Source organism: Rhodobacter viridis (assembly GCF_003217355.1).
GTDB classification, from domain to species: domain Bacteria; phylum Pseudomonadota; class Alphaproteobacteria; order Rhodobacterales; family Rhodobacteraceae; genus Rhodobacter; species Rhodobacter viridis.
In genome coordinates this window covers 1-209,052 of record NZ_QJTK01000006.1, presented here as the reverse complement: position 1 = coordinate 209,052, position 209,052 = coordinate 1, and the positions used below count along the sequence as shown (strand labels likewise).

Sequence of the window (209,052 nt, the reverse complement as noted above, 5' to 3'; positions counted from 1 at the left end):
TTTCTGACAGCCTCCGACAGCACCGCGCTGCAGGCGGATCAGATCACCGATTTCACCTCGGGCAGCGACCACATCGATCTGGCGGCGATCGATGCCGACACGACGCTTGCCGGGGATCAGGGCTTCGTCTTCATCGACGCCGCCGCGTTCACCGGACAGGCGGGGGAGCTGCGTCTGGAGCTGGCGGCGGATGGCTCGGCCGTGCTGTCGGGCGATGTCGACGGCGATGGGGTCGCGGACCTCGTCCTTCACTTTGCCACCGGCTCGGGGGCGCCCGTGCTGGCCGATCTGATGCTGTAAAGCCATCGCGGCGGGCATTCGCGCCGAAATGGCGTTGAACCCGCCCCAAGGGCGCCCTCCGCGCGTCGCGGGGGGCGTGATGTGCCACCGGGCTGCAGCATCTGTGACGCAAGACTGCGCCGTTTCAGACGAATCTGCTCCGAAAGCGCTGCGTTGCAGCTTTCACGCCTCGTGCTGTTCCTGCGCTGCAGCGGCGGGGCGATGCCTGCTTGGGCGCAGTGTTTGCCGGAATTTCGAGCCTGATCCCGACGTTTTCCTCCGAGTAGCTGCAATGGCGCAGCGAAAAATGCGCAATAACGCAGCGTAATTTCGAAAACCTGGGGATGTCGCGGAATTTCGATTGCCGGTGCGGCGGGACGCCGCATCCTCAGGGTAAATAAACCCTGACCGACGGTGCCATGACCCAGTTTCCTTCCGCCTTTGCCGATCTGCCGATGCCGGTGCTGGAACTTTCCGCACCCGGCACCGCGCTGGCGGCCAATCGGCCGGCCGCGGCATGGCTGGCCGAGCGGGGCATGGCGGCAGAGGCCCGGATTGCCGATCTGTTCACCGAGGTCAGCGCCGACCGGCTCGACGCGCTGCTTGCGGGGGCCGATTGGGAGCCGCGGGCCTTTCCGGTCTGGGTGCTGGGCAGCAAGGAGGGCGAGGAGCTTCCCGCCGTCCTGCACTGCGCGCGCCGGGCCGAGGGCGGGCTGTGGCTGTTCGTGATGCAGCTGGCCGAGGCGGTGCCCACGGTCTCGGCCGATCAGCTCGACCGCCTCGAGATCCTGGCGCAGATGATCGATGCGGCCCGCGACGCCTGCTGGTGCATCGATTTTCTCGACCCGGTCGATCTGCGCTGCTCCGAGGACGAGATCGTCGATCAGGTGTTTCGCAACCGCTCGCGCTGGCGGGCCTGCAACGATGCGATGGCGGCGCTTTATGCCGTGCCCGCGGATCAGGATTTCAACACCCAGCCGGTCAGCCGCTATTTCCCCGAAACCCCGGTCAACCGCGCGATGATCCGCGATCTGGTGCGCACGGGCTATCGGCTGGATGGCGCGCAGGCGATCGACCAGCGTCACGACGGCACGCCGATGCTGGTGGAAAACGATTTCCGCGCCCTGATCCGCGACGATCAGCTGATCCGGCTCTGGGGCACGACGCGCGACATCGGGCCGAGCCGCGAGCGCGAGCGCGCGATCAGTGCCGAGGCCGAGGTGATGCGCGACATTCTGGGCGCCGTGCCGGATCCGATTTTTGTTCTGTCCGAAACCGGGACGATTCTGGCGACGAATGCCGCCGCCGACCGCGCACTGGGTGGTCTGGTGCTGCTGGGCGAGCCCTTCGACAGCCTTGCCGCGACGCGTCACGCTTTTGAACGGCTGAGCAGTGCGGCGCTCGAGGACAGCGAAGAGGAAACCGAACTGGCGCTGCGCGAGCCCGATCAGCCGCGGGCGGCCTGGCTTTTCCGTGTCACGCTGATGCCGGAGGGGCCGCCGCGCTACGTGCTGCGCGGCCGTCGCAAGACCGCGCGTCGGCGCCTGTCCGGGGGGGATCTGGCATGAGGTTCTATCGCAGCGAGCCGCAGGCGGGTCTGGGGCGGCGTCGTCCGGGCTTCATGGATGATCCGGGGTTTCCGAGCTTTCTCAACGGCTTGACCGATGCTGCGGCGCTGGTCGAACTCGACGGCCGGATCCGGCTGGTGAATGCGCCGATGGAGCGGCTTTTGCGCGCCACTCGGGCCGATCTTCTGGGCGCCGATCTGGCGCGGCATCTGCGTGGCACCGGGCGGCTGGCGGCCGATCTGTCCGAGGGGCTGATCCGGCTGCGGCGGACCGAAGTCACGGGCACGCTGCCCTCGGGCCGGGCGGTCAGCGCGCAACTCTCGATCCTGCGGCAGGACGACGACCCCTATGCCGCGCTTCTGACGCTGCGCGAGCTTGGCGCGCATCCGGTGGCGAGCCCCGCGCGCGGGCAGTTCCGACTTGCGCGCGATCTGACCCCGCAGGCGCCCTTTGTCACCAGCCCGGCGCGCCACGCGCTGGCGCAGCAGCTGGAGGGCGCGCTGGCGCAGGGGCTGGCGGTGCATCTGCTGGGCGCAAGCGGCACCGGCAAGACCACGCTCTTGACCCGGCTTTTGGCCGGGCAGGGGGCGCCGGTGGTGACGATCGCCTGTGCCGCGCTCGATGCCGCGACCTTCGAGGCCGAGCTTTTCGGCACGGGCGTCGGCACGGGCACTGCCGATCCCGGCCGCATCGGCCGGATCGAGGCCGCGGCGGGCGGCACGCTCGTTCTCGAGGCGGTCGATCTGCTCAATCCCGCGCTCGCCGGGCGGCTGCTTGCGGCGCTGGATGCGGTGCTTGAGAGCGGTGGTACCCGGATCGTCTCGACCGCAACCCGCCCGCTCTGGCCGCTTTGCACCGCGGGCACGCTGCCCGAGGCGCTTTATTTCCGGCTGTGCGGCATGACTCTGACCCTGCCCCCCCTGCGCGATGAGCCCGCGTTTCTGGTGCCGTTGCTCGACGCCTGGCTCGCCGAGATCAACCGCGCCCGGCCGCGGCCACTTTCCCTTTCGGCGCGGTTCGTCAAGGCGCTGGCGGCCCGGGCACTGCCCGGCAACATCCGCGAAGTGATCGCGCTGTTGCGCCGCGCAGCACTTCTGGCCGAGACCACGGCCGAACCCGCGCATTTGCCCCCGGCGCAGGAGATGGCCGCCGCGGCGGCGGCACTGGCGCCCGAGCTGGCGGGGCTGCCGCTCAAGGATCTGGTCCGGGACTATGAAATCCGGACCATCGAAAATTCCGTGGCCGACCACGGAAGCAAGCGAAGCGCCGCAAAGGCGCTCGGCATCGATGTCGCGACCCTGATCCGCAAGATGAACAGGTCACGCGACACGCAACCAACAAGGAGTGAAACCCCATGACTCGGAGACGGACTGCGCGGGCCCTGACCGCGTTCGCGCTTGCCACCCTGCCGCTTGCGGCGACGGCGGGCGAGCTGAACATCCTCACCTGGGAAGGCTATGCCGACCCGTCCTTCATCAAACCCTTCGAGGAGGCCTCGGGCTGCACCGTCAGCGCCACCTATGTCGGTTCGAACGACGATTTCGCGGCCAAGCTTGCCGCGGGCGGCGGCGTCTATGACGTCATCACCCCCTCGCTCGACACGGTCGGCATGATGCGCCTCGCGGGCTTCGTCGATCCGATCGACACCGCGGCGGTGACTGGCAGCGACGGCGTCTATCCCGAATTCTCGAAACATCCCGAGATCGTGGTCGATGGCGAAACCTGGGCCGTGCCGCTGATCTGGGGCTCGGTCTCGGTGATCTATCGCCCCGACAAGGTCACCGGCACGCCGGATTCGATCGGCGTGCTGTTCGACCCGGCCTACAAGGGCAAGATCTCGCTCTGGGACGACAAATCGGCGATCTACTGGACGGCGCGCTATCTCGGCTTCCCGAACATCTTCGATCTGAACGACGAGCAGCTGGAGGCGGTCAAGGCCAAGCTGATCGAGCAAAAACCGCTGATCCGCAAATATTGGTCGAGCGCGGGCGAGTTGACGGATCTGATGGCGAACAACGAGGTCTGGGTCTCGAACGCCTGGACCGGGCTCACCAGCAAGGATGTGAACGCGCTCGGCAAGGGCTTCACCGTGGCCGAGTTCTCGCCGAAGGAAAAGGCCGAGGGCTGGATGGATTCGATGATGCTCGTCAAAGGCACGCCGAACCAGGAATGCGCGGTGAAGTTCATGTCCTACATGCAATCGCCGGAAGGCCAGTGCGGCATCGCCAAATCGACCGGCTATTTCCCGGTGAACCCGGGCGCCGTGTCGAGCTGCATGGACGCGGCGATGAAGGAAGAGCGCAAGGTCGACAACATCGACTTCGTCAAAAGCCTCGTGATGTGGCAGCAGCCGGTGCGGCTCGACAAATATCTCGAGGTCTGGAACGCGGTGAAGGCGGCGCCCTGAGCCGCACCCCCGCAGCGTCCTGAACGCCTGATCTGCGGCCCCGGCCAAGTCCCGGGGTCGCCCCCTTCCGCATCGCACAGGATTGGCCCATGTCCTCACGCCCGATCGTGACGCTCGACGGCGTCACCAAATCCTTCGGCAGTTTCAAGGCACTGCACGAAACCAGTTTTTCCATTGGCGAAGGTGAATTCGTCACGCTGCTCGGCCCCTCGGGCTGCGGCAAGACGACGACGCTGCGCCTGATCGGCGGGTTTGAATTGCCCACCACCGGCAAGATCGGCATTGCCGGGCAGGATGTGACGCACAATCCGCCCTATCGCCGCCCGGTGAACACGGTGTTTCAGGATTACGCGCTGTTTCCGCATATGACGGTGGCGGAGAACGTCGCCTATGGCCTCACCGTGCGCGGTTCGACCGTGGCGCGCTCCGACATCCCCCGGCAGGTGGGCGAGGTGCTCGAAATGGTCGGGCTGAGCCATATGGGCGGCAAGCGTCCCGGCGCGCTCTCGGGCGGGCAGAAACAGCGCGTGGCGATGGCGCGCGCGCTCATTCGCAAGCCGCGGGTGCTGCTGCTCGATGAACCGCTCTCGGCGCTCGATGTGAAACTGCGCGAGGTGATGCAGGTGGAGCTGAAACGGCTGCACCGCGAACTGGGCATCACTTTCCTCATGGTCACGCATGATCAGACCGAGGCTCTGGCGCTGTCGAACCGGATCGTGGTGATGGAGGCCGGGCGCATTCGCCAGATCGGCACGCCGAACGATCTTTATGACCGCCCGGCAACGCCCTATGTCGCCGATTTCATCGGCGCGACGAACCTGATCGAGGCGCGGTACGAAGGCCGCGAGGCCGGGTTCGAGGTGATCACCCTGCCGGGCGGTGCGAAGCTGCGCCGCAAGGCCTCGGGGAATGGTTTTCACCCGGGCAGCGAGGTTCTGATCGGCATCCGCCCCGAACATCTGAGCCCGGCGGTGGGCGACAATCTGGTGCAGGGCAGGGTGGTCGACACGCTCTTCCACGGCGACAGCATAAGGCTCGAATTCCTGCCCGATGGCGCGACGCAACCGGCCTTTGCGCAACTTGCCCGCGGCTCGTCGCTGTCGGCCGATGCGCTGATGCCGGGCCAGCCGATCCGCTTTGCCGTCGCGCCCGAGGATGTGATGCTGTTTCCCAAGGTGGCCGCATGAGACGCCCGTCCTCCTCGATGCTGATGACGGCGGGGCTCTTTTCGCTGCCGCTTGGCTGGGCGCTGTTGCTTCTGATCGTGCCCTATATCCTGATGATCGCCGTGGGCTTCTGGACCCGGCAATTCCCGCTTTTCGTGCCCGATTTTCAGTTCGGCAACTACCTGCAGCTGTTTTCGGACCCGCAATATACGACGGTGATCCTGCGCACGCTGAAGATCGCCGCGATGGTCACCGGCTGCGCGCTGATCCTGGGCTATCCGCTCGCCTATTTCCTCGTCTTCACCATCCGCTCCGACAAGCTGCGCAATCTGGTCTACATGGCGGTGATCGTGCCGCTTTGGGTCAGCTACCTGCTGCGCGCCTATACGTGGAAGATCATTCTGGGCACCGATGGGGCGCTCAATTCCGCGCTGATGTCGCTTGGGCTGATCGACGCGCCGCTTGATGCGTTCCTTTATAACCAGACGGCGATGGTGATCACGCTCACCTATATCTTCGTGCCCTTCATGGTGATGCCGATCTATGCGGTGCTGGAAAACATCCCCAAGGGGCTGATCGAGGCGTCGGAAGACCTTGGCATCGGGCCTTTGGGCACGTTCCGCCATGTGATCGCGCCCTTGTCGCTGGGCGGCGTGGTGGCCGGGGCGATGATGACCTTCTGCCTGAGCTTTGGCGATTTCGTCGCCCCGGTGCTGGTCGGCGGGCCGGACGGGACGATGGTGGCGAACCTGCTGCAAACGCAATTTGGCGCGGCGCTGAACTGGCCGCTCGGCTCGGCCCTCGCCACGCTCGTGCTGATCATGGTGCTGGCGATCCTTGCGGTCACCGGCTGGGCCGAACGCGCCTCGGCGCGCAATCTGCGATAGGGGGCGGCGATGAAACAACTTTTGTGGTGGCAAAAGGGGATGGTCGGTTTCGTTTTCGGGGTGCTGGCCTTCCTTTACCTGCCGATCGTCGTGCTGATCGTGTTTTCCTTCAACGACAGCAAGGTGACCTCCTTCCCGCTCGCGGGCTTCACCTGGCACTGGTATCAGGCGGTCTTCGCCAATGCGCAGATGCTGACGGCGCTGAAAAACAGCCTGATCGTGGCCGTCTGCGCCACCGGCCTGACGCTCACCATCGGCACGCTGGCGGCGCTGGTGCTCGACCGGCACGACTTCCCGGGCAAGGGGCTTTTCCGCAACGCAATCTTGCTGCCGCTCAGTCTGCCGGGCCTTGTGACCGGGATCGCGATGCTCAACTTCTACAAGCAGATCGGCATTCCCCAAAGCCTGACCGCCGTGGTGATCGGCCACGCGACAGCCCTTCTGGGAGTGGTGGTGAGCCAAGTGATGGCGCGGCTCGCGAAGACCGATCACCGGCTTCTGGAAGCCTCGGCCGATCTCGGCGCCGGGCCGGTCGAGACCTTCTTTCGCGTCACGCTGCCCTCGATCCGGCCGGCGATCCTTGGCGCGGGGCTGCTGAGCTTCACCCTCAGCTTCGACGAGATCCCGGTGACCTATTTCCTCACCGGGCGCGACATCACCCTGCCCATCTACATCTATTCCACGCTGCGCCGTGGCATCACCCCCGAGATCAACGCCATCGGCTCGATGATCGTTCTGGTCTCGCTTCTGCTCATCGTCCTCTCGGTCGGCCTGCTGCGCGACCGCAAATAACCACAGGGAGAGAAAAATGACCGATTATACCTTGGCCTATTGGCAGGACCTTGCCGAAAAGGTGAACCTGCGCACCCGCCACTTCATCGGCGGCGACCATGTGCCCTCGGCCGATGGCCGCACCTTCCAGACGATCAACCCGGCCAATGGCGCCGTGCTGGCCGAGGTCGCCCGCGGCGGTCAAACTGAGATCGACAAGGCCGTGTCCGTCGGCCGCAAGGTCTTCCGCTCGGGTGTCTGGTCGAAGATGGAGCCGCGCGCCCGCATGGCGGTGATGGAGAAATTCGCCGCGCTGATCGAGGCGCATGGCGAGGAATTCGCCGTGCTCGACAGCCTCGACATGGGCAAGCCGGTGATGGACATGATGAACATCGACGTGCCCTTCTCGGCCACGACGATCAAGTTCTTCGGGGAATCGATCGACAAGTTCCACGGACAGGTGACGGCCACGGCCACGAGCGCGCTGCATTACATCCTCAATCAGCCCTTGGGCGTCGTCGGCATCATCACGCCCTGGAACTATCCGCTGATGATGGCGGCGTGGAAGATCGGCCCCGCGCTCGCCACCGGCAACTCGGTGGTGCTGAAACCGGCCGAGCAATCGCCGCTCTCGGCCTGCCTTCTGGCCGAGTTGTTCATCGAGGCGGGTGGCCCGCCCGGCGTGCTGAACGTCGTGCAGGGTCTGGGCGAGGAAGTGGGCAAGGCGCTCGCGCTGCATATGGATGTCGACAAGATCGCCTTCACCGGCTCGACCGAGGTCGGCAAGCTTCTGATGATCTACGCCGGTCAGTCGAACATGAAGCGCGTCAGCACCGAATGCGGCGGCAAGACCCCGCAGATCATTCTGGGCGACTGGGACGATCTCGACACCGTCGCCACCTATGCGGTGAACGGCATCTACGGCAACCAGGGCGAGGTCTGCAACGCGGGCTCGCGCATCCTTGTGGCCAAGGAACTGCACGACGCCTTTGTCGAAAAGTTCATCGCCACCGCGAAACAGAACTTCGTCGTCGGCAACCCGCTCGATCCGTCGACGACGATGGGGCCGCTCGTCACCACCGAACAGCAGGCCCGCGTGCTGGGCTACATCCGCACCGGTTGCGCCGAGGGGGCGACGCTGGCGCTGGGCGGCAGCACGCCCGCGGCGCTCTCGAACGGCGCCTATGTCGAACCCACGCTCTTCACCGGGGTCAACAATTCGATGACCATCGCGCGCGAGGAAATCTTTGGCCCGGTCGGCACCATCATCCCGATCGACGGGCTCGAAGACGGGCTCGAGATCGCCAATGACTCGCCCTATGGGCTCGCCGCCTCGATCTGGACCCGCGACATCACCAAGGCGCATACCTTCGGGCGCGACATGGAAGCGGGCGTGTGCTGGGTGAACTGCTTCGATCATGGCGACATGACCTCGCTCTGGGGCGGCTTCAAGCAGACCGGCAACGGCCGCGACAAGTGCTTCGAGGCGCTGTCGCAATACACCCAGACGAAATCGGTCTGGGTGAACCTCGGCTGAGGCCATGCAACGCTGCTCGTCCCGCGCTGGCGGGGCGGGCGGCTTCCGGCCGGACGCCTCGATGGTTGCACCTTCAGGGTCTGGCCCCTACAACTCCCTCAAAGGGAGACGCCCATGAAGATCGCCACGTTCAACATCAACGGCATCAAGGCCCGGGCCGAGGCTTTGCCCGCGTGGCTCAAGACGGCCGAGCCCGACGTCGTCCTGCTGCAGGAAATCAAGTCGACCGACGAGGCCTTTCCGCATGAGGTGCTCGACGGCACCGGCTACAGCGTCCACACCCACGGGCAGAAGGGCTTCAACGGCGTCGCGATCCTCAGCCGCCTGCCGATCGAGGATATCATCCGCGGTCTGCCCGGCGACGACAGTGACGAGCAGGCCCGCTGGATCGAGGCGACGGTGATCGGCACCCGCGCGGTGCGGGTCTGCGGGCTTTACCTGCCGAACGGCAACCCGGCGCCCGGGCCGAAATACGACTACAAGCTGGCCTGGATGGCGCGGATGCAAGCCCGCGTCGAAACCCTGCTGAAGACCGAGGAACCTCTGGTTTTTGCGGGCGATTACAACGTGATCCCGAGCGATCTTGATGCGGCGAAACCCGAGATCTGGCGCGAGGATGCGCTGGCCCTGCCCGAAACCCGCGCGGCCTTCCGGCGGATCGTGAACCTTGGCCTCACCGATGCCTTCCGCGCCCGCGTCGCCGCGCCGGGGCAATATTCGTTCTGGGATTATCAGGCCGGGGCCTGGCAAAAGAACAACGGCATCCGCATCGACCACCTGCTGCTGTCGCCACAGGCGGCCGATCTGCTGCGCGACACCGGCATCGACAAGGACGTGCGCGCGGGCGAGAAGCCCTCGGATCACGTCCCGGTCTGGATCGATCTGGACGCCTGAGCCTCAGGGGCGGGGCGCGGTCACGTCGTGGCCATAGACCCAATCGAAGCGACCAAGGATCTTGCCGGGGGCAATCGCCGAGGCGGTGCGCAAGGCCAGATGCCCGATCACCCGCGCCGGACCGGACAGGTGATAGTTGCGGGCGTTTTCATTCGCCGCCTCGACGATCGCCTCGCAGCGCGCGCGGCGCGCGGATTGATAGGCGGCAAGCCCGGCGGCCTCATTCTCGGCCTCGGCAAGACAGGCCGCCAGCACCCAGGCATCTTCAAGCGCCATCACCGCACCCTGCGCCATGAAGGGCAGCGTCGGATGGGCGGCATCGCCAAGGATCGCCGCGCCGCGGCCTTGCCAGACCCGGGCCACGCGGTGGCGGAAAAGGCCCCAGAGCCAGGGCTCCTTCACCGCTTCCAGCCACTCCTGCACCTGCGGGCAGAACTCCTCGAAGGCGGCCAGAAGGCTCATCGGATCGTCGCGGTGGAACCAGCCCTCGGCGGTCCAGCGCTGGCGTTCTTCGACCGCCACGATGTTGCGCAAGCCCCGCCCGATCGGATAGCTGACCAGATGGCGCCCGTTGCCCATGAAGACCTGCGCCACCTTCGGCTCGGCGTCGTCGCAGGGGATCAGCGTGCGCCAGGCAACCTGATGGGTGAAGAAGGGCCGCCCCTCGCCGTTCAGCGCGCGCCGTACCCGCGATTGCAGGCCATCGGCGCCGATCAGCAGGCCGGTCTCGATTTCCTCGCCCTTCATCATCTTCAGCCGCGGCGGATGCATCCCGAGCGTGACCTCGGTCACGCGTTGCTGCAGCTTGATCTCGACCCCCGCCGCGCGCGCGCCCTCGGCCAGAAGCTCGATCAGCCGGGCGCGGTGCACCAGCCGGTATTCCTCGCCCGGACGCAGCTTCGCCAGATCGAGCCGGGTGACCCGCTTGCCGGTCTCGCCCTCGCGCAGCTCGATCGCCTCGGCCTTCGGCCCGGCCGCGGCGAGCGCATCGCCGAGACCCAGCGCATGCAGCACCCGCGCGCCATTGGGCGAGATCTGCAACCCGGCGCCCACTTCGCGGATCGCATCGGATTGCTCGAGCACCGTCACCTGCGCGCCCCGAAGCGCCAGCGCCCGGGCCACAGCCAGCCCGGCAACCCCCGCACCGAGCACCGTCACCTTCCGACCGATCAACACGACCAGACCCTTTCCGACCATTGGCCCCGTCCGACCCGGAGACCTCTTCCCAAATAAAAGCACCGGCCCCTATTGGTGCCGGTGTCCCATGTCCTTGCGCGAAATCAAACCCCTTGAGGTGGGGCGTCGCGTCGCACCCCCCTTGCGCTTGCGGCGCCGCAGAGGTCAGTCGTCGCGGTGCACGCGCTCGCGGCGCTCGTGTTTTTCCTGCGCTTCCAGCGTCATCGTCGCGATCGGGCGGGCGTCAAGCCGCTTGAGCGAGATCGGCTCGCCGGTCATCTCGCAATAGCCATATTCGCCATTCTCGATCCGCCGCAGCGCGGCATCGATCTTCGAAACCAGCTTGCGCTGCCGGTCGCGGGTGCGCAGCTCGAGCGCGCGGTCGGTTTCCTCGCTGGCGCGGTCTGCCAGATCGGGCACGTTGCGCGCCGATTCGGCGAGGCCTTCGAGCGTTTCGAGCGACTGTTCGAGCAGTTCGTTTTTCCAGGCCGTGAGCTTGCGGCGGAAATATTCGAGCTGCCTTTCGTTCATGAAAGGCTCGTCTTCGGCCGGGCGGTAATCGTCGGGAAGGAAGGTCTCGGCTTTCATCGCTTCACTCACTGTCGGGCCCTCGGTCGTGTCGGGGTAGCCCCCCCGGCACCGCTGCGCGCTCACTTACCCTAACCCGCATGGGTTGTCACGCCCCGCTTTGCGGCTGCGGCATCTTTCGTGCCAGTGGCTTGCACGATGCTTGCGACGATTTCGGGGCGCGGCTAGGGTTTCGACCAAGCCCGCAAGGAGATGCCCGTGCAGTTCACCTCGACCAAGGATTATGTCGCGCCGCCCGATCTGATCGTGGCGGTCAATGCCGCCGTGCGGCTCGAACGGCCGCTTCTGGTGAAGGGCGAGCCGGGCACCGGCAAGACCGAACTTGCGCGGCAGGTCTCGGCGGCGCTCGGGCTGCCGATGCTCGAATGGGCGGTAAAATCGACGACGAAGGCGCAGCAGGGGCTTTACGAATATGACGCGGTGAGCCGCTTGCGCGACAGCCAGCTGGGCGATGTGCGGGTGAACGAGGTCAGGAATTACATCCGCAAGGGCAAGCTCTGGCAGGCCTTCGAGGCGCCGGGCAAGGTGGTTCTGCTGATCGACGAGATCGACAAGGCCGATATCGAATTTCCGAACGACCTGCTGCAGGAACTCGACCGGATGGAGTTCCACGTCTACGAGACCGGCGAAATGATCCGCGCGAGCCATCGGCCGATCGTGATCATCACCTCGAACAACGAAAAGGAACTGCCCGACGCCTTCTTGCGCCGCTGCTTCTTCCATTACATCCGCTTCCCCGATGCCGAGACGCTGAAGGCGATCGTGCAGGTGCATTTTCCGGGCATCAAGGAGGCGCTGCTGGCCGCCGCCCTGACCCGGTTTTACGAGATTCGCGAGACGCCGGGTCTGAAGAAGAAGCCCTCGACCTCGGAAGTGCTCGACTGGCTGAAGCTGCTTCTGGCCGAGGATCTTTCGCCCGAGGATCTGAAGGCCGATCCCGCGAACCTGCTGCCGAAGCTTCACGGCGCGCTTCTGAAGAACGAGCAGGATGTGCATCTTTTCGAGCGGCTCGCCTTCATGGCCCGGCGGCAGACGCGCTGAGGCGCGTTTCGCCCGCTGTCGCGGGCGACCCGAAGGGGGCGCTGCCCCCTGTTCGGCCGGTTCCGGTCTTCCGATGCCGCAAAGCTGCGACCTGCCGTCGCAGCCGGGCTTTGCCTTCCGTCGTGGCTGCCCTAGAACAGGGTGCGGACAAGGGAGAGCGCGATGAGTGACGATGCACTGGTGATTTTCACGCCCTCGGGCAAACGCGGTCGGGTGGCGAAGGGCACGCCGGTTCTGGCGGCAGCCCGCGCCTTGGGCGTCGATCTCGATTCCGTCTGCGGCGGGCGCGGGATCTGCTCGAAATGCCAGATCGCGCCCGGCTATGGCGAGTTTCCCAAGCACGGCGTCACCGTCGGGGCCGATGCGCTGAGCCCGATCAACGCGGTCGAGGAGCGCTACGACCGCATCCGCGGCCTGAAGGAGGGCCGGCGTCTGGGCTGTCAGGCCTGTGTCATGGGCGATGTGGTGATCGACGTGCCCGCGGAAAGCCAGGTGCACAAGCAGGTGATCCGGAAATCCGCGACGGAGCGGGTGATGGAGATGGACCCCGCCACCCGCCCGCTTTACGTCGAAGTGGCCGAGCCCTCGATGCACGAGCCTTCGGGCGATCTGGAGCGGCTCGCGGCGGCCTTGGAAAGCCAGTGGCAGATCAAGGGCCTGCAGGCCGATCTTGCGGTGATGGCGCGCCTTCAGCCGGTGCTGCGCAAGGGCAATTGGCAGGTCACTGCCGCGGTGCAGGAAGCGGGCGACGGCACCGCCCCGCGGCTCGTTGCGCTTTTCCCCGGCTACCGCGAGGCGCCGCTTTACGGCCTTGCGATCGACCTTGGCTCGACCACGATCGCCGGGCATCTGGTGGCACTGGACGATGGTCGGGTGCTCGCCTCCTCGGGGCTGATGAACCCGCAGATCCGCTTTGGCGAAGATCTGATGAGCCGCGTCAGCTACGCGATGATGAACCCGGGCGGCGCGGCCGAGATGACCACCGCCGTGCGCGGCGCCCTTGCGACGCTGGCCGAGGCGCTGGCGACCGAGGCCGGGATCGACGCCGCCGCGGTGGTCGAGGCGGTGATCGTCTGCAACCCGGTGATGCACCATCTGCTGCTGGGCCTCGATCCGGTCGAACTGGGGCAGGCGCCCTTTGCGCTCGCCACCGGTCATGCGCTGAACCTCGCGGCCGCCGAGATCGGCCTGACGCCCATTGCGGCCGGCGCGCGCGCCTATCTCCTGCCGCTGATCGCGGGCCATGTCGGCGCCGATTGCGCCGCCGTCGCGCTGTCGGAAGCGCCCGAAACGCGCGAGGATCTGTCGCTCATCGTCGATGTCGGCACCAATGCCGAGATCCTTCTGGGCAACAGCACCCGGGTTCTCGCCTGTTCTTCGCCCACCGGCCCAGCCTTCGAGGGGGCGCAGATCTCTTCGGGCCAACGGGCCGCGCCGGGCGCGATCGAACGCATCGAGATCGACCCGGTGACCAAGGAGCCGCGCTTCCGCATCATCGGCAACGCGCATTGGTCGGACGATCCGGACTTCGGCACGCCGACGATCACCGGCATCTGCGGCTCGGGCATCATCGAGGCGGTGGCCGAGATGCGCCTTGCCGGGATCGTCGATCCCTCGGGGCTGATCGGTTCGGCCGAGCAGGTGGGCACCGCGCGCTGTGTGCCGATGGGGCGGACGCATGAATATGTGATCCATGACGCCAGCGCCGAGGGCGGGCCGCGCATCACCGTGACCCAGGGCGATATCCGGGCGATTCAGCTTGCGAAATCCGCGCTTTATGCGGGGGCGCGACTGCTGATGGACGAGATGGGGGTGGACAAGGTCGACCGCGTCGTGCTGGCCGGGGCCTTTGGCGCCCATATCAGCCCGAAACATGCGATGGTTCTGGGGATGATCCCGGATGTGCCGCTTGCGGCCGTCACCTCGGCCGGGAACGCGGCCGGGACCGGGGCGCGGATGGCGCTTTGCTCGGTCGCGGCGCGGCGGGGGATCGAGGCGCAGGTGCGGCGGATCATCAAGATCGAGACCGCGATCGAGCCGCGCTTCCAGGAGCATTTCGTCGCCGCCAATGCGATTCCGCATGCGACCGACCCGTTCCCGGAACTGACCGCGGTGGTCACGCTGCCCGAGGTCAACTTCAACGCGGGCGGCTCGGGCGATGGCGGCGGGCGTCGACGTCGGCGCGGCTAGATCGGCGCTTGACGACGGGGGTGGCATCGCTTATTTCACCCCCAACGCGGGTGTAGCTCAATGGTAGAGCCGCAGCTTCCCAAGCTGATGACGAGGGTTCGATTCCCTTCACCCGCTCCATCTGACCCTTGGGTCAAGTTTCTCCCGGTATCCTAGTGCGCAGCCCTTCAGGGCGACTGCCCCGACGTGTCTCGGGGCACACCAAGCCACGCCGCCGTCAGATCAGCGGCAGTGGCCGGACAGCCGCCTTACATCGAGAAGGAAATGCCGCAGCCGCAGCTTGCCGTCGCGTTCGGGTTTTGCACCACGAAGCGCGCGCCGATCAGTTCCTGTGTGTAGTCGATCACCGCATCTTGCAGGAACGGCAGCGAGACCGGGTCGATCAGCACCCGCTGACCCTCGCCCTCGATCACCAGATCGTCGGGGGCGGCTTCGGCCTCCAGCTTCAGATCATATTGAAAACCCGAGCAACCGCCGCCCTCGACCGCGACGCGCAGCGCCTTGGGGGTGGCTTCCTTCGCATTCAGTTTCGCCAGACGCTCGAACGCGCGGGGGGTGACTTTCGGCGGCAAAAGCATCGGGTTGGACCTGTTCTGTTGTTCCCTTTAGAGTATAGGTGGGGCCATGCCCTGCGACAAGGTGAGGTTCAAGATGCTGCAACCCTATGCCTGCAATCCCGATGCCAGCCGCGGGCGGCTGCATGCTGAAAGCTATTCCACCTTCCGCACGCCGTTTCAGCGCGACCGCGACCGGATCATCCATTCCTCGGCCTTCCGGCGGCTCAAGCACAAGACCCAGGTCTTTGTCGAACACGAGGGCGATTATTACCGCACCCGGCTGACGCATACGATCGAGGTGGCGCAGGTGGCGCGCACGATTGCGGGCGCGCTCGGTCTGAACACCGATCTGGCCGAGGCGGTGGCGCTGGCGCATGATCTGGGTCATCCGCCCTTTGGCCACACCGGCGAGGATGCGCTGGCGCTGTTGATGGAGCCTTACGGCGGCTTTGACCACAATGCGCAGGCGCTGCGGATCGTGACCCGGCTCGAACGCCATTACGCCGATTTCGACGGGCTCAACCTGACCTGGGAGACGCTCGAAGGCATCGCCAAGCACAACGGCCCGGTAGAGCAGCCCTGGTCCTATGCGCTGGCCGAGGTGAATGCGGCGTGGAACCTCGAACTGACGACGAATGCGAGCGCCGAGGCGCAGGTCGCGGCCGTGGCCGATGATTGCGCCTACAACCACCACGACCTGCACGACGGCCTGCGCGCCGGGCTGTTCACCGAGGCCGACCTTTGCGAATTGCCGGTGCTGGACGAGTGTTTCGCGACGGTGGACAAGCTTTACCCGGGGCTCGACCCGATGCGGCGGCGGCACGAGGCGCTGCGGCGGGTCTTTGGTGTCATGGTCGAAGACGTGATCGCGGTGGCGAAGAACCGGCTCGAAAGCCTGCGGCCGCGCCATGTCGACGAGATCCGTGCGATGCAGGGGCCGATCATCCGGTTCTCGAAGCCGCTTTATCAGAACATCAAGGCGATCAAGGGCTTTCTGTTCACCCGCATGTATCGCGCGCCGACCGTGGTGGTGGAACGCAAGCGGGTCACCGCAATGGTGAATGCGCTGTTTCCGCTCTTCCTTGAACGCCCCGAGCTTCTGCCCGAGGATTGGCAGGCCGATGTGGCGCGCGCGCGGGGCAAGGACAATTCGGAACTGGCGCGCACGGTGCTGGATTATGTGGCGGGCATGACCGACCGCTTTGCGATTCAGGAATACCACCGGCTGTTCGGCGAGGATTGAGCCGCCGATCCGGGCGATCTTTTCCCCGCCCTGATTCCGGCTTGCATCTTGCGGCTGCCCGTAATTGTATCCCATATGAATGCAGTCGCGCGGCTGCAGGTTTGATCGAAGCACTGAAATCAGGGATTAGTTTCTATGAACAGACTTTCGTTGGCCGAAGTCAACGCGCTGCGTCGGATCAATAAGAGCCTGTCCAGATATCCGAGCGACGATGACGAAAGATTTGTCGATGGTCTGATCTATCCGACCATCCGGCCCAATTTCCACATCACGCCGGGCGAAAAGGTCTTCACCGTCGGCTCCTGCTTCGCGCGCAACATGGAGAAGCAACTGGGGGAATACGACGTTCCAACCCTGCGCTATGTGCCGCCCGAGGGGGACAGTCTCAGCCAACGCGGCAGCACGGTCTTCAACGAATACAACCCCGGCACCATCGCCCGGCGGCTTTTGTCCGCGATCCATCACGATGCCGAATACGAGAAGGGCATCATAAAGGAAGGCACCGGATATTCCGATCTTTACATTACCGGTTCGCAGCCCTGCGCGCTGGAGGTCGTGCAGAAGCGCCGGGCGCTGATGGGGGACATCTACAAGGAATTGCCGGGCTGCGATCTGCTCATCATCACGCTCGGGTTGATCGAGGCCTGGTATGACCGGGAAACCGGCACTTATCTCAACCGGGCTCCGGCCTCGGGGGCGATGCGCGATCCCGAGGGTGTGGGGCAGCGATTCGAGATGCACGTTCTGAACGTGCAGGACTGCCTTGATCTGCTGGTGCCCGCCTTTGAAAGCGTTTTCGCGGCTGGGTTGAAGCGCATCATGCTGACGGTTTCGCCGGTTCCGCTGCAATTCAGTTTCGGCGGCGGCGATCCGGTCGTGGCCAATTCCTATTCCAAAGCGGTCCTGCGCTGCGTTGCGGAAAAGCTTGTCACCGATTTCGAGCGCGTCGACTATTTTCCGAGCTACGAAATGGTCACGACCTATGCGGGCAACCCGTTCATCACGGACAATGTACATGTGAAACCCGAGGTCGTCGCCCGGGTCACGCGCTACATGCTCGACTGCTACCAGAAGGCCTGAGGATCTGCCGGGCAGTCAGCGCCCGGCAAGACCTTACTGCATCATTTCCTTCGTCGCGCTGAGCTTCACGCCCTCATAATCCCGCACGACGCGGTCGATGTCCCATTGCAGCCGCGTCAGGAAGACGATGTCGCCATCGTGGTCCGTCGCGATGTGCTGCTTGTTCACGTTGACCAGCTTCTCGACCAGATCCTTCGGCCCCTGCACCCAGCGCGCCGAGGTGAATTGCGAGCTCTCAAACCGCACCGGAATGCCGTATTCGACCTCGATCCGGCTCGCCAGCACATCAAATTGCAGCGCGCCGACGACACCGACGATGAAGCCCGAGCCGATCATCGGTTTGAAGACCTTGGCAGCGCCTTCCTCGGCGAATTGCATCAGCGCCTTTTCGAGGTGCTTGCCCTTCATCGGATCGGTCGAGCGCACGGCTTGCAGCAGTTCCGGCGCGAAACTCGGAATGCCGGTGAAGCGCAGCTTTTCGCCCTCGGTCAGCGCATCGCCGATGCGCAATTGCCCGTGGTTCGGAATGCCGATGATGTCGCCCGCCCAGGCCTCCTCGGCCAGTTCGCGGTCGGCGGCAAGGAACAGCACGGGGTTCGTCACCGCCATCGGCTTGCCGGTGCGGACGTGCTGCAGCTTCATGCCCCGTTCGAAATGCCCGGAGGCCAGACGCACGAAAGCCACGCGGTCGCGGTGCTTCGGGTCCATGTTCGCCTGCACCTTGAAGACGAAGCCGGTCACCGGCTTTTCCGCCGAGTCGATCTGCCGTTCGGCCGCCTTTTGCGGCTGCGGCTCGGGGCCGTATTCGCCCATGCCGTCCATCAACTCCTTGACGCCAAACGAGTTGATCGCCGAGCCGAACCAGATCGGCGTCATGTGACCCTCAAGGAAGCTTTGCCGGTCGAAGGCGGGCAAGAGCTCGCGCGCCATCTCGATTTCCTCGCGCAGCTTCGCCAGCAGTTCGGCGGGCACATGGGTTGCCAGCTTCGGGTCGTCGAGCCCGTCGATCTTGATGCTTTCGGCAACGCGGTTGCGGTCGGCGCGGTCCATCAGCTCCAGCCGGTCGTGCAGGATGTCGTAGCAGCCGACGAACTCGCGCCCCATCCCGATCGGCCACGAAGCCGGGGCCACGTCGATCGCCAGGTTTTCCTGAATCTCGTCGATGATCTCGAAGGTGTCGCGGCTTTCGCGGTCCATCTTGTTGCAGAAGGTCAGGATCGGCAGGTCCCGCAACCGGCAGACCTCGAACAGCTTCCGCGTCTGGCTTTCGACGCCCTTCGCCCCGTCGATCACCATGATCGCGGCGTCGACCGCGGTCAGCGTGCGATAGGTGTCCTCGGAAAAGTCCGAGTGGCCGGGCGTGTCGACCAGATTGAAACGGTAATGGCGGAAATCGAAGCTCATCGCCGAGGCGGAGACCGAAATCCCGCGCTCCTGCTCCAGTTTCATGAAGTCCGAGCGCGTGCGCCGCGCTTCGCCCTTGGCCCGCACCTGACCGGCCATCTGGATCGCGCCCCCGAACAGCAGGAATTTTTCGGTGAGCGTCGTTTTCCCGGCGTCGGGGTGCGAGATGATCGCAAAGGTCCGGCGGCGGGCGATTTCGGGCGGGAGGGGGGCACGGTTGCTCATGCGCGGCCTTTACCGCAAGGCGGGATTGCGGGCAAGAAGGACAGGATTTTTCGCACCCGGCCTGCGGCAAATTGATCCGGATCATGGCGGCTTGCGTAGAATCGTTCCAATCTTTTGTGAACGTCGGGCGGGCTTCGTGGGGGAGCCTGTCTTCGGCGGACGGGGGTCGTTTACGCGCCCGACCCCGATCGGGACAGGAGGCTGCCATGGCAAGGGTCGATCCCGCTGCCGGGTCTTTGGATGTGCGCGAAACGGTTTTGTGCCCCTATTGCGGGGTGCCGCTTTTCACGGCCAAGGACCGCGCCGAGCATCTGGAACTGAAGCTCTGCCGCCACGAAGGGGAGGCGGCTTGGGATTGTGCCGATTGCACCGATCCGCATGCGCGCCCGCAAGGCCGCTGCGACTGCGGGCGGGCGGCGGAATAGAGGACCTCAGTCCTTTTTGCGAAACAGGGTCCCGCGGCCGACCTGATCGAGCATCTCGCGCCCGGCCTCGGTGCCGAAATGCGGCGTGTGGTGCAAATCGGGCAGCCGCGCCTTGATTTCGGTGCTCAACTCTTCGGGCATCAGGTTCAGCGTCGCGTCGCTCACCTGCAGGCTTTCGACCGGCACGCCCTCGGCATAGACGATCTCGTGGCGGTCGAAGACCAGCGCGAAATAGTCGACATAGCCGCCCTCGCGCCGCCAGACATGTTCGCCATCGACCAGATGCTTGGCCTGCACGAGGATTTCGGCCGTGTCGCCGAGCCGCTTTTCGCCGCGCCGATACAGGAACACACGGTGATGCGGCGCGACGACCAGATCGCTTTCGTTGCCCAAGGTGCCCGCCGAAATCACCACCGGGGCAAAGGACCCCAAGGCCCGCAGCGTCGCCCGCGCGACCAGCCGGACCGGTTGGGGGCCGCTGTCGCGCGTCAGCACGCGGTCGCCCGGCGCCAGCGTCTCGATCGGGCGCTGTGCGCCGCCCGCCATGGTGATCAGCGTGCCGGTGGTGAAGGCGATGCAGACAAGGTCCGACAGCCGCACATCGCCCGGGTCGTCGGTGGCTTCGAGCAGCGTGTAATCGACCCGCGGTGCGATCGGCGACAGCGGCAGGGCATAAAGCCCCTGCGTTTCTTCGTGCCGGATCAACAGGATATCGACCGTGTCGCCGTCGGGCGTGATGAAGACATGCCGTGCCATCAGCGCGATCCGGTCGCCCGCCGCGCCCACTTCCGAGCCCGCGCAGATGCTTTGCCCGGTCTCGGGGTCGGACGCGATCAGAAGCCGCAGCGCCCGTGCTTCGCGTTCCAATTGATAGATGTCGCCGGGCTGGCACAGCCCCGCCAGATCGAGACCGTCGCCCTGATTGGCGCCCGAAGTCACCCAGATCAGATCAGCCTCGTAGACGTGGACGACCTGAGGGGGCAGGGAACGCGAGGCAGTCATGGCGGGTCCGGGAAAGAAGGGTTGCGCGACTATCGCAGCATCTGTTGCAAAATCGGTTAATACCCGCGCTGCTGCGCGTCAACCCGCCGAGCAGGGACCGCCGCCGCTTACTCGGCCTGCCGGGCTGCGCGCCCGCCGCGGCGCTGGCTCAGCCGCGGCGCGCGGGCCGGCAATTCGGCCATCACCGCGCGGCGGTCCTCGGGCGTCATTCGCGACCAGCCGCCGATTTCCTCAAGCGTGCGCAGGCAACCGACGCAGATCCGCTCGGTCGGGTGGATCTGGCAGATCTTCACGCAGGGCGTTTCGATTTCCGCCCGTTTCCAGATGCCGTCGGTATTTTTCGGCGTGTTCTCAGCCATTCGCGCGCCCCAGATGCGCAAGGCGGTCCAACGCACCTTGCAGAATGAACCCGGCTGCGACGTGATCGACGAGTTCGGCACGGCGCTTGCGGGACAGATCGGCCTCCAGCATGGCGCGTTCGGCCGCCACCGTCGAGAGCCTCTCGTCCCAGAAGGTTATCGGCAGCGGCGTCAGTTTTTCAAGGTTGCGCGCGAAAGCCCGGGTCGATTGCGCGCGCGGGCCTTCGGAGCCGTCCATGTTGACGGGCAGGCCCAGCACCAGCCCGATGATCTGCCGCTCGGCAACGATCTTCAGCAATTCCGCCGCATCAAGGGTGAATTTCTCGCGCCGGATCGTGCGCAGGGGCGTCGCGATGCTGCGCAACGTGTCCGAGACCGAAACCCCGATCGTCTTCGTGCCGAGATCGAGCCCCGCCAGCGCGCCGACGCGCGGCATCAGAGCGGCAAAGTCGATGATGTCGGGGCAGATCACGGCGCCACCCCGGCGGATTTCGCGGCCGCGTCCAGTGTGGCCAGCCCGGCGGCGTCGCTGGCAAGGGCAGTCTGCCCCTTGGCGAGCATTTCCTTCGCCTGATCGGCCTTGCCGAGCGTGGCCAAAGCGCCCACCGCGCGCGCCCATTCCTCGGCCGAGCCGCCCTGCGTCGTCAGCCGATCGACAAGACGGCCCACCATCCCCTCGATCATCGCCTGACGGTCGCTGTCGGACATCTGCCCCGCGGCCTCGACCTGATCGGAGCTCGGCCCCGGCATCGCAGGAGCAGCCGCTTCGGGCGTACCGAGCGGCGTTGCCGCAGCGGCGTCGATCTTCGCCAGATCCTCGGCGCGGCCGGTGAATTTCGTCCGGGCTTCGGTCGCAATCACCTCGGCGCGGTCCTTTTCGCCCAGCACCCGCAGCGAGGAAATCAGCTTCGCCCAGTCGTCGGACGAGCCGCCCTCGTTCGCCAGCCGCGCGTTCAGGTTCTCGACCATGCCGCGGATCATCGCCATCCGGTCGGCCGGGGCCATGCCTTGCGCCGCCTGCATCTGCTCGGCCGAGGGGCCGTTCGGCACCGGCATCGGCGCGGTGTAATCCTGTTCGCCCGCAAGCCAGGCCAGCGCGTCGATGCCCTGCGCGATCTCGGGCACCCAGGGGTCATCCGGGCTCGACACCCGCAGCGCCGCATCCCAAAGCCGGAAGGCGCGGTCGGGGCGGTCGTTCTGCCCCATCATCATGCCGACATAAAACAGCGCCCGCGCGTCTTTCGGGTTCATCTCCAGCGCCTTGGCAAAGGCGGCCTCGGCCTCGGCGGTCACCAGACCCCCGGCCGCGACGGTCTGAAACTCGCCCAGACGGGTGTAATCCTCGGCCTCGGCTTTGTCGCCCTTGAGCGCGATCAGCCGCTTCTGCGCCTCCCAACCGGCATGGAAATTGCCAAGCGCCATTTCGTTTTGCGCCAGCAGCACAAGGCCTTGCGGATCGTTCGGCCGCTCCGACACCGCCTTGCGCAGCCGCTCCATCAGGGCGACGAATTTCGGATCGGGCTGCGGCACCGGGTTGCCCGCGGCCGCCGCCCTGGCTTCGGCATCCTTGCGGTCGGTCTCGGCCGCCTTTTCGGCGCTCGCCTGATCGGGACGGGCGCGATAAAGCGCATCCGCATCGGCAAGGCGCTTGGCCAGCGGCGCATCGGGCTGACCTGCCGCGCCAAGCTGGTCGTAAAGCACGAAGGCCCCCGCCAGCAGCGCCACCGTCAGCGCCGCCGCGGCCAGCGTTGCCCGCCGCGGTGCATCGCCCCCCGCCACCGCCGCCTGCAACGCCCGGTCCGCCTCGAGCAGCCGACGCGAGATCTCGACCCGGGTGCGCGCGGCCTCGTCGGAGGTCAGTACGCCCCGGGCAAGGTCTTTCTCGATCTCGGCCAGTTGGGCGCGATAGACCTGCAGATCCTGCGCCTCGGCGGGCAGGGCTTGCCCGCGCGGGCGGATCAGCGTCAGGGCAAGGGCGAAGGCGATGGCGGCGACCAGCGTCGCGCAAACGATCCAGAACAGCATGGGGTCTCCTATCCTGCATCCCCCATAAGGCTTTTGGGCGTCTGCAGAAAGAGACAAGAGCGTGAAAAGACGCCTCACGCCTCTGTGTTGGGCATGTCGGTAACGATGTCGCTTTTTGCTGCCGATTGCCGCATGAGGGGGGCTTTCGGCGCGCGTCCCGGTTCATCTAAGGTGAGAAGAGCCAGACTCGGGGACGCTGCCTTTGGCACCCCCAACCCGAAGCGAGAGAGGGCCGATGAGACGCTATTCGATCTTCGCCGTGGCGCGCGAGGCGCTGCGCTACCACAGCGGTTGGGAAAAGGCCTGGGCCTCGCCCGAGCCGAAGAAACGCTACGACGTGATCGTGGTGGGGGCGGGCGGGCACGGCCTCGCCACGGCCTATTATCTGGGCAAGGTCCACGGCATCAAGAACGTGGCGATCATCGAAAAAGGGTGGCTTGGGGGTGGCAACACCGGGCGCAACACCACGATCATCCGCTCGAACTATCTGCAGGACCCCTCGGCCGCGATCTATGAAAAGGCGCGCTCGCTTTATGAGGGGCTGTCGCAGGATCTGAACTACAACGTCATGTTCTCGCCCCGCGGCCTCTTGATGCTGGCGCAGTCCGAGCATGAGATGCGCGGCTACAAGCGCACCGTCTATGCCAACAACCTGCAAAACGTCGAAACCCGCTGGATCGAGCCGAAGGAAGTCAAGAAGCTCGTTCCGATCCTGAACATCGCGGGCCCGCGCTATCCGGTGCTGGGCGCGCTGCTGCAGGAAAAGGGCGGCACCGCGCGGCATGACGCCGTGGCCTGGGGCTATGCGCGGGCCTGTTCCGACATGGGCATGGACCTTTTGCAGAACACCGAGGTCACCGGCGTGCGCACCGCGGGCGGCAAGGTCGTGGGCGTCGACACGACGCGCGGTTCGATCGATTGCGGCAAGCTCGCGATCGTCGTGGCGGGTCATTCCTCGGTTCTGGCGGGCATGGCGGGCTTCCGTCTGCCGATCGAATCGATGGCGCTGCAAGCCTGGGTGTCGGAACCGATCAAGCCGACGATCGACGTCGTCGTGATGGCGAACCTTGTGCACGGCTACATGTCGCAATCCGACAAGGGGGAGCTCGTGATCGGCGGCGGCACCGACGGGTTCAACAACTATTCGCAGCGCGGCTCCTGGCACCATGTCGAGGAAACCACCCGCGCGCTGATCGAGACCTTCCCGGTGATCTCGCGCCTGAAGATGCTGCGGCAATGGGGCGGCATCGTCGACATGACCGGCGACCGCTCGCCGATCCTGTCGAAAACCCCCGTGGACGGCATTTTCGTCAACTGCGGCTGGGGCACCGGCGGCTTCAAGGCGATCCCGGGCTCGGGCTTTGCGATGGCGGAACTGGTGGCCAAGGGCTACTCGCCGCTCGCCGCCGAATTCGGCATGCACCGCTTCAAGGAAGGCCAGTTCATCGACGAATCCGTCGCCGCCGGGGTGGCGCACTGATGACCGCGCCCACCTCTTCCCCGGCGCTGACGCTGGTCTTTCTGGACAAGGCCATGGTGCTGTCCAAACGCCCCTTTGCCGACTGGCGCGCGGTGCAGGACCATTACCCGGATTACAAGACGAACCTGACACCCGACCAACCGGTGCATCTGGCCGAGTATCTCGCCTGCGACTACCCCGACATGCCCGAAGCCACCGGTCGCGCCTGGTCCGAGGTCGTTGCCGCCTTCGTCGCTTCCGACGCCGAGGAAATCGCCCTGTCGCGCAACGGCACCTGGGTCTGCACATGCTGACCGCGCCCCTTTCATCTTGCCCGAAATACCTCGGGGGTCCGGGGCGCGCAGCCCCGGCGCCCGTCACAAAAAAGGCCTGCTGACATGCTGACACTGACCTGCCCCTGCTGCGGCGTCACCGTCGAGGAAACCGAACTGGCCCCCGGCGGCGAAGCGCATCTGAAGCGTTTCGGACCGGGCTCGACCGATGCCGAATTCGAAACCTACATGTTCGCCCGCAAGAACCCCAAGGGCGTGCATTTCGAGCGCTGGCGCCATGCCTATGGCTGCGGCAAGTGGTTCCTGGCCGCGCGCTGCACCGTCAGCTGGGAAGTCTTCGGCACCTATCCGGCGCAGACCACCGAACCGCCCGCAGAACTGATTGCCAAAATCAAAGAGAAACGTCCGGGCTGGGAGGGCTGGAAATGAGCCATCGTCTGTCTTCGGGTGGCCGTCTGATCGACCGCTCCAAACCGCTCGCCTTCAAGTTCAACCGCGCCAAGGCCAAGGGGTTTGCTGGTGACACGCTCGCCTCGGCGCTGCTCGGCTCGGGCCGCACGCTGCTCGGGCGCTCGTTCAAATACCACCGTCCGCGTGGTCTTGTGGCCTCGGGTGCGGAAGAGCCGAACGTGCTCGTCAACCTTGGCAAGGGCAACCGCCACGAGCCCGATCAGCGCGCCACCACCACGGAACTCTTCGAGGGCGCCTGGGCGACCTCGCAGAACCACTGGCCGACGCTTGGCTTCGATATCGGCGCGATCAACGATTTCGCCTACAAGCTGATGCCCGCGGGCTTCTACTACAAGACCTTCATGCATTCGCTCGAAGCCTGGCATTCGGTCTTCGAGCCGATCATCCGCCGCGCGGCGGGTCTGGGCAAGGCGCCGACCAAGGCCGACCCGGATCGTTACGAACAGGCCTATGCCTATTGCGACGTGCTCGTTGCGGGCGGTGGCGTGGCGGGTCTCGCCGCGGCGCTGAAGGCCGGGAAAGAGGGCAAGCGGGTGATCCTCGCCGAGCAGACCGCGCATTGGGGCGGCCGCGCTCCGGTCGATGGCGGCCTGATCGACGGCCTGTCGCCCGAGGCCTGGGTGAAGAACGCCCTCGAAACCCTTGAAGGCATGGAGAATGTGCGCCTGATGACCCGCACGATGGTCGCCGGGCTGCATGACCACGGCTATGCGATCCTTTATGAGCGCGTTGCCGATCACACCCCGGGCGATGGCCGTCCGCGCCATCGTCTGTGGCGCACCCGCGCCGGCATCACGCAGGTCGCGACCGGCGCGATCGAGCGTCCGCTGGCCTTTGCCGGCAACGACGTTCCGGGCGTCATGCTCGCCTCGGCGGTGCGCGACTACATCGTGAACTGGGCCGTCGCGCCCGGGCAGCGCATCCTTGTCGTGACGAACAATGACGACGCCTATCGCACCGCGCTTTCTGCGCTTGATGCCGGGCTGGAGGTCGCCGCCGTGGTCGACGCCCGTCCGGCGCCGATGGGGGCACTGGTCGATGCGGTGCGCGCGCGTGGCGTCAAGGTGCTGGAAGGCCGGGCGGTGGCCAAGGTCAAGGGGGCGAAGGCGGTGAAGGCGGTCGAGATCGCCAGCCATGCCACCGAAGGCGGCGCGGTCGAGGTGATCGATTGCGATTGCGTCGCGATGTCGGGCGGCTGGTCGCCGGTCGTGCACCTTTATTCCCATGCCGGGGGCAAGGTGAAATGGGACGAGGCGGCGGTGATGTTCCGCCCCGATGCCGCGAAACCGCCGACTGGCGACAAGGGCCAGCCGATCGCTGCCGCCGTGGGCGCCGCGAATGGTCACCTGACGCTTGACGCGATCTGCGCCGAGGCCGGGATGGTGGGCACGGTCGAAGCCGAAGCGCCGCTGATGCCGGTCTGGGTCATGCCCGCCAAGGCCTCGGAAGCGCTGAAGTTCAAGGCCTTCCTTGACTATCAGAACGACGTGAAAGTCTCGGACGTGCAGCTGGCGGCGCGCGAAGGCTATGCCTCGGTCGAACATACCAAGCGCTACACCACGCTCGGCATGGCCACCGATCAGGGGAAACTGAGCAACATCAACGGTCTGGCGATCCTGTCGGAAGCGCTGGGGCAGGCGATCCCGCAGACGGGCACGACGACCTTCCGTCCGCCCTACACGCCGATTTCCTTCGGTGCGATCACCGGCGAAGCCCGCGGCGAGATCTTCCAGCCGCTGCGCAAGACGCCGATGCACGCCTGGCACGAGGCCAAGGGCGCGCATTGGGAGCCGGTGGGCCTGTGGCGCCGTCCCTATACCTATCCGCGCAAGGGCGAAAAGCACCGCGAGTCGGTCAACCGCGAGATCACCAACACGCGCACCAATGTCGGGCTGCTGGATGCCTCGACGCTGGGCAAGATCGTGGTCAAGGGGCCGGATGCGGGGCGCTTCCTCGACATGATGTATACCAACCTCATGTCCACCCTGCCGGTCGGCAAGTGCCGCTATGGTCTGATGTGCTCGGACAACGGCTTCCTGATCGACGACGGCGTGGTCGTGCGTCTGGCCGAGGATACGTGGCTGTGCCACACCACCTCGGGCGGCGCGGACCGGATGCACGGTCACATGGAAGACTGGCTGCAATGCGAATGGTGGGATTGGAAGGTCTACACCGCCAACCTGACCGAGCAATATGCGCAGGTCGCGGTGGTCGGCCCGAAGGCGCGCAAGCTGCTCGAGAAGATGGGCGGCATGGATGTCTCGAAAGAGGCGCTGCCCTTCATGACCTTCAAGGATGGCGAGCTGGGCGGTTTCCCGGTCCGCGTCTACCGGATCTCCTTCTCGGGCGAGCTGTCCTATGAAATCGCGGTTCCCGCGAACATGGGTCTGGCGTTCTGGGAAGCGGTGAACAAGGCGGGCGAGGAATTCGGCGCCATGCCCTACGGCACCGAAGCGCTGCACGTGATGCGGGCCGAAAAGGGCTTCATCATGATCGGCGACGAAACCGATGGCACCGTCATTCCGCAAGACCTCGGCCTGGGCTGGGCGATCTCGAAGAAGAAGGCGGATTACCTTGGCAAGCGCGCGCAGGAACGCGTGCACATGACCGACCCGGACCGCTGGACGCTGGTCGGCCTTGAAACCCTTGACGGCTCGGTTCTGCCCGATGGCGTCTATGCGGTGGACGAGGGCGTGAACGAGAACGGCCAGCGCAAGGTGCAGGGCCGCGTGACCTCGACCTATTACTCGCCGACGCTGAAGAAGGGCATCGCCATGGGTCTGGTCCGCAAGGGGCCGTCGCGCATGGGCGAAGTGCTCGAATTCCCGGCCGATGCGGGCAAGGTCATTCAGGCGCGGATCGTCGATCCGGTGTTCTACGACAAGGCAGGGGAGAAAGCCGATGTCTGAGGCGGTTTCTGCACTCAAGGGCGAAAGCCATGTCGGTTTCGCCACGGTGACCGAGGCGGGCGTGACCGGCATGATCACCCTGCGCGCCGATCTGGCGGCGACGGCCACGCGGATCGCGCTGGCGGGGCAGGGGCTGAAGCTGCCCGGCGCCCGCGAGATCGTGGCGGGCGACAAGGGCCGGTTCACCGGCTGGATGAGCCCGGACGAGCTTCTGGTGATCTGCGCTTACGAAGACGCGCCCGCGGTGGCGGCGGGTCTGGCGAAGTCGCTGCATCTTGAACATGCGCTGGTGACCAACGTCTCCGACGCGCGGGCGCGCTTCACGATTTCGGGGGCGAAGGCGGATCAGGTTCTGACCAAGCTCTGCCCGGTCGATTTCGCCACCCTGAAAGCGGGCGAGATGCGCCGCACCCGCGCCGCGCAGGTCGCCGCGGCGATCTGGCGCTCGGGCCCCGAGGAGTTGAGCCTCGTCTGCTTCCGCTCGGTCGCGGGCTATGTGATGGGGATCCTCGAGGTCTCCTCGCGGCAGGGCGGCGAGCTGTTCTGAGACAGGGGGGCTCTGCCCCCCTTCTTCCCTCTGCGACATTGCGTGGCAGGCCGGTTTGACCGGGTTCTGTTTTGTTTTTCGCGCAAGGCTGTCATCTTTGATCCGATGTTCCCAGGAGTCATTGGATGCGCAGTCTTCTTTCCGCTGGTCTTGTTCTGGTTCTGGCCGTCTCTCCTGCGTTTGCGCGCGAAAAGTCGCCCTTCCCCAAGGGGACGCAAGTCATGCTGTGCCGTTTCCCCGTGATCGACGTTCACAAGGTGATCCCGGAGGGGGTTTTCGTCGGCGTGTTCCCCTCGGGCGAGGTGCAGGTGGTGGATCCCATCAGCATGGATTTTGTCCACGCGCCGGTTCCTGCGGTGGTCGATACCGACAATGCCGTCCGCACCACCTGGAAATGGTCGCTCGGCACGGTGGGGGCCACGGCCGGGGGCGATGATTATGCGCCCGACATGGATTTCAAGCTCACGATGAAGAAGGCCGACCGCTCGGCGCGGATCGTGATCTATCCCGCGGGCTATCGCGACGAGCAGGCCGACGGCAGCTGCAGCGCGTGGCAGACACCCTGAGCCACGATCCGGCGTTGCCTTGTGCCCCGCTTTGCGCGATGAAGGCGCAAAGCGGGAGATCAGCATGGACTATTCGAAATCCGGGGGCGCGCGGCCTGACAAGAACAATCCGCGCCATTCCGAACACAATGCCAAGGGCTCGGCGAAGAACCCCTATGGCAAGGGCGCGGCCAAGGATGATCTGATTGCGCGGATGAAGGCGGCCGCCGAGGCGCGCAAGGATGCTGCCAAGAAGCCGTGATGTGCACCTCGGGCAGGGGGGCTGTGCGGGAAAATCTGCCGCCAACCCTTGACCTTGGGGCTTTCAGTGCTTCAATTGGTCGCAACAGAACCCGAGTAAAAGGATCGCTCAAATGGCTTTCGAACTTCCCGCCCTTCCTTACGCGCATGACGCCCTTGCCGCGCTCGGCATGTCGAAAGAGACGCTCGAGTATCACCACGACCTGCACCACAAGGCCTATGTCGACAACGGCAACAAGCTGATCGCGGGCACCGAGTGGGAAGCGAAATCGGTCGAAGAGATCATCAAGGGCACCTATTGCGCCGGCGCCGTGGCGCAGTCGGGGATCTTCAACAACGCCTCGCAGCACTGGAACCATGTGCAGTTCTGGGAAATGATGGGGCCGGGCGAAGACAAGAAGATGCCGGGCGATCTGGAAAAGGCGCTGGTCGAGGCGTTTGGTTCGGTCGCGAAGTTCAAGGACGATTTCGCCGCTGCGGGCGCCGGTCAGTTCGGCTCGGGCTGGGCCTGGCTTGTCAAGGACACCGACGGCGCGCTGAAGATCACCAAGACGGAAAACGGCGTGAACCCGCTCTGCTTCGGGCAGACCGCGCTTCTGGGCTGCGACGTCTGGGAGCACAGCTATTACATCGACTTCCGCAACAAGCGCCCGGCTTATCTGACGAACTTCCTCGACAAGCTGGTGAACTGGGAAAACGTCGCCTCGCGTCTGTGAGGCTGATGGACGGATGTAAAGAAACCGGCCCCCGCGGGGGCCGGTTTTGTTTTGACCGCCGGATTTCGGGCGGATCAGGAAAGGCACTGCCTTTCCCCGCCCGGTGCGATCCCGGCGCGGCACGACCGTTTCGGCCCGCGCGACAGAGGCCTGCGTCCCGCCCCGGCGGCGCGGATGCGCCCGCCGATGGCGGGGCGGGCGCAGGCCGAGGGCCTTTGGGCCCTCGGCGGTCATGGGGCAAATGCCACGCGTGGCCTCGGCGATGGCCTCGGCCAAGTCGACCTGCGCCTCAGAGCTTCTCGAACCGGCAGGTGAAGTGCCGCATCAGCTTCGGCTCCTTGACGATTCTGTAGCCGCGCAGATCGTCCTTCGTCGCCGCCAGCTCCTCGAACGCCTCGACGATGTAATCGGCATGGCTTTGCGTATAGGTCCGGCGCGGGAAGGCGAGCCGCACCAGATCCATCGCGGCCGGTTTCTCGGACCCGTCCGGCTGACGGCCGAACATCGCCGTGCCGATCTCGCACGACCGCACGCCTGCGATTTCATACAGCGCGACCGCCAAAGCCTGCCCCGGATACTCCAGCGGCGGAATGTGCGACAGCCACGCCCGCGCGTCGATGAAGACCGCATGCCCGCCCGCGGGTTTCACCACCGGCACGCCCATCGCATCGAGCCGCTCGACGATATATTGATGCGTGCGGATGCGATAGCGCAGGTAATCCTCGTCGACGATCTCGACCAGACCCTGCGCCAGCGCGTCCAGATCCCGGCCCGCAAGCCCGCCATAGGTCGGGAAGCCCTCGGTCCGGATCAGGTGGCCCCGCGCTTCCTCGGCCAGATCGTCATCGTTCAGCGCGAGCCAGCCGCCGATATTGCCGAACGCATCCTTCTTCGCCGACATCGTCATGCCGTCGGCGACCGAGAAGCAATCGCGCACGATCTCGGGGATGCTCCGATCCGCCTGACCCTCCTCGCGGGTCTTGATGAACCAGGCATTCTCGGCAAAGCGGCAACCGTCGATGAGGAAGGGCTTGCCAAACCGATGCGCCAGATCGGCGACGGCACGGATATTGGCCAAACTGACCGGCTGGCCGCCGCCCGCGTTGTTGGTGATGGTGATCATCACCAAAGGCACGCTTTCATGGTGCTCGGTCAGATAGGCCTCGAGCCGGGCCAGATCCATGTTGCCCTTGAACGGATGCAGGCTTTGCGGATCCTTGCCTTCGGCAATCACCAGATCATCGCCAATGGCGCCCGAGGCCTCGATATTGCCGCGGGTGGTGTCGAAATGCGTGTTCGAGGGGATGCGCTTGCCCTTGCCCCCGAAGATCGAGAACAGGATCGCCTCGGCGGCGCGTCCCTGATGCGTCGGGATGATGTGCTTGAACGGCATCAGATTTTGCACGGCGGCTTCAAAGCGGAAGAAGCTGGGCGAACCGGCATAGCTTTCGTCGCCCTTCATCACCGCCGCCCATTGCAGCGACGACATCGCGCCGGTGCCGCTGTCGGTCAAAAGGTCGATCAGCACGTCATCCGAGTGCAGGCCGAAGAGGTTGTACCCGGCTTCGCGCGCCAGCCGCTCGCGCTCGGGGCGCGAGGTGAGGCGGATCGGTTCGACGGATTTGATGCGGAAGGGTTCGATGATGGTTTTCATCACGGGGCTCCTGACAATGACCCCATGAAACCGTGGCAACCGTCGCACGATGGGGCCCAGCGTCGCGGTTGCCCGGAGATCCGGACCGCGCTCGACGCCCAAAGAGGTTGCAAGGCCGAATTTCGCAGCTTGCGTCGTTTCCGTCAAGTCAGGCGGTGGGATCAGGATTGACGGGCGCGGCGGGGCGGGGTTCTGTGGCCGCCTTGGCTGACGGGAGACGGCAATGAAGGACGCCACGAAGGGCTTTTTCGCGATGGTGGCGACCTGCTGTGTCTGGGGGCTGTCGGGGATCTATTACAAGGCGCTCTCCGAGGTGCCGCCCTTGGAGGTGCTCGCCCATCGCACGCTCTGGTCAGTGGTCTTCCTGGGCGCGGTCGTCGCGGTGCAGGGGCAGTGGGCGGTGCTGGCGCGCGCCCTCTCGGGGTCAAACCTGCGGATCGTGGCCGCCGCCGCCGTGGTGATTTCGCTCAATTGGTTCGGCTTCATCTGGTCGGTGCAGAACGGCCGCGCGGTCGAGGCCTCGCTTGGCTATTACATCTTCCCGCTCGTCGCCGTGGCCCTTGGCATGGTGTTTTACGGCGAACGGATGCGGCGCGCGCAGGCCGTGGCCATCGCGATTGCCGCGGCGGCGGTGGGCTATTTGACCTGGGCCTTGGGCGCCGCGCCCTGGATCGCGCTGATGCTGGCGGGCACCTTCGGGCTTTACGGCCTGCTGAAGAAGAAGCTTTCGGTGCCCTCGGTCGTCTCGGTCCTGGCCGAGGTGGTGCTTCTGGCGCCGCTCGCAGCGCTGGTGCTGGCGGCGGCGCATTTCGGCTGGTTCGGCCGCGCCCCCGGCTCGGGGCATTTCGGCAATGACCTCGGCCATTCGCTGATGCTCGCCTTTTCCGGGGTGATGACGGGCGGGCCGCTGATGCTGTTTTCCTATGCCGCGCAGCGGGTGCGGATGGCGACGATCGGGCTTGTGCAATATCTCAACCCGACGCTGCAATTCATGGTCGCTGTCGCGGTCTTCGCCGAGCCCTTCACCCGCGCCCATGGCATCGCCTTCGCGATGATCTGGGGGGCGCTGGCGCTTTACTCGGCCGCCGCGCTCCGGACGAAAGGCTGAAGGGGGCGCCGCCCCCTCTGGCTTCGCCAATCACCCCCGGGCGTATTTCGGCCAGGAGAATTGCGGGTTTCTTCTTGGCTCAAATACGCCGGGGGGAGTCCCGCAGGGACGGGGGGCAGCGCCCCCTCTTGCTCCCGTTGCGTTTTCAGCCAAGGGCGGTTTCAAGCGCGGCTTCGAGGTCTGCCACCGTCGCCACGGTCATCACGCCGTCCAGCAGGCTTGCGCCCGCGAAGCCCTCGGCCACGACATGGGCATTCAGCGCCAGAAGCGGGTCCCAATAGCCCTCGGTGTTCAGAAGCAGGATCGGCTTCGCATGCAGGCCGAGCTGGCGCCAGGTCAGCACCTCGTAGAACTCGTCAAGGCTGCCCGCGCCGCCCGGCAGCACGACGATCGCATCCGAGTTCATGAACATCACCTTCTTGCGCTCGTGCATGTTCTCTGTAACGACGAAGGTGGTCAGATCGCGCTTGCCGACTTCAAGCTTGAAGAGATGCTCGGGGATCACTCCGAAGGTTTCGGCCCCCGCCGCCTGTGCCGCGCGGGCGACCTCGCCCATCAGCCCCACATCCCCCGCGCCGTAAACCAGCCGCCAGCCGCGCGCGGCGAGCATTTCGCCGGTCGCCCGGGCGTCCTTTGCATAGGCGGGGCGGAGGCCGGGACGTGAGCCGCAGAAGACGCAGACCGAGGGGGCGGGTTTGGCGGACATGGCGTTGCTTTCGTGCTGGAAATCGCGGGCGAGGTGTTGCTTTTGGCAGGGATACCGGGTCAGATGGTCGCAAGCAAGCGGCGGACAACGCCGGGGCCGCAGGTTCTCAGGGGCTGGGGCCGCAGGGAGGAAGGACAGCATGGCCGAGGGCAACAGGACGCTGGGCGTTGTGGTGGGCGGCGGGGCCGCAGGGATCGTGGTCGCCGCTGTCGCAACCTTCTGGTCTCTGGGGCAGGACGCTCCCCAGCCTGCGGCGGTGCAAAAGCCCGAACCGGCGGCCACTCCGGTCGCTGCGGTGCCGGCGCCCGACCCCGCGCCGGTGATCGAGCCCGCCAGGACGGCGCCGCCCGCTCCGGCGCCCGCTCTGGCCCCCGTCGCCGCTGCGCCGGTGACGCCTGCCCCTGCTGCGCCTGCCGCGGCCCCCGTCGCCCGCTTTGACACCTTGCGCGTCACTCCCGCCGGGGCGCTGACGCTGGCGGGCGATGTCGCCCCCGGCGCCAAGGTCGAGTTGCTGCTCGATGGCAAGGTCATCGACACCGTCACCGCCAACGATCAGGGCGCCTTCGCCTCGGTCACCTCGGCCGAGCCCTCGGCCGCGCCGCGCGCCTTGCGGCTGCGGGTGACCGGGACCGATGGCGTGGCGAAAATGTCGGAAGAAAGCCTGACCGTCGCGCCGAGCCCCTTGGCCGTGGCCGAGGCTGCGACCGCCAAAGGCGCCGCCCCCGCGACTGTCGCGGCAGAGGTCGACGCGGCGCAGGTTCTGGCGGAAAAGCCGCTTCTCACCGATGCGACCGGCACGCCGCGCGTGCTCGCGGGCGTCTCGGCGACGCTTGTGATCGACACGCTCGCGCTGGCCCCTGATGGCAAGATCACCATCTCGGGCCGCGGCGCACCGAAGGGGGCGCTTCTGCGCGCCTATGTCGACAATGCCGAGGTCGGGCTGGTGCAGGGCGGCGCCGAGGGCGGCTTCACCATGCAGCTGCCCGCCGCGAAGCCCGGGCCGCACAGCCTGCGCGTCGATGCGCTCGATGCCGCGGGCAAGGTGCTTTCCCGCGCCGAGCAGGGCTTCGAAGGCATCGCCCCGCCGCCTGCGCCCGCGGCCGCACCGGTGTCCGACAGTGCCGCCGCCGCGCCCGCCCGCAGCCGCATCATCACCATCGCGAGCGGCAACACGCTTTGGGCGATCGCGCGCGAAACCTATGGCGATCCTTATCTTTACGTGCAGATCTTCGAGGCGAACCGCGACCAGATCCGTGATCCCAACCGGATCTATCCCGGTCAGGTCTTCGCCCTGCCGAACTGATCCCGCGTCAGGTCAAATGCGCGCGGGGGCTGGACAATCGCGTCCGACCCCCTAGGTTGCCCGCACGGCCGGGCTGTTGACCCGGCATTCCGGACACTCGAGACTTGGAAGGAGGGGCAGATGGCGCCCTCTCAGATCACGCAGGCGGGCAAGCCCGATTCCTCCGAACGCGCGCGCGGAATGCGCACGATCAAGGCGGTGGCGCCCTATCTGTGGCCCGAGGGCCTGCCCTGGGTGAAACGGCGCGTCGTGCTGGCGATGGCCTTCCTTGTCGCGGCCAAGGTGATCTCGGTCTTGACGCCGTTCCTCTACAAGGCGGCGGTGGACAGCCTTGCGGGACAGTCGCGCGACGAGACCTGGCTTCTGGGCCTTGGCGCGGTGGCGCTGACGGTGGCTTACGGCATGGCGCGGCTGATGTCGGTGGCCTTTGGCGAGCTGCGCGATGCGGTCTTCGTGCGCGTGGCGCAACGCGCGCTGCGGGCGCTCGCGCTCGAAACCTTCCAGCACATCCATGCGCTGTCTTTGCGCTATCACATCACCCGCAAGACCGGGGGGCTCTCGCGCATCGTCGAGCGCGGCGTGAAGGGCGTCGATTTCCTGCTGCGCTTCATGCTCTTTTCGGTCGGACCGCTGATCCTTGAGCTGACGCTCGTCACGCTGATCTTCGCCTTCCTCTTTGACTGGCGCTATGCGCTCGTCGTCGTCGGCACGATCTGGACCTATGTCACCTATACCTTCCGCGTCACCGAATGGCGCGTCGCGATCCGCAAGAAGATGAACGACGCCGACACGGCGGCGAACCAGAAGGCGATCGACAGCCTGCTGAACTTCGAGACGGTGAAATATTTCAGCGCCGAGAAGCGCGAGGCGGCGCGGTATGATGCCTCGATGGCGCGGTATGAAACGGCGGCGGTGAAGACCGGGCAAAGCCTTGCCGCGCTGAACGCGGGGCAGACGCTGATCATCACCGCGGGGCTGGTGGCCGTGATGGTGATGGCCGCTTTGGAAGTGCAGTCGGGCAAGCTGACGGTGGGCGATTTCGTCATGGTGCAGGCCTACATGATCCAGATCACCATGCCGCTCTCGTTCCTGGGCACGGTCTACCGCGAGATCCGGCAGGCGCTTGTGGACATGGGCGAGATGTTCGACCTGCTGCACCAACCGGCCGAGATCACCGACAAGCCGGGGGCGAAGCCGCTGGCGGTTTCGGGTGGCGCGATTGCCTTCAAGGGGGTGAATTTCGCCTATTCGCCGGAGCGGCCGATCCTGAAGGGCATCGATCTGACGGTGGCGGCGGGGCAGAAGGTGGCGCTGGTCGGCCCGTCCGGCTCGGGCAAATCCACGATCGGGCGGCTGATGTTCCGTTTTTACGAAGTCACCGGCGGCGCGATCACCATCGACGGGCAGGATGTCCGCGACGTGACGCAGGAAAGCCTGCATGCCGCGATCGGCGTCGTGCCGCAGGACACGGTGCTTTTCAACGACACGATCCGCTACAACGTCGCTTATGGCCGGGCCAATGCCACGCAAGACGAGATCGAGGCGGCGGCGCGGGCGGCGAAGATCCATGACTTCGTGATGTCCCTGCCCGAGGGCTACGACACTCAGGTGGGCGAGCGCGGGCTGAAGCTCTCGGGCGGCGAAAAGCAGCGCGTCGGCATTGCCCGGACGCTGCTGAAGAACCCGCCGATCCTGCTTCTGGACGAGGCGACCTCGGCGCTGGATACCCAGACCGAGCGCGACATTCAGGAAAGTCTCGATGCGATGGGGCGGGGCCGCACGGTGATCGTGATTGCGCACCGGCTCTCGACGATTGCCGATGCCGACCGGATCGTGGTGCTTGAAGCGGGCGAGATCGTCGAGGAAGGCACGCACGAGGCGCTTCTGGGCCGCTCGGGCCGCTATGCCGCCATGTGGGCCGCGCAATCGGCCGAGGAAGCGGCGGCCGCGGCCGAGTAGGGGGGCGCCGCTCCCCTCTGCTTCGCATTCACCCCCGGCGTATTTCCACCAGGAAAAGGCGCCGGGTTTTTTCTTGGCTGAAATACGCCGGGGGGAGTCCCGCAGGGACGGGGGGCCGCGCCCCCTTTTTCGTGACTGCGGCAATGGTTTCCCGGCCTTGGCAATGGGGCGCCCTTGCGTATAGATAGGCCAAAGACGAGGAGCCCGCGCGTGGATCACACCGACAGTTTCATCGACGAAGTCACCGAGGAAGTCCGCCGCGACCGGCTGTTTGCGGCCTTCCGCAAATATGGCTGGATCGGCGTCGTGGCGATCCTCGGCCTTGTGGGGGGCTCGGCCTATGTCGAGTGGGACAAGGCGCAGGCGCGCGCCCGGGCCGAGGCCTTCGGCGATGGCGTGCTGAGCGCGCTCGAAGCGGAAAACCCGGCCGAGGCCGTGGCGGCGCTGCCCGCCGAAGGGCCGCAGGTCGGGCTGGTCAAACTGCTTACGGCGGCGCAGGCGGCCGAGGATGGCAAGACCGAGGCGGCGCTGGTCGATCTGCGGGCGATTGCGGGCGATGCGACGCTGCCCGACAGCCTGCGTCAACTGGCCCGGCTCAAGGCGGTTCTCGTCGCCGGCAAGGCGATGACCCCCGAGGAGCGCAAGGCCGAGCTTGAGGCGCTGTCGCAGCCCGGTGCGCCGTTCCGGCTGATGGCGATGGAGCAGCAGGCGCTCGATGCGCTGGCGGGCGGGGACAAGCCGGGCGCCATTGCCAAGGCGCGCGAGATTCTCGCTGAAGACGGCGTGACCTCGGGCTTGCAACAGCGCGCGACAGAGTTGATTGTGGCGCTGGGCGGCGATCCGGCCGCGCAGTAAGGCGCCGCGGGCGAGATGCCCGTGCACGGAAACGACAACAAGGCAGGGAGTTTGCGGTGAAGCTGAGGTCGTCGATCGCCGTTCTGGGCGTCGCCATGGTGCTGGCTGCCTGCGAAAAGGAAGTGCATCTCGAAGGCGAGCGGATTGATCCGCGCGCGGTGCTGGACGGGGCCACCGTGCCCGGTCCGGTGGTGAACGAGAGCAAGCCGGTGAGCCTGCCGCGGATCGTGGCCAATGCCGACTGGCCGCAGCGCGCGGGCGGGGCGAGTCACAGCCTGATCAACGCCAGCCTTGGCGCCGGGCAGACGCTGGTCTGGTCGGCACCGGTCGGCGAGGGCCAATCCTACCGCTATCGAATCGCGGCCGCGCCGGTGGCGGCGGGCGGGCGGATCTTCACGCTCGACAGCCGCGCGCGGCTGACCGCGACGGGCACGACTGGCGCGACACTCTGGGCGACCGATGTCGCCAAGCCCGGCGATCGCGATGATGACGCGACCGGCGCGGGCCTTGCGGTCGAGGGCGGCCGGGTCTTTGTCACCACCGGCTTTGCCGAGCTGGTGGCGGTCGAGGCCGCCTCGGGCAAGGTGATCTGGCGGCAGGATTTCGACGCCGGGGTCGGCGGCGCGCCGACGGTGGCCGATGGCGTCGTCTATGCGCTGGCGCGCGACGGCTCGGCCTGGGCGATTGACGCGCAGGATGGCAAGGTCGTCTGGCAGGTGGCGGGCACGCCTGCGGTGGCCGGGATGTCGGGCGTTTCCGCCCCGGCGATCGCGGGTCCATTCGTGATCTTCCCCTTTGCCTCCGGGCAGATGCTGGCGGTCGACCGCAAGACCGGTCTGGCCGCGTGGCAGGCGCAGGTGGCGGGCGGCCGTCCGGGGCGCGGCTATGCGATCGTCTCGGATCTGACCGGCGATCCGGTCGTGATCGGTGGTACGGTCTATGCCGGCTCCTCGGCGGGCAAGCTCGGCGCCTTCGACGCGACCACCGGCGAGACCCGCTGGATGGCCGACGAGGGCGCGGTGAGCCCGGTGCAGGTGGCGGGCAATGCGATCTTCCTGATTTCCGATCAGGCGCAGCTGGTACGTCTCGATGCGGCGACGGGGGCCACGGTCTGGACGCAGGACCTGCCCTATTACGTCAAGGACAAGATCAAGAAGCAGCAGGAAATCCACGTCAACCTTGGCCCGGTTCTGGCGGGCAACAAGCTCTTCGTGGTTTCCTCGGACGGGCTCCTGCGCAGCTTCGATCCGGCCTCGGGCGCGCTTCTCGGGCAGGCCGATCTGCCGGGCGGCGCGGCGACGGATGCCATCGTTGCCGGGCAGACGCTTTACGTCGTTTCGCGAAAGGGTCAGCTTCTCGCTTTCCGTTGACCGAAAAGCGGTGTAAGGGGGCGGCTTCGCGGGCGGCCAATGGCCGCGTCAGGAGCATGCCATGAGTTTCACCCTTGCCATCGTGGGCCGCCCGAATGTGGGCAAATCGACGCTGTTCAACCGGCTCGTCGGCAAGCGGCTGGCCTTGGTGGACGACACCCCCGGCGTGACCCGCGACCTGCGCGAGGGCGACGCGCGTCTGGGCGATCTGCGCTTTGTCGTGATCGACTCGGCCGGTCTGGAACTGGCCGAGGATGACAGCCTGCAGGGCCGGATGCGCCGTCTGACCGAACGCGCGGTCGAAGAGGCGGATGTCTGCCTGTTCCTGATCGATGCGCGGGTGGGCGTGACCCCCGCCGACGAGATTTTCGCCGATATCCTGCGCAAGAAGAATGCGCATGTGATCCTCGCCGCCAACAAGGCCGAGGGCAATGCGGGTGCCGCGGGCGCGCTTGAAGCCTGGAACCTTGGTCTCGGCGAGCCGATCGCGCTTTCGGCCGAGCATGGGCAGGGGCTTGATGATCTTTACGACGCGCTGCAGCCGCTGGCCGATGGCTTTGCGGCGAAGAACGTCGCGCAGATGCCCGAGGTCGATGTCGATCTGCCCGAGGATCTGGAAGACGAAGACGCGCCGATCCGCATGCCGACCGAGGCGCGGCCTCTGCAGCTGGCCGTCATCGGTCGCCCGAATGCCGGGAAATCGACGCTGATCAACAAGATCCTTGGCGAGGACCGGCTGCTGACCGGCCCCGAGGCGGGGATTACCCGCGATGCGATTTCGGTCTCGAAGACCTTCATGGGCACGCCGATGCGGATCTGGGACACGGCGGGCATGCGCAAGAAGGCGCGGGTGTCGGACAAGCTCGAGAAGCTCTCGGTGGCCGATGGCTTGCGCGCGGTGCGCTTTGCCGAGGTCGTCGTCGTGCTGCTTGACGTGAACATTCCCTTCGAGGTGCAGGATCTGCGGATCGCCGATTTCGCCGAGACCGAGGGGCGGGCCGTCGTCGTCGCGGCGAACAAATGGGATCTCGAGGAAGAGAAGACCGAGAAGCTGAAGGAGCTGCGCGAGAATTTCGAGCGCCTGCTGCCGCAGCTGCGCGGCGCGCCGCTGGTGACGGTCTCGGCCAAGACCGGCAAGGGGCTTGACCGTCTGCACAATGCGATCATGAAGGCCTACGAGGTCTGGAACCGCCGGATTTCGACGGCGAAGCTGAACAACTGGCTCGGCGCGATGACCGAGGCGCACCCGCCGCCCGCGCCGGGCGGGCGCCGGATCAAGCTGCGCTACATCACCCAGGCGAAGACCCGTCCGCCGGGCTTTGTCATCAAGGCGACCCATACCGATCAGATCCCGGAAAGCTACAGCCGCTATCTGGTGAACGGGCTGCGCGCCGATTTCGACATGCCGGGCACGCCGATCCGGATCTACTTCCGCGACCAGGGCGGGGCGAACCCCTACAAGGAACGCAAGAAGTCGATCCCGTCGCGGCTGACGAAACACGTCGATGCGAAGAAACACGCGGCGCGCAAGGACAAGGGCCTGCCCTCGAAACCGAAGGGCTGAGGTCGTCCCGGCTTGGCCGGGACGACCCGACGGGGGGCTGCGCCCCGCGCTTTGCGTATTTTGCCAAGGAAAAGCGGTGTGATGCGCTTTTCCCGTCATCTTGCTTCAAATATCCCGGGGAGCCGAGGCATCGCCTCCGCGGGGCGGAGCCCCAATGATGCCTGACGGCAACCGATGCGTGCGCGTCCCCGAAATTCCTTGACAGCCCCGGTGCCGCCCCGCATAAGCGCGACACCCGGCGGTGAGTCTGCTCTCCGCCGGGGTATCATTTGCAACAACACCCGATGGGGTGCGCTGTCCGAGGCGGGGAAACCCGGCAACACCGATACGGGGCGAAAGCCTCCGGGGGCCACAGGGCGCGGATGAAAAAGGGAAGAACGCATGTTTGCGGTCCTCAAGACTGGCGGCAAGCAATACAAGGTTCAGGCGGGCGACGTGCTGCGCGTGGAACTGATTGCCGCCGTGGCTGGTGAAAAAATCCAGTTCAACGAGATCCTGATGGTTGGCGGCGATGCCGTGACCGTGGGCGCCCCCACCGTGGCCGGTGCCGCCGTGGTCGCCGAGGTGATCGACACCATCAAGGCCGACAAGGTCATCACCTTCCACAAGCGCCGCCGGAAGCATTCGTCGCAGCGCACCCGTGGCCACCGTCAGCAACTGACGCTGGTGCGCGTGACCGAGGTTCTCGCCTCGGGCGCCGAGAAATCGGGCGTGAAGGAAGCCGTGGGCACCGCTGAAGCCCGTCGTGCCGCTCATGGCGCTGCGGCTCCGGCCGAAGCCCCCGCGAAACCGAAGCGCGCCAAAGCCGCCGCTGCAGCTCAGGAGTAATCCCCCATGGCACACAAGAAAGCTGGCGGTTCTTCCCGTAACGGCCGCGACTCTGCTGGTCGTCGCCTTGGCGTGAAACTCTACGGTGGCCAGGCGGCCATTCCGGGCAACATCATCATCCGTCAGCGCGGCACCACCTGGTGGCCGGGCGAAGGCGTCATGATGGGCCGTGACCACACGCTCTTTGCCGTCGTCGAAGGCAAGGTGACCTACAAGAAGGGCCTCAAGGGCCGCACTTTCGTTTCGGTTCTCCCGGTCGCGGAGGCCGCCGAGTAAGCCGAACCGGAACCCGGATCAGTTTGGGGGGATCGGCCACAGGGCCGGTCCCCCTTTCCGTTTCGAGTGTCGCCGCCGGGCGGTCGCCGCGGGGAGGGCGGTGGGCCAATCGGTCGCAGTTCAAAAAGGCCGACGGGACGCCCAAATCCTGTCACATGGCTGTCGAGTTTTACGGTTAAAGGGCCAAAACGGCCGGCGTTTGAGGAGAACGCGATGTTTCAGACGACCATATACAACCAGCCGGTGATCGAGGCCGAGCGGTTCATCCTGCGCCCCTTGCGTCGTTCCGATGCCGGGCTGATTTCCATGTATACCGCCGACAAGCGCCTGGCCGAAGGCACCCGCGCGATTCCGCATCCGCTTCCGCCCGGCACGACCGAGAATTTCATCGAACGGTCGATGGCTGACACCCGCACCGAAGATGTCTGGGCGCTGGACGGCTCGGCCCATGGTTTGGCCGAGGTGCTGGGCCTTGTCTCGCTCACCCGCCACGAGGGCGCGCAATCCGAGGTCGGCTTCTGGGTCGGCTCGGGGTTCTGGAACACCGGCTTCGCCTCGGAGGCGGTGGCGGCGCTGATCGCGGCCAATCCGCATCGCGCCCGCACGCTGATCGCCGAAGTGTTCCAGGACAGCCCCGGCTCGGCCCGTGTCCTGACCCACAACGGCTTTGCCTATCTGGGCGATGCCGAGGCCTGGTCGCTGGCCCGCGGCGCGCGTGTGCCAACTTGGACCTACGTCAAGAAACTCGGGTGAGCCTGCCCGCGCATCTGACAACGGACCGGCTCGTCCTGCGCCCGCTTGCGGCGGAAGACGAGGCCGCCTGTGTCGCAGCGCTGGCCGAGTTCGAGGTGGTGCGCTGGCTTGCGCCCGTGCCCTGGCCCTATCGGGCCGGGGATTTCCGGATCTTTCTGGCCGATCCCGTCCCGGCCGCCCGTTGGGCGATCACCCGCGAGGGCGTTTTCCTTGGCATGATCGGGCTTGATCAGCAGTTCGGCTATTGGCTCGCGCGTCCGGCCTGGGGGCAGGGGCTTGCTTGCGAGGCCGCGCGGGCGGTTCTGTCGGCCCATTTTGCCGATCCGGCCGCCGAACCGGTCCGCGCGGGCTATTTCGAGGGCAACGCCCGCTCGGCCCGAGTGCTGGCAAAGCTCGGGTTTCAGGATCTCGGCAAGGGGCCTGTGCATTCGCTGGCGCTGGATGCGGTGCTGCCGCATGTCGAGCTTGAGTTGAGCGCCGCCGCCTTTCACGCCGCCTGCGCGGGCTGAGAGGGCGGACGGGAGGGCGCTGCCCTCCCGCACCCTCCCGGGATATTTGCAGCAAGATAAAAAGCATGTCCCTTTATCTTGCTGCAAATATCCCGGGGGTTTGGGGGCAGAGCCCCCATGCTTCGCTTGCAGATTTGCGCGCGCGCGCGTAATCAGACGCCTTGCGAAAGGGGCGACTGCGATGAAATTTCTCGACCTTGCGAAAGTCTATATCCGCTCGGGCGGCGGCGGCGGCGGTTGCGTCAGCTTCCGGCGCGAGAAATTTGTCGAATTCGGCGGCCCGGATGGCGGCGACGGCGGCAAGGGCGGATCGGTCTTTGCCGAGGCGGTCGAGGGGCTCAATACGCTCATCGATTTCCGCTATCAGCAGCATTTCTTCGCCCAGTCCGGCCAGCACGGCATGGGCAGCCAATGCACCGGCCGCGATGGCGACGACATCGTGCTCAAGGTCCCCGTCGGCACCGAGATCATCGACGAGGACGAGGAAACCGTGATCGCCGATCTGACCGTGCCGGGGCAGCGTGTTTTGCTGGCCAAGGGTGGCAATGGCGGTTGGGGCAACCAGCGCTTCAAGACCGCGACGAACCGTGCGCCCGCCCATGCCAACCCGGGGCAGGAGGGGGTCGAGCGCACGCTCTGGTTGCGGCTCAAGCTGATTGCCGACGCCGGGCTTCTGGGCCTGCCCAATGCGGGCAAGTCGACCTTCCTTGCCGCCGTCTCGAACGCGCGGCCGAAGATCGCCGATTACCCCTTCACCACGCTCGTCCCGAACCTCGGCGTCGTCGGCATCGACGGCAAGGAATTCGTCATGGCCGACATTCCGGGCCTGATCGAGGGCGCCTCGGAAGGCCGCGGTCTGGGCGATCAGTTCCTCGGCCATGTCGAGCGTTGCTCGGTGCTGTTGCATCTGGTCGATGGCACGTCGAGCACGATCACGAAGGATTTCCGCACCATCATCGGCGAGCTGGAGGCCTATTCCGAGGAGTTGTTCGAGAAGCCGCGGATCACCGTGCTGAACAAGGCCGATGCGCTGGACAGCAAGACCCTGTCGAGCCGCAAGCGCGCTTTGGAAAAGGCCTCCGACGGGCCGGTTCTGGTGATGTCGGGCGTCTCGAAAAAGGGCGTGACCGAGGTTCTGCGCGCGCTCTGGGCGCAGATCGAGGAAGACCGCAAGGGCACGGAAGAGGTGAAGCCATGGCAGCCGTGACGACCCCGCAGGTCTTGAAGGCGCAAAGGCTGGTGGTGAAGATCGGCTCGGCGCTGCTTGTCGGCGCGGAAGGGCTGAAGACCGACTGGCTGACCGCGCTCGCGCTCGATGTGGTCGCGGCGAAGCAACGCGGCGCCGATGTGGTGCTGGTGTCGTCGGGCTCGATCGCGCTCGGGCGGCGCGTTCTGGGGCTGCCGCTCGGGCCCTTGCCGCTGGAACAGTCGCAGGCCGCCGCTGCGGTGGGGCAGATCCGTCTGGCCCGCGCCTATGAGGAAATCTTGGCGCCGCATGGCGTGACCACCGCGCAGGTTCTGGTGACGCTCGAAGATACCGACGACCGCCGCCGCTATCTGAATTCGCGCGCGACGATGGAGACGCTGCTCTCGATGGGCGTCGTGCCGATCGTGAACGAGAATGACACCGTGGCGACCGACGAGATCCGCTTTGGCGACAACGACCGGCTGGCGGCGCAGATCGCCGTCACCGTGGGCGCCGATCAGTTGATCCTTTTGTCGGACGTGGACGGCTTCTACTCCGCCAATCCGAAGGAAGACCCGAGCGCCGTGCGCTTTGAAGTGGTCGAGCATATCACCCCCGAGATCGAGGCGATGGCGGGCGATCCGATTTCCGGCCTCTCGAAAGGGGGCATGAAGACGAAGCTTCTGGCCGCCAAGACCGCCGTTGCGGGGGGCTGCGCCATGGCGATCATGGAGGGCTCGGTCACCCGTCCGCTGACCGCTTTGGCCGAAGGTGCGAACTGCACCTGGTTCCTGCCCGAGGGCGACCCGCAGGCGGCGCGCAAGCGCTGGATCGCGGCGATGAAACCGCGTGGCGAGGTGATCGTCGACGCCGGCGCCGTGGGCGCGCTGGCGCAGGGCAAATCGCTTCTGCCCGCCGGGGTGACCAAGGTCACCGGCCGCTTTGGTCGCGGCGAGCCCGTGACCATCGCCGGGCCGGATGGCGCGGCGCTTGGCAAGGGGCTGGTGCGCTACACCGCCGAGGAGGCCCGCACCATCGCCGGGCACCGCTCGGGCGAGATCGAAGCGCTGCTGGGCTATCCGGGCCGCGCCGCGCTCGTGCATCGCGACGACATGGTGATCGGCTGAAGCCGGGCAGGGAGGGGGCGCTGCCCCCTCGGGCTTCGCCCTCACCCCCGAGGTATTTCCGGCAAGATGAAAGGGCACGCGAAAAGGGCGCCCGATCCGAGCGCCCTTTGCTTTCATCTTGCCACAAATATCTCACGGGGGTGCGGGGGGGTGAAACCCCCGCTGCCGTCTTGCTCAGCCCGCGATGCGGTCCAGAATTCGTGCCCAGCTGCGGATGCCCTTGTGGAAGCTTTCGAGGTCATATTTCTCGTTCGGGCTGTGGATCTGATCGTCGTCCTTGCCAAAGCCGATCAGCATCGCATCCATGCCGAGGATGTCCTTGAAATAGCCCGCAATCGGGATCGAGCCACCGCAGCCGACAAAGGCCGCCGGGCAATTCCATTCCTCGGTCAGCGCGGCGCGGGCCGCTTCGAACGCCGGGTCGGTGATTTCCATCACCGAAGCGGGCGAGCCGTTCGGCGCCTTCCAGTCGAGCGTGACATCGGGGGGCAGCTGTGCCTCGATCCAGGATTTGAACGCGGCGAGGATCTTCTCGGGGTCCTGTTGCGAGACCAGACGGAAGCTGACCTTGGCCGAGGCCTCGGCGGGCAGCACGGTCTTGAAGCCCGCGCCGGTATAGCCGCCCCAGATGCCGTTGATTTCGGCGGTCGGGCGCGACCAGATCTGTTCAAGCGGCGTGCGGTCCTGCTCGCCCGCGGGGGTGGTCAGGCCGACCCCGCCCAGGAAAGCCGCGTGATCGAAGCCGAGCCCCTGCCACTGCGCCCGGACGTCCTCCGGAAGCTCCGCTACATCGTCATAAAAGCCCGGCACGGTGACGCGCCCCTGATCGTCATGCAGCTGCCCGAGGATGCGCGTGAGCACCCGGATCGGGTTGATCGCGGCGCCGCCGAAGCTGCCCGAATGCAGGTCCTTGTCGGCCGCCTTCAGGGTGAATTCGATCTTCGCCAAACCGCGCAGCATCGTCACCACTGCGGGCACCTTGTCGGCGAAAAGCCCGGTGTCGCAGATGAGCGCGAGCGAGGCTTCGCCCAGCTCCTCGGCATTGTCGCGCATGAACGGGATGAGCGAGGGCGAACCCGATTCTTCCTCGCCCTCGAAGAAGATCGTGAGGTTGCCGGGCAGGGTGCCATGCACCTCTTTCCAGGCGCGGCAGGCCTCGAGGAAGGTCATCAGCTGGCCCTTGTCATCCGCCGCGCCGCGGCCGCGGATCACCACGCCTTTCGCCGTTTCCTCAAGCGCCGGATCGAAGGGGTCACGATCCCAAAGCTCAATCGGATCAACGGGCTGGACGTCGTAATGGCCGTAGAAAAGGATATGCCGCCCGGGGCCTGCGTGCCGCGCCACCACCATCGGATGGCCGGGGGTCGGGCGCGCCGAGGCGGTGAAGCCAAGCGATTTCAACTCCTGCACCAGCCAGGCGGCGGCGCGGGCGCAATCGCCCTCAAAGGCGGGGTCGGTCGAGATCGAAGCTATGCGCAGCAGGTCAAGCAGCCTTTCGCAGGCGTCGGGCAGAGTGTCGTCGATACGGGCAAGAACGGCGTCGAGTGTCATTATCAGGGGCCTCCATTCGGCCAAAAGCCTAACAGTCACGGGGGGCGATGGCCAGAGCGGCAGGCGGGGCCGGGAGGCCCCCGTTTTCGGCCCCCGCCGCGCAAGAAAATGATGCACCGGGATGCGACAATTTAGAACTCCCATTTTTTGGGCGATGCGCGTAAACCTGTGCGCGCCGGACAGGGCCGATGAGCCGACCCGGCGATCCACAACCAAGTGCTAAAAGCCAGGGGTGACAGACATGGACTACAATCTCGCGCTCGACAAAGCGATCCAGAAGCTTCACGACGAGGGACGTTACCGCACGTTCATCGACATCGAACGCGAGAAGGGCGCCTTCCCCAAGGCGCAGTGGAACCGCCCCGATGGCGGCAAGCAAGACATCACCGTGTGGTGCGGCAACGACTATCTCGGCATGGGTCAACACCCCGCCGTTCTGGCTGCCATGCATGAAGCGCTGGAAGCTGTTGGGGCCGGTTCGGGCGGCACTCGCAACATCTCGGGCACCACGGCCTATCACCGCCGTCTGGAAGCCGAGATCGCCGATCTGCACGGCAAGGAAGCCGCGCTCGTCTTCTCGTCGGCCTATATCGCCAACGATGCCACGCTGAGCACCCTGCGCGTGCTTTTCCCCGGCCTGATCATCTATTCCGACAGCCTGAACCACGCCTCGATGATCGAGGGGATCAAGCGCAATGCCGGGCCGAAACGGATCTTCCGTCACAATGACGTCGCCCACCTGCGCGAACTCATTGCCGCCGACGATCCGGCCGCGCCGAAACTGATCGCCTTCGAATCGGTTTACTCGATGGATGGCGACTTCGGCCCGATCAAGGAAATCTGCGACATCGCGGACGAGTTCGGCGCGCTGACCTATATCGACGAAGTGCACGCCGTCGGCATGTATGGCCCCCGCGGTGCGGGCGTGGCCGAGCGGGACGGTCTGATGCACCGCATCGACATCTTCAACGGCACGCTGGCCAAGGCTTACGGCGTCTTCGGCGGCTACATCGCCGCTTCGGCGCGGATGGTCGACGCCGTGCGCTCCTATGCGCCGGGCTTCATCTTCTCGACCTCGCTGCCGCCGGCCATCGCTGCGGGCGCGCAGGCCTCGATCGCCTTCCTGAAAACCGCCGAAGGGCAGAAGCTGCGCGACGCGCAACAGCTGCACGCCAAGGTTCTCAAGATGCGCCTGAAAGCGCTCGGCATGCCGATCATCGACCATGGCAGCCACATCGTTCCGGTGGTCATCGGCGACCCCGTCCACACCAAGGCGGTGTCGGACATGCTGCTCAGCGATTACGGCGTTTACGTGCAGCCGATCAACTTCCCGACGGTGCCGCGCGGGACCGAGCGTCTGCGCTTCACGCCCTCGCCGGTGCATGATCTGAAGCAGATCGAAGGGCTCGTTCATGCCATGGATCTGCTCTGGGCCCGGTGTGCGCTGAATCGCGCCGAGGCCTCTGCCTGAGCCATTCTGCGGATGCACCGCCCTCGGCTTTATGCTAGGGATTCGTCAAGAATTCGGGACCGACAGGTTCGAATCGGACAAACCACACCGAGGGCGGGACAGGCAGATGATCAGGTGGAAGGTCAAACCTTCGACGCAGGTTGAGGCCGCGCAAAAAGGCTTCGACGACTTCGACATGAAGCTTGGCGACATGCTTCGCGGCGAACGTGCGACCCTGTCGAAATCGCTTCTTGATGTGCAGCGCGAGCTGCGCATCAAGGCGGTCTATATCGCCGCCATCGAGAATTGCGACCCGACCGCTTTCGAAAGCCCCTCCTTCATTGCGGGCTTCGTGCGGTCTTATGCGCGCTATCTGGGGCTTGACCCGGATTGGGCCTTCGAGCGCTTCTGCAAGGAGTCGGGCTTCACCCCCACGCATGGTCTGGCTGCTGCCGCGTCCGGCCCCAAGGCGCCGCGCCGCGCCGCCGATCTGGCCTCGTCGCTGGCCAATCCCAATGCCTCCTTCATCCCGAAACAGGCGCCGATCTGGACCAAGATCGATCCGCGTGCCGTGGGCTCGCTCGCCGTCGTCGTGATGGTCGCGGGCGGCATCGGCTATGGTGCCTGGTCGGTGCTGCAGGAAGTGCAGCGCGTGCAACTGACGCCGGTCGATCAGGCCCCGGGCGTCGTGGCCGAGATCGACCCGCTGCAATCGGTGACCCCGGTGCAGACCGCCGAGGCCTCCGACCTGCCGCCGAGCGCTGCGACCGAGGAAGCCTTCGACCGTCTTTACCGTCCCGCCGCGCTGGAAACCCCGGTGCTGATCGCGCGGGATGGCCCGATCGCCGCGATCGACCCGCGCGAGGCGGGCGTCCTGCCCGGTCAGGCGCAGGCGATGACCGAAACCGCGCCGCAGACGCCGATGATGCTGGCCGATGCCGGGACCACGGTTGCCGAACCCGGTCAGGTGCCGGTCGTGCATGCCCTTGGCGCCGAAGCCCCCGAGGTCGAGGTTCTGGCCGTGCGTCCGTCCTGGGTGCGGATCACCGCCTCGGATGGTTCGGTGATCTTCGAGAAGGTGATGGATGCGGGCGAGCGCTTCGCCGTGCCGAAGCTGGAAGAGCCGCCGAAGCTGCGCACCGGGGAATCGGGCGCGATCTATTTCGCCGTCAATGGCGTCGCGCATGGGCCTGCGGGCTCGAAGGGCGCAGTGTCGAAAAACGTCGAGCTGTCGGCGCAATCGCTGGGCACCGCCTATGCCGTCGCCGACATGTCGGCCGATGGCGATCTGGCGAAGATGGTGGCCGTGGCCGATGCCTCTTCGGTCGTGCCCCCGACCGAGACGCCCGAGCAGTAACAGTCTTTCGAACGCGACAAAGCGGCCGTTGCCCTCGGGCGACGGCTGTCCTATTTCTGGAGCAGCAATCCGGAGGCCTTCCCATGTCGCTCAATCCCCATCGTCCGTGGCGGAACATCACCCGCCGTCCCTCGCGCAAGATCTGGGTCGGCAAGGTGCCGGTGGGCGGCGATGCGCCGATCTCGGTGCAGACGATGACCAACACCATCACCTCGGACGTCAAGGCGACGCTGGGTCAGGTGCTGCGCGCCGCCGATGTCGGCGCCGATATCGTCCGCGTCTCGGTGCCCGATGAAGATGCGACCCGCGCGCTGAAGGAAATCTGCGCCGAAAGCCCGGTGCCGATCGTCGCCGACATCCATTTCCACTACAAGCGCGCCATCGAGGCGGCCGAGGCGGGCGCGGCCTGTCTGCGCATCAACCCCGGCAACATCGGCGACGAAAGCCGCGTGCGCGAGGTGATCAAGGCGGCCAAGGACCACGGCTGCTCGATGCGGATCGGGGTCAATGCGGGCTCGCTGGAAAAGCACCTGCTCGACAAATATGGCGAGCCCTGCCCGGAGGCGATGCTGGAAAGCGGCATGGATCACATCAAGATCCTGCAAGACAACGACTTCCACGAATTCAAGATTTCGGTGAAGGCGTCGGACGTCTTCCTGGCCGCCGCCGCCTATACCGCGCTGGCCGAGGCCACCGATGCGCCGATCCATCTGGGCATCACCGAAGCCGGCGGTCTGATGGCGGGCACGGTGAAATCGGCGGTCGGCCTTGGCAACCTGCTCTGGGCGGGGATCGGGGACACGATCCGCGTCAGCCTCTCGGCCGATCCGGTCGAAGAGGTGAAGGTCGGCTATGAAATCCTGAAATCGCTCGGCCTGCGCACCCGTGGCGTGCAGATCATCTCCTGCCCCAGCTGCGCGCGGCAAGGCTTTGACGTGATCAAGACGGTGGACGCGCTGGAGCGTCGGCTCGAGCACATCAAGACCCCGATGAGCCTGTCGATCATCGGCTGCGTGGTGAACGGCCCGGGCGAGGCGCTGATGACCGATATCGGCTTCACCGGCGGCGGCGCGGGCTCGGGCATGGTCTATCTGGCGGGCAAGCAAAGCCACCGGCTGTCGAACGATCAGATGATCGACGAGATCGTGCGCATGGTCGAAGATCGCGCGGCGCAGATCGCGGCCGAGGAGCAGGCGGCGGAGTAATCCCCGCCTGACGGGATTTCACGGCGCGTCCCGAAAGGGGCGCGCCGTTGCGTTTCAGACCAGCGCGCCGTCGACCAGACGGGTCTTGCCGCCCAGATAGGGGTGCAGCACGGCGGGCAGGGTGACCGAGCCATCGGCTTCCTGACCGTTCTCCAGCACCGCGATCAGGCAGCGCCCGACCGCCAGACCCGAGCCGTTCAGCGTCGCGACGAATTCGGGCTTGCCGCCCGCGGCGGGCTTGTAGCGCCCGTTCATCCGCCGCGCCTGGAATTGCCCGCAGGTCGAGACCGAGGAGATTTCGCGGAAGGTGTTCTGCCCCGGCAGCCACACTTCAAGGTCGTAGGTCTTTTGCGAGCCAAAGCCCATGTCGCCGGTGCACAGCACGATGCGGCGATAGGGCAGGCCGAGCGATTCCAGCACCGCCTCGGCGCAGCCGGTCATGCGTTCATGTTCCGCAATCGCGTCTTCCGGGCGGCAGATCGTCACCATCTCGACCTTTTCGAACTGGTGCTGGCGCAGCATCCCGGCCGTGTCCTTGCCGGCCGAGCCCGCTTCCGAGCGGAAGCAGTTCGTATGCGCGGTCATCCGGCAGGGCAGGGCGGCCTCGTCCCAGATCTCGCCCGCGACGAAATTGGTCAGCGTCACCTCGGCGGTCGGGATCATCCACCAGCCGTTCGTGGTCTCGTAGCTGTCTTCGGCGAATTTCGGCAGCTGCCCGGTGCCGAGCATGGTTTCGGCGCGCACCAGAACCGGGGTGATCGCCTCGGTCAGGTCGTGCTTGTCGACATGCAGATCGATCATGAACTGCGCCAGCGCCCGGTGCACGCGGGCGACGCCACCGCGCAGCACGACGAACCGCGCGCCCGAAAGCTTCGCCGCCGTCTCGAAGTCCATCGCTTTGCCGACGGCGGAAAGCTGATAATGTTCAACGGGTTTGAAGGCGAAGCTCGGGATATCGCCCCAGCGCTTCACCTCGACGTTGCCCGCCTCGTCTTCGCCTTGCGGCACTTCGGCAAGCGGATTGTTCGGGATCCACATCAGCTTGTCGCGCAGATCGGCGTCGAGCTTGCCCGCCTCGGCCTGCATCGCCGCGACTTCGGATTTCTTTTCCGCCACGAGGGCGCGCAGGCGTTCGAATTCGGGCTCGTCGCCCTTGGCCTTGGCGGCACCGACTTCCTTCGCGGCGGCATTCTGCGCCGCCTGCGCGGTCTCGGCCGCAAGGATCGCCGCGCGGCGCCGCTCGTCGAGCGAGAGCACCTCGGCCGACAGCGGAGCCAGCCCGCGGCGGGCCAGATCGGCATCGAATTGAGCGGGGTTTTCGCGGATCGCGCGGATGTCGTGCATGGGGCTCACCTGTCGCAAGGGGTTGCCTCCGCGTTTAGCACAATTGCGACCCGAGAAAAGCCCCGGCGCGACCTCTGTTTCGGGCGAAAAGGGAAAGGCATTGCCTTTCCCCGCCCGCAAGCTCCCGGTTGCGGCAAGGCCGTTTCAACCCATGCGACAGAGGGCAGCGCCCAGCCCCGGCGGGCGAGAAGCGCCCGCCATGGGCGGGGCGGGCGCTGCCCGAGGGCCTTTGGACCCTCGGGGTCCATGGGGCCAATGTCCGGCATGGCCAAGGCGATGGCCTTGGCCAAAGTGATTTACGGTTTGACATATTCAAAACGCGGAATGTAAAAGGGATCAACCGATCGCCAAAAGGGAGATGCCGCAATGAAAGCTATCGTCTGGGTTCTGGCGCTTTGCGCGCTGGGGCTGCCGCGACTGGCCCTTGCCGAGGGTCCCTTCAAGGTGGCGCCGACCGAGGTCACCGACTGGAAGACCGTCTATGGCCAGATCGAGGCGAAGGACATGATCCCGGCGCGGGCGCGGCTTGGGGGCACGCTGGTGTCGCTCGAGGTCTCCGAGGGCGATATGGTCACGGCGGGGCAGGAGCTCGGCAAGGTCGTCGATGCGAAGATCGCCTTTCAGATCAACGCCATCGATGCGCAGATCGCGGCGCTGGACAGCCAGCTTTCGAATGCGAGAAGCGATCTGAACCGGGCCGAGGCGCTGCGGGCGCGCGGGGTGATGACGGCGCAGGCCTATGATGCGCTGAAAACGCAGGTCAGCGTGCTGGAGCAGCAGATCGAGGCGCAAAAGGCCTCGCGGCAGGTGACGGAGCAGGCCGCGACCGAGGGGGCGGTGCTGGCACCGATCGCGGGTCGTGTGCTCGATGTGCCGGTGGCGCGCGGCGCCGTGGTGATGGCGGGCGAGACCGTGGCAACGGTGGGCGGTGGCGGGGTGTTCCTGCGCCTCTCGGTCCCGGAACGTTTCGCGGCGACGCTGCACGCAGGCGACGCCATCGCGATCGAGGCGGCGAGCGGCGCGATCCGCGGCAAGCTTGCCAAGGTCTATCCGCTGATCGAGGGTGGGCGTGTCAATGCCGATGTGGAAGTGCCTGATCTGAAGTCGGATTTCGTGGGCGAGCGGGTTCTGGTCAAGCTGCCGCTGGCACATCGGCAGGCCTTCCTTGTGCCGGCTAGCTTGTTGTATACGCGCTCGGGGCTCGATTTCCTGCGCGTGCAGGCGGGCGAAACCGTGACTGAGCTCACGGTGGTGCCCGGCCCGAAGCAAAGCATCGACGGGGTCGAGATGGTCGAGATCGTCTCGGGGCTCTCGGGCGGCGAAGAGGTGGTCGGCGATGAGTGACCCGCATCAGGACGATCTGCCCACGGCGGGCCTCGGCCTTGCCGGGCGTCTGACCAAGAGCTTCATCGGCTCGGCGCTGACCCCCTTGTTCGTCATGGCGGCGCTCGCCGTCGGGCTGGTGGCGCTCGGCGCACTTCCGCGCGAGGAAGAGCCGCAGATTTCCGTGCCGATGGTCGATATCCACCTGCAGGCGCCCGGCCTGAAGGCGGAAGACGCAATGAAGCTCGTCACCGAGCCGATGGAGACGATCATCACCTCGATCAACGAGGTGGAGCATGTCTACAGCCAGACGAATGACGACAGTTCGCTGGTGATGGCGCGGTTCATCGTCGGCACCTCGTCGGATGCGGCGATCCTGCGGGTGCATGAGAAGGTCAAGGCGAACCTCGACCGTATCCCCAAGGGCATCGCCGAGCCGATCATCGTCGGGCGGGGCATCGATGATGTCGCGATCATGTCGCTGACGCTCTCGGCCAAGCCCGGGAGCCAGATCGGCGCGGGCGATCTGACCCGGATCGCGCGGGAATTGCAGGCCGAGGTGACGAAGATCGAAAACGTCGGTCTGACCTATATCGTCGGCGAGGCGCATGAGGAAATCCGCATCTCGCCCGATCCGGAGCGGTTGGCGCTTTACGGGATCACGCTGCAGCAGCTCTCGAACAAGGTCGAGCAGGCGAACCGCAGCTTCAACACCGGCAAGTTGCGCGATGGCGGCCAGCAGATCGACCTTGTCGCGGGCAAGACGCTGACCGCACCGGCCGAGATCGCGGGGCTTTTGCTGACCGCGCGCGATGGGCGGCCGGTCTATGTCGCCGATGTGGCGGATGTCTCCTATGTGCCCGATACCTCCGAGCAGATCGTCGCGAATGTCACCCGCGACGGCGACACGCTCAATCGCACCCCCGCGGTGACGCTGGCGATTGCCAAGCGCGCCGGGGCGAATGCGGTGATCGTCGGCGAAAAGATCCACGCGCGGCTTGCCGAGCTGCAGACCAGCCTGATCCCCGACAGCGTGCAGGTGCAGTTCACCCGCGACTATGGCGAGACGGCGAATGAAAAGGCCAATGAACTGCTCTTCCACCTTGGCCTTGCGACGATCTCGATCATCGCGCTGGTGTTCTTTGCGATCGGCTGGCGCGAAAGCATCGTCGTCGCCATCGTCATTCCGGTGACGATCCTGCTGACACTTTTCGCCGCCAATGCGATGGGCTTCACGCTGAACCGGGTCAGCCTGTTCGCGCTGATCTTCTCGATCGGCATCCTGGTCGATGACGCCATCGTGGTGATCGAGAATATCGCGCGGCATTGGGCGATGCCGGGGCCGGGGTCGCGCGTCAGAAAGGCGATCGAGGCGGTGGCGGAGGTCGGCAACCCGACCATCGTCGCCACGCTGACGGTGGTCGCGGCGCTTCTGCCGATGCTGGCCGTCGCCGGGCTGATGGGGCCTTACATGTCGCCCATCCCCTCGGTCGCCTCGGCGGCGATGGTGTTTTCCTTCTTCGTGGCGGTGATCATCACGCCCTGGCTGATGGTGAAGATCGCGGGCCGTGCCGACATGTCGGCGCACGAAGGCGGCGCCCATGCCCACGGCGGCAAGCTCGGCGCGCTCTATGCCCGCGTCGCGCGGCCGATGCTGGCGACGAAACGCTCGGCCTGGATGTTCTTTCTGGCGACGATCGTGCTGTCCTTCGGCTCGCTCGTTCTGCTTTACACCAAGGATGTCACGGTCAAGCTGCTGCCCTTCGACAACAAATCCGAACTGAGCGTGGTGATCGACCTGCCCGAAGGGTCGTCGGTCGAGGCCACCGATGCCGTCGCGCAGCAGGTGGCGGCGGCGGTGACGCGGCTGCCCGAGGTGATCTCGGTGCAGACCCATGCGGGCACGGCCTCGCCCTTCAACTTCAACGGGCTCGTGCGCCATTACTATCTGCGCGGCCGCCCGTGGGAGGGCGACGTTCAGATCAACCTTGCGGGCAAGGATGCGCGCGACCGCACCAGCCACGAGATCGCGCTCGAGGTCCGTCAGATCGTGACGAAGCTGGCGATGCCCGCGGGCACGGTGCTGAAGACGGTGGAGCCGCCGCCCGGGCCGCCCGTCATCGCGACGCTTCTGGCCGAGGTCTACGGCCCGGATGCCGAAACCCGGCGCGCGGCGGCGGGGCAGATCGAGCAGGCCTTCCGCTCGGTGCCCTTCATCGTCGATGTCGATACGAGCTTCGGCCAGCAGGCGCGGCGGCTGCGCGCGACGATCGACCCGGACAATCTCGAATTCTACTCGGTCGAGGAAAGCGATGTCTTCGACACGCTCGGGCTGCTGAACGGGCAGACCACGGTCGGCTATTCGCATCGCGGGCAAGAGCGGATGCCGCTGCCGATCGTGATGGAGCGGGCGAAGGGCGAAAAGGTGATGGATGCGGCGACGCTCTCCACCCCCATTCCCGCCAACGTTCTGCCCGGTGCGCGCGGCGTGGTCGAACTCGGCGATGTCGTGACGGTGAAACCCGAACTGACCAGCTTCCCGATCTTCCGCCACAACGGCCGCGCGGCCGAGATGGTGACGGCGGAACTGGCGGGCAGCTTCGAGGCGCCGCTTTACGGCATGCTCGCCGTCGATGACGCGATCGAGAAAATGGACTGGGCGCCCGGGCTGAAGCCCGAGATCAGCCTGCACGGCCAGCCTGAGGACGAAAGCCATGTGACGCTTCTGTGGGACGGCGAATGGGAGGTGACCTGGGTGACCTTCCGCGACATGGGCGGCGCCTTCGGCATCGCGCTTGTCGGGATCTACATCCTTGTCGTGGCGCAGTTCGGCTCGTTCCGGCTGCCGCTCGTCGTGCTGACGCCGGTGCCGCTGACCTTCCTTGGCATCATGCTCGGTCACATGATGTTTTCGGCGCCCTTCTCGGCCACCTCGATGATCGGCTTCATCGCGCTTGCGGGCATCATCGTGCGCAACTCGATCCTGCTCGTCGATTTCATCCGCCACGCGGATCGCACGGGCAAGACCGAGATCGAGATCCTGATCGAGGCGGGCTCGATCCGCTTCAAGCCGATCCTGCTCACCGCGGTGGCGGCGATGATCGGGGCGGCGGTGATCCTGTTTGATCCGATCTTTCAGGGCCTCGCCATTTCGCTGCTGTTCGGGCTTCTCAGCTCGACCCTGCTCACCGTGCTGGTGATCCCGGCGATCTATCGCATCTTCAAGACCTGAGGGGATTTCAGCGCCCCAAAAGACGCCCCCGGAGACGGGGGCGTCTTGCTTTCCTGACTGCGACACTCAGAATTCGACTTCAAAAGACATGTGGCAGAATGTCGCATACGATTTTTGCGCCGACTCTCGCGCAAAGGCGTAACGTGTAGGTGTCGCACGCAGGCGACGTCATGATGGAGGCTTGATGGATATGAAGAATCTCAATCCGGTTTCTGTCTCGACGTTGATGCTCAAGGCCGCTGCCCTGCGCTGAAGAGGCTGATGCCTGACCGGTTTGCACAAGCTTCGTGGTTCGAAAAGACGGCGCGTCAAGCAACGCGGGCGAGTGTGTCCGCAGACGTGAGGGAGTCGATTCGGCCCGGCCGCAGACACGGTACAAGCCCGGCATAGCCGCCTGCGAGATCGACTGAAGTCAGTCACCCGGATGAGTCCGACACAGGGGGCCGGTCCCGGCGACGGGATCGGCCTTTGACGTTTCCTCCCTTGAGCCTGCCGGTCCGTGCACCGCGCGCCCGGCAGCGCGTTGATGCGATACGTCCTGACGGGCTGCTGCCCGGGTTTTGCCCCGTTCAGGGGTCGGTGCCCGACGCATTGCGGCAAGACTGCCTTTGAAATCCGGTGAATGCCGTGTCTTGCTGGTTGGCATAGGATGCAAGGAGGTTGCGATGAATGACATTTTTGAAACGGCTGCCGACGATCACATCCTCGGCAGCTACGGCGGCGCTGTCATCATGGGCGCCGGCGACGACGGGCTCCGCGGCTTGGTTACGGCTTTGACCGTCTCGATGGCGGCGATGGCGTGATCGAGAGGAACGCGTCCTGCGGCAGTTTCGGCGTCGGGACGCGGCAATGACACGCTCTTCGTCGGTTTCTGCGCCCCGACGCGCGATTGCTGGTGGGCGGTACGGGCGCCAATACCGTCTCGCGCTCGGTCGAGGATGGCGCTGCGCTGGTGGCCGCCACCGTCGCAGTCTCGATTTCGAGGCCGGGCTCGATCGGCTCTTCTGCAACTTCACCTCGATCGTCTCGGTGCGGGCGCAGGAGACCGGCTTTTCCATCGCGCTCTCGACCGGCGCGACGGTCTTCCGGTGGGGCGCGAACCTTTACGAGGGGCAGGTCGCGGTCGGCCCGGAGGTGGAGGGCAAAGACAAGATCGCGGGCATGGCGATGACGCGCACCGACACGCTCCGGGGCCGCTTCGTCGTGCCGATCGGCTGATCGGTCGCGCGGCCTCGGCCGGGGTCAGTCCTGCGAGCAGAACTGTTCGTAGACCGTCTGCACCACGCGGGCCGCGCGTGGGTCGGCAAGCGAATAGAAGATCGTCTTGCCCTCGCGTCGGCTTTGCACCAGCCCCTCCAGACGCAGCCGCGCCAGTTGCTGGCTGACTGCCGCCTGCCGCGTTTCGAGCCGGGTTTCCAGCTCGGTCACCGATTTCTCGCCCGAGGCGAGATAGCACATGATCATCAGACGCCCCTCATGGGCGAGCGCCTTCAGCAGGTTGGCAGCGGCCCGCGCCCGGGTCGCCATCTCCTCGGCGTCAAGCGCAGCACAGCGCTCGTCGGTTTCGGCGGCGGTCTCGGGGGCAAAATCTTCGTGCGGGTCTTGGGCAGTATCCATCGCCAAGGCGGCTTCCTCGTCGTCGCGGGTCGGGTGCATCTGACTGCAATAACACGGCTGCGTTGCCGAAGCGAGAGCCGCTCGCCCAAGTGTCCAGAGGTGCGCGCCGCTTTGCTCAGGCTTCGAGAGGATCGCGCCCGGGGCCGCGCGGCGCGCGCAGGCGGCGCAGCCAGAGACCCGCTTCGCGCAGCGCCACGAACAGGATGAAGCCGACCGCGACCGCGTCGAAACCGGGGAAATCCATCTGATCTCTGCCTTTCTGTAGGTTGCCTTCAGCGATGCGGCACGAATGTGGCGCAAGCGGGGCAGGGATGCGGAAAAACCGCGTCAGCCCGGGCCCGCTCCGGGAGAGGGACGCAGAGGGGCTTGACCAGAGTGGCCGAGGCTTGCTTTCTGGGCGCAAGCCGCCCTCGCGGGTGCCTGCCAGACGAGGGCCCATGCTGCACGCCTACAAACCTTTGCCGCGCGGGCTTGCGCGTCTCGGCCAGCAAAGCCCGACCGAGGTCGGCGTCGATCTCGAGCAGGCGTTCTGGATCGATCTTTATCGCCCCCTCGACAGTCAGGTTTCGGCGGTTTCGGCACTTGGCGTTGAGGTGCCGACGCTTGCCGACATGGAAGAGATCGAGATCTCGAACCGGCTTTACCGCGAGGAGGGGGTGGATGTGATGACCGTGGTGCTGCCCGGTCACACGCCCTCGGGCGAGCATATCTCGGGGCCGGTCAGCTTCATCCTGTCGGGGGTGCGGCTCGTCACCGTGCGCCACCACGCGCCGCGCAGCTTCGTCACCTTTCCCGAACGGGCCGAACGCACGACGGCCGGATGTCGGACGCCGGAGCGGATCTTTCTGGGCCTGATCGAGGAGATCGTGGCCCGGCAGGCCGATCTGCTCGAAGGCTCGGGGCGGGTGCTCGATCAGGTCTCGGCGCGGGTCCTGGGCGAGGCGCGTCCGGCGGAGCTGAAGGCGGCTCTCGGTGATGTCGGCAAACAGGGGGAATTGCTCGGCCATATCCGGCTGGCGCTTCTGACGCTCGAACGGGCGCTGTCCTTTTACGACCAGACGCTGGCCGCGCATCCGCAAGGCGCCGAGCTGCGCCCGATCGCCAAGGCGCTGATGCGCGACATCACCGCGCTTGCCGTGCATAACGACTATCTGTCGTCGCGGGTGTCGCTGACGGTCGATGCGACGCTCGGCATGATCAACCTCGCGCAGAACAATACCGTGCGGATACTGTCGGTGGTGACGGCGCTGTTCCTGCCGCCGACGCTGATCGCCTCGGCCTATGGGATGAACTTCGCCAACATGCCGGAGCTGAGCCAGCCCTGGGGCTACCCGTTCGCGCTGGTGTTGATGGTGGCTTCGGCGCTGGTGTCCTGGGCCTTCTTCAAATGGAAGGACTGGCTCTAGGGATTGCGCCCTCGCTGGCTCGGGCGCCCGGGAACGGGGGGCTGCCGCCCCCCGACCCCCGCTTTCGGGGGACGATGTCCCCCGTGCCCCCTTGCGTATTTTCACCAAGAAAACGCCGAGCGTGTTTTTCCTTGGGTCAAATACGCCCTTTGCGCGGGCGGTGGCGGGGCTCAGCGTTCGAGGGTCATGCGGCGGTCGTCGAACTGCACCTTGCCGAAGCGGGTGAGGTAGCTCATGCCCAGAAGCGAGGTGTCGAGATCGCCCCGGTTCACCACGGCCGCGACGTTGCTGTCGGTGAAGGGGCCGACCGTCAGGCTGTCAAGCCGCACCGGCGCGGTGGCCACTTCGCCATTCGCGGTGAAGGCGCGGCCGATATAGGCGAGGTTGCCGGTGTCGATCCCCGCCCGTGCCGCATCGGCGCGGGTCAGCACGATCTGCGAGGCGCCAGTGTCGATGACGAAGTCGATCTCGGCGCCGTTCACCCTGGCTTTCATGTAGTAATGCCCGTCCGCCTGCACCGGCAGCTCGATCCGGCCCGATTGCGTCACGCTCTGGCTTGGCAGGATCGCGGCGCGCACATCGGGCCAGATCCCGGCCACGGCGGCGATGCCGAGAAAGATCAGCGCCCAGATCATCAGCTGTTGCAGCGCCTGACCGGGACGGCGGCGCAGCGCGGCGATCAGATAGCCGCCGATCGCGAGCAGCAGCAAAAGGTAATAGATCACGCGGGGGATATCAGCTTCCATGACGCCTCCTGCGCCTGATGTAGGCACTCGGAGCGGTCCTGTCACCCCGTCACGGTGCCGCGATGATCCCCGCCCCGCGCAGCCCGTCGAGGATGAACTGCACCGCCAGCGCGGCGAGCAGCATCCCCAGAAGCCGCGTCACCACCATCGTGCCGGTCCGCCCCAGCGCGCGCTCGAGCGGCGTTGCGAGCAGGAACAGCACGAAAACGCAGGCCAGAACCAGCGCCATCACCGCCATCACCGCGGCCAGATGCAGCCCGCCGCTGCCCGATCCCGCCAGAAGGATCATCGTCGCCATCGCCCCCGGACCGGCCAAGAGCGGCGTGCCGAGCGGGAAGACGGACGGATCGGGGGCATGCGGCTCGGCCGACTGCCCCTCGCGGCGCTGGGTGCGGCGCTCGAAGAGCATGTCGAGCGCGGTCAGGAACAGAAGCACCCCGCCCGCGATGCGGAAGGCGGGCATCGAAATGCCGATCCCCTTCAGCAGCGCATCGCCAAAAAGCCCGAAAGCCGTCAGCAGCACCGCCGCCACGACAAGCGCGCGCAAGCCGATGGTGCGGCGCATGCTGGCGCTCATTCCCTGCGTCAGGGCAAGGAAAAGCGGCACGAGGCCGATCGGATCGACGACGACGAAAAGGGTGACGAAGGCGGTGACGAATTCAGGCGTGTTCATGGCGGCGACCCTATCCGGTTGCGCGGCCCTGCGCCAGTGGCGCTCAGATCGGCGCGTCATCCTCGGGGTCGGGCGGCATCACGGCGCGGATCTTGGCGGCGAGCGTGCGCGCCCCCGATCCGATCCGGGTGTCCACATGCGCCTCGGCCAGCCGCAGCAGATGGCGCAGCGCCGCCATCTCGTCATGGGTCAGCACAAGGGGCGGCAGGGCCACCGGGCGGCGCAGGATGTAGCCGACGCCGCGTTCCCCCTCGATCGGCACGCCGTAATCGACGAGCGTGGCCATGTCGCGCCAGATCGTGCGCTCGGAGACCCCGAGTCGCGCCGCAACGTCCCGCGCCCGGATCAACTCGCCGTCGCGCAGCAGCATCAGAATCTTTTCGAACCTTTCGTTGCGCGTCATCGGCCGCCCTCCCATCCCCTTGTCGCACATCCGGGGGCAACTGACAAATAACTGTCAGTAATCCCGCCGCGCGACGGGGGCTGCGGCGGGATTGAACCTTGTCAGCAGGCCCCCGCGCGCCGAAACTTGGGAAAACACACTGAAGGAGACTTCCGATGCATATGATGAGCCCCCTGCAACTGATCGTCATCGCCGTCGTGGTGCTGGTTCTGTTCGGCCGTGGCAAGGTCGCGGGCCTGATGGGCGAGGTGGGCAAGGGCATCACCTCGTTCAAGAAGGGCATGGCCGAAGGCGCCAGCGCCGAAGAAACCAAGGACGCTGCGCCCTCGGACAAGGACAAGGTCTGAACCGGCCTTGGCCGCAGCGAGCGGAGTAGGTAATCATGTTCGACATCGGCTGGAGTGAGCTTCTGCTCATTGGCATTGTTGCGCTCATCGTCGTCGGTCCGAAAGATCTGCCCGTGATGTTTCGCACCCTTGGCCGCCTGACGGCCAAGGCCAAGGCGATGGGGCGCGAGTTTTCGCGCGCGATGGAAGATGCGGCCCGCGACAGCGGGCTCGACAGCGCGGCGCGCGGGCTGAACGATCTCAAGGACGTCGCCACCTCGAAGAACCCGGGGATGGCGGCGCTGGAACGCGCCACCGAGCGGTTCGAGAAATGGGATCCGAAGATTCCGACCCCCGCGAAGGCGGCGACCTTCGTGCAGGACCCGGATCTGACCGCGGCGCTTGACGCGGCCGAACTGGCCGAAGAGCCTGATCCGACGCCGAAATCCGCAACCCCCGCCAAGGGCAACGCATGACTTCCGAGCATATCGAAGACACGTCCGCGCCGCTGATCGAGCATCTGGCAGAGCTGCGCACGCGCATCCTTTATGCGCTGGCCGCTTTTGTCATCTCGGTCGGCCTGTGCTATTTCATCTGGCACCCGATCTTCAACCTGCTGACCCATCCGATCTGCTCGGCGCTCGCCGAGCGCGGTCAGGTCTGCCAGCTGCAGCTGATCAAGATGCAGGAAGGCTTCTTCGTCGCGCTCAACATCGCGATGCTGGGCGGCTTCGTGCTGGCCTTCCCGATGATCGCCTTCCAGCTTTGGCGCTTCATCGCGCCGGGGCTCTATCGCAACGAGAAACGCGCCTTCCTGCCGTTCCTCATCGCCTCGCCGGTGATGTTCCTGTTCGGCTGCGCCTTTGCCTATTTCCTGATCCTGCCGATGGCCTTCGACTTCTTCCTGAGCTTTCAGGTGAGCGATGTCTCGATCGCCGCCGATCAGGTCGAGGGGCAGAGAGCCAACGAGATGGCGGCGATCGGCTTTGCCGGCTCGATGGAAGAATACCTGAAGCTGACGACGAAGTTCCTGATCGCCTTCGGGCTCTGCTTCCAGATGCCGGTGGCGCTGACGCTGATGGGGCGGGCAGGGCTGATCTCGGCCAAGGGCCTTGCTTCGGTGCGCAAATATGCGGTTGTGGCGATGCTGACGCTGGCCGCGACGGTGACACCGCCCGATGTGGCCTCGCAGGTGATCCTGTTCATCGCGATCTATCCGCTGTTCGAGGTCTCGATCTGGATCATAAGGCGCATGGAAAAGACCCGCGAAGCCAAGATGCGTGCCGAAGGCACCTGGGTCGACGAGGAAGACGACGAATGACCGATCCGATGACGCGGATTGCCGAGGCGCTCGAGCGCCTCGCCCCCGCGCCCGCACCTGCCCCCGCGTTTGCGGGGGCGGATGCGTTTATGTGGCACGCGGCGCCGGACCGGCTGGTGCCGGTCGCGCAGGTCTCGCGCGTCGATCTGGGGCTGTTGCGCGGCATCGACCGGGCACGCGATACGCTCCTTGCGAACACGGTCCAATTCGCCCGCGGCCATGCGGCGAACAATGCGCTCTTGTGGGGCGCGCGCGGCATGGGGAAAAGCTCGCTCGTCAAGGCGGTCCATGCCGAGGTGCTGCGGCAGGGGCTGAGCCTGAAGCTGGTGGAGCTTTCGCGCGAGGATCTGCCCTCGGTCGGGCGGCTTTTGAACCTGCTGCGGGTGGCTGCGGATCAGCGCTTCGTGCTGTTCTGCGATGACCTCAGCTTCAGCCACGACGATCAGCATTACAAGTCGCTGAAGGCGGTGCTGGATGGCGGGATCGAGGGGCGCCCGGCGCATGTGATCTTCTACGCCACCTCGAACCGGCGCCATCTGATGCCGCGCGACATGATCGAGAACGAACGCTCCACCGCGATCAATCCTTCGGAAGCGGTCGAGGAAAAGGTCTCGCTCTCGGATCGTTTCGGGCTCTGGCTGGGCTTCCATCCCTGCGATCAGGACGAATATTTCGCGATGATCGAGGGCTATGTGGCGGCCTATGGTCTGAGCATCGAGCCCGAACTGCTGCGCGCCGAGGCGGTGGAATGGTATCGCACCCGGGGCTCGCGCTCGGGGCGCGTCGCTTGGCAGTTCTTCACCGATCTGGCGGGCCGCCACGGGTTGGCGGTGTAAAGAGGGGCTCCGCCCCGCCGAGGCGATGCCTCGGCCCCCCGGGATATTTGTGGCAAGATAAATGAAAAAGGCGTCCGAGACCGGGCGCCTTTTCCGTTTTGCTTTATCTTGCCCGAAATATCCCGGGGGGTCCGGGGGGCAGAGCCCCCCGGCCTTGGCTACATCAGAAGCAGCACGATGATCTGCGGCGCCAGGATCCGCATGCACATCACCAGCGGATAGACCGAGGCATAGCCGACCGAGGCCGCGGCCGAGTTTGACATGCCATTGGCAAAGGCGAGCGCCGGCGGGTCGGTCATCGAGCCCGCTAGCACGCCCGAGAGGCTGAGGTAGTTCACCCGATAGACCACGCGCGCGACGAAGCCGACGATCATCAGCGGCACCAGCGTGATGACGATGCCATACATCATCCATTGCAGCCCCGGCCCGTGGATCAGTGTGTCGACGAACTGACCGCCCGCCTTCAGCCCGACCGCCGAGAGGAAGAGCACGATGCCCAGTTCGCGCAGCGCATGGTTCGCCACCGGCGGCATGAAGAAGACGAAGGGGCCAAGGAAGCCGATCCGCGACAGCAGGATCGCCGCGACCAGCGGCCCGCCCGCCAGACCCAGTTTCAGGGGCGCCGGAAGGCCCGGGAAGGCGATCGGGATCGAGCCGAGCAGCACGCCCAGAAAGATGCCGAAGAACACACCCGAGAACTGCACGAGCTCAAGGCTTTTCACCTGATCGCCAAAGAGCGGCTTCACCGCCTCGATATCGCCCGGGGCGCCGACGACGGTCAGGATGTCGCCGAATTGCACCGCCAGATCGGGTTCCACCGGCAGCTGCGTGCCCGCCCGCGTCACCCGCGAGATCGAGACCGAGCGCTCTTCCAGCCCCAGATCGCGGATGTGCTTGCCCAGAGCCTTCTGCGAGGTCACCGCCACCCGCTGCCAGCTCAGCTGCGTGCCCTTGGTCGAGGTGATCGAGACATCGACCTCTTCGCCCAGGATCAGCACCATCGCATGCAGCTTCTCGGCCGGACCGACAAGGTGCAGCACGTCGCCCATGTGCAGCGCCATCGAGCGCAGCGGGTGCATCAGCGTGTCCCCGCGCTTCAGCCGCGACACCACCACGCCCTGATCGTAAAGATCGGGCACTTCGCCCAGCTCCAGCCCTTCAAGGTTCGCGTTGCGCACGACCACGTTGATCGCGGGCAATTCCTTCGAGCCACGCGACCGCGAGGCCTCGAATTCCGCCTCTTCCTGCTCGATGCGCACGCGCAGCACCTGCCGCACCGCGATCATCGTCAGCAGGATGCCAAGGATGCCGAACGGATAGGCGACGGCATAGCCGAGCGAGGCTTCCGAGATCACCTCGGAGGGCACGCCCGAGTCCTTGAGCACCTGCGTCGCCGCGCCCAGACCCGGGGTGTTGGTGACCGCGCCCGACATCAGCCCGACCAGCGCCGGAACCGGGATCCCGGCGATGAAATGCAGCGCGACGGTCGTCAGCACGCCCAGAATGACGATCGAGGCGGCGATGATGTTGAACTGCAACCCGGCCTTCTGCAGCGTGGCAAAGAAGCCCGGCCCGACCTGGATGCCGATCGTGAAGACAAAGATGATGAGGCCGAATTCACGCACGAATTCAAGCATTTCCGGCGCAAGGTGCAGACCCGCGACCGAGGTCCAGTGACCGACGAACAGCCCCGCGAACAGCACCCCCCCGATGCCGAGCCCGATGCCGCGCCAGTTCAGTCCCCCCAGTAACAGACCCAGTGCCCCGGCCAGTGCCAGCGCCGATGCCGCCAGCCCGACCGGCGATATCGTGTTCAGAAATTCCAAAAGAGCCATGGCCACCCCCCTCCTGCAAGGGTGTCCTCCCCCCTCGGCAAAACTGCGCTTCCCGGCCGGAGAGGTCAAGTTATTGTTACCGGATGGAAAAAGGGGGCAAAAGCCCCCTTTTTGCGTCATCCGTCATGTCTTGGCCGCGGGTGTCGCGATCATTCCAGATAGGGCATCGGGTCGACCGAGTCGGAGCCCTTGCGGATCTCGAAATGCAGGAAGCCCTGATCGCCGGAATGGACCTTGGCGATGGTCTGGCCGCGGCTGACCTTGGCGCCCTTGGCGACGGTGATGCCTTCGATATTGGCATAGACCGTCAGGAGCCCGCCGTCGTGACGCATGACCAGGATCTGCACATGCTCGGTGTCCTGGGTGATCGCGGCCACCGTGCCCGCATCGGCGGCTTTCACCGCGGTGCCGGGGGCGGCCTTGATGTCGACGCCATCGTTCTTGCCCTTGGCATAGGGGCGCACGATCGCGCCCGAGACCGGCATGACGAATTTCGAACTGCTCGAGGCGGCCGTGCGCGAGGCGCCAAGATTGGGCGCGGCCGAGGTGTCGACAGGGGCCGAGGCTTTCGGCGGCACCTCTTTCGGCAAGGGCTTCGCGGCCGAGGGCGGCTCGGGCGTGGGCGAGCCTTGGCCCGGCTCGGTCAGCGTCGCGGTGGCGGGCGGCGGGGCCGCGCCGGTGGCGGGCGGGATCATCAGCATCTGGCCTTCGCGCACGCTCAGATCGGCGGGCAGGCCGTTCCATTCCGCCACGGACTTGGCCGAGACATTGTAATAGCGCGCGATCGAATAGGCGGTCTCGCCACGGGCGACGCGGTGGCGCACCGGCTCGGCGCCGCTCGCGCCCGGAGTTGCAGGCTTTGCCGCGGGCGCGACACTCGGCGTCGCCGGGCGCGGCGCAGCCGCCGTGGGAGCGGCGACCGGGGCCGGATGGCTGACCGCGGCACGGTCGATGGCGCTCGAGGCGAGCGAGGTGATGTCGATCCGCTCGCTGCCCGTCGTCGCACCGCCGGCGCCGATCACGCCGCCTGCCGGTTCACTCACGCGTTGCGGCAGGGCCAGAACCTCGCCCTTGCCCAGCGGCGTGGTCGGCTCAAGCGCGTTGTAGCGGGCCAGTTCCGAGGCATCGAGGCCAAGCCGCGAGGCGACCGAGCCGATCGTGTCGCCCTGCCGCGCCACCGCGACCTGATAATTCGGATAGGAGATCACGCCGCGCGCATCGGGGGCAGGGCGTTCAGCCGTCGCCTGGCGCACGGCATCGGTGGTGTCGAAACCGGTCTTTCCGAAATGGCGCAGGTCGGCATCGAACTTGCCGTCCTCGCCGCAGCCAGCCAGAGCGGCCAGCGCGACGCCGGTCATCAGCACGCGGGTCAGGCGGAAAAGGGGGGCTTGCATCGCTCGTCCTCGTTCGGTCTTTTTGGCTCGTTCAGTCTTTTGGTCGTCGCGTCGTCGTCTTGCAGCCTCGTCGTCGGTCAGCCTGTCGGGGCTCAGTCGGACGCCATGCCCTCCACCAGCGGCACGAAGCGCACCGGCCGAAGTTCCTCGTAATCGAAGCCGGTTTCGAGCCGCGTCACCCGGATCAGGCTTTGCACCGTGTCGGACTGTCCGACCGGAAGCACCATGATACCGCCGATCTTCAGTTGCGACAACAGGGGGCCCGGCGGGTCTTCGGCCGCAGCCGTGACCAGAATCCGGTCAAACGGCGCCTGATCGGGCAATCCGCGTGACCCGTCCGTGGCAAGGGCCACGATATTGGGCAGATGCAGCGCCTCGAACAGCGCCTGCGCCTCGCGCACGAGGCGACGGTGGCGATCGACCGTATAGACCCGGCGGCACAGCAGCGACAGCACCGCGGCCTGATAGCCCGAGCCGGTGCCGATTTCGAGCACCCGGTCCCGCGGCCCGACCGCAAGCGCCTGCGTCATCAGGCCGACGACCGAGGGTTGCGAAATCGTCTGCCCGCAGGCGATCGGCAGCGGCATGTCCTCATAGGCGCGTTCGGCAAAGATGCCGCGCACGAAGGCGCCGCGGTCGATCCGTTCCATGGCGGACAGGATCCGGGCATCGGTGACGCCCTTCGAGCGCAGCGCGTAAAGGAACTGCATCTTGATCTGCGCGGCCTCGTCTTCGGTCATGCGAGCCGCGCCTCGAGATCGCCCAGCACGTCATGGGCGGTCAGATCGGCGCGCATCGGCGTGACGGCGATGTAACCCTCGAGGTTGACCATCGCATCGGTGCCGGGCGCGGTGGCGCCATGCTGCGGGCCGCCCTTGATCCAGAGAAACCGCCGGCCATTCGGCGAGACCGCGGGCTCGACGGTGAAGAAACTGTCGGTGCGGTAGCCTTGCGCCGCGACCTTGGTCCCCTTCACCGCAGCGGCCAGAACCGGCGGGAAGTTGACGTTGTAGAAGACACGATAGGCACCGTCGTCCCAGATGCCGTTGTCCCAGAGCTTGCGCACCAGAGCGGGGCCATGCACGCGGGCCGCCTCGAAAGGATCAAGGCCGGGGCCGATGCAGGCCGGGCCGAGGAACTGGCTCAGCGCGATCGCCGGAATGCCCTGCAGCGCGGCTTCCATCGCGCCGCCCAGCGTGCCCGAGTAAAGCGCATTCTCGGCCGAATTGTTGCCGCGGTTGACGCCCGAGAGCACCAGATCCGGCCGCCCGTCGGTCAGCACGTCGTAAAGCCCCGCCAGCACGCAATCGGCCGGGCTGCCCTCGGCCGCATAGCGGCGCGGGCCGAGCTTCGCGATCGACATCGGCCGGTTGTAGCTGATCGCATGACCGACGCCCGATTGCTCGAAGGCGGGGGCGACGATCCAGACTTCGCCCTCGGGGCCGGCCAGATCGGCCGCAATGGCCTCGAGCACCTCGAGCCCCGGCGCGTTGATGCCGTCGTCATTGGTGATCAGAATGCGCATGGTCCCTCGTACCCCCGTTTCGTTCTGATTAGCCGCTGCGCCGCACGGGAACAAGCAAGGTGCTGCAGTTGGCGCGAAGGTGTGCCCTTGCGGACCCGGTTGCGGCGAAAACGAGCGGGGAAGGGGGCGCTGCACCCTCTTGGCCTTCGGCCAATTCACCCCCGGGATATTTGGGGCAAGATAAAACCATGCCCCTTTATCTTGCCGCAAATATCTCGGGGGGAGCGAAGCGGGGGGCAGAGCCCCCCTTTCCGTCAGATCTCGGCCAGAAGGCGTTTCGCTTCGACGCGGCAATCGATCAGCGGCGCGCGGTCTTCCGAGGGGAAGAAGCGTGCCCGCACGGCCGTGGCCATCGGCTGCGGCGCCAGAATCCGCACCTTCGGGCCGATCTTCGCGGATTCGGCGGCATAGCTGCGCGCCAGCGCGATCTGCGCCGCTTTCGTCGCGCCATAGGAGCCGAAATAGGGCTGGCCCGCGCGGTTATCCTCGAAGAAGACCGCGGTGCCCTCGCCTTCGCGCAGCAGCGGGTCGATCAGCGGGATCAGCGTCGCGGTGCCGGTCAGGTTCGTCGCCACCGATTTCTCCATGTCCTTCGCATCGGAATGCGCGGCAGGCGAGAGCGGCGCGGCATGGACCGCGGTGTGGATCCACAGTTGCAGCCCGCCCCAGCGGCCCAGGATGCCGTTGGCGAGGGTCTCCATTTCCTCGGGCTTGGTGATGTCGAGCGGCGCGAGCGTCGCCGAGCCGCCCTTGGCCTGAATGACGTCATCAAGCGCCTCGAGCCCGCCCACGGTGCGCGCCACCGCCATCACGTGCCAGCCCTGTTCCGCCAGTTCCTCGGCGATGGCAAAGCCGAGCCCGCGCGAGGCGCCGGTCACAAGGGCGAGTTTCTTGAAGGCGGTTCCGGTCATGGCGCAACTCCTGAGCGTTTCGCGCGGGTTTTAGGCGCCGTCAGGCTGCGGCGCAAGGGGCGCATTGGCGCGGGTCGGCCGCAGCGCTGCGCCCGATCGCCGCTTTTTGCGCCCCTTTGCGCAGGGCGCGGGCATCTCGGTAACGCGACATTTGCCCTGAGGTGCGACCATCACGACAAATCGCTCGGCTTCGGGTTGCGCCCGGCGCGGTTTGGCGGTTCTTTAGGGCGCAGCCCCAAGCAAGGTTCCGGAATGACCGATCTGACGCCCGAAACCGACCCGACCCCCGGCCTCTTCGGGCAGCTGGCCGATCTGGGCCGCATCCTGCGCACGGTGCGCAGCGGGCGGCGCATCGTCTGGCTGGTGGGGGGGCTTGTCGCGGTCATCGCGGTGACGGCGGCGGCGCAGATCCTGCTCAACGCCTGGAATCAGCCCTTTTACGACGCGCTGACGCGCAAGGATTTTCCGGCCTTCGTGGTGCAGCTCGGGGTCTTTGCGCTGCTCGCCGGGGGGCTTCTGGCGCTGAACGTCGGGCAGCTCTGGCTGGATCAGACGCTGAAGCTGACGCTGCGGCGGGGCATCTTTACCGCGCTCTTGCACGACTGGATGCGGCCCGGTCAGGCGCTGCGGCTGTCGCGGGCGGGCCGGATCGGCGAGAACCCGGATCAGCGCTTGCAGGCCGATATCGACGGGCTGGCCGATCTTTCCGTTGCGCTTGGCGTCGGGCTCTTTCAGGCGGGGCTGCTGCTTTTGTCCTTCGTCGGCGTGCTGTGGCACCATTCCGACGGGCTGTCGCTGACCGCCTTCGGTCGCTCAGTCGAAATTCCGGGCTTCATGGTCTGGTGCGCGCTTGTCTATGCTGGCATCGCCTCGCTGATGAGTTGGCGCGTCGGCCGCCCCCTTGTCGCGATGAGCGCCGAAAAGGCCGCGCGGGAGGCCGACTTCCGCTTCGAGCTCGTCCGTGTCAGCGAAGCCGCCGAGGCGATCACGCTCGAACGCGGCGAGCGGGTCGAAGCGCGGCGGATCAAGGCGGCCTTCGGGCGGCTGGTCGAGGTGATCCACGGCGTGATCCGTGCGACGGTGGGGCTGACCTGGGTCACCGCGGGCTCGGGCTGGTTCAACACGGTGGCGCCGATCCTTGCGGCTGCGCCGTTCTATTTCAGCTCCGACATGACGATCGGCGAGCTGATGCTGGTCGTCGGCGCATTCAACCAGGTGCAGGGCGCTTTGCGCTTTTTCATCAACAACTTCGCGGGCATTGCCACCTGGCGGGCGACGCTGCATCGGGTGATGACCTTCCACCGCGCCCTGCACGATCTGGCGCGCGAGGCCTGCGACGGCACGCCCGACCGCATTCGCCGCGAACCGGCCGAGAGCGGGGTCGAGATCGAGGGGCTGTCGATCGTCACCCCCTATGTCTCGGTCACGCTCGCCGAAGACCCGATCCGGCTGGCGCCGGGGGATCGGCTGCTGCTCAAGGGCTCGTCGGGCTCGGGCAAGACGATCCTGTTCCGCACGCTGGCGGGGCTTTGGGATCGTGGCACCGGCCGGATCGCGATGCCGCTGGCCGGCGCCGTGATGTATATGCCGACGCGCGCTTATGTGCCGCCGGGGCGGCTGATCGACGTGCTGGGCTATCCGCATTCGGCGGCGCATTTCCCCCGTCCCGAGGTCGAGGCGGCGCTGCAGACGGTGGGGCTTGGCCATTTGATGGCGAGCCTTGATGCCGAGGAACATTGGGAAAAGCTGCTCTCGGAAAGCGAAAAGCACTGCGTGAGTTTTGCGCGGGTGATCCTGAACCGGCCGCAATGGCTGGTGATGGACGACACGCTGCCGCAGCTGGACCCCGAGGCCCGGGCGCGGATCGTGACGCTGCTCAAGGGGCCGCTGGCGCATCTGGGCCTGATCGACATCGGCAACGGTGGCACGCCGCATGGGGTCTTTACCCGCACGGTCGAGATTTTTGCCGGTGAGGGTGTCGCTTCAGCCGAGGTGCGGGCTTGAGAACCCAAGTTGGCGCAGCCCAGTCTGCACCTCGGGCGCGGACATGAAGAGCCGCCACAAAAGCCCGGTGCGGGCGTTCTCGGTCATGCCGACGATCGGGCCTTGATCGATGGCAAGGTGGCTTTTTGCGACCCAGCCCCGTGTGTCGTCAAAGGCATCGAGCATGCCATAAGGCCCCCACAATTCGGGCCGCGCCTCCATCGCCCGGGCAGCCGAAAGGCTCGCGCGCGGCAGATAGGGCAGCGCCGAAAGCGCCGCGGTGGGGGCGATCACGCCCTTGTCGTTCGCGGGCGAGAAGGCATTGTAGCCATCCGGTCCGTCGCAGGCGGTCAGCCCCCAGAAGGTCCCGTAACCCGCGAATTTGCCAGGGTTTTCCAGACAATGCGCGTGGTTGATCCGGGTCTGGGCGCGGTTTTGCGCGAAATAGTCGATGCCGTCCTCCACCAGCCCGCGCGGATCGAGGCCGAGGAAGGAATAGTGGCTGAAGAACAAGGGCCCGCCCTGCGCCGGTCCAAGCGGCAGGCGGATGCGGTGGTAATGGTTGCCGTTGCGAAATCCGGGGCTGTGCTTCCAGCTGTCCGTGTAGGCGGCCGGGTCGATCGGATGGGTGGGCGAGCCCGCGCCAAGCACGAAGGCAATGAGCCCCTCGTGCCAGCCCATCAGGGCCAGTTTTCCAAAGCCGTGATTGGGGCTCCAGTGCCAGTGCAGCCGGTCGGGGGTCGGGCAGAAGCCCACCCAATCCACCGCCCACCAGAGCGCCTGAATCCGCGCGGCCAAGGCGGGGGCAAAGGGCGCAAGCCATTGCCGCACCGTCAAAAGCCCCATCATCAGGAAGGCGGTCTCGACGATGTCGCCGCCGTCGTCATGGGGGGAAAAGGCGATGGTGGCGCCGGTTGCGCCCTGCATCCAATGCGGGAAGGCGCCGCGATGGCGGGGCGCGGCTTCCAGATGGGCGACGATCCGGTCGATCTGCGCCAGCACCGCGTCGCGGGGGGCAAAGCCGCGCTCGGCGCCCACGATCAGCGCCATCAGGCCAAAGCCGGTGCCGCCGGTGGTGACGGTGTCGAGCCATGTCTCGTCGCCGTAGCGCTCGCGGGCCATGCCGCTGACCGGATGGCCAAACTCGGTGAAATAGCGCAGCGTCTCGGACTGAATGCGGTCGAGCAGCGCCGCCGTCCTCATTTCGCCCACCGGATTGAAATCTCTTGCGTTTCAAGCGCATGCGGGCCGAGGCTGAGGCGGAATTCGCCGCCCTCCCAGTCGCGGCGCATCTGCGCCAGATCGGGGCCGCGGTCGTAGTCCAGATCCGCGGTGGTCAGGCGGAAGCTTGCCGTGCCGGTCTCGCCCGGCGCCAGCGTGAGACGCGCGAAGCCCTTGAGCTCGCGGATCGGTCGCGAGATTTCGGCGACCGGATCGCGCAGGTAAAGCTGCACGGTTTCGGTGCCTGCCCGGGCCCCGGTGTTTGTCACCTCGATGGTCACTTCCAGCACTGCGTCGGCGCCTTGCAGCTCGGTCGCGCTGGGCTGTGGTTTGCCATAGGCGAAGCTGGTGTAGCTAAGCCCGAAGCCCGCCGGGTAAAGCGGCAGATGCGGGCCTTCAAGGATGCAGGCGGTGGTGAATTTGCGGAAGACATGCCGCCCGGTCGCGTCGGTCTCGTCATCGCCAAAGACATCGACGCCGATCGCCTCGCGCGGGCGGCCCGACGGCAGGTCTTCGATCCGCAAGGGCAGTTGCCCGACGTGACGGGGCAGCGAAATCGAGAGCCGTCCTTCGGGGGAACGGTCGCCGAACAGAACCTCGGCGATGGCCGGGCCACCCTCGGCACCCGGATGGCCGGTCCAGATCAGCGCATCGGAAAGCGCGGCTTCCTCGGTCAGGGCAAGCGGACGGCCAGAAATCACCAGCAGGATCAACGGGATGCCGCGGGCTTTCGCGATTTCGGCCATTTCGCGGACAAGTCGCGGCTGCGCGCCCGGAAGCGTGATGTCCATCCGGGTCGAGCTTTCGCCGGAGTGTTCTTTGGCCTCGCCAAGCGCCAGCACGATCGCATCGGTTTGGCTCGCCACCGCGCGCGCCTCGGCCAGCATCTCGTCGAGCGACCGGCTTTCCGGCGGGACCGAGGGCATGGCACGGTTGTGCACATTCAGCCGCGCCGCCAGCGCCGGGTCTTCGACGATCGAGCAGCCCTTGGCGATCAGAACCTTGGTGCCGGGGCCTGCGACGGCGGCCAGCCCCTCGGCAATGGTCACGCTGTCCATCGGGTTCACATCGATCGCCCAGCTGCCCTGCATGTCGATCCGATCCTCGGCCAGCGGGCCGATCAGGGCAAGCGTGGCCCCGCGGGCCAGCGGCAGAACCCCGGTGTTCTTCAACAGAACCAAGGACTTCGCGGCGGCCTCGCGGACCAGCGCGATGTGATCGGGGGCGCGGACCACTTTCGCCCGCAGATCCTCGTCCAGCCCGAGGAAGGGATCGGCGAACAGGCCGAGCCTTTCCTTCGCCCGCAGCACCTCGCGGCAGCGGGCGGTGATTTCGTCTTCGGTCACCGGACCCCAGCGCCGGGCGTCGGGGGCGGTCTTGCCCTCCTCGACCAGAGGGGCGAGGTGATGCAGGAAGGCGCCCGACACCAGATCGACGGCGACGCCCGCCTTGAAGGCGAGATAGGCGGCCGCGCGCGCATCGGCGGCAATGCCGTGGTTGATCAGTTCGGGGTCGATGGCGGTGAAATCGGTGACGATCATGCCGTCAAAGCCGAAGCGGTCGCGCAGGATGTCTTGCAAAAGCACCCGATGCGCGGTGGCGGGAATGTCGTTCAGCGCCGAGAACGCGACCATCACCGCGCCGGCCCCGGCAGCGACGCCCGCCTCGAACGGCGCCATGATCCGCATCAGCGTCGAGGCGCTCGCCTCCACCGCCGCATAATCGCGCCCGCCGATGGAGAGCCCGTAGCCCGCGAAATGCTTCAGGGTGGCCATCATCCGGTCGGGCCGGGCCATGTCGCCATCGGCGCCCTGATAGCCCGTCACGATCGCCCGCGCGATGGCGGCGCACAGATGCGGCAGCTCGCCATGACCCTCGGCAATCCGGCCCCAGCGCGCGTCGTAGCTGATATCGAGCATCGGCGCCCAGGTGAGGGAAACCCCATCCGTCCGCGCTTCGCGTGCGGTCATCTCGGCGATGCGGGTGATCAGGTCGAGATCCCAGGAGCACGACAGCGCCAGCGGGATCGGCCCGCAGGTGATATAGCGTTGCAGGCAGTCGCGGGCGAAGAAAAGCGGAATGCCATGCGGGCTTTCCTCAAGCGCCATGCGCTGCAGCACCCGGCGCTCGGCGATATTGGCGCCCGCAGAGGTGCCGCACAGATGGCCGCGCCGGATCAGCGTTTCGGTATCGGCGCCCTCGGCCGCGCCGGTCGTGGGCAGGCCCGCCGCATGGGGAAAGTTGAGCTGTCCGATCTTGTCGGCCAAACTCATCCGGCCCAGAAGATCGTCCAGAAAACCCTTGTCTTCCGAAGACTTGCGCATGGTCCGACCCCCCGGTTGTGTGGGCTCAGATTACTCCCGAAGGGGCGTAGCGCAAGCGGAAAGGCTCAGGCGCGGGCGGGCAGGCGTTCGCGGGCGGTGCGGGCCGAAACCTCTTGCAGCCCATGCACCAGCGAGATGCCCATGATGCCGTGATAGAGGATCGAGCCGCCCAGAATATGCAGGATGTAGATCCAGCCCTCGGCAAAGCCGCCGATCACCAGTACCACGAGCGAGGCCAGCGCCGAGACCAGAAGCGCCGTCAGCATGGCCCGACCGTTCGGACCGCGACGCCGCGCGGTGATGGCCCGGCGTTCCAGTTCGGCCGCGCCAAAGAGCAGGCCAAGCGACAGGATCATGTAAAGGGCGATGACGTAGAACATCGGGGGGCCTTTCGGGGTGGTGGCATCAGGCTAGCAGAACCGCGGGGCACTCGCAACGCGGCGGGTTAGCCGCGCAGCACCACGCCCACGGCTTTCGCATCGGGGTAGACATCGGGTTTCTTCGAGGAAATCGCGGCATGGGCGACGCCTTCGAGCCCGTGCACGAAGGCATGAATGCGCGAGACGAGTTCTTCCTGCGTGTCGATCCGGCTGCCGTTGAAGGAGCGGATGAATTCGGCCACGCGGTCGTAATCGAAGAAGCGCCCGGCCTGCCAGTCGGTGCCGGTCACGGTGATCTCGGCCGAGACGAGAACGCGCTGCATGCGCGCGCGCTCGAAGTCGTGGATGCCCAGAAACATCGTGATTTCAAGCTCTTCGAGGCGGATGATCAGATCAGCCATGCACATATCCCTCTTTCACCAAAAACGCCACGTCGCGCGGCAGCTGCCACAGCGTCTGGCCGCCATCGACCGCGATCACCTCGCCGGTCATCCCCTTGGCATCCCAGAAGTAAAGCGCGGTGCGCACCAGATCAGCCGGTTGAACCTGAATGCCCAAGGGGTTGATGCGGCTTGATTTCTCGAAATTCTCCGGGGTCTGCTTGCCGGAAATCAGCGTGATCGCCGGGGCGATGCCATTGACCCGCGGGCAGCCGCCAAAGCGCATCGCCAGCATCTCTGTCGCGGCATGCAGCGCCGCTTTCGAGAGCGTGTAGGAGAAGAAATCCGGGTTCAGCGCCAGCACCTTGTTGTCGAGCATGTTCAGGATCAGCGCATCTTCTCCGCCCATGTCCTGCGCCGCCATCCGCGCGGCGAGCGCCAAGGGCGCCTTCAGGTTCACCGCGAAATGCGCATCCATCTTCGCATCGCTCAGGCTGAAGATGTCGTCGTTCATGAAGTTCGAGGCGTTGTTCAAGAGCACATGCACCCGGCCCAGAAAACCCTCGGCCACGTCGAAGACCCGCTGCACCGCGGCTGCGTCGGACAGGTCGCCCTGCACCAGACGGCAGATCTCGCCCGTGCGGTTCAACTCACCCGCCAGCGCCTCGGCCTCGGTCGACGAGCTGTTGTAATGCAGCACCACGCGAAAGCCGCGGGCGGCGAACCCCCGTGCCATCTCGGCGCCGATCCGCTTCGCGCCGCCGGTGATCAGAATGCCGGGCATGGGGTCTCCTTTCGTGTCTTCGGCCTATCTAGGGCGAGGGGGCGAAAAGAAAAAGGCCCCGAGGTTTCCCCCGGGGCCGATCGGTTGCAGGCGGGCTCAGATCTTGCCGTTGCGCTGCTGGATCATCATGAAGGTGTCGTAGTTGTATTCCGCGACCTGCGTCCACAGGTAGTGGTCGGCGCGGAAGGCCACCATCGAGTCGTAGATCTTCTTGAAGGCCGGGTTGGTCGCGGTCATTTCCGCATAGACCTCTTGCGAGGCGTTGAAGCAGGCCTCGAGGATCTCCTGGCTGAACGGACGCAGCTGCGCGCCATTGGCCACGAGCGATTTCAGCGCCGCCGGGTTCTTCGAGTCATACTTCTGCAGCATGTCGGCGTCTTCGGCCTGGCAGCAGGTGCGCAAGAGCGCCTGATAGGCCTTCGGCAGGCCTTCGTAAGCGGCCTTGTTGAACATGAAGTGGACGGTCAGGCCACCTTCCCACCAGCCGGGATAGTAGTAGTAGGGCGCGACTTTGTAGAAGCCGAGCTTCTCGTCGTCATAGGGGCCGACCCATTCCGCGGCGTCGATCGTGCCCTTTTCGAGCGACGGATAGATGTCGCCGCCGGCCACCTGCTGCGGCACGAGGCCGAGCTTTTCCATGACCTTGCCGGCAAAGCCGCCGATCCGCATCTTCAGGCCCGAAAGGTCGGCCACGGTGTTGATTTCCTTGCGGAACCAGCCGCCCATCTGGGCGCCGGTATTGCCGCCGGGGAAGCCGACGAGGCCCTTGGTGCCGAGGAATTCGTTGTAAAGGTCGATGCCGCCGCCGTGGTATTGCCAGGCGTTCATGCCGCGCGCCGAGAGCCCGAACGGCACGGCCGCGCCAAGCGCCCAGGCCGGGTCCTTGCCCCAGTAGTAATAGCCGACGGTGTGGCAGGCTTCGACCGTGCCCGCGGCGGTGGCGTCAGCGGCCTGCAGGCCGGGGACGATCTCGGCGGCCGCGAAGACCTGGATCTGGAAATTGCCATCCGAGGCTTCCGACACCATCTTCGACAGCACTTCCGCGCCGCCATAGATCGTGTCGAGCGATTTCGGGAAGGACGAGGTCAGGCGCCACGTCACTTTCGGGGTCGATTGCGCCAGAGCCGGCGTGGCGAGTGTCGCGGCAGCCGCGCCGCCGACCGCGGCCTTGGTCAGAAATGAACGACGATCCATTGGGTTCTCCTCCCGTTTGTTTCCGTCTGGTTCTGCTTGCCGCCCGTCTTCGTCCGGGCGGTCCGGGGCTCAAACTGGCATCGCGGCGCAACTCTGTCCAGACGTCGCGCAGCAAAATTGCGCAAATCGGTCCGAAAACATGACCAGATGAACGGAGACTCGCGTCAGAGTGGAAGGATCTGCGCCGAACTGCCGCATCTGCAGGCAGTGCAGGGCAGCGTTTCGCTCAGCGCATGTCGGGCAGCTGGATTCGCGCGACCTGTTCGGCGATCGGATCGACCGAGAGCGGATGCGTCTCGCCCGAGTGATCCTCGGGATCGCCGATCGGTTGCCAGCGCCCGGCCTTGAAGATTTCCAGCGCCGAGAATTTCGCCTTGTAGCCCATCTTGCGCGAGCCGGGGACCCAGTAGCCCAGATAGACGTAAGGAAGGCCCGCCCGGCGCGCGATGGCGACATGATCGAGGATCAGATGCGTGCCAAGGCTCATGTCGATCTGGTCGGGGTCGTAAAAGCTGTAGACCATGCTCACGCCGTCATCGAGCACATCGGTCAGGCAGACGGCGGTCAGCGGGCGGGGGCCGGTCTCGACCCGGCCATCGCGGTATTCGATCACGCGGGTCTTCACCGGCGTTTCCTCGATCATCGCGGCGAATTCGAAGATATCCATGTCGGCCATGCCGCCATCGGCATGCCGCGCATCCAGATAGCGGCGGAAGAGGGCGAATTGTTCCTCGGTGGCCCAGGGGCTGGTCGCGGTGCGCTTGAGATGCGCATTCCGGTTGAGCACCTTGCGCTGGGTCCGCGTCGGCTCGAAATCCGCGACGCGGATTCGCGCCGACAGGCAGGCCGAGCAATCGGCGCAGGACGGCCGGTAGAGCACGTTCTGCGAGCGACGAAAGCCCTGCCGCGACAGCGCGTTGTTCAATTTCTCCGCGCCTTCGCCTTGCAGCGCGGTGAAAAGCTTGCGTTCCGACCTCCCCTCCAGATAGGGGCAGGGCTGCGGGGCCGTCACATAAAATTGCGGTGCAAGCGGAAGCGAATGGCGCATGAGGTCCGGGGGCTGACGCGTCGAAGGTGATCGAGGCCCCTCTAAGCTATCAAAGCGTGGGCCGCGCGCCAAGGATTTCCTTCGAAAGCGCGGCAACGACCCCGCCCGGTCGGGCAGGGCCTGCTGTCAGAGCGGCGGGCCGGGGCGGCCCTGCCGGAGGCGGCGTCAGGCCTTGCGCGCGTCGGCATCGGTGGTGGGCACCGGGGCAGCGGCGGCGCGGGCGCGTTCTTCCATGTATTGGTCGAACTCGGCCTTGTCGCGGGCTTCACGCAGCCGGATCAGGAAGGATTCGAACTCTTCCTGTTCGCGTTCGAGGCGGGCCAGCATGTCCGAGCGATAGGCGTCGAAGGCGGCATTGCCGGTCGGGCGCATCGCGTGGAAGGCATAGCCGCGGCCAAAGCGCGGGCCGAACCCGGCGCGGGTGCGGCAGCGGGCCGAGCGGAAGCGGCCGGTCATCAGGATGAAGCCCAAGACCAGAAGGCCGAGCGGGCCTGCGAAGATGAAGGAGCCGATCATCACGACGATCCAGCTCATCGGGCCGCGGTCATCGAGCCAGTTCAGCGTGCGGGTGATCGTGCCGGGGTTGTCGGGGGCGGCGGCGGTATAGGTCATGGGTCCCTCCGGGGTTGGATGTGAATGCGTTTCACATTACGGAAGATGGGAAGACGCCCGCGCGCTTCAAGAGCCGATGTAAATCTTTTTTACATTCGGACAGGGCTGCGGCAACAAGGGTGTTGGGCGAGATGGCCGTCTCGTTTAGGTTGCGGGCCATCTCGGGGGCTGGTTGTGCACGGTCTGGCTGGAGTAACGAGTGTCCAGAGATCCGCGCCGCCGCGGCAGACCGGCGGCGCGGAGCCTTGACGCCGGGGAGTTGACGGCGGGGCAGGTGGTTTCGCCGCGGCCTTCGGCCCCGGCGACCGGGCGGGTGGCTCCGCCCCCCGCACCCCCCGGGCGTATTTTGCCAAGGAAAAGCGCAAGCCTTCTCGCCCCATTGACCGGCGCTGAGCGCTGGTTAGTCTGGCGCCATGAGCCTTGCATCCCGCCTGACCCGCACGCCCATTCCCTTTGATCCCGCCCGCGGCGCCGATGTCGTCGACCGTTATGGCGATTTCGGCCCCGAGATCCGGGCGCTGATCGCCGGAACCGCGGGCTGTTCGCCCTTTCTTGCGGGGCTTCTGGAGCGCGAGGCGGAATGGGCGCGCGCGGCGCTCTCGGGCCCGATCGAGGCCGCTTTCGCGGCGGAAATCGCCCGGCTGCAGCAGGTCGAGCTGGACGCGCTGGGCGCCGAGTTGCGCCGGGCGAAGCGGCGACTCGCGCTTTTGATCGCGCTCGCGGATCTGGGCGGGGTCTGGTCGCTCGAGCGGGTGACGCAGGCGCTGACGACGCTCGCCGATACGGCGGTCGATCTGGCGCTGCGCCGCCTTGTCGCCGACGAGATCCGCCGCGGCAAGCTGCCGGGCAAGGGGCCAGACGATGCCGCCCACGCCGGGGGCATGGTGGCTTTGGCGATGGGCAAGATGGGGGCGTTCGAGCTCAACTATTCCTCGGACATCGACCTGATCTGCCTGTTTGACGAGACGCAATTCGCCCCCGATGACCGGATGGACGCCCGCGCCGCCTTTATCCGCGTCACGCGGAAGATGTCGGCGCTGATCAATGACATCACCTCCGAAGGCTATGTGTTCCGCACCGATCTGCGGCTGCGCCCCGATGCCTCGGTGACGCCGGTCTGCATCTCGATGGGGGCGGCCGAGCTTTACTACGAATCCGAGGGCCGGACCTGGGAGCGGGCGGCCTATATCAAGGCGCGGGCTTGCGGCGGCGACATCGCGGCGGGCGAGAAGTTCCTGCGCGCGCTGACGCCCTTCGTCTGGCGCAAGCATCTGGATTTCGCGGCGATTCAGGATGCGCATGACATGCGGCTGCGGATTCGCGCCCACAAGGGGCTTGGCGGCGCGATCGAGGTGTCCGGGCATAACATGAAGCTCGGGCAGGGCGGCATCCGCGAGATCGAATTCTTCACCCAGACCCGGCAGTTGATCGCGGGCGGGCGCGACGCCGATCTGCGCGACCGCACCACCGTCGGGGGCCTCGCAAAACTCGCCGTCAAGGGCTGGGTGCCGCCCGATGTGGCGCGCGAGCTGACCGATCACTACCGCGAGCACCGCGAGATCGAGCATCGCATCCAGATGGTGAACGATGCGCAGACGCAGCTGATGCCGACCTCGCCCGAGGGGATCGCGCGCATCGCGCGGATGATGGGCGAAGGCGATACCGAGGCCTGGACCGCGCGGCTGAAGGCGCGGCTGATCCGGGTCGAGGCGCTGACGGGCGCGTTCTTTGCGCCGTCGGAGGTGGTGGCGCGGCCCACGCTCAGTCCCGAGGCCGAGGCGATCGTCGAGAGCTGGCAGCTGTATCCGGCGCTGCGCTCCGAACGGGCGCAGGCGATTTTCCGACGCATCGAGCCCGAGATCCTGAAGCGGATGGACCGCGCGGCCAGCCCCGAGGAGGCGCTGCGCCAGTTCGACGGCTTTCTGGCGCGTCTGCCCGCGGGGGTGCAGCTGTTCTCGCTCTTCGAGGCCAATCCCTCGCTGATCGATCTGATCGTCGATATCTGCGCCACTGCGCCGGGCCTCGCCGCGCATCTGAGCCGCAATCCGGGCGTCTTCGATGCGGTGATCGGCGGCAGTTTCTTTGCCGCCTGGCCGGGCGCCGAGGCTTTGGCCGAGACTTTCCGCACGACCTTGGCGGCGGTGCCGGACTACGAGAAAAAGCTTGATGCGGCAAGGCGTTGGGCGAAGGAGTTCCGCTTCCGCGTCGGTGTGCATCACCTGCGCGGGCTGGTCGACGCAGCCGAGGCGGCGAAATGCTATGCCGATATCGCGGGCACGGCCGTGTCGGGTCTCTGGCCCGAGGTGGTGGCGGAATTCGCCCGCAAGCATGGCCAGCCGCCCGGGCGCGGCGCGGTCGTGCTGGGCATGGGCTCGCTTGGGGCCGAGCGGCTCAATGCGGCCTCGGATCTTGATCTGATCATGATCTATGACGCGCAGGGCGCGGAAAGCTCGGAAGGGCCGAAGCCCTTGGCGACGCGGCAATATTTCGCCCGGCTGACGCAGGCCTTCATCACCGCGCTGACCGCGCCGATGCCCGAGGGGCGGCTTTACGAGGTCGACATGCGGCTGCGCCCCTCGGGGCGCGGCGGGCCGGTGGCGGTCTCGCTCGAAAGTTTCCGCGACTATCAGAGGACCGAGGCCTGGACCTGGGAGCATCTGGCGCTGACGCGGGCGCGGGTGCTGGCGGGCGATGCGAGCCTTGGCGCCGATGTTGAGGCGGTGCGGCTGGCGGTTCTGGCCGAAAAGGGCTGCGATCCCAAGGTGATGCCGGATCTGGCCGAGATGCGGGCGCGGATCTTTGCCGCCAAGGCCCCCGATGGCGCCTGGGAGGCGAAGATCGGCCCCGGCCGCTTGCAGGATATTGAGTTGCTGGCGCAAAGCTTCGCGCTGCGCGCCGCCGAGCCCGCCCGCAAGGTCGAGGCGCAGCTGCGCATCGGTCCACGGCATGGCTTCGTCACCAAGGAGGAGGGCGAGAGGCTCGCCTCGGCCTATCGGCTGTTGTGGCGCTTGCAGGCGGGGGGGCGGCTTTTGACCGACAAGCCGCTCGATCTGGAGACGGTGGGCGAGGGCGGTCGGGCGTTTTTGTTGCGCGAAGCCGGGGAAGACAGCCTTGCGACCCTTGCCGAACGGCTCGAGCGCACCACATCCGAAGTGGCTGCGCTCGTCGAGAAGGCGCTCACCTGACATGGGAAGACGTGTGATGGATCTGAAACTGGCCGACCCCAAGGGCCTTATTCGCGAAAGCTACCGCATCGAGGGGATCGGCGGCATCGAATGCCGCTCGATCTTTCTGGACTGGGCGCTGAGCCTGGCGCCGAGCACGGATCAGACCGAGGCGATGCGCACGGTGCTGTCGAGCTATGGCGGGGATGCCAGCCATCCGATGTCGGAAGTGCTGGCCGAAGGTCTGGCAAGCGCCGAAGCGCCGCCCGCCCGACGCGGTGGCCGGGCGGGTCGGGTTTCCGTCTGATCAGCCGAGCGTCGCGCGTGACAGCGCGGCCGCATCGGCGGCCAGCGCTTCGATCGCGCTCCAGTTGCCCGCGCTCATCATGCCCTGCGGCGCGACCCAGGAGCCGCCGACGCACATGACGTTCGGCAGGGTCAGGTAATCGCGCGCATTCTTCAGGCTCACCCCGCCGGTCGGGCAGAACGAGACTTTCGGCAGCGGCCCGGCAAGGGCTTTGAGCGCAGCCGCCCCGCCCGAGGTCTCGGCGGGGAAAAATTTCAGCATGTCGAAACCGAGTTCCAGCGCCCGCATCACTTCCGAGGCGGTGACCGCGCCGGGCAGAAGCGGCAGGCCCTCGTCTTCGCAGGCTTTCACCAGGCTTTCGGTCAGCCCCGGGGCGACGCCGAATTGCGCGCCTGCGGCCTTCGCGGCTTTCACATCGGCTGGCGTCAACAGCGTGCCTGCGCCCACGACCCCGCCTTCGACATCGACCATGGCGCGGATCGCGTCGAGCGCACAGGCGCTGCGCAGCGTCACTTCCAGCGCTTTCAGCCCGCCCGCCACCAGCGCCTTGGCCAGCGGCTGGGCATGGGCCACGTCCTGCACCACGATCACGGGCACGATAGGGGCAAGCGCGCAGATTTCGCGCGCTTTCGCGGATTGGGCGGTGGGGGTCATGAGGGGCCTCCTGAGGCGATTGAATTTGGCTAAGTGCGTATTTTCGCCAAGAAAAAGCTGCGGTCTTTTTCTTGGTCCAAATACGCTTCTGCCGTCACACTATCACGGACGCGCCGGAGGTGGCAGGGCCGGTGTTGCGGCGGAACGTCTCGAAGAGTTCACGGCCAAGACCCGTGCGATTGGCGCTCAGATCCGGCGTGGCCGGAGCGCGGGTCTCGAAGCCTTCGGTCAGGCAGGTGAGCGTGCCGGTGTCGGCATCGAGCCGGATCAGATCGCCGTCGAGGAGCCGCGCCAAAGGTCCGCCACAGGCGGCTTCGGGGCTGACATGGATCGCGGCGGGCACCTTGCCGGAGGCGCCCGACATCCGTCCATCGGTGACCAGGGCGACGCGCAGGCCGCGGTCTTGCAGCACCGACAGGGTGGGCGTCAGCGAATGCAGTTCCGGCATCCCGTTCGCCTGCGGCCCCTGAAAGCGCACGACGACGACGGTATCACGGGTGAATTCGCCGCGTTTGAAGGCGTCCTTCACCGCGTCCTGACTTTCGAAGACGCGGGCCGGAGCCTCGATCACATGGCGGTCGGGGGCCACGGCCGAGACCTTGATCACGCCGCGACCGAGATTTCCCGCGAGGTGCTTCAGCCCGCCCGTCGCCGCGAAGGGGGTGGCGGCGGGGCGCAGGATGCGGTCGTTGAGGCTGTCTTCCGGGCCTTCGACCCAGGTCAGGCGGCCCTCGATCAGTTTTGCGTCCTGAGTGTAGCGCGCCAGGCCGGGCCCGGCGACGGTGTTCACATCGGCGTGCAGTAGCCCCGCGCGCAAAAGGTGGCGGATCAGGAATTGCAGACCGCCCGCGGCGTGGAAGGCGTTCACGTCGGCCAGCCCGTTCGGATAGACCTTGGCCATCAGCGGCACGGTGGCAGAAATGTCGTCGAAATCCTCGAGATCGAGCTCGATCCCCGCCGCGCGCGCCATCGCGGGCAGGTGCAGCACGAGGTTCGTCGAGCCGCCCGTGGCCATCAGCCCGACAAGGCCGTTGACGAAGGCGCGCTCGTCCAGGAGATGCCCGACCGGCAGTGCGTTTTCCCCCAGCGCGGTGATCGCCGCTACCCGATGCGCGCCCGCCACCGTCAGCGCATCGCGCAGGGGGGTGTGCGGGTTGACGAAGCTTGCGCCCGGCAGATGCAGGCCCATCACCTCCATCAGCATCTGGTTCGTGTTCGCGGTGCCGTAAAAGGTGCAGGTGCCCGGCCCGTGATAGGAGGCCATCTCGGCCGCCATCAGCTTGTCGCGGCCGACTTCGCCGGTGGCAAATTGTTGCCGTACCTTGGCTTTTTCATCATTCGGCAGCCCCGCCGTCATCGGCCCCGCGGGCAGGAAGATCGCGGGCAGATGGCCGAAGGTCGCCGCCGCCATCACGAGGCCCGGCACGATCTTGTCGCAGACACCAAGGAAGATTGCCGCGTCGAAAGTGTCGTGGCTCAGCGCCACCCCGGCCGCCAGCGCAATGACATCGCGCGAGAAAAGCGACAGTTCCATCCCGGCGCGGCCCTGCGTGACGCCATCGCACATCGCAGGCACACCGCCCGCGACCTGCGCGGTGGCCCCGATCGCGCGCAGCGCGGCCTTGATCTGCGCGGGGTAATCGGCATAGGGCGCATGCGCCGAAAGCATGTCGTTATAAGCGGTGACGATGCCGATATTCGGGCCCCGCCCCTCGGCCAAAGGCGCCTTGTCCGGCCCCATCGCCGCATAGGCATGGGCCTGATTGCCGCAAGCCAGATGCGCCCGCGCCGGGCCCTGCGCCATCGCCGCCGCGATCCGCGCCAGATAGTCGCCCCGCCGCGCGGCCGAGCGGGCGCGGATGCGGTCGGTCACCCGGGCAATCGTGGCATTCAGCGGTGCGGCAGTCTCGGTCATGGTCGGATCCAGCTTTGGCGGAGGCTCGGGATGCCTTGGTATAAGAAGTTAGCGCTAACAAATCAATCCTGCTTTCCTGTCTTGCGCAAGGACGGGGGAAGGTCCAGCCGATTTCGCGGAAAATCCTTCCGGTGTGATGTGCGCAAGGCAGAGCCGGGCTTTGCGCGGCGCGAAAGTCGGGATAGAGGGGGCGCAACACCCTTTAGCCCCGAGGCCCGCCATGACCGAAGAAGAAGCGCCGAAGTCCCGTCCCGTCGTGCGGCTGCGCCCCAAGGCCGAGGCCCGCGCGATCCGGCACGGCTTTCCCTGGGTCTATGCCGACGAGCTGGTGACCGACCGGCGCACGCAGGGGCTGACCCCCGGCGTGATCGCGACGCTGGAAGATGCCGAACGCCGGGTGCTGGGCACGGTCACGGTGAACCCGAAATCGAAGATCATCGCGCGGATGCTGGATCGCGACGCCGAGGCCGCGATCGATCGCGACTGGATTGCGGCGCGGCTCGCCCGCGCTTTGGATCTGCGCGCGCGGCTCTTCGCCCAGCCCTTCTATCGCCTTGTTCATGCCGAGGCCGACGGCCTGCCCGGCGTCATCATCGACCGCTTTGGCGATGTCGCCGTGGTGCAGCCGAACGCCGCCTGGGCCGAGGCGCTGATCGACGATCTTTGCGCGGCGCTCGTCGCGGTGACCGGGGTCAAGACGGTGATCAAGAACGGCTCGGGCCGCTCGCGCGGGCTTGAAGGGCTGCCCGAGGAAACCGTGGTCCTGTGCGGCGCCATCGACGGGCCGGTGCCGGTCGAAATGAACGGCGCGACCTACATGGCCGATGTGCTGGGCGGGCAGAAGACCGGGCTTTTCTTTGACCAGCGTCCGAACCATGAATTTGCCGCGCGGCTGGCGCGGGGGGCGCGGGTGCTGGACGTCTTCAGCCATGTCGGCGGTTTCGCGCTGGCCTGTCTGGCCGGTGGGGCCGAAAGCGCCTTGGCCGTTGATGCCTCGGCTGCGGCTTTGGAACTTGCGAGGAAGGGCGCCGAGGCGATGGGGCAGGGCGCCCGCTTCGCCACCCGTCAGGGCGACGCCTTTGCGACGCTTGAGGCGCTCGCGACCGAGGGCGCGCAATTCGAGGTGGTGATCTGCGATCCGCCCGCCTTCGCGCCGAACAAGCAATCGCTCGAGGCCGGGCTGCGCGCTTACGAACGCATCGCGCGGCTTGCGGCCCCGCTGGTGGCGCCGGGCGGTTACATTGTTCTTTGCTCGTGCTCGCATGCCGCCGATCTGGTCGCCTTCCGCAATGCCTCGGCGCGCGGTCTTGGCCGTGGCGGGCGCCGGGCGCAGCTGCTGCACACCGGCTTTGCCGGGCCGGACCATCCGATGCTGCCGCAACTGGCCGAATCGGCCTATCTGAAATCGCTGGTCTTCCGGCTCGACTGATGCGGGCGGCACCGGGGAAAGTCCTGCTCGACGCCTGCGTGCTTTACCCGACGGTCCTGCGCGAGATCCTGACCCTCTGCGCGGCCGAGGGGCTCTACCAGCCCCTCTGGTCCGAGCGCATTTTGGAAGAATGGGCGCGGGCGGCGGCGCGGCTCTCTGCGGGCGACGAGGCCTATGCGCGGGGCGAGATTGCGACCCTCAAGGCCCGCTTTCCACGGGCATGTGTTGCCCCCCGTCCGGGCCTCGAATCGCGGCTGCATCTGCCCGATGAAAACGACATCCATGTGCTGGCTGCCGCCATATCTGGCGGGGCCGAGGCCATCGTGACGCAAAACCGGGCCGATTTCCCCCGCGGCGTGCTGGCGGGCGAGGGGCTTGCGCGCCTTGATGCCGATGCCTTCCTTTGGGCGCTGGCCGCCGATCACCCGACGCAAGTCGCGGCCGTGGTCGAGCGTGTCCGCGCCAAGGCCGAGGCGCTTTCGGGTCAGCCCTGGCCCCTGCGCGCGCTTTTGAAAAAGGCGAAGCTCTTTCGCCTGGCCCGTGCGCTCGAAACCGCCTGAGACGCGCCGCCTTCGCGCCAAACCGCTTTGAGATCGCCCGACACCGGGCTAGACTTGTGGCGTGCGCCAAGGTAGAAAACAGCCGTGTTACCGCTAACATGTGCAACGCAGGACGGCGCCATCGCAGGGAAGGGGCCAGTCATGCCAAGAATCGGAGCCAGCCCCATGGTGTCGCGCGTCATTCCGGTGGACCTTTTTGACCTCGTGATCTTCGGAGCCACGGGCGATCTTGCGCAGCGCAAGATCCTGCCCGGGCTTTACCGCCGCTTTCACGCAGGCCAGATGCCCGAGGGCGCGCGGATCATCGGCGCCGCCCGCTCCGAGATGGATGCCGAGGGCTTCCGGGTGCAGGTGACGAAGGCGATCGCCGACTTCGTCGATCCGGCGAAGCATGACGACGACACGATCGCGGCCTTTCTGCAAAGCCTTGATTACGTCTCGGTCGATGCGACGGGCGAGGGCGGCTGGGATGCGCTCAAAGCCAAGGTCGATCCGGCCCGGATCAACGCCTTTTACTTCTCGGTCGCGCCGGTGCTGTTCGGGCCTTTGGCGGATCGGCTGAAATCGCATGGCATCGCGGGCAAGGATTCGCGCATCGTCGTCGAGAAACCCTTCGGCCGCGATCTGGCCTCGGCGCGGGCGCTGAACGCCACCTTGGCCGCGCATTTCGAGGAAAGCCAGATCTACCGGATCGACCATTATCTGGGCAAGGAGACGGTGCAGAACCTGATGGCGGTGCGCTTTGCCAACATCCTCTTCGAGCCCTTGTGGAACGCGCAATACATTGATCATGTTCAGATCACCGTCGCCGAAACCGTCGGTGTCGGCGGGCGCGGCAGCTATTACGACAAGTCGGGCGCGATGCGGGACATGGTGCAAAACCACCTGATGCAACTGCTGTGCCTGATTGCGATGGAGCCGCCCTATCACTTCGACCCTGATGCGGTGCGCGATGAAAAGGTGAAGGTTATCCGCGCCTTGCAGCCCATTCCTGCGGCCGACATCGTGCGCGGCCAGTATCTGGGGGTGAAGGCCTCGGCGGGGCGGGCCGAGCAGCCGGGCTATCTGGCCGACAGCGAAAACCCCGATAGCCGCACCGAAAGCTATATCGCGCTGAAGGTGCAGGTGGCGAACTGGCGCTGGCAGGGCACGCCGTTTTACCTGCGCACCGGCAAGCGGCTGCGGGGCCGGGCCAGTGAAATCGCCATCACCTTCAAGGCGCCGCCGCATTCGATCTTCGATCAGGAGGAGGCGTCGTGGCGCGAAAACGTGCTTGTCATCCGGCTGCAACCTGACGAGGGCATGAACCTGAAGGTGATGATCAAGGAACCGGGTCCGGGGGGGATGCGTCTGGTGCAGGTGCCGCTCGACATGTCTTTTGCCGAGGCTCTGGGCGAGGATGGCGCCGACATTCCCGACGCTTACGAACGGCTGATCATGGATGTGATCCGCGGCAACCAGACCCTGTTCATGCGCGGCGACGAGGTCGAGGCCGCCTGGGCCTGGACCGATCCGATCATTGCGGGCTGGGAAGCCCGGGGCGACCGGCCGCGGCCCTATGACGCCGGGTCTTCGGGCCCGGAAGATGCGCTGATGCTGATGCACCGCGACGGTCGTCGCTGGCGGGAGATCCGTGAATGAACCTGATCGAATATCCGGACCGCGAATTGATGATGCTGGCCTTGGCCGACAAGGTGGCGAGCCAGCTGCGCCGCGCCCTCGAGGTCGAGGAGCGGGTGACGCTTTGTGTGCCCGGCGGCACGACGCCCGGTCCGGTGTTCGATATCCTCTCGGGCCTTGATCTCGACTGGGCGCGGGTCTGGGTGCTTTTGAATGACGAGCGCTGGGTTGATGAGACGAACCCGCGTTCGAACACCGCCCTTTTGCGCAATCGGCTTCTGCGGGGCGCGGCGGCGCTCGCCCATCTGGTGCCGCTTTACGCCCCGTCCGAGACGCCCGAAGAACGGCTTGACGAATTGTCCGAGGGCGTCCGCGCGGCGCTGCCGCTCACCGTGCTGATGCTCGGCATGGGCGCCGACATGCACACGGCCTCGCTTTTCCCCGGCGCCGATCATCTGGCCGAGGCGCTTGCTCATGATGCCCCTCCGGTGATGGCACTGCGCTCTGACGCTGCGGGCGAGCCGCGGATCACGCTGACGGCACCGGTGCTGCGCTCTGCCATGCATTGCCATCTTCTGATCACCGGTGCAGAAAAGCGCGCAGCACTCGAGCGTGCCGCGAGCCTTCCCGAAACCGAGGCCCCGGTGCGGATCGTCCTTTCCAACGCCACCATCCATTGGGCTCCCTGATGAACCGTTTCGATGACCTTCTTGCCCATGCCGCGACCGTCAAGGACCGGCATATCCTCGATCTTTTCGCTGCCGACCCCGCCCGCGCCGAAGCTTTCAGCGCCGAATTCGGGTCGTGGTTCTTTGATTTCTCGAAAACGAACATCGACGCCGCGGGGCTGAAGCTGTTGGTCGATCTGGCCGAAAAAACCGGAGTCGCTGCCCGGCGCGACGCGATGTTCGCGGGCGAAAAGATCAACGAGACCGAGGGCCGCGCGGTGCTGCACGCCGCCTGGCGCAACATCTACGACCCCTATTCCGTGGACGGCGAGGACGTGATGCCCGCGCTGCGCGACACCATCGGTCGGATGCAGAACTTCGCCGACGCCGTGCGCGAGGGTCGCTTCACCGGGCAGGGGGGCCGCATCACCGATGTGGTCAATATCGGCATCGGTGGGTCCGACCTTGGCCCGGTGATGGCCTCGATTGCCTGCACCTCCTTCGCCGACGGGCCGCGGCTGCATTTCATCTCGAATGTCGATGGCGCGCATGCGCATGACGTGCTCTCGGGTCTGAACCCGGAAACGACGCTGGTGATCGTGGCGTCAAAAACCTTCACCACGATCGAGACGATGACGAATGCCGAAACCGCCCGCGCCTGGATGGCGGCGAAGGTCGCCAACCCCGCGGCGCAATTCGCGGCAATCTCGACCGCGACCGACAAGACCGCCGCTTTCGGCATCCCGGCCGAGCGCGTCTTCGGCTTCGAGGATTGGGTCGGCGGGCGCTATTCGGTCTGGTCGCCGATCGGGCTGAGCCTGATGATCGGCATCGGCCCGGGCTATTTCGCCGAGTTCCACGCTGGCGCCGCCGCGATGGACCGCCATTTCCGCGAAGCGCCGCTGGCGCAGAACTTGCCGGTGCTTCTGGCGCTGGTGGGCCTCTGGCACAATCAGGTGCTTGGCCACGCCACCCGCGCCGTGCTGCCCTATGAACAGCGTTTGGCCCGGCTGCCCGCCTATCTGCAGCAGTTGGAGATGGAGAGCAACGGCAAGCGCGTCTCGATGGACGGCGCCGATCTGCCTTATCACTCCGGCCCCGTGGTCTGGGGCGAGCCGGGCACGAACGGCCAGCACGCGTTTTACCAGCTGATCCACCAGGGCACCCGGGTCGTGCCCTGCGAATTCATCCTCGCCGCGCGGGGGCGGGAACCCTATCTGGAACACCAGCACCTGCTGCTGGTGGCGAACTGCCTCGCGCAATCCGAGGCGCTGCTGCGCGGCCGCTCGCTTGCAGAAGCGACCGCCCTCATGGCGAAAAAGGGCCTGACCGGCGCGGAGTTGGAGCGTCAGGCCCGCCACCGCGTCTTCCCGGGCAACCGCCCCTCGACGACGCTGCTGATCGAGATCCTGACCCCCTTCACGCTGGGCGGTATCGTCGCACTTTACGAGCATCGGGTGTTTGTCGAGGGGGTGATCCTCGGCATCAACAGCTTCGATCAATGGGGGGTGGAACTCGGCAAGGAACTCGCGCTGGCGCTGGCCCCGGTGCTGGAAGGCACGTCAGAAGGCGCGGGCAAGGATGGCTCGACCCTCGGGCTTGCAGCGCGCATCCGCGCCGCGCGGGCCTGACCGGGCAGGGGGGCGCGGCCCCCCGTCCCTGCGGGACTCCCCCGGGATATTTGCGGCAAGATAAAGAAACATGGGCTGCTTTTATCTTGCTCCAAATATCTCGGGGGGCCGAGGCATCGCCTCGGCGGGGCGGAGCCCCCGGCGGGTCGCCCCGGCGCCAGCCGGGGCGAAATTTCTTACCGAGTTTCCTTCGGGCGCAGGATCAACCAGATCAGCGCCGCGCCGGCGAGCGTCAGGAAGGGCAGCATGGCCAGGTTCACCGCCTGCCAGCCCGCCACCGCATCGCCCGAGGCGCAGTTCATCAGCCCGCCCGAGCTGAGAGAGGCCAGAAACACCCCGCCGAAGACGACGAAATCGTTCATCCCCTGCACCGTGCCGCGCTCCTCGGGGCGATGCGCGGAGGCCAGCATCGCGGTCGAGCCGATGAAGCCGAAATTCCAGCCGAGCCCCAGAAGCATCAACGCGATGAAGAATTGCTCGAGGTTGACCCCGGTCAGCGCCACCGCGCCGGAGGCGGCAAGGATGAAAAGGCCGATGCCCACGATCACCTCGCGCCCGAAGCGGGCGATCAGATGGCCGGTGAAGAACGAGGGCAGATACATTGCCAGCACATGCGCCGAGACGATATCGGCGGCATTCGTCGTGGTGTGACCGCAGCCGACCACCGCCAGCGGCGTCGAGGTCATCACGAGGTTCATCAGCGCATAGGAGACCATGCCGCAGACCATCGCGACCACGATCACCGGATCGCGCAGCAATTGCGCCCGCGTCCGCCCGGCCGCTTGTCCCTTGGCCCGTCGTCCGGGTGCGGGGATGCGCAGGAAGGCAAAAAGGAGCGGCCCCGCCAGATTGATCGCGATGATCGCAAGGTAAGTGGCCTGAAACGGCACCACCAGCGCCTGTGCGGTCAGTTTCACCAGCTGCGGCCCCAGCACCGCGGCGGCCAAGCCCCCGGCCAGAACCCAGGAAATCGCTTTGCTCTGATGCTCGGGCGCGATGCCGTCGGTCGCGGCGAAGCGGTAAAATCCCTGCGCGGACATGTAGATGCCCGCCAGCATCGAGCCGAGGCAGAAGAGCGCGAAAGAGCCGACGGCCAGCGCATGGGCGGAAATCGCGGCGCCAATGCCCCCCGCCGCCGTCGCCAGAATGAACCCGGCCCGGCGCCCGTGGACCGCCATGAAAGACGACATCGGTTGCGCTGTCAGCACGGACCCCAGCACGATCAGCGAGAGCGGCAGCGTCGCCAGACAGGGATTGGAGGCGAGCGACTTGCCCGCCAGCCCGCCCACGGTGAAGATCATCGACATCTGCGCGCCCAGAAACGCCTGGGCCGCGACCAGCACGATCAGGTTGCGAAGCGGAAGCGGCGGGGCGGGCAGGGCGGTCTCGGTCATGTCCAAGGCCTAGCGCGCCCCGATCAGGCTGGCAAGCATTCGGGGCTGGCGCGGGGCGCGAAAACCGGGCAGGCTGCCGGGATGGTCGGACGCATCATAGACACCGAAGACGATGTGGCAGAGGGCGCGGCATGGCTTGTCGCGGCCGAGCCGCGCTTTGCCGAAGCCCTTTCGCTCACCGGCCCCTGGCCGCTGCGCCGTCGCGAGGACGGGTTCGAGGCTTTGCGCGATGCGATCCTCGGTCAGCAGGTCTCCACCGCCGCCGCGCGCTCGATCCGGGGCAAGCTCGTCGAGGCGGGCTTCGGTGCCGCCCCCGCTCTGGCCGAGGCCAGCGAAGACGATCTGCGCGCCTGCGGGCTTTCTCGGCAGAAGGTGCGCTATCTGCAGGCGCTGGCCCGCTCGGGCGTCGATTTCCCCGCCCTGCGCCATCTGCCCGACGCGCAGGTGATCGAGACGCTTCTGCCGCTGCCCGGCATCGGCCGCTGGACGGTCGAGATGTATCTGATGTTCGCGCTTGGCCGCGCCGATGTCTTTGCCGTCGACGATCTGGCCTTGGCCGAGGCGGCGCGGATGCTGTTTGGCCTGCCCGAACGGCCGAAGCCGCGGGCCTTTGGCACGCTCTCTGCGCCTTGGTCGCCCTGGCGGGCGGTTGCCGCGCGCGGGCTTTGGGCCTATTACGCGGCGATGAAGGATCGCGAAGGAGTGGCGCCATGACACGGATCAACAAGGTGGGGCGGGTCGAGGCCCGCTCGGGCAAGGCAACTTCGGCGGTGATCTTCCTGCACGGCTATGGCGCGGATGGCGACGATCTGCTGGGTCTGGCCGAGCCGCTGGCGCCGCATCTGCCGAACACGCTGTTCCTGTCGCCCGATGCGCCCGAGGACTGCGTGACCAATCCCTTTGGTCGGCAATGGTTCCCGATCCCGTGGCTCGATGGCTCCGCCCCCGAAGACGCCGCTGCGGGGCTCGCGCGCTCGTCCGAGGATCTGAATGCCTTCCTTGATCAGGTCATCGCGGCCGAGGGGCTGGCGGCGTCGCAGATCGCTTTGGTCGGCTTTTCGCAGGGCACGATGATGTCGCTGCAGGTCGCGCCGCGGCGCAAGCAGGCTTTGGCCGGGGTTGTCGGCTTTTCCGGGCGGCTTTTGCGCGCCGATCTGCTCGCGGCCGAGGCGGTGACGAAGCCGCCGATGCTGCTTTTGCACGGCGACGTCGATCAGATCGTGCCCTTCGGCGATCTGAAACAGGCGGCCGATGCGCTGACGGCCGCGGGCTTTGACGTGCGCACCCATGTCATGCGCGGCACCGGGCATGGAATCTCGCCCGACGGGCTGGGTCAGGCGCTTGCCTTCCTCAAGGCGCATCTGCCCGCCTGAGTCGCCTCCCATCTGCCCGATTTCCGGGCAACCCGTCACATCGCCGTTGCAAAGGCATGCAATGCCTGTGCGCACGGGCAGGTTGCGCAGATCGCGGGCCTTGTCCTGTGCGAGACGCGAGATATAGTAGAGCTGTGGCAGAGGCGGGGGGCTTCTCCGCCGCGCTGCCCGCTCTGAGCAAGGCGGGGAAAGACGATGTGCGGATCGGATCGAGGGGGCGAGAGGCGACGACCGGGCAGTGACCGGCGCAACCGGGTGTCTGCCGACGGTGGCTTTGCCTGCCCGCCGCAGTCCGGCATCGACGGTTCCGTGACGGCCGCCCCTTCTTCTTCGACCCTGCGAAAGCGCGTGTATCCCACGCGCTTTTTTCTTTGCCTGCAAGGCCTTGCCGAAAGGAGATCGGCATGAACGTGGCAATCGGAAATCTGCGCACGCTGGTGCTGAATGCCGACATGCAGCCCCTCTCTTGGGCGCCTCTGTCCGCCTGGAGTTGGCAACAGGGGCTGGTGGCGGTGCTGCAGGAGCGCGTCATTCAGGTGAAGACCTACGAGGGGCTGCGGGTCTCCTCGGCCAACCAGAGCTTCGAGATCCCGGCGGTGGTGGCGCTCAAGACCTATCGGCGGCGCAAGAAGGTGCCCTACACCCGGTTCAACGTGTTTCTGCGCGACGAATTTCGCTGCCAGTATTGCGGGCGGCGGTTCCCGGTGTCGGAGCTGACCTTCGACCATGTGATCCCGCGCGCGCGTCTCGGCGGCAGCCGCTGGACGAATATCGTCACCGCCTGCGGTCCGGACAATCTGCGCAAGGGTTGCCGGACCCCGAAAGAGGCCGGGATGCGGCTTCTGCGCGCGCCCTTCGAGCCCAGCCCGCGCCAGCTTGACGACATTGCACGGCGACTGCCGATGGCCAAGGACGGCCTGCATCAGACCTGGCTCGACTTCCTGTACTGGGACAGCGAGCTGGAAGAATGAGCCTACCCGCTCAGGTCACGTCGGCGCAGGCGAGCCGGTCGAGCAGCGCCGCCACATCTTTCGCCGGAACCGGCTTGCTGAACAGATAGCCCTGCGCCTCGGTGCAGCCCTCGCGGTCGAGCGCGTCAAGCTGCGCCTCGGTCTCCACCCCCTCGGCGGTCGAGACCATGCCAAGGCTCAGGCACATCCCGGTCACCGCCCGCACGATCGCCGCACTTTGGCGCGAGTGCCCCAGCCCCGCGGTGAAGGCGCGGTCGATCTTCACCTTGTCGAAGGGGAAGCGTTGCAGATTGCGCAGCGAGGAATAGCCCGCGCCGAAATCGTCCATCGCGATGCGCAGCCCCAGTGCCTTGAGCCGTTCGAGCGTGGCGAGCGTCGCCCGCGTCTCCTTCATCATCACCGTCTCGGTGATTTCCAGTTCCAGCCGGTCCGCCGCGAGCCCGGTGCGGGCGAGCGACGCCGTGATCGCCTCGGCCAGACCGATATGGGCGAGTTGCACCGGCGAAAGGTTGACTGCCACCCGGAGGTTTTCAGGCCAGGTCATCGCCGCCGCGCAGGCCTCGGACAGCACCCATTCGCCGATCGGCACGATCAGCCCCATCTCTTCGGCCAGCGGAATGAAGGTCTCGGGCGAGACCGAGCCGCGGTCGGGATGGTTCCAACGCAAGAGCGCCTCGAGACAGGAAACCCGGCGCGTCTTCATGTCGATGATCGGCTGGAAGAACAGCTCGAAATCGCGCGCGGCCCAGGCCCGGCGCAGATCGCTTTCGAGCGCGCGGCGCTGGCGCATCCGTGAGTCGCTTTCGGGCTCGAAGAAGCGCAGACAGCCCGAGCCGTCGGCCTTCGCCCGGTAAAGCGCCACATCGGCGGCCTTCACCAGCGCCTTGGCACTGAGCCCGTCCGAAGGCGCCATGGCGATGCCGACGCTGGCGCCGATGCTGATCGGACGGCTGTCGATCTCGAAACCGGTCTCGACCGTGCCGATCAGCCGTTCGGCCAGCGCCACGGCGACGCGCGGATCATCGGTCTCGGTCAGCAGCACGGCGAATTCGTCGCCACCCAACCGCGCCAGCGTGTCGGCCTCGCTCACCTCGGTGCGCAGCCGCTCTGCCACCGCAGAGAGCAGCGCATCGCCCGCCGGATGGCCAAGCGTGTCGTTCACCTCCTTGAAGCGGTCGAGATCGATCAGCAGCACGGCACAGCCGCGGCTGCGCCGCACCCGAGCGAGCGCGGTCTCGAGCCGCTCAAGGAACACCGCCCGGTTCGGCAGACCCGTCAGCCCGTCGTGATGGGCCAGATAGGCGATGCGCTCATGCGCCTCGAACCGGTCGGTGACGTCAAAGGCGATGCCGCTGATCCGCTGCGCCACACCGGCCGCATCGCGGTCGACCCGGCCAAAGGTCTCGATCCAGCGCAGGCCGCCGTCTTGCCGCTCGACGCGATACTGGATGTTGTAATCCGCCGCCCCGGGGGCCAGCGCCGCCGTCGCCGCAGCAAGCGCCATCGGGCGGTCGTCGGGGTGCAGGCAGGACAGCCATTCGTCGATCGTGATCGACGCTTTCGCGGGGTCGAGCCCGTGCTGGCGCAGGAAAAGTTCGGAGCATTCCGAGCTGTCCTCGATGCAATTCCACTGCCAGGGGGCGGCGTTCGCGGCGTCGAGCGCAAAGCGCAGCTTTTCCTCGCTTTGGCGCAGGGCTTCGAAAATCTTCACGCTCTGGCTGATGTCGCGCAGAATCGTCGAAATGCCCACGATCTGGCCCGCCGGATCGCGGATCGGCGAGAGCGTGATCGAAACGTCGAGCACGCGCCCGTCGCGGGTGCGCAGCTTGGTCCGGAAATTCTCGATCGCTTCGCCCTGGCTCAGCCGGGCAATCAACTCGGCGCTGTGGCTCACGGCGTCGGCGCAGATCTCGCTGAGCTGTCGGCCGAGCATCTCGGTGGGCGCATAGCCGAGCATCGCTGTCGCGGCCGGGTTCCAGGTGGTCAGGGTTCCGTCGAGCCGATGCGTCAGGATCGCATCGTTCGAAAATTCGATCACCGCCGCATTGAGCTGCGCAATGCCGTCGGCACGTCGCGTTTCGGCCAGGGCAACCGCTTGTGCACGCACGAACATTTCCGCCAACAATACGATGAAGGCAGAGGCGGCCATATAGATGAGCTGCGCAAGGTCATGGCCCGTACCGGCCTGCGGCACGAACAGGAAATGGATCTGCAACGCGGTGAGGGCGACGACGATCAGGCCGATCTCGACACGCAAAAGCGCCGCTGTCAGCGTCACCGTGGGCATCAGCGGCAGATAATTGAGTTCGGCTCCAAGCGCCTCCAGCCCTTCGCGCAGCGCGCTGCCCGCCGCGATCAGCCCGAGCCCGGCCAGCAACTGAACCCAGAGCGAGGCCCGTGCACGCCACGTCATCGCGCGCTGCCAGGACCCGTAAATCACTTTCGGCAACGCGGCCCGATGGTCCGCGGTCTCTGCAGACAAAGGCATGAGCGGTGCGGTCATGGTGTCTCCAACGCGCGCAACGCATTGCTGATCACCGCCCCGGCGCGGAAGCGGTCTGCGAAGGATACAGGGATTTTCCCAAATTCAAAGCGTCGCTGTGTCGCCGGGGCGGGGATCAGGCCCCCGCCTCCCACAGGACACGTCCGCCACAGATCGTCAGCGCGATGCCAAGATCGGGAATCGCCTCGGGCGCGCAGGCCTCGATATCTCCGCCGAGCATCACCAGATCGGCCGCCATGCCGGGTTTGAGCGTGCCGGTGACATGGTCGCGATGCGCGGCCCAGGCGCCCCCCGCCGTATAGGCGCGCAGGGTTTCCATCAGGCTCAGGCATTCGTCGGGGCAGCCCTCGAACGGGGTCCGCGTCACCCCGGCATGGATGCCGCGCAGGACCGAGACATCGGTCACCGGCCAGTCGCTCGAATAGGCGACATGCGCGCCGCCCTCGGTCGCGAGCGTCTTCCACAGATAGGCGTCACGCCAGCGCGCGCGACCGATCCGGGTCAGCGTCGGTTCGAGCGGAAACTCCATCGCGCCGGGCGGGTGGGGCGGCTGCAGGCTGGCGGTGATGCCGAGCGCGCCAAGGCGGGGAATGTCGGCGCGGTCGATCAGCTCGATATGTTCGATGCGGTGGCGGGCGTCGCGGGCGCCATTGGCCGTCCGGGCCGCCTCGATCCCGTCGATCGTCGTGCGCACGGCGCCGTCGCCGATCGCATGGACGGCGATCTGCAACCCGCGCCGGTCGATCTCGGTCGCGATGGCCTTGAAGGTCTCGGGCTCGAACAGCGGGAAGGAGCGGTGCCCGGGCTGGTCGATGTAGTCGTTGATCATGTAGGCGGTGCGGCTGTCGACGACGCCATCCATGAACATCTTGACGAAGCCCGAGCTGATCCAGGCGCTGTCGAAATCGCGCATCATCGCCGAGGCGCGTTCGAGCGCCTCCAGCCCCATATGCGGCTTGAAGTGGAAGGGCACCTTGACGCGCAGCAACAGCGTGCCCTCGGCCTGCATTTCGGACAGGAGTTCCAGCGTGTAGCGGTTGCCGTCCATGTTCACGAGGCTCGTCACCCCGTGTTTCGCGCAATGCTGCATCCCGGCAAGGATCATCGCCTTGTCAGCGGCGCGTTCCGCGGCCGTGGGCGGGGTCGCGGGTTCTTCGCCGGTGGCGATGCCAAGGTTGATCCGCGCCTCGCCGCCCAAGGCGATGATCGGCCCGAAAGCCTCGAATTCGCGCAACTCGCCCGTGGCAAGGCCGGTTTCGTCCAGAACGACCTCGTGCCCGTGCGGCATGGGGGCGCCCTGCATCAGGCCGGTGGCTTGCAGCGCCGCCGTGTTCGCCCAGACCGTGTGGTGATCATGCGACATCATCGCGATCGGGCGGTCGGCGATGATCGCATCCAGATCGTGACGGCTGATCGGATGGCCGAGCATGCCGTAATCCGCGCCCTGCGCCATCAGAAGCGGCCGGTCGGGATGGGTGGCGGCAAAGGCGCGGAAGGCGGCCGTGATCTCTTCGATGCCGTGCAGGTGATCGAGATGCAGATGCGCCAGTTCCGCCCCGCCAAGGCCCAGATGGACGTGGCCCTCAAAGAAGCCGGGCAGGACGGTGCGGCCCCCGGCATCGATCACCCGGGTTGCGGGCGTGGCCAGCGCCATCACCTCGGCCGTGGTGCCAAGGGCAAGGATGGCCTCGCCCGACAGCGCAATGGCTTCGGCATGGGGGCGGACGTCATCCATCGTCAGGATGCGGGCGTTCGTCAGGATCAGATCGGCGGTCGGCATGGCAGGCGCTCGGGCATGAGGAAAGGGCCACGCCCCGGGCGTCGGGGCGTGGTCGGGCAAGCGGTGTCAGAGGCTTACTTCTGCAATTCGGTCCAGATCGCGTTCTGATAGTCGAGCGCCTTGCCGGTGCAGATCGTCACGAACTGCCCCTTGTCGGCAAATTCGGCGGGCGTGATCAATTCCGGCGCGGTCTTCATGTCTTCGGGCAGGAAGGCTTCCGAGCCCGCGATCCCGTTCGCATAGCGCGCAAAGGCCGAGAGCATCGCCGCGTTTTCCGGCTGCATGATGAAGTCCATGAACAGATAGGCGTTGTCGACGTTCTTCGCGTCCTTCAGCAGCACGACGTTGTCCATCCAAAGGCCATAGCCTTCCTTCGGATAGCCGTAGGCCACATCCTTGTTGCCCAGACGCGCCCGCATCGCCGAGCCGTTCCAGTCCACCGTCGCCGCGTAATCGTTGTTCGTCATCTTCTCGACGGTCGAATAATCCATCGAGAGCCATTTCGGTTTCGCCGCCAGAAGATCGTCGCGCACCTTCTTCATGATCGCCGGATCATCCGAGCAGACCGTGCCGCCCTCGTACATCGTGGCGAGCGCCATCACGTCGCCCATCTCGGGGATGACGTTGATCTTGCCCTCAAGCTCGGGCGGCGGGTTCATGAAGATGGCCGAGGTGTTGATGTCGCCGCCGTAAACCTTGGTGTTGACCGACATCCCGGTCGAGCCCCATTGCCACGGGATCGACCATTCCCGGCCCTTGTCCCAGGCGACATCCATCCATTGCGGGTCAATGTTCTTGTGGTTGGGCAGGCGGGCCAGGTCGAGTTTCTGGATCAGGCCCTTTTCGGCATAGATGCCGACGAAGCCCGCCGAGGGCACGACAAGGTCAAAGCCCGAGGCCCCCGCCTCGACCTTGGCGAGCGCGGTGTCGTTGCTGTCGAAATCGGTGATCGTGACCTTGACCTTGTAGGTCTCTTCGAACTTCTTGATCAGATCGGGGCTGGTGTAGTTGCCCCAGTTATAGAGGAACAGCTCCCCTTCGGCGGCGGCAAGCGTCGCAGAGCACAGAAGCATCGCAGAGGCGGCAAGCAGTTTTTTCATTGTGTCTCTCCCGGTTGGTTCGTTCATTCGTCTCAGCTCTTGCGGCGGCTGAGCAGGAAAAAGCCCGACAGCAGCACCAGCGTCAGCCCCAGAAGGGCAGCCGAGAGCGCGTTGATGTCGGGGGTCATGGCGCGGCGCAGCTGGCCGAGCATGTAGGTGGGCAGGGTGTCCTGCCCGGGGGATTTGATGAATTCGGTGATGACGACATCATCGAGCGAGGTGACGAAGGCGAGCATCCAGCCCGCCAGAATGCCGGGGGCAAGCTGGGGCAGGGTGACGAAGCGAAAGCTCTGCCACGGGCTCGCGTAAAGATCGGCCGCGGCGGTTTCCAAGGTCAGATCCATCCCCTCGAGCCGCGCGCGGATCGGCAGATAGGCGAAGGGGATGCAAAAGGCGGTGTGGGCGACGACCAGATAGCCGAGCCCCGCATAGCCCGTCGCGGCCTTGATCGCGGCGACGACGATCAGAAGGGCGACGGCGGTGACGATCTCGGGCACCATCAGCGGCTGGTTGATCGCGGCATAGATCGCGGTGATGCCGAAGAAGGCCGGGCGGCGGGTGGTGCCAAGCGCGGCCAAGGTCGCAAGCCCGGTCGAGAGGATCGCGGCCAGCGTGGCGACGATCAGCGAATTGGCCGCCGCATTCATCACCGCGTCGTTGTTCCACGCCTTCACATACCAGTCAAAGGTGAAGCCGTCCCAGGTCGCGACCGAGGGCGCGGCGTTGAAGGAATAGATCACCAGCGTCAGGATCGGCGCATAAAGCCCGGCAAAGACGAAAAGCGCGGTCGGGCCGACGCCCGGCAGGTCGGCGACATGAAAGGCCCGAGGCTTAGCCATCGCGTTTCTCCCCGTTGATCGCGCGGACATAGACCAGCAGCGCCGCCATCACGATCACCAGAAGCACGATCGAAATCGCCGCGCCGAGCGGCCAGTTCCGGCCCTGACCGAACTGCAGCTCGATGAAATTGCCCAGCATCATCAGCTTGCCGCCGCCCAGAATCCGCGGTGTCACATAGGCGCCAAGGCAGGGCACGAAGACCAGGATCGAGCCCGCGACGATGCCCGGCCGTGCGATCGGCAGCACCACCCGCATCAGCACCTGCCAGCGCGAGGCGTAAAGATCGTAAGCCGCTTCCAGAAGCCGCAGATCGAAGCGTTCAAGCGAGGCATAAAGCGGCAGCACCATCAGCGGGAGATAGACATAGACCATGCCGATGAGCAGCGCCCCCTCGGTATAGGTCATCTGCAGGGGGGCGGAGATCACGCCCAGATGCAGCAGGATCGTGTTCAAAAGCCCCTCGTTGCGGATGATCTGGTTGATCGCGAAGGTGCGAATCAGAAGATTCGTCCAGAACGGCAAGGTGATCAGAAACAGCCAGAAGGCGCGTTGGTTTGCGGGCCTTGTGGCGATGAACCAGGCGGTCGGAAAGCCCGCGAAGAAAGACAGGATCGTCGTCACCAGCGACAGGCTGACCGAGCGCCAGAAGATCGTCAGATGCGCCTCGGCCAGATGCAGGCTGTCGTCGAAGATGTCACGCTCGACCACCACCTTTTGCCAGCCATCAAGCGAGAAGCTCCAGACGACGTTGCCGTAATCGCCGGGTGTCAGAAAGGAATAGATCAGGACCAGAACCAGCGGCCCGATCGCCGCCGCCATCAGCACGACGAGCGCCGGGATGACCAGCAGCCAGGCGTTCCGGGTTGTCTTGGCGCGCTGCGCCTGTTCGGCGGCGCTCATCTCAATCCCTCAACATCTGCGCGGCGCCCGGCATCGGCAGCACGCCGACCCGGTCGCCGATGGACAGACCGATATCGCCGCTCGCCGGGCTTTGCAGCCGCGCCGTCAGCGCCGTGCCATCGACGAGCGCCATGTGGCAATGCGTGTCGGTGCCAAAATAGACCAGATCGCGGACGGTGGCCGCAATCGCCCCCGCGGTGGCGGGCGCCACCAGCCGCAGCTGCTCGGGCCGGATCGCCACGGTGACGGGGCCGTGCAGCACGCCCTCGACCGGGATCAGATCGCCCGTCGTCAGCCGCGCGCCGCCGGTTTCGCCCACCGCATCCAGAAAATTCGTCTCGCCGATGAAGGCGGCCACGAAGCGGTTGATCGGATGGGTGTAAATCTCCTTCGGCGTGCCGACCTGTTGCACCTTGCCCGCGCTCATCACCGCGATGCGGTCCGACATCGTCAGGGCTTCTTCCTGATCATGCGTCACGAAGATGAAGGTGATCCCGGTTTCATGCTGCAACCGCTTGAGTTCGATCTGCATTTCCTTGCGCAGCTTCAGATCGAGCGCGGAAAGCGGTTCGTCGAGCAGCAGCACTTTCGGATGCGGGGCCAGCGCGCGGGCCAGCGCCACGCGCTGTTGCTGCCCGCCCGAAAGCTGGGTGATCTTGCGCCCGGCCATTGCTTCAAGCCGCACAAGGGCGAGCATCTTCGCCACCGTCTCGTCGATCTCGGCGCGCGGCTTGCCCTGCATTTTCAAGGCAAAGCCGACATTTTCCGCGACGGTCAGATGCGGAAACAGCGCATAGCTTTGAAACACCGTGTTGATCGGGCGGCGGTTCGGCGGCAGCACGGTCACATCCTGACCATCGAGCAGGATCGTCCCGGCGCTGGGCATCTCGAACCCGGCAAAAAGCCGCAAGAGCGTGGTCTTGCCACAGCCCGAGGGGCCGAGAAGCGTGAAGAACTCGCCCTGCTGGATGTCGAGAGACACCGTATCAAGCGCGCGCACGGCGAAATCGCCCGTGCCGAATGCCTTCACCAGATTGCGTGCCGAGATGACGGGAGCTGCCACGCCAGATCCTTTCGGATTTGATCATATTGAGTCGAGTGTTGTGGCGATCCGCCGCGCTGGCAAGGGTTTCTTTTGGTGGACGCGAAATCATTGATCGAATGCACATAAAATCAGCAGCTTGGCGCGGCGGGTGGTTTCGGTCGCTCTCGTCAGGGTTGCGCGGCCTGCTCGAAGCCGAATCGATCCGCGCGATGCGAGGGGCAGGGGCGGGCGCTCAGACAGCGGATTGACGCCGGAAAATAATTTGATCATATTTTCGCAAGGGGCGATCCCGCCCATGCTGCGCCGATCCCGGCGCGACGTGCCGCGCGGCGGCACCCAGACCGGAAAGGACAGCCGATGTTCGAAAACCACCTTCCCACCGCCGAGTTGCAGGCGCTCGACGCCGCCCACCACATGCACCCGTTCACCGATGGCGACGGGCTGGCGAAGAAGGGCGCGCGGATCATGACCAAGGCCAAGGGCGTCTGGGTCACCGACAGCGAGGGTCAGGAGATCCTTGACGGCATGGCCGGGCTCTGGTGCGTCAACGTCGGCTATGGCCGCGAGGAACTGGTCGAGGCGGCGGCGAAGCAGATGCGTCAGCTGCCCTTCTACAACACCTTCTTCCAGACCTCGCATGTCCCGGCGATCCAGTTGGCGAAACGTCTGGCCGAACTGGCCCCGGGCGATCTGAACCATGTCTTCTTCAACGGCTCGGGCTCGGATTCGAACGACACCAACATCCGCATGGTGCGCCGCTACTGGCAGGCGCTCGAAAAGCCCGAGAAGAATGTGATCATTTCGCGCTGGAACGGCTATCACGGCTCGACCATGGGCGCGGCGAGCCTTGGCGGGATGAAGGGCATGCACGCGCAGGGCGGGCTGCCGATTCCGGGCATCGTGCATATCGACCAGCCCGACTGGTGGTCCGAGGGCGGCGATCAGAGCCCCGAGGAGTTCGGTCTGGCCCGCGCCCGTCAGCTTGAGGAAAAGATCCTCGAAATCGGCGCGGAAAACGTCGCGGCCTTCATCGGCGAGCCGGTGCAGGGTGCGGGCGGCGTGATCATTCCGCCCGCGACCTACTGGCCGGAGATCCAGCGCATCTGCCAGAAATACGATATCCTGCTGATCGCCGACGAGGTCATCACCGGCTTTGGCCGCACCGGAAACTGGTTCGGTTGCCAGACCTTCGGGATCACCCCCGACATCATGACCGTCGCCAAGGGCATGACCTCGGGCTACATCCCGATGGGCGCCTCGATCGTCTCGGACAAGGTCGCGAAGGTGATCAACGGTTCGGATGAATTCGCGCATGGCTACACCTATTCGGGCCATCCGGTCGCCGCGGCCGTGGCGCTGGAAAACCTGCGTCTGCTCGACGAGGAGGGGATCGTCGCCCGCGTGGCCGCTGAAACCGCGCCGTATCTGAAGGCGAAATGGGAAAGCCTGACAGCGCATCCGCTGGTGGGCGAGGCGAAGATCGTCGGCATGATGGGCTCGATCGCGCTGACGCCGAACAAGGCGACGCGGGCGAAGTTTGCTGCGAAATCGGGGACGGTGGGCTACATTTGCCGCGAGCGCTGCTTTGCCAACAACCTTGTCATGCGCCATGTCGGCGATCGCATGATCATCTCGCCGCCGCTGGTGATCACGCCTGCCGAGATCGACATCCTGATCGAGCGCGCGTTGAAATCGCTCGATGAAACGCTGGTTCGGATCAATGCCGAAGGGCTGAACCAAAGCGCCTGAGCCCCCGGGCGCTGGTCGGGTCGGGGCCTGTTTCGGCCCTGGCTCGACCTCTCAACCGGGGTCGGCCGCAGCCAGAAGCTCGCGGACGTTTTCCATCCCCTGCAGGATGTCGAGCCGGATCGCCTCCGCCACGCCCTCGGGGTCATGCGCCCGCATCGCCGAAAGCGCCGCCTGATGCATGTCGGGCAGGTTCGAGGTGCCAAAGCGCCCGCACATCACCCGCAAAGCGGGCGCCGAGCGCAGCCACAAAGCCTCCACCACCGGCAGGATCACCTCGGTTCCCGCCAGCGCGTAAAGCGTCATGTGAAAGCGGTGGTTCTGCACCATGTATTGATGCGTGTTGCCCTGCGCGATGGCCGCGGTATGGGCGGCGTCGATCGTCTCGAGCGCGTCGATATCGGCATCGCTGGCCCGCAGCGCGCCTTGCCGCGCCAGCTCGGGTTCGAGCGCATTGCGCGCAAAGATCAGCTCGTCGACCTGCGCCACGCTCAGCACCGGCACGGTGACGCGGCGGTTGTCGTGAAACTGCAACGCCCCTTCCGAGGTCAGCCGCCGGATCGCCTCGCGCACCGGGGTCACGCCCGCATCAAGACGCGAGACCAGCCCCTGAATCGTGACCGGATGGCCCGGCGCCAGATCGCCCGACAGGATCAGATCGCGGATGCCGCGATAGACGCTCAGATGCGCGGGTTCTTTCGGGGCAAGACTGTCCACAGCGATCCTTTCGGGGGTCGGGATCGGGTCAGGATAGCCGGTTTTCCGCAATCGCGAAAGATGATCAAATTCCGGGGGCGCCCAGCCCCGCGAAGGTCGCAAGCCCGCAGGCCGTGGCCCCCGCAAGCGTCGCCAGCACGACCGAGTGGCGGGCAAACCAGACCAGCAGCACGGCGGCAGTGCCAAGCACAAGGGGCAGGGGGGCGGTGCCCGGGCTTTGCAGCATCGGCAGCACCGAAGCGGTGAAAAGCGTCGCAATCGCCGCCGGGCCGGTGGCGGCAAAGAAGCGCCGCAGCCGCCCGTCGGGGGCGCCCTTGCCGAGCGGCAGTTTCGTCGGCACGACGCGGAAGGCCCAGGTGGCAAGCCCGGTCAGCGCGGCCAGGGCAAGAAGTTCGGCTCTCATGCGCGGCCTTTCTGCAAGGTTCCGGTGGCGGCGCCCGCCGCGATCCCGGCGAGGATGCCAAGGGTGGGGCTGAGCACGAGGCTGCCCAGAACCGTCGCGCCGATCGCCACCACGACGGGGCCAAGCTGGCGCCGGTCGAGGATCGACAGCAGCAGCGCGAGGAACAGCGCGGGCAGCATGAATCCAAGCCCCGCATCAAGCGCCGGAAAGGCTTTCAGCGCCTCGCCCCCGGTTGCGGCGCCAAGCGCGGTTCCGGCGATCCACGCGAGATAGGCGCCAAGGCCGAGCCCGCCGATGAAGCCCTCGGAAAAGCCTTGCCCGCGGGCCAGCGCGCCGAGGCTTGCGCCGAAGACCTCGTCGGTCAGACACCAGCCCCAGGCCCAGGAAAACCGGGTGCTGGCGGCCTTGCCCGCCTTTTCCAAAAGCGCCGGGCCATACATCACATGGCGCAGGTTCATCGCGGCGAGCGTCGCGGCCGAGACGAGGACGGGGGCGCCGCTCGTCACCAGCGCCAGCGCCAGAAACTGCGCCGCGCCCGCGAAGATCACCACCGAGAACATCACCGCCTCGGCGGGGCTCAACCCCGCGCGAATGGCCGCGACGCCAAACGAGAAAGCGATGGGAAAATAGCCCAGGATCAAGGGGATGGCGGCCAGAATTCCGTCACGAAAACGGGGGGTGTCGGTCATGCGCTCCTCGCGGCGTGGCCTTCTCGATCCGGCCGGGACGCCTGCGGTATAAGGAACGGCGGGTCGCAAATCAATCGCATCTGCTCAGGATTTGGGCAAAGGCGGAGGATCGCGTGTTCGTGGGCAAGCGTGAAGGGGCGAGGGCTTGCGCGGCGGGCCGATTGCGGCCCAAGAGGGGCAAAGCCTTGAAAGGACGTGCGATGATCCTGCGTGACAAGCCAAGCCCCCTTGATCTTGCCTTTGCGCTCAAGGGCTCGATCGTGCCCGCGGTGGTGCGGCCGGTGGCGGTCGTGGCGGTGGTGGCGACGGCCCTGACCGGGCTTGGTCTGCGCTTCGAGGTGTTGCCGGTGGTCGATCCGGTGGCGGTGACGGTCTTCGGTCTCGCGCTGTCGCTGTTTCTGGGCTTTCGCAACAATGCCGCTTACGAACGCTGGTGGGAGGCGCGCAGGCTTTGGGGGGGCTTGCTCGCCGATCTGCGGATGCTCGCGCGCGAGGCCGAGGTGTTCATCGCCGATCCCGTCCTGCGCGCCGAGGTGCTGCGCGATGCCCTGGCCTTTGCGCATTTGCACCGGGCGCGGCTGCGCGGGGTTCCGGGGGATGCGGAGTGTCTGCGGCGCGCGCCCGATCTGAGGGACACGCCGAACCCGCCCTGCGCGGCGCTCGACCGGCTGACGGCGCGGATCGCTTCGGCGCATCGCGACGGGCGCATCGACGGGTTCGGGGCGCGGGCGCTGACCGGGCGGTTGGCGGCGATCACGCTGGCGCAGGCGGGCAATGAGCGCATCGCGGGCACACCCTTGCCCTTCGTCTATTCGCTGCTGATCTACCGCACGATCTACATCTATTGCCTGCTCTTGCCCGTTGCGCTTTTTGCGGCCGCGGGCTGGCTCACGCCGGTGATCGTGGCGATCGTCGCCTATGTGTTTCTGGGTCTGGCCGAGGTCTCCGAGGAGATGTCGCATCCCTTTGGCACGGCGCCGAATGCGCTGCCGTTGGATGCGATCTGCCGCGCGATGGAGATCAGCCTCGCGCCGCATCTGGGCGAAGAGGCGCCAGAGCCGCTGGCGCCGGTCGAGTATCTGCTGAGCTGACTGGGTTCGGGCGGAACAGGAAAGGCACTGCCTTTCCCCGCCCGCCGTGCGACCCCGTTGCACGACCGCATCCCCAAGCGCGACAGAGGCCTGCGCTCCGCCCCGGCGGCGCGAATGCGCCCGCCATGGGCGGGGCGGGCGCAGGCCGAGGGCCTTTGGGCCCCCGGCGATCACGGGGCTGATGTCGTGCGTGGCCTCGGCGATGGCCTCGGCCATGGCGGGGCGGTCTAAACCCGCGCCAGCTCCGCCGCCAGATCGCCATAGCCGGTGAAGCGCCGCTCATAAGCCAGCCCGAGCTTCGCCGCGCTCTCTGCGGCCTTGGCATCCAGCGCCGCATCCTCGGTCTGCGCCAGATAGACCAGCTTTTCGTAATTGCCGAACATCATCGGAATGAGGCTCGGATGCCGGTCAAACCCCATCGGGCGCCAGACGAAGGCGTCGAACTGCCGGACCAGAAAATCGGTCAGGTAAAAGGCGGTGATTTCGCTTTCGGCATGGGCGGCAAAGGTCTCGTTGCCCTCGAAGAAGGCGTAGCAATGCGGACCGGGCACCAGCGCGACGCCGAGCCGCGCGCAGGCCTCGGCCAGCTGCCCGCCGGTGCCGCAATCAGCATAGACGACATAGATCCCATCATAGGCGGGCTTGTGCTTTTCCACCGCCTCGATCACCGCGGCGGTGATCTTCTCGGGCCACAGATGCAGCTTCGCGGGCAGACAGGTCAGGTCGAGATGATCCCAAGCGTTCGCGGTCTTCAGCGCCAGGATCTCATGCGCCAGCGCACCGCAGGCGATCAGCAGCACACGGCCGCGCCCCTCGGGGGCAAGCCCCGCCTCGGTCAGCCCGTCGTCGGAAATCATTCCACCCGCGCCAGAACCCGCATCAGGCCCGCGCCGATCAGCGCGCCGAGACCGAGCGCCGCCATCGGCAACCCGGCCTGCGCGGCCAGAAAGATCGTCAGACCCGCGGCCGCGATCACGGCACAGATCAGCACCAGAAAATGGGGAAGGGGCATCTGCTGCATCGGTCATTCTCCATATCCTTCATATGGGGGGCACGTCGCAAAAGAAAAGGCCCCGAACCAAGGTCGGGGCCCTTCGAATTCGTCGCCAAGACGCTCAGGCGCCCATCTGCCCAGCCTCAGGCGCCCATCTGCCCAGCCTCAGGCGCCCATCTGGTTGTGCTTGCGCGCCACCATCGCCTTGGCCATCTCCACCGTCACGGCGGCGTCGCGGCAATAGGCATCGGCGCCGATGGCCTTGCCGAATTCCTCGTTCAGCGGCGCCCCGCCGACGAGAACGATATAGTTGTCGCGGATGCCCTTTTCCTTCATCGTGTCGATCACGACTTTCATGTAGGGCATCGTGGTCGTCAGCAGCGCCGACATGCCAAGGATGTCAGCCCCTTCGCGGTCCAGCGCTTCCAGATAGTTTTCCACCGGGTTGTTGATCCCGATATCGACCACCTCAAACCCTGCGCCTTCCATCATCATCGCCACAAGGTTCTTGCCGATGTCGTGGATATCGCCCTTGACGGTGCCGATCACCATCTTGCCCATGCGCGGCGCGCCGGTTTCCGCCAGCAGCGGTTTCAGGATGGCCATGCCGCCCTTCATCGCATTGGCGGCCAGAAGCACTTCCGGCACGAAAAGGATGCCGTCGCGGAAGTCGTTGCCGACCACGGTCATGCCGGCAACGAGCGCCTTGGTCAGGACGTCATAGGGCGTCCAGCCGCGCGCGATCAGGATGTTGACCGCCTCTTCGATCTCTTCCTTGAGGCCGTCGTAGAGGTCGTCGTGCATCTGCTGCACAAGCTCTTCGTCGTCGAGTTCCGAAAGGATGATGTCGTCTTCATCGGCCATGGCTGTCTCCTGAGCGTGCTTGACTTTGTGATGCGAAAAAAAGGCTTCGAGTACTTGCCGTTTTGCGACATGCGCCGGTCCGTCCCCGACGCAAGTTGGTTACGGGCAAAATTGGCCCCGGGCGAATCTCTTGCGAAATGTTCTCATTTCGTTCTAATTTTCGCCCATGATGCACGCTTTGCCCTTGCCCCTCGACCTGCCGCCCGCCGATCCGCGCCAGCGTTTGCGCGCGCGGGGCGCGGCTGCGAATCCGGTCGGGCGGTTCGAACCCTATGCAAGGATTGTCGACTCCGACGGCTGGGATCTGGTCGAGGACGAGAAACTTCTGCGCACCGAAGTGAGCGTGGAGCGGCCGAAGTCGGTGATCACGAAGAACCAGAGCCCCGACGTGCCCTTTGATCGGTCGGTGAACCCCTATCGCGGCTGCGAGCACGGCTGCATCTACTGCTTCGCCCGCCCGACGCACGGGTTCCTCGGCCTGTCGGCCGGGCTCGATTTCGAGACCCGGCTGATCGCAAAACCCGAGGCGCCGGACCTGCTGGCCCGCGAACTCTCGAAACGCGGCTATCAGGTGGCGCCGATCGCGCTTGGCACAGCCACCGACCCCTATCAGCCGATCGAGGCGGACTGGGGTCTGACCCGCGGGCTGTTGCAGGTGCTGAGCGATTTCAACCATCCGCTGCTGCTCACCACCCGCGGCGCCGGGGTGCTGCGCGATCTCGACCTGCTCGGCTCGATGGCCAAGCGCAATCTCGTGCATCTGGCAGTGTCGCTGACGACACTCGACGAGGATCTGGCGCGCAAGCTCGAACCGCGGGCGCCGACGCCGCAGACCCGGCTGCGGATCATCCGCGAGGCCGCGCGGGCGGGCATCCCCGTGCGCGTCATGGCCGCGCCGATCATTCCCGGCCTGACCGATCATGCGCTTGAGGCGATCCTGACCGAGGCGCGGCGCGCAGGCGCCAAGGCGGCCGAGATGATCCCGCTGCGCCTGCCCAACGAGGTTGCGCCGTTGTTCGCCGATTGGCTGGCGCGGCATTATCCCTTGCGGGCGGAAAAGGTGCTGAACGCCATCGCCGCCTTCCGCGGTGGCAAGCTGAATGACCCGCGCTTCACCACGCGGATGGAGGGCGAGGGGACCGAGGCCGAGCTGCTCGCCCGCCGCTTCGAGGTCTCCTGCCGCCGCCTCAGCCTCGCTGTGGGGCTGCTGCCGCTCGATTGCACGCGTTTTGCCGTGCCCCCCCGCGCGGGTGAGCAGCTCGAACTGTTCTGACACCTGCGCCTCCGGCAGCGGGGGATGCGTATTTCGTCCAAGAAGAAACCCATCGGCTTCTTCTTGGCAAAAATACGCTCTTTCAAAGAGTTGGATCAGCCGCGACGGCGGCCGCGACGCTCGCGACCGGCGCCATCGTCATCGCCGGTGCCATCCGAGGCCGAAGAGAAAGCCCCGAGTTTCGCGGTGATTTCCTCAAGGCTCGGGCGCGGCCCGCGCGGGCGGGTGGACAGCGCCTCGTGCATCGCCTTCAGATGCACTGGCATCGTGCCGCAGCAGCCGCCGATGATCGTTGCACCGGCGTCGCGGGCGAGGCAGGCGTAATCGCCCATCAGCTCCGGCGTGCCGTCGTAATGGATGTGGCCATCGTGGTATTTCGGGATCCCGGCATTGCCCTTGGCGATCAGCGGGCGCTCGGTCCCGGTGGCGACAAAGCCCATCAGCGTGCGCATCAGATCGGCCGCGCCGACGCCGCAGTTGGCGCCGAAGGCGAGCGGCGGGTTCGGCAGTTTTTCCACCAGCGCCGACATCTGCGCCGAGGTGACGCCCATCATCGTGCGCCCGGCGGTGTCGAAGCTCATCGTGCCGCACCAGTCCATGCCCGCAAGGCGGGCAGCTTCGGCGGCGGCCTTGTATTCTTCGGGCGCCGAGATCGTCTCGACCCAGAGCACATCGGCGCCGCCTTCCTTCAGGCCCTCGGCCTGTTCGTGGAAGATCTCGACCGCCAGCTCATGCGTCAGCGTGCCCATCGGCGCGAAGATCTCGCCCGTCGGCCCGACCGAGCCGCAGACGGCGACCGGACGGCCCGCCTTGTCGGCGACATTGCGGCCGATCTCGGCGGCGATGCGGTTGAGCTCGCGCACGCGGCCCTGCGCATTGTGCAGCTTCAGCCGCGCGGCGTTGCCGCCAAACGAGTTCGTCAGGAACAGGTCCGAGCCCGCCTCGACCGCAAACCCGTAAAGCTTCGCGATCCGGTCCGGATGCTCGACATTCCACATTTCCGGCGGCTCGCCCGAGCTGAGCCCCATGTTGAAGAGGTTCGTCCCCGTGGCCCCGTCAGCAAGCAGCCAGTCGCGGGATTTCAGCAGGCGGGAAAGCGTGTTGGTCATGGGGCCTCTCCTGAACCAAGGTCGGCTTCTCCCTGCCATGGGGCGGGGGAAAGTGCAATTTCCTTTCGTTCAAGATGATCTTGAGGCGAAGACGAGGTTGGGCTGCAATTCCGCGGCGGTCTCGGGCGCGATCTCTGTCGCGATGGCCGGGTCGGGCAGGGGGGCCGGGCGGTGGATGGCGCGGGCGATCTCGGCCGCGGTGAGCATCAGTGCCGCAGGGCTGCGCGCGGCGATGTAGCGGGGCGACAGCTGCGGGCCGAAGCCCATCTTGAACTGGCGCAGACCGGCCGCGCCCTTGCCCTTTTCCGCGCGCCGCCACAGAGCCGCCGCCGGTCCCGTACTGTCCTCCGACCGCGGCGGCAGCGCGGCAAGCGAGAGCCGCTTTGCCCCGGCCTTCGCCGCTTCGGTGATTGCGGTGGCGATCAGCGCCTGCATCGTGCCATCGGGCGCATCGGGGGCCGGGCGCATCAGATCGAGCCCCCATTCCGTCGCAGTGGCATGGAAACTGGCAAAGCCGACCAGACGCCCCTCGGCGTCACGGGCCAGCAGAACCTGCTGCGCCGAGACGTAATCTTCGGCGAAGCGCCCCATCGAAAAACCGCGCTCGCCGCCATGCGCCGCGGCCCAAGCGCAGGCGAGGTCGGTCATTTCGGCCAGCGGCAGCACGCCCAGCGCCCGCGTCACCCGCAGCCCGGATTTCTCGGCCTTGCGCAGCTTGCGCCGCAGCCCGGCGCGGGCGGGGGTGGTCAGATCGAAGCGGGCGGGATCGAGCCAGACCTCGGTCGCCACGGGGGCGACGACCCAGCCCTCGGCCCGGACCTGCGCCGCGACGCGGGGGGAAATCTTGTAAAGACAGGCGCTGCGACCCTCGGCCCGGGCCGAACTTTGCAGCCGTTCGAGCAGCACCGGCACGGGGGCGGTGCCGAAGGGATCCAGCAGCGCCACCAGCGCCCGGCCTGCACGCCCGACCATCCAGCCGCCGTGGCCGCAATCGGTGGGCAGGAGCCCATGCTCGCCCTGCCGCAGCAGGCCAAGCTCTGCCTGCGGGGCGGAAAGGGCGCTGCGCAGCAGCGCGCAGGGCGCCTCGGTCGCGCTCAGCACGGTGCTTTTGCGCAGCACATGCGCCGGGCGCAGCATCACCAGCAACACCGCGACCAGCGCGGGCAGGCCGTAATATACGATCCGCCAGGCAAGGATCGCCGCGATCAGTTCGGGTTGCGAGGTGGCGGGCAGAAGCGAGACGAGGGTGATCTCGAACGGGCCGACGCCGCCCGGGGTGTTCGATACGAGCCCCGCCCCTTGGGCCAGCAGGAACGCCGGGTAAAGCGCAAAAAACGCAAGGGTTTCGAAGCCGGGCAGCAAGGCCCAGAGCGCTGCGGCGGCAAAGGCGGTGTCGAGCGCGGCAAGGCCGAGGATGCGCGCCATCACGGCGAGTGGCGGCAGGCGCAGGGTGAAGCGGCCAAGCCGCAGCCCCTCGGGCAGGACCAGCGTCATCAGCGCCAGCCCGCCGCCCATGACGAGACCGAGGATCGCCAGCCCCTGCACGGCCATCACCGGCAGATGCGGATGGTTGATCGGTGCCACCAGCAGCACCGCCGCGGTCAGCACCGACCAGCCCGCCAGGAAGGTGGCGGCGACGGTCGCGGTGATCTTGCTCGCCTGCGCCAGCGAGGTGTCGGGCAGCATCCGCCAGCGCACCAGCGCCCCGGACACAAGACCGAATCCGACCGTCTGGCCGATCGCGATCGCGGTCCAGCCGCCGCGGCGGGCATGGGCGGGGGCGGTGCCGGTGGCGAGCGCCCGGTGGATCAGCGCATCATATTGCGCGAGCGCCGCGAAAGAGGCGACGGTGGCCGCGATCGCCAGCGCCCAGGAGAGGCCATCCACCTGCGCCAGCGCGGCGAGAATCGCCTCGGTGTCGAGATGGGTGAGCTTGTCGCGCAGCACCCAGAGGAAAAGCACGAGCAGGCCGATGCCCAAAAGCTGTTTGCGCGCCGCGGCGCCAAGCTCAATCCCCTCGGGCAGCAGGAGGCCCCGCACCTCAAGCCGTGCTGCAAAGGTCTTTCTGCTTTGATCGGACATGCTGCCCCCCCCTCGACTGTCGCGAGCGGCAGGATGCGAAAGAAGCGTTAGCAAGCGGTGAAAGGTCGCAGCCTTCCGGCAAATGTGGTTGCCGTTTCTTAACCGTGTTCTGCCAAGGCGAGGGGCGGGGGCGTCACAGTGGCGCGCAAAAACGAAAGCACCGCGCCTTCGGGGAAGGGCGGTGCCACAGACTCCGAAGGCGCCTTGCGGCGCCACCGGCGGTCTTTCGGATCGATCACTCGGCGCTTGCGAGCTGTTTCATCGCTTCGCGCAGGGCCTTTTGCAGGGCCTCGCGGATCGCGGCCTCGTCAGCCTTGCCAGCCAGATCGGCGACAAGCTTGCGCACCACATCGTCTTTCCCGGCCTCTTCGAAATCGGCGGCCAGAACTTCGGCGACATAGGCCTCGAGCGCGTCGCCGGTCTTGCCGAGCAGCCCTGCCGCCCATTGCGCCGCGATCTTCACCGACCGGGCCTCGGCCTTGAAGCGCAGATCGGCGTCATGCGCGAATTTGGCTTCGTAGGCATGTTCGCGGTCGTCGAAAGTGGTCATGATTTCCCCCCTTAGTCAGGCTCTTCACCCAAGATATGGGTTCAACCGCGCCCCGCTGCAAGAAGTAATCCGCCCCGCGCGCGCCGATTGCGCAACCATTGCGCGCGCGGAATGGCACGCGCGACCGGCTTTGCCTTGCGGGACGGGCGCTCTTGCGCTAATGGGCGCGAAGGCAGTGACCGTGTGCCCCGCACGGCCACCCGTTCGATATTGGAGAGCCCATGGCACCGCGTCGCAAGAAAATCTACGAAGGCAAGGCGAAGATCCTTTACGAAGGCCCGGAGCCGGGAACGCTGGTGCAGTATTTCAAGGACGATGCGACCGCCTTCAACGCGCAGAAAAAGGCGACGATCGAGGGCAAGGGCGTGCTCAACAACCGCCTGTCGGAATTCTTCATGACCGGGCTGACGAATGTGGGGATTCCGAACCACTTCATCCGCCGCCTGAACATGCGCGAGCAGCTGATCCGCCAGGTCGAGATCGTGCCGCTCGAAGTCATCGTGCGCAACTTCGCCGCCGGGTCGATCTCGAAACGTCTGGGCATCGAGGAAGGCACCGCGCTGCCGCGTCCGATCGTCGAATACAGCTACAAGAACGATGCGCTGGGTGACCCGCTCGTTCCCGAGGAATACATCGTCGCCTTCGGCTGGGCGAACCAGCAGGATCTGGACGATATCGTCAGCCTCGCGCTGCGGGTGAACGACTTCCTGTCGGGCGTGTTCTTTGGCGTCGGCATCAAGCTGGTCGACTTCAAGATCGAGATCGGCCGGATCTGGGATGGCGATTACATGCGCCTGATCGTTGCGGATGAAATCAGCCCCGACAGCTGCCGGCTGTGGGATGTGAAGACGGGCCAGAAGCTCGACAAGGACGTGTTCCGCCGCGATCTGGGCTCGCTGACCGACGCCTATACCGAAGTGGCGCGGCGTCTGGGCGTGATGCCCGCCAATGCAACGCCGATGAAGCCGACGCTGATCAACTGATCCCGCCGCGCGCGGGGCGAAAGGGGCGGTCCCGCGGGGCCGCCCTTTGCGTTCACAGCACGAAATCGGCCGCGGTCAGGGTCACGAGACCATTGAGCCGGATCACCGCTTCCGCCGCGGTGTCGGCGTCGGTGTCGAGGTAGACGAGCGTGAAATCATTCGCCGTTCCCGCAGCATCGACATGTTCGAACCGGATCTCGCCCTTGCCGGTCGTGCCGAAGGCGGCCGCGCCGATGAAGGTGAAGGCGTTTTCGCCCGACAGGACGGTCGAGGCGTCGATCGCGTGCAGATCGATGCGGTCGACGCCATGGGTGAAATCGGTGATCCGGTCGGCTGTGGTTGCCTCCACGCCTGTTTCACCCGTCGCTGTGAAGATGAAACGGTCGATCCCGGCGCCGCCGCGCATTACGTCGCGACCAAGTCCCCCGTTCAGGGCATCGCTTCCCGCCCCCCCGTCGAGACTGTCGTTGCCGATCTCGCCCTTAATCACATCGTTGCCGAGCCCTCCCACAAGATTGTCGGTACCCGTCCCACCCGACAATGTGTCGTTTCCGTTCCAGCCAAGTATCGTATCGTTGCCTGCGAGACCTGCCAGAGTATTGCCTGCGCCAGATCCGATAATTTTATCCGCGTAAGACGTGCCGCGGGCGTTTTCTATTCCGCTGAGTTCATCGGTAAATAGTTCGTACCCCTCGATCCATGCCATCCCTGCGTGGTTTGTTTCGGCATTCTGTGCCCAAGTATATGGATCGGAATCGACGATAACATATGTTCCGGGCGCAAGAATTTCGTCGCTCGGATACGCATTCCAATAAGCATTGGGTACTCCGTACATTCCCGGTGTCCCTGCTGTACTCCAAGGGCCGTGACTGTCACCAGTCGAAGTGTCTCGGAGGGCAATCGTCCCAGTCGTCAGTGTGCCGTGCATGTTGTTCCAGTGATAAGTCCATATTCTTTCGATCATCACCGTGTTTTCGAAGACAACAGTCGTAGCGCGTGATGGATGATTGTAAACCCCGTAGATATTTCCGTTGTAGAACAATAGACTCAAGGATGACCAATGCAGGCACGAATGCGCGTCTATTCCATCTATATTGGTTTCTCCCAAATTCAGGGAGATGCCCTGAGATGTTGAAAGGTCGCTGTAATCTGCCCAATCTGCAGCGGTGCTGCCAAGGAGGGAACTCGATGAGTCAGTCTTAAAATGCATGTCCAGATTGGATATTTGAGGCATGGCAACGAAACTCCAAGGTTGTTTGATGTCTTGAATTCATGAACTTTGTCAAAGTTACCTCAGGCCGCAAACCTGTCAAGAATTGCGATTCGACGCTTTTCAGGTCTGGGAACCTTCGAACGAATTATTCACAATCTGGCCCGGGATTTCACCCGTTGTCGGAGGCCTGACGGCCCCCGACAAGGTCTGGTCAAAGCACGAAATCGGCCGCGGTCAGGGTGACGAGTCCGTTCAGCCGGATCACCGCTTCCGCCGCGGTGTCGGCGTCGGTGTCGAGGTAGACGAGCGTGAAATCACTCGCCGTTCCCGCAGCATCGACATGCTCGAACCGGATCTCGCCCTTGCCGGTCGTGCCGAAGGCGGCCGCGCCGATGAAGGTGAAGGCGTCTTCGCCCGACAGGACGGTCGAGGCGTCGATCGCGTGCAGATCGATGCGGTCGACGCCATGGGTGAAATCGGTGATCCGGTCGGCGCTTGTCGCGCTGGTGCCGGTCTGGCCCGTCGTGGTGAAGACGAAGCGGTCGGCGCCGGTGCCGCCCGTCATCAGGTCGCGCCCGGCCCCGCCGATGATCCGGTCGCTGCCCGCGCCGCCGATCAACGTGTCGGCGCCGCCCATGCCGTTCATGACGTCGTTGCCGTTCATGCCGTTCGCCTTGTCGGCGCCGCGGCTCAAGGTGAAGTAATCGTTGCCCGAGAAGGCCTGAGCAAAGATCGCGGCATCATCCGCGGTCGAAACGGTGGCCATGGCGTTGTAAAGCGCGACGGCCGACACGTTGATGTAGTAGAAATACGATTGAACGCCCGTGCTGCCGAGATTGATGAAGCTCGTCACCGTGCCGCCCGTCGGGACATCGGCATTGGAAAACGAGATCCCCTCGCCGCAAAGCGCGAGGCCGCCGATGTCCGTTTCGAGAATGACGGCCGAGTCGACGCCTTCCGAGATGTCATAGGCCACCCCGCCGATGATGCCGACCTGCGCAAGCAGCTGGACCGCCTGATCGGGGGTGACGTCATAGAGCTGCGCATAGCTGACGGATGCGAAAATTTCATGCAGGTTGATCGAGGTCAGATCATCTGCGACGTTCAAGACGAAATCGGCCATTGTGTCGTTCCACGGGATGAATGAATGCGCGTGGCTTACCACTTTTGGCCAGCGGCGAGAAGGCGACATCTCGTGCGCGCGCGCAAGCGACGCGTTGCCTCCATCCGCGCTTGCTCCGTTGCGGGGCTTGGGCTATCAGGGCCGCAAAGGACGGGTGCGACCACCTGTCGAGACGCAGCCCCGAGCGAGGAGATCCCGAATGAAAGCCCGTGTGCATGTGATGCTGAAGGATGGGGTGCTCGATCCGCAGGGCGAGGCGGTGCGTCACGCGCTCGGCCATCTGGGCTTCACCGGCGTCGAGGCGGTGCGGCAGGGCAAGGTGATCGAGCTGGATCTGGCCGCCACCGACAAGGCCGGGGCCGAAGCCGAGGTCAAGGCGATGTGCGAGAAGCTGCTCGCCAATACCGTGATCGAGAAATACACCGTCGAGATCTGCTGAGAGCGCCGGGGGCGCTGCCCCCGGACCCCCGGCGTAGTTGAGCCAAGAAGAAGCAGGAGCCCTTTCGCGATGAAAGCCGCCGTCATCACCTTTCCGGGGTCGAACTGCGACCGTGACCTTGCCGATGCTTTCGCGAAAGCGGGCGCCGATGTGGTCCGGGTCTGGCACAAGGACACCGAAATTCCGGCGGGCACCGATGTGATCGGCGTGCCGGGGGGCTTTTCCTTCGGCGATTATCTGCGCTGCGGCGCCATCGCCTCGCGTTCGCCCATCGGGCAGGCGGTGGTCGATTTCGCCGGCAAGGGCGGCCATGTCATCGGCATCTGCAACGGCTTTCAGGTGCTGACCGAAATGGGCCTGCTGCCGGGGGCGCTGATGCGCAATGCCTCGCTCAAGTTCCGCTGCCGTCCGCAGCGGCTCAAGGTGGCGACGACCGACAGCCCCTTCACCCGTCTTTATGCGGCGGGCACCGAGGTGACCTATCCGATCGCGCATCATGACGGCAATTATGTCATCGACGCCGAGGGGCTGAAGCAGCTCGAGGGCGAAGATCGCGTCGCCTTCCGCTACATCGACAACCCGAACGGCTCGACCGCCGATATTGCGGGCGTGCTGAGCGCGAACCGCCGCGTTCTGGGTCTGATGCCGCATCCCGAGCGTGTCGTCGAAGACGCGCAGGGCGGCACCGACGGGGCGGCGCTTTTCCGCACGCTGACCGACATGCTCGCGGTGGTGTGACCGCCGCGCCTTGTTGGGGGCGGCGGCTTCGCCTAAGCTGAGCCCATGACAGCCCTTGCTTCGCGCCCCGATCTGCTTGCCGCTTCCGAGGCCCGCCGTCGCTTTCGCCGGATGGCCTATCGCGCCCTTGCAGGGTTGATGCTGCTTGCCACGGTGCTGGGCGTCTGGTTCACCAACACCTGGCTGACCGAGCGCTTCACCGAGACGACGCGGATGCGCACCGAGCTGCGGCTGGCGCTTTATTCCGGCAACATCCTGTCGGAACTGCAGCGCACCTCGGTCGTGCCGCTGCTTCTGGCGCGTGATCCAGAACTGACGAAGGCGCTTGGCTCGGGCGATTTCTCGACCACCTCGGGGCTGCTCATCGCGGCGCGCGAAGAGGTCGGCGTCGCCTCGATCCGGCTGCTCGACCTGCAGGGCCGCGTGGTGGGGGCGACGGACCGCAACGTGCTCGGCACCGTTTTCGCCAATGCCGCCTTTTTCGTCGATGCGCAGCGTACCCGCGAGACCGTGTTCTCGGCCGTCGAGGGGATCACCGGCGCCACCGAATTCGTCTATTCGCGCGCGGTTCTGGCCGATGGGAAACTCGTCGGCGTGATCGTCGTCGGCGCGGATCTGGCGCGCTATGAACGCGCCTGGGCGGGAATTTCCGATGCGGTCGCGGTGCTTGACAGCGCGGGCAAGATCGTTCTGGCGACGGAACCGCGCTGGCGCGGGCTGACGATGGAAGAGGCGCTGGCGGCTCGTTCTGCTCCCTCGGCGATCGAGCGGGCGCTGCAGGCGACGGCCGACTGGGCGAATGATCCGCCCGACGCCTGGGTGCTCGGCCAAGCCGTGATGCGGACCGAGGCGCGGGTGCCGTTTCGCGGCTGGCGCATGGTCGCCTATACGCCCTATTCCTCGGTGCGCGACCGGGTGAATGCGGTGATCGCGCTCGAAATCATGGGCTTCGCGATCCTTCTGGCGCTGGGGTTCTATCTGATTTCCCGCCGCGCCAAGGTGCAATCCGCTGTCTACCGGCGCGAGTCGGCCGAATTGCGGGCGCTGAACGCGCGGCTCTCGCGCGAGATTGCCGAACGCGAACGGGTGCAAAAAGACCTGTCCTTGGCGGAACAGACGCTCGAGCAAAGCTCGAAACTCGCCGTGCTGGGCGAGATGTCGGCCGCCGTCAGTCACGAACTCAATCAGCCTCTGGCCGCGATGAAGACCTATCTGGCCGGGGCGAAGCTTCTGTTGCAGCGCGAGCGCGTGCCCGAGGCGCTTTCGTCCTTCCAGCGCATCGACGATCTGATCGAGCGGATGGGGGCGATTACCCGGCAACTGAAATCCTATGCCCGCAAGGGCGGCGATGCGGTCGAGCCGGTCGATCTGCGCGCGGCGCTCTCATCGGCGCTGGCGATGATGGAGCCGCAGCTGAAGGCGCGCACGGTGAAGATCGTGCGCAACCTGCCGCGCGGGCCGGTGATGGTGCAGGCCGACCGCATTCGTCTGGAGCAGGTCTTCATCAACCTTTTCCGCAATGCGCTTGATGCGACCAAGGGCTTGCGGGCGCCGCGGATCGAGATCACGCTGGTCTCGGCGGACGAGATGGCGGTGCTCACGCTCTCGGACAACGGGCCGGGCATCACCGATCTGGAAAAGCTCTTCGAGCCGTTCTGGACGACGAAGAAACCCGGCGAGGGAACGGGGCTCGGCCTTGCGATTTCCTCGTCGATCATCGGCGATTTCGGGGGCCGGCTGACCGCGCGCAATGGCGAGGCGGGTGGCGCGGTCTTCGAGGTGCAGCTGCCGCGGCTGACGGCAAGCAGACAGACGCCCGGAACTGGGCGCAGAGGGACGGAGTAGACCATGGCACGGATGATGAAAGTGGCGATCGTCGATGACGAGGAAGACATTCGTCAATCGATCGGACAGTGGCTGGCGCTTTCGGGCTTCGACACCGAGACCTTCTGCTCGGCCGAGGAGGCGCTGAAGGTGATCGGCACTGACTGGCCGGGCGTGGTGATTTCCGACATCCGCATGCCGGGGATGGACGGGATGACGTTTCTCAAACGCCTGATGGGGCTCGACAGCGGGTTGCCGGTGATCATGATCACCGGGCATGGCGACGTGCCGATGGCGGTCGAGGCGATGCGGCTCGGCGCCATGGATTTCATGGAAAAGCCGTTCAACCCGGACCGGATGACGGAACTGGCCAAACGTGCCACGCAGGCGCGACGGATGACGCTTGATGCCCGGGCTTTGCGCCGCGATCTGGCCGAGGGCTCGGCCGTGGTGGGCAAGCTGATCGGGGTCTCGGCGGCGATGGAGCGGCTGCGTGAAGACGTGCTCGACATCGCGCAATCGGACGGGCACGTGCTGATCGATGGCGAAACCGGCACCGGCAAGACGCTGGTGGCGCATGCGCTGCATGCAGCTGGCACGCGGGCGGGGAAGAAATTCGTCACCATCAGTTGCGCGGCCTATACCGAGGAAGCCTTGGCCGAGAAGCTCTTCGGCCCGGTGGCTGAAGGGCTGCCGCTGGTCGAGGAAGCCCGCGGTGGCACGCTGGTGCTCGAGGATATCGAGGCGCTCTCGACCGGGTTGCAGGCGCGTCTTCTGACGGTCTTGAACGAGCAGGGCACGCCCGCCGAGACCCGCGTCGTGGCGATCTGCAATGCGCATGGCGAGGGGCGCACGCTGGAAGACGTGCTGCGCCCCGATCTGTTCTTCCGCCTCGCCGCGCACAAGCTGACGCTGCCGCCCTTGCGCGCGCGCGGCGAGGATGTGCTGACGCTCTTCACCCGGATGACCGAGGCGTTTGCCGATGATTACGGCTGCGAGCCGCCCGAGGTCAGCGCGCAGGAAGCGGCGCAACTCCTTCAGGCGCCTTGGCCCGGCAACGTGCGCCAGTTGATCAACGTCGCCGAACGCGCGGTGCTGCAGGCGCGGCGCGGTTCGGGCTCGATCGCGTCCTTGCTGATGGCGGAGACCGACGAGGCGGGCACGGCGATGACGACCGAGGGCAAGCCGCTGAAGGAATATGTCGAAAGCTTCGAGAAGATGCTGATCGACAACACGATGCGCCGCCACAAGGGCTCGATCTCAGCGGTAATGGAAGAGCTGTGCCTGCCGCGCCGCACGCTCAACGAAAAGATGGCGAAATACGGCCTGAGCCGCGGCGATTACACCTGAAGGGCGCAGGGGCGCCGCCCCCTCTTTTGGCTGCGCCAAAATTCACCCCCGGCGTATTTGTACCAAGAAGATGCATCGGTTTCTTCTTGGCGCAAATACGCCGGGGGAGGCCGCTTGCGGCCGGGGGCGGAGCCCCCGCGCGCGGGTCCGATTTAGCGTTAACCGTTTCTTGACGAAAAACCGATTGTGTTTGTGTCATTTGCGTTGATATTGTCGCAGTGTCGGCAGGACTCTCATCCTGCTCACGGAATTCGCTGATTTCCGGGTCTGAGCCTTCGCGAGCGCGAGGCGGGCCTTGGATCATCCGATTGGTCGCAAGACCGCACTCTTGCCCCCGGGGCTTTGCTGTCAGGGGGGTTGCAAATCGGCGCGGGGCGGCAAGCCCGGCGCTTGGGAAGAACCGCGATGGGTTGCACGGCAACGGGATGGGTGATGACGGGCGGGCCGCTGACGGCCGCCGCCGCCCATGACTGTGTGTGCACCCGAGCCTCAACGACAAACCATGCCCCGCCCGCCTTGTCCGCAAGGCCAAGGTGCGACGCGGCGTGCGGAAACAGGATTAATGGCAAAGAAGATGCTTATCGATGCCACCCACGCGGAAGAGACCCGCGTCGTGGTGGTGGACGGAAACAAGGTCGACGAGTTTGACTTTGAAACAGTAAACAAGCGGCAGCTCGCCGGGAACATCTATCTGGCGAAAGTGACACGGGTGGAGCCTTCGCTTCAGGCCGCCTTCGTCGATTACGGCGGAAACCGCCACGGCTTCCTTGCCTTCGCCGAGATCCATCCCGATTACTACCAGATCCCGGTCGCCGACCGTCAGGCGCTTCTGGAAGAAGAACGCCTGGCCGCCGAGGCCGAAGAGGCCGAGGAAAACCGATCGCGTTCGCGCCGCTCGCGCTCGCGCTCCGGCTCTTCCCGCTCGGGTGGTCAGCAGGCCCGGGCCGAGAAGGCCGCGGGCACCGACGCCGTCGTGCGCTCGGAAGACATTCCGGGCATGGCGGTGATCGACGAAGCCGCGCCGGGTGAAGAGGCCGAGACGCTTGAAGGCGCGGTCCTTGAGGTCGAGGCCGTCGAGATCGTCGAAGCGGTGATCGAGGAGAGCGTCGCCGTCGAAGAGATCGAGGATGCGGCGGACGCCGAGATCGAAGCCGTCGAGGAGGGCGAAGACGCCCCGCGCGAGGCCGAAGAAGATCACGAGCATGACCACGATCACCACGTCCACCCGGTCGATGACGAGATCGAGTCGGTGGCCGAAGAGGACGTGGCCGAGGAAATCCATGCGCCGCGCCGTCCGCGCGCGCGTCGCTACAAGATCCAGGAAGTCATCAAGGTCCGCCAGATCATGCTGGTGCAGGTGGTGAAGGAAGAGCGCGGCAACAAGGGCGCGGCGCTGACCACTTACCTGTCGCTTGCCGGTCGCTACTGCGTGCTGATGCCGAACACCGCCCGCGGCGGTGGCATTTCGCGCAAGATCACCAACGCCGCCGATCGCAAGAAGCTGAAGGAAATCGCGTCCGAGATGGAGGTGCCGCAAGGCGCCGGGCTGATCATCCGCACCGCGGGCAGCCAGCGCACCCGCACCGAGATCCGCCGCGACTATGAATATCTGATGCGGCTGTGGGAACAGATCCGCGAGCTGACGCTGAAATCGATCGCCCCCGCCCCGATTTACGAGGAAGGCGATCTGATCAAGCGCTCGATCCGCGATCTTTACTCGAAAGACATCGACGAGGTTCTGGTCGAGGGCGAGCGCGGCTACCGCGTCGCCAAGGACTTCATGAAGATGATCATGCCGTCCCACGCCAAGAACGTGAAGCATTACAACGAGCAGCTGCCGCTGTTCGCGCGCTTCCAGGTCGAGAGCTATCTCGCCTCGATGTTCAACCCGGTGGTGCAGCTGAAATCGGGCGGTTACATCGTCATCGGCGTGACCGAGGCGCTCGTCGCCATCGACGTCAACTCGGGCCGCGCCACTAAGGAAGGCTCGATCGAGGAAACCGCGCTCAAGACCAACCTTGAAGCCGCCGAGGAAATCAGCCGTCAGCTGCGCCTGCGCGACCTGGCCGGTCTGATCGTCATCGACTTCATCGACATGGAAGAGCGCAAGAACAACGCCGCCGTCGAGAAGCGTCTGAAAGAGAAGCTCAAAACCGACCGCGCGCGGATTCAGGTCGGCCGGATCTCGGGCTTTGGGCTGATGGAGATGTCGCGTCAGCGGCTGCGTCCGGGGATGCTGGAAAGCACCACGCAGCCCTGCCCGCATTGCCACGGCACCGGGCTGATCCGCTCGGATGACAGCCTGGCGCTGCAGGTGCTGCGCGCGATCGAGGAAGAGGGCACGCGCAAGCGGAGCCGCGAGGTGCTGGTGAAGTGCCCCGTCGCGGTCGCCAACTATCTGATGAACGCCAAGCGCGAACATATCGCCTCGATCGAGGCGCGCTACGGCATGGCGGTGCGGATCGAAGCCGATCCGAGCCTTGTCAGCCCGGATTTCTCGATCGAGAAGTTCAAGACCGCGACCCGGATCGTGCCGGAGGTGCAATCCGCCGTCGTCCACGCCAGCGCCGAGCTGATGGCGGAGATCGACGAGGAAGAGATCGCCGAGGACGACGAGGACGAGGTCGAAGAGGCGGAAGCCGCGGTGGCTGCGGCGGCTTCGGGTGAGCCGGGCGAAGGGTCGCCGAAGAAGAAGAAGCGTCGTCGGCGTCGGCGGAAGAAATCGGGGGCTCCGGGCACCGGCGCCGAGGCTTCGGCCGAGGGCGACGAGTCCGATGATGGCGAGGACGATGGTGAGGACGAAGGCGACGACACCTCGGACGAGGATGCCGCCGAAGACGCCGCCCGCGCCGCTGCGGCTGCGGAACTGGCCGATGTGAGCCTGCCCACGGTCGAGGCCGAGGCGGAAGCTGCTGCGACCGTCGCCGAAGAGCCCGCTGCTGCGGAAGCTGCGCCCGAAGAAGCGGCCCCGAAGACGAGCCGCTCGCGGTCGTCGCGGTCGCGGTCGAGCAAGGCGAAGAAGGAGGCCGAGGCCACCGAGGGCGCCGAGCCTGCGGAAGCGCCGGTGAAGAAGCCTCGCACCCGCACGACCTCGAAGGCGAAGAAGGAAGCGGAAGCGGCCGTCGCCGCGGCGGCTGCGGCCGAAGCGGAAGCGCCTGTTGCGGCTCCTGAAGTGGTCGAAGCTCCGGCCCCGGTCGAAGCGGTGATCGACGCCGCCCCGGGTGTCGAAGCGGCACCCGAGCCGGTGGCGGAGCCTGTGTCCGCGCCGGTCGTGGAAGTCGCGCCCGAGCCCGTGGTCGAAGCGGCCCCGGAGGTTGCGGCTGAGCCCGAGGCCGAGACCGAGCCGACGGAGCCCGAAGATCCGAAGCCGAAGAAACGTGGCTGGTGGTCGCTCGGCTAAGCCAAGCAGGGAATGAAACGAAACGCCGGGCCTTGGCCCGGCGTTTTGCATTCAGGGGTCAGGTTTCGGGATCGGGGCGGTCCGGGCCGCGGGCGACGCGATAGACCAGCACGCCTGCCACATCTTCGGCCGAGACGAGCCGATGCCCGCTTTGGGAACAGAAATGCGGCACGTCGATCCAGCTTGCGCGATCAGTCGCCTGCATCTCCACCACCGCCCCCTCGGGCAGGGCGCGCAGGGCTTTCGCCAGCCGCAGCACCGGCAGCGGGCACAGAAGACCGCGCAGATCGAGCGAAAGGGCAGGGGGCATCGTCATGCCTTCGGCCTAGCGCGGCCCCGCCGGCCTGTCCACGTCAATGTGACCCGTGCCCCGGTGACGCCGGGCCGCAGCCCTGCTAGAAAACGTCCATGACGCCGACTGATCTTCTTTTCGACGCGGGCTTCCTGACCGCAGCCGCCACCGCCTTCGTGGCGGGTTTGCTGTCGTTCCTCAGCCCCTGCGTGCTGCCGATCGTGCCGCCCTATCTTGCCTATATGGGCGGGGTGACGGTGAGCGAAATGGGCGGTGGGCAATCCGCCGCGCGCGGCCGGGTGCTCTTGGCGGCGCTGTTTTTCGTGCTTGGCCTCTCCACCGTCTTTCTGATGATGGGGCTCGGCGCCTCTGCGCTGGGTCATGCGCTTGGCGCCTGGAAGGACACGCTGGCGAAAATCTCCGCCATCGTCGTGATGATCTTTGGCGCGCATTTCATCGGCGTCTATCGAATCGGCTTTCTCGACCGCGAGATGCGCTTTGACACCGGCGATCAGGGCGGCTCGGCGCTTGGCGCCTATCTGCTTGGCCTCGCCTTCGCCTTCGGCTGGACCCCCTGCCTTGGCCCGGTGCTGGGCACGATCGCCTCGATGGCGATGGCCGAGGGCACGATCGGTCGCGGCATGGGGCTGCTCTCCGCCTATGCGGCGGGGCTTGGTCTGCCCTTCCTCGCCGTCGCCGCCTTCTTCCCGAGCCTTGGCGGTGCGCTGGCCTTCATGCGCCGCAACATGGGCCGGATCGAGAAAATCTCGGGCCTGCTGTTGTGGACCATCGGCCTGATGATGCTGACCGGGCAGCTGTCGGATCTGTCGTTCTGGCTCTTGGACACCTTCCCGTCGCTGGCGGAACTCGGCTGATCCCGCAACAGTTTCATGGTATACAGGAACTTGCTTTGACCCGCTGCACGCCCCGCGGTATAGGGGCGGCAACGGGCCACATGGCCTTAGGGGGTGCTCCTTGATCCGCTTCTTCCTGTCTACGCTCGGGGGTATCTTCTCCTGGATCGTCACTGCGCTGGCCTTCGTGGCGCTGACGATCGGCGGCATCTTCTACATGTATTCGCGCAACCTGCCGAGCCACGAGCAGCTGGCGCAATATACGCCGAAGACGATCAGCCGGATTTACTCGGGCGAGGGCCGCCTGATCGACGAATTCGCGCAGGAACGCCGGATTTTCGTTCCGATTCAGGACATTCCCGATATCGTCAAGGAAGCTTTCGTTTCCGCCGAGGACCAGAACTTCTACATCCACAAGGGCTATGACGCGCAGGGCATGCTCTCGGCCGCCTTCGCCGCGATCAAGTCCGGTGGCAAGGACATGCGCGGCGCCTCGACGATTACCCAGCAGGTGATGAAGAACTTCCTGCTCGACGGTTCGCGCTCGGCCGAGCGCAAGATCAAGGAACTGATCCTGGCGTCGCGCGTCGAACAGGCGCTGTCGAAGGATCGCATCCTTGAGCTTTACCTCAACGAGATCTTCCTCGGGCAGAACTCCTATGGCGTGGCCGCGGCGGCCCAGACCTATTTCAACAAGCCGCTGACCGATCTGACGATTTCCGAAGCCGCCTATCTGGCGGCGCTGCCGAAGAAACCGGCGGAACTGCATCCGGTGCGCAACTACGAAGAGGCGCGGCTGCGGCGCAACTACGTGCTGCGGCGCCTCTATGAAGACGGTCACATCACGAAAGAGCAGATGGAGACCGAGCAGGCGACCGAGTTGCGCTCGGTGCAGCGGGGCGATTACGAGACCTTCCGGCAGGCGCTGCCGCCGCGTGACTATTTCACCGACGAGATCCGCCGCCAGCTCTCGAAGAGCTTCGGGCAGGACGAGTTCTTCGGCGGCGGTCTGACGATCCGCGCCACGGTCGATCCGAAGCTGCAGCGGCAGGCGGCGAAGGCGCTGCAGGATGCGCTGGAGAAATACGACCGCGGGCAGGGCGTTTGGCGCGGCACGGGGGTGACGATTGCGGCCGACAAGCTCGGCGACGAAGCCAGCTGGCGTGCGGCGCTGGCCGAAGTGCCGACCGACAAGGCCCCGCGCGATGTCGAGGGTTGGCATGCGGCGGTGGTGCTGGAGCTGACCGACAAGGAGGCGCGGATCGGCATCGAGGGGATCGAGGAAGATGCCGACGGCCACTGGATTCCGGCAGCCGACGTGACCTGGGCGCGCAAGCGCCGGGCCGACGGCGATCTGGGACCGCGGGCGAAACGCGCCTCGGATCTGGTCGCGGTGGGCGATGTGGTGCTGGTGCGCGCCGTGACCAAGGACGAGGACGGCAGCTTCCTGCGCTGGTCTCTGCGGCAGGTGCCGATCGTCGGGGGCGCCTTTGTCGCGATGGACGTGCACACCGGTCGCGTGCTGGCGATGCAGGGTGGCTTCTCGTATCAATCCTCGGTCTTCAACCGCGCGACGCAGGCGATGCGCCAGCCCGGCTCGAACTTCAAACCCTTCGTCTATGCGGCGGCACTGGACAGCGGCTTCTCGCCCGAGACGATCGTGGTCGACGCGCCGATCGAGGTGAACACGCCGCAGGGCCTGTGGAAACCGAAGAACGCCTCGAACAAATACTACGGGCCGACGCCGCTTCGCACCGGGCTCGAGCAGTCGCGCAACCTGATGACGGTGCGGATCGCGCAGGAAGTCGGCATGGATGTCGTCGCGGGCTATGCGGAGCGGTTTGGCGTCTACGATCCGATGGGGCAGTTCCTTGCGAATGCGCTCGGCTCGCAGGAAACCACGATGTACAAGCTGATCTCGGCCTATGCGATGTTCGCCAATGGCGGGCAGCGGGTCGAGCCGACGCTGGTCGACCGGGTGCAGGACCGCTGGGGCCGCACGATCTATCGCCATGACGCGACGACGACCTGCCCGGATTGCGGCGATCCGAACCTGTCGGCTGGCCTTGGCCCGCGGGTGCGCTCGGACCGCGAGCAGGTGATCAATGCGGTCACCGCCTATCAGATGATCTCGCTGATGGAGGGCGCGGTGAAACGCGGCACGGGCACGGGCGTGCATCTTCCGGTGCCGGTGGCGGGCAAGACCGGGACGACGAACGACGCGAAGGACGTGTGGTTCACCGGCTTCACCTCGAACATCGTGGCGTCTTGCTACATGGGCTACGACCAGCCGCGCACGCTGGGGCCGGGCGCCTATGGCGGCACGCTCTGTGTGCCGGTGTTCAATGAATTCATGCAGGAAGCCGTCAAGGACTATGGCGGTTCCGCCTTCAAGGTGCCGCCGGGCGGCTACTGGCAGAACTACAACCGCTTCACCGGCGAGAAGCTGCCCGACGGTGTGAGCGGGGATTTCGTGCAGGCGGAATACATGCGCGAAGGTCAGGAAATGCGCTCGCTCGGCCAGATCGTCGATGGTGGCTTCGCGATGGGCGAGAACCTGCCGCTGTTTGCGCAGGGCGAGACTGACAACGACACGACGGCGGTGACGACCTCGACCGGCGAGCAAAAGGTGATCCCGAAGAAGGCGACGTTCGGCTCGCTGTCGGCTGGCGGTCTTTACTGAAGAAGGCGATTTCGCCGCGGCTGTGCCGCGACGACCCGGGCGGGGGCTTTGCCCCCGCACCCCCAGCGTAGTTGCGCCAAGAAGAAGCCAAGCCGCCGAGGTTTCAGAACGCGGGCAGCGCGCCGATCGAGACGAAGCCGCGCAGCACCGCATCCACCGCGACGGCGGCCAGAACCATGCCCATCACCCGGCTGATCACCGCCTCGCCGGTCGTGCCGAGCACCCGGTGCAGCGGCGCCGCAGCAAGCAGGATGGCGGCCGTGCAGGCCAGAACCACGCCCATCAGCGCCGTCGTCATCGCCTGATGTGCCAGCGAAAACCGGTCGTTGTCGGTCAGGATCACCACCGTCAGCATCGCCCCCGGCGAGGCGATCGAGGGGATCGCCACCGGAAAGACCGCGGTCCGACGCACCCGCTCGGCCTCGGCGATCTCCTCCTCGGGTTTCGAATGGCCGAAGATCATCGTCAGCGCGAAGAGGAAAAGCACGATCCCGCCCGCGATCTGGAACGAGGGTAGCGCAAGGCCAAGCGCCTCCAGCACCACCTGCCCGAGCCCGATGAAGAGCGCGAGCACCCTGAACGAGATCAGCACCGCCCGCAGCGCCACCGCGCGTTTCTGGGCCGCCGTCAGTCCGGTGGTGACGGCCAAAAACACCGGCAAGGTGCCGATCGGGTCGATGACCACCCAAAGCGTGACGAATTCCTGCAAGATCTGAGCGGGTGACAGCACGGGCTCTCCTTTTATCCTGAAATCATGATGGGTTCAGTCAGGTTATACGGTTCCGTCCCGCGCGTCACCGCATCGCCGGTCACAAAGCCGCCAGAACACGAAAAAGGGGCCCGAAGGCCCCAGGTTTCGCGACGATGCGAAGGGAGGTCAGTGTCCGTAGACCGCGTGATGCGCCAGATGGTCGGCATCTTTCGGCGAGATCCCCAGATCGCGGCACAGCCGCGGGCTCAGATGGGCGATCTCGTTGCGGGTCCGGCGATAGCGCGCATGACGTTCGGCGGAGGCGATCAGGCGGGAGAGGAGGCGTTTCATTTTCAGGCTCGTCTTGGGAAGGTGGTCATTTTTCTTGACCAGAAGATGCGCTTGTTGGGCGCTCACATCAACCGCCGATCCGGCAATGCCGCGATGCGGCGCGTGCAACGGTTGTCTGACCCGCATCTCCGCCATGCAAAAGGGGCAGCCCTGCGGCTGCCCCTTTGCGGTTCCAGCGATCTCTCGCTCAGATCAGCTTGCCCATCGCCACGGCGGTGTCCGACATGCGGTTCGAGAAGCCCCATTCGTTGTCGTACCAGGTCAGGATGCGGACCATCGTGCCGTCCATGACCTTGGTCTGATCCATGTGGAAGATCGAGGAATGGGGGTCGTGGTTGAAGTCCGACGAGACGTTCGGCGCATCGGTGAAGCCGAGCACGCCTTTCAGCGGGCCATTGGCAGCGGCGCGGATCGCCTCGTTCACTTCGGCGACGGTGGTGGCGCGCTTGGCTTCGAACACGAGATCAACGACCGAGACGTTCGGCGTCGGCACGCGGATCGCGACGCCGTCGAGCTTGCCCTTCAGTTCCGGCAGCACGAGGCCGACGGCCTTGGCGGCGCCGGTCGAGGTCGGGATCATCGACAGCGCAGCGGCGCGGGCGCGATACAGGTCCTTGTGCATCGTGTCGAGCGTCGGCTGGTCACCGGTGTAGCTGTGGATCGTGGTCATGAAGCCCTTTTCGATGCCGATCGCATCGTTGAGGACTTTCGCCACCGGCGACAGGCAGTTCGTGGTGCAGGACGCGTTCGAGACGATGATGTCGTCTTTCGTCAGCGAGCCGTGGTTCACGCCGTAGACGATCGTCTTGTCGGCATTGTCGCCCGGGGCCGAGATCAGAACGCGCTTCGAGCCGTTCTGCAGGTGGGCGGCGCATTTTTCCTTCGAGGTGAAGATGCCGGTGCATTCCATCGCGACATCGACATTGCCCCAAGGCAGTTCAGCCGGGTTGCGGATCGCGGTGACCTTGATCGGGCCACGGCCGACATCGATCCAGTCTTCGCCGGTGGTCACGGTCGCCGGGAAACGGCCATGCACGCTATCGAACCGCAGCAGGTGGGCGTTGGTTTCCACCGGGCCGAGATCGTTGATCGCCACGACTTCAATATCGGTCCGCCCCGATTCGATGATCGCGCGCAGCACGTTGCGCCCGATGCGTCCGAATCCGTTGATCGCCACCTTCACCGCCATCTCAGCCTCCTTTGGCTCGGTCCTCAAGTCGCCGCTACCTTGGTCAAGATGCAGGAAAGGTCAACAGAAGAAACCAATTCCGACACAATTTCGACCGCGGCGAGGGCCCCGGCGACGCTGTTCGCGCTCGCGCAAGCGCTAACGCCAGAAGGCGATCCAGTCGATCAGCAGGAAGGTCTTGCGGGCGAGGAACAGGAGGCCGTCGCCGTGCCGGAAAACCGCGTCGATCAGGACGGCGAGAAGGACAAGCAGGGCCAGCCGGATCGCGATGGTATTGGTCATGCTCTGCCCTCAGCCGCAGGCGGCCGGTCATGCCCCGCCGTGGCGGCCAGAATAGACGAGGCCACGGCCGGGGTGAAGCCCGGCCGGGCGCCAGAAAGGGTCACTCGGTCTCTTCGGCGACGAGGAAGATCTCGCCGCGCGATTCGAGGTCGCGGATCGCGGTGACGATCTCGTTCATCGCCTCTTCGACGTCCTTTTCCTTGACCTTGCCAAGGTTCTTCATCTCGTCGCGCAGGTTCTGCGCCATCCGTTGCGACATGTTCGCGAGGATGAATTCGGCCGATTTCGCATTGTCGCCCTTGGACCCGGCAAGGGCCAGGATGAGCCGGGTCTGATCGACGGCCCGCAGGATCTTCGGGATGTCGCGCGGTTCGATGCGCGCGTAGATGTTGGTGAAGGTGAAGATCGCCTTGCGCACCTGTTCGGCGAATTCCTTGTCGTCCTCCTCGAGGCCCTTGAGCACGGAATCGCGGGTGACGGCGGGCGAGAAGTTGAGGATCGCGCCAACGCGTTCGACCGGGCCGGTATCGAAGGCCTTGACCGGAGCGGCATCGAGCTGATCGGCAAGCGCTGCCCCGATACGCTGCACGGTTTCGGGCGCGACATTGCCGGTCAGCGAGACGGCATAGGTCAGACGCCGGGCGCGGTCCGAGGGCATCTTGCCCAGAAGCTCCGCCGATTTCGACACCGAGAGTTTCGAGAGCATCACCGCCCCCACCTCGATGCTTTCTTCCATCAGCACCGGCAGCAGCAGGTCGGCCGAAAGGCCGGTGACCCTTTCCCACGGATCGGCCCGCGAGGTCCCCGAGGCCATGCGCCGGATCCGCGTCGCGGCCGAGGCCGACAGCTGCCCGTCGAGCAGTTTCAGCGCGCCATCCAGCCCGCCCGGGAAGGCAAGGCCGACCGCTTCCAGCTCGGCGCAGAATTCCTCCACCACCTCATGCAGGGTTTCGCGGTCGATCAGCCGCATCTGCGCGATCGATTCGGCCAGCTGGGTCTGCTGATCGTCGGAAAGCTCCATCAAGGGCAACTTCTGCCCCTCGGCAGAGAGCAGGCGCACGATGATGGCCGCCTTTTGCCGACGGGAGAGCACCGGCCGGGAGTGCCCCGGTCTGGCCAGTTGCCCAAGCGGCGATCTGGGGGTGATGGCGTTCACGCAACTCTCCGTCCGTATCTTTTCGGAGACTGTCGCATGCAGCGGTTAAACCGCGGTTATCAGGACCCGGGCAGGCGCAAAAAACCTGCCCGGGTCAATATCTTCCACGCCGTTTCTCAGGCGCCGAAAACGCAGCTTTTCGGTGTTGCGCCTCGGCGCTTACGCGCCAAAGACGCGGGCAAAAATCGTGTCGACGTGCTTGGTGTGATAGCCGAGATCGAATTTTTCCTCGATCTCGGCGGGGGACAGCGCGGCGGTCACTTCCGGGTCGGCCAGAAGCTCGGTCTTGAAATCGGCGCCCTGTTCCCAGACCTTCATCGCGTTCCTTTGCACCAGACGATAGCTGTCTTCGCGCGACACACCGGCCTGCGTCAGCGCCAAAAGCACCCGCTGGCTCATCACCAGACCTTTGAACTTGTTCATGTTCTTGAGCATGTTGTCCGGGTAGATCACGAGGTTCTCGATCACGCCCGCCAGCCGGTTCAGCGCGAAATCAAGCGTGATCGTCGCATCCGGGCCGATCCCGCGCTCGACCGAGCTGTGCGAGATGTCGCGCTCATGCCAGAGCGCCACGTTCTCCATCGCCGGCACGACGCACATCCGCACAAGGCGGGCCAGACCGGTCAGGTTCTCGGTCAGTACCGGGTTGCGCTTGTGCGGCATCGCCGAGGAGCCTTTCTGGCCCTTCGAGAAAAACTCCTCCGCTTCAAGAACTTCGGTGCGCTGCATGTGGCGGATTTCAATCGCGCAGTTCTCGATCGACGAGGCGATCACGCCCAGCGTCGCAAAGAACATCGCATGGCGGTCGCGCGGAATGACCTGCGTCGAGATCGGTTCCGGGATCAGGCCGAGCGCGGCGCAAACATGTTCCTCGACCCGCGGATCGATGTTGGCGAAGGTGCCGACCGCGCCCGAGATCGCGCCGGTGGCGACTTCGGCGCGCGCATTGACGAGACGGGCGCGGTTGCGGTCCATCTCGGCGTAGAAGCGCGCGAAGGTCAGGCCCATCGTGGTGGGCTCGGCGTGGATGCCGTGCGAGCGCCCGATGCGGACCGTGTCCTTGTGCTCATAGGCGCGCTTCTTCAGCGCCGCCAGCACGCGGTCCATGTCCTTCAGCAGAATGTCGCAAGCCCGCACCAGCTGGATGTTCAGCGTGGTATCAAGCACGTCCGACGAGGTCATGCCCTGATGGACAAAGCGCGCATCGTCCGAGCCGATATGCTCGGCCAGATGCGTGAGGAACGCGATCACGTCATGCTTCGTCACCGCTTCGATCTCGTCGATGCGGGCGACGTCGAATTCGACATCCTTGGCGCGCCAGACCGCCTCGGCATTGGCCTTCGGGATCACGCCAAGCGCGGCCTGAGCGTCGCAGGCATGGGCCTCGATCTCGTACCAGATCTTGAACTTGGTGGCGGGTTCCCAGATGTCGACCATCTCTTTGCGGGCATAGCGCGGGATCATGGGCAGGCCTCTTGCTTGTGACGGGGTTGCGGGGTGCATAGACTGAGACCCTGTTTGGGGCAAGGCAAAGGGCGGGTCAGGATGCCGCAATTGAACGATTTCACCGGTGTCTGGGCGCTTTCGCGCACCATCACGCAGGCAGACGGGCCCGAAGGCCGCTTCACCGGGCAGGCGGTCTTCACCCCTGAGGGCGCCGGGCTGCGCTATCACGAGGCGGGGCAACTGGTGCTGGACGGCGAGACGGCGATGCAGGCCGAACGCGATTACCTGTGGTCGGCGGAGGGCGATCAGATCGTCGTGCGGTTTGACGACGGCCGCGACTTTCACCGCTTCACCCCGGCGGCGCCCGCCGCCGCGCATTGGTGCGACCCCGATGATTACCGCGTCACCTATGACTTTTCGCACTGGCCGGACTGGTCGTCGGAATGGCGGGTCACCGGGCCGCGCAAGGATTACGTAATGATCTCGCGCTACTCTCGCGCCTGAGGGGCAACCCTCCTTTGCCGCCCGGCGAAGTCCCCCCGGAGTCCTCCGGCCCGAAGCTGACGGGGTTTGCGTCTTCTCCGGCTTCGGGATCAAACCTCCGGGGGGAGGTGGCGCGGCGCCGATTTTGCCGTGAGCCGATTTTGTCGCGAGCCGATTTTGCCGCGATCTGGGCCTTGCACGCGCGCAGGCGCGAAATCCCGCGTTGCAAAGCTTGTAACCCGCCTTAAAACCTGCAAATCAGGGACAGAATAGGCAGGAGACGGAATGCGGGGGAGGCGCCATGACGAAGCGTGAGGCCACGGGGCCGGGCCCGGGGCGGCTGCGTCATCTGGGGCCGCTGATCATCGGCTTTTCGCTCCTAGGGCTGGGGCTTTTTGCGCTTCATCATCTGCTCAAACCCGTCAATTTCGCCGATGTCATCGCGCAGATGCGCGCGACGCCAAATGAAACGCTGGCGATAGCCCTTGGCGCCACCGCGCTCGGTTATGGCGCGCTGATCGGTTACGACTTCTGGGCGCTGCAATATCTGGAAAAGAAACTGCCTCTGCGCGTCGTCGCCTTGGGCGGGTTCCTTGGCTATGCCTTTGGCAATACGATCGGAATTTCGGTCCTGTCGGGCGGCGCCGTGCGCTACCGGATCTATTCCGCCTTCGGGCTGAACGCTTTCGAGGTGGCGGCGCTCGCCTCCTATATCGCGCTCGCCATGGGCACGGGGCTGTCGCTCGTCGGCGTCTTCGCACTGGCGCTGCACCCTTCGGCGCTGACCGGCCTCTTGCCGCTTTCGGAAACCACCGTCCGCGCGCTGGCGCTGACCGGGGGCCTTGGCACGCTCGGCCTGCTTTACGCGCTTGGCATCTCGGGCCGCGTGCTGCGCGTCGGCCGGTTCGAGATCGCCATGCCGCGCCCGCGCATCCTGACCGGGCAGATGGTGATCGCGCTTTTCGACAGTTCAATGGCGGCGCTGACGCTTTACGTCCTGCTGCCCCCCGGCGCGCCCGATTTCGTCACCTTCCTTGCGATCTACGCCACCGCCACGATGATCGGTGTGATCACGCACGTTCCGGGCGGCGTCGGCGTCTTTGAAACCGTCGTCATCGCCGCCATGCCGAAGGGCACCGCGGTGGGCGAGGTCGCCGCGGCGCTTTTGATGTTCCGCATGACCTATTACCTGCTGCCCTTCGGCCTTGCCTTCGTGATCGTGTCGCTGAACGAGGCGCGGCTCGCAGGGGGGTGGGCGCGCAGGCTTTTTGGCGACATCTCGGAGCCGATGCGGCCCGCCTTCAAGGCCATTGCCGGGATGGTGCCGTGGCTTTCGGGCGCCTGGGCCTTCGGCTTTGGCGCTTACCTGATGGCGGTCTCGATCCTGCCCACGGTGACGCCGCTGCATGATCCCGATGATCTGGTCGGGCTGATCCTGCTCGAGGGCGGCTCGCTCGTGTCCGCCGTGATGGGGGTCATTCTGGTGATCCTGTCGCATGGGCTCATCCGGCGGGTGAACGGCGCCTTCTGGCTGACGCTGCTGACGCTTGGCGGCGGCATCGTCGCGGTGATGCTGCGCAGCTTCGACACCGAAAGCGCGGCGCTGCTGGCGCTCGGGGCGCTTGCACTCTGGCCGTTCCGGCGCGAATTCTACCGCCAAGCCAAGATCACCGAAGGCGTGCTTGGCCCGGCCTGGATCGGCCTTGTCACCATCGTCATCGCGGCGGTGGGGCTGTTCTTCGTCTTCATCCATGCCGCGACACCCTATTCGCACATGTTCTGGTTCGACTTCGCGCAAGACGCCAGCGCGCCGCGCTCGCTGCGGGCGGGGGTGACCGGCTCGGCCGTGCTGGTGATCTTCACCATCTTCCTCGCGCTCAAACCCTCGTCGAAACAGCGCCCGCAGACGATGGCGCAGGCGCTGCGGCTCGCCTCGGAAATCGTCGCGAGCCAATCCGACCCGCAGGCCTGTCTGGCGCTCTCGGGCGACAAGGAATTCCGCTTTGCCGACAGCGGCACCGCCTTCCTGATGTTTTCGCGCCGCCGCAAGTCCTGGGTCTGCATGGGCGATCCGGTGGGCGACATGCGCTATTTCGACGACCTTGGCTGGGGCTTTGTCGAGGCGGCGCAACAGGCCTCGTGCCGCCCGGTGTTCTACGAACTCTCCGAGCGTCACGTCCCCTTCATGATCGAGATGGGCCTTGCCGCGCACAAGATGGGCGAAGAGGCGGTGGTGAACCTGACCAAGGCTTCGCTGTCGGGCACCCGTCTGGCAGGGCTGCGCACCGCCTACGAACAGGCCCGGCGCGAGGGGCTGAGCTTCGAAGTGCTGTCCCCGCCGCATGCGCCCGAGCTGATCGCGGCGCTGAAACCGATCTCGGAAAGCTTCCTCAAGCATCGGATCGGCCACGAAAAACGCTTCTCGGTCGGGCGGTTCGACGCGGCCTATCTGAACCGCTTCCCCTTGGCCCTGCTGCGGCGTCGGGGCGAGCCGGTGGCCTTTGCCGCGATGCTGGCACCGGGGGCGGGCAAGCGCGTCGCCATCGACGTGATGCGCTACCGCCCCGAGGATGCGCCCGCGCTGATCGGCTTCCTGTTCTTCGCGCTGATCGATCACTACAAGACCGCTGGCGCGGCGGAGCTGAGCCTTGGCCTTGCGCCGCTCTCGGGTCTGGGCACCCGGCGCACCGCGCGGCTGTGGGATCGCTTCGGGCCGCTGATGTTCCGCCACGGCGGCGCCTTCCACAGCTTCGACGACCTGCGCGCCTACAAGGCGCAATTCGGGCCGGAATGGCGGCCGCGGTATATTGCTCTACCGGTCGGCGTCTCGCCGATGGCGGCGATGGCCGATGTGGCTGGGCTCATCGCGGCCGGTCGGGGCGGCCTCTTGCGGCGCAAGTCCGGCTGATCAGTCGTCGTAGCCCTGCATCAGCCGAAACCGCAGCCAGGCATTGTCCGAGGCGATCATGCCCGGGATCAGCAGCGCATCCAGCGCCCACCACAGCGCGACGAAGGCGAGCGGCAGATAGCCCACCAGAACGATGGTCAGCGCCGAGCCGATGCCGAAGAGAAGCAGCATCAGCAAGCCCGAGACCCAGCGCCCCAGATAAAAGCGGTGCACGCCGAAAAAGCCGAGGAAGAACCACAGCAGATAGGCGACAAGGGCCGAGCGGCTGTCATTCGCCACGCGTTGTTCGATGTAAAGCGACCGGGTGTCGTTCATGTTAACCTCCGTAACATGGACGAGATATGGGGGCAGGGGGGGGCGCAATCAAGGGCCCGGGCAGAGCCGGGGCTCAGCGGGCGTAGACGGCGGTCCAGAAGGTGGTCTTGCCATCCGCCGCGGTGGCGGTGCCGATGCCGAAATCCTGCAGATAGGGGATGGTGATGTTCGCCCGGTGCTTGGGCGAGGCATTCCATTGCGCCAGCGTCCCGTTCAGCTCAAACCGACCGGCGGCGATGTTTTCGGCAATCGTTTGCGGGCGATAGCCCATCTGGCGGGCGCGGGCCATCGGCCCGGTGGTGCTGGTGCCGCGGTGGGTCATCGTGCCAAGGCTGGCCATCTCGCAGGCATGGGCGGCGGCGACGCGGTCAAGCACCGGGTTCGCGCGCAGGGGAGCGAGACCCGATTGCGCCCGCGCGGCATTCGTCGCGGCCAAGCCCGCGGCGGCCATCGCGGCGCTGGTCGCGGGGCAGCTGGCCCGGCCCGAGGCCGCGACGGCAATATCGCCATGTCCATCGGTCCAGACCACCCGACCGGGCAGGCGCGGCCCCGGGGTGGAGACGATCTCTTGCGGCGGCAGGGTGGAGGCGGCACCGCAGGCACCAAGGCACAGCAGGGCAAGAAGCGCGGCGGGGCGGGACAGCATCGTGACCTCCAGTCTGGAACGGCACGAACGTAAACCAATCTGCGGGTGGACCAAAACGGGTTTTCGTCAAAAGAAGAGGCGAATGCGATACAAACGACATGGCCGCGCCGCTTGGGGCGGAAAACCGCCGGACAGGCGGTTCAGAGCCGCTCGACCACCCCGAACCACCCCTTGCCGCGCCAGGTCTCAAAGCCCTCGGTGCGGTGAAAGCCCATCAGCCCGGCGCCGCGGGCGCACCAGCCCTTGGCCTGATCGGGGGGCAGTGCAACCTGAGTGATACGCTCCGCCCCGGGGCCGCGCGCCGCCAGAACCCGGCCCCGCGCATCGACCAGATAGCCGCGCATCTCGCCATCCTCGGCGCAAAAGCGCAGGCTTTTCAGCACCGCCTCGGCCTGCGGCGCCCAGTCGAACTGCGTCACCAGAAGGCCGATGACCTGACCGTTCCGCGCCCCGCCCGTCCGCACCGGCGTCGCCCAGGCCATCGTCGCCTTGCCACCCAGATGCGCCGAGATCTCGACATCGCCCGCGACGAAGCCATCCCCGTCCCGCACTGCCATCGCATCGGAAAACCACGCCGCTCCAGAGACTTGCGCCCCCGTCACCGGAAAACGGCCCGGCCGTCCGTTCGCCAGAACGCGGCCGTCGAGCCCGACCAGCCAGATGTCCGAATAGACCGTATAGGCATCCAGGATCACGCCCAGCCGCTGCCCCGCGCGGCGCAGCGTGTCGCGGTCCTGATGTTGCGCGGCGGTGACCAGATCGGCATCGGTCGCCCACCAGCGCACGTCGCAGGAGCGCTCGTAAAGATTGCGGTCGATCAGATCGACGGCGGTGAAGGCGCAATCGACAAGCCGCGTGCCGGTCGCCGCGATCGAGAGGTCCGAGACCATCTGTTCGAGCCCCGAGAGCCGCGCCTTCAGCGTCTCGCCAAGCTGGTTCGCAATCTCGCCGATCTGCCCCGAAACCTTGCGCACCTCCTCGGCCACCAGCGCGAAGCCCGCGCCCTGCTGACCGACCCGCGCCGCCTCGATCCGGGCGTTCAGGCCCAACACGTTCATCTGCTTGGTGATTTGCGCGATCCGATCGACGGTGATCCCGGTGATTTCGGAGGCATCCCGGGTCTCGGAGGCGATGGAAGCAAGGGTCGGTGCAGCGGTCATCCGGATACTCGAAAGGAAAAAAGTTGCGTCGCAGAGAGGCGTCGCGATCTTGATCCCGGATGACTCCTTACGACCCTCTGAACGGGGTTTGCCAAAGCGCCGCAGAACGCAAAAAGGCGGCCGAAGGGCCGCCTTTCGCATCATCTTGCCCGCAAAACGGGCGGTTTGAAAATCAGGCCTTCGCCAGATTGCGCAGCACGTAATGCAGCACGCCGCCGTTCTTGAGGTATTCGATCTCGACCTCGGTATCGATCCGGCTCTTGATCATGATCTTGGTCAGCGTGCCGTCCTTGCGCAGGATCGTGCAGGGCACGAGCGAGAGCGGCTTGATGTCGCCTTCAAGGCCTTCGATCGTCACGACCTCGTCGCCGGTCAGGCCAAGCGACTTGCGGTTCTGCCCGTCGGTGAACTCGAAGGGAATGACGCCCATGCCGATCAGGTTCGAGCGGTGGATGCGCTCGAAGCTTTCGGCGACCACGGCCTTGACGCCCAGAAGGTTGGTGCCCTTGGCCGCCCAGTCGCGGCTGGAGCCCGCGCCGTATTCGATGCCGCCGAAGATCACCAGCGGGATATGCGCCGCCTGATATTCCATCGAGGCGTCGTAGATCGAGGTTTGCGCCCCGTCCGGCCCCTTGGTGTAGCCGCCTTCGACGCCGTCGAGCATCTCGTTCTTGATGCGGATGTTGGCGAAGGTGCCGCGCATCATCACTTCATGGTTGCCGCGGCGCGAGCCGTAGCTGTTGAAGTCCTTCGCCTCGACGCCGCGCTCGGTCAGGTATTTGCCTGCGGGCGTCGAGGGTTTGAACGAGCCCGCCGGGCTGATGTGGTCGGTGGTGATCATGTCGCCCAGAACCGCCAGCACATGCGCGCCGACGACGTTCGAGATCACGCCCGGTTCCTTGGCCATGCCGCGGAAATAGGGCGGGTTCTGGATGTAGGTCGACTGCGCCGGCCAGTCATAGGTCTCGCCGGTGGTGGTCTTCACGCCCTGCCAGTTCGCATCGCCTTTGAACACATCGGCGTATTTCGCGATGAAGGCTTCGCGGGTGACGCATTTCTCGACCAGTTCGGCGATTTCCGCATCGGTCGGCCAGATGTCTTTCAGGAACACCGGCTTGCCCTCGGGCGTCGTCGCAATGGCTTCGGTCGTCAGGTCGATGTTCATGTCGCCCGCGATCGCGTAAGCCACGACGAGCGGCGGCGAGGCAAGGAAGTTCGCGCGCACATCGGGCGAGATCCGGCCTTCGAAGTTGCGGTTGCCCGAGAGGACGGCGGCGGCGACGAGGTCATTCTCGTTGATGGCTTTCGAGATTTCCGGCGTGCCCAAGGGCCCCGAGTTGCCGATGCAGGTGGTGCAGCCAAAGCCGACGATGTTGAAGCCCATGGCGTCAAGATCGTCCTGCAGGTTCGCGGCTTTCAGATATTCTTCAACGACTTGCGACCCGGGGGCGAGCGAGGTCTTGACCCAGGGTTTCGCCTTCAGCCCCAGCGCGCGGGCCTTGCGAGCCACGAGGCCCGCACCGATCAGCACATAGGGGTTTGAGGTGTTGGTGCAAGACGTGATCGAGGCGATCACCACCGAGCCGTCGCCGACCTTGTAATCCTTGCCATCGACCGAGACGGTCTTCACCGCAGTATCGGCCGCGCCTTTGGCGGTGCGGTAATCGGCGACGACCTTGGCGAAGGAGGATTTCGCATCGGTCAGCGGCAGGTAATCCTGCGGCCGTTTCGGGCCCGAGATCGCCGGAACGATGGTCGACATGTCGAGTTCGAGCGTCGAGGAATAGATCGGAGCGTAATCCGCGCCGCGCCAGAAACCGTTTTCCTTGGCATAGGCTTCGACCAGTGCGATGCGCTCTTCGGTGCGGCCGGTCTGGCGCAGGTAGCGCAGGGTTTCATCGTCGATCGGGAAGAAGCCACAGGTGGCGCCATATTCCGGGGCCATGTTGGCGATGGTCGAACGCTGCGCCAGCGGCAGCTTGTCGAGGCCTTCGCCCCAGAATTCGACGAATTTGCCGACGACGCCGTGTTTGCGCAGCATCTGCACGACCTTGAGCACGAGGTCGGTGCCGGTGCAGCCTTCACGCAGCGCGCCGGTCAGCTTGAAGCCGACGACTTCCGGGATCAGCATCGAAACGGGCTGGCCCAGCATCGCGGCCTCGGCCTCGATCCCGCCAACGCCCCAGCCCAGCACGGCCATGCCGTTCACCATCGTGGTGTGGCTGTCGGTGCCCACAAGCGTATCGGGGTAGGCGACCAGATCGCCGTTCTGATCGGTGTCGGTCCAGACGGTCTGGGCGAGGTATTCGACGTTCACCTGATGGCAGATGCCGGTGCCGGGCGGCACGACGCGGAAGTTCTCGAACGCGCCCTGACCCCATTTCAGGAACTGGTAGCGCTCCATGTTGCGCTCGTATTCCAGCTCGACGTTGCGTTGGAACGCGCGCGGCGAGCCGAATTCGTCGATCATCACCGAGTGGTCGATGACCAGATCGACCGGAACCAGCGGGTTGATCCTTTTCGCATCGCCGCCAAGCGCCTTGATGCCGTCGCGCATCGCGGCCAGGTCAACGACCGCCGGAACGCCGGTGAAATCCTGCATCAGCACGCGGGCCGGGCGGTAAGCGATTTCGCGCGGGTTCTTGCCGCCGAGTTTCGCCCAGTCGCCGAAGGCCTTGATGTCCTCGACCGAGACCGAGAAGCCGCCGTCTTCAAAGCGCAGCAGGTTTTCCAGCACCACCTTGAGCGAGGCGGGCAGCTTGGAGAAATCACCAAGCCCCGCGGCCTGCGCCGCCGGGATCGAGTAATAGCCGTAGCTTTGCGCGCCGACAGTGAGCTGGCGGCGGGTCTTGGCGGTATCCTTGCCGGTGACGACGGTCATCTGGGTGGGCCTCCCATGGCTGAAAGAATGCGTTACCGCGTGTTTGCCCGATGCGGCGGAGTCGTTCAAGGGGGGGATCGCAAAAATTGTATACCATTGCACACCGATTTCGGTCCAAAGGCCGCGGCGGGGCGTCGCAATGCAACCTTTAGGCACATCGCAAAACCTTGATTGGCTCTGCTTGCCGCCTCGGTTTAGGAGGAGGGCTGAGTTTACAGCGAGGCATCATGGCACGCGCGACCTTTAGCGCCGCGATCGAAGGGATGATCCTGTCGGGCCTTCTTGCCGTTGCTCCCGTGGTTGCATGGGCGCAGGCGGGCCCGTCTGATTCCTTTGGCGGGGGCATGATTGACGGGGGCATGGTCAGCGGAGGTGCCACCTTCGCGGCTGGTCCGGTGTCTTCGCCGGCCGATGCGGATCTGCGTCTGGCCGACAGCGAAAGCGTGTCGCCCGCGCCCGGTTCGCTTCCCGGCGCGTCTTTGGTCGAAAGTCTGAACCGGGCACTCGAACGCGCGATCGGGCAAAAGGCGGTGGGCAAACCGCAGGCGAACACGCTGATCGCGCCCTCGGCCCCGCCTGCACCCTCGCCGGTGGTGGTGGAGCTTTTCACCTCGCAGGGCTGTTCCGCCTGTCCGCCCGCCGATGCGGCGCTGGCCAAGGTCGCGGCGCGCCCCGATGTGCTCGCGCTCTCGCTGCATGTCGATTACTGGGATTACCTTGGCTGGGAAGATCCCTTCGCCCAGCCCGCCTTTACCGCGCGGCAAAAGGCCTATGCCCGCGCCGCGCATCTGCGCACGCTTTACACGCCGCAGGTGATCGTGGCGGGCACGCAGTCGCTGGTCTCGCCCGCCGATCCGGAACTGGATGCGACCATCGCCGCCGCGGCCGCCGCGCCGCCGACAGTGGCGATGATCGTCAGCCGTGGCGCCGAGCCCGGCCAATATGCGATCGACCTTTCTGCGCCACGCCCGCTCAAGCAGGGCACCGTGGTGCAGATCGTGCGTTACGTGCCGCAAGCCCGGGTCGAGATCCTGCGCGGCGAAAACGCCGGTCAGGTGCTCGATTTCGCCAATGTGGTGACGGCGTGGCACGCGGTCGCCGAATGGGACGGCAAGGCCCCGGTGCGTCTGAATGCGAAGATCGAGGGCGAGGAACCGGCGGCGGTGATCGTGCAGACCGCGCTGCCCGGCAAGACCGTGCCGCTGCCCGGTCCGATCGTCGCCGCGGGCTGGCTGCGCTGAGGCGCGCCGCCTAGCGGTTTTTCCAGCGCCGGTGAATCCAGAACCATTGCTCGGGATGGGCGCGCACCCGCGCCTCCAGCCGGTCGTTGAACGCCTGACACATCGCTTCGGGCGTGCCCTGCGGGATCGGCTCTTCCACCTCGATCGCGAAGCTCAGCCCGTCCGGCTGACGGGTGGCAAAGATCGGCAGCAGCGGCACCTCATAGCGCAGCGCGATGTCCGCCGCCGAAAGCGCGGTGCGCGCGGTGCGGCCGAAAAAGGTCAGATCCGTGCCCGCGCCCAGATATTGGTCGATGGCCAGCCCGATCATCCCGCCCTCGCGCACGAAGCGCATCATCTGGGTCATGCCGCGCTTGGAGCGCGCAAAGAGCGGTTTCGCCACCCCCTCGATCGCGTCGACGTAGCGGGTGTTGAAATCGCGGTTCCGCATCGGCCGGTAGAGCCCGCCGATGTTGTAGCCCCGCCCCGACAGACCGCCACGCACGGCGTCGTAATTGCCGAAATGCCCGGTCACCAGAACCGCGCCCTTGCCCTCGGCGTGCAGCTGTTCGAGCAGCGCTGCCCCCGGCCCCTGCAGCGGCAGATCCCGGCAGCGCGCGACGAATTCCGGCCCCGAGAAGATCTCGGCCAGCGTCCGGCCGATATTGTCGGGCACGGCGCGTACCAGCCGCTCGACCTCGGCCTCGGGCAGATCGGGCAGGACAAGGGCGAGATTGTCCCGGATCCGGCGCCGCCACCCCGCAAGGGGCGCCACCACGCGGCTGAAGAACCGCCCCGACAGCTCCACGCGCGAGCCGTAGGGCAGCAGGCGCAGCCCTGCCATCAGCGCCGTGAAGGTGCCGGCGGTCAGCCGGTCTGTCAGCGAGGGCGCAGGAAAACGGTCGGTCTCAGCCATCTCGGTCACTCGTTGCTGCCAGCGCGCCGGGCCTCGGCCCGTTCGCGCGACCAGACATAGACACCGGCTGCCGCGATCACAACCGCCCCCAGAACCGTATAGCGATCAGGAAGTTGTGCGAAGAACGCCCAGCCCCAGAGGCTGGAAAAGATCAGATCGGCGTAGCCGAAAGGTGCGATCGTTCCGGCCTCGGCCTTGCGAAAGGCGACGATGATCGCCGCTTGCCCCGTCGCGCCAAGCGCGCCCACGGCCAGAAACAGCGGCAGGTCGATCGGCGCCACTTCCTGCCAGAAGAACGGCAGCAAAAGCGACGAAAGTCCGGTGCCGACCATCGCCGACCACAGGATCGAGGTGGCGGTGGAGTCAAACCGCACCACGCGGGTCAACAACGCGCCGCCCGCATAGGTGAAACAGGCGAGCAGAGCGAGGATGGCCGCCGGATGCATCACGCCCGCGCCCGGGCGCAGCACGATCAGCGCGCCCACGAAAGCCACGACGATGCCGATGATCCGCCCCGCGCCCAGCCGCTCGCCCAGAAACAGCGCCGCGCCAAGGGTGATCAGAACCGGCGAGAGCGCCCCAAGCGCCGCCGCATCGGCCAGCCCGACGTAACGGATCGCCAGAAAGAACAGCGCAACGGTGCCCATCTGGAAGCAGCCGCGCAGGAATTGCAGCCCCGGCTGGCGCGAGCGCACCAGCGCCACGACGCGGCCGCGATACAGCACCGAAACCAGCGCCAGATTGACCGCGAACCGCGCCCAGATCACCATCGCGGGCGGATAGTCCTGCGCCAGTTTCTTTGCCGCCACATCCATCAGCCCAAACAGCATCAGCGCGATCAGGAAAAACCCGATGCCACGCCCGGTGGCCTGCGCCTCCGGGGTCGTCTGAACCAAGGAGGGGGCCGTTTCCGGCCCCCCCGTATTCTCTGCCACACTGGGGCGATGCTGGCTCACAGCAGGCTCTTGACCTTGGCCGCAATCGCTTCGGCCGTGATGCCGAATTCGGCGTAAAGCCGTTCCGCCGGAGCCGAGGCGCCAAAGCCCTCCATGCCGACGAAGCCCGCCTTGCGCTCCATCCCGCGCTCGCCGAGCAGCCAGCGGTCCCAGGGCTGACGGATCGCGGCTTCCACCGCGACGCGCACCGCGCCCGGCGGCAGGATGCGCTTGCGGTAGGAGTCGTCCTGCGCCGCGAAAAGCTCCATGCAGGGCATCGAGACGACGCGGGTGCCGATCGCTTCCGCTTGCAAGAGCTCACGCGCCTTCAGCGCGATTTCGACTTCCGAACCGGTCGCCATCAGGATCGCCTGACGCTTGCCTTCGGCTTCGGCGATGACATAGGCGCCCTTGGCGGTCAGGTTGGCCGGGCTGTGCTTGGTGCGCAGCGTCGGCAGGTTCTGACGGGACAGCGCCAGCACCGAGGGCGTGCGTTCCGACGACAGCGCCAGTTCCCAGGCCTCGGCGGTCTCGATGATGTCGGCCGGGCGGAAGGTCCAGGTGTTCGGCGTCGCGCGGCAGATCGCCAGATGCTCGACCGGCTGGTGCGTCGGGCCGTCTTCGCCCAGACCGATGGAATCATGGGTCATCACGTAGACGGTGGGCACGCCCATCAGCGACGACAGACGCATCGCGCCGCGCGCATAGTCGGTGAAGCAGAAGAAGGTGCCGCCATAGGGACGCACGCCACCGTGCAGATACATGCCGTTCATCGCCGCCGCCATCGCATGTTCGCGAATGCCGTAGCGCATGTAGCGGCCCTTGGGATTGTCGGGCATGAAATCCTCGATATCCGAGGTTTTCGTCAGGTTCGAGCCGGTCAGGTCGGCCGAGCCGCCGATGGTTTCGGGCACGACCGGGTTGATCGCGGCCAGAACCATTTCGCTGGCCTTGCGGGTGGCGACTTTCGGCGCGGCTTCCGACTGCGCCTTTTTGAAGGCGCGCACGGCGGCGGCCAGTTTCGGCGCGACGCCACGGGCCATCTGACGCTCGAATTCGGCACGACGCCCGGCCGGGAGCGCGGCGAGACGGGCTTCCCATTCGGCACGCTCGGCAGCCCCGCGCGACCCGATCGCTTCCCACTCCGCCTTGATGTCGGCCGGGATCACGAAGGGACCATGCGCCCAACCGTAAGCCTCGCGGGTCAGCTTGATCTCGGCATCGCCGAGCGGCGCACCGTGCACGGAATAGCTGTCGGCCTTGTTCGGGCTGCCAAAGCCGATCAGCGTCTTGCAGTCGATCAGCACCGGACGTTTCGATTTCTGCGCCGCGCTCAGCGCGCGGTCGATGTCTTCCGGATCATGGCCGTCACAGCTCAGCACCTTCCAGCCCGAGGCGGCAAAGCGCGCCTTCTGGTCGGTGATGTCCGACACCGTCACCCGGCCGTCGATGGTGATGTTGTTGTTGTCCCAAAGCACGATCAGGTTATCGAGTTCCTGCTTGCCGGCAAGACCGATCGCTTCCTGCGAGATGCCTTCCATCAGGCAGCCGTCGCCCGCGATCACATAGATCTTATGGTTCACGAGCTTCTTGCCGAACCGCGCCGCCATCGATTTTTCCGCGATCGCCATGCCGACGGCGGTCGAGATCCCCTGACCGAGCGGCCCGGTGGTGGTTTCGACGCCTTCGAGGTGCCCATATTCCGGGTGACCCGCCATCCGCGCGCCCCACTGACGGAAGTTCTTCACTTCCTCGAGCGTCGATTGTTCGTAGCCGGTCAGGTGCAGCAGCGCGTAAAGCAGCATCGAGCCGTGGCCGGCCGACAGCACGAACCGGTCGCGATCTGCCCAGTTCGGCGCTTTCGCGTCGAATTTCAGGTGGTTGCGGAACAGTACGGTGGCGACGTCGGCCATGCCCATCGGCATCCCGGGGTGGCCCGAATTCGCCGCCTGCACGGCATCGATCGCCAGCACGCGGATCGCGGTGGCAAGCTTCCAGTGATCGGGGTTCTTGGCCCGCAGAGCGGCGATATCCATGGGGTGCATCCTTTGTTGCGCCGAAATCTTCGGACCCCGTGATATCAGGGATCGGAGCAGATTCAAGCTTGCGCCCCAAGTGCTTGATGCAAAAAGGTGGGAGGAGCCGCGCCATGCCGCTAGAATGGGGCGTGAACCCGTGCGGATGCGATTCGCCACGGGGTGTCGTCATACCCTTGCCCGCACGGGCCGCGTTGACGACAGCGACCGGATGCACGAGACGAACGACAAGACCGAAGACCAAGGGCAGTTAGCGAGGGGTGGGATGACCGAACTGGCCGAATATGAGCGCCGCATCGCCTATGCGCTTGAACGCATCGGGCGGGGCGTCGAGACGCTGTCCGATCTGCGGGCAGCGGCGGCGCAGTCCATGGCGATGGCCGAACCGGAACCGGCCCCCGAGCCGGAGCCGCTGCCGGACCCCGAGCCTCCGACTCCCGTCGACACCGGGCCGTCGGAAGAGGTGCTGGCGCTGCAGGCCGAGCTGGACGCCGAGCGGGCGGCGAGCGCGCAGCTGACCGAACGGGTCCGCGCGATCCGCGAAAAGCAAGAAACGACGCTTGCCGCGCTGGAAAAGCGGCTCAGCCAGGCGACGCGGGCGCTGGAGGCGGTGCAGGTCGAGGCAAACCGGCTGAAGCGCGCCAACAACGATTTGATCGAGGTGAACCGGCAGCTGATCGACGGGGCGGGGCGGATCGATCCGGCTCTGGTCAACCTGTCGATGCAGGCCGAGCTTGAAGCCTTGCGCGCGGCCCGGGCCTGGGAGGCCTCGGAGCTGTCGGATATCGTCACCGGGCTGGCCCCGATCGTGGCGGCGCATGTGAAGGGACAACCGGCGGGGGGCTCTGACAATGGCTGAGTTGCGCATCACCATCGGCGGGCGCGATTTCGACGTGGCCTGCCAGCAGGGCGAGGAACAATATCTGAAAGCCGCGGCCGCGATGCTTGACAACGAGGCGCAGTCGCTCTCGCAGCAGCTGGGCCGCATTCCCGAGGCGCGGATGCTGCTCATGGCCGGTCTGATGCTGGCCGACAAGGCGGCCGGGGCCGAGGACAATGTCCGCGTGCTCAGCGCCCGGGTCGAAGAGCTGGAGAGGCAGCTGGCGGTGGCGAAATCCAACCCGGTGAAGATCGAAGTGCCGGTGGTGCCGCCTGCGGTGACCGAAACGCTGGCCGAGATCGCCGCCCGGGCCGAAGCGCTGGCCGATCGGGTCGAAGAAGCCGTCCTCAACTGAGACGCGGCTTGAGCGCATGAAAAAAGGGTGTGACGGGCCGACCGTCACACCCTTTGTCATGTCTGGGATCGCGCGCTCAGGCGAAGCGCCACAGGAACACGCCCGACCAGAGCACGGCCAGAATCGCCGTCGTCAGCAGATGCGAGGGCGGCGTGTCGCGAAACCGCGCGGCAAAGCCGGTCCAGCGCGCCAGAAGCGTCGCGGCGGGGCGGATCGGGGAAAAGGCGCGGGGGGCAGTTGTGGCAGCGGTCATCGGGGCGGCTCCTGTCCTGAGGGATCGGGGGAGATTGCCCTTATAATCTACCGCCTAAGTCGAGTATTTCAAGGAAATAGGCATGCTCTTTTTTGTCGTGACTTGGGGGAAATCTTCTCCGCCGACGCAGGTGCAACCGCGCGCCGGATCTCAGGATCGGCGCGCAATCCTCTGATGAATTTGGAAAAATCAGCTTTCGATCAGCTTTGCGGCGGGGTTCCCGGCGCGCAGCATGTCGGCGAGCGTCAGCGACTCGATCAGCACCAGATAGGACCAGAAGACCTCGGCAAAGACCTTGCGGATTCGGCATTCCGCCTCGTCCTCGCAATCGTCGCAGGGCTGATAGGCGGTGCGCGACAGACACGGCAAAGGCGCGATCGGCCCGTCGATCCGGCGCAGCAGATCCGACAGCGAGATCTCCTGCGGGGCTTTCAGCAGCGTATAGCCGCCCGAGCGCCCGCGGATCGACGCGACAACCCCGGCCTTGCGCAGATCGAGCAGGATATGCTCCAGAAACCGCTTCGGCGTGCCCGAACGGGTGGCGATCTCTTCGATCGTCAGCGCCTGCGGGCTTTCGCGTCCGGCCTCGTCGGCCAGTTCCAGAAGCGCCTTGAGCGCGTATTTCATCTTCTGCGTGATCATGGCCCAGCCTTACGGGCGACAGCCCTGTTTATCAACGTCGATCTTGTCGGGTTTTCGGGCAATTTGCGTTTGCGCGACGAAAAAATGTCCTGCGGTCGCGTGCGGCCGTGATCGACGCCGCCTCTGCGTCGTTTCGACGCTTTCGAGCGTTGCCAAACCGACCGATTGCGCCTAGCTCGGGTTGGCACTCTGTGGACGACATCGCGACATGACACTTTCGGCTTTCACCCTTGCCGTGCTGGCGCTGCTGCTGGCCCCGGGGCCGACGAACACGCTGATGGCGGTTGCCGGGGCAACGCACGGGCTCGGACGCGTGCTGCGGCTGCTGCCGGTCGAGCTGGCCGCCTATCTGCTGACGGTGGTGCCGCTGGCGCTTCTGGGCGCAGGGCTGATGAGCCACGCCCCGCGGGCGGCGCTTGCGCTCAAGCTGGTCGCGGCGCTTTGGGTGATGGTGCTGGCGGTGCGGCTCTGGCGCTCGGGCGCTTCGGGGGCGGACGGCTTTCAGATCGGCGCCGGGCGGATCTTCGTCACCACGCTTCTCAACCCCAAGGCGCTGATCTTCGGTCTGGTCCTGCTGCCCGCGCCCGTGCTCAGCGACTTCGCGGCCCGGCTGTCGGTCTTCATCGCGCTGGTGCTGGCCGCGGCGCTTGTCTGGGGCGGCTTTGGCGCGCTCAGCCACGATCCGGGCCGCGCGGGGGGCGCACAGCTTGGACGGGCGCGCCGACTGGCGTCGGGCTGGCTCGCGCTTGTGTCGGTCTCGCTTTTCTGGGGCGTTTTGCGCAGCTGACCGGGGCGCATTAATCGCATCGCAAAGCTTGGCGGTTACTCCTCGACGGCACTGCGACAGGAGGCCCGATGCGCTTATCCCCATTCCCCGATCGGTGGCACCCGCTGCGGAGCATTTGCCGATGACCCGGCTGATGGCGCTTTGGTCGAGCGTGGCGGCAAAGATCCTTGGCCTCGTGCTGGCGCTTGTCGCCATGACGGCGGTTGCGGTGGGGATCAGTCTTTCGGTTTTTCGCGACACCGATGCGACTCTGCGCGAGTTGGTGGGGCAGGATGTGCCTGCGCTGCGCCAGTCGATGGCGCTCTCGGCGGCAAGCGGCGCCTTGGGGCCGCAGATGGTGGCCCTGCTCTCGGCCGAAGCCCCCGCGGATCTCGACACTGCCCGCAAGGCGATGCAGGCGACGCTTGGCGCTCTTGAGGCTGCCGTGCAGGCGCAAGGGGCCGCGGCGCCCGCAGCCCTGCGCAGCGCCGCGACGCAAATTTCCCCTCAGGCGGACGATCTGGTGGACGCGCGGGCGCAAAGCCTCGCCGCCGCCGCCGCGACCGAGCGCGCGGTGGAAGACCTCTTCGATCTCGACCGCCGCATGTCCGAGGCGCTGCGCCAGACCGGCCCGCAGGGGCAACGCGACCTGACCGGGGCAGGGGCTGCCGCCACGGCCGAGCTGAAGGCGACGCTCGACACGCTTCTGGCGCAGGATATGGCCCGGCTTGGCGCGGCGCTCGCGCTGCGGGTCGAGGTGGCGCAGCTGCGCGGGGCGGTTCTGGCGATGACGCCGGGGCTGGATGCCGCCGGGCGGACGATCGTGCGCGACAGCGCCGCTGCCGCCGCGACCCGGATGCGCGAGAAGCTCCCCGCGCTCGCGGACGAAACCCCGCTTGCCCCGCTGCGCCCCGATCTTGCGCGGCTCGCGGATCTGGCGGGCGCGCTTGCGACGCCCGACGGCTTTGCCGATCCGCGCCTGCCGCCGCAGATCCGCGGCCTTGGCGCGCGCATCGATTCCCGGCTTGGCGGGGCGGTCGATGACCTGTCCGCGACCCTCGCGCAGGATGTGATCGCGGCCGACACGGCCAATGCCGCAACGATCGACCGGCTGATCCGCCGCGACGTCACCCCGAGGATCGAGGCCGCGCGGATCGAGGCCCGCGCCCGCGATCTGATCGCCACCGCGCTTGCCCTTGCACTCAGCCGCACACCCGAAAGCCATGCCCGCGAAACCGCCGCGCTCGAGACGGCGCGGACGACCCTCGCGGCGCAGATGGCGCAGGTGCCGCCCGATCTGGCGCCCTTGCTCACGGATCTGCTGGCCCGCACCGCCCCCGAAAGCCCGCTTCTGACGGCGCATGGTGCCGATATCGCGGCCCGCGCGCTGGCCGCGACCCGGTTTGAGGCCGTCAGGGCGACGATGGCTCGGATCTCCACCGAGGAGGCGCGGCTCGCCGAGAGCATTCTGGCGCGTGTGGAGGCTGGCAGCAGCAAGGGGCACCACCACACGACCGCTGCGCAGGCGACGATCCTTGGCGTGGCTGCGCTGGCGGCGGGGCTTGGTCTTGCCGTGACGGCCCTGGCCTGGCGCGGCATCGTCCGACCGCTGCGACAGGCGACCCGGGCGACGGCGCGGCTCGCGGCGGGTGACACCGACGCGGTCGTGGGGCTGCGCGCGGGGCCGGGCGAGATCGGCGGTCTGATTGGCGCGCTCACCGTGTTTCGCGATGCGATGCACGACCGCAACCGGCGCGCGGCCGAGGATCACGCCCGCGCCGAAGCGCTGATTGCAGCCGAACGGGCGGCGCGGCAGGCCGAACAGGCCGCGGCCGCGGCCGACCGCGCCCGCGCGCAGCAAGACCTTGCCCGCGAGGAGGTCGAGCGCGCCGAACGACGGCAGCAGCGCGAAGGGGCCGAGGCCGAGCGGGCGGCCCAGCTGGAGGAGCAACAGCAGGTCGTGGCGCAGCTTGCGCGCGCGCTTGGCGCGATGTCGGCGGGCGATCTGACGGCGCGGATCGAGACCGCCTTTCCGCCCGCCTACGAGGGGTTGCGCGCCGATTTCAATCAGGCCGTCGCGCGGATGGCCGATCTGCTGGGCGAGATCATCCGGTCGAGCGGCGCGGTGCAAGCCGAGGCGCATCAGCTTGGCGCGGCCTCGGGCGAGCTTGGTCGTCGCACCGAAACGCAGGCGGCCTCGCTGGAAGAGACGGCCGCGGCGATGAACCAGATGGCGGCCTCGGTCGCGCAGGCGGTGGCGGGGGCGCGCGAAGCGGCCCGGGCCGTGGGCGAGACCCGCAGCACCACCGCCAGCGGCCGCGATGTGGTGCGCCGGACGTTGCAGGCGATGAACGACATTGCGCAAAGCTCGGAACAGATTTCCCGCATCACCTCGGTGATCGACGATATCGCCTTCCAGACCAACCTTCTGGCCCTGAACGCGGGCGTCGAGGCGGCGCGGGCGGGCGAAAGCGGGCGCGGCTTCGCCGTCGTCGCCTCGGAGGTGCGGGCGTTGGCGCAGCGCTCGTCCGACGCCGCACGTGAGATCGCGACGCTGATCGACACCTCGGTGCGGCAGGTGGGCGAGGGGGTCGAGCTTGCCTCCGGCTCGGAAGCCGCCCTTGGCCGGATCGAGGATCTGGTCACCCGCCTTGATCAGCTTCTGGCCGCGATCGAGACCGGCGCGGGCGAGCAATCGGCGGGCATTTCGGAAATCACCGCGGCAATGAACCAGCTCGATCAGCTGACCCAGCACAATGCCGCGATGTTCGAGGAAAACGCCGCCGCGACACAGGGTCTTCTGGACGAGGCGCAGACCCTGCGGGCGCTGACCGCGGTGTTCCAGATCGGCGCCGCCGACGCAGCCCTGCGGCGGGCCGGGTGATGCGCATATTTCAATCTGAATATCAAGGTATTGCCTTGCAGATCATGGTTCCGCTCATAGCTGATATGCGGCGCCGACTCGGCGGTTGCCGCAGCCCTTCGGGGCTGTTAGGGCGAGGCAAGTTGCAAGGAAGGGGACCGTGATGGGGACCGGGGATGATCCGGTGGTGGTGCGCCACCGCGAGCTTGAACGCTATGCCACAGTGGCGCTGAAGGCGGGCAGGATCATGATGGAAAGCGGCGCCTCGGTCAGCGTCGTGCACCGCGGCATCACGATGATCGCGCGCGGCTTCGGGGTCGAGACGATCGGGTTGCGCTCGGGCTATACCTCGATCGCGATGACGGTGCATGCGGCGGATCAGACGATCACGCGGATGCTGCAGGTCGGGCGGCTGGGGGTGAACCACCGGCTCGATCTGGCGGTGCGTGAACTTTGTGCGCGCGCCGAAAAGGGCGGCATGACCGTCGAGGCGATCGAGAGCGAACTGGCGCGTCTCGTGCGCGAGACGCCGCGCCATTCGCCCTGGTTCACCGCCATTGCCGTCGGGCTGGCCTGCACCTCCTTCGGTCGGCTGCTGGGCATCGACTGGCTTGCCTTCGGTCCGGTCTGGATCGCGGGCGCCATCGGCCAGTATATCCGCCACCATCTGCTGCATCGCGGCGTGAACATCTTCATCGTCGCGGGGGCGATTGCCTTCCTGTCGGCGACGCTCGGCGGGCTTGGCGCGATGGCGGTGCAAAGCGGCACCGTGCAGCTGGCGATGATGGCCTCGATCCTGCTTCTGGTGCCGGGCGTGCCCTCGACCAACGCGCAGACCGACATCATGGACGGCTATCCGACCATGGGCAGCGCGCGGGCGGTCTGGGTGCTGATGATCATGCTGTTTGCCGCCACCGGCATCTGGTTCGCCGAGGAACTTCTGGGAATGAGGGGCTGATCATGTGGGACTTCCTGCCGCATTTTCTGCATCAGGCGCTGTTTGGCGCCGCCGCCGCCGCGGGCTTCGGCGTTCTGTTCAACTTCGGCCTGCGGGCGCTGCCCTGGTGTGCGGCGGCGGGCGCGCTGGCGCTGATGGTCCGCACCGGCGGGCAGGAACTGGCCTGGAGCCTCGAGGGCGCGACCTTCGCCGCGGCCATCGTCACCTCCTGCGCGGTCTCGGCGTTGCGCGGCCAGCTTGGACCGGCCTGCAATGCGGTGGCGCTGGCGGGCTGCATCCCGATGGTGCCGGGCGCCTTCTTCGGTCAGGCGCTGCTGGGCTTCTTCGCGCTCACCGCGCCGCACCCGGTCGATGCGGTCGAGATCTTCGTCAGCGCGGCCGAGCACATCATCCGCGTGATCTTCACCCTCGCGGCGATGGGGGCGGGGCTGGCCATCCCCGCGCAACTGCTGAAAAATCAGGATTTCTGAGGCCGGGGGCGGTTACTTTTCGCCCTCGCACATCAGGCGGCCGGGATCGTCTTCGGCGATGTCCGGCAGGACCTTGTGCGTTTCGCCGGGCAGGGGGTCTTGCTTGCGCGCGCCCCGCACCGAGGCGCCGAACTTGCGGTCGATCGCCGCGCGCGGCTCTGCAAACACATAGGTTTCGCTGAAGGCGCTGGTGCCGATTTCGGTCTCCAGCCGCAGCGCCGCAATCGCGAGGCCAAGATAGGTGCCGCGCAGGGGGACGTCGATCTGCTGCACCACGCCGGTCTTTCGGGATCGCACCGGCTGATCGGGCGGGGGATTGCCGGGCGGCCAGAGGATCTCGCCCCCCCCGCCGGAGAGGCTGCGCAGCCCGTCGGGATCTGTCGCCGTGACCGGGAAGGCGGCCCACAGGCTCTGAACGAACGCCTGATGATCCGGGGTGAAACTGCACGCCTCGATCCCCGCCAGATCATCGTCGAGCTCCGGCAGCACCGGCGCGGCCTCGGGATCGAGCGCACCGGGATCAAAGCGCAAAAGCGCCCCCTCCGCCGTCGCCACCACCAGCCGCCCGCGCTTGTCCATCGCCAGAAATTCGGCGTCGCGATCCTGAAACCGGGGCGGGCAGACGATGTCTTGCCCCTGTTCCACCACGGCAAGCCCGACGCCGGGATAAAGCACCTCGTAGCGCAGATAATCGCAGCGCTCGCCCGCGACATCGCGGGTCTCGGCGCGGCGGGTGATGACGCAATCGCCCGCAAACAGCGTCTCGCCCTTGGCCGAGGTCATGCTGCAGGCGCCCTCATGCACCTTGACGCCCTCGGCCTCGCCCGCGGTCGCGGCGCAGGGCAGGGCGGCAAGGCTCAGAAGCAGACCCGCGGCGGCCGGCATGGAGGATCGGTGAAACCACGTCATCGCGCAAACCCCGAGTGAGCGACATCGGTTGCGACTATCGCGGCCGAAGGTGAAGGCGATCCTAAAGCACAGGCGGATTTCTGCGCCTCTCGTCGCTTTCGCGCGGAAATGCACGGAAAACTGTCCGGGGGCATTTACATTTCGCGACAAACGAATACCCATTTGAAACATACCTTTCGGATATCGCTTCGATGAAACTTCTGCGCGCCTTGACAGCACGACCCCGCGGCCCGCTTGCGGAATGGGGCGGCACTGCTGCCGCCTTAGCCGCGGCTTTTGGCGCTCGCCTCGCGCTCGAGGGCAGCCTGCCGCCGGGCTATCCGTTCCTCACCTTCTTCCCGATGGTCTTTCTGGTCGGCTTCTTCCTGTCGACGCGGGCGGGCGTGGTCCTCGCGCTCTTCTCGGGGCTTGCCGCCTGGCTCTTCTTCATCGCGCCGGGCGGTGCCGGACTGCTGGACGGCCCCGATCTGGTCGCGATGGGCTTTTACGGCTTCATCGTCGCGACCGAGCTTTTGCTGATCCATCTGATGCGGATGGCGCTGCGCAAGCTCGATCTGGAACGCGCCGCGACGGCTCGGCAGGCCGAACAGCACCGGCTGATGTTTCACGAGTTGCAGCACCGCGTGTCGAACAATCTGCAGGTGATCGGCTCGATCCTGCGGATGGAGCAGCGCAAGATGCGCGACCCCGAGGGGCGGCGCGCGCTGCAAGCGGCGGCCGCGCGGTTGAGCGTGATCGCCTCGGTGCAGCGGCAACTGCACGATCCGGCGCGGCAGGTGACCGAGATCGGCGCACTGATGCAGGCGACGCTGCCCGAAGTCGTCGCGGCGGCGAACCTGCAGGAGCGGGTGCGGCTCGCCTTCGATCTGGCGCCGCTGCCGGTGTCGGCCGATTGCGCGGGGCCGGTAGCGCTGATCGCGGTCGAGATGGTGTCGAATGCGCTCGAACATGGGCTGCCCGAGGCCGGGCAGATCACCATCACCCTGCGCACGCGGCTCGAAGGCGACCGGGCCGAGGTGGAGATCAACGACGATGGGCGCGGTCTGCCTGCGGCGTTCGATGCGACGCAGGCGCAGAGTCTGGGGTTGCGGCTGGCACAACAGTTCTGCGCACAACTGAATGGAACGCTTGATTTTTCTGCCCGTCCGGGGGGCGGAACACAGGTCTTGCTGCGCTTCCCGCTTGGCCTTTCCGCCATGTAAAAACGCCTCTCCGGGGACCGGAGAGGCGTTCTTCGCGAAGCTCCGATCCGATGTCAGACGGGCGGCTGGCCGCGCAGGGCACGCGCGATCATCGCCACGACGAAAAGAATCAGGAACAGCACGAAGAGCAGTTGCGCGATCGAGGCCGAGGCCCCCGCGATCCCGCCAAACCCAAGCGCACCGGCGATCAGCGCCAGCACCATGAACGTCAGGGCCCAACCCAGCATGATATCTCTCCCGTGAAGTGGTGGTTGCCGCGGCGCCGTGCCCTGACGCCTGTATCAGATCAACGCGCGCGCGGCGTTCGGGTTCCCGATCACGTCTCGGCGCGGCGATGGCGTTCCTCGCCCGCCTCGAGCGCGGCCGGGGTGAAGCTCAGCCGCAGCACGTAAAGCCCCGCTTCGGGGCCGCGGGTGAAGCTGCCGTCAAGCTGGCTCGCAAAGGCCGCGAGCAGCTTTTCCCCGAACCCGTCCTCGATCGGCAGCATCGGACCAAGATCGGTCACCGTGCCGTCCGAAGGCGGGGCGAGCGTGTTCGTCACCCGCAGCGCCGCCAGACCTTCGGCGGTGCGGGTGAAGCTGACGCCGACCGAGGCGATGCCGCGCGGCCCGCGCCAGGCGTGCTTGAGCGCGTTGTCGAGCCCCTCGGCCAGAAACAGCGCCACCGCCACCGCCTGATCGGGGACCAGCCGGATCTCGTCCACCCGCAGATCGAGATCGAAGCGCCGCTCGGGCGTCGCGCCGATCTTCAGGATATGCGCCGCGATCCGCGGCAAGAGTTCATCGGCGCGGATGTCGGTCTGCCCCGAGGTCAGGTAAAGCTCGCGGTGGATCGTGGCGAGGCTCAGCACCCGTTCCTGCACGTTGCGCATCGCCGCGCGGGCCTCGTCGGTCTTGGCGCGGCGCAGCTGCATGTTCAGGATCGAGGCGATCAGTTGCAGGTTGTTCTTCACCCGGTGATGCACCTCGCGCAGCAGCACCTCTTTCTGGTGAATGACGTTTTCCAGATCCGCCTCGTCTTGCACGACGGCCCGGGTCATCCGCTCGTAAGCCTCGGCCACGTCGCGCAATTCGGTCGCGGCGCCACGCAGGCGCAGCGGCGGCAGGCGCCGCTCGCCCTCGGCAAAGGCGGTGATCGAGCTGCGCAGCGCGCGGATCTGGTGCAGCACCTGACTGTGCGCGGCGATCCAGGCGACGGCAAGGCTCGCCGCCCACATCAGCGCCGGAAAGGCGAAGGGCGGCCAGCCCGACAGAAGCCCCGCCTCATCCAGCACATCGGCAGGCCAGGAGGCCAGAAGGTAAAGCTCACCCTCCCAGAGCGGCACGACGGCAAAGGCGCGCTCGTGGCCATCGGGCGCGGTGTCGAGGAAGCTTTCGCCGCGCTCGCCCGCCAGATCCTTCAGCGCATGATGCGCGGGGATCGTCCGGGCCGCATCATCAAGTCCGTTCGTCGCGGTCAGTACCGTTCCGCTGCGGTCAAAGGTGACGATGGCGAGCGGTTGCCCCACGCTGCCAGCCTGTCCAAGGCCGCGGTCCTGAAACTCGGATTGCGGCATCGAGACCGAGGAAAAACCGATCAACTGCCCCGCGGCATCGGTGACGGGCAGCGACAGGTTCAGGATCGAGGTGCCCGACAGCGGCCCCTCGCGGTTCACGGTCAGCTTCGGGCGCGGGTTTTCGCGCAGATCGGAGAGCCAGCCGCTGTTGCGCACATCATAAGGCGCCCCGGTCGAGGCGCAGCTGATATGGCCGTCCACCGGCACGAACCCGAGGAAGGAATAGTCCTGTTCGGCCTCTTCGGCGACTTGGCGCAGATAGGTCGAGCAGGCGGCCGGATCATCGGAAAGTTGCGGCAGGCTGGCCGCCAGCGCCATCGCCGTGCCGCGCGCCTGCATCAGCAGATCGACCTGCGGCGCGGCGGCCATCAGCGTTTCGCCCAGGATCGCCGCGCGCAGCCGGTTTTCGGCGGCGCGCTCGGTGGCCAGGGTCTGCGCATAGCTGAGCACGGCGAGCGGTGTCAGCACCGCCCCCATGATCACCGTCAGCCGCAGTCCCAGACCGCCCGTGCCGAACCGCCACCGGATCATGCCGCTTGTGGCCCCATCCCCGGTGCGGCCGCCCCGCTCGACGAGGACGGGATCAGCACCGTCTCGCCCTCGGCCAGACCCAGCAATTCGCACAGCCGCGCCCGCGCCCGGTTGGCCCGGCTTTTCGCCGTGCCGGTGGCCACGCCCATCATCTGCGCGGCCTCCTCGTAGGAATAGCCGTTCGCGCCGACGAGGATCAGCACCTCGCGATGTTCGGGCGAAAGCTGATCGAAGGCGCGGGTGAAATCGGCCATCGCAAGGCGCCCGTCATGCGCGGGCTGGGTGACCAGTTGCGCCGCATGCAGGCCATCGGGGTCCGCGACCTCGCGCCGGGTCTTGCGCCGCGCCGAATAAAAGGTGTTGCGCAGGATGGTGAACAGCCAGGCGCGCAGGTCGGTGCCAAGCAGGAACTTGTCGAAGTTGCCCCAGGCTTTCAGGATCGCTTCCTGCACCAGATCGTCGGCCTCGGTGACGTTGCGGGTCAGCGAAATCGCAAAGGCCCGCAGCGCCGGGATATGGGTGGCCAGTTCATCCCGCGGATCGGGCCCGGTCATCTGGTCCCCCCGCGCGCTTTCAGTTGCGCCAGCAAATCCTTGAAACGATCCGGAATTTCCGGGTCGAGCGAGGCCTCGAAGACGCGCTTCAAATTCTCGTCGATGTCGCGGCGCAGCCCTTCGGCCGTCGCATCGCGCCCCTTTTGCGTGCTCTTGTCCTCTGCCATGATCTTTCTCGCCGCTCGCGCCAGTATTCACGGAACCAAACGCGGGGGAACAGCGTTGGTTCCACGAAAAACGCGTTTTTGGGAGAAAACGATGACGAGCACCGCCCCCCTCGACCTGTCGCAGGCGATTGCCGCCGAACTGCCCTATCTGCGCCGTTACGCCCGCGCGCTGACCGGCAGCCAGCACAGCGGCGACGCCTATGCGGTGGCGACGCTCGAAAGCCTGCTGGTCGATCCGGCGGTGATCGAGGCTGCCGCGCGGCCGAAGGTGGGGCTGTTTCACGCCTTCCATCTGGTCTGGGCCAGCGCCGGGGCGCCGACCTCGGTCGAAGACGAGGGCCTTGCCGCGCGGGCACAGGCGCTGATGGCCGATCTGACGCCGAACTCGCGCGAGGCGCTGTTGCTGCACACGATCGAGGGGTTCGAGGCCGCCGAAATCGGCGCGATCATGCAGGTCGAGCCCGAGGAAGTGGGCCATCTGATCGCCGCCGCGAACCGCGAGATGGCGGCGGCCGTGTCGGGCCGGGTGATGGTGATCGAGGACGAGGCGATCATCGCGATGGATCTGGCCGATATCGTCGCGGGCATCGGCCACACCGTCACCGGCATCGCGCGCACCCGGGCCGAGGCGGTGACGCTGGCCGCGAAATCCCGCCCCGACCTGATCCTTTCGGACATTCAGCTGGCCGACCTGTCCTCGGGCATCGATGCGGTCAATGACATCCTGAAGGAAATCGGCCCGCTGCCGGTGATCTTCATCACCGCCTTCCCCGAGCGCCTGCTGACCGGCGAAAAGCCCGAACCCGCCTTCCTGATCACCAAACCCTTTTCGGAGGAACAGGTCCGCTCGGCGGTCAGCCAGGCGATGTTCTTTGCTTCGACCGAGACGCTCGTGGGCTGAACCCGGCCTTTGAACCCGACCTGAAAGCCCGCCGAAATCCGGCGGGTTTTTGTTTTTCGCCAAGGGCTTGCAAAAAATTGCGGAACCGGATTTGGCGGGCTGCGTTCTTCTTTTACCGACGCCGAAGCATCGGCATTCATGCGAAAGGAAGACTGAACATGATCCGCAACCTTCTTGCCGCCACCACCGCGCTCTTTCTGGGCACCGCTGTCCTTGCCGCGACCCCGGTGCAGGAGATCGACGTGCAGGCCGATCTGACCGCGATCGCGAACCCGAAGGCGGCGCTGTACTGGGGGCATCTCGGCGATGACCTGAAGGCCGCGATCGCGCAGCGTCTCGCTGCGCAGCTGGCCGAAGAGGGCGCCAAGGTGACCGTCGACATCGACGAATTGTCGATCGCGAACACTTTCGAGGAGATCACCGACGTGGCCGAAGCCCGGCTGTCGGGCAAGGTGCATATCACCAGCCCGTCCGACAATTCGAAATTCGACAGCTACGATCTGACGGTCGATGCGCGCGCGGTGAATGCGATCGACGCCGAGGGCAAGCTGAAGAAGGGCGCCTTCACCGACTCGAAGGCCTATTACACCGCGATGGTGAACACCTTCGCCGATCAGGTCGCCGCGCGGCTGGACTGAGACCCGATCCGAGCTTGCAAGACAAAGGGGCACCCGAGGGTGCCCCTTCGCCGTCACGGCGCAGTCGTCGCAACGCTCACAGGCGGATATGCCCCACCGCCTTCTGCGCTGCCTCGTCAAGGGCATCCGCATAGCCCGCATCGGCATAGCGGATCACCCCAAGGGCCGTATCGTTCGTCAGCGCCAGGCGCAGCCGGGTTTCAGCCGCGGCACTGCCCTCGGCCACGATCGTCACCCCGGCCGAGGTCATGTAGCCCGCATAGCCGCCGCCGCCCGAATGCACGGTGACAAGATCGGCGCCCGAGGCGCAGAGCGTCATCGCATCCAGAAGCGGCCAGTCGGCAATCGCATCCGAGCCGTCGCGCATCTTTTCCGTCATGATGTTCGGATGCGCCATGCCGCCCGCGTCCAGATGATCGCGCGAAAAGGCGACAGGCCCGGCCAGCTCGCCCGAGGCCACCATCCGGTTCACCGCCACCGCCAGATCGGTGCGCTCGCCATGGCCAAGCCAGGCGATCCGCGCGGGCAGTCCCTCGAAGGGGACATTCTCGCGCGCAAGGCGGATCCAGTTCGTGACGATCTGATTGTCGGGGAACATCTTCAGCACCAGATCGTCGATGCGGCGGATGTCTTCGGGGTCACCCGAGAGCGCCATCCAGCGGAACGGGCCGATGGCGCGGCAGAAGAGCGGCCGCAGATAGGCCTCGGTGAAGATCGGAATGTCGAAGGCGTTTTCCACCCCGCCCTGTTTCGCTTGCGTGCGGATCAGGTTGCCGTTGTCGAAAACCTCGGCGCCGCGGCTTTGGAATTCAAGCATGGCAGAGACGTGGGCCGCGATGCTGGCCCGGCCCGCCTCGATCAGCTCCTCGGGGTTCTGCTCGCGCAGGCGGCGCACGCGGGGCAGGTCGTACCCCGCGGGCACGTAGCCGTAGACAAGATCATGCGCCGAGGTTTGGTCGGTGACGATATCGGGGGTGATGCCGCGCGCCGCAATCTCGGGGTAGATCTCTGCCGCGTTGCCGATGAGGGCAACCGAAGTCGCCCGCCCCTCGGCCCGCGCGGCGTCGATCATCGCCAAAGCACTGTCCAGATCGGGGGCGATGGCATCGAGAAACCCGATCTCTTGCCGCATCTTCGCGCGGGCTTCATCGACATCGACGCAGAGGATCGCCGCCCCGGCCATCCGCCCCGCCAAGGGCTGTGCGCCACCCATCCCGCCAAGACCGGCGGTCAGGATGAACCGGCCTGCCAGCGAGCTGTTGAACCGCCGCTCGGCGATGCGCATGAAGATTTCATAGGTGCCCTGAATGACGCCCTGCGAGCCGATATATTGCCACGCGCCCGCGGTCAGCCCGCCCCAGCAAATCAGCCCCTTGCGTTCCAGATCATAGAACACCTCGGCCTTCGCCCATTGGCCGACGATGTTGCAATTCGCCATGATCACCATCGGCGCGCCGGCATGGGTCTTCAAGATCCCCACCGGCTTGCCGGATTGGATGATCAGGGTCTCATCTTCCTCGATCTCGGTCAGGCTTTTCACGATCGCCGCATGGGCGGGCCAGTTCCGCGCGGCCTTGCCCAAGGCCGCGTAAACGATCAGCTTTTCGGGCGCCTCACCAACGGACAGCACGTTTTCGAGAAGCCGCAGCAGCCCCTCGGCCCGCCAGTTTTTCGCGCGCAGATCCGGCCCCGAGGGGATCGGGAAATCCGGGTGACGGGGGTTATCTTTAGGCATCTTTCCCCTCCAGCGCGTATTTTGCCAGTTCAATCCCCATCGCCTTTTCGCAAGGCGGATAGACGGCGGGGTCAAGGACCCCCGCGCCCAAGGGGATCAGGGTTTTCGGCACATGCAGGATGTGAATCCGCATGCCTTCCTGCAGTTGCCCGACCGACAGCGGCTCGGCCTCGGGCGAAAGCGTGGTGATCACATCGGGGAAGGAGGCGATCCGATTGCCGCCCGCATCGTCAATGGCCATGTATTCGTTCATCACATGCAGCGTGATGGCCCTGTCGCCCGTGCCCACGGTGACGGTGCCGATATCGAAGGCCTCTTTCGTGTAGGTGACCGCCTTGCGGGTGATCACGCCTTCCGCAATCAGCACGCCGCCGGTCTTTTGCTGAATGATATCAAGGACCGCCCCCGGACCCTTCGGCTCGGCAGCCAAGATCGCATGGCCGAGATCGAGCGCCATCGAAATCCCCCCCAGCGCCGCATGGCGCGCCACATAGGAGGCGCGCAAAGGATTGCGGGCCGAGGCGATGAAGCCCCCCGACATGTCCGACGCCGTGCGCAAAATGGGCGAGACCTTGGCCGTCGCGCCGCGCGTGACAAGCTCGATATACCGCCCCTCGTCACGGTTGCCGCCGACCGCGGTCTGAATCATCTGCTCGGGGCTGCCCGCCATCCCGATCGAGCCCATGTCGCCGGTCGGATGGGCGCGAATGTCGCCCACCGCGTCGATCACCTTGCAGCCCAGAACGGCCGCCGGAAGCCAGCCGTTCAGCGTCGAGGACTTGCCGTTTTGCCCGACCATCAACCCGGCGACCGGAGTGCCCAAAGCCTCGTTCAAAAGCTGCACCGCCTTGACGTAATCAATGCCGCGCATCTCCCAGTTCGTGGTCGAGGCCGGGGCGCCGATCGCGGCTGCCGTTGCCACGAAATCGTCGGGCGAGAGTTCATCGATCGAGACCAGTTCCGGCTTGCCCACGCCCACGGCGGCGCGGCCCAGCATCCGGCCGTGGTCGGCCCAGCCGCCACCGCCCGCCGCATAGACCGATCCGCCGCGCACGGCGGGCTCGATATCGGCTTCGGTCAGGATGCGTTTCATCTGTCTTCTCCTTGGGTTGCCGCGTCGAAGGCAAGCACGGCCTCGGCCATCACTTCCGCCCCGAGCGCAATGTCGTCGGTTTCCGCCCATTCCTCGGGGCAGTGCGAGCGTCCCTCCTTGCAGGGGACAAAGATCATCGCGGCAGGGGCAATGCGCGCCATGAAAGCCGCATCATGCCCCGCGCCCGAGGCCATGCGGATGTGGCTGGCGCCGCAGGTCTCGGCCGCCGCTTCCAGCCGCGCGATCAGGCCCTCGTGCATCGGCGTCGGCAGGTTGTCCGACAGGATGCGGCTTTGCGCGCTGATCCCCTGCGGCAGGGTCTTGAGCGCGCCGCGCAGCCACTCCAGAAAGCCCTCCATCTGCGCGCGTTCGACCGCGCGGGCGTCGATCAGCAGCCGCGCGCCGCCGGGCACCACATTCGCCGCGCCGGGGGTGATCGAGAATTCGCCCACCGTCGCGGTGAAATGCGCGCCCTTTTCGGCCTCGGCCCGGGCCTTCGCCTCGATCGCCGTCACCAGCTGCGCGGCCCCGACCAAGGCATCGGCGCGCAGATACATCGGCGCGGTGCCCGCGTGATCGGGTCTGCCGGTCAAGATCACCTCGATCCGGGTGATGCCCGCAATCGCGGTGACCAGACCCAGATCGGTTCGGGTGCTTTCCAGCACCGGGCCCTGCTCGATGTGCAACTCGAAAAACGCTTTGATGTCAGTGCGCTGCGCGGAGATCTTCGCGTCACCGCCAACGTCGGTCAGCGCCTGTTCCAGCGTCCGCCCCTGATGCGTCAGCGCCAGCCATTCGGGCGGGCGAACCCCCGCCATCGCCCGCGAGCCGATGCAGGAGACGCCAAAGACCGACACCTCCTCGGCCAGAAAATCCGCCACGCACAGATCGTGACGCAGGCTCAGCCCGCGTTCGGAAAGCATCCGCGCGACTTCCAGCGCGACGATCACCCCGGCCACGCCGTCAAACCGCCCACCGTCCGGCACGGTGTCGGAATGACTGCCCAAAAGGATCGTGCCGCAATCGCCCGAGCCCTTGCGCATGCCCAGCAGGTTGCCGCCCGCATCGGTGGTCACGCTCAGCCCGGCCTCGGCAAAGCGGTTGGCCAGCCACGCCCGGCCCTCGTCAAACCGGGGCGAGAACGCCCGCCGCGTCCAGGGCTGGCCCGGATCGGTGATCGCCGCGAGCGCCGTGATATCGGCGCCGATGCGATCGGCACTGACGCGCAGGTTTCTCATCCGTGCACCGCGCGACGAAGACCAAGCGGGCGGGCCGGGCGCACGAACCGCCCGGTGCCCGGGGCGGCGACGGTGTTCCCGTCAAACACCTGCTGCCCGCGCAGCCATGTCCCCGAAACCGTCCACGGCAGTTCGATCCCGTCATAGGGCGACCAGCCCGCGACGGAATGGCGGCTGGCCTTGGCGTCATAGCGCTTCGCCACGGGTTCCAGAACGGTCAGATCGGCGTCACGCCCCAGCGCAATGCCCCCCTTGGCCGGATCGAGCCGGAAATGCCGCGCCGGGTTTTCTGCCAGAAGCCGCGCGGCCCAAGTGAGCGGCACCCCCCGCGCCAGCGCGCCTTTGACGAACAAGGGCACCATCACCTCCAGCCCCGGCACGCCCGAGGCGTTCTTCAGCATCTCGGGGTTGGTCTTGCGATCCTCGGACCAGCTGACGTGATCGGTCGAGACCATCGACACATTCCCCGCCGCCACATGCCGCCACAGCGTTTCGACCTCGGCGCGCGGGCGGATCGGCGGGTTGATCTTCGCCTTGCCGCCCAGCCGGGCGACATCGTTTTCCTCGTCCAAGGTCAGATAATGGATGCAGGCCTCGATCGTCGCGGGGTGGCCTTCGTCGCGGTAGCGCTTGGCGATCTCGTAGCCGCGGCCGAGCGAGCAATGCACGACATGGGCCGGGCAGCCGGTCGCGGCGCCGGTCTCGTAGATCTGCAGCAGTGCCAGAATTTCCGTCATCGGCGGGCGCGACATCCCATGCGCGCGCCAATCGGTGATGCCCGACGCCTCGACCGCCGCGATCGCGTCGCGCACGAAGGCGTCGTCTTCGTTATGCACGCCCGCCGCCAGACCGGTCTTGGCCACCTCGGCAAAACAAGCCATCAGGAGCGCGGGCGGGATGCGCGGAAAGCGTTTCGGATCGGTGCCGAAGGTCGAGAATTTGAAGCCGCAGACCCCGGCCTCGGCCTGTTCGGCGATGCGGGCGGGGCCTTCGAGCGGGTCGATGGTGCCATAAAGCGCAACATCGACACGGGCCTGCGCCTCGGCCTCGGCGGCCTTGATCTCGACCGCCTTGGCCGAACAGACCAGATTGCCCTCGTCATAGGGCATGTCGACGATGGTGGTGACACCCCCCGCAGCCGCGGCGGCGGTCGAGGCGGCAAAGCCCTCGGCGCCCTTTTGCGACAGCGAATGCACCTGCGCATCGACGGCACCGGGCAGGATCAGCGCCGCGCCAAGATCGTGACGGTCGCGGGCCGCGGGGGCCGTGCCTTCGCCGATCAGCGCCACGCGGCCTTCACGCACGGCTACGAAACCGCCCTCGACCTCGCGGTCGCACAGGATCACCCGCCCTTTGAGGACAAGATCGAAATCGGACATGGTCTCTCCTTACTGCGGCCGGATCAGGCCCGCGCGATGCGCAGACCAGCTCTCAAGCCTTTGGAATGCTTCATAGATCAGGATGGCGAGGAGGCCGGTGATCAGCCCACCCTGCACCACGAAGGCGGGATTGGCGGAGAGAAGCCCCGCGATGATCACCTCGCCCAGCGTTTTCGCCGCAACGGTTGACCCGATGGTGGCGGTGGCCAGCGAGATGACGGCGGTCAGCCGCACCCCCGCCAGAATGACCGGCAGCGCCAGCGGCAGTTCCACCTGCCAGAGCCGTTGCCGCCGTGTCAGCCCCATGCCGCGCGCGGCCTCCAGCACCGAGGGCGGCAGGGTCGACAGCGCCGTCAGCGTGTTTTCAAAGACCGGCAAGAGGCCGTAGAGGAACAGCGCCACCAGCGTCGGCCCGGCGCCAAAGCCCATCGCGGGCACGGCGAGCGCCAGCACCGCGACCGGCGGAAAGGTCTGCCCGACCGAGGTGATCGTGCGCGCAAGCGGCAGGAATTCCCGCCCGGCAGGCCGCGTCACCAGCACGCCGCCCGCGACGGCGACAAGGGTCGAGGCGGTGACGGCGATGCCCACAAGGGCGAGGTGGGAGAGCGTCAGACGCAGCAGGCTCGTTTGCAGATAGATCGGCGGGGCGTTGTTGTGGGTCAGCGGCCGGAACACCTCGGTGAAGCTTTCCGGGGTGAAGAGCAAAGCCGCCAAAAGCGCTGCGGCGAGCGTCAGGAACAGCTTGGCGATCATCGGCTGGCCCCCTCGGCCCGGGCTTGCAGGGCGGCCAGAGTGACGATGCCGCCCCCCGACACGGGCAGTGCCGCGCGGCCTTCCCAGAGGCACAGGGCAAGGGCCTCGCGCAGGCTGGTGTCTGGATTGATGGGCGTGCCCGGGGCCTCGCCCGGTTCGCGCAGGGCGTCGACCGTGCTGAGCGACAAAAGCCGGAACGGGCGCTCAGCGGCGCCCACCAGCGCCTCGACAAAGGGGGTGGCGGGGGCGGTCAGGATCTCGGACGGGGGGGCGAATTGCAGAAGCCGCCCCTTGTCCATCACCGCGATGCGGTCGCCAAGCTGGATCGCCTCCTCCATGTCATGGGTGACGATGACGAGGGTGGTGCCAAGCTGGCGCTGGATCGCGCGCAGATCGTCTTGCGCCTTCGCCCGGATCACCGGGTCGAGCGCGCCGAAGGGCTCGTCCATCAAAAGTAGCTCGGGGCGCGCGGCCAAGGCGCGGGCGACGCCCACCCGCTGTTGCTGCCCGCCCGAAAGCGCATGGGGCAGGCGGTCGCGATAGACGGCGGGGTCAAGGTCGAAAAGCTGCATCAGCTCGTCGATGCGGGCGGAAATCTCGGCCTCGCGCCAGCCAAGGAGCCGCGGCACGATCGCGATATTCTCGCCGACGGTGCGGTGGGGAAAAAGCCCATGCCCTTGAATCGCATAGCCGATCCGGCGGCGCAGCAGATGCGGCTCGATCTTCGCGGCGTCGGTATCCCCGATCCAGACCCGGCCCTTCGTGGGCTCGACCAGCCGGTTGATCATCCGCAGAAGCGTCGTCTTGCCCGACCCGGAGGTGCCCACCAGCGCCGCGATCTGCCCGGTTTCGACGGTCAGGCTGACATCCTCGACGACGGCGCGGCCGGAATAGAGCTTGCTCAGATGGTCGAGGCGGATCATGGCGTGCTCCGGTGTTTTTGCCGCGACAGGGTCTCGATCACAAGGTCAAGGCCGATGCCCGCGACGAGGGCAAGGAAGATGGTGGGCAGCGCGCCCAAAAGGATCAGGTCCATCGCGGTCTGATTGAGGCCCTGAAAGACGAAGCTGCCAAAACCGCCGCCACCAATCAGCCCGGCGATGACGGCAAGGCCGATGTTCTGCACCAGCACGATGCGCACCGCGGCCAGCACCACGGGCAGGGCCAGCGGCAACTCGACCTGGCGCAGCACCTGCGCGGGCGTCATGCCGATGCCAAGCGCCGCATCGCGCACCGCGGGCGAGACCGAGGAAAGCCCGACCCAGGTGTTCGAAACGACGGGCAGGAGCGCGTAAAGGAAGAGCGCCATCAGCGCCGGGAACGGGCCGATGCCCGCAACGCCGAGATCCGCGGCGCCCGGCACATGCGCGGCCACCCAGCCGAAGATCGGGATCATGATCCCGAACAGCGCCAGCGAAGGAATGGTTTGCAGCATGTTCAAAAGCGTCAGCACCGGCTTGCGCAGCGGCCTTGCCATGAAGATCGCAATGCCGAGCGGCAGGCCGACGATGAAGGCAAGCCCGAGCGAGCCGAAGGCCAGAAGCAGATGCTGCCAGAGCGAGCGCGAGAACATCTCGGCGCGGGCGGCATATTCGATCATCACCGAGGTGCGGTCGAGCCAGCCCGAGGCAAGCACTCCGGTCCCCGCCGCGACCGCGCCCGCAAGGATCGCCGCGCGGGTTCTGATCCCCGGGCGCAGCCGGGCGAGCGCATCGGTCGCCATCAGCGCAAAGGCCAGAAATTGCAGCCAGAACCCCGCCGCGGGCGAGACGCGGGCCATGCGGTTGCCCTCGGGCATCAGGCCGCGGGCGGCCAGACCAAGGGCGAAAAGGCTCAGCCCAAGGCCGAGCACCGCCAAGCCAAGCCGCAGGCCCAGCCCGCGGCCTGCCGCAAGACCCAAGGCAAGGATCGCCGCCATGCCGAGCGCAACCGCCCATCCGGCAGGGCCGGGCAGCGCCGCAATCAGATCGACGCCTTGCCCCGCGACGATGCGGTTCGGCTTGAACTGCACCAGCGGCAGCCAAAGACCGATCGCCCCGGTCGCCGCGAACAGCAGGCCGGTGGGCGAGAGGGCCGAGAGGGGGGGCAGGGCGAAACGCATCTGTCACCTCGGTCGGATGGAAGACTTGCGGCGGTGCGCGCAACGCGCGAATGGGGCGCGCACCGCCGAGGGTGAAAGGGGAGGCGTGAGGGTGCCCCCCCTTTCGGGTGTTACTTCAGGAAGCCCTTGGTGGTCAGATAGTCCTTGGCCACGGCATCGGCGGGCTCACCACCGACCTGAATGCGGCCGTTCAGCTCTTGCAGGGTCTTCAGATCGAGCGAGGCGAAGATCGGCGCCAGAACTTCGGCGATCTTCGGATTGGCCTTCAGCACCTCTTCGCGCACCAAGGGCGCGGGTTGATAGACCGGCTGCACCGACTTGTCGTCTTCCATCACGGTGAGGCCGACCGAGGCGATGGCGCCATCGGTGCCATAGACCATCGCGGTGTTCACGCCCGAGGTCTGCGCGGCGGCGGCGGCGATGGTGGCCGCTGTATCGCCGCCCGAAAGCTGCACGATCTGGTCCGGCGACAGGGTGAAACCATAGGTGGTCTGGAAGGCGGGCAGCGCGGCGGGGGCGGTGACGAATTCGGTCGAGGCCGCGAGCTTGATCGTGCCGCCACCCGCGATGAACTTGCCCAGATCCGACATGGTTTTCAGATTGTTCGGTTCCGCCACATCCGAGCGCACGGCGATGGCCCAGGTGTTGTTCGCGGGCGCGGCGGGCAGCCAGACGATCTTGTTCGCCGCCAGATCAAGCTCCGCGGCCCGGGCGGCGCCCTTGGCGGCATCCTTCCAGACCGGGCTGTCGGCCTCGTTGAAGAAGAAGGCGGCGTTGCCGGTATATTCCGGGTAGATGTCGATCTGCCCCGAGGTGATCGCATCGCGCAGGATCGGCGTACCGCCCAGCTGCACCTTGTTGGCCACGTCAAGCCCGGCGTTTTCGAGTGCGATATAGATCATGTTGCCCAGCAGCCCGCCCTCGGTGTCGATCTTCGAGGACACGGTGATCGGCTGGGCAAGGGCCGCGCCCGCCATCAGGCTCAGTGCCGCGGCGGCGGCAAGGGATTTCGTCGGGGTCATCTCAGGTCTCCTGTTGGATGGGGGCAGTGGCTGGTTCGTCCAGCTTATGAAATAGGCGTGCCGGGTCCAGTGCCCGCGCATCGAGGCTGGCGCGCAGGGCGGTGAGCCGTGCTGTCAGCGGAATGTCGCCCACAAAGGGCGGCACATGGGCGCGCACCCGCGCCGTCAGATCGGCGGCCGGGCCCCTGGGCGCGATCCCGCGCAGCGCCACCGCCTGCACCGACAAAAGCGCCGAAATCGTCAGGAGCCAGCCCAGAGCCTCGGCCTGTTCGCTGATCCGCTCGGCCGTCAGCGGCAGAAGCAGGGCCTCGTCTTCCAGCCCCGCGGCCAGCGTCAGCGCATGCGGCGCGACCGGGGCCGCGCTCGTGGCGATGCGGGCCGATTGCTCCATCGCGAGCTTCATCAAGGGGCCGTAGCCCGTCGCGACGACGCCCTCGGGCACCAGATTGACCGGCAGCCCCGGCAGCTGGCCATTCGTCAGCATCAGGCATTTGTTGAACAGATTGCGCCCCAGCATGGCGAGCGCGGATTGCAGCGCACCAAGCCGCAGCGACAGCTGCGCGTGATGGCTGGCGCCCGAGGTCACGACGCGGCCATCGGGCAGCACGGTCGGGTTGTCGTCGACCTGACCGCTGGCCAGATGCAACGTATCCAGCGCCTCCTCGGCCGCGGTCAGGCACGGCGCCAGCACCTGCACCATGAACCGCGCCGAGAGCGCATCCTGCACCGAGCCGCGCGCGGGCCAGTCGGTCTGATCGGCGGTTGCGACGATCAGCGCCCGGGCGACCGCGGCTTCCTTCGGCATCAGGCTGGTTTCGGCCGCCTGCCAGACCGCGCGATCGAGCCCCCAGGCGAGCGCCATCACCGGCGCTTGCGCGAGCGTCTGATGAATGCGGGCATTGGCGTCGAAAACCGCGGCCAGCGCCGCGGACAGGCTGAAACTGTTCGAGGCGACCGCCGCCAGACCCTCGCGCGGGCGCATCTGATAGGGCGTGATCCCGACCGCGGCAAAGGCGGTGGCGGCGGGCATTTCCTGCCCATGCCAGAGCACGGTGCCGACGCCGGTCATCGCGGTGGCCAGTTGCCCGAGTTGCCCCAGATCGCCACAGCCGACGCTGCCGCGCCGGGTCATCCGGGGCAGGATGTCGTGATCAATCATCTTCGCCAGACAGTCGGCAAAGCCCTCCGAGACGCCAGAGCGCCCGGTGGAGAGGGTGTTCAGCCGCAGCACCAGCGCCAGCCGCGCGATGCCGGCCGCGACCGGCTCGCCCACCGCGACCTCGTGGGCGAGGCCAAGGCTATGGTTGAACGCATCCATCGCCGTGCCTGCGTGGCACTGATGCTTCAGCGCGCCGACGCCGGTGGTCATGCCATAGATCGGCTGACCGGCCGCGGCGGCCGCTTCGAGCGCCGCGCGGCCCTTGCGCAGCGCAAGGCGCGCGGTTTCGGTCAGTTCTGCCCGCACCGGCCCGTGCAGCGCCGCGGCCAAGCTGGCCAGCGGCAGCGGCTTGCCGTCGAAACGGATCGGGGCAGGGGCATCGGTCATGCGGGGCGAGTCTCCGGGCACATGGTGTGACGATAGGCAATTGCATCGCTATCGGACATATGTTTTTTTCTGGACAGCCGATGCGGGACAACTGGTGAAAAAATGCGCAGTTCAAGTCTGATCCTGGCCGAGGCGGCGCTGCGTCTGGGCTCGGTGCGGCTGGCGGCGCGGGAAACGCGGCAGCCGTCCTCGACCTGTTCGCTGGCGCTGCGGCGGCTCGAAGAAGAGCTGTCGGTGACGCTTGCGCGGCGCAACACCGATGGGCTGGCGCTGACGCTCGAGGGGCGGCGGGCGCTGCCGGGGCTCGCGCGTCTGGCGGCGGGGCTGCGCGCGCTGCAGGGCTGCGGGCCGGGCGCCGTGCCGGAGCGCCCCTTGACGCTGGAGACGCTCTTTCGTGTGGCCGAGGCGCTGCGGCAGGGCTCGATCCGCACCGCCGCGCGGCAGCTCGGGATCGGTCAGCCGCAGCTCTCGCGTCAGCTTGCCCTGGTGGAAAGCGTTCTGGGTCAAGGCCTTGCAACGCGCAGTGATGCGGGGCTCGCGACCAGCCCCGAGGGCCATCGGTTCGAGGCGCAGGTCGCCGCGCTGGAAGCCGACTGGCGCGCGCTCTGTGATCCGGGGCAGGGCGCGGCGCCGGTGCGGGCGCGTCATCCGGTCAGCATCGGCACCGTTCTTCCCGCCACGCCCGAGGGGGATCTGGCGCGGATGCTGGGCGGGCTGATCCGCCGTCTGACCGAGAGCCATGCGCTGAATTTCACCCTTGTCGCGACGCTGGCCGAGGATCTGCTGAACGGGCTCGACACCGGGCGGTTCGACTGCGTCTTTCTCGATGCGCGGCTGCGCGACCGCTATTACAGCCAGATCGAGCTGCGTCGCTCGCAGGTGGCGCTGTGCGGTCTGCCTGCGGGACTGGTGCGCGCGGGGGCGATGATCGAGCCCGCGGTGCTGCGGAAACTGCTCGAAACGCATCCGCTGGTGCTGCAGTCGCGCCGCAGCGGGCTGCGCCAGCGCGCCGAGGCGTTTTTCGATGCGCATCTGGGGCCCGACTGGCGCGGTGCGGCGCGGGTGCTGGAGATCGACGCGCTGCCGATCATCGTCAATGTGCTGGCCGGGGGCGGCTTTGTCAGCGTGCTGCCCGAGCATGTCGGAGGTTCGAATTTTGTCGGACGGCATGTGATCTTGCCCGATGCCTATGACCAGCGGCTGATGCTCACCTGGCGCCACTCGGGCCGTGCGCGTCGGATTGCAGACCTGATCGCCCAGGATCTGGCCGAGAATTAGGGGGCGGTTCGGGCGCAGGCCGAGGGCCTTTGGGCCCTCGCCGGTCACGGGGCAAATGCTGCGTGTGACCTCGGCAATGGCCTCGGTCAATCCAGCCTTACGCCTCGATCGCCTCCAGCCACCCGGCCGCGACCTGACGGCGATGCGCGGTCAGCGCATTGCGCATCAGCATCGCCACCGTCACCGGCCCGACCCCGCCCGGAACCGGGGTGATCCAGCCTGCCACCTCGCGCACGGCCTCGGTATCCACATCGCCGAGGATCCGCACCTTGCCCGCCGCATCGGTGACCTGATTGATCCCGATGTCGATCACCGCCGCGCCGGGCTTGATCATCTCCGGCCCGATCAGATGCGCCTTGCCGACCGCCACGATCACCACATCGGCGCGGCGCGAATGCATCGCGACCGAGCGCGTCATGTGGTGGCACACCGTCACCGTCGCGCCCTCGGCCATCAGCATGAAGGCGACCGGCTTGCCGACGATCTCCGAATGGCCGATCATCACCACCTCAAGCCCGGGCATGGAAAGCCCGGTCGCGCGCACCATCTCCACCGCCGCCGCCGCCGTGCAGGGCGCCAGCGCGATGTCATTGTAAACGATATTGCCGATCGAGGCCGGGTTCATCCCCTCGACATCCTTCAGCGGATGGATCGCCGATTGCAGCGAGCGCACATGGATATGCGCCGGCACCGGGCGTTGCAGGATGATGCCCAGAACCGACGGGTCGTCGTTCAGCGCCGCGATCTTGCGCTTGCAATCCTCCTGCGTCGCTTCTGCGGGCCAGACCACCTGCTCGAAGGGCAGACCGGCTTCGGCGGCGGCGCGGGCCTGATTGCGGACATAGACCTCGATTTCCGGCGACGGCCCGATCGAGATCGACACAAGCCGCCCGACCGGATGGGTCTTGGCCGCCGCGTCAAGCTCGGCGCGGATCTCGGCCAGCAGACGGTGCTGCACCGCCTTGCCATCGATGATCCGGTGATCGCGTCTGTCGGCCATGGCGTTTCCTTTCGCGCTGAGCGGGCTTGGCCGCACCATGGCACGGCCCGGCCGCCCGCCGCGCATCGGCGCCGACGCATCGTTTCAGAAAAACGTCAGACGCCCGGGCCTTCGACGCGCAGGCTGGAGCGGCCGCCGCCTTCCTTGCGCACGGCGATGCGGGTGGCGATGCGGGCCTGCATCGCCTCGACATGGCTGATCACGCCGACCTGCCGCCCCTGCGATTGCAGCGTCTCCAGCGCATCGATCGCCAGATCGAGACTGCCCGCATCAAGCGCCCCGAACCCCTCGTCGATGAACAAGGTGCCCGCAAAGGTGCCCTTGCCGCCCATCTGCGACAGCGCGAGCGCAAGGGCGAGCGAGACCAGAAACCGCTCGCCCCCCGACAGGCTGCGCGTCGCGCGCGGGGCATCGCCCATGTCGCGATCCTCGACCTGAAGCGCCAGTTCGGCCGCGCGGCGCAGCCGGTAGCGCGGGTTCAGATCGGCCAGATGGCGGTTGGCATGATCGACCAGCACATCGAGCGTGATCGCCTGCGCGATGCGCGCAAACCGATCGCCCGAACGCGCGCCGATGGCCTTGTTCACCGCCTCCCAGACCTCAAGTTCCGCCCGCGCGACCTCGGTCTCGGTCGCCAGATCGGCGAGCGCCGCCCGCGTCTGCGCATCGCGGGCCAGATCGGCTTGCAGATGCCCGATCTCCTGCGCCCGGGTCTCGATCTCGCTTTCAAGCGCTGCAAGCTGCGTTGCGAGCGCCTCGGGGCTGTCTTCGGGAAGTCCTTCCGCCTCAAGCGCTTGCAGGTCGGTCTTGCGGGCTAATAGCGCCGAGCGCGCGGCCGTGACCGCATCTTCAAGCGCGCGCAATTCGGCCCGCAGCACCTCGGCCGTCTCGGGAGGCAGGGCGATCAGCGCGGCCAAGTCTGCCTCGGTCATCTCGGCGGCGCTCAGGGCAGCGGCAAGCGCGGCTTCGGCCGCGGTCTGCGCCTGCGCGGCCTCGGTCGCGGTGCGGGCGGTCTCCGCCCCCCGAGCGTCGGCGGCGGCAAGGGTGGCCTGCGCCGTCGCCAGCGCCGCGGCGGCGGTCCGGTGCGCCTCTTGCGCCGCCAACCGGCTTTCATTGAAACGGCTGCGATGCGCGGCGGTGGGCTCGCCATCCAGAAGCGGTGCCCGTGCGGCGCTGAGCCTGTCCAAAGCCTCGGCCCGGTCGCGTGCCGCCTGATCCGCGGCCTTGGCCTGCGCGGCCGCCGTTTCGGCCCCGCTGTGCGCGGCGGCCAGTTGCGGCGCCAACGCGGTCAAGGCCTCGGTCGCGGCTTGCAGCGCGGCGCGCGCCGTGCCCACGGCCGAGACCTGTTGGCTCAGCCGGTCCACAAGCCCCGGAGCGGCAAGGTCATGTTCCCCCGCCGCCGCGAGCATTGGCGCCAGCGTCGCGGCCAGCCGGTCGCGCTGCGCCGTGGCCTCGGCCCCGCGTTCCTCGGTGCGGGCAATCTCCTTCGCGATCTCGGTGGCCGCCGCAGCCAGCCGCTCGCGCGTGGCGCGATGCGCGGCGAGGGCGCGGCGCAGGCTGTCGCGGGTGCGGCTGATCTCGGTCAGGCGGGCGCGCAGCGCGGCGATCTGCGCCATCGCCGCGGTTTCGGCCGTTTGCAGGGCGCGGATCTGGTCTTGCGCGGCGCTCAGCGCGGCGGAGTCTGGCGTGTCGGGCAGCGCCGGGCAGAGCGGTTGGGTCGCCAGCCGGGCCTGCCCCTCGGCCCAAAGCGTGCGTGCGGCGGTGGCACGGGTTTTTGCGCGGCCCTGATCTTCGGTCGCCTGTCTGGCGCGGGCCTCTGCCGTGGCGCGGGCGCCCTGCGCGGTTGTCAGCGCGTCCCGCGCGGTCTGCGCCGCGGCGCGGGCGGCGGCCTGATCAGCGCGCAGCCGTTCGGCCAGATGCGCAAGCCCCGCCTCGGCCGGGGTCGGATGCTCGAGCGCGCCGCAAACGGGGCAGGGGCTGCCGTCAGCGAGCTGCGCGCGCAGGCTGCGCGCGGCGTCGGACAGCGCAAGATCGGCCTGTTCCAGCGGTGCCGTCAGCGCGGCGATCTGCACCTCTGCCCGCTCAAGCGCCTGTTTTGCCGCGCTTTCCTGCGCTGTTGCCTGCGTTTCCTGATCCCGGGCGGCTTGAAGCGCGGTGTCGGCGGCGGTCTGCGATGCCGCGGCCTCGGCCGCCTCGCGCAGCGCCCGCGCCAACTCGGCCAGATCGGTTTCGATCCGCGCAAGGTCGCGGACCCGGGCGGGCGGATGCGCGGCCTCAAGCGGCGCGAGCTCCGCCTGCGCTGCCTCGGCCGCCTGCGCCAAGGTCGTCTCGGCGGCTTGATCCGCAGCTTCGGCCTTGGCCGCCGCGTCGGCTTCCTGCGCAAGCGCCTGCGCCCGTTCGCGGATCGAGACCAGCGCTTTTGCAGCCGTCCGCGCGGCGTCGGAGGCCGCCCGGTGCGCGTCCAGATCGCGGCGGAGCGGCCCCCAAGCGTCCGCCAGAGGCACGACGGCGGCCAGCCCCGCAAGCGTCGTTTCGGCCGCGGCCTCGGCCGTCCGCGCGCGGGTCTCGGCGGCGACAAGATCGGCGTGCTGCCGGGCGGCGGTCTCTGCCGCGTGCCGGGCGGTGGCGGCCTGCGCCTGCGCGCTGTCCGCCTCGGTCGCGGCGGTCGCAATCTGCGTGTCCAGATCGGCGGCGCGGGTCCAGATCGGGCCGAAGGCCTTGAACGCCTCCTCGCGCTCGGCGTCGGCAGCAGCGGCCTGCTCGGCCAGCTGGGCCTGTGTGTCGAGCGCTTGCGCGGCGTCGCTGCGCGCCGAAACGGCCGCCTCGGCCGCGGTCCGGGCGCTATTCAGACGGGTCCGCGCCTCCGTCGCCGCCTGCCACGGCAGGCGCAGCGGCGCGGCCCGGTCGAGCCGGTCAAGCTCTGCGCGGGCGGCGCCTGCCTCGGCCTGCCGGGCCTCGGCGTCCCTCAGGGCGATGGCGGCGCTCTGCACCTGCGCCGCGGCCTCGGCATGGCGGCGGTGGCGGGCCAAAGCCTCGGTCAGACGGTTGCGTTCGGCCGCAGACGTCGCATTCGCTTCGCTCTTCGCGGCGATCTCGGCCACGAGGGCCGCGCGGGCGTCGTCGGTCAGCAACCGATGTTCGGCGGCGCGGGCCAGAAGCTGCGCATGGGCGCCCCGCGCAGCCTCGGTGCGCTCGTAAACCCGGATCGAGACAGCGCGGTAAAGCCCTGTTCCGGTGACCTTTTCCAGCAGGTTCGCGCGCTCGCCGGTATCGGCGCGCAGGAAGGCGTCGAAATCCCCCTGCGCCAGCAGGACGGTGCGGCGGAACTCTTCATAGGAGAGGCCCGTCAGCGCCTCGACCTGTTCGGTCACCGCCTGTGTCTGCGCGGCCAGCACCTGGCCATCTTCGGCGCGCGCAAGGCTGCGGGCGACCGATTGCAGCTTGCCCTCGACCCGGTCGCGGGCGCGTCTGGCCTGCCAGCGCGCGATATATTCGGCGCCGTCGCGGGCGGCAAAGCGCACCTCGGCCCAGCCCGTCGCCGCGCCGCGCCGCAAGATCGCGCGGCTGTCCGAGGCGCTGATCTCCTCGCCCGCCGCATCGGGCACCTTGTCGCTGCGCGCGCCCGCGGCCAGCCGCGGCGCATCGCCGTAAAGCGCCAGACACATCGCGTCGAGGATCGAGGATTTGCCCGCCCCGGTCTCGCCGGTGATGGCGAAAAGCCCGGCGCCCGCCAGCGGCGCGGTGGTGAAATCGATGCGGAAGGGCGCGGCGAGGCTGGCGATATTCTGCCCGGAAATCGAGAGGATACGCATGGCTCAGACCTCGGAAAGCGCGTCGCGGAAGGCGCTGAAATGGCGCGGTTCGGGATCGGTGCCGTGCAGATCGCGGAAGGCGGCGGCAAAGAGCGCCTCGGGGCTGGTCTGGGTCAGCCCCTGTGGCGGGGCCGCGCTGGGGGCGGCAGTCTCGGGGCGGGTGATCGTCAGCCCGGCGAGCCGCACCGGCAGGGGCTCAAGGGCCGCATCCAGCGCCGCGGTGATCTCGGTCACCGGGCGGTCGGCGGCAAGGGCGAGGTAGAGGAAAGGGCCTTCGGCGCGGGGCGTGTCGGCACGGGGCAGGGCTTCGAGCGCGGCAAGGATCGCGGGCAGGGGGGCGGTGCCCTGCGCGGGCAGGCGCAGCACCGGCACCGGGCGCGGCAGCGGGATGTGCCGGGGGGCGGCGTCCGTGGCCAGATCGAGCAGTGTCACGCCGTGGTCGTAGCCGATCTCGCTGGCGGACAGCGGGAAAGGCGAGCCGGAATAGCGCACCCGCCCGCCATCCAGCGATTGCGGCTTGTGCAGGTGACCGAGCGCGACATAGCCAAGCGCGGCCGGAAAGACATCGGGGGGCACGGCATGATCGCCGCCGATCAGGATGCGCCGCTCGGCCCCCGCGCTTTCAAGCCCGCCCGCGCAGGTCAGATGCGCCATCGCGACGAGCGGCACCGCGCCCGCAAGCGCCTGAGCCCGCGTCACCGTCTCGCTCAGCAGCGCGCGCAGGGCGGCGGTGACCGCGCCCTCGGTTCCGTCCTCGGCGCCCAGACGCAGGCCCGGCAGATCGGCCTGCCGCAGGAAGGGCAGCGCCAGAACCTGTGCCCGCACCTGTCCAAAGCCATCGCGCAGCGGGATCAGATGGCGGGCCAGATCCACGCCCTCGGCGCCACGCGCCAGCGTGCCGAGCACATGCACGCCCAGTTCGCGCAGCACCGCCTCGGGCGCTTCAAGCCGTTGCGCCGGGTCGTGATTGCCCGCCGTCAGCACGATCTGCAGCGCCGGATTGGCGCGCAGATAGCCCGCAAGCGCCGCATAAAGCAGCCGCTGCGCCTCGCCCGAGGGGTTCAGCCCGTCAAAGACATCGCCCGAGACAAGCAGCGCATCCACATGTTCGGCCACAAGAATTTCGCCCAGATGGGCGAGGAAGGCACGGTGCTCGGCCTCGCGCGACCAGCCGTTCAGGGTCTGTCCGATATGCCAGTCGGCGGTGTGCAAGAGGCGCATCAAAGGGCTTTCGTCAGGAGCTTTCGGCCGGGGGGCGGCACCATCGGCCCAGATTAGCGCGGGCCGCTGCCCGGGGCCACCCGAAAGCCGCTTTCGGCGCGGTTTCGACCCGCCCGTCCGGAGGCTTCAAAATGCTTAAAATATGGTAAATTTGCCGCGATCACCCGGAAAATGCCCTTTGTCCGAAGCGCCCCCTCTTTGAAGCTTGCTTGCAAGGCACGGCGGAAGATTATCCTCCGCGTTGAGCGAATTTACGCGGGTTCATCTCGCGCGGGTCGTCGGAATTGACCGGCAGGCGCGGAAACCGGGGGTTTGCGACGGGGCGGGAGCTGGCCTGTCGCCTTGTGGTTTTCATGCTCTTTTCTCGAGGACCTGTCATGGCCCAGCCGTCTTTTCTTGCGCGTTCCACGTCCGCAAAGGGACGTTTTTCCCGCGCGCCGCGCCCTGCCGTGCTGTTGCAGACCACGGCGCTGGTGCTGGTGATCGGTCTTGCGGCGGCGCCGGGGCAGGCCGATCCGGTCTGGGTGGGCGGAACCAGCGCCGACTGGAGCGATGATGCGAACTGGGCAGCGCCGGGCAGTGCGGCGCCTGCAAATGGCGATGCGGTGCAGATCGACCCCGCCTTGCCGGGTGACAATGATCCGACGCTTGCGACCCCCTCTGCCCAGACGGCAAGCGTCGATGTGACTGCCAATGCCAGACTGACGGTGGCGGGCACGGGGGTGTTGAACTCCGACGGCGCGGTGACGATCCATGCCGATGGCGCGATCGCCGTGCAGGCCGGGGGCCAGATCGACGCCGACAGCGTCGCGGTCGGGACGAATGGCACGCTGACGACGGCGGGAACCGTGACGGTCGGCGCCGGCAATGCGCTCACCTCGGCGGGCAGCGTGACCAACAACGGCACCGTCCACGGCGATGTTGCGGTGACGGGGGGCATTTTCGACAACAACGATACCATCACCGGCGATACCAGTGTTTCCGGCGGGACGCTGACGAACGACGGCACGATCGATGGCACGGCGGGGGTCTCGGGCGGACGGATCGTCAACCGCGGCACGATCAGCACCGGCGCGGATGTGTCGGGCGGGCGGCTGAGGAACCAGGACACGATCAGCGGCGGCGCGCAGGTCTCGGGGGGCGATCTGGTCAACAACGACTCGATCAGCGGCGATGTGACGGTTTCGGGCACCGGCGCCTTCGTGCAAGGCGCCACCGGCACATTGAGCGGCGATGTGGCGATCACCGTCGCGGGGGCCTCTGTGACGAACGCCGGGTCGATGGGCAATGTCGACAGCGCTGGCGCTTTCATCAACCGCGGCACCGGCAGCGCCGGTGTGGTGACGAACACCGGAACCGGGTCGAACGCGGGCACGCTCGCCGCGCTGACGAACGCGGGCGGCAGCTTCACCAACAGCAATCAGATCACCGGCGATCTGCAGGTCGATGACGGCGTGGTGACGAACCTTGGCTCGGTCGGCGGCACGGTCGCGGTCGGGGCTCTGGGCGAGCTGCGCAATGGCAGCGCACTTGGAGACCTGTCGAGCGACGGCCGCTTCGTCAACCTTTCGAGCGGCGCGGCGGGCACGCTGACCAGCTCGGGCAGTGGCACGAACTTCGGCACGCTCGCCGCGCTGACGACCGAGGGGGGCAGCTTCACCAACAGCAATCAGATCACCGGCGCTCTGCAGGTCGATGACGGCGTGGTGACGAACCTTGGCACCGTCGGCGGTGCGGTCGCGGTCGCGACCCGTGGCACGTTGCGCAATGACGGCACCCTCGGCGATGTCGCGGTCGACGGTGATTTCTCCAACACCGCGAATGGGATCGCCGAGGATGTGACCGTCTCCGCCACCGGCACCGGCGCGAACGCCGGCACGATGGCCTCGCTGACGACCCAGGGCGGCAGCTTCACCAACAGCAACGAGATCACCGGCACGGTGACCGTCGCGGCGGGCAGCGTCGCCAATACCGGCGCCATCGGCGGCGGGGTCGATCTGCTCACCGGCCGCTTCGATCAGGGCGCGGGCGGGAACGTCACCGGTGTTGTCGATATCTCGACCGGGGCCAGCGCCAGCAATGCGGGCGTGATGGGCGACGTGACGAACGCCGGGACCTTCACCAACACGCAAGACGGCATCGCCGGGGGGGTGACCTCGTCGGGCATCGGCACGAATGCGGGCCGGCTTGCGGGGCTCGTCACGACCGGGGGCCGCTTCGTCAACAGTGGCGCGATCACCGGCGATGCCGATGTGCAGGACGGTCGTCTGCGCAGCAGCGGCAGCATCGGTGGCGCGCTGTCGGTCGACGGGGGCACCGTCGATCTGCTGCGGACGGGCGTCGTGACCGGGCTGACGACGATCGGCGCGGCCGGGACCGTTGCGGCTTCGGGCACGCTGGGCGCGGTCGAGAATGACGGCGATCTGCAGATCCTGTCCTTCGGATCGGCCGGCACGGTCACGAACCGCGCGGATCTTGCCGTCGCTGCGGGCGGCAGCATCGACACGCTGACGAACAGCGGCACGGCCGAGAACAGCGGCCAGATCGACAGCGTCACCAACACGGGCAGCTTCTCGAACCTTGCGACCGCGGGCGACGTGACGAACAGCGGCACCTTCGTGAACAACGCCGGAGCCTCGGCCGGGGCGGTGACGAACACCGGCGGTCCTGCGGCCAGCGGGTCGAATGCGGGCACGATCGCCGGGCTGACGAACGCGGATGGCAGCTTCGGCAATATCGGCACGATCAGCGGTGATGTCGCCGTCACGGCGGGCACGGTGCGCAACTCCGGCGCGGTTGGCGGCGCGCTGAGCGTCACCGGGGGCAGCTTCACCCAGAGCGGCGCGGGACAGGTCGCGGGGCTGAGCACGGTCGGTGACGCGGGCAGGCTGACGAACGCGGGCACGCTCGCCGACCTGACCACCTCGGGCCATTTCGAGAACCGCGCGGGCGGCACCGCCGGGGCGGTGACGAATTCGGGCACCGGCGCGAATGCGGGCGCGATCGCCGCACTGACGAACACCGATGGCAGCTTCGACAACCGCGGGCGGATCGCGACCAATGTCGTTGTCGATGGTGGCGCCGTGACGAGTTCGGGCCGGGTCGGCGGTACGTTGACGGTGAACGGCGGCAGCTTCACCCAGACGACAGGGGGCCGCGTCGTCGGAGCGAGCACGGTCAAGGCGGCGGGCACGCTGACGAACGCGGGCACTCTGGCCGATGTGACGAACCGCGGCCAGTTCGACAACCTGATCGGCGGCACGGCCGCGGCGGTGACGAATGCGGGCACGGGCACGAATGCGGGCACGATCGCCACGCTGAGGAATACCGACGGCACCTTTGACAGCAGCGGCACCATCTCGGGCCGCGTCGCGGTCGATGGCGGCACGGTGACGAACACCGGCACGGTGCAGGGCGCGGCGACGGTGGCCGATACAGGCTCGCTGACGAACGGAGGAACGCTTGACCAGGTGACCACCTCTGGCCGCTTCGACAACCTGGCGGGCGGGACCGCCGGGGCGGTGACGAATGCGGGCACGGGCACGAATGCGGGGATCATCGCCACGCTGACGAATACCGATGGCAGCTTCGCGAACAGCGGCACCATCTCGGGCCGCGTCGCGGTCTCGGGCGGGATTTTCGAGCAGACCGGAGATGGCGCGGTCGCGGGCACGGTCGAGATCGGGCCTGATGGCACTGTTCGCAACAGCGGCACGCTGCATCGGGTGACCAACAACGGCACCTTCAACACCCTGGCAACCGGCAGCGCCGGGGCGGTGACGAACTTTGCCACCGGCTCGAACGCGGGCACGCTTGCCTCGCTTGTGACCTCTGGCGGCGTCTTCGCCAACACCGGAGCGATCCTGCACGCTGTCACCGTGACCGCAGGCACGCTGACGAACGGTGGCGTGATCTCGGGCGATGTGACGGTCTCGGGCGGCAGCCTCGCGCAGCTGGCGGGGGGGGCGGCCGAAGGGCGGATGCAGATCGGCGCCGCCGGGACGGTGAACAATGCGGGCACGATCGGCGAGGTCACCAATGATGGCACGCTCGACAATGCCGCGGGTGGCGAAACCGGCGCGGTCGGCAATGCGGGCCATCTGATCAACGGCGTCGGGGCGACGACGGGAACGGTGACGAACACCGGCAGGGTCGAGAACCACGGCACGCTTGATGCGCTGGTCAACAGCGGCGACGGCAGGGTGACCAACGCCGGCGCCATCACGGGCGATGCGCAGATCGACGGCGGCACGCTGACCAGCCGCGGCACCGCGCGGATCGGTGGTGCGCTGAGCATCGCCGAGGGTGCGACGGCCGCGGTTGACACCGGTCGGATGACGGTCGGGGGCGCGACGACGCTTGCGGGTCGGCTGAACATCGCGGACAGCGCGGCGATGTTTGCCGAAGGCGGCATCACCAGCACCGCGAGCGGCGTGATCGCGCTCTCGGGCGATCTGACGCTTGGCACGGCGGGCGATCCGGGCACGCTCGAGAATGGCGGCGCGCTGGTCTTCCGCGACAGCGGCGCGGTCGTGACCGGCACTGTCACTGGCGGCACGATCTACGGGCTTGATGGCGCGACGATCAACGGCACGGTGACCGGCGCCGATCGCATCACCCTGCTCGACGCCGATCGAAACGCCCTGCTCGACGCCGAAATCGTCCCCGGCGCGCGAAGCGCCGCCGCGGCGCCCGCGATGCAGACCTTCACCGTCGGCAGCCTTGCGGGCGATGCCACGGACCTTTCCTTCGACGTCGATTTCTCGACCGAGGCAGGGGCGATCGACCAGATCGCGGTTGCGGGCAACATCTCGGGCAGCTTCGCGCTGCACTTCTCCGACATCGACACCGATGAGCCGCTTCTGCCCGACGGGCCGCTCACCTTCCTGACCGGCACGATCGACCGCGGAACCACCTTCACCTACGACTTCTCCGAACTCAGGAATTCTACGCCTTTCGACTTTTCCGTCGTGTCGAACGGCTCGGGTGGGTTCGCCCTGAAAACCGAGATCGACAAGGACATCGTCGCGATCGCGGGCAGCGTTGCGCTGTCGCAAAGCCTGATCGGGGCGCTGGTGAACCGGCCGACAAGCCCCTTCACCGTCGGCCGCGCCGTCGCCGAGGAGCGCAACTGCGCGCCGGGCGGCTGGGGTCGGGTCACGGGCGGTCGTGTCAATGCCTCGGGGCGCAGCATTTTCGACGACGGCATCGGCGTCGGCTCCAATGTCTCGGCCAGCTATTCGGGGATGCAGTTCGGTGGCGATCTGTCGTGCTTCAACAATGCGATCCTGGGCTGGGACATGGCCTTTGGCGGCTTTGGCGGGTTCAACCGTGGCTCGGGCCGGATCTCGACCGCCGAGGCGGCGAACTCCTCGGCCGTCAGCACCGCCTCCGACACCGATTTCGATCAGGCCTATGGCGGGTTCTACATCACGGCGGCGCGCGACAAATGGGTGGCGGATCTGCAACTGCGCCGCGAACGCACCGGCTTCACCATCAACAACGCCCATATCGGCGGCAACAACTCTCTGACAAATCGGGGCTTCGACATCAATGCCACGACGCTTTCGGGCTCGATCTCGGCCAGCTTCCCGCTCAAGGATACCGGCTGGAACCTCGTGCCGACCGGCGGGTTCATGATTTCGCGCTCGGGGTCGGACACGCTGCTCTTCGACAAGGTGACAGACGGCAAGCAGGCTTCGCTCGACATCGCCGATCATACGGCAAAACTCGGGTTCCTCGGACTCTCGGCCTCGAAAGTGAAGATCGCGGAAAGTGGAGACCGCGCGACCAGCTACTTCGTCACCGGCACCTACTACCACGATTTCGCCGATCCGCTGAACAGCTACTATACGGATGCGACCATCGACGTCGACCACGGTCTGCTGCAATCGCAGACGCTTGGCTCGTTTGGCGAGGTCAGCGTCGGGATGAGCTATCTCAAGGTCCTGTCGGAGAACAACCACGGCCTGCCGGCCAAGCAGTTCAACGCCTCGATCCGGCTCGACGGGCGCTTCAGTTCGACCATGGACAGCACCGCCATCACCGCGCAGGCGCGCTGGCAGTTCTGACACGAGCGGCGATGGCGGCGCTTGACCGATGATCGGGTGGTCTTCACTGTCGCACCGCTGCAACGGGTGGGCCCCCTGCGGGGCTCTTCCTTCGGGAGAGCGGCACAATGTCATTGTTCAGCAAGGTGGCCTGGAAAGAGGGCCTGTTTCTGCAGCCCCAGCACCTGCAACAATCCGATCGCTCCCTTGAACATCTGATCGATGCCCGGTTGCGCCGCCTTGTGCCATACCCCGGGGGCTTTTGCCGCAGCCGGTGATCTGCCCCGAGGAGGCGGCGGGCCAGATCGTCTGGCTGACCGCGCCCGAGGCCGCACCGAACGGCCGCGACATTGGCCCCGAGGACGAGGGCGGCGCGACGCTATCGGCTGACCTCGGAGACGGTGGCCGACAATGCCGCCGGCGCGCGGATCGAGCCGCTGGTGGAAACCGCCGTGCCGCGGCTCGAACTCGCGATCCGGCGCACGCCGCGGCCGGGCCATCAATGCCTGCGCATCGCCCGCATCCACGAGATGCGCGACGGGGTGATCGCGCTCGATGACACGCTGCCGCCGCCCGCGCTGGTTCTGGGCACGCATCCGGTTCTGGGCGGCTACCTCAGCCGCGTGCCGGGCTGCGTCGAGGCGAAGCGCGAAACGCTTGCCCGCTATGCCGCCGATCCCTCCTCGGGCGGGGGGATGCAGGCGGCGGATTATCTGATGCTGATGACGCTCAACCGCGAGGTCACCGTGCTGCGCCATCTCTCGGGGCTCGATTGCGTGCATCCCGAGGAGCTCTGCCGCCGTCTGGTCGGGCTGGCCGGGGAACTCGCCAGTTTCGACACCGGCGGGCGGCTCGCGGCGAAATATCCGCCCTATGACCCTGCCGAGGCGAAGGACAGCTTCACCCCCGTGGTGATGGACATCCAGCGCGCGCTGAGCCGCGATGTCGGGCGCACGGTGCGGCTGCCGTTGCGGCTGGTGCGGCAGAATTCCTATCTGGCCGAGGTCGCCGATCGCAACCTCTTCCGCGACGCGACCTTCGTGATCGAGGTGGAAAGCGCCAAGCCGCTGGCGCAGGTGATGTTGCCGTTCCCGCAGCTGTGCAAGGTCGGCCCGAACACCCGGATGAGCGAGATCGTCAAGAACAACCTGCCCGGGATCGGTCTGGTGCATCTGCCGAGCCCGCCGCGGCAGATCCGGGTGGTGGCGACGAATGTCTATTTCCTGCTCGATCGCAACACCCTGCTCTGGGCCGAGTTTTCGAATGCCCCCGCGATCGGGATGCATTTCGCGGGCGACTGGCCGGAGCTGAAACTGGACGTCTGGGCGATCCCGGAGCATCTCTGAGCGGGCGGCGGAACCGGGATCGGGCAAGGCCCGTTGGCTGGGGCCGCGGGAAGGGGAGGACCGGAAATGGCGCAGAACGACGATCACGACAAGACGGTGATCGGAGGCGGTTTGCCGCCGATGCCCGATCCGCGGCACCCCGGCCGTCTGGCGGGCGATCCCTTTGCGCGCCCGCTGCCCCCCGGGGCCGCGCCGCCGATGCCCGGGGCCGAACGCACGGTGATCGGTGGCGCCCCCGCCGCGCCGTCCGCCGCGCCCGGTTGGCCGCGGGCGCCGTTGCCGCCGCAACCGGGGCTGCCCGGCTATCCCTCGGCCAGCCCCGGTTTCGGCACCGGCCTGGGTCAGGGGCTCGGGCAAACTGCGGCGAACCCGTTCCAGTCCGCGGGGCAGGGCTTCTTTCCCGACATCGGTGCCGCGCAGCCCGCCTTTGTGCCAAGCGCCCCCGCCACGCCCCGCATCTCGCTGCGCGCGGCGCTGCAGGCGGCGACGCTCGGGCGCGGCTTCTCGAGCAATCCGCTTGTCGCGGTGGCCTCGAACCTGCTGATCCTCTTTGGCCGCCTGCGCTCGGGTCTGGTCGAGATGGAGGCGATGCCGCTGATGGAGCACGTCGCGCGCGAGATCGACGGCTATGACCGCGCCCTGATCGGCGCGGGGGTGGCCCCGGCCGAGGCGATGGTGGCGAAATATCTGCTTTGCGGCACCGCTGACGATCTGGTGCAGAACCTGCCCGGCACCGACCGCGGGCTCTGGGTGCAATATTCGATGGCGGCGCGGTTCTTTCAGACCCGCGACACCGGCGTCGGCTTCTTTTCCGAGGCGGAAAAGGCGATGCAGGCGCCCGCGCAATATGCGAACCTGCTGGAACTGATGCTGACCTGCCTCGCGCTGGGCTTCGAGGGGCAGTATCGCACGGCGCAGAACGGGGCGGTGCCTCTGGCCCGCATCCGCGCCGCGATCTTCGGTCTGCCGGGGCAGATGGCGATGCTGCGCGAGCCCGTGGCCGACTTCCTGCGCCGGGTCTTCGAGCCGACGCGCTATGCCTCGAACGCGATCCTGCGTGGCTTCTATCTTACCTCGGGCACGCAGGAAGGCACGCCGATCGATCAGGTTCTGGGCGCGGTTGCCCGCGCCGAGGGGGGCGTGTCGCTGGCGCCCGGGTTCCTGTCTGGCAAGGGCAAGAGCTTCTTCCTGCAAGATCTTTTGCGCAAGGTGATCTTTGCCGAACGCGATTGGGTCAGCCATGACCGCGGCGCGGTGCGGCGTGACCTGATTTTGCGCCGCGCCGCGGGCGACGAGATCCGCCGCGATCTCATCGACGATCCGGCGCTGGAGGCGGTCGTGCCGATCCTTGATGACATCCGGATGATGCCGACGGGCTATGGCGTCGAGAGCAAGGGCACGGTGCTGGAGGGCATGGGGCTGGGCCAGCTTGATCGGCTGCAGGCAGCGGCGCGCAGTTCCTATTCCGATGCGCTGGAACGGATGCTTCGGCCGCGGCTGATCCTGTCGGTCGAAAAGCAGTTGCATGCGCTGACCGACAAGGGGGATGCCACCGGGGTTTATCGCGCGCTCAAGGTCTATTTGCTTTTGGGCGGGCAGGGCGGCCGGAGCGAGGATGACACGCTGCGCAGCTGGTTTGCCGCGGGATGGACGGCGGCCTATCCGGGCGCCTCGCAGACCGATCTGCGCGACCGGCTGAAGGCGCATCTGAACGCGATGCTCGATCTGGACGATGGCCGCGCGCTTCTGGTCGATCCCGACAGCGCGGTGGTCAGCCGGGCGCGGCAGGCGATCGTGCAACTGCCCGTCGCCGATCAGGCCTATGCGGTGATCATGGACGGCGCGGCGGCCTCCGCCTCGGCCTCGCCGATCCTGCTTCTGGTGCGCGAGGTCGATGCCGAGACCCGGCTGACGCGCGAATTCGACGGTATGGAGGGGCTGACGCCCGAGATTCTGGCCTCGGGCGCGGTCACCGACGGGGTGAAGGCCGATCCGATCGAGCGGATCGAGGAAGACTTCGCGATGTGGCACGAGCTGCTTCTGGGCGAGACCGGGCAGCGCCCGATCGATGCGATCATCGGCAACATGGGGGCGATCTGGAACAACCTGCGGCTGGCCGCGGCCGATCCGCAGCAGGCGGCGGCGGTGCAGGCGGACTTGCTCAACGCGCTGACGCAGAACAATTCGCAGCTGCCCACGCCGCTCGCCGATCTGGTCAACGCGGCCGAGGGCGACTTCCGCAAGGCTGCCTCGGATGCGACTCTTGAAACGATGAACCGGGCGCTCGCGGACAAGATCACCTATTTTTGTCGCGACACGATCAAGCCCTCGTTCCCGTTCTCGCCCAATTCCACGCGCTATCTCTCGATCGAGAATTTCTCGAAATTCTTCGGGCCGGGCGGCGACATGGACAAGTATTTCGCCGACTATCTCGCCCCCCATGTCGAGCGCAGGCGCGAGGGGCTGCGCTGGCGCGAGGACAGCCCCTTGGCCGGGCGGCTGTCGCTGGCGACGCTGCGCCAGTTCGAACGCGCCGAGGCGATCCGGCAGGCCTATTTCTCGGGCGGGGGGACGGTGCCGCAGGTGGAAGTCGCGGCGCCCCATGTCTCGAGCCATGCGACGGTGAAAAGCGCGATCCTGATGGTCAACGACACGCGGATCGAGACGATCCCGCATCAGGTGCCAAAGACCGCGATCTGGCCGGGCACCTTCAAGGTGACGGCGGTGCAGCTCGCCCCGGCCGTGCGCGGCGGGCAGAATTCGCTTGGGTTCACAGGCTTTTTCTGGACGATCCTCGAATTCATGAATGCCGCCGTCTCGCGCGCGCAGCGGGGCGATACGACGCGGGCGACCCTTGTCGTCGGCGGGCGCGACATCACCTATGATTTCACCATCAACGCGCTGACGAACCCGTTCACCATGCCCGAGTTGAGGGAATTCGAATGCCCCGCCAGTCTGGATTGAGCCGATGAGCCGCGTCGATCCCCCCCAACCGCGGACGCTGCCCGAGGCTCTGGGTCTGACCGGCAAGCACCCGGCCTTTGGCGATTTCATCGCGGCGGGGCTCGATCCGGCGCTGCGGATGGCGCTGCATGACTGGCTCGCGCAGCTCTGGCCCGCGCAGGCCGCGCATGACCATCGCCGCGCGGCCCCAGGGCTGCGCCTATCTCTGGACCGACCCCGCGCCCGGCCGCGCCGGGGCCGTTGCCGCGCTGACCGGCCTGCCCGATGCGGCGACGCTCGCCTGGTGTCTGGCCGGACCTGCAACCGACCCCTGTGCCGATCTTGCGGCCACAGCCCCCGAGCGGAGCCCTGACGATGCCCGAGACTGATCTTTTCCTGTTCGATTGCGGGGCCAGCAGCAACACCGGGCTAGTGCGCGCCCATAACGAGGACAGCTATCTCGTCCGCCCCGAACTGGGGCTTTGGGTCGTGGCCGACGGCATGGGCGGCCATGCGGCGGGCGATTTCGCCAGCCAGACCATTGTCGCCGATCTGGCCGAGGTCGGCGTGCCCGGCTCGCTCGACGATCTGCAGGCGCGGGTGTTCGCGCGGCTTGGCCAGTCGACGCAGGCGATCCGCGCCCGCGCGCGGCAGCTTGGCACCACCGTCGGCGCGACGCTCGTGGCGCTTTTGCTGCATGAGGATGGCTTTGCCTGTCTGTGGGCGGGCGACAGCCGCGCCTATCTTCTGCGCGCGGGCAAGCTCTTCCGGCTGACCGAGGATCACACCGAGGTGCAGGCGCTTCTGAATGCGGGTGCGATCACCCCCGACGAGGCCCGCTACTGGCCGCGCCGCAATGTCATCACCCGCGCCATCGGCGTCACCGACCTGCCCGAATGCGAACGCATGGGCGGCCCGCTCGAGCCGGGGGATCTGTTCCTGCTCTGCTCGGACGGGCTGACGGGCCTGGTCGAGGATGCCGAGATCGAGCGGATCGCCGCCGAGCCGGTGCCCGCGCAGGTGATCTGCGACGCGCTTGTGGCATTGACGCTGGACCGTGGCGCGCATGACAATGTGACGGTGGTGACGGTGCGGCTGCATCCCGCGCCTGCCCCCGTCTTCGACTGAGGCGAAGCATGACCGAAATCGAGACCCCGAAACCGAGCCTGCGCCCCGAGCAGAACCTCGTGGGCAAGGTGCTGAACAACAACTACCGCATCGAGCGCCTGATCGGTGCGGGCGGCATGGGCGAGGTCTACGAGGGCGAGCATCTGTTCACCGGCAACCGCGTCGCGATCAAGGCGGTGCTGCAGGCGCTCTCGCATGACGAAAAGGTGCTTGGCCTGTTCAAGCGCGAGGCGCGGATCCTGTTCAAACTCACCGACGAGGCGGTGGCGCGCTATCTCGACAGTTTTCACGAGCCGGTGGTGGATCGCTACTGTCTGGTGATGGATTTCATCGACGGCGCGCCGCTGTCGGAGCGGATGGTGATCGGCCAGCCGCTGTCCGAAGCCGAGGCGCGGCGGCTGATGCGGCGGATGGCGGTGGCGCTGGAGCGGGCGCATCGGCTGGAGATCGTGCACCGGGATCTTTCGCCCGACAACATCATGCTGGGCGGTGGCGATGTCGATCAGGCGGTGTTGATCGATTTCGGCATCGCGCGGGCGGCGACGATGGCGGAAAGCACGCTGCACGGCCAGTTTGCGGGCAAGTTCAAATATGTCTCGCCCGAGCAGCTGGGCCATTTCGGCGGCGAGGTCGGGCCGCGCACCGATATCTACGGGCTCGCGCTGCTGATTGCGGCGGGGCTGCGCGGCAAGGCGCTCGACATGGGCACCTCGATCGTCGAGGCGGTGAATGCCCGCCGCGCCATTCCCGCGCTCGAAGGCGTGCCGCCGGGGCTGGCGCCGCTTCTGGCGCATATGCTCGAACCCGATCCCGCGCATCGTCCGGCCGACATGGCGGCGGTGGTGCGGATGCTCGACGCGCCGCGGCTTGTGCCGCCGCTTTACGCGCCCTGGGCGGCGGCGGCTGGCGCGCCGGGCGATCGCACGGTGATTGCGGCGCCGCTCGGCATGGGCGCGGCGCCGGGCAGCCTGCCGCCCGGAACGATGAGCCAGAGCCTTCTGCAGACGGGCAGTTTTGCGGGGGCAAGCCAGCCGCCCGACGACTGGAACACCGGCGGCTTCCCGTCCGGCAGCTTTGCGACCGGAACCGGCGCCGCGGGCGATTTCCGCACCGGAGGCTTCGCGGCAAGCCAGCCGTCGATCTCGCAACCGCCGCTGTCGCAGCGCCCCGGCGCGATGCTCAGCCCCGGCACCTCGGGCTTCACCGGCCTGCCGCAGCCGTCCGGGCCGCCCGCGGCCCCGGCGCGTCAGGGCCGGGGGCTGCTTTGGGCCGGGCTTGCCACCGTGGCGCTCGCCGGTCTGGGCGGCGCTGGCTGGTATCTGACTTTGGGGCCGGGGGCGGGCGGTCCCGCGCCCGCACCGCCGCAGATCGCTTCCCCTGAGACGCCCCCCGCGGGAACGCCTGCCGCCGAGACACCTGCTGCCGCGCTGCCACCGCCCGACACCGCCACGCGCGAGGGGTTTCTGGCGGCCTTCCGCCCCGATGTGCCCTGCAGCGTCGCGATGCGGGTGACGGCGGGCGGCAACAGCGGCAAGCTTGCGGTTCTGGGCGATGCGCCGGGCAAACTGCCCGGTATCGCTGACGCCTATGGCAGCACCTTTGGTGCGACGCCCGCGGTGCTCGATCAGCGGGTGAGTGCCGAGCAATGCCCGGTTCTGGCGCTGATGCGCGCCTTGCAGGGCCGCGCGGTCGAGCCGCCGCTGGTCACGCTCGATGCCGATGTCGTGCCCTCGGGCGGCTCGGTGATCGCGCGCATTGCGGGGCTTGAAGGTCGAACGATCTGGCTTTTCCTTGTCTCGGGGACCGGGGCGGTCTTCGATCTGACCGAGCGGCTGGAGATGCAGCCCGACGGCTCGGCAGTGCTGGCGGTAGGGCTCAAATCCGACACCGGCAAGCCCGAGCCGCAGCTGATCGTGGCGCTTGCCTCGCCCGTGGCGCTCGTCAGCGCGGCGACGGCGGCGCCCGGGGTCGCGGCAAAGGATCTGATGCCCGCGGTTCTGGCCGAGATCGCCAGCCGCAAGCTCTCGGTGGGCGCGCGGGCGGCGGTGCTGACGCTGACGCCCTAGCGCAGATCGAAGGGCAGCACTGCAAGCGCCGTGCGCTTGTCGAGCTCCTTTTGCAGCGCCGGGAAGAACTCCTCGGCGCTGCGCCCGGCCATGTTCGTCACCGTCGCCAGCCGCGTCGGGCTGGCCAGCGCGATCAGCATCTGCGCGGTGTCGCGGGCATCGCCGTCGCGCGTCACCGGCACGTCGAATTCGGTCCGCCCGCCGGCAAACCGCAGGAAGCGGCGCAGATCCTGCACCACGCCATTGTCGTCGACCAGAAGCAGCGCGGTCTGCGTTCCGGGCGCCGCCCCCTCGATCGAGCCGATCAGCCGCCCGCCCGACAGCACCGCATCGCTGACGAGGCCGAGCGACAGGCCGAAAGCCGGGTATTCCGCGCGTGCGCGCAGGAAATTCACCGCCGCGCATTGCCGCGCATCGACCAGAACGGCGCGATTGGCGGGCGGCGGCCGATCGGGGGTCTCGGGGTCGGGCAGCACGGTCTTGGCGAAATCCACCATCGAGCGGTCGCGGTCGGAGAGCATCACCACCGCGGGCGCGCGGCCGTCGCCGAGCTGGGGCAGGGCGATCAGGCAGGAGGCGCCGAACTGCCCGCGCAGCCGCAGCGCGAGACGGCGCAAGGACGCCGCATCGGGCGTCAGCGGCGGCGGCGCGACGAGCGGCGGGGCGAGAGCGGCGGGCGCCGCGACGGGGGCAGGTTGTGCGGGCACAGGTTGTACGGGCGCAGGCTCCGGGTCTATCGGGGCGGCGGGCGGCGGTTCCGGCGCGGGCGCTTCGGCGGTCGGGCCGGGGGGGGACACATCGCCCAACCCGCCCGGACCCGCAGTCGCGGCCGCGCCTGGCGCGGCCAGAAGCGGGTTCTCGGTCGCCTCGGGCGGCGGCGCAGGCGCCTCTGCCACTGGCATGGGCTCTGGTGCTGGAACGGGCTCCGCCGTCGGCGGCTCGACCGCCGGGGGCTCGGGGGCCGGTTCGGCTTCGGGGGCGGGGTCCGGCGCCTGCTCCGGCTCCGGCGTCGGAACGGGCGCGGGCGGCTCGGGCGGTGTCGGCGCTGGCGCCGCTTCGGGCGGGGCCTCGGCGGCGGCAAGCTGGTCCTCGGTCAGGATCAGGCTCGCCACGGTGATCTCGGCCTGCGTCGTGGGCGCGGGCTGCGGCCAGCCGTGCCACGGGATCAGATCGAACCAGAGCGCCAGCCCGGTGCCGTGCAGCGCCAGCGACCCGGCGAAGGCAAGCCCCCACCAGCCGGGCACATCGCGGCGCAGAAGATCGCTCATGGCGCCCCCTTGCGCGCGCGCAGCGTGACCAGCCGCACCCGGACCCCGGCCAGCTCGGGCCGCGCCAGCACCCCGGTCAGCAGCGTCGCATCGGCATGGCGGTTGACCAGCACATGCAGCACCGGCGGCTGCGCCAGCTCGCCGATCGCCACGCCCAGAAGCTCCGGCGCCAGATCGCGGCCATCCAGCTGCCAGCCCCCCTCGGCGGTGATCACCAGCAGCGGCGAGGGCAGGGCATCGAGCGGCAGCTCCGAGGTCTCGGCCAGTTCGATCTCGGGATCGACCGGGTTCATCAGCCGCCCGGTGACCAGAAAGAAGAAGATCAACAGCAGCACGACGTTGACCACGGCGAAGGAAATATCCATCCGCACGCGCTTCTGGGGGCGGGGCAGCGGACGCATCAGCCGCCCTCCGCCGAGACGAGCTGCACCGCGCCGATGCCGCCCGCGCTGAGCGCTTCAAGCACGACGACCAGATCCTGCACGCTGGCGCCGCGCCGCACCAGCAACAGCACCTTCGGCGCCTGCTGCCGCTTCAGCCCGGCGACCATCAGCCCGAGCGCATCAAAGCCGAAGCGCTGGCCATTGGCGATCACCGCGCCGCTTTCGACCGTCCAGAGCGTGCCCGCCTCGGTGTCCGTGCCCGCGATCAGATCGGGCAGCGCCTGCACCATCGCCGCCCCGCTCGCCGGGGGCGGTCCCGCCCGCAGATCGAGCAGCGCATAGGTCGACATCGAGGCCGAGAGCATGAAGAAGATCAGCAGCTGCATCATCGCATCGGCGAGCGGCATCAGCGTGAAGGCATAGCGCCGTTCCGAAACGGGCAGCCTGCCTTTCATGCCGGAGGGATCGAGCATCGCGCCCTCCTCAGCGCATCGTGCCGGAGCGGCCAGCCTCGATCCGGCCGTGGATCGCGGCGGAAATCAGCATCTCCATGCTGATCCTTTCGCGCTCGATCCGGGCTTCGAGCCAGTTCGCGACGAAATAGGCCAGAAGCGCGATGGCAAGCCCGGTCGCGGTGGTGGTGAGCGAGGTCCAGATCCCCGCGGCCAGCTGCGCCGGATCGGCGGCTCCGCCCGCCTCGGAGAGCGTCGAAAACGCCTGGATCATGCCGACGACCGTGCCCAGAAGCCCGAGCATCGGCCCGGCCTGGATCACCATTTCCAGCACCCGCATCCGCGAGGTCATCGCGGCGAGCTCGATCAGCGCCGATTGGCGGCCCAGTTCCTCGGCATAGGCGGTGTCGCTCGGCCTTGCCCGCAGCGCCGAGAGCACCCCCTGCAGCACCCGCGCCAACACGCAATCGCGCAGCGCCGCCGAGCGCATCGCCTCCTCCGGGCGCCCGCCAAGCCAGGCGTCAAGGATCTCCTCGGCGCGTTTCAGACGGCCGACGCCAAGGCGCGCGAACTGGATGATCTTGAACAGCGCGACCGTGGTTCCGGCGAGCGACAGGAGGCCGAGGGCGATGAAGACCGAAATCGTGGTCAGGGTAGTGGCGGAGGTCATGGCGAAAGGGCTCCGGGGAAATCGGGCAGGAAAGACGACAAACGAACACCTTGCAGCCATGGATACCCTGCGGGTGGTCGGATGCAACCGTCTTGCGCCCGTTTGGCCCCGGCGGGGCGCTCTCAGCGATAGACGCCGGTCTTCCACGGGGTGAAGTCGGTGATCCTTGCGCGCTGCGCTGCCAGCTCTCGCGGCGTCTCGGCGGCGGGCGCCGCGGCCGCTGTCGGTTCCGCGGGCAGCGCATGGGGCGAGACATAGCCCGCCGGGGGGGCCGGGGGCGGCAGCGCGGGGGCCGGATCGCTGCTCGACAGGCGCAGGACGACGGGCGCCGCCGCTGCCGTGAGGGAGGCCGCGGTTTCCCCGGAAAAGTATTGCAGAACAGGCGCTTGCGGCGCGATCTTTGCAGCCCTCTTGGCGGGCGTGACAGGCGGGATCGGGCCGCTGACGGCGGGGGCACTGGCAAATCTGGCATGAGACGTCACCAGCCCTGCCGCGCCAGAGGCGCCCAGCGCGATGGCGGCCAGCATCAGGCTCACGGTCCGCAACATCTGTTTCGCCTTTCGCGATCCCTCAAGGTTGTGCAGAATTAACATCAAATCCCTTGTTTCTCAATCATTCGGGGCGGGCAGGGGGCAGGTGTTGCAGGTGTGCAGGATGGCCCGGATGGTCTTGCAAGGCAGGTTTTGCAAAGCGGGGGCGCTCGCCTTGGGCGTTGCGCTTTTGGCGGCGACGCCGGTTTGGGCGCAATTTCAGCTGTGCAATCAGATGCTTGATCTGGCGAATGTGGCGATCGGCCAGCCTGCGGGCGACAGCTTCGAGACCCGCGGCTGGTGGAAGATCTGTCCGAACCACTGCGCGACGCTGATCCGCAAGCCGATCGCGGCGCGGTTTCTGTACTTTTTCGCCACCGACATCTTCGGCAAGGAGCTGCTCTCCGGCACGGTGCCGATGTGCATCGCCCCCGACCGCTTCGTGATCGAGGGCGAATCGGATTGCGCCCTGCGCGGTCAGGTCGAGGCGCGGTTCATCGAGGTCGACACCGGAGACACGGCCGACTGGACCCTGTTCCTGCGCGCGCAACCATGAGCGCGGGCGCCCGGTTTGGTTGTGGTCGATGCGGGCAATCTGCCCTAGGATGCGGGGCGAGCGGAGTTTCGGGGCGGTGTCGCCGATGGGTCTTTCGTCTGGTCTGATGGCGGGGCTGTGCGGTCTCGGGGCGGCCCTTGGCCTGCCCGCCGCGGTGTCGGCGCAGCCGCCGCTCGCCTATGTCCTTGTCACGACGAAATCGGCGGGCGGCGATCTGGCCGCGCCGCGCGCCGACGGGATGGCGGTCTCGCGCGCGATGATCTCGGCCGGGGTCGAGACGATCCGGCGCGAGAATGCCGATCCGGCCAACTTCGCCTTTGGCGCGGTGGCGCCGGTGACCTTTCTCTATTTCTCCGGTCCGACGCGGGTCGAGGCGGGCGAGACCTGGCTTCTGGCGCCCGAGGCGCGTGCGGGCGGCACCGGTCGGCCCGAGGGCTGGCCGCTTTACGCGACGATTGCGGCGCTGAAGGCGCGCGGTGCGCTGCAGGTGGTGGCGGTGGTGCAGGGCTGCCACACGCCCGGCGCGGGGGTGAGCGCGCCACCGCCGCCGCCCGTTGCCGCCGCGCCTGTAGCGCCTGCTGTGGCTGCGCCGCCTCCGCCCGATCCGCTCGACGAAACGCTGGTTCTGCTTTCGCCCGATCCCGCGCAGGGCTGCCCCGCGACGGCGCCCGCGCGGGATCGGACCACGGCGCGGTTTCTGACCGCGCTTGGCAGCGGCGGCGCGGATCTGGGTGCGGCGCTGGCCGAAACCCCGGGCGCGGGCTTCATCGAGACGCGGCTGCGCCACCGTCTGCCCGCGCCGGTGCCGCAGACCGGCACCGACCGGCTGCGCTCGGCAAGCGAGGCGGCGGCGCTTTTGCGCAGCCTGCCGCCCGCCGAGGCGGCGCGTCTTGCCGGGCTTTGGCAGAAACTGGGCAGCGGCCCGGCGGGCGCGGGCACCGTGCTGATCGATCCGGGCCAGATCCCGGACGCGCCGCAAAGTCCCGTGGCCCCGAAGCCGCTGCGCGCGGTCGAGGCGGGCGGGCTGCGTCTGGTCGAGGTCTCGGCCCGGGTGCTTCTGGCGGCGCGACCGACCGCGGCGGGGCTGCCGCGGCCCTCGGTCATCGTCGGCGAGATCGCCCCCACGCCCGCCGCCTTCACCCCCGAGGCCGCCCCGACTGCGCCCGAGACCGCTGCCGCCGCGCCGCTTTACGGCATGGCCGCGCGCGAACGTGCCGCGCTGCGGGCCGAGGATGCCGCGCGATTTGCCACCCTTGTCGAAAGCGGCGCCTTCGACCCGCCGCTTGCGGGCATCGCCGCTGCGGTGCAGACAGAATTGCAGCGGATGGGCTGCTATGGCGGGCAGATCGACGGCAGCTGGGGCGCTGGCTCGCGCGCCGCGGTCGATCGCTATTACGTCGCGCGCCAGACCGCCGCCCCCAGCCGCGAGGCGACGCTGGTGCTCTATCGCGACATCCTTGCCGCGGCGGATCTGACCTGTCCGGCCGCGGCGCGGCAGACCCCCGCGGCGCCGCGCACCGCCGCGACGACGACGCCCCGGCGCACCCCTACGACGACCGCCCCGGCCCGCACCGCGCCCGCGGCCCGCACCGCGCCCGCGGCCCGCACCGCGCCCGCGGCGCGCACGGCGCCCGCGGGCGGCATCGACGCGGGGGCGCTTGGCCGCGGCGTGATGCGGTAGCGCGATGTTCGAGATCGACCCCAGCTTTCACGCCGCCCGCCGCAAGGCCCGCGCCCGGGCGCGTCGCCCCCTGACGCAGCGGCTGGCGCTGTTCGGGGGGCTGCCGGGGGCGGTCGGGCTTGGCCTTGCTGCGGTTTTCCTGATCTGCCGGGGCTTGCGACGCAGGCGCGGCAGGCGCTTTTCGGTCCGGGCGGCGATGAGCTGCAGCTTGTTCAGGTCGACAGCAGCGCGGCCGTGGCGCCGGGGGTGCTTTCGATCACCCGTTTCGGCCTGCCGCGGCCCGATCGGTTCACCCTGATCGAGGATGATCTGGTGCCGACCGAGCGGCGGCTGATGACCGAATTGCCCTCGAGCCGCGAGGATTTCGCGCTGTTTCTGGCGCAGCGCGATGCGGCCGAGGCGGGGCAGGCGGGTCCCGCGGCGATCGATGCGGCCGAGCGTGCGAAACTCGAGGCGATCGAGGACAGGGTCGATCTCGGCGGTCCCGAGGATGTCTATGGCGCCGCCCTGCCAGCGCTGGAGAGGGTTCCCGACATTCTGGCCCCGCCGCGCGCCGCCGTGCCCGATATCCTTGCCGATCCGGGCGCGCTGACGGCCGCTGCGGCGGCGGCGCCCACGGCGACCTCGGTCGCGATCGTGCGCCCCGAGGCCGCGCGGCGCGCGCCCTTCGAGGACGCGGTGATCCTTGCCGAAGTGGCGCGGCCGCTGGCGCAGGTTCTGGCCGACCGCTGGGTGCGCGAGGATCTGCCCGCGCTGGCGCAAAGCGGCCCCGCCCCCGGGGCGGAGGCGCCTGTGGCCGGAACCGCCTCGGGCTATCGGCTCCTTGATGCGGTCTATTCCGCCGCGATCCGCGACGGCGCCTCGGCGCAGATGGCGGGGGAATTGGTGGCGGTGCTGGCGAAACGCCCCGATCTCGACCGCCCGGCCGAGGGGGGCGAACGCGTCCGTCTGGCCTTTGCCCGCCGTCCCGGGTCGGGGGGGACGGTGGCGGGGCAGTGGCTTTATGTCGGTGTCGCGTCGGCCGGCGGCGGCGGGCCGGGGCTCGCCTGCTACATCCTGCCCGATCGGGCGGGCGGTTTTGTCTGCCGCAGCCCGGGCGGCGGCGGCGGCGGCGGGGCGCCGCAAGGCGGCGGGCAATTCGTGCAGCCGGTCGCGGGCATCATCGCCGACCGTTTCGGGCCGCGGCTGCATCCGATCCTGATGATGGGCGATTATCATCCTGATTTCGTAGCGAAAATGAGCCGGGCCGAGCTGCTGGCGCTGCGCGGCGATCCGACGCTCGCGACCGAGATGGTGAAGCGTCTCGCGCAGGAGAACGAGACCTGTTTGCGCGCGCGCGGCCATGCGGTGACCTCGGGGTGGCTGTATCTGGCGCATTTCCTTGGCCCGGAGGGGGCGCATCGCGTGCGTGCGGCCGAGGATGGCGCCGCGGTCGTGGCGGTGATGGGCGAGGGGGTGGTGGCCGCGAACCCGTTTCTGCGCAGCTACACCGTCGCCGATCTGAAGGCCTGGGCCACGCGCAAGATGGACGGCCCGGGCGCGGTCGCGCCCGTGACCGTCGTGCCCGACCCGCCCGAAGTGAAGGCCTTCATCGCGCTCGCCGATCAGGTGCTGGAGGCGCTGGGGGGCGCGGTCAGACCAGCCCCTCGCACTCTTTGAACATGGCCAGCGCCTCGGTCAACTGCTGGCCGAGTGTCTTCAGCCCGCACACATAATTGCTTTCCAGATCGAAGCTGCGCATCGTCAGATCGTCAGCGTCCTTGACATAGGCATCCTGGGCCGAGCGCAGGTTGAACCCGTAACTCGCCGCCGCCTTCACCACGCTCAGACCCGTGCCCACCTTGTCGAGGACGGGCATCTGCACCCCCGCCTTGGCCAGTTCGACCATGGAAATGGCGCTGTCCATCATCATGTCGGTGCTGGTCTTCAGCGCTTCGCGTTGGCGCAGGGCGCTGTCGGTTTCCGAACTGCCCCGCACGAGGCTGACGATCCCCGAGCCCAGTTGCGCCTTGCCGACGGCATAGGCCGGCAGGGCCGTCTTGGTCGGCACCAGCCCGACCGCGGTGTCGAAACTGCGCTGCGCGATGGTGGCGGCGTCGCCCTGACCATAGGCCCTCTCGGCCACCGATTGCGAGGTGGTGATGGCGGCGCTGCCAAGCTTGGCCGTCCATTTGCCGGTCTTGCCCGGAACAAGCGCCGCCGCCATGTCCAGAAACGCAACGCAGTGTCCCGGATGATCGTGGCGACGAACAGCCCGGTGTTGAGCGACTTCTGAGTTCGGATCGCGGATCGCATTTCCGCGGTGTAGTCTTCCAAAGCCTTGATCTGGTTCTGGATATTCGTGATCTTCTGCGACAGGTCGACACAGCTTTGCGGCGTCAATGTGCCCGTCTTCTTGTAGCTCCGGTCCAGCGCGGGAATGCTCGAGGACATGGGCATAGACCATCCGGTCGTCGGGGTGGGTGGCGGCAAGCCGGTCCATCTCGGCCATCATCTCGCTGCGCAGGGTATCGGTGTCGATCGCCTCGCCGGGGTCAGCCGTCGCCTTGCGAAAGGAGACGATGCGCTCGACCATCTCCTTTTCCGTCGCATGCATGGCTTCCAGCGCGGCGAGTGTCTCGGTCAGTTTCGCCTTTTCCGCCTCGGCCTCGGCGCGGCGGTCCTCGTTCGCCTCGCCCAGATCGCGTTCCGAAAGCTTGCCCGCGATCTCGGCTTCCAGCGCGGCAATCGCGACGCGCAGATCGGCGATGCGGGCGGGGATGGTGGCCTGACTGACCGCCACCCGGGCGCAGGCGGTATCGAGCCATCCATCGGCCGCATCGCCTCTTCTTCCGAGCTGGCCCAGAGACGGCGGCTTTCCTTGCCCAGCACCTCGGGCGACAGCGTCGCAAGCTGCGGCGCGGCGGCCAGAACCTCGCATTTCAGATGCGTGTCGTTCAGCGCGGCCAGCAGCATGTGGCCGGTGCGGATCTGCACCTCGCCAAAAAAGAGCGTCGCGTAAGTCCAGCCGTGGTTCAGCAAATCCGCCAGCCGGTCGGAAATGCCGGTGGTCTCGGTGATGTTCTTTTGCAGCCGCGCCATCGCCTGATCGAGCGATTTGAGCACCGCACCGCGGTCGATGCCGCTTTCGCGCAGTGTCACGGCGATGTCGGCATTCTGGTTCGAGAGCGCGTGAAACAGCCAGTGCACCACCTCGACCTGACGGTTTTGCTCGCCGCGCGCGTGGCGCATCGCCTGCAGGAAGGCGTCATAGCCCGCGCGGTTCATCTTGCGGGCGTATTTCTCGATGGTGATTTCGGTCATGGCAGCCTCAAACGGCAACGGCGGGGGCGAGCGCCGCCATCCAGCCCAGCTCCGCGCTTTGGCCAAGGCGGGCAGGCGGGATCGCATGGGCGGGCAGCGACAGGCTGAGCGTGACGGCGACGCGGTCGCGCAGAGACCAGAACACCAGATCGGTCAGCCGCCGATGTGCGGTGCCGCCCGGCAGGTAGGCGCGATAGGCGGCAAGGGTTTTCACCCGCACCGAAAGGGTGATGCGGTCGTTCACCGTGCGGATGCGCGCGCCCAGACGGTTGCGGTCCTCGGGTTCGATGTCGATCCACGAGGGGCAATGCTCGATCACCTCGACCGGATCGCCCAGAAGCCGCTTGAGGATCTGCCGCAGCCGCACGGGAGAGCGGTCGCGGCCATAGGCGAGCCCCGCCACATGCACCCGCGCCGCATCGGGCAGGCTGTCACGGCCAGCCATCGCGGGGGTGCCAAAGCCCAGAAGCGCGGCCAGAAATCCCGCGAAGCGGTCCTCCTCGGGGCGGTCGTGCTGGCTGATCGCATGGGCCTCGGGACCGCCGCGGCCATCAAGGCCAAAGGCGCCAAGCGCCAGATAGGAGATCAGCCGCCAGTTCAGATCACCCTGCATCGCCCGGTGCGGCCCGCCCGGATCAAGCGCGGCGAGCGGCTCGCGCGGGGGGGGGGCGGTCAGGCAGGCAAAGCGGAGGGTGACATCCTCGCCCAGATGGAAATCGTCGCGGCTTTCGCCGATCGGCAGATATTCCGGCAAATGCCGGTTCGAGCACAAGGCCCGGACCGAGAGCCGCTGCACCGCCTCGGCCTCGTCGGGGCTGGGCGGCTCATGCAGCGCGATGAAGGTTTCGGTGCCCAGATAGCGGGCGCGGCGGCCAAAGCGGAGCTCCTCCTCGGTCAGGCGGTGCTCGCGGCGGCGGAGTAAAGCGCCTGCCGCGGGTTCGCATCGGCCTCGGGCAGGCCGTAAAGCGGCGTCACGCGCTGGCGCGCGGTGCGGCCCGGAGAATGCGCGAAGACATCGGTGATGCGGATGATTTCGTAATGCTTCGAAGGGCTTGAGTCGGGGGTGACGATATGGTCGGCCTGCCTGCGGTCGGGGCGGACATGGCTTGCGCCCTCTTCGAAAAGGTTGATCGCCGGGGCGGCATGCAGCACCGCCGCCTGCGGGCCGAGCCGCGCCGCCAGAACCGGCTGCACGCGGTCGAATTCGATGATCAGCTGCACCCGCTCGGCGGTGACGCGGGGCAATGCGCTCGATCTCGAGCGGCCAAAGCTCGATCGCGGCGCCCAGACGAAAGCGGCAGGCGACGCGGGTTTCGGCATCCAGAAGCCGGGCGTCGATCGCACTGCCCGCCGCGATGCGCTTGCCGGTCTCGAGCTTGTCGGGCTCGGGCCCATGCGCCTGCACCATCATCATCGCGGGCAGCGGCTCCAGCAGGCCGGGCAGGAACTGCTCGAGCAACTCATCGGTGAAGCCGCGAAATTCCTCGCGTTGCTTCAGCTGCGCGCGGGCGGCCAGAAACGCCGTGCCCTCCAGAAGCCCGGCGATGCCGGGATCGGCATTGTCGCGCAGCACGCCGTCCAGACGCTCGGCAATGCCATGATATTTCGCGGAAAATTCCGCCGCGCGTTCATAAAGCAGCGCCAGTTCCTCGTTATAGGCGTCGCGGAAAGCCTTTCTCATCGCTCCCCCTCAGTCCCTTTCGGCAGGCCGCGCATCCGCATCTTGCCCGCGCCGACGTCGATTTCGGCGGTGAATCCCACCGGCACATCGGCGGGCCAGGCGCGGATTTCCGCCTCGATCCGGTAGGTCAGCTTTTCGGTCCGGCTTTCGTCCCGATCGCCAAGCGTCACCGTCAGCGTCTGCGGATCAAGCCGCGGCTCGCGCTCGATCAGGGTCTGCCGGATCTGCTCGGCAATCGCGAGTTCGGCCCGGCGCGAGCGCGAGATCGCAGTCAGGTCCAGAAAGCCGTGGTTCACCACCGAGCGGCGCGCATGGGGCTGATCGGTCAGATCCACCACCGCATCCAGCCGGATCGTGTTCATCAGCGCGGCCAGATCGATGCCGAGACGGCGGCGCAGCTCTTCAGGCGCCACCCCCTCGCGGTGCAGTTTCACAACGGGGGGCGTCGTCGCCTCGGCGCTGTCGCCCCTCGGACCGAGGGCCGACAGGCGCGAGGTCGCGGTCTCGGCGCAAAGCCGGAAGACATGCATGAGCGACATCTGGCGACGGGCGCGGTCGCGCTGCGCGCCCCCGGTCTGGGTGGCGCGTCCCGGCCCCGCAGCGGAAGAAACGGGCTGTCGCATGGCGGACGTCCGGTTCGGCAAGAGAGAAGGGCAGGGACGCGGCATCGCCGACGCCGCATCCGATCAGGCCGCGCCTGCGCGCCGGTGACGGCTCAGGGCGACCATTCCTCGTTCGCGGCGATATCCCAGCCCGAGGTGCAGCGCTTGATCAGGTCGTTCGAGGCCAGATCGACATATTTCGTCAGCATGATGTCCGACACGTTGACCTTGCCGCCGCCCCCGACATGGGTCGTTCCCGACTGCGTCAGCCCCCAGGACCACGCCAGCACGTCGATGTTGTCCTTGTAGGTCGTGTCTTGCGACTCGCCCTTGATATTATTGGAAAGTTTCAGAAAGATATCCACAGACACGGCAAGCTCCTTTGAGGAGGAAACAGTCTCGAACGGTCACTGCTGACGCTTATTTGGTGTTGGGAAGTTTGGACACGAGGCTCCTGCCGATATCCGTACCCTCCAGTTGGAAATGCGGTTTCAGGAAGAACCGGCCCATGTAATAGCCGGGGTTTTCTTCGTCTTCGAGCACCTCGACCTTGGCGCCGGCCAAGGGTTTCTTGGCCTTCTCGGCCTCGGTGGCGGTGTCGGGGTTGCCCGAGACGTAGCGGTTGATCCAGCTTTGCAGATCGGTCTGCAACTGCACCCGGGTCTGGCTAAGGCCAGGCCGGGCGCGACATCGGCCATGAACGTGTCGAGCCTCGTCCCCGTCACATCGCGGAACTCGCGCGCCTCGATCTCGGGTTTTTCGACCTTCGCGGCATTGCCCGACAGGTCCGACATGATGCCCATGACAAAGGGCAACTCGACCAGCTTTTCGCTGTCATAGGGGTCTTCGTAGGAAATCTGCACCCGCGGAGGGCGGTTGCGCTTGAGAAAATCGGTAGCCTTTTCGGATGCCTATCGAAACTCCGTGACCTGATCTGATGAAGCGCATGGGTTGAGTGAAAGTCAACGGCCTTTAAGGATGGTTACCCATTCACAAGCTTGAATTTAAAGGGCTTTCGTCGTCATTTCTGACGGTTGGGCAACAGCTCTGCGACGAGTGTTTCGAAATCCCGGTCGAGCGACACGCGCGCCCGCGCCAGCAGCACCGGGATCGGGCTTGTCGGCTCGTTGCGGCGGTACCAGGCCTCGATCGCGCGCATCTGCGCGGCCATGTCGGCGCGCTCGCGCAGGATGGGGGCGGGCGGCGGCGGCGGCCCCGGCGCCTCGACCAGCGACTTGCCGACCAGAAGCCGCGCCTGCGTGACCAGAAGCAGCGCCACCGAAGAGGGGTCCGTCTGCGCCAGATGCCGTTCGAGCGCGTCGAGCACGATGCGAAGCTGCGCGGCCGGGCAGGGCAGGATGGGCGGTTTCGGGAAAGGCGGTCAGAACGGTGACGACGCCCTCGAGCGCCTCGGCAAAGCCCCCGGGACGCCCGGCAAGGATCTCGAACCGGGCCAGCAGCGAGAGCAGGCGCAGATCGCGGCTGCGTTTGAGCCGCGCGGTGATCGTCGCGGTCTCGCGGTGGATGTCGATCGAGCCGGGCTTGAAGACGTTCGGCAGCAGGTAGCGTTCGGGCAGGGCGGCTTCGGCGGCGAAGTGATAGCCGAGGAAATCCGGATCGGCGGTCTGTTCAAGATCGGGGCCGCAGGGGGCCTCGCCGGAAACGGCTTCGGACAACAAGTCGATGGCCATGACGACCCCCGGACGCTTCAAAGCAGCCCGCCCTGCGGCGGTTCAAAACGCCCCGGGCGTCGCCCGTTTCCGCTTCGGGGTCAAGTCTGCGGATGCGGCGACAAGCCGATCGCCTGCGTGGTGATGCTGTCCATGTAGGCGGCGGCGAAATGCGCGAGGAAGGCGTCGAGAATGCCGTTTTCATGCGGCGCGGTCTTGCCGTCCCAGCGCTCGATGTAAAGCTCCCAGGCCTGCGCCTTGCGCGAGCCGCCCAGAAGCCCGCCCGCCGCCGCGGCCTCGATCTCCTCGGGCGCGAGATCGCCCAGAAGCTGCTGCAGCGCCGGTTGCAGCGCGGCAAAGAGCGCGACCTGATGGCGGCGCAGATCGATCAGCGCTTCGGCGAGCGCCTCGGGGCCCTGCAGGAAGCCCGCCCGCGGGCGCAGGAACATCGCCTCCATCGCCTGTTCGACATCGGGCATGAATTTCAACGGGTTGTTGTGATCGGCCTGGCGCATGGTGCGATCGCCGCCGCGGGTGAACTGCTTGGCGGCGGCGCGCAGTTGCAGTTGCGTCATCACCTCCGAGGCGACGGCGCGCAGGCTGCGGCCCAGCATGGCGGCCAGAACCTCGGGATCAGCGGTGCCGAAATGTGCGGGGTCAAGACCGGCACCGGTGCAGAAGGCCTGCAGGAAGGACGCCCCGGCCAGCGGCCCGGCCAGAGGTGCCGCCGCAGGCTGCTGCGGCGCGAGCGCGGCCGTGGGCGGCAGGACGGCGGCGGCGGCCACAGCCGGCACGGGCGGAAGCGGCGGCGCTTGCAGCTGCGGTTGCGGCAGCGAGGGTGGCACGGGCTGCGGCGGGACGGGGGCTGCCGGGGGCAGCGGGTTGGCGATGAAATCCTCGGCGAAATCGCCGGGCGGGCCGGGCAGACGGCCGGGGGGCGGCGCGAAAGCGGGTGGGGCAAAGGCCGGTTGCGCCGGGAAAGACGGCGGCGGGGTCAGGGGTTGGGCCACGGGCGGGGCCGGGGCCGGCATCGGCGCAAAGGCCCCCCAGTCGGGGCTTTGGTGCACCGGCTCCTCAAGCTGTGCCACGATCAGGTAGTGGCCGACCTGAAACCGGTCGAGATGGCGCAGCCGCCACGGCTGGTCGAGCCGGTAGCGGCTGCCCTGCAGGAAGGTGCCATTGGTCGAGCGGTCGGTCAGCCACCAGCCACCCTCGGCATAGGTGATGTCGAAATGATGGCCCGAGATCAGCCGCGTCGGATCGGGCAACACCCAGTGCATCGTCGTCGCCCGCCCGACCTGACAACCCTGCTCGCCGACGACGATCCGCAGCGGCCCGCCATCGGGCAGACGGTCGACATTCTCGATCTGAAGCACCAGCGGCATGGTCCGATCCTCGCCTCTTCCGGGTATTTTCCTAGACCCTGCAGAGCGTTTCCGCCAGTCCGATGAACCGCGCCAGCAGCACCGAACGACGCGACAGATCGGCCCGCGCGAGGCACGAGAGCACCGCGGCATTGATCGAGCGCGGCGCGCGGTAAAGCGGCGCGGGCATTGGATCATTCGGCGCGACGGGGCCGCCCGACCAGCCCACCGCCAGCGCCAGCATCACCGAGGGCGAGCGGAACGGCGCAAACAGCGCCTCGCGCATCAGCAGAAAGCGGCGGTCCTGCGTCGGGCCCGTGGTCCAGGCGGCGATGTTTTCCAGAAATGGCCGGTCGCGCGGCTCGATCTGCTCGGGCAGGAGCCGCAGGCATTCATAGCCCCACCAGATTGCGATCTGCGGCAGCACCGCGAAACTGGTGAAGGTCACCGCCTCTTCGGGCGTGGTCGAGGCGCGCAGCCGCCACAGGAAATCGAGCGTCGTTTCCGCGTCATGCGGGCGCAGCTGCACGATGTCGGCGATCTGCGGAATGGCCTTGAACAGCTCGGTCGGCAGGGCGTGGCGCAGCACCGAAACCGGCGGATGCGTCTTGTCCGTCTCGCCCTCCCGAGACCCGGGAGATGGTGCGAAGGGAAAAGGATCGGATCCTGTATCGGGCATGGAAAGCCATGAAATGAACGCGGCAAGGCGACAAGTCCGAAAACGCTAGCACAGCTTTTGCGGGTCGTCATGCGGTTTGTCGCGCCTGCAGGGCGAGCGGCGGGCGCGCCGCAAGGACGGCGCCGATCGGCCGAAAACCGGGCTTGCGGCGGCCGATTTGTGCTGCTTGCATGGGGTATTTTGATACCTATTTTATAACCCATTGAAATAGCTTGTGATAATTCTGCTGTGGGTGCTTGATTTGTTTTTGGAAAGCGCGGATAAGCCCGCATCCAGTTTCCCAACCCTTCAAAGGGCGATCGACAATGAAAACCTATACCGCGAAACCGGCGGAGATCGAGAAGAAGTGGATCCTGATCGATGCCGAA

Annotated in this window: 186 protein-coding genes, 1 tRNA gene and 4 pseudogenes; 91 read left to right on the top strand and 100 right to left on the bottom strand. The window is 66.9% G+C overall.

The genetic code is table 11. The annotated features are described in order from the left end of the window. The 9 genes from C8J30_RS10195 to xth all read left to right on the top strand — a co-directional run. The coding region (locus C8J30_RS10195; protein ID WP_181420843.1) for a M10 family metallopeptidase C-terminal domain-containing protein at positions 1-300 on the top strand (300 nt) is incomplete at its 5' end. A gap of 398 nt (positions 301-698) precedes the next feature. Then, positions 699-1,847 carry a PAS domain-containing protein gene (locus C8J30_RS10190; protein ID WP_110805737.1) on the top strand — a complete coding sequence of 383 codons (1,149 nt, stop codon included), beginning with the start codon at positions 699-701 and terminating at the stop codon, positions 1,845-1,847. Continuing rightward, positions 1,844-3,205: a sigma 54-interacting transcriptional regulator gene (locus C8J30_RS10185; protein ID WP_110805736.1), complete on the top strand. Its 1,362-nt coding sequence runs from the start codon at positions 1,844-1,846 to the stop codon at positions 3,203-3,205. The genes C8J30_RS10190 and C8J30_RS10185 overlap by 4 nt, the downstream gene beginning before the upstream one ends. Next, positions 3,202-4,254, top strand: a complete 1,053-nt coding sequence (locus tag C8J30_RS10180) for an ABC transporter substrate-binding protein (RefSeq protein ID WP_110805735.1) — start codon at positions 3,202-3,204, stop codon at positions 4,252-4,254. The genes C8J30_RS10185 and C8J30_RS10180 overlap by 4 nt, the downstream gene beginning before the upstream one ends. 89 nt (positions 4,255-4,343) lie before the next feature. Further along, positions 4,344-5,441: an ABC transporter ATP-binding protein gene (locus C8J30_RS10175; protein WP_110805734.1), complete on the top strand. Its 1,098-nt coding sequence runs from the start codon at positions 4,344-4,346 to the stop codon at positions 5,439-5,441. Beyond that, positions 5,438-6,307, top strand: coding sequence for an ABC transporter permease (locus C8J30_RS10170; protein ID WP_110805733.1), 870 nt, complete (start codon positions 5,438-5,440; stop codon positions 6,305-6,307). The genes C8J30_RS10175 and C8J30_RS10170 overlap by 4 nt, the downstream gene beginning before the upstream one ends. 9 nt (positions 6,308-6,316) lie before the next feature. After that, positions 6,317-7,099: an ABC transporter permease gene (locus C8J30_RS10165; RefSeq protein ID WP_110805732.1), complete on the top strand. Its 783-nt coding sequence runs from the start codon at positions 6,317-6,319 to the stop codon at positions 7,097-7,099. A gap of 16 nt (positions 7,100-7,115) precedes the next feature. Further along, positions 7,116-8,615 carry an aldehyde dehydrogenase gene (locus tag C8J30_RS10160; RefSeq protein ID WP_110805731.1) on the top strand — a complete coding sequence of 500 codons (1,500 nt, stop codon included), beginning with the start codon at positions 7,116-7,118 and terminating at the stop codon, positions 8,613-8,615. A 114-nt stretch (positions 8,616-8,729) separates the two neighbouring features. Further along, complete coding sequence (gene xth, locus C8J30_RS10155; RefSeq protein WP_110805730.1) at positions 8,730-9,509, top strand: exodeoxyribonuclease III; 780 nt, start codon at positions 8,730-8,732, stop codon at positions 9,507-9,509. 3 nt (positions 9,510-9,512) lie between these two features. Here xth and C8J30_RS10150 read toward each other — a convergent pair whose 3' ends face one another. Both C8J30_RS10150 and dksA read right to left on the bottom strand, forming a co-directional pair. Then, positions 9,513-10,706 carry an FAD-dependent monooxygenase gene (locus C8J30_RS10150; RefSeq protein ID WP_181420842.1) on the bottom strand — a complete coding sequence of 398 codons (1,194 nt, stop codon included), beginning with the start codon at positions 10,704-10,706 and terminating at the stop codon, positions 9,513-9,515. 144 nt (positions 10,707-10,850) lie between these two features. Next, positions 10,851-11,273: an RNA polymerase-binding protein DksA gene (dksA, locus tag C8J30_RS10145; RefSeq protein WP_110805729.1), complete on the bottom strand. Its 423-nt coding sequence runs from the start codon at positions 11,271-11,273 to the stop codon at positions 10,851-10,853. A 198-nt stretch (positions 11,274-11,471) separates the two neighbouring features. On the opposite strand from dksA, the gene C8J30_RS10140 reads away from it, so the two are divergent. The 3 genes from C8J30_RS10140 (at position 11,472) to C8J30_RS10130 (ending at position 14,624) form a co-directional block, all read left to right on the top strand. Further along, entirely contained in the window at positions 11,472-12,314 is an 843-nt protein-coding gene (locus C8J30_RS10140; RefSeq protein WP_110805751.1) for an AAA family ATPase, read from the top strand. A 162-nt stretch (positions 12,315-12,476) separates the two neighbouring features. Beyond that, a complete protein-coding gene (locus C8J30_RS10135) occupies positions 12,477-14,504 on the top strand; it encodes an ASKHA domain-containing protein (protein WP_110805728.1) in 2,028 nt (675 codons plus the stop codon). 46 nt (positions 14,505-14,550) lie between these two features. Beyond that, positions 14,551-14,624: transfer RNA gene (locus C8J30_RS10130), tRNA-Gly, on the top strand. 128 nt (positions 14,625-14,752) lie between these two features. Here C8J30_RS10130 and C8J30_RS10125 read toward each other — a convergent pair. After that, positions 14,753-15,082 carry a HesB/IscA family protein gene (locus C8J30_RS10125; RefSeq protein WP_110805727.1) on the bottom strand — a complete coding sequence of 110 codons (330 nt, stop codon included), beginning with the start codon at positions 15,080-15,082 and terminating at the stop codon, positions 14,753-14,755. A 73-nt stretch (positions 15,083-15,155) separates the two neighbouring features. Here C8J30_RS10125 and C8J30_RS10120 point away from each other — a divergent pair, with 73 nt between their 5' ends. After that, complete coding sequence (locus C8J30_RS10120) at positions 15,156-16,304, top strand: deoxyguanosinetriphosphate triphosphohydrolase (RefSeq protein ID WP_110805750.1); 1,149 nt, start codon at positions 15,156-15,158, stop codon at positions 16,302-16,304. A 135-nt stretch (positions 16,305-16,439) separates the two neighbouring features. Further along, a complete protein-coding gene (locus tag C8J30_RS10115) occupies positions 16,440-17,384 on the top strand; it encodes a GSCFA domain-containing protein (protein WP_110805726.1) in 945 nt (314 codons plus the stop codon). A gap of 33 nt (positions 17,385-17,417) precedes the next feature. On the opposite strand, the gene C8J30_RS10110 is transcribed toward C8J30_RS10115, so the two are convergent. Then, entirely contained in the window at positions 17,418-19,013 is a 1,596-nt protein-coding gene (locus tag C8J30_RS10110) for a peptide chain release factor 3 (RefSeq protein WP_110805725.1), read from the bottom strand. Between the two features lie 206 nt (positions 19,014-19,219). Here C8J30_RS10110 and C8J30_RS10105 point away from each other — a divergent pair, with 206 nt between their 5' ends. Continuing rightward, on the top strand, positions 19,220-19,438 hold the full coding sequence (locus tag C8J30_RS10105; protein WP_110805724.1) for a hypothetical protein: 219 nt from the start codon (positions 19,220-19,222) through the stop codon (positions 19,436-19,438). A gap of 6 nt (positions 19,439-19,444) precedes the next feature. On the opposite strand, the gene C8J30_RS10100 is transcribed toward C8J30_RS10105, so the two are convergent. From C8J30_RS10100 to ccmI, 4 genes are all read right to left on the bottom strand, one after another. Next, positions 19,445-20,440 carry a Hint domain-containing protein gene (locus C8J30_RS10100; protein ID WP_110805723.1) on the bottom strand — a complete coding sequence of 332 codons (996 nt, stop codon included), beginning with the start codon at positions 20,438-20,440 and terminating at the stop codon, positions 19,445-19,447. 107 nt (positions 20,441-20,547) lie between these two features. Beyond that, on the bottom strand, positions 20,548-20,799 hold the full coding sequence (locus tag C8J30_RS10095) for a DUF1289 domain-containing protein (protein ID WP_110805722.1): 252 nt from the start codon (positions 20,797-20,799) through the stop codon (positions 20,548-20,550). After that, entirely contained in the window at positions 20,792-21,235 is a 444-nt protein-coding gene (gene ruvX / locus C8J30_RS10090) for a Holliday junction resolvase RuvX (RefSeq protein ID WP_394341930.1), read from the bottom strand. The genes C8J30_RS10095 and ruvX overlap by 8 nt, the downstream gene beginning before the upstream one ends. 32 nt (positions 21,236-21,267) lie before the next feature. After that, positions 21,268-22,824, bottom strand: coding sequence for a c-type cytochrome biogenesis protein CcmI (ccmI, locus tag C8J30_RS10085; RefSeq protein ID WP_110805720.1), 1,557 nt, complete (start codon positions 22,822-22,824; stop codon positions 21,268-21,270). A 235-nt stretch (positions 22,825-23,059) separates the two neighbouring features. Between ccmI and C8J30_RS10080 the strand changes: the two genes are divergently transcribed. The 8 genes from C8J30_RS10080 (at position 23,060) to C8J30_RS10050 (ending at position 30,025) form a co-directional block, all read left to right on the top strand. After that, positions 23,060-24,304 carry a sarcosine oxidase subunit beta family protein gene (locus tag C8J30_RS10080; protein WP_110805719.1) on the top strand — a complete coding sequence of 415 codons (1,245 nt, stop codon included), beginning with the start codon at positions 23,060-23,062 and terminating at the stop codon, positions 24,302-24,304. Then, positions 24,304-24,597, top strand: a complete 294-nt coding sequence (locus C8J30_RS10075) for a hypothetical protein (protein ID WP_110805718.1) — start codon at positions 24,304-24,306, stop codon at positions 24,595-24,597. Before C8J30_RS10080 ends, C8J30_RS10075 begins: the two co-directional genes overlap by 1 nt. An 84-nt stretch (positions 24,598-24,681) precedes the next feature. Then, positions 24,682-25,005 (top strand): sarcosine oxidase subunit delta, encoded by a 324-nt coding sequence (locus tag C8J30_RS10070; RefSeq protein WP_110805717.1) that lies wholly within the window; start codon positions 24,682-24,684, stop codon positions 25,003-25,005. After that, a complete protein-coding gene (locus tag C8J30_RS10065) occupies positions 25,002-27,956 on the top strand; it encodes a sarcosine oxidase subunit alpha family protein (protein WP_110805716.1) in 2,955 nt (984 codons plus the stop codon). The genes C8J30_RS10070 and C8J30_RS10065 overlap by 4 nt, the downstream gene beginning before the upstream one ends. Next, the gene (locus C8J30_RS10060) at positions 27,949-28,503 is read left to right on the top strand and encodes a sarcosine oxidase subunit gamma (protein WP_110805715.1); all 555 of its coding nucleotides are present in this window, start codon (positions 27,949-27,951) and stop codon (positions 28,501-28,503) included. Before C8J30_RS10065 ends, C8J30_RS10060 begins: the two co-directional genes overlap by 8 nt. Before the next feature lie 125 nt (positions 28,504-28,628). Next, positions 28,629-29,069 (top strand): hypothetical protein, encoded by a 441-nt coding sequence (locus C8J30_RS10055; protein WP_110805714.1) that lies wholly within the window; start codon positions 28,629-28,631, stop codon positions 29,067-29,069. Positions 29,070-29,133: 64 nt separating this feature from the next. Continuing rightward, complete coding sequence (locus C8J30_RS18615; protein WP_181420841.1) at positions 29,134-29,310, top strand: hypothetical protein; 177 nt, start codon at positions 29,134-29,136, stop codon at positions 29,308-29,310. Positions 29,311-29,422: 112 nt separating this feature from the next. Then, a complete protein-coding gene (locus C8J30_RS10050) occupies positions 29,423-30,025 on the top strand; it encodes a superoxide dismutase (RefSeq protein WP_110805713.1) in 603 nt (200 codons plus the stop codon). Between the two features lie 289 nt (positions 30,026-30,314). Here the strand turns inward: C8J30_RS10050 and C8J30_RS10045 are convergent, their stop codons facing one another. Next, positions 30,315-31,679, bottom strand: coding sequence for a tryptophanase (locus C8J30_RS10045; protein ID WP_110805712.1), 1,365 nt, complete (start codon positions 31,677-31,679; stop codon positions 30,315-30,317). Positions 31,680-31,902: 223 nt separating this feature from the next. Here C8J30_RS10045 and rarD point away from each other — a divergent pair, with 223 nt between their 5' ends. Next, positions 31,903-32,787, top strand: coding sequence for an EamA family transporter RarD (gene rarD / locus C8J30_RS10040; protein WP_110805711.1), 885 nt, complete (start codon positions 31,903-31,905; stop codon positions 32,785-32,787). A gap of 145 nt (positions 32,788-32,932) precedes the next feature. Here the strand turns inward: rarD and C8J30_RS10035 are convergent, their stop codons facing one another. After that, positions 32,933-33,493 carry an LOG family protein gene (locus C8J30_RS10035; protein ID WP_110805710.1) on the bottom strand — a complete coding sequence of 187 codons (561 nt, stop codon included), beginning with the start codon at positions 33,491-33,493 and terminating at the stop codon, positions 32,933-32,935. A 139-nt stretch (positions 33,494-33,632) separates the two neighbouring features. On the opposite strand from C8J30_RS10035, the gene C8J30_RS10030 reads away from it, so the two are divergent. The 11 genes from C8J30_RS10030 to proB all read left to right on the top strand — a co-directional run bounded on the left by C8J30_RS10030 (position 33,633) and on the right by proB (position 45,223). Continuing rightward, entirely contained in the window at positions 33,633-34,796 is a 1,164-nt protein-coding gene (locus tag C8J30_RS10030) for a LysM peptidoglycan-binding domain-containing protein (RefSeq protein ID WP_110805709.1), read from the top strand. Between the two features lie 180 nt (positions 34,797-34,976). Then, positions 34,977-36,755, top strand: a complete 1,779-nt coding sequence (locus C8J30_RS10025) for an ABCB family ABC transporter ATP-binding protein/permease (protein WP_245909759.1) — start codon at positions 34,977-34,979, stop codon at positions 36,753-36,755. Positions 36,756-36,965: 210 nt separating this feature from the next. After that, complete coding sequence (locus C8J30_RS10020) at positions 36,966-37,610, top strand: hypothetical protein (protein WP_110805707.1); 645 nt, start codon at positions 36,966-36,968, stop codon at positions 37,608-37,610. 62 nt (positions 37,611-37,672) lie between these two features. Next, positions 37,673-38,980: a PQQ-like beta-propeller repeat protein gene (locus C8J30_RS10015; protein WP_245909758.1), complete on the top strand. Its 1,308-nt coding sequence runs from the start codon at positions 37,673-37,675 to the stop codon at positions 38,978-38,980. Between the two features lie 61 nt (positions 38,981-39,041). Further along, positions 39,042-40,544, top strand: a complete 1,503-nt coding sequence (der, locus tag C8J30_RS10010; protein WP_110805706.1) for a ribosome biogenesis GTPase Der — start codon at positions 39,042-39,044, stop codon at positions 40,542-40,544. 381 nt (positions 40,545-40,925) lie between these two features. Beyond that, positions 40,926-41,372, top strand: a complete 447-nt coding sequence (gene rplU / locus C8J30_RS10005; RefSeq protein WP_110805705.1) for a 50S ribosomal protein L21 — start codon at positions 40,926-40,928, stop codon at positions 41,370-41,372. Between the two features lie 6 nt (positions 41,373-41,378). After that, on the top strand, positions 41,379-41,648 hold the full coding sequence (rpmA, locus tag C8J30_RS10000; RefSeq protein ID WP_013068008.1) for a 50S ribosomal protein L27: 270 nt from the start codon (positions 41,379-41,381) through the stop codon (positions 41,646-41,648). Positions 41,649-41,861: 213 nt separating this feature from the next. Beyond that, on the top strand, positions 41,862-42,401 hold the full coding sequence (locus tag C8J30_RS09995; protein WP_110805704.1) for a GNAT family N-acetyltransferase: 540 nt from the start codon (positions 41,862-41,864) through the stop codon (positions 42,399-42,401). Next, positions 42,398-42,910, top strand: coding sequence for a GNAT family N-acetyltransferase (locus C8J30_RS09990; protein ID WP_181420840.1), 513 nt, complete (start codon positions 42,398-42,400; stop codon positions 42,908-42,910). Before C8J30_RS09995 ends, C8J30_RS09990 begins: the two co-directional genes overlap by 4 nt. A 181-nt stretch (positions 42,911-43,091) precedes the next feature. Continuing rightward, the gene (gene obgE, locus C8J30_RS09985) at positions 43,092-44,117 is read left to right on the top strand and encodes a GTPase ObgE (protein ID WP_110805702.1); all 1,026 of its coding nucleotides are present in this window, start codon (positions 43,092-43,094) and stop codon (positions 44,115-44,117) included. Then, the gene (gene proB, locus C8J30_RS09980; RefSeq protein WP_110805701.1) at positions 44,105-45,223 is read left to right on the top strand and encodes a glutamate 5-kinase; all 1,119 of its coding nucleotides are present in this window, start codon (positions 44,105-44,107) and stop codon (positions 45,221-45,223) included. Before obgE ends, proB begins: the two co-directional genes overlap by 13 nt. Positions 45,224-45,397: 174 nt before the next feature. On the opposite strand, the gene C8J30_RS09975 is transcribed toward proB, so the two are convergent. Beyond that, complete coding sequence (locus C8J30_RS09975; RefSeq protein WP_110805700.1) at positions 45,398-46,774, bottom strand: M20/M25/M40 family metallo-hydrolase; 1,377 nt, start codon at positions 46,772-46,774, stop codon at positions 45,398-45,400. Between the two features lie 241 nt (positions 46,775-47,015). On the opposite strand from C8J30_RS09975, the gene hemA reads away from it, so the two are divergent. From hemA to ispG, 3 genes are all read left to right on the top strand, one after another. Beyond that, positions 47,016-48,245 carry a 5-aminolevulinate synthase gene (gene hemA / locus C8J30_RS09970; protein WP_110805699.1) on the top strand — a complete coding sequence of 410 codons (1,230 nt, stop codon included), beginning with the start codon at positions 47,016-47,018 and terminating at the stop codon, positions 48,243-48,245. A gap of 106 nt (positions 48,246-48,351) precedes the next feature. Further along, complete coding sequence (locus C8J30_RS09965) at positions 48,352-49,581, top strand: helix-turn-helix domain-containing protein (RefSeq protein WP_110805698.1); 1,230 nt, start codon at positions 48,352-48,354, stop codon at positions 49,579-49,581. An 83-nt stretch (positions 49,582-49,664) separates the two neighbouring features. Next, complete coding sequence (gene ispG / locus C8J30_RS09960; protein WP_110805697.1) at positions 49,665-50,786, top strand: flavodoxin-dependent (E)-4-hydroxy-3-methylbut-2-enyl-diphosphate synthase; 1,122 nt, start codon at positions 49,665-49,667, stop codon at positions 50,784-50,786. Between the two features lie 54 nt (positions 50,787-50,840). Here ispG and serS read toward each other — a convergent pair whose 3' ends face one another. Next, positions 50,841-52,130, bottom strand: a complete 1,290-nt coding sequence (serS, locus tag C8J30_RS09955) for a serine--tRNA ligase (RefSeq protein WP_110805696.1) — start codon at positions 52,128-52,130, stop codon at positions 50,841-50,843. A 366-nt stretch (positions 52,131-52,496) separates the two neighbouring features. Here serS and C8J30_RS09950 point away from each other — a divergent pair, with 366 nt between their 5' ends. The 4 genes from C8J30_RS09950 to C8J30_RS18310 all read left to right on the top strand — a co-directional run bounded on the left by C8J30_RS09950 (position 52,497) and on the right by C8J30_RS18310 (position 57,903). Beyond that, positions 52,497-53,474 carry an efflux RND transporter periplasmic adaptor subunit gene (locus C8J30_RS09950; protein ID WP_110805695.1) on the top strand — a complete coding sequence of 326 codons (978 nt, stop codon included), beginning with the start codon at positions 52,497-52,499 and terminating at the stop codon, positions 53,472-53,474. Next, positions 53,467-56,685, top strand: a complete 3,219-nt coding sequence (locus C8J30_RS09945) for an efflux RND transporter permease subunit (RefSeq protein ID WP_110805694.1) — start codon at positions 53,467-53,469, stop codon at positions 56,683-56,685. The genes C8J30_RS09950 and C8J30_RS09945 overlap by 8 nt, the downstream gene beginning before the upstream one ends. A gap of 665 nt (positions 56,686-57,350) precedes the next feature. Then, positions 57,351-57,488 carry a hypothetical protein gene (locus tag C8J30_RS18610; protein WP_181420839.1) on the top strand — a complete coding sequence of 46 codons (138 nt, stop codon included), beginning with the start codon at positions 57,351-57,353 and terminating at the stop codon, positions 57,486-57,488. Positions 57,489-57,534: 46 nt separating this feature from the next. Continuing rightward, positions 57,535-57,903 carry a hypothetical protein gene (locus C8J30_RS18310; protein WP_146227890.1) on the top strand — a complete coding sequence of 123 codons (369 nt, stop codon included), beginning with the start codon at positions 57,535-57,537 and terminating at the stop codon, positions 57,901-57,903. Between the two features lie 24 nt (positions 57,904-57,927). Here the strand turns inward: C8J30_RS18310 and C8J30_RS09935 are convergent, their stop codons facing one another. Both C8J30_RS09935 and C8J30_RS19245 read right to left on the bottom strand, forming a co-directional pair. Beyond that, positions 57,928-58,302, bottom strand: a complete 375-nt coding sequence (locus C8J30_RS09935; protein WP_110805748.1) for an ArsR/SmtB family transcription factor — start codon at positions 58,300-58,302, stop codon at positions 57,928-57,930. A 115-nt stretch (positions 58,303-58,417) separates the two neighbouring features. Further along, a complete protein-coding gene (locus tag C8J30_RS19245) occupies positions 58,418-58,546 on the bottom strand; it encodes a hypothetical protein (protein WP_281269377.1) in 129 nt (42 codons plus the stop codon). 193 nt (positions 58,547-58,739) lie between these two features. Here C8J30_RS19245 and C8J30_RS09930 point away from each other — a divergent pair, with 193 nt between their 5' ends. Further along, entirely contained in the window at positions 58,740-59,708 is a 969-nt protein-coding gene (locus C8J30_RS09930; protein WP_110805692.1) for a magnesium transporter CorA family protein, read from the top strand. A gap of 170 nt (positions 59,709-59,878) precedes the next feature. Here the strand turns inward: C8J30_RS09930 and C8J30_RS09925 are convergent, their stop codons facing one another. From C8J30_RS09925 to C8J30_RS09915, 3 genes are read right to left on the bottom strand one after another with little or no spacing between them, the layout of a single operon-like run. Beyond that, positions 59,879-60,454: a retropepsin-like aspartic protease family protein gene (locus tag C8J30_RS09925; protein WP_110805691.1), complete on the bottom strand. Its 576-nt coding sequence runs from the start codon at positions 60,452-60,454 to the stop codon at positions 59,879-59,881. A gap of 49 nt (positions 60,455-60,503) precedes the next feature. Beyond that, a complete protein-coding gene (locus tag C8J30_RS09920; RefSeq protein WP_110805690.1) occupies positions 60,504-61,127 on the bottom strand; it encodes a MarC family protein in 624 nt (207 codons plus the stop codon). Positions 61,128-61,170: 43 nt separating this feature from the next. Next, positions 61,171-61,530, bottom strand: a complete 360-nt coding sequence (locus C8J30_RS09915) for a helix-turn-helix transcriptional regulator (protein WP_110805747.1) — start codon at positions 61,528-61,530, stop codon at positions 61,171-61,173. 155 nt (positions 61,531-61,685) lie between these two features. Between C8J30_RS09915 and tatA the strand changes: the two genes are divergently transcribed. From tatA to C8J30_RS09895, 4 genes are read left to right on the top strand one after another with little or no spacing between them, the layout of a single operon-like run. Continuing rightward, positions 61,686-61,877: a twin-arginine translocase TatA/TatE family subunit gene (tatA, locus tag C8J30_RS09910; protein WP_394341927.1), complete on the top strand. Its 192-nt coding sequence runs from the start codon at positions 61,686-61,688 to the stop codon at positions 61,875-61,877. Positions 61,878-61,912: 35 nt separating this feature from the next. Continuing rightward, entirely contained in the window at positions 61,913-62,332 is a 420-nt protein-coding gene (gene tatB, locus C8J30_RS09905; RefSeq protein ID WP_110805689.1) for a Sec-independent protein translocase protein TatB, read from the top strand. Next, a complete protein-coding gene (gene tatC, locus C8J30_RS09900; RefSeq protein WP_110805688.1) occupies positions 62,329-63,177 on the top strand; it encodes a twin-arginine translocase subunit TatC in 849 nt (282 codons plus the stop codon). Before tatB ends, tatC begins: the two co-directional genes overlap by 4 nt. Beyond that, positions 63,174-64,013: an ATP-binding protein gene (locus C8J30_RS09895; protein ID WP_110805687.1), complete on the top strand. Its 840-nt coding sequence runs from the start codon at positions 63,174-63,176 to the stop codon at positions 64,011-64,013. Before tatC ends, C8J30_RS09895 begins: the two co-directional genes overlap by 4 nt. A 158-nt stretch (positions 64,014-64,171) precedes the next feature. On the opposite strand, the gene C8J30_RS09890 is transcribed toward C8J30_RS09895, so the two are convergent. The 5 genes from C8J30_RS09890 to C8J30_RS09870 all read right to left on the bottom strand — a co-directional run bounded on the left by C8J30_RS09890 (position 64,172) and on the right by C8J30_RS09870 (position 69,678). Beyond that, the gene (locus tag C8J30_RS09890) at positions 64,172-65,848 is read right to left on the bottom strand and encodes a putative transporter (RefSeq protein WP_181420838.1); all 1,677 of its coding nucleotides are present in this window, start codon (positions 65,846-65,848) and stop codon (positions 64,172-64,174) included. A gap of 149 nt (positions 65,849-65,997) precedes the next feature. Beyond that, the gene (locus C8J30_RS09885; RefSeq protein ID WP_110805686.1) at positions 65,998-67,242 is read right to left on the bottom strand and encodes a M23 family metallopeptidase; all 1,245 of its coding nucleotides are present in this window, start codon (positions 67,240-67,242) and stop codon (positions 65,998-66,000) included. Between the two features lie 92 nt (positions 67,243-67,334). Next, the gene (locus tag C8J30_RS09880; protein ID WP_110805685.1) at positions 67,335-67,982 is read right to left on the bottom strand and encodes a protein-L-isoaspartate(D-aspartate) O-methyltransferase; all 648 of its coding nucleotides are present in this window, start codon (positions 67,980-67,982) and stop codon (positions 67,335-67,337) included. Next, positions 67,979-68,767, bottom strand: a complete 789-nt coding sequence (gene surE / locus C8J30_RS09875; protein WP_110805684.1) for a 5'/3'-nucleotidase SurE — start codon at positions 68,765-68,767, stop codon at positions 67,979-67,981. The genes C8J30_RS09880 and surE overlap by 4 nt, the downstream gene beginning before the upstream one ends. A 254-nt stretch (positions 68,768-69,021) precedes the next feature. After that, complete coding sequence (locus C8J30_RS09870) at positions 69,022-69,678, bottom strand: SDR family NAD(P)-dependent oxidoreductase (RefSeq protein ID WP_110805683.1); 657 nt, start codon at positions 69,676-69,678, stop codon at positions 69,022-69,024. A 252-nt stretch (positions 69,679-69,930) separates the two neighbouring features. Between C8J30_RS09870 and C8J30_RS09865 the strand changes: the two genes are divergently transcribed. Next, on the top strand, positions 69,931-71,682 hold the full coding sequence (locus C8J30_RS09865) for an ABC transporter ATP-binding protein/permease (protein ID WP_110805682.1): 1,752 nt from the start codon (positions 69,931-69,933) through the stop codon (positions 71,680-71,682). On the opposite strand, the gene C8J30_RS09860 is transcribed toward C8J30_RS09865, so the two are convergent. From C8J30_RS09860 to C8J30_RS09825, 8 genes are all read right to left on the bottom strand, one after another. Beyond that, positions 71,662-72,864, bottom strand: a complete 1,203-nt coding sequence (locus C8J30_RS09860; protein WP_110805681.1) for a glucoamylase family protein — start codon at positions 72,862-72,864, stop codon at positions 71,662-71,664. The two genes, C8J30_RS09865 and C8J30_RS09860, sit on opposite strands and share 21 nt — an antisense overlap. Further along, positions 72,861-75,206 carry a glycoside hydrolase family 3 N-terminal domain-containing protein gene (locus C8J30_RS09855; protein WP_110805680.1) on the bottom strand — a complete coding sequence of 782 codons (2,346 nt, stop codon included), beginning with the start codon at positions 75,204-75,206 and terminating at the stop codon, positions 72,861-72,863. The genes C8J30_RS09860 and C8J30_RS09855 overlap by 4 nt, the downstream gene beginning before the upstream one ends. 65 nt (positions 75,207-75,271) lie before the next feature. Then, a complete protein-coding gene (locus tag C8J30_RS09850; RefSeq protein WP_110805679.1) occupies positions 75,272-75,586 on the bottom strand; it encodes a hypothetical protein in 315 nt (104 codons plus the stop codon). 65 nt (positions 75,587-75,651) lie between these two features. Beyond that, positions 75,652-75,987, bottom strand: coding sequence for a dihydroneopterin aldolase (locus C8J30_RS09845; protein WP_181420837.1), 336 nt, complete (start codon positions 75,985-75,987; stop codon positions 75,652-75,654). After that, positions 75,980-76,750 carry an SDR family oxidoreductase gene (locus tag C8J30_RS09840; RefSeq protein WP_110805677.1) on the bottom strand — a complete coding sequence of 257 codons (771 nt, stop codon included), beginning with the start codon at positions 76,748-76,750 and terminating at the stop codon, positions 75,980-75,982. Before C8J30_RS09840 ends, C8J30_RS09845 begins: the two co-directional genes overlap by 8 nt. A 96-nt stretch (positions 76,751-76,846) precedes the next feature. Next, entirely contained in the window at positions 76,847-77,944 is a 1,098-nt protein-coding gene (locus tag C8J30_RS09835; protein WP_110805676.1) for a TRAP transporter substrate-binding protein, read from the bottom strand. Between the two features lie 226 nt (positions 77,945-78,170). Continuing rightward, a complete protein-coding gene (locus tag C8J30_RS09830) occupies positions 78,171-78,992 on the bottom strand; it encodes an arginyltransferase (RefSeq protein WP_110805675.1) in 822 nt (273 codons plus the stop codon). A gap of 165 nt (positions 78,993-79,157) precedes the next feature. Beyond that, on the bottom strand, positions 79,158-79,604 hold the full coding sequence (locus C8J30_RS09825; protein WP_110805674.1) for a DUF2852 domain-containing protein: 447 nt from the start codon (positions 79,602-79,604) through the stop codon (positions 79,158-79,160). A 413-nt stretch (positions 79,605-80,017) separates the two neighbouring features. On the opposite strand from C8J30_RS09825, the gene C8J30_RS09820 reads away from it, so the two are divergent. Continuing rightward, positions 80,018-82,789 (top strand): [protein-PII] uridylyltransferase family protein, encoded by a 2,772-nt coding sequence (locus C8J30_RS09820; protein ID WP_110805673.1) that lies wholly within the window; start codon positions 80,018-80,020, stop codon positions 82,787-82,789. A gap of 16 nt (positions 82,790-82,805) precedes the next feature. Beyond that, positions 82,806-83,075, top strand: a complete 270-nt coding sequence (locus tag C8J30_RS09815) for a hypothetical protein (RefSeq protein WP_110805672.1) — start codon at positions 82,806-82,808, stop codon at positions 83,073-83,075. Here the strand turns inward: C8J30_RS09815 and eda are convergent, their stop codons facing one another. Beyond that, a complete protein-coding gene (eda, locus tag C8J30_RS09810) occupies positions 83,076-83,729 on the bottom strand; it encodes a bifunctional 4-hydroxy-2-oxoglutarate aldolase/2-dehydro-3-deoxy-phosphogluconate aldolase (protein ID WP_110805671.1) in 654 nt (217 codons plus the stop codon). Positions 83,730-83,823: 94 nt separating this feature from the next. Next, positions 83,824-85,644, bottom strand: a complete 1,821-nt coding sequence (gene edd, locus C8J30_RS09805) for a phosphogluconate dehydratase (protein ID WP_110805670.1) — start codon at positions 85,642-85,644, stop codon at positions 83,824-83,826. Between the two features lie 220 nt (positions 85,645-85,864). Between edd and C8J30_RS09800 the strand changes: the two genes are divergently transcribed. The 5 genes from C8J30_RS09800 (at position 85,865) to pgi (ending at position 91,552) form a co-directional block, all read left to right on the top strand. Then, a complete protein-coding gene (locus tag C8J30_RS09800) occupies positions 85,865-87,073 on the top strand; it encodes an RSP_2647 family RNA methyltransferase (RefSeq protein ID WP_110805669.1) in 1,209 nt (402 codons plus the stop codon). Beyond that, a complete protein-coding gene (locus C8J30_RS09795; RefSeq protein WP_110805668.1) occupies positions 87,073-87,633 on the top strand; it encodes an RSP_2648 family PIN domain-containing protein in 561 nt (186 codons plus the stop codon). The genes C8J30_RS09800 and C8J30_RS09795 overlap by 1 nt, the downstream gene beginning before the upstream one ends. A 165-nt stretch (positions 87,634-87,798) precedes the next feature. Beyond that, complete coding sequence (zwf, locus tag C8J30_RS09790; RefSeq protein WP_110805667.1) at positions 87,799-89,274, top strand: glucose-6-phosphate dehydrogenase; 1,476 nt, start codon at positions 87,799-87,801, stop codon at positions 89,272-89,274. Then, the gene (pgl, locus tag C8J30_RS09785) at positions 89,271-89,942 is read left to right on the top strand and encodes a 6-phosphogluconolactonase (RefSeq protein WP_110805666.1); all 672 of its coding nucleotides are present in this window, start codon (positions 89,271-89,273) and stop codon (positions 89,940-89,942) included. Before zwf ends, pgl begins: the two co-directional genes overlap by 4 nt. Next, on the top strand, positions 89,939-91,552 hold the full coding sequence (gene pgi / locus C8J30_RS09780) for a glucose-6-phosphate isomerase (RefSeq protein WP_394341929.1): 1,614 nt from the start codon (positions 89,939-89,941) through the stop codon (positions 91,550-91,552). The genes pgl and pgi overlap by 4 nt, the downstream gene beginning before the upstream one ends. 176 nt (positions 91,553-91,728) lie before the next feature. On the opposite strand, the gene C8J30_RS09775 is transcribed toward pgi, so the two are convergent. Beyond that, a complete protein-coding gene (locus C8J30_RS09775; RefSeq protein WP_110805664.1) occupies positions 91,729-92,946 on the bottom strand; it encodes an MFS transporter in 1,218 nt (405 codons plus the stop codon). An 81-nt stretch (positions 92,947-93,027) separates the two neighbouring features. On the opposite strand from C8J30_RS09775, the gene C8J30_RS09770 reads away from it, so the two are divergent. From C8J30_RS09770 to C8J30_RS09760, 3 genes are all read left to right on the top strand, one after another. After that, a complete protein-coding gene (locus C8J30_RS09770; protein WP_110805663.1) occupies positions 93,028-93,660 on the top strand; it encodes a DNA-3-methyladenine glycosylase family protein in 633 nt (210 codons plus the stop codon). Further along, a complete protein-coding gene (locus C8J30_RS09765; protein WP_110805662.1) occupies positions 93,657-94,319 on the top strand; it encodes an alpha/beta hydrolase in 663 nt (220 codons plus the stop codon). Before C8J30_RS09770 ends, C8J30_RS09765 begins: the two co-directional genes overlap by 4 nt. Positions 94,320-94,723: 404 nt before the next feature. Next, entirely contained in the window at positions 94,724-95,290 is a 567-nt protein-coding gene (locus C8J30_RS09760) for an HNH endonuclease (protein ID WP_110805661.1), read from the top strand. 10 nt (positions 95,291-95,300) lie between these two features. On the opposite strand, the gene C8J30_RS09755 is transcribed toward C8J30_RS09760, so the two are convergent. From C8J30_RS09755 to C8J30_RS18305, 7 genes are all read right to left on the bottom strand, one after another. After that, positions 95,301-97,703, bottom strand: coding sequence for a putative bifunctional diguanylate cyclase/phosphodiesterase (locus tag C8J30_RS09755; RefSeq protein WP_181420836.1), 2,403 nt, complete (start codon positions 97,701-97,703; stop codon positions 95,301-95,303). 205 nt (positions 97,704-97,908) lie between these two features. After that, positions 97,909-99,573 carry an amidohydrolase gene (locus C8J30_RS09750; protein WP_110805659.1) on the bottom strand — a complete coding sequence of 555 codons (1,665 nt, stop codon included), beginning with the start codon at positions 99,571-99,573 and terminating at the stop codon, positions 97,909-97,911. Positions 99,574-99,647: 74 nt separating this feature from the next. Further along, positions 99,648-100,673, bottom strand: coding sequence for an extracellular solute-binding protein (locus tag C8J30_RS09745; protein ID WP_110805658.1), 1,026 nt, complete (start codon positions 100,671-100,673; stop codon positions 99,648-99,650). Between the two features lie 32 nt (positions 100,674-100,705). Continuing rightward, positions 100,706-101,512: an ABC transporter permease gene (locus C8J30_RS09740; protein WP_110805657.1), complete on the bottom strand. Its 807-nt coding sequence runs from the start codon at positions 101,510-101,512 to the stop codon at positions 100,706-100,708. Further along, entirely contained in the window at positions 101,505-102,413 is a 909-nt protein-coding gene (locus C8J30_RS09735; RefSeq protein WP_110805656.1) for an ABC transporter permease, read from the bottom strand. Before C8J30_RS09735 ends, C8J30_RS09740 begins: the two co-directional genes overlap by 8 nt. 1 nt (position 102,414) lies before the next feature. Then, positions 102,415-103,476 (bottom strand): ABC transporter ATP-binding protein, encoded by a 1,062-nt coding sequence (locus C8J30_RS09730; protein WP_110805655.1) that lies wholly within the window; start codon positions 103,474-103,476, stop codon positions 102,415-102,417. An 87-nt stretch (positions 103,477-103,563) separates the two neighbouring features. Beyond that, positions 103,564-103,830 carry a hypothetical protein gene (locus tag C8J30_RS18305; RefSeq protein WP_146227889.1) on the bottom strand — a complete coding sequence of 89 codons (267 nt, stop codon included), beginning with the start codon at positions 103,828-103,830 and terminating at the stop codon, positions 103,564-103,566. On the opposite strand from C8J30_RS18305, the gene C8J30_RS09725 reads away from it, so the two are divergent. After that, on the top strand, positions 103,816-105,207 hold the full coding sequence (locus C8J30_RS09725) for an aspartate aminotransferase family protein (RefSeq protein WP_110805654.1): 1,392 nt from the start codon (positions 103,816-103,818) through the stop codon (positions 105,205-105,207). The two genes, C8J30_RS18305 and C8J30_RS09725, sit on opposite strands and share 15 nt — an antisense overlap. Positions 105,208-105,258: 51 nt before the next feature. On the opposite strand, the gene C8J30_RS09720 is transcribed toward C8J30_RS09725, so the two are convergent. From C8J30_RS09720 to C8J30_RS09710, 3 genes are all read right to left on the bottom strand, one after another. Further along, on the bottom strand, positions 105,259-105,921 hold the full coding sequence (locus C8J30_RS09720) for a GntR family transcriptional regulator (protein ID WP_110805744.1): 663 nt from the start codon (positions 105,919-105,921) through the stop codon (positions 105,259-105,261). A 64-nt stretch (positions 105,922-105,985) separates the two neighbouring features. Next, entirely contained in the window at positions 105,986-106,324 is a 339-nt protein-coding gene (locus C8J30_RS09715; RefSeq protein WP_110805653.1) for an AzlD domain-containing protein, read from the bottom strand. Continuing rightward, positions 106,321-107,013, bottom strand: coding sequence for an AzlC family ABC transporter permease (locus C8J30_RS09710; RefSeq protein ID WP_110805652.1), 693 nt, complete (start codon positions 107,011-107,013; stop codon positions 106,321-106,323). The genes C8J30_RS09715 and C8J30_RS09710 overlap by 4 nt, the downstream gene beginning before the upstream one ends. Positions 107,014-107,213: 200 nt before the next feature. On the opposite strand from C8J30_RS09710, the gene C8J30_RS09705 reads away from it, so the two are divergent. Further along, positions 107,214-108,104 (top strand): bestrophin family protein, encoded by an 891-nt coding sequence (locus C8J30_RS09705; RefSeq protein WP_110805651.1) that lies wholly within the window; start codon positions 107,214-107,216, stop codon positions 108,102-108,104. Between the two features lie 227 nt (positions 108,105-108,331). On the opposite strand, the gene C8J30_RS09700 is transcribed toward C8J30_RS09705, so the two are convergent. The 3 genes from C8J30_RS09700 to C8J30_RS09695 all read right to left on the bottom strand — a co-directional run bounded on the left by C8J30_RS09700 (position 108,332) and on the right by C8J30_RS09695 (position 109,962). Beyond that, a complete protein-coding gene (locus C8J30_RS09700) occupies positions 108,332-108,961 on the bottom strand; it encodes a DUF1638 domain-containing protein (protein ID WP_110805650.1) in 630 nt (209 codons plus the stop codon). After that, a complete protein-coding gene (locus C8J30_RS18605) occupies positions 108,958-109,125 on the bottom strand; it encodes a hypothetical protein (protein ID WP_181420844.1) in 168 nt (55 codons plus the stop codon). The genes C8J30_RS09700 and C8J30_RS18605 overlap by 4 nt, the downstream gene beginning before the upstream one ends. 138 nt (positions 109,126-109,263) lie before the next feature. Beyond that, a complete protein-coding gene (locus C8J30_RS09695) occupies positions 109,264-109,962 on the bottom strand; it encodes a corrinoid protein (RefSeq protein ID WP_110805649.1) in 699 nt (232 codons plus the stop codon). A 166-nt stretch (positions 109,963-110,128) separates the two neighbouring features. Between C8J30_RS09695 and C8J30_RS09690 the strand changes: the two genes are divergently transcribed. Beyond that, positions 110,129-111,235 carry a PA0069 family radical SAM protein gene (locus C8J30_RS09690; protein ID WP_110805648.1) on the top strand — a complete coding sequence of 369 codons (1,107 nt, stop codon included), beginning with the start codon at positions 110,129-110,131 and terminating at the stop codon, positions 111,233-111,235. A 95-nt stretch (positions 111,236-111,330) separates the two neighbouring features. On the opposite strand, the gene bmt is transcribed toward C8J30_RS09690, so the two are convergent. The 3 genes from bmt to C8J30_RS09675 form a co-directional block, all read right to left on the bottom strand. Further along, positions 111,331-112,344 carry a betaine--homocysteine S-methyltransferase gene (bmt, locus tag C8J30_RS09685; RefSeq protein WP_110805647.1) on the bottom strand — a complete coding sequence of 338 codons (1,014 nt, stop codon included), beginning with the start codon at positions 112,342-112,344 and terminating at the stop codon, positions 111,331-111,333. A 69-nt stretch (positions 112,345-112,413) separates the two neighbouring features. Continuing rightward, on the bottom strand, positions 112,414-114,426 hold the full coding sequence (locus C8J30_RS09680; protein WP_110805646.1) for a bifunctional lysylphosphatidylglycerol flippase/synthetase MprF: 2,013 nt from the start codon (positions 114,424-114,426) through the stop codon (positions 112,414-112,416). A 235-nt stretch (positions 114,427-114,661) separates the two neighbouring features. Continuing rightward, entirely contained in the window at positions 114,662-114,976 is a 315-nt protein-coding gene (locus C8J30_RS09675; protein ID WP_110805645.1) for a DUF1476 domain-containing protein, read from the bottom strand. Positions 114,977-115,197: 221 nt separating this feature from the next. Between C8J30_RS09675 and purC the strand changes: the two genes are divergently transcribed. Continuing rightward, a complete protein-coding gene (gene purC / locus C8J30_RS09670) occupies positions 115,198-115,959 on the top strand; it encodes a phosphoribosylaminoimidazolesuccinocarboxamide synthase (protein ID WP_110805644.1) in 762 nt (253 codons plus the stop codon). Positions 115,960-116,011: 52 nt separating this feature from the next. Here the strand turns inward: purC and C8J30_RS09665 are convergent, their stop codons facing one another. Further along, positions 116,012-116,665: a M10 family metallopeptidase C-terminal domain-containing protein gene (locus tag C8J30_RS09665; RefSeq protein ID WP_220033715.1), complete on the bottom strand. Its 654-nt coding sequence runs from the start codon at positions 116,663-116,665 to the stop codon at positions 116,012-116,014. Positions 116,666-117,383: 718 nt separating this feature from the next. Beyond that, positions 117,384-118,295 (bottom strand): calcium-binding protein, encoded by a 912-nt coding sequence (locus C8J30_RS09660; protein WP_181420834.1) that lies wholly within the window; start codon positions 118,293-118,295, stop codon positions 117,384-117,386. A 199-nt stretch (positions 118,296-118,494) separates the two neighbouring features. Here C8J30_RS09660 and purS point away from each other — a divergent pair, with 199 nt between their 5' ends. From purS to C8J30_RS09635, 5 genes are all read left to right on the top strand, one after another. Next, positions 118,495-118,734 (top strand): phosphoribosylformylglycinamidine synthase subunit PurS, encoded by a 240-nt coding sequence (gene purS, locus C8J30_RS09655; protein ID WP_110805641.1) that lies wholly within the window; start codon positions 118,495-118,497, stop codon positions 118,732-118,734. Positions 118,735-118,803: 69 nt separating this feature from the next. After that, positions 118,804-119,472, top strand: a complete 669-nt coding sequence (purQ, locus tag C8J30_RS09650; RefSeq protein ID WP_110805640.1) for a phosphoribosylformylglycinamidine synthase subunit PurQ — start codon at positions 118,804-118,806, stop codon at positions 119,470-119,472. A gap of 111 nt (positions 119,473-119,583) precedes the next feature. After that, positions 119,584-121,317 carry a sensor histidine kinase gene (locus C8J30_RS09645; protein ID WP_245909755.1) on the top strand — a complete coding sequence of 578 codons (1,734 nt, stop codon included), beginning with the start codon at positions 119,584-119,586 and terminating at the stop codon, positions 121,315-121,317. 3 nt (positions 121,318-121,320) lie between these two features. Beyond that, positions 121,321-122,646 (top strand): sigma-54-dependent transcriptional regulator, encoded by a 1,326-nt coding sequence (locus C8J30_RS09640; protein WP_110805638.1) that lies wholly within the window; start codon positions 121,321-121,323, stop codon positions 122,644-122,646. 562 nt (positions 122,647-123,208) lie between these two features. Then, a complete protein-coding gene (locus C8J30_RS09635; protein WP_110805637.1) occupies positions 123,209-126,046 on the top strand; it encodes an Rne/Rng family ribonuclease in 2,838 nt (945 codons plus the stop codon). A 58-nt stretch (positions 126,047-126,104) separates the two neighbouring features. On the opposite strand, the gene C8J30_RS09630 is transcribed toward C8J30_RS09635, so the two are convergent. Then, complete coding sequence (locus tag C8J30_RS09630; protein ID WP_110805636.1) at positions 126,105-126,362, bottom strand: sulfurtransferase TusA family protein; 258 nt, start codon at positions 126,360-126,362, stop codon at positions 126,105-126,107. Between the two features lie 92 nt (positions 126,363-126,454). Here C8J30_RS09630 and C8J30_RS09625 point away from each other — a divergent pair, with 92 nt between their 5' ends. Together C8J30_RS09625 and C8J30_RS09620 are read left to right on the top strand one after the other, a co-directional pair. After that, positions 126,455-127,213 carry a cytochrome c biogenesis CcdA family protein gene (locus tag C8J30_RS09625; RefSeq protein ID WP_110805635.1) on the top strand — a complete coding sequence of 253 codons (759 nt, stop codon included), beginning with the start codon at positions 126,455-126,457 and terminating at the stop codon, positions 127,211-127,213. Positions 127,214-127,313: 100 nt separating this feature from the next. Beyond that, complete coding sequence (locus C8J30_RS09620) at positions 127,314-129,875, top strand: penicillin-binding protein 1A (RefSeq protein WP_110805634.1); 2,562 nt, start codon at positions 127,314-127,316, stop codon at positions 129,873-129,875. A gap of 103 nt (positions 129,876-129,978) precedes the next feature. Here the strand turns inward: C8J30_RS09620 and C8J30_RS09615 are convergent, their stop codons facing one another. The 6 genes from C8J30_RS09615 to purB all read right to left on the bottom strand — a co-directional run bounded on the left by C8J30_RS09615 (position 129,979) and on the right by purB (position 135,008). Then, positions 129,979-130,605, bottom strand: a complete 627-nt coding sequence (locus C8J30_RS09615) for a MarC family protein (RefSeq protein ID WP_110805633.1) — start codon at positions 130,603-130,605, stop codon at positions 129,979-129,981. Positions 130,606-130,752: 147 nt separating this feature from the next. After that, positions 130,753-131,052, bottom strand: a complete 300-nt coding sequence (locus tag C8J30_RS09610) for a DUF1127 domain-containing protein (protein WP_110805632.1) — start codon at positions 131,050-131,052, stop codon at positions 130,753-130,755. Positions 131,053-131,104: 52 nt separating this feature from the next. Further along, positions 131,105-132,106, bottom strand: coding sequence for a type I glyceraldehyde-3-phosphate dehydrogenase (gap, locus tag C8J30_RS09605; RefSeq protein WP_110805631.1), 1,002 nt, complete (start codon positions 132,104-132,106; stop codon positions 131,105-131,107). 138 nt (positions 132,107-132,244) lie between these two features. After that, positions 132,245-132,388 (bottom strand): glyceraldehyde-3-phosphate dehydrogenase, encoded by a 144-nt coding sequence (locus C8J30_RS09600; protein ID WP_110805630.1) that lies wholly within the window; start codon positions 132,386-132,388, stop codon positions 132,245-132,247. Positions 132,389-132,488: 100 nt separating this feature from the next. Further along, on the bottom strand, positions 132,489-133,535 hold the full coding sequence (locus C8J30_RS09595; protein ID WP_394341928.1) for a flagellar motor switch protein FliG: 1,047 nt from the start codon (positions 133,533-133,535) through the stop codon (positions 132,489-132,491). 168 nt (positions 133,536-133,703) lie between these two features. Continuing rightward, entirely contained in the window at positions 133,704-135,008 is a 1,305-nt protein-coding gene (gene purB / locus C8J30_RS09590) for an adenylosuccinate lyase (RefSeq protein WP_110805628.1), read from the bottom strand. Positions 135,009-135,089: 81 nt separating this feature from the next. Between purB and C8J30_RS09585 the strand changes: the two genes are divergently transcribed. Together C8J30_RS09585 and mprF are read left to right on the top strand one after the other, a co-directional pair. Continuing rightward, the gene (locus C8J30_RS09585) at positions 135,090-135,494 is read left to right on the top strand and encodes a DUF6314 family protein (RefSeq protein WP_110805627.1); all 405 of its coding nucleotides are present in this window, start codon (positions 135,090-135,092) and stop codon (positions 135,492-135,494) included. Positions 135,495-135,774: 280 nt separating this feature from the next. Then, entirely contained in the window at positions 135,775-138,381 is a 2,607-nt protein-coding gene (gene mprF / locus C8J30_RS09580; RefSeq protein WP_110805626.1) for a bifunctional lysylphosphatidylglycerol flippase/synthetase MprF, read from the top strand. On the opposite strand, the gene C8J30_RS09575 is transcribed toward mprF, so the two are convergent. The 4 genes from C8J30_RS09575 to acnA form a co-directional block, all read right to left on the bottom strand. Continuing rightward, positions 138,382-138,696 (bottom strand): TM2 domain-containing protein, encoded by a 315-nt coding sequence (locus C8J30_RS09575; RefSeq protein WP_110805625.1) that lies wholly within the window; start codon positions 138,694-138,696, stop codon positions 138,382-138,384. Between the two features lie 73 nt (positions 138,697-138,769). Next, the gene (locus C8J30_RS09570; RefSeq protein ID WP_245909753.1) at positions 138,770-139,342 is read right to left on the bottom strand and encodes a CAP domain-containing protein; all 573 of its coding nucleotides are present in this window, start codon (positions 139,340-139,342) and stop codon (positions 138,770-138,772) included. A 140-nt stretch (positions 139,343-139,482) separates the two neighbouring features. After that, positions 139,483-140,502 carry a methyl-accepting chemotaxis protein gene (locus tag C8J30_RS09565; protein WP_281269376.1) on the bottom strand — a complete coding sequence of 340 codons (1,020 nt, stop codon included), beginning with the start codon at positions 140,500-140,502 and terminating at the stop codon, positions 139,483-139,485. 172 nt (positions 140,503-140,674) lie between these two features. After that, the gene (gene acnA, locus C8J30_RS09560) at positions 140,675-143,383 is read right to left on the bottom strand and encodes an aconitate hydratase AcnA (protein ID WP_110805623.1); all 2,709 of its coding nucleotides are present in this window, start codon (positions 143,381-143,383) and stop codon (positions 140,675-140,677) included. Between the two features lie 359 nt (positions 143,384-143,742). On the opposite strand from acnA, the gene C8J30_RS09555 reads away from it, so the two are divergent. Then, positions 143,743-144,624 carry a DUF1223 domain-containing protein gene (locus tag C8J30_RS09555; RefSeq protein ID WP_110805742.1) on the top strand — a complete coding sequence of 294 codons (882 nt, stop codon included), beginning with the start codon at positions 143,743-143,745 and terminating at the stop codon, positions 144,622-144,624. A 10-nt stretch (positions 144,625-144,634) separates the two neighbouring features. On the opposite strand, the gene C8J30_RS09550 is transcribed toward C8J30_RS09555, so the two are convergent. Genes C8J30_RS09550 through tkt form a run of 3 tightly spaced genes read right to left on the bottom strand, consistent with a single transcriptional unit; the run spans position 144,635 to position 148,490 of the window. Then, positions 144,635-145,519 carry a lysophospholipid acyltransferase family protein gene (locus tag C8J30_RS09550; RefSeq protein WP_110805741.1) on the bottom strand — a complete coding sequence of 295 codons (885 nt, stop codon included), beginning with the start codon at positions 145,517-145,519 and terminating at the stop codon, positions 144,635-144,637. A gap of 5 nt (positions 145,520-145,524) precedes the next feature. Then, on the bottom strand, positions 145,525-146,415 hold the full coding sequence (locus tag C8J30_RS09545) for a DMT family transporter (protein ID WP_245909752.1): 891 nt from the start codon (positions 146,413-146,415) through the stop codon (positions 145,525-145,527). A 56-nt stretch (positions 146,416-146,471) separates the two neighbouring features. Then, a complete protein-coding gene (gene tkt / locus C8J30_RS09540; protein WP_110805621.1) occupies positions 146,472-148,490 on the bottom strand; it encodes a transketolase in 2,019 nt (672 codons plus the stop codon). A gap of 265 nt (positions 148,491-148,755) precedes the next feature. Here tkt and C8J30_RS09535 point away from each other — a divergent pair, with 265 nt between their 5' ends. Together C8J30_RS09535 and C8J30_RS09530 are read left to right on the top strand one after the other, a co-directional pair. Beyond that, entirely contained in the window at positions 148,756-149,349 is a 594-nt protein-coding gene (locus tag C8J30_RS09535) for a hypothetical protein (protein ID WP_146227888.1), read from the top strand. Continuing rightward, positions 149,342-149,725, top strand: coding sequence for a cell division protein ZapA (locus tag C8J30_RS09530; protein ID WP_110805619.1), 384 nt, complete (start codon positions 149,342-149,344; stop codon positions 149,723-149,725). Before C8J30_RS09535 ends, C8J30_RS09530 begins: the two co-directional genes overlap by 8 nt. Before the next feature lie 76 nt (positions 149,726-149,801). On the opposite strand, the gene C8J30_RS18600 is transcribed toward C8J30_RS09530, so the two are convergent. After that, entirely contained in the window at positions 149,802-149,978 is a 177-nt protein-coding gene (locus tag C8J30_RS18600; protein ID WP_181420833.1) for a hypothetical protein, read from the bottom strand. Positions 149,979-150,167: 189 nt separating this feature from the next. Further along, positions 150,168-150,620: an Rrf2 family transcriptional regulator gene (locus C8J30_RS09525; protein WP_110805618.1), complete on the bottom strand. Its 453-nt coding sequence runs from the start codon at positions 150,618-150,620 to the stop codon at positions 150,168-150,170. Between the two features lie 208 nt (positions 150,621-150,828). Here C8J30_RS09525 and C8J30_RS09520 point away from each other — a divergent pair, with 208 nt between their 5' ends. The 4 genes from C8J30_RS09520 (at position 150,829) to C8J30_RS09505 (ending at position 155,677) form a co-directional block, all read left to right on the top strand. Beyond that, complete coding sequence (locus C8J30_RS09520; protein ID WP_110805617.1) at positions 150,829-151,407, top strand: hypothetical protein; 579 nt, start codon at positions 150,829-150,831, stop codon at positions 151,405-151,407. Positions 151,408-151,528: 121 nt separating this feature from the next. Further along, positions 151,529-154,270 (top strand): methyl-accepting chemotaxis protein, encoded by a 2,742-nt coding sequence (locus C8J30_RS19045; protein ID WP_245909751.1) that lies wholly within the window; start codon positions 151,529-151,531, stop codon positions 154,268-154,270. Between the two features lie 142 nt (positions 154,271-154,412). Next, positions 154,413-155,207: a threonine/serine exporter family protein gene (locus C8J30_RS09510; protein ID WP_110805616.1), complete on the top strand. Its 795-nt coding sequence runs from the start codon at positions 154,413-154,415 to the stop codon at positions 155,205-155,207. A gap of 2 nt (positions 155,208-155,209) precedes the next feature. Continuing rightward, a complete protein-coding gene (locus C8J30_RS09505; RefSeq protein WP_110805615.1) occupies positions 155,210-155,677 on the top strand; it encodes a threonine/serine exporter family protein in 468 nt (155 codons plus the stop codon). A 12-nt stretch (positions 155,678-155,689) separates the two neighbouring features. Here the strand turns inward: C8J30_RS09505 and C8J30_RS09500 are convergent, their stop codons facing one another. Continuing rightward, positions 155,690-156,586: a hypothetical protein gene (locus tag C8J30_RS09500; protein WP_146227887.1), complete on the bottom strand. Its 897-nt coding sequence runs from the start codon at positions 156,584-156,586 to the stop codon at positions 155,690-155,692. A 191-nt stretch (positions 156,587-156,777) separates the two neighbouring features. On the opposite strand from C8J30_RS09500, the gene C8J30_RS09495 reads away from it, so the two are divergent. Then, entirely contained in the window at positions 156,778-157,788 is a 1,011-nt protein-coding gene (locus tag C8J30_RS09495) for a sensor histidine kinase (RefSeq protein ID WP_110805613.1), read from the top strand. Between the two features lie 53 nt (positions 157,789-157,841). On the opposite strand, the gene C8J30_RS09490 is transcribed toward C8J30_RS09495, so the two are convergent. From C8J30_RS09490 to C8J30_RS18595, 4 genes are all read right to left on the bottom strand, one after another. Continuing rightward, a complete protein-coding gene (locus tag C8J30_RS09490; RefSeq protein WP_110805612.1) occupies positions 157,842-158,015 on the bottom strand; it encodes a DUF1328 domain-containing protein in 174 nt (57 codons plus the stop codon). Positions 158,016-158,104: 89 nt separating this feature from the next. Beyond that, positions 158,105-159,874 (bottom strand): sensor histidine kinase, encoded by a 1,770-nt coding sequence (locus tag C8J30_RS09485; RefSeq protein WP_110805611.1) that lies wholly within the window; start codon positions 159,872-159,874, stop codon positions 158,105-158,107. Beyond that, the gene (locus tag C8J30_RS09480; protein ID WP_110805610.1) at positions 159,871-160,428 is read right to left on the bottom strand and encodes an RNA polymerase sigma factor; all 558 of its coding nucleotides are present in this window, start codon (positions 160,426-160,428) and stop codon (positions 159,871-159,873) included. Before C8J30_RS09480 ends, C8J30_RS09485 begins: the two co-directional genes overlap by 4 nt. Beyond that, positions 160,425-160,595, bottom strand: a complete 171-nt coding sequence (locus C8J30_RS18595; protein WP_181420832.1) for a NepR family anti-sigma factor — start codon at positions 160,593-160,595, stop codon at positions 160,425-160,427. Before C8J30_RS18595 ends, C8J30_RS09480 begins: the two co-directional genes overlap by 4 nt. Positions 160,596-160,686: 91 nt before the next feature. Here C8J30_RS18595 and C8J30_RS09475 point away from each other — a divergent pair, with 91 nt between their 5' ends. Continuing rightward, positions 160,687-161,496 carry a response regulator gene (locus tag C8J30_RS09475; RefSeq protein WP_110805609.1) on the top strand — a complete coding sequence of 270 codons (810 nt, stop codon included), beginning with the start codon at positions 160,687-160,689 and terminating at the stop codon, positions 161,494-161,496. A 158-nt stretch (positions 161,497-161,654) separates the two neighbouring features. Further along, positions 161,655-162,134, top strand: a complete 480-nt coding sequence (locus C8J30_RS09470) for a hypothetical protein (protein ID WP_110805608.1) — start codon at positions 161,655-161,657, stop codon at positions 162,132-162,134. A gap of 76 nt (positions 162,135-162,210) precedes the next feature. On the opposite strand, the gene C8J30_RS09465 is transcribed toward C8J30_RS09470, so the two are convergent. The 9 genes from C8J30_RS09465 to C8J30_RS09425 all read right to left on the bottom strand — a co-directional run bounded on the left by C8J30_RS09465 (position 162,211) and on the right by C8J30_RS09425 (position 173,001). Next, positions 162,211-163,869, bottom strand: coding sequence for a urocanate hydratase (locus C8J30_RS09465; protein WP_110805607.1), 1,659 nt, complete (start codon positions 163,867-163,869; stop codon positions 162,211-162,213). After that, positions 163,862-164,962, bottom strand: coding sequence for a DUF917 domain-containing protein (locus C8J30_RS09460; RefSeq protein ID WP_110805606.1), 1,101 nt, complete (start codon positions 164,960-164,962; stop codon positions 163,862-163,864). The genes C8J30_RS09465 and C8J30_RS09460 overlap by 8 nt, the downstream gene beginning before the upstream one ends. Next, on the bottom strand, positions 164,959-166,200 hold the full coding sequence (locus tag C8J30_RS09455; protein ID WP_110805605.1) for a Zn-dependent hydrolase: 1,242 nt from the start codon (positions 166,198-166,200) through the stop codon (positions 164,959-164,961). The genes C8J30_RS09460 and C8J30_RS09455 overlap by 4 nt, the downstream gene beginning before the upstream one ends. Beyond that, positions 166,197-167,579 carry a dihydroorotase gene (locus tag C8J30_RS09450; protein ID WP_110805604.1) on the bottom strand — a complete coding sequence of 461 codons (1,383 nt, stop codon included), beginning with the start codon at positions 167,577-167,579 and terminating at the stop codon, positions 166,197-166,199. The genes C8J30_RS09455 and C8J30_RS09450 overlap by 4 nt, the downstream gene beginning before the upstream one ends. 9 nt (positions 167,580-167,588) lie before the next feature. Then, complete coding sequence (locus C8J30_RS09445) at positions 167,589-168,332, bottom strand: ABC transporter permease (RefSeq protein WP_110805603.1); 744 nt, start codon at positions 168,330-168,332, stop codon at positions 167,589-167,591. Next, positions 168,329-169,255, bottom strand: a complete 927-nt coding sequence (locus tag C8J30_RS09440; protein WP_110805602.1) for an ABC transporter ATP-binding protein — start codon at positions 169,253-169,255, stop codon at positions 168,329-168,331. The genes C8J30_RS09445 and C8J30_RS09440 overlap by 4 nt, the downstream gene beginning before the upstream one ends. After that, a complete protein-coding gene (locus C8J30_RS09435; RefSeq protein WP_110805601.1) occupies positions 169,252-170,433 on the bottom strand; it encodes an ABC transporter permease in 1,182 nt (393 codons plus the stop codon). Before C8J30_RS09435 ends, C8J30_RS09440 begins: the two co-directional genes overlap by 4 nt. Positions 170,434-170,543: 110 nt before the next feature. Then, positions 170,544-171,455, bottom strand: coding sequence for a glycine betaine ABC transporter substrate-binding protein OsmF (gene osmF / locus C8J30_RS09430; RefSeq protein ID WP_110805600.1), 912 nt, complete (start codon positions 171,453-171,455; stop codon positions 170,544-170,546). 1 nt (position 171,456) lies between these two features. After that, positions 171,457-173,001 (bottom strand): aromatic amino acid lyase, encoded by a 1,545-nt coding sequence (locus C8J30_RS09425; protein ID WP_110805599.1) that lies wholly within the window; start codon positions 172,999-173,001, stop codon positions 171,457-171,459. A 102-nt stretch (positions 173,002-173,103) separates the two neighbouring features. Between C8J30_RS09425 and C8J30_RS09420 the strand changes: the two genes are divergently transcribed. Beyond that, the gene (locus tag C8J30_RS09420; RefSeq protein WP_110805598.1) at positions 173,104-174,279 is read left to right on the top strand and encodes a LysR family transcriptional regulator; all 1,176 of its coding nucleotides are present in this window, start codon (positions 173,104-173,106) and stop codon (positions 174,277-174,279) included. Positions 174,280-174,376: 97 nt separating this feature from the next. Here C8J30_RS09420 and C8J30_RS09415 read toward each other — a convergent pair whose 3' ends face one another. From C8J30_RS09415 to C8J30_RS09405, 3 genes are all read right to left on the bottom strand, one after another. Continuing rightward, positions 174,377-175,279 (bottom strand): bifunctional 5,10-methylenetetrahydrofolate dehydrogenase/5,10-methenyltetrahydrofolate cyclohydrolase, encoded by a 903-nt coding sequence (locus tag C8J30_RS09415; protein ID WP_110805739.1) that lies wholly within the window; start codon positions 175,277-175,279, stop codon positions 174,377-174,379. A gap of 95 nt (positions 175,280-175,374) precedes the next feature. Next, on the bottom strand, positions 175,375-179,091 hold the full coding sequence (locus C8J30_RS09410) for an AAA family ATPase (protein ID WP_110805597.1): 3,717 nt from the start codon (positions 179,089-179,091) through the stop codon (positions 175,375-175,377). A 3-nt stretch (positions 179,092-179,094) separates the two neighbouring features. Continuing rightward, positions 179,095-180,312 carry an exonuclease SbcCD subunit D gene (locus C8J30_RS09405; protein ID WP_110805596.1) on the bottom strand — a complete coding sequence of 406 codons (1,218 nt, stop codon included), beginning with the start codon at positions 180,310-180,312 and terminating at the stop codon, positions 179,095-179,097. Positions 180,313-180,761: 449 nt separating this feature from the next. Between C8J30_RS09405 and C8J30_RS09400 the strand changes: the two genes are divergently transcribed. The 6 genes from C8J30_RS09400 to C8J30_RS09375 all read left to right on the top strand — a co-directional run bounded on the left by C8J30_RS09400 (position 180,762) and on the right by C8J30_RS09375 (position 193,845). Continuing rightward, entirely contained in the window at positions 180,762-186,383 is a 5,622-nt protein-coding gene (locus C8J30_RS09400) for a beta strand repeat-containing protein (RefSeq protein WP_110805595.1), read from the top strand. Positions 186,384-186,712: 329 nt separating this feature from the next. After that, positions 186,713-187,708 (top strand): type VI secretion system baseplate subunit TssK, encoded by a 996-nt coding sequence (gene tssK, locus C8J30_RS09395; protein WP_394341925.1) that lies wholly within the window; start codon positions 186,713-186,715, stop codon positions 187,706-187,708. A gap of 66 nt (positions 187,709-187,774) precedes the next feature. Further along, on the top strand, positions 187,775-190,672 hold the full coding sequence (gene icmH, locus C8J30_RS09390) for a type IVB secretion system protein IcmH/DotU (RefSeq protein ID WP_110805594.1): 2,898 nt from the start codon (positions 187,775-187,777) through the stop codon (positions 190,670-190,672). 167 nt (positions 190,673-190,839) lie between these two features. Then, positions 190,840-191,040: a hypothetical protein gene (locus C8J30_RS09385; RefSeq protein WP_110805593.1), complete on the top strand. Its 201-nt coding sequence runs from the start codon at positions 190,840-190,842 to the stop codon at positions 191,038-191,040. Then, a complete protein-coding gene (locus tag C8J30_RS09380) occupies positions 191,027-191,779 on the top strand; it encodes a PP2C family protein-serine/threonine phosphatase (protein WP_110805592.1) in 753 nt (250 codons plus the stop codon). The genes C8J30_RS09385 and C8J30_RS09380 overlap by 14 nt, the downstream gene beginning before the upstream one ends. Positions 191,780-191,787: 8 nt before the next feature. Next, positions 191,788-193,845: a serine/threonine-protein kinase gene (locus C8J30_RS09375; RefSeq protein WP_110805591.1), complete on the top strand. Its 2,058-nt coding sequence runs from the start codon at positions 191,788-191,790 to the stop codon at positions 193,843-193,845. Here the strand turns inward: C8J30_RS09375 and C8J30_RS09370 are convergent. The 5 genes from C8J30_RS09370 to C8J30_RS18590 all read right to left on the bottom strand — a co-directional run bounded on the left by C8J30_RS09370 (position 193,842) and on the right by C8J30_RS18590 (position 197,166). Further along, a complete protein-coding gene (locus C8J30_RS09370; protein WP_110805590.1) occupies positions 193,842-195,113 on the bottom strand; it encodes a hypothetical protein in 1,272 nt (423 codons plus the stop codon). The two genes, C8J30_RS09375 and C8J30_RS09370, sit on opposite strands and share 4 nt — an antisense overlap. Then, positions 195,110-195,514 (bottom strand): ExbD/TolR family protein, encoded by a 405-nt coding sequence (locus tag C8J30_RS09365; RefSeq protein WP_110805589.1) that lies wholly within the window; start codon positions 195,512-195,514, stop codon positions 195,110-195,112. The genes C8J30_RS09370 and C8J30_RS09365 overlap by 4 nt, the downstream gene beginning before the upstream one ends. Further along, on the bottom strand, positions 195,514-195,969 hold the full coding sequence (locus C8J30_RS09360) for an ExbD/TolR family protein (protein WP_110805588.1): 456 nt from the start codon (positions 195,967-195,969) through the stop codon (positions 195,514-195,516). The genes C8J30_RS09365 and C8J30_RS09360 overlap by 1 nt, the downstream gene beginning before the upstream one ends. A gap of 10 nt (positions 195,970-195,979) precedes the next feature. Next, the gene (locus C8J30_RS09355) at positions 195,980-196,618 is read right to left on the bottom strand and encodes a MotA/TolQ/ExbB proton channel family protein (RefSeq protein ID WP_110805587.1); all 639 of its coding nucleotides are present in this window, start codon (positions 196,616-196,618) and stop codon (positions 195,980-195,982) included. 122 nt (positions 196,619-196,740) lie between these two features. Further along, a complete protein-coding gene (locus tag C8J30_RS18590; protein ID WP_181420831.1) occupies positions 196,741-197,166 on the bottom strand; it encodes a hypothetical protein in 426 nt (141 codons plus the stop codon). A gap of 106 nt (positions 197,167-197,272) precedes the next feature. Here C8J30_RS18590 and C8J30_RS09345 point away from each other — a divergent pair, with 106 nt between their 5' ends. From C8J30_RS09345 to C8J30_RS09335, 3 genes are all read left to right on the top strand, one after another. Further along, positions 197,273-197,704, top strand: coding sequence for a DUF1036 domain-containing protein (locus C8J30_RS09345; protein WP_245909749.1), 432 nt, complete (start codon positions 197,273-197,275; stop codon positions 197,702-197,704). 85 nt (positions 197,705-197,789) lie between these two features. Further along, a complete protein-coding gene (locus C8J30_RS09340; protein WP_146227886.1) occupies positions 197,790-199,385 on the top strand; it encodes a hypothetical protein in 1,596 nt (531 codons plus the stop codon). A 234-nt stretch (positions 199,386-199,619) separates the two neighbouring features. Then, a complete protein-coding gene (locus C8J30_RS09335) occupies positions 199,620-201,044 on the top strand; it encodes a hypothetical protein (RefSeq protein WP_110805584.1) in 1,425 nt (474 codons plus the stop codon). On the opposite strand, the gene C8J30_RS19380 is transcribed toward C8J30_RS09335, so the two are convergent. The 11 genes and pseudogenes from C8J30_RS19380 to C8J30_RS09290 form a co-directional block, all read right to left on the bottom strand. After that, positions 201,019-202,167 carry a hypothetical protein gene (locus C8J30_RS19380; protein ID WP_394341924.1) on the bottom strand — a complete coding sequence of 383 codons (1,149 nt, stop codon included), beginning with the start codon at positions 202,165-202,167 and terminating at the stop codon, positions 201,019-201,021. The genes C8J30_RS09335 and C8J30_RS19380 overlap by 26 nt on opposite strands. A 528-nt stretch (positions 202,168-202,695) precedes the next feature. After that, positions 202,696-204,008, bottom strand: a pseudogene (locus C8J30_RS19375) (type VI secretion system baseplate subunit TssF). Beyond that, positions 204,000-204,369, bottom strand: a pseudogene (locus C8J30_RS19370) (type VI secretion system baseplate subunit TssF); the annotation flags it as partial. The pseudogenes C8J30_RS19370 and C8J30_RS19375, both read right to left, overlap by 9 nt. Continuing rightward, complete coding sequence (locus tag C8J30_RS09320; protein ID WP_181420829.1) at positions 204,366-204,992, bottom strand: type VI secretion system baseplate subunit TssE; 627 nt, start codon at positions 204,990-204,992, stop codon at positions 204,366-204,368. The gene C8J30_RS09320 and the pseudogene C8J30_RS19370, both read right to left, overlap by 4 nt. A 92-nt stretch (positions 204,993-205,084) precedes the next feature. Beyond that, complete coding sequence (locus C8J30_RS09315; RefSeq protein WP_110805580.1) at positions 205,085-205,342, bottom strand: type VI secretion system tube protein Hcp; 258 nt, start codon at positions 205,340-205,342, stop codon at positions 205,085-205,087. 49 nt (positions 205,343-205,391) lie between these two features. Then, positions 205,392-205,628, bottom strand: coding sequence for a hypothetical protein (locus C8J30_RS09310; RefSeq protein ID WP_245909748.1), 237 nt, complete (start codon positions 205,626-205,628; stop codon positions 205,392-205,394). A gap of 71 nt (positions 205,629-205,699) precedes the next feature. After that, positions 205,700-205,834 (bottom strand): annotated as a pseudogene (locus tag C8J30_RS09305) (type VI secretion system contractile sheath small subunit); the annotation flags it as partial. A 158-nt stretch (positions 205,835-205,992) separates the two neighbouring features. Continuing rightward, a complete protein-coding gene (locus tag C8J30_RS19030) occupies positions 205,993-206,298 on the bottom strand; it encodes a hypothetical protein (protein ID WP_245909747.1) in 306 nt (101 codons plus the stop codon). 49 nt (positions 206,299-206,347) lie between these two features. Continuing rightward, a pseudogene (locus C8J30_RS19365) lies at positions 206,348-206,662 on the bottom strand (type VI secretion system ImpA family N-terminal domain-containing protein); the annotation flags it as partial. A gap of 80 nt (positions 206,663-206,742) precedes the next feature. Further along, positions 206,743-208,026, bottom strand: a complete 1,284-nt coding sequence (gene tagH, locus C8J30_RS09295; protein WP_181420828.1) for a type VI secretion system-associated FHA domain protein TagH — start codon at positions 208,024-208,026, stop codon at positions 206,743-206,745. A gap of 31 nt (positions 208,027-208,057) precedes the next feature. Continuing rightward, complete coding sequence (locus C8J30_RS09290; RefSeq protein WP_110805577.1) at positions 208,058-208,594, bottom strand: DUF6931 family protein; 537 nt, start codon at positions 208,592-208,594, stop codon at positions 208,058-208,060. Positions 208,595-209,052 lie beyond the last annotated feature (458 nt).

Bases quoted from the DNA above. Each gene is read 5' to 3' on its own strand.
- C8J30_RS10150 (WP_181420842.1), bottom strand. From the start codon at position 10,706: ATGGTCGGAAAGGGTCTGGTCGTGTTGATCGGTCGGAAGGTGACGGTG.
- C8J30_RS09465 (WP_110805607.1), bottom strand. From the start codon at position 163,869: ATGCCTAAAGATAACCCCCGTCACCCGGATTTCCCGATCCCCTCGGGG.
- rarD (WP_110805711.1), top strand. From the start codon at position 31,903: ATGAAGGACGCCACGAAGGGCTTTTTCGCGATGGTGGCGACCTGCTGT.
- C8J30_RS09320 (WP_181420829.1), bottom strand. From the start codon at position 204,992: ATGCGACAGCCCGTTTCTTCCGCTGCGGGGCCGGGACGCGCCACCCAG.
- C8J30_RS09345 (WP_245909749.1), top strand. From the start codon at position 197,273: ATGGCCCGGATGGTCTTGCAAGGCAGGTTTTGCAAAGCGGGGGCGCTC.
- C8J30_RS09755 (WP_181420836.1), bottom strand. From the start codon at position 97,703: ATGACGTGGCGTGCACGGGCCTCGCTCTGGGTTCAGTTGCTGGCCGGG.
- C8J30_RS09930 (WP_110805692.1), top strand. From the start codon at position 58,740: ATGCTGCACGCCTACAAACCTTTGCCGCGCGGGCTTGCGCGTCTCGGC.
- C8J30_RS09565 (WP_281269376.1), bottom strand. From the start codon at position 140,502: ATGACCGCTGCACCGACCCTTGCTTCCATCGCCTCCGAGACCCGGGAT.
- C8J30_RS09375 (WP_110805591.1), top strand. From the start codon at position 191,788: ATGACCGAAATCGAGACCCCGAAACCGAGCCTGCGCCCCGAGCAGAAC.
- C8J30_RS10080 (WP_110805719.1), top strand. From the start codon at position 23,060: ATGAGACGCTATTCGATCTTCGCCGTGGCGCGCGAGGCGCTGCGCTAC.
- C8J30_RS09675 (WP_110805645.1), bottom strand. From the start codon at position 114,976: ATGACCACTTTCGACGACCGCGAACATGCCTACGAAGCCAAATTCGCG.
- C8J30_RS09800 (WP_110805669.1), top strand. From the start codon at position 85,865: ATGACCGAAGAAGAAGCGCCGAAGTCCCGTCCCGTCGTGCGGCTGCGC.
- C8J30_RS09420 (WP_110805598.1), top strand. From the start codon at position 173,104: ATGCGCAGTTCAAGTCTGATCCTGGCCGAGGCGGCGCTGCGTCTGGGC.
- C8J30_RS09410 (WP_110805597.1), bottom strand. From the start codon at position 179,091: ATGCGTATCCTCTCGATTTCCGGGCAGAATATCGCCAGCCTCGCCGCG.
- C8J30_RS09445 (WP_110805603.1), bottom strand. From the start codon at position 168,332: ATGATCGCCAAGCTGTTCCTGACGCTCGCCGCAGCGCTTTTGGCGGCT.
- C8J30_RS10045 (WP_110805712.1), bottom strand. From the start codon at position 31,679: ATGAAAACCATCATCGAACCCTTCCGCATCAAATCCGTCGAACCGATC.
- C8J30_RS09625 (WP_110805635.1), top strand. From the start codon at position 126,455: ATGACGCCGACTGATCTTCTTTTCGACGCGGGCTTCCTGACCGCAGCC.
- edd (WP_110805670.1), bottom strand. From the start codon at position 85,644: ATGACCGAGACTGCCGCACCGCTGAATGCCACGATTGCCCGGGTGACC.
- C8J30_RS10165 (WP_110805732.1), top strand. From the start codon at position 6,317: ATGAAACAACTTTTGTGGTGGCAAAAGGGGATGGTCGGTTTCGTTTTC.
- C8J30_RS10035 (WP_110805710.1), bottom strand. From the start codon at position 33,493: ATGTCCGCCAAACCCGCCCCCTCGGTCTGCGTCTTCTGCGGCTCACGT.
- C8J30_RS09820 (WP_110805673.1), top strand. From the start codon at position 80,018: ATGAGCCTTGCATCCCGCCTGACCCGCACGCCCATTCCCTTTGATCCC.
- C8J30_RS10065 (WP_110805716.1), top strand. From the start codon at position 25,002: ATGAGCCATCGTCTGTCTTCGGGTGGCCGTCTGATCGACCGCTCCAAA.
- C8J30_RS09935 (WP_110805748.1), bottom strand. From the start codon at position 58,302: ATGGATACTGCCCAAGACCCGCACGAAGATTTTGCCCCCGAGACCGCC.
- hemA (WP_110805699.1), top strand. From the start codon at position 47,016: ATGGACTACAATCTCGCGCTCGACAAAGCGATCCAGAAGCTTCACGAC.
- C8J30_RS09725 (WP_110805654.1), top strand. From the start codon at position 103,816: ATGTTCGAAAACCACCTTCCCACCGCCGAGTTGCAGGCGCTCGACGCC.
- C8J30_RS09490 (WP_110805612.1), bottom strand. From the start codon at position 158,015: ATGCTGGGTTGGGCCCTGACGTTCATGGTGCTGGCGCTGATCGCCGGT.
- C8J30_RS10105 (WP_110805724.1), top strand. From the start codon at position 19,220: ATGGCAAGGGTCGATCCCGCTGCCGGGTCTTTGGATGTGCGCGAAACG.
- C8J30_RS09830 (WP_110805675.1), bottom strand. From the start codon at position 78,992: ATGCGCCATTCGCTTCCGCTTGCACCGCAATTTTATGTGACGGCCCCG.
- pgl (WP_110805666.1), top strand. From the start codon at position 89,271: ATGAACCTGATCGAATATCCGGACCGCGAATTGATGATGCTGGCCTTG.
- C8J30_RS09895 (WP_110805687.1), top strand. From the start codon at position 63,174: ATGACCGATCCGATGACGCGGATTGCCGAGGCGCTCGAGCGCCTCGCC.
- C8J30_RS09750 (WP_110805659.1), bottom strand. From the start codon at position 99,573: ATGCCGACCGCCGATCTGATCCTGACGAACGCCCGCATCCTGACGATG.
- C8J30_RS09520 (WP_110805617.1), top strand. From the start codon at position 150,829: ATGACACTTTCGGCTTTCACCCTTGCCGTGCTGGCGCTGCTGCTGGCC.
- mprF (WP_110805626.1), top strand. From the start codon at position 135,775: ATGACGAAGCGTGAGGCCACGGGGCCGGGCCCGGGGCGGCTGCGTCAT.
- C8J30_RS09850 (WP_110805679.1), bottom strand. From the start codon at position 75,586: ATGTTCTACGTCATCGCCCTTTACATGATCCTGTCGCTTGGCCTGCTC.
- ccmI (WP_110805720.1), bottom strand. From the start codon at position 22,824: ATGCTGTTCTGGATCGTTTGCGCGACGCTGGTCGCCGCCATCGCCTTC.
- C8J30_RS09815 (WP_110805672.1), top strand. From the start codon at position 82,806: ATGGATCTGAAACTGGCCGACCCCAAGGGCCTTATTCGCGAAAGCTAC.
- C8J30_RS09635 (WP_110805637.1), top strand. From the start codon at position 123,209: ATGGCAAAGAAGATGCTTATCGATGCCACCCACGCGGAAGAGACCCGC.
- tatA (WP_394341927.1), top strand. From the start codon at position 61,686: ATGCATATGATGAGCCCCCTGCAACTGATCGTCATCGCCGTCGTGGTG.
- bmt (WP_110805647.1), bottom strand. From the start codon at position 112,344: ATGACCAACACGCTTTCCCGCCTGCTGAAATCCCGCGACTGGCTGCTT.
- C8J30_RS09925 (WP_110805691.1), bottom strand. From the start codon at position 60,454: ATGGAAGCTGATATCCCCCGCGTGATCTATTACCTTTTGCTGCTGCTC.
- C8J30_RS09550 (WP_110805741.1), bottom strand. From the start codon at position 145,519: ATGGCTGAGACCGACCGTTTTCCTGCGCCCTCGCTGACAGACCGGCTG.
- C8J30_RS09835 (WP_110805676.1), bottom strand. From the start codon at position 77,944: ATGGATCGTCGTTCATTTCTGACCAAGGCCGCGGTCGGCGGCGCGGCT.
- C8J30_RS09505 (WP_110805615.1), top strand. From the start codon at position 155,210: ATGTGGGACTTCCTGCCGCATTTTCTGCATCAGGCGCTGTTTGGCGCC.
- C8J30_RS10055 (WP_110805714.1), top strand. From the start codon at position 28,629: ATGCGCAGTCTTCTTTCCGCTGGTCTTGTTCTGGTTCTGGCCGTCTCT.
- C8J30_RS09440 (WP_110805602.1), bottom strand. From the start codon at position 169,255: ATGATCCGCCTCGACCATCTGAGCAAGCTCTATTCCGGCCGCGCCGTC.
- C8J30_RS09915 (WP_110805747.1), bottom strand. From the start codon at position 61,530: ATGACGCGCAACGAAAGGTTCGAAAAGATTCTGATGCTGCTGCGCGAC.
- C8J30_RS09945 (WP_110805694.1), top strand. From the start codon at position 53,467: ATGAGTGACCCGCATCAGGACGATCTGCCCACGGCGGGCCTCGGCCTT.
- C8J30_RS09570 (WP_245909753.1), bottom strand. From the start codon at position 139,342: ATGCTGTCCCGCCCCGCCGCGCTTCTTGCCCTGCTGTGCCTTGGTGCC.
- C8J30_RS10175 (WP_110805734.1), top strand. From the start codon at position 4,344: ATGTCCTCACGCCCGATCGTGACGCTCGACGGCGTCACCAAATCCTTC.
- obgE (WP_110805702.1), top strand. From the start codon at position 43,092: ATGAAATTTCTCGACCTTGCGAAAGTCTATATCCGCTCGGGCGGCGGC.
- C8J30_RS09630 (WP_110805636.1), bottom strand. From the start codon at position 126,362: ATGACGATGCCCCCTGCCCTTTCGCTCGATCTGCGCGGTCTTCTGTGC.
- C8J30_RS09880 (WP_110805685.1), bottom strand. From the start codon at position 67,982: ATGACCGAAGACGAGGCCGCGCAGATCAAGATGCAGTTCCTTTACGCG.
- C8J30_RS09735 (WP_110805656.1), bottom strand. From the start codon at position 102,413: ATGAGCGCCGCCGAACAGGCGCAGCGCGCCAAGACAACCCGGAACGCC.
- C8J30_RS10185 (WP_110805736.1), top strand. From the start codon at position 1,844: ATGAGGTTCTATCGCAGCGAGCCGCAGGCGGGTCTGGGGCGGCGTCGT.
- C8J30_RS09385 (WP_110805593.1), top strand. From the start codon at position 190,840: ATGACCATCGCCGCGCGGCCCCAGGGCTGCGCCTATCTCTGGACCGAC.
- C8J30_RS10110 (WP_110805725.1), bottom strand. From the start codon at position 19,013: ATGAGCAACCGTGCCCCCCTCCCGCCCGAAATCGCCCGCCGCCGGACC.
- C8J30_RS09535 (WP_146227888.1), top strand. From the start codon at position 148,756: ATGACCGAACTGGCCGAATATGAGCGCCGCATCGCCTATGCGCTTGAA.
- C8J30_RS09480 (WP_110805610.1), bottom strand. From the start codon at position 160,428: ATGACCGGGCCCGATCCGCGGGATGAACTGGCCACCCATATCCCGGCG.
- C8J30_RS18595 (WP_181420832.1), bottom strand. From the start codon at position 160,595: ATGGCAGAGGACAAGAGCACGCAAAAGGGGCGCGATGCGACGGCCGAA.
- rplU (WP_110805705.1), top strand. From the start codon at position 40,926: ATGTTTGCGGTCCTCAAGACTGGCGGCAAGCAATACAAGGTTCAGGCG.
- C8J30_RS09435 (WP_110805601.1), bottom strand. From the start codon at position 170,433: ATGCGTTTCGCCCTGCCCCCCCTCTCGGCCCTCTCGCCCACCGGCCTG.
- tkt (WP_110805621.1), bottom strand. From the start codon at position 148,490: ATGGATATCGCCGCTCTGCGGGCCAAGAACCCCGATCACTGGAAGCTT.
- C8J30_RS09405 (WP_110805596.1), bottom strand. From the start codon at position 180,312: ATGCGCCTCTTGCACACCGCCGACTGGCATATCGGACAGACCCTGAAC.
- xth (WP_110805730.1), top strand. From the start codon at position 8,730: ATGAAGATCGCCACGTTCAACATCAACGGCATCAAGGCCCGGGCCGAG.
- C8J30_RS09355 (WP_110805587.1), bottom strand. From the start codon at position 196,618: ATGACCTCCGCCACTACCCTGACCACGATTTCGGTCTTCATCGCCCTC.
- C8J30_RS10120 (WP_110805750.1), top strand. From the start codon at position 15,156: ATGCTGCAACCCTATGCCTGCAATCCCGATGCCAGCCGCGGGCGGCTG.
- C8J30_RS18610 (WP_181420839.1), top strand. From the start codon at position 57,351: ATGAATGACATTTTTGAAACGGCTGCCGACGATCACATCCTCGGCAGC.
- C8J30_RS09860 (WP_110805681.1), bottom strand. From the start codon at position 72,864: ATGAGGACGGCGGCGCTGCTCGACCGCATTCAGTCCGAGACGCTGCGC.
- acnA (WP_110805623.1), bottom strand. From the start codon at position 143,383: ATGACCGTCGTCACCGGCAAGGATACCGCCAAGACCCGCCGCCAGCTC.
- C8J30_RS10075 (WP_110805718.1), top strand. From the start codon at position 24,304: ATGACCGCGCCCACCTCTTCCCCGGCGCTGACGCTGGTCTTTCTGGAC.
- C8J30_RS09890 (WP_181420838.1), bottom strand. From the start codon at position 65,848: ATGGCTCTTTTGGAATTTCTGAACACGATATCGCCGGTCGGGCTGGCG.
- zwf (WP_110805667.1), top strand. From the start codon at position 87,799: ATGGTGTCGCGCGTCATTCCGGTGGACCTTTTTGACCTCGTGATCTTC.
- osmF (WP_110805600.1), bottom strand. From the start codon at position 171,455: ATGACCCCGACGAAATCCCTTGCCGCCGCCGCGGCACTGAGCCTGATG.
- ispG (WP_110805697.1), top strand. From the start codon at position 49,665: ATGTCGCTCAATCCCCATCGTCCGTGGCGGAACATCACCCGCCGTCCC.
- C8J30_RS09710 (WP_110805652.1), bottom strand. From the start codon at position 107,013: ATGACCGACACCCCCCGTTTTCGTGACGGAATTCTGGCCGCCATCCCC.
- serS (WP_110805696.1), bottom strand. From the start codon at position 52,130: ATGCACGACATCCGCGCGATCCGCGAAAACCCCGCTCAATTCGATGCC.
- C8J30_RS10135 (WP_110805728.1), top strand. From the start codon at position 12,477: ATGAGTGACGATGCACTGGTGATTTTCACGCCCTCGGGCAAACGCGGT.
- C8J30_RS09705 (WP_110805651.1), top strand. From the start codon at position 107,214: ATGATCCTGCGTGACAAGCCAAGCCCCCTTGATCTTGCCTTTGCGCTC.
- C8J30_RS09665 (WP_220033715.1), bottom strand. From the start codon at position 116,665: ATGGCATGGATCGAGGGGTACGAACTATTTACCGATGAACTCAGCGGA.
- C8J30_RS09765 (WP_110805662.1), top strand. From the start codon at position 93,657: ATGACACGGATCAACAAGGTGGGGCGGGTCGAGGCCCGCTCGGGCAAG.
- eda (WP_110805671.1), bottom strand. From the start codon at position 83,729: ATGACCCCCACCGCCCAATCCGCGAAAGCGCGCGAAATCTGCGCGCTT.
- C8J30_RS09610 (WP_110805632.1), bottom strand. From the start codon at position 131,052: ATGGCGGAGATGCGGGTCAGACAACCGTTGCACGCGCCGCATCGCGGC.
- C8J30_RS09585 (WP_110805627.1), top strand. From the start codon at position 135,090: ATGCCGCAATTGAACGATTTCACCGGTGTCTGGGCGCTTTCGCGCACC.
- purC (WP_110805644.1), top strand. From the start codon at position 115,198: ATGGCACCGCGTCGCAAGAAAATCTACGAAGGCAAGGCGAAGATCCTT.
- C8J30_RS09525 (WP_110805618.1), bottom strand. From the start codon at position 150,620: ATGATCACGCAGAAGATGAAATACGCGCTCAAGGCGCTTCTGGAACTG.
- purS (WP_110805641.1), top strand. From the start codon at position 118,495: ATGAAAGCCCGTGTGCATGTGATGCTGAAGGATGGGGTGCTCGATCCG.
- C8J30_RS09425 (WP_110805599.1), bottom strand. From the start codon at position 173,001: ATGACCGATGCCCCTGCCCCGATCCGTTTCGACGGCAAGCCGCTGCCG.
- C8J30_RS10115 (WP_110805726.1), top strand. From the start codon at position 16,440: ATGAACAGACTTTCGTTGGCCGAAGTCAACGCGCTGCGTCGGATCAAT.
- C8J30_RS09770 (WP_110805663.1), top strand. From the start codon at position 93,028: ATGGTCGGACGCATCATAGACACCGAAGACGATGTGGCAGAGGGCGCG.
- C8J30_RS09510 (WP_110805616.1), top strand. From the start codon at position 154,413: ATGGGGACCGGGGATGATCCGGTGGTGGTGCGCCACCGCGAGCTTGAA.
- C8J30_RS10190 (WP_110805737.1), top strand. From the start codon at position 699: ATGACCCAGTTTCCTTCCGCCTTTGCCGATCTGCCGATGCCGGTGCTG.
- C8J30_RS09555 (WP_110805742.1), top strand. From the start codon at position 143,743: ATGGTCAGCGGAGGTGCCACCTTCGCGGCTGGTCCGGTGTCTTCGCCG.
- C8J30_RS09885 (WP_110805686.1), bottom strand. From the start codon at position 67,242: ATGCAAGCCCCCCTTTTCCGCCTGACCCGCGTGCTGATGACCGGCGTC.
- C8J30_RS09795 (WP_110805668.1), top strand. From the start codon at position 87,073: ATGCGGGCGGCACCGGGGAAAGTCCTGCTCGACGCCTGCGTGCTTTAC.
- C8J30_RS09575 (WP_110805625.1), bottom strand. From the start codon at position 138,696: ATGAACGACACCCGGTCGCTTTACATCGAACAACGCGTGGCGAATGAC.
- C8J30_RS09450 (WP_110805604.1), bottom strand. From the start codon at position 167,579: ATGTCCGATTTCGATCTTGTCCTCAAAGGGCGGGTGATCCTGTGCGAC.
- icmH (WP_110805594.1), top strand. From the start codon at position 187,775: ATGGCGCAGAACGACGATCACGACAAGACGGTGATCGGAGGCGGTTTG.
- C8J30_RS09470 (WP_110805608.1), top strand. From the start codon at position 161,655: ATGATCCGCAACCTTCTTGCCGCCACCACCGCGCTCTTTCTGGGCACC.
- C8J30_RS09380 (WP_110805592.1), top strand. From the start codon at position 191,027: ATGCCCGAGACTGATCTTTTCCTGTTCGATTGCGGGGCCAGCAGCAAC.
- rpmA (WP_013068008.1), top strand. From the start codon at position 41,379: ATGGCACACAAGAAAGCTGGCGGTTCTTCCCGTAACGGCCGCGACTCT.
- C8J30_RS09455 (WP_110805605.1), bottom strand. From the start codon at position 166,200: ATGAGAAACCTGCGCGTCAGTGCCGATCGCATCGGCGCCGATATCACG.
- C8J30_RS10125 (WP_110805727.1), bottom strand. From the start codon at position 15,082: ATGCTTTTGCCGCCGAAAGTCACCCCCCGCGCGTTCGAGCGTCTGGCG.
- C8J30_RS09840 (WP_110805677.1), bottom strand. From the start codon at position 76,750: ATGCCCGGCATTCTGATCACCGGCGGCGCGAAGCGGATCGGCGCCGAG.
- C8J30_RS10180 (WP_110805735.1), top strand. From the start codon at position 3,202: ATGACTCGGAGACGGACTGCGCGGGCCCTGACCGCGTTCGCGCTTGCC.
- C8J30_RS09680 (WP_110805646.1), bottom strand. From the start codon at position 114,426: ATGTCCGATCAAAGCAGAAAGACCTTTGCAGCACGGCTTGAGGTGCGG.
- C8J30_RS18310 (WP_146227890.1), top strand. From the start codon at position 57,535: ATGACACGCTCTTCGTCGGTTTCTGCGCCCCGACGCGCGATTGCTGGT.
- C8J30_RS09690 (WP_110805648.1), top strand. From the start codon at position 110,129: ATGATGCACGCTTTGCCCTTGCCCCTCGACCTGCCGCCCGCCGATCCG.
- C8J30_RS09740 (WP_110805657.1), bottom strand. From the start codon at position 101,512: ATGGCTAAGCCTCGGGCCTTTCATGTCGCCGACCTGCCGGGCGTCGGC.
- C8J30_RS18600 (WP_181420833.1), bottom strand. From the start codon at position 149,978: ATGACCGCTGCCACAACTGCCCCCCGCGCCTTTTCCCCGATCCGCCCC.
- C8J30_RS09845 (WP_181420837.1), bottom strand. From the start codon at position 75,987: ATGGCTGATCTGATCATCCGCCTCGAAGAGCTTGAAATCACGATGTTT.
- C8J30_RS19245 (WP_281269377.1), bottom strand. From the start codon at position 58,546: ATGGATTTCCCCGGTTTCGACGCGGTCGCGGTCGGCTTCATCCTGTTC.
- C8J30_RS09600 (WP_110805630.1), bottom strand. From the start codon at position 132,388: ATGACCAATACCATCGCGATCCGGCTGGCCCTGCTTGTCCTTCTCGCC.
- C8J30_RS09745 (WP_110805658.1), bottom strand. From the start codon at position 100,673: ATGAAAAAACTGCTTGCCGCCTCTGCGATGCTTCTGTGCTCTGCGACG.
- C8J30_RS09640 (WP_110805638.1), top strand. From the start codon at position 121,321: ATGGCACGGATGATGAAAGTGGCGATCGTCGATGACGAGGAAGACATT.
- C8J30_RS09460 (WP_110805606.1), bottom strand. From the start codon at position 164,962: ATGAAACGCATCCTGACCGAAGCCGATATCGAGCCCGCCGTGCGCGGC.
- C8J30_RS09855 (WP_110805680.1), bottom strand. From the start codon at position 75,206: ATGCGCAAGTCTTCGGAAGACAAGGGTTTTCTGGACGATCTTCTGGGC.
- gap (WP_110805631.1), bottom strand. From the start codon at position 132,106: ATGGCGGTGAAGGTGGCGATCAACGGATTCGGACGCATCGGGCGCAAC.
- C8J30_RS09695 (WP_110805649.1), bottom strand. From the start codon at position 109,962: ATGGCCGATGAAGACGACATCATCCTTTCGGAACTCGACGACGAAGAG.
- C8J30_RS10095 (WP_110805722.1), bottom strand. From the start codon at position 20,799: ATGGCTGAGAACACGCCGAAAAATACCGACGGCATCTGGAAACGGGCG.
- C8J30_RS10100 (WP_110805723.1), bottom strand. From the start codon at position 20,440: ATGACTGCCTCGCGTTCCCTGCCCCCTCAGGTCGTCCACGTCTACGAG.
- C8J30_RS09415 (WP_110805739.1), bottom strand. From the start codon at position 175,279: ATGGCCGACAGACGCGATCACCGGATCATCGATGGCAAGGCGGTGCAG.
- C8J30_RS18590 (WP_181420831.1), bottom strand. From the start codon at position 197,166: ATGTTGCGGACCGTGAGCCTGATGCTGGCCGCCATCGCGCTGGGCGCC.
- C8J30_RS09975 (WP_110805700.1), bottom strand. From the start codon at position 46,774: ATGACACTCGACGCCGTTCTTGCCCGTATCGACGACACTCTGCCCGAC.
- purB (WP_110805628.1), bottom strand. From the start codon at position 135,008: ATGATCCCGCGCTATGCCCGCAAAGAGATGGTCGACATCTGGGAACCC.
- C8J30_RS10050 (WP_110805713.1), top strand. From the start codon at position 29,423: ATGGCTTTCGAACTTCCCGCCCTTCCTTACGCGCATGACGCCCTTGCC.
- tatC (WP_110805688.1), top strand. From the start codon at position 62,329: ATGACTTCCGAGCATATCGAAGACACGTCCGCGCCGCTGATCGAGCAT.
- C8J30_RS10060 (WP_110805715.1), top strand. From the start codon at position 27,949: ATGTCTGAGGCGGTTTCTGCACTCAAGGGCGAAAGCCATGTCGGTTTC.
- ruvX (WP_394341930.1), bottom strand. From the start codon at position 21,235: ATGCCGCGCGTCGGCGCGCTGGCGGGGCTCGATCTCGGCACGAAGACG.
- der (WP_110805706.1), top strand. From the start codon at position 39,042: ATGAGTTTCACCCTTGCCATCGTGGGCCGCCCGAATGTGGGCAAATCG.
- C8J30_RS10030 (WP_110805709.1), top strand. From the start codon at position 33,633: ATGGCCGAGGGCAACAGGACGCTGGGCGTTGTGGTGGGCGGCGGGGCC.
- C8J30_RS10170 (WP_110805733.1), top strand. From the start codon at position 5,438: ATGAGACGCCCGTCCTCCTCGATGCTGATGACGGCGGGGCTCTTTTCG.
- C8J30_RS10025 (WP_245909759.1), top strand. From the start codon at position 34,977: ATGCGCACGATCAAGGCGGTGGCGCCCTATCTGTGGCCCGAGGGCCTG.
- purQ (WP_110805640.1), top strand. From the start codon at position 118,804: ATGAAAGCCGCCGTCATCACCTTTCCGGGGTCGAACTGCGACCGTGAC.
- C8J30_RS09485 (WP_110805611.1), bottom strand. From the start codon at position 159,874: ATGATCCGGTGGCGGTTCGGCACGGGCGGTCTGGGACTGCGGCTGACG.
- C8J30_RS09475 (WP_110805609.1), top strand. From the start codon at position 160,687: ATGACGAGCACCGCCCCCCTCGACCTGTCGCAGGCGATTGCCGCCGAA.
- tagH (WP_181420828.1), bottom strand. From the start codon at position 208,026: ATGCCGCTGGTGCTTCAGATCGAGAATGTCGACCGTCTGCCCGATGGC.
- tatB (WP_110805689.1), top strand. From the start codon at position 61,913: ATGTTCGACATCGGCTGGAGTGAGCTTCTGCTCATTGGCATTGTTGCG.
- C8J30_RS10070 (WP_110805717.1), top strand. From the start codon at position 24,682: ATGCTGACACTGACCTGCCCCTGCTGCGGCGTCACCGTCGAGGAAACC.
- C8J30_RS09360 (WP_110805588.1), bottom strand. From the start codon at position 195,969: ATGCTCGATCCCTCCGGCATGAAAGGCAGGCTGCCCGTTTCGGAACGG.
- C8J30_RS19045 (WP_245909751.1), top strand. From the start codon at position 151,529: ATGACCCGGCTGATGGCGCTTTGGTCGAGCGTGGCGGCAAAGATCCTT.
- C8J30_RS09950 (WP_110805695.1), top strand. From the start codon at position 52,497: ATGAAAGCTATCGTCTGGGTTCTGGCGCTTTGCGCGCTGGGGCTGCCG.
- dksA (WP_110805729.1), bottom strand. From the start codon at position 11,273: ATGAAAGCCGAGACCTTCCTTCCCGACGATTACCGCCCGGCCGAAGAC.
- C8J30_RS09775 (WP_110805664.1), bottom strand. From the start codon at position 92,946: ATGACCGAGACCGCCCTGCCCGCCCCGCCGCTTCCGCTTCGCAACCTG.
- C8J30_RS09500 (WP_146227887.1), bottom strand. From the start codon at position 156,586: ATGACGTGGTTTCACCGATCCTCCATGCCGGCCGCCGCGGGTCTGCTT.
- C8J30_RS09645 (WP_245909755.1), top strand. From the start codon at position 119,584: ATGGCCTATCGCGCCCTTGCAGGGTTGATGCTGCTTGCCACGGTGCTG.
- surE (WP_110805684.1), bottom strand. From the start codon at position 68,767: ATGCGCATTCTGATCACCAATGACGACGGCATCAACGCGCCGGGGCTC.
- C8J30_RS09495 (WP_110805613.1), top strand. From the start codon at position 156,778: ATGAAACTTCTGCGCGCCTTGACAGCACGACCCCGCGGCCCGCTTGCG.
- C8J30_RS09715 (WP_110805653.1), bottom strand. From the start codon at position 106,324: ATGAGAGCCGAACTTCTTGCCCTGGCCGCGCTGACCGGGCTTGCCACC.
- C8J30_RS09760 (WP_110805661.1), top strand. From the start codon at position 94,724: ATGAACGTGGCAATCGGAAATCTGCGCACGCTGGTGCTGAATGCCGAC.
- C8J30_RS09530 (WP_110805619.1), top strand. From the start codon at position 149,342: ATGGCTGAGTTGCGCATCACCATCGGCGGGCGCGATTTCGACGTGGCC.
- C8J30_RS09870 (WP_110805683.1), bottom strand. From the start codon at position 69,678: ATGACCGGAACCGCCTTCAAGAAACTCGCCCTTGTGACCGGCGCCTCG.
- C8J30_RS09920 (WP_110805690.1), bottom strand. From the start codon at position 61,127: ATGAACACGCCTGAATTCGTCACCGCCTTCGTCACCCTTTTCGTCGTC.
- C8J30_RS09660 (WP_181420834.1), bottom strand. From the start codon at position 118,295: ATGGCCGATTTCGTCTTGAACGTCGCAGATGATCTGACCTCGATCAAC.
- C8J30_RS10160 (WP_110805731.1), top strand. From the start codon at position 7,116: ATGACCGATTATACCTTGGCCTATTGGCAGGACCTTGCCGAAAAGGTG.
- C8J30_RS09365 (WP_110805589.1), bottom strand. From the start codon at position 195,514: ATGCGTCCGCTGCCCCGCCCCCAGAAGCGCGTGCGGATGGATATTTCC.
- C8J30_RS09340 (WP_146227886.1), top strand. From the start codon at position 197,790: ATGGGTCTTTCGTCTGGTCTGATGGCGGGGCTGTGCGGTCTCGGGGCG.
- C8J30_RS09965 (WP_110805698.1), top strand. From the start codon at position 48,352: ATGATCAGGTGGAAGGTCAAACCTTCGACGCAGGTTGAGGCCGCGCAA.
- C8J30_RS09825 (WP_110805674.1), bottom strand. From the start codon at position 79,604: ATGACCTATACCGCCGCCGCCCCCGACAACCCCGGCACGATCACCCGC.
- C8J30_RS09865 (WP_110805682.1), top strand. From the start codon at position 69,931: ATGACCGATCTGACGCCCGAAACCGACCCGACCCCCGGCCTCTTCGGG.
- C8J30_RS09995 (WP_110805704.1), top strand. From the start codon at position 41,862: ATGTTTCAGACGACCATATACAACCAGCCGGTGATCGAGGCCGAGCGG.
- C8J30_RS09700 (WP_110805650.1), bottom strand. From the start codon at position 108,961: ATGATTTCCGACGACGGGCTGACCGAGGCGGGGCTTGCCCCCGAGGGG.
- proB (WP_110805701.1), top strand. From the start codon at position 44,105: ATGGCAGCCGTGACGACCCCGCAGGTCTTGAAGGCGCAAAGGCTGGTG.
- C8J30_RS18605 (WP_181420844.1), bottom strand. From the start codon at position 109,125: ATGCAGCAGATGCCCCTTCCCCATTTTCTGGTGCTGATCTGTGCCGTG.
- C8J30_RS18615 (WP_181420841.1), top strand. From the start codon at position 29,134: ATGGACTATTCGAAATCCGGGGGCGCGCGGCCTGACAAGAACAATCCG.
- C8J30_RS09370 (WP_110805590.1), bottom strand. From the start codon at position 195,113: ATGAGCGATCTTCTGCGCCGCGATGTGCCCGGCTGGTGGGGGCTTGCC.